Source organism: Neoalteromonas flava (assembly GCF_002807685.1).
GTDB lineage: Bacteria > Pseudomonadota > Gammaproteobacteria > Enterobacterales > Alteromonadaceae > Alteromonas_E > Alteromonas_E flava.
In genome coordinates this window covers 692,057-902,613 of sequence record NZ_PEAX01000003.1, presented here as the reverse complement: position 1 = coordinate 902,613, position 210,557 = coordinate 692,057, and the positions used below count along the sequence as shown (strand labels likewise).

Genomic DNA, 210,557 nt, shown 5'->3' with positions numbered 1-210,557 from the left:
GGCCAAAATGTATTAGTTTTCTATAAAAAGTGACTGTCTCCTTTTGGGAGGGACGATACGAGCCTTGAATGTCTGCTTTCTGTGATCTTGCTTTTTAACACCAATAAGTCACAACGACTGCAACTTGTCTTCAGAAGACTGCCGCTTGCGCTACAGTAACGGTCTGGATATCGCTTCTAGTGAACATTCACGATGCCATACCTACTTGTCAGATAAACGCTGCTCAATTAATTTAATTCATTGCATCTCACAACGGCGCACACTGTTTGAATCGGAATCTTCGATAGGTGTTAATTTTAGAAAATAAAGTGCGGCATTGTTTAGAGGAAAAAGCAGTGAAATATTGGAAAAAGTGCAACTTAAAAAAAGCTAATACAATCAGTTACTCACTCACTTGTTGCATGAAACATGGGGATTAAATCGATGAAAACAGCCCTTGCCGCGATGCTTGCTGCTTGCGAAACTGTTTACTCATTTGCCACATATCTAAGATGTCACCGACTAAATACAAAGTTTCACATTCAAGAATGTTAAGAAATTGGAGTAGCAGTTCAGCTTTGCAGTCTCGACTACCAAGATGCAAATCGGAAAGAAATACACTTCGCGTTTTAATCCGAGAATTTGTCATGAAGATCCCAAGCTTTTGGTAATAACTTGGAAGCACAGGCTAATTATATCCGTTGACAATATCGTGAACGATTGATGACGTTATAGTGACAAACGTCAATTAATCGTCGCAGACTCTGTCAGTTCATAACTGAACTAGGTATTATTCTCTGGTAAACAACTATAGATAAAGGAAGTTATGTCGTCGTTACTCACTTGCCGAGCCATTTGTAAGTCATTCAAAGACGGGGATAAGTCCATCGATGTTTTAACTAACGTCGATTTTAACGTGCAAGCAGGTGAACAAGTCGCTATTTTGGGTAGCAGCGGCTCAGGTAAGTCAACTCTGCTGCATATACTGGGTGCGTTGGACACGCCAAGTAGCGGCAGCGTAGAAATCAATGGGCGTGCATTGTTTGAGCTTTCCAGTCAGCAGCAAGCCGATTTTCGAAACCAAACCTTAGGTTTTGTCTACCAATTTCACCATCTGCTACCCGAATTCTCAGCTTTGGAAAACGTTGCTATGCCGTTGCTTATTGCGGGTATGCGAACGCAGCAAGCTGAAACTAAAGCAAAAGATATGCTCAGTCGGGTAGGTTTATCGCACCGCTTTGAGCATGCACCAGCCCAGCTCTCGGGTGGCGAGCGTCAACGGGTTGCAATTGCACGCGCTTTGGTCAATCAACCCCAACTGGTGTTAGCGGATGAGCCGACCGGGAACTTAGATAAAAGTACGGGAGAAACCATTGCAGCGCTGCTGGCTGAACTGCGCGCGGCACTGGATACTGCTTTTGTCGTGGTTACTCACGATCAAACGTTCGCGCAACAGTTTGACCGTGTTCTCACGCTGTCTGCAGGAAAGCTTGAGGAGCAGCGTTAATGGCCTTAGTTTGGCAGTTGGCAACGCGATTTAGACGGGCTAAACAGAGCAATGGTTTTGTGTCATTTATCTCGTTTTCTTCAACGTTTGGTGTTGGCTTAGGTTGTTTCGTTCTGATTTTATTGTTGTCGGTCATGAATGGATTTGAGCGTGAACTTGAACAACGAATCTTGGCGTTTGTGCCGCACGGCGAGTTGCTATCGGTGTCAAATGACGGTATTCAAGATTGGCGTGAACAAGTCACTACTTTCAACCGTGATCCGCGTATTGCAGGTGTGCAACCCTATGCAAAAGCGACTGGTATGTTACAAGTTGGCGCGAACATGAAAGCAGTTGAATTAACTGGCCTTGCCCCCGAGTACATGAGCGAGAATCCCTTATTTGAGTTCGTCGACGCAGCTGCTCAGCAGGCGTTTAGCACTCAACCTGACGGTGTTATTTTAGCGGCCGGTATCGTAAAGTCGTTGGGTTTGAAAGTGGGGCAGAAAGTCCAATTGCTACTCCCTACTGTGACGGATGATCTCACATTTAAGGCACCGCAAACCGCTTGGCTAACGCTAGTGGGTAGTTTTTCTATTGGTGGGGAGCTGGACAATAAAATTGGCTTTCTACCGTTGGATATGGCGGTCGCAAAGCTCAATATTAAAAGTGGCGCGCAAGGTTTGCGATTCACTTTGCACGAACCGTTTGCCGCTTTTGATACCATGCGAGATATTGGCTATAGCTTCCCACAAGCAGTCTATATCTCTGACTGGACAAGAACCCAAGGACATCTTTATCAAGATATCCAGTTAGTGCGTTTAATTGTCTACATCGCGTTGACTCTGGTGATCGCTGTTGCTTGTTTTAATATTGTTTCTGGATTGGTTATGACGGTAGAGGAAAAGCGTAGCAGTATCGGAATTCTTAAAACAATGGGGTTATCCGATAGTCGGATCCGTCTAACTTTTCTCATTCAAGGCTTGATTAATGGCCTGATCGGTGTGGTTTTAGGATGTATCCTCGGCGTGATCACTGCACTAAACTTAACTGATTGGATCCGTAACATCGAAACGTCGCTAGGTGTAAAGCTCTTATCTGGCGATATTTACTTTGTTAATTTTTTGCCGACAGAGCTCCATACCCAGGATGTTGTTGTTACCGCTGTGATCGCGTGTCTCTTAAGCGTAGTGTCAACGCTTTACCCAGCAGCGAAAGCAGCAAAATTGTCTCCGGCTAGGGCATTGAGCCAGTAAGTAGAAAGAACTTTGAGGACGGTTAGAGTACTTGGATATTAGTGATGAGGGCAAAAAACGGTGCGCTATGGGTAGGATTGGTGTTTAACACATGAGCGATAACAACATAAGTAGTATAGAGGCTGTCGGTCAGATTGCGATAACGGTTAGTGATGTGCAAAATGCGTTAGCTTTTTACCGTGATATTCTTGGCTTGACGTTTTTATTTGCACCAACAGAAAACCTTGCTTTCTTACAATCGGGTGACGTTCGTATAATGCTTTCAACACCGCAAGGAGCTGGTGAAATCGGCAAGAACAGCATTGTTTATTTTAAACTAGCGAATATTGAAGCGTTTTATCAACACGCGCTAGACAACGGCGCACAGCAAGAGCGCTCTCCAGCGCTTGCCGCGCAAATGCCCGATCATGAGTTATGGACCGCGTTTGTACGCGATCCTGATAATAACTTGGTTGGCTTGATGGAAGAAAAGCGGCTGTGAATTTACGTTTTATCAAGGCTGTTTTACTCTGCCTTTGTAGCTTTACAATTACTGCTAAAGCGGATCCGTGTTCAAATCTCAACAGCATAGAATTTATGCTGGGTGATTGGCAATATCAGTCAAAAAGCCGAAAAACAATGGAGTCGTGGCGTCGGGTGAGTGAGCAGACCTTCGAAGGCGAAGGTTGGTCTTATTTACTGACAACCCCTGACCAGCATCAAAAAGAGACATTGCGCATTGTTGCTATGTCTGGCGAAGTCTTTTATCTCGCTAAAGTTGCCACTAATTCTTTACCCGTGGCGTTCAAATTAATTGAGTGCGCGTCGACACGTGCTGTTTTTGTAAATAACGAACATGATTTTCCCAATAAATTGGTTTATGTCTTGCGCGATGCAAATGCACTCACCGTTGAAGTCACCGACAATACAGGCATGGGCTTTACTCTCAACTATTTGCGTTCAACTTCACACTAACTCTAAGACTATTGTGCTAAGCTTTTGCTAGAGCCATGATAATCCTTATAAAATTCATATGAATAACTTAATTTCTATGCGGTTGTTAACCATGCTTTTAGCCGCGCTTAGTTTGCCATTTGCTAGCCTGGCACAAACTTTAGATGCCATGCAATCCGATCCAAAATTACTGGGTTGGATGGTCGGTGCTCCGCCACCTGACAGCAAAATGATCATGCAGCCACAGTCGAATTACTTTAGTTTTCCCAAAATGCGCTGGACCGTTTGTCACATGCGCGAATTACTGCCAACGCAAGTCGTGAGTCGAGGTATAGGTTCACCGGTAAAACTTCGCTATCAATTGGACTCAAGTATTGAGAGCCTGACTTTCACGCCCCTTGGTAGTGAAAAAACGATGACATGGACAGAATCGCTGATCGCTAATTACACTGATGGATTAGTCATTCTGCATCAAGGCAAGATCGTGTATGAATATTATGCGGGTTGCCTAGCCGAAGACGGTAAACACGCAGCGATGTCGATGACAAAATCCCTAACCGGTTTAGCTGCTGAGATTTTAATCGCAGAAGGCTACCTTGATGACACCGCAAAAGTTACAACCTACGTACCTGAATTGGCCGATAGCGCGTTTGCTGATGCCACTGTGCGAGAAGTTATGGACATGACTACTGCACTGAATTATAGCGAGGACTACGCAGACCCTAATGCCGGTATATGGCAATATTCTGCGGCGGCAAGCCCATTACCAAAACCCGGTGATTACAACGGGCCCAACGGTTACTACGAATATTTACAGACAGTAATGAAAAGTGCTGAGCATGGCAGTGAGTTTGGCTATAAAACGATTAATACTGATGTTTTAGGTTGGATCGTGGCTAAGGTAACGGGTATGGAGTTACCTGATTTTCTTTCCCAGCGGATATGGCGGCGCATAGGCGCGGAGCAGGACGCATATATGACTGTCGATGCTAAAGGAGTTGCTTTCGCTGGCGGAGGATTAAGTGCAGGTCTGCGTGATCTGGCAAGGATCGGGCAGTTGATGTTAAACAATGGTGTGCTCAATGGCACCCGGTTGTTTCCCGCTCAAGTCGTTGATTCCATTCGGCGCGGCGGTAATCAAGATTTGTTTGCAAAAGCGGGTTTTAGCACTCTTCCGAATGGCAGTTACCGCAGTATGTGGTGGGTTTTACATAACCCGAATGGTGCGTATGCTGCGCGCGGGGTACATGGGCAAACGATCTATGTTGATCCCAGCGCAGAAATGGTTATTGTACGTTTTTCATCATATCCAAAAGCCAAAAACGGTTATATTGATCCTACGTCTCTGCCTGCATACCAAGCAGTGGCGGAGCATTTAATGAATAAACTTCAGTGATAGGTGTAAGCATGCGTTTATATCCATTTGTTGTCTTTCTCGTTCTTGGGCTTACTGGCTGCATGTCCAATACTTTGCAAAGCTATGTAGGTAAGGATATTCGCGAAGTTATGGTGGAGATGGGGCCACCTGATAACGCGTTTGATATCAGTGACTCTCGACGTGCCTTTCAGTGGGTACAAAACCGAGAATATAGCGAGCCTGTGACGATAACGACGACCGAAGCAAAAACCAAGGGAAAGCATGTTGACTGGGTAAGTTCCGTGTCAACCATTTCAGGTGGTAGAACAGTAAGTGCGCCCTGTCATTATACCGTTTTTGCACGCTGGAACGGGCCAAGTAGTGCTTGGATTGTTGATGACTTTAAACGTCCCAGTATCGAATGTGAGTAAAATTCTGTGTAACTTGAGTTTTTAGCAGGAAAGATAATGGAATATATCGACACGATGTGGCAGCTTGCGGCGAATGGAGAGCGTCAAGGCGTTTTGTTTTTTATCTGTTTGTATTGCTTTGTTATTCTTGGTTTTTCTTTTTACAAACAAATCCGTGCCAGTCAATGGCCGCATACTTGGGGCACTTTAAGAAAAAAAGGGATCCGTCAATTTGGTGCACCAGAAATCCTGCCGTCTGACCGGGATTTTGTCGTTGATGCTTTGTATGATTATCAGGTCGATGGGCAACCTTATCAGGGTAAAAAAGTCTCAGCATGGGTGATTGTTGCCTCGTATAACGCGCGCAAATTGCTTGATCTGCAATTGCGCGATGTCATCTTTCGTGAAGATGGTAAAGTCAAAGTGTTTTACCACCCGCAAAAACCGTCCAACAGTTTGTTGATCAAACCGGGCAGATGGGGGTTGTTGGTGACTTTCCTCATAGCGACCGTGCCGTTCATTTGGTATACCTACCATTTTCACCTAAGTAGTTAATGACATTATGACTCTATATCCAAGGCCACTGCGTGAGGGCAGCACCATCGCGATTACAGCGGTATCTTCGGGATTAACGTCGGCACATAAAGCCCGCTTTGAAAACGTACTGAATTATCTTACTCAACGCGGCTATCAAGTGAAGGTTGGCGAATGTTTGTGGGTCGAACAAAACGGGGTTAGTGCATCAGCGCACGCTCGTGCGCGAGAATTGATGAATTTTCTATTAGACGATTCTATTGATGTTATTGCACCGCCATGGGGTGGGGAACTAGCCATCGAGTTACTCCCATTACTAGATTATGACGCACTGGCGCAAGGGCGTCCAAAATGGTTTATGGGATTTTCTGATATTAGCACGCTGGCAGTAGTCCTACACGCTAAGCTTGGCTGGTCCACTGTTCATTGCGCTAATTTAATGGATTTAGTGGCGAGCAATACCGATCCGTTGTTAGTTCAAACCCTGGATTGCTTGCATACGGCTGCGGGCGAATGTTTTACTCAATATTCTTCATTACATCATACTCGTGACTGGCCCGCGATTACCGAGGACTCAGCGGCAACGATAAAGCCGTCGTTGGAGACGCGGTGGCGCTGGTTGGATCCAAGCGAAAAACATCACACTATCGAAGGGCGCTTGATTGGTGGCTGTTGGGATACATTACAACATTTATTTAATACCGAATTTTTAGCGCTGAAGGAATTGCGCGAGCGCAGCAAAGAACCGTTGATCCTGTTTCTTGAGAATGCAGAAATGACGCCATTTCAATTAAGCCGGGTGCTAATGGCGATGCAATTTCGCGGCGTTTTCGAAGCCATCGACGCGTTGTTAGTGGGCCGACACTATCCAACCATTTCAGCTGAAAGTAGCTACGACTTTGATACTTTCTTGCGACAACAGTTAGCGCGTTATTCCATCCCTACAATTGTTGATATGGATATTGGTCATGCACCGCCTAATTTGACATTGGTCAATGGGGCCCGATGTCAAATACAGCTATCGAATGGGAAGGGAAAAATTACTCAATGGTTAGATTGAGGATATTTTTGTGGATTTAAATCAGGTCACTTTGCCGGTTAATAACATGCTTGAAGCCGTTAGTTCCTAAAAAACTCGGCTTTACGCAAATTATTGATATGCCTCGCTATGTGCGCTTTAAATGCCCAGCAGGAACCTCAAGCTTTTCGTTGTCACTCAACGGCGAACCTATTCAGCCTGGGATTGTAATTTATTTTGAGCATGAGAGTTTAGACCAATCTTACCTCTCGCGCTAAGCAATAGTATATGACCCGAGTGGAAATAAATTGAAGCTTTTTTGGGCGGGCGAAAATAGACTGGATCCACCTTGGAAGTGAGCGAAGTGAACCTTTTTTAGTTATTTTTTTCTTAGTTAATAACGAATTTGACGGACTATTTAATATGCAGCGTTTAGCAAGTCTTGTTTTGGGTATCTGTTTTATTGTTGGCTGTGGTGTTTTGGCGGTTACCCTGAAACAAGCTGCTCTTGAGGTTAAATCATTTGAACGTACGGTAAATGTAAAAGGCCTATCTGAGCGTGAATATCCCGCCGATGTGGTTATTTGGCCCATTCAGTTTAACGCGGCGAGCAATGATTTGAGTGCGCTTTATCAACAAATGGAAGTGCATGCAGAAAAAATTAGTGCGTTCCTTGAAGCGCGAGGTATTGATCGTACTGAATTAACCGTTTCTGCTCCCACCATTATTGACAAATCGGCACAGCAATATGGCGCTGCTGCACGCGCTGAATTTCGCTACGCCGCGTTGCAAACTGTAACGGTGTATTCCACGGCAATTAGTCGAGTACGAGAGCTTCAAACTGAGTTATCAGTGTTAGGTAAGCAAGGCATTGTGTTTACTGGTGGAGATTACAATACACAAACGGAATACCTTTTTACCCGGCTAAACGATGTAAAACCGGAAATGATTGAAGAAGCAACTCGCAAAGCACGTGAAGTGGCACAAAAGTTTGCCAAAGATTCAGACAGTCAGTTAGGTAAAATTCGCCGCGCGTCACAGGGACAGTTTTCTATTTCCGCGCGCGACCGCAATAATCCGCATATCAAAAAGGTCCGAGTGGTTTCCACGGTTGAGTATTACTTATCAGATTGATAAATGGCGCATCAAATGTGATGCGCCACGCTTAGGTTAGGGTTTATTGTGCGAAAAATCGGTGAAGTCCACCGCTTCTTTAGTGTCACCCGCGTTAGGATTTTCATAAACCTTACGGTCTAGTTCCTGCTCACTGTTAGCCACTATACAAGCTACTGTACAATCGCCGGTGATATTCACCACTGTGCGCGTCATATCAAGCAAACGATCAATACCGATGATGAGCGCGATACCCTCAACGGGAAGGTTTACTTGTTGTAATACCATCGCTAGCATGATCAAGCCAACGCCGGGTACTCCGGCGGTGCCGATAGATGCAAGTGTGGCAGTCACTACTACCATCATTAAATCAGTGGTACTTAAGTCAACACCATACACTTGGGCGATAAATACCGTGGCCACGCCCTGCATGATCGCGGTACCATCCATATTAATGGTTGCTCCCAGCGGAATAGTGAAGGATGACACTGTCGGCTTAACCCCCAACTTATAACGTGCGGTTTCAAGAGTTACTGGTAAGGTTGCACTGCTACTTGATGTACTGAATGCAAATAGGGCGGCGTCGCGCATCTTACGTAGCAAAATTAAAGGATTAAGACCAGTAAACGCTTTTAGTAGCAGCGGATAAGTGACTAGGCCGTGTAGAATAAGGACAAAGAATACGAGGAAAAAGTACTTTGCTAAACTGCCGAGCATGTCGGTACCAACGGTTGCAAATAGCTTAGCCATAAGCACGAATACGCCATACGGGGCGAGATTCATGATAATAGTGACCAGCTTCATAATAACTGTATTGATATCTTCGAAAAACTGACCAATACGTTTACCTGCATCTCCGGTCATGGCCATGGCAATACCGAAAAGCACAGCAAACACAATGATCTGTAACATATTGCCTTCTGCCATTGAGTTAATCGGATTAGAAGGAAACATGTTGATAAAGACTTCAGATAATGGCGGTGCCTCATTCGGGGTGAACGTGGCTTCTGTTGGGCGTTCAACACCTGAACCTGGCTGGATCATCAATGCGAAGAGCATAGCCAAACTGATAGCGATACAGGTGGTAAAGATATACATACCTATAGACTTGGCACCTAATCGCCCAAGCTTACTAGGCTCTGACAAACTGCAAGTACCACACACCAGAGAGACAAATACCAAGGGAACGACAAGCATTTTTAAACTGGCAATGAAGATAGTTCCCAAAGTTGAAAATATACCTTCTACTAGAATTGTATACGCGGAAATGGTCATCCCAAATAGGCTAAAGGATAAATCTCCGCTATCATCAGCGAGTAGTTGAAGCAAACTACCGATAACGATTCCGGCAATCATGCCGATAAAAATTCGTGCAGTTAGGCTATATTTAGTAGAAGCGTCAGACATGCAATTTCCGAGTGTTATTGTTGTTGTAGTTGATAGCCTAGCAAGTTTGCTGATTAACCTGAACCTTTTTAGACACCAAACTGTGGTCATTGGATGGAAACCATAGCGGGGAAAAACTTAATGAATGTAAAGCTATCATCAATACCTAAAATTATTTTTATGATGTTCAGCCTGCTACTAGTAGCATGTGGAGGCGGCGGGGAGGTCTCGCGAGAGGGGCCGGACAACCCAGATCCGACACCACCGCCGGCCTCGGTTATGAATATTGCCTTGGAAATTGTTGATGGCAGTGGTCAGCCATCTAATGAGTTAACCTCTGGTGCCCCACTGACTGTTATTGCGACAGTGACCCTCGACGGTGCGCCGGTTAATGATGAACTGGTGACCTTTAGTTTTAATATCGACGGCTTAGCCGAGTTTGGTAATGATACAGGTACTGCATTAACAGGCACCGATGGTGTGGCAAGAATTGATATCGTTGTTGGTGAAGACTCTGGTGATGGATTGGTAGTGGCGAATGCTGGTAACGCTGCGGCCGCAACGATTGGATTTAGGTCGAGTGGTTCAGTGGTGGTTGGTGAGTTACCCACGTCTCTCGAGTTGTTCGCTTCGTCCATCCAACTCGCATCGAGCGGTTCAGATCAAGTTGAACTCATTGCGCTGGTTAAAAACGAACAAAACATTCTAATGGAAGGGATTGCGGTCGATTTTTCTGCTAATCAGAGCGCTTCGTTACAGATTATCAATGGCGTTACCCAAGCCGACGGCATCGCACGCGCTATATTAACAACTAGCAATAAGTCACTGCGCACAATTACAGCGACTGCTGCGACGAGTAATCTTTCAAATACCGTTGATGTTGAGGTGGTTGGCACTGAAATAAATTTAAATGCGCCGTCTAGCGTTATTATTAACGACACGTCGCCAACCATTACGATAATAGTTGCTGATTCTGATGGGGAAGGTATTCCCAACCAAACCGTACAGTTATCATCAGTGATTGGTTCGTTAGACAACGAATCACCGACAACGAATGCGAATGGCCAAGTTACGGTAGGGTATTCGTCTGCAGTATCAGGTTTAGACACTATAACGGCGAGTGCTTTGAATACCCAAGCTGCGATTGATATTGCGGTGCAGGAAGATGATTTTAGCTTCTCGACGCTACCGGCCGAAGAGGTCGAGTTGGGTGATGATGCAACTATCGTTATCCGCTGGTTTAAAGATAATGCACCATTGGTAAATGGAACGGTTACCGTCACGGCTTCGCGCGGAACGCTGGATAGCAATACGCAAGTGACTGATGCTGATGGTTTAGCTACCTTTACAATAAATTCGAATAACGCTGGGATATCATCACTGTCTGCGATTGGGACTGACGGAAGTGGCGGTGAGGTTACTGCGCGTGCCTCAGTTGAATTTATCGCGACTGATGCGCAAGTGATTAATGTTGATGCGTCACCTGATTTGATTGGTCCAGAAGGACGTACCAGCACGATTACAGCAATTGTGCGAGATGGCGCAGGTAACTTAGTTAAAGGAAAACTGATTAATTTTGAACTAAGTGATACCAGTGGTGGTTTTATCAGTCCGAATAGTGCGACTACGGACAGTAATGGCATTGCCTCTACCGTGTATACCAGTAATGCTACTAGCAGTGAAGATGCAGTAATTATCCGAGCTCGTGTAGCTGATAACCCTGCAGTTACCGAGTTCACTACGTTAACTGTTGGTGAGAGAGCATTTGACCTCTCGGTTGGTACCGGTAAAGATATTCAAATCCCAGATAGTGCCTCCTATTTAAAAGAAATCGCGGTGTTCGTATCTGACTCGGTTGGTCAAGCAGTGGGTAACGTCAATTTAACGGTATCATCAACTCCTGTGAAGTTTGCACAAGGCGGCGGTTACTTCAAAGGTGACTGGGCTTGGGATCCAGACTTACGTGTTTGGTATACGATTCCAACCATCTTCTGCCCGAACGAGGATATCGACGGCAACGGTTTCTTAGATGCTGGCGAAGACACTAATGGTGACGGCGAGTTAACGCCAGGGATCATTGGCACCGTCGCGTTTAAAGATGGTCTAAATCGAACTGATGCGAATGGTCAGGCTACGATCGAATTACGTTATCCTAAGCAGTTTGGTCCTTGGACAGATGTTATGATTACGGCGTTTGGCAACTCCTCGGGAAGTGAAGCGCAGGATAGCTTGCAGCTGACTTTGCCTATAGCAGCAGTTGATGCGACGCAAGAAGCATCACCTCCTCCTCCAAACCCATTTGGTCGCGTAGCAGATTGTAGTACAACTGACTAAAGCTCTGTTCATTAGAAACACTAGTAAAAACCGCTTCTCATTGAAGCGGTTTTTTTTGCATGGTAATTCTAACTTGAGAGTACAACAGCGCTGCGTGCTACCAGATCAATGTAATTGAAGATGAAGGTGAGGGAATGGGTATTCGATGTAGTATTCCGCGATGTGAGTAGCAGCATATTTCATCGCTGTCGCCCGTGCGAAAAGTAAAAAAAACCGCTCTATCGAGCGGTTTTTTTTGTTAACCCTGCTGGAATGGATAAACCGAGCCCAGCTTCATTATTTGAGTCAATTCATCAAGCGCTGTGCGCGACTCTATGAGAAGTTGGGGGTCACACAAATCTTTTACCGAGAGTTCATCTCGGTAGTGTTTATCAACCCATTGGTTCAAGCGCGCAAATTGAGTGTCATTCATCAGCGCCTGCTGGTTTACCGCTGCCAACTCGACATCATTCATGGCTACGCGTAACCGCAAACAGGCTGGGCCACCACCATTTTGCATGCTTTGTTTAACATCAAAGTATTTAACTTGTTTAATTGGGGTACCTAAAGTAACCAGCTTGTCTAAATAGGTTTTGACCGCTGCGTTTTCTTCGCATTCGGTCGGTGCGATGATCGCCATTTCGCCATTGGGTAAAGTAATTATCTGGGTATTAAATAGATAGGTTTTAACGGCATCTGCAACACTGACTTCTGTGGTTGGTACCTTAATGAAGTGGAGCTCTTGCTCACCGAATTTTTGTTGTATTTCGGCAAGTTTAGCTGCGGTATCAAGAAACGCTTGTTCATGATAGAAAAGCACGTTTTGGTTACCGACTGAAATTACGTCGTTGTGAAATACGCCCTGATCGATAACGTCAGGATTTTGTTGAATGTAAACCACGCTGTCTTCGCTTAACCCGTGCAACCGTACCACTGCTTCGCACGCCTCGTAGGTATGGCGAGCAGGGAATTTTTGTGGGGCTGGTTTACTTGTATCGAACGCGTAACGTCCGTAGACAAATAATTCTACTCCGGAATAACCATACGCTGAGCATAAGCGCGTGTGATTCGCAGCGCCTTCATCACCGAAATGTTCATTGTCGGGTAAATGGGTATGGTGTGCAAAGTGCTTTTCATTGGTGAAAATCGCTTTAAGAATATTACCGGTTACCTGTGGTTCAAGACTGCGATGAAACTTATTAGTTAAATTAGCTGGGGTAAAATGCACTCTACCATCCGCCGTATCGGCACTTGGTGAAACCGTTGCCGCGTTCGCGGTCCACATGCTGGATGCGGAGCAGCAAGCGAGAAAGATTTGCGGGGCTTGAGTATACGCATCTTTTAACACTCGCTCATCACTTCCAGTAAAGCCGAGTCGACGCAGTGCATAGATATCTGGCCGTTCTTGTGGCGCTAGCATTCCTTGGATCATGCCCATGTCTGCCAATGCCTTCATTTTTTGCAATCCTTGCTTAGCGGCTTGTTTCGGGCTGCTTGTTGCATTGGCATTGTTGAGTGAGGCAACGTTACCGTAAGACAAGCCTGCATAATTGTGCGTGGGGCCAACCAATCCATCAAAATTCACTTCGAAATGCTGCATAGAGTGCTATTCCTATTTTATTATTGTAAGCAGGTTATGATGCGCAATGAGAGCTGGGGAAGGTTACTGGAACTACCCGAGACAGTTTCATTGTGCGCACTGCATAAACGCGTTTCTGCGTGTTTACAGTCACTGGATCAACAACCTGAGACGTCGAATTTTTCAGCATTATACGCAATTAAAAGTGGCTGCCAATTGTGCTGGTTAAAAAGTGAACAGCTCGAGCGGTCAAAAAAACAACAATTGTGCTTATCTATGAAGAAGAACTTGTTTTCTATTCACTTTGCCGATATATGTTAAAAAAGCAATTTGCCTCGCATTGCCGATTGTATGTGCGTGCAAAGTATTAAAAACCAATAAAAATCAAAGGTTTAATTTAACTAAATGTCAAAATCACTGGTTATTGTTGAGTCACCTGCAAAGGCAAAAACAATAAATAAATATTTAGGTAAAGATTTTATTGTAAAATCTAGCGTTGGGCATGTACGCGACCTTCCAACCAAAGCTTTGGGTAAAGTAGAGCCGAAAAAACCGGCCAAAGAACTCAAAAAATTATCCGAAAAAGAACAGCAAGCTTATTTGCGCAAACATGAATATTTAAAGTTGGTTGACCGCATGGGGGTAGACCCAGAGGATAATTGGCGAGCGCATTACCAAGTCTTGCAAGGAAAGGAAAAAGTCGTTAACGAACTCAAAAAGCTCGCTAAAAACGCAGACACCATCTACCTCGCGACCGACTTGGATAGAGAAGGAGAGGCTATTGCATGGCACTTGCAGGAGCTTCTTGGTAGTAAAGATAAAGAATATAAGCGGGTCGTTTTTAACGAGATAACTAAGAATGCGATCCAAGAAGCCTTTCAGCATCCAGGTGATGTCAACACCGCACGAGTAAACGCACAACAAGCTCGCCGTTTCTTAGATCGTGTCGTTGGTTTTATGGTTTCACCATTGCTGTGGAAGAAGATTGCGCGTGGGTTATCAGCAGGACGTGTGCAGTCTGTCGCTGTGCGCCTTGTCGTAGAGCGCGAGCGTGAAATCAAAGCCTTCGTGCCGGAAGAGTTTTGGGATGTTCACGCCGATCTTAATGCTCAGGATACTCAATTGCGGATGTTAGTAGCCAAGCAAAATGGCGCTAATTTTAAACCTAAGAACAAGCAACAAACCGATGCGGCATTAACGCAGTTGAAAGCGGCAAACTATGAAGTCTTGCAGCGTGAGTCCAAACCAACCTCTAGTCGTCCGAGTGCCCCCTACATTACTTCTACTCTACAACAAGCGGCGAGTACGCGACTGGGTTTTGGGGTAAAGAAAACCATGATGATGGCGCAACGCTTGTATGAGGCTGGGCACATCACCTATATGCGAACAGACTCTACTAACCTTAGTGCTGAGGCTGTTTCGAGTTGTCGAGATTATATTGCCGATAACTTTGGCAATAACTATTTACCGGAAAACCCAAATAGGTACGGCAGTAAAGAGGGCGCACAAGAGGCCCACGAAGCCATCAGGCCATCTAATGTCAATATAAAGGCCTCATCCCTTGGTGATATGGAAAGAGACGCCCAGAGGCTCTATGAGCTTATCTGGCGCCAATTCGTTGCTTGCCAGATGTTGCCAGCTAAATATGACGCAACGACCATTCGTGTTCAGGCCGGCGATTTCGAATTAACTGCAAAAGGCCGAGTATTAAAGTTTGAAGGTTGGACGAAGGTACAACCCCAAGTGCGTAAAAAAGGTGAAGAAGATCTGATCTTGCCGGATGTTAAAGTCGGCGACAAATTGAGCCTACAAGGACTGGATCCGAAACAACACTTCACTAAACCGGTCGCTCGCTTTAACGAAGCTTCATTAGTGAAAGAGCTTGAAAAACGTGGGATTGGGCGTCCATCAACGTACGCCAGTATTATATCAACCATTCAAGATCGTGGTTATGTGCGTCTTGAAAATAAACGTTTTTATGCCGAGAAGATGGGAGAGATCGTCAACGATCGTCTAATGGAAAATTTTGATGATCTGATCGGCTATGACTTTACCGCGAACATGGAGCAACAGCTCGATGATATCGCCGAAGGCAAAAAGCAGTGGCAAGCGGTACTGGATGATTTTTACCAAGACTTCTACCAAAAACTATTGCTGGCAGAAAAGGATGCTGAAGAGGGCGGAATGCGCCCCAACCAAGCAGTTCCTACCAATATCGATTGCACTCGTTGTGGGCGCAAGATGAATATTCGAACAGCCAGCACTGGCGTCTTCTTGGGTTGTTCAGGCTATAATTTGCCGCCAAAGGAACGTTGTACCAACACGATGAATCTCACCCCTGGCGAAGAAGTCATCAAAGTTGACGATGAGGAAGAGCTTGAGACCGAAGCGTTGCGTTCCAAGCGCCGTTGCGATGAGTGCGGTACCGCAATGGACAGCTACCTGGTGGATGAGGGGCGTAAATTACACGTGTGTGGTAATACGCCAACCTGTCCTGGAACCTACGTTGAAGCTGGCACGTTTAAAATTAAAGGTTATGAAGGTCCAGTTATTGAATGCGATAAGTGTGGTTCAGACATGGAGCTTAAAAACGGTCGCTTTGGTAAATACTTCGGTTGTAGTAATGAGGATTGTAAGAACACCCGCAAGTTATTACGTAATGGCGAACCAGCTCCTCCGAAAGAAGATCCGGTGGATTTGCCTGAGCTGCCATGTGAAAAAAGTGATGCTCATTTCGTCTTGCGAGATGGTGCATCGGGAATTTTCTTAGCGGCGCATAACTTCCCGAAATCACGGGAAACTCGGGCTCCAAAGGTTGAGGAGCTGGCGCGTTTTCGAGATCGTTTATCATCGAAATTCCATTATTTAGCCGATGCTCCGGCAGCAGATCCCGACGGCAATCCAACGATTGTTCGCTATAGCCGGAAGACTAAGCAACAATACGTCATGTCGGAAAATGCGGATGGTAAAGCAACCGGCTGGTCCGCATGGTATGAAGGTGGTCAGTGGAAAGCCGACGACAAACGTAAGAAAACGAAATAAAGGTTCGATTGAAATGGCGTTGTCATTACAAGAGCAGCTGCTTAAAGCCGGTGTAGCAGACAAGCAAAAGGCGAAGCAAGCGCGCGCAGATAAGCGCAAGCAAAAGAAACAAAAACAGCCACAGGATAATGCAGCCAAAGCGGCTGCTCAGGCTGCGATTGAAGCTAAAAAAGCGAAAGATAGAGAGTTAAACGACGCGCAGAATAAACTAAAACAGGAACGCTCAATTGCTGCGCAAGTTAAGCAGCTAATTGAGTTGAATCGGCAGTCACGCAAGGGCGGAGAGGTTGTATTAAATTTCCCCCACGAGAATAAAATCAAACGTTTATACGTGACAGAAGCGCTGCACCGCGGCGTGCTCGGTGCTAAGCTGGCCGTGGTTAGTCTCGAGAATGAATACGAATTAGTGCCCATCAAAGTTGCTGACAAAATTGCTGAGCGCAGTCCTGAAACGGTTGTTTATATCGCCGATTTGTCAGCTACGGAGAGTACCGCAAGCAGTGACGATTCTGAAGACTGGTACGCAGACTTTGAAATTCCTGATGATTTAACTTGGTAGGCGTATGCGAACTGACGTGTTGCTTCGTGTTCGTTATGCTGAGTGTGATCCTCAAAATGTCGTTTTTAACGCGCGATACGCAGATTACGTTGATGTAGCAAGTACTGAGTACCTGCGTAAACTTTGCGGCGGCTATGATCAACTGGAGTCAGCGGGTTTTGCTACCCAAGTGGTTAGTTTGACTATTGATTGGCATTCTTCCGCGCGATTTGATGATGTTTTAATGCTCGCCATAGAGTGTGAGCATGTAGGGACATCATCTTTCACTTTGACCTGTTCGATTATGCAATATTCAGCACAAATACCTGTGGCGACTGCACGTGTTGTTTACGTATTTATGGAAGCAAGTTTGAGTGCAAAGTGTGCCATTCCTGACCATGTTCGCAGCGAATTACTGTCGAGTAAGGCCTACGGGCCAATAAATTTAGCGGGCGTTGCTGACAAATAAGTAATTGCTAAGCACCATTGCGGCGCTTAGCCGTTTACTGATTAGCGTGGCAGGATCGCACCAGGGTTACTGGCTTTGATTTGCTCGTTCCAATGATCTTTGACTGAAAAACCACCTTTCGCTGGTTTTTTAGCTGCCTTTTTGGCTGCCGGTTTCTTCGCTGCGGGCTTTTTCTCTGCCAATTTCGGTTCAGCTTTTTTCGCTGCCGGCTTAGCCGCTTTAGCAGGGGTATCTGCACTCATGGCATCAGCCATTTCTTCGAGCTGTGCTAAGCGCATATTTTTGCCGCCGTCTACGCTGTACCATCCGCCTTTCGCTTCGATAGATGGTGCCTTACCGTTTTGCTGTGTATAGGCAAGGGTAAACTTTTCGATAACTTTATCTTTATCTAACGCTGCCATGATGGATTGATTTCCTTTTAGTTGTTATTAATAAGATAATCGACAGGTGTTTTTATACCGATATTTGTTAACAAAGTCTAATTTACAAAGGATTTACATGGCTACGACTCGACAAGCGCTGGTTCAATACTTAGATAACTATCTCAATGTCGGAAAAATCCGCGATTATTGTCCGAACGGATTACAGGTGGAAGGGACGCCCACCATTCAACGGTTGGTCACCGGTGTCACCGCTTCACAGGCGCTAATCGATAAAGCTATTGAGCATGACGCTGACGCAGTATTAGTGCATCACGGCTACTTTTGGAAAGGGGAAGATCCTTGCGTGCGCGGTATGAAGAAGCAGCGTTTGGCTAAGTTGCTGGCACATGACATCAATTTGTTTGCGTACCATTTACCCTTAGATGTCCATCCTGAAGTCGGCAATAATGTACAGCTGGCAAAGCGCTTGGATATCGATGTTGGCGCGGGTTTAGATGCCAATGATCCGTTTAGTGTGGCTTTAAGGGGGCGCTTTAAAATACCCTTGACGCACGCTGAACTATGTCAAAGATTAACATCTAACATCGATACGCGAGTACTCAGTGAAGGCAATCCGGATGCCGTATTGGAGACAGTCGCCTGGTGCACCGGTGGTGGTCAAGGTTATATTGATGCTGCAGCTGAACAGCGAATTGATGCATTTATAAGCGGAGAAGTATCGGAACAAACTATTCACACTGCACGTGAAATGGGGATCCATTTCTTTGCGGCGGGTCATCATGCGACCGAACGTTATGGCGCTCAGGCGCTCGGTGAGCATATCGCCGCACAGTTTGATATCGACGTGACCTTTATCGATATTCCTAATCCAGCGTAATTTACCATGAGTGCAGACAAACCGGATCAAAGCTTTGACGGCATAGCGAGTAAGTTTGATAAAAATATCTATGGGACGAGTAAGGGCCGATTACGAGAAGCGGTATTGGCTCATCAACTGTCACCTTACCTAACTGATTGTTCACCGCTTTCTATTATAGATATCGGCGGTGGTACCGGCGCAATGGCTAAACTTGCACTCGTGCACGAACACAAAGTCCATGTGAATGATATTTCTGCCGATGCTATCACTTTAGCTCAGGAAAAATTGGCCGCCTACGGCGAGCGAGTTGAATTTACTTGTCAGGATCTGCAATCGCTAAACTTACCGCAGTTTGACGCTGTATTTTGTCACGCCGTACTCGAATGGACACAGCATCCACTGCAAATCATCGATAAATTATTAACCTTACTTCGTAACGACGGTTTTTTGAGCCTAACATTTTTTAATTACGATGCGAGCTTATTTGGCAACGCATTGTATGGCAATTTTGATCTCATTCGTCGGGGCTTGATAACTAAGAACCGAGTGCGCCTGAATCCTAATAATCCGCAGCGCCCAAAGGTGATAATGAATTATTTATTGCAACAAGGGCTTAGTATTGAACTTAGTGCAGGTATTCGTTGTTTTCACGATTATATGCGTGACCGACAACAGCAAATAACGCATTACGATGATTTACTCGCATTAGAACTAGAATATAGCACACAGGAACCATACAAATGGCTAGGGAAATACTTTCATATCATTGCACGCAAGGCTGGAGCATGATCCGTTACTTCAAGCACATTATTCAGGGGCTGGGCATACTCTTAGTCTACGGGGGCGCAGCACTGGTTTATGCGAGCGAGGCGTCTGAGGTATCTGAAGAAACGCTTATTCCGCAAGAGCAATTAGTTTATATCACGACTGATGCAGGGTTGGTCATTATACAATTGACGGATAGTGTGGCTCCGAACAATACACAACGCTTTCGTGATCTGGTGCAGGAAGGTTTTTATGATGGTCTAGATTTTTATCGGGTTATTGATGGTTTTGTCGCTCAAGCGGGTGATCTTGCTGAAACGAAGCAGAGTGCGTTCAAATCTCCTGTTAATGCCGAGTTTAGTCGTTCACATAGCAAAAACTTGTTGGCGTTTGAGGTTGTTCAGTCACCGGAGTTTCTTGCCCAAGCAACTGGATTTATTGATGGATTTCCAGCCGGGCTAAATGTTAATGATAACCGTCAATGGTTATTGCACTGTCCTGGTGCCGTCGCGATGGCACGCAGTAATGCTGCTGATTCAGCGACTACTGAGTTTTATATCGTATTGGGACAGGCACCGCGTCACCTAGACCGTAACATGAGTATTATCGGGCAAGTGGTATATGGAATGCAGGTAGCGCAGCGTTTTCATCGTGGCGATGGCGCAAAAAATGGCGGTGTAATTGATGACCCAGCACAGCGAACTCGAATATTATCCGCACGGATGGGCAATGCCGTTCCAGCTCACAAACAGCTTCAGTTATGGCGTCAGAATACACAATCATCAGCATTTCAGCAGCGCCTGACAAATGCTCGTAACCTGACCAATCCGTTCTACCATTATCAAGGTAGCGGAAACCTTGATGTTTGCTATTATCGACCGAGCATTCGAGTGGCCGAGCATGGAGCTTCTGATGCAGAATAAATCAGGGCGGCAAATTCTGATCACGGGAGCCGCGCGGCGCTTTGGTCTTTCTCTAGTAGAACATTTTCTTAATTTGGGGGATTCGGTAGTAGCAATCTCTAGACATTCCAGTGACGACTTATCAAGCTTTCAGCAAAAGCATCCTGAGCGGTTAACCATAATACCGATTAATGATTATTCGGAAGCCGGATTCGCGTGTGTCAAAAGCACACTTGGTGAGGTTTCTTATGATCTATTAATTAATAATGCGTCGCTATTTGAAGATGATGTGACAGGAGAAGATATTTTTGCTCAACTGCAGGCTCTAACGAACGTTCACATGGCTTTCCCAGCTGCACTGGCAGAATGGTTTGCCACACAATATGTTGCGAGAGCCAATGGTGATACAGGCTTGATCATCAACATTACCGATATTTATTCATTGAATCCAAAACCAGGTCGCGCCTATTACTCTGCAACGAAAGCAGGGTTAGATAATTTGACGTTGTCGTTAGCGAAGCGGTTAGCACCTTTAATTCGGGTAAATAGTATTCAACCAGGAACGATGCAATTTTTGCCGGAGCACACGACTGCTGCAAAGCAGGATGTCTTAACCAATAGTCTAATCCAGCGAGAAGCAGGCTTTGAACCACTAATACAAGCGGTGGATTACCTTTTAAGAAATACGTTCGTAACGGGTAGTGCACTAAAAGTTGATGGTGGCCGTTCGATAGCCCGTTGAATGCTTACAGAAACTGGGCAGGATCACATTGGCCCTGGTTACAGGCAGTAATATTCGCCAGCGTAGTGTGGGCAATTTCATCGAGCGCTTCGCGGGTAAAAAATCCTTGATGGCCGGTGATGAGGACATTGTGGAAGGTTGATAAGCGCTGGAATATGTCATCTTGGATAACGTCGCAACTGTGATCGCGAAAAAATAGTTCGGATTCCATTTCGTACACATCGAGCCCTACATAACCGATTTGTTTTGACTTAAGGCCTTGGATCAGAGCCTGTGTATCAATCAATCCCCCCCTTGAGGTATTAATTAGCATAACGCCGGGGCGCATGCTGGTGATTGCCGCAGCGTTGATCATATGCTGATTCTCGGCAGTCAAGGGGCAATGCAGGCTAATAATATCGCTGGCTGAAAAAAGCTCAGCGAGTGAGACATATCGGCATTGCGAGAGTTCAAGCGAGGGTTCAGGGTAGGGATCGTATGCAACGACATTACAGCCAAACCCATTAAGAATACGTATAAATGCCTTTCCGATATGCCCCGTCCCAATCACGCCAACGGTCTTGTCTTTCATGGTGAAGCCCATTAGACCATGAAGTGCGAAATTGCCTTCTTTTACGCGATTATAGGCTTTATGCATTTTGCGGTTTAGCGTCAAAATCAGCGCCATCGCATGTTCAGCGACTGCTTCAGGAGAATATACGGGCACATGGCTGACTTTTATTCCATGTGTTTTGCATTGCGGAATATCTACATTATTGTAGCCAGCACACCGTAACGCGATGTGCTTCACGCCAATGTCAGCCAATGCGTCAATTACACTTGCATTGAGCTCATCATTGACAAAAACACAAATGGTTGAGCAGCCTTTTGCTAGTGCTACGGTGCTTATATCCAGTCTGGCTTCAAAATGCTGGAGCCGAATGTTGTGTGCTGAACAAAGCGGCTCAAATACGGTTTGATCGTATGGCTTGCTACTGAAAAAACCGACATTGGCGGGCGCCATCGATATACCTTTTACAGAAGTTCTTCAATTTTTCGTTTCAACGCTTCAGGCTTTGTTGCCGGCGCGAAACGTTCAACCGTATTACCGTTACGATCGACTAAGAACTTAGTGAAGTTCCACTTTATGCCTTTGCTGCCTAGTAGGCCCGGCGCTTCTTCTTTAAGTTGCTTGAATAAGGGAGATGCTTCATCACCATTAACTTCAATTTTTTTAAACAGCGGAAAGGACACATTGAAATTTAGTGAACAAAACTGCTGGATCTCATTATCGTCGCCAGGCTCTTGATGACCAAACTGGTCACACGGGAATGCTAAGATGGTAAAACCACGATCTTTATATTCCTCATATAGCGCCTGAAGGCCGTCGTACTGAGGAGTGAAACCACACTTGCTAGCAGTATTAACGATTAAAATCACCTGACCAGCATAATCGTTCAGTGATTTAAGTTCGCCATTATTCAAAGTGACTTCGTGTTGGTAAATAGATTGTGGCATGAACCATTCCTTATATTGTTAGCGCTCTCGAACCCTTCTCATTCTTGGCAAGTATAAACCAAACTTTGTGTCGGTGGCATTAAAACTCGAAGCATTTGTATTGCGCCGTGTGTCAAAGTTACACTCTGTACTGATTGGTTAAATGATGAGAACAAGTAATGCAAATAACTGAAGTGGCTTTCATTGGCTTAGGTGTTATGGGATACCCAATGGCAGGACACCTTGCGAATGCTGGTTTAAATGTACGCGTATACAATCGCACTGCGGCTAAAGCGCAAAAGTGGTGTACTGAATACACTGGCGAAGCGTTTGCTACGCCGCGTGAGGCAGCTAATGGCGCGCAATTAGTATTGTTATGTGTTGGTAACGATGATGATGTGCGTTCAGTAGTCTATGGTGACGACGGGGTGTTAGCAGGTGCAGAAGGCGGCGCAGTTTTAGTTGATCACACCACTGCATCAGCAGCGCTTGCAAGAGAGTTGGAAGCTGCGTGCACTAAACACGCAATCGGTTTTTTGGATGCGCCTGTTTCGGGCGGGCAGGCCGGTGCTGTAAATGGGCAGTTAACCATTATGTTAGGCGGTCAACAACCCGTGTTTGATGCTGTGGTTGAAACACTGTCACACTATTCAAGATGTGCTCGACTTATTGGTGAATGTGGCGCTGGACAGCAGGCCAAGATGATGAATCAGATCTGTATTGCGGGCACAGTGCAAGGATTGGCTGAAGCATTGCATTTTGGCCAGCGCGCAGGGCTCGATTGTGCGGCGGTAATCGAGACTATTAGTCAGGGGGCCGCACAATCTTGGCAAATGCAAAACCGAGCAACAACAATGCTGCGAGGTGATTATGATTTTGGGTTTGCCGTTGATTGGATGCGCAAAGACTTAGGAATAGCGTTAGCAGAGGCTGATAAACACGGCGCTCGCTTGCCATTGACAGCATTGGTTGATCAGTTTTATGCGGATGTTCAGGCGTTAGGCGGTGGGCGCAATGATACATCAAGTTTACTGCGTCGCTTCAATGGGTGATTGACTCAGTTGCTGTTACCACTTCACTTGCAACGTCTGTTGCGGTCGTACTATGTGGCATTAAATAATGCTGGTAATCGGCGTGAATAATGTCACTTAGCTCGTCGATACGTTGCCGATTAGTTGCCGATAAAGGTTGGCGTTGAATGGCATCTAAAAGCGCAAGGGCATGTATTCCACGATAATTGGACCGGTGCTCTCTGAGCATGCTTTGTAGCAGGTTAATGGCAAACGCCGGAATATCTTCGGCTAATTTATGCGCCGCAAAAAAATGTTCCAGCGCGGTCTCGTTAAGATCGGCAACGAACGCTTCAGTACCTTTTTGGTTGTGGGTAATCGCTGATTGTTCTGCCAGACCGATCGCTTTTTCACTTTGAATTCGTTGGGTTTCTACCATTACATGTTCAATCTGGTCATCCAGCGATGCGGATTTAAGTGCACAAAGCTCGAGGATCTGTTTAGACCGTTCCTCATCGCCAACGCCAAACCAAACCTGAGCAGCAATCATCATTGTGGATATTTCAGAACGCGAAAAGTCATGCATCCAGTCACTTTCGAGTAGACGCTGTGCTTTTTCAGTATCGCCTTCTAATACATGAGCAAAACTTAGCATGTAGTCACGCCTTTGCTGTGCTTGTCTATCCGTTGTATTACGCCCTGCAGCACCAATCAAGCGACGTGCTTTATGCAGACTTTCTTCCCGTTCTTGATCTTTGCTTGAGAGCGCATGGCGCATGTGACAATCGGCTAATTCAAAAGTCAGTTCATCTCTTTGCTCCCTAACGCTCATTTGGCTGATACGTTTGCGTTCGAGTAGTTCAATTGCGTCATCTACACGCTGCTGCATTTGGTAAGTTAAGGTTTTGAGGCGCGTCGCCTGTAACGTTAATTCACTCATTTTGATGTGATCTAACCATTGCTCAGCTCTGGCGAAATTCTTTTCTTCAAATGCGATGCACGCCAACCACTCATAGGCTTTATTTTGCGTTAGTTGCAAATCGAGAAGATCACTAATGGCTTGTTGACATTTATCCCAATCACCTTGCATAAATAGACAACGGATCTTACCCCAACGCGCCCAAATCACACTGCTGGAACGCTGCAATACGGACTCATAAAGCGCCATAGCACGTGCATAGTCTTTCATTAACATCAAAATGCGAGCACGCAATTTCAATAAATGCATGGAATAACGCTTTGCTGCAGGTTTTTTAATGACCTTGTCTAACTGAGTTAACGCATTCGTAGGCTCATTGGTATCTAGTGCATTTAACACCCCAGTCGTTAGACTTCTTATGTTTAGATACTGTGTGATCACTTTTTTGATGGTGCGCATGGTATAGGGCTTTACCAGTAGAAAGTCGGGTTGAATGTCAAGGATTTGCCCGATGGTTTGCGCAGTTTGATCAGAGGTGATAAATATTATGCCAGTAGAGGGCTTGAGCAATTCAGCTTTTTGCAGGTTTTTTATCCAATCCACACCATTTTTATTTTGTCCCAAGTGAAAATCACTGACCACAATATCAACCGATTGGGTACGCAATGCTGCCTTTAATTCTTTACCATTACTAAAACTGAAAATCTCAAGGTTGCCCAGTGCAATTAAATGACTGCGTAGGTGAGTCCGCGCACTGGCATTGTCTTCAACGATGGCTAAGCGTAAATTTTGCGGCATAACATTGGTTATTAAATGAGCATCTTGACCCAGCATATCAAGTTGACCGAAAAACATCATTATCAGAATAATGTTTATGTATTGTTAATAATAACCTTTCTAGTCTTTAAATATGTCGCAAAAACAGTCCGAGCAGGCTGTTTACATAGCAAAAGTAATATCAGATGGGCTTATAAATACTACAAACCGGACAGTTTAAAGAATTGCGTCACATTTATTTTACAAGATGGATTTGGATGTAAGACCACTTGACGTTTACGTCAAGGTAAGATGAAGGTATTGTTATCCTATATTTTCGTGAACCAAGGTATGTCCATGCAAACTGTCCCTCTACTGATCAACGGTGAATTCGTTGAGTCGCAAACTGAACAATTTATTACCGTTACTAATCCTGCTAATAACCAAGGGATCGCACAAGCTCCAGTTGCCACTGACAGTGAAGTTGAAGCGGCGATCGCAGCTGCGGAAAAAGCCTTTGAAACGTGGCGTAAGATTCCCACGCCTGAGCGTGCGCGCGTGATGATGCGCTATCAACATCTATTAAAAGAGCATCATGATGAATTGGCAACCTTGTTAGCGAGTGAAACCGGTAAGACGTTTGACGACGCGAAAGGTGATGTCTGGCGGGGCATCGAAGTAGTTGAACAAGCGATGAATATCCCAGCACTGATGATGGGGGAAACGGTTGAGAATGTGGCGCGTAATATTGATACCTATAGCTATATTCAACCATTGGGCGTTTGCGTTGGCATTACCCCATTTAATTTTCCTGCGATGATCCCGTTGTGGATGTTCCCAATGGCAATTGCGTGTGGTAACACCTTTGTGTTGAAACCGTCTGAACAAGATCCATTGACGCCAATGCGTTTAGCAGAATTATTCATTGAAGCTGGTGCGCCAGAAGGTGTACTAAACATTGTGCATGGTGGCAAAGAGCAGGTCGATATTTTATTGAATCACCCGACGGTAAAAGCAGTCTCTTTTGTTGGCTCAGTTCCTGTTGGTCAGTACATCTATCGCACCGCAACCGCAAATATGAAGCGCGCGCAGTGTTTTGCGGGTGCAAAAAATCATACGGTAATCATGCCAGACGCTAATAAAGAGCACGTCCTCAACAATATGGTGGGTGCTTCTGTGGGCGCTGCTGGCCAGCGTTGTATGGCAATATCTGTCGCTGTTTTCGTTGGTGAAAGCCAGCAATGGGTTGATGAGCTGGCACAACGGATCGCGCAAGTACGTCCTGGTCTATGGGATGATAAAGATGCTGGATTTGGTCCATTGATCAGTCCGCAAGCAAAAGCGCGCGTGCTTGAGTTAATTCAATCAGGTAAAGATCAAGGAGCGACATGTTTAGTTGATGGCTCTGAAGTCACTGTTGCGGGTTATGAAACCGGTAACTGGGTGGGCCCAACGGTATTTACTAACGTAACCACTGATATGCGTATTTATCAGGAAGAAATATTTGGTCCTGTGTTGTGCTGTATCTGTGTAGATACACTAGAAGAAGCGCTGGCACTTGTGAACGCCAATCCATATGGCAACGGTACGTCTATTTTCACAAACAGTGGCGCTGCTGCACGTAAATATCAGAGTGAAGTTGAAGTCGGTCAGGTTGGAATCAATATTCCGATCCCGGTACCGCTACCTTTCTTCTCGTTTACAGGTTGGAAGAATTCATTCTATGGCGATTTGCATGCTTACGGAAAGCAGGCGATCCGTTTCTACTCAGAAACTAAAACGATAACAACACGCTGGGTCGAAAACGATATTCCTTCTGGCCCTAACATGACTATTTCATTGCGATAAGCGGAGTTTGAGGTATGAATTTCGAATTAACTGATGATCAAATGGCGTTTGCGGAAACTGCCAAACAATTTTCTGATCAAGCCTTGGCGCCTTTTGCTGCTGAATGGGACCGTGAGCATACGTTTCCTGTAGCTACATTTCGTCAAGCGGGGGAGTTAGGTTTTTGCGGCTTGTATACGCCGGAAGAAGCGGGTGGTCTAGGACTATCCCGTTTGGATTCTTCGATTATTTTTGAACAGCTTTCGATGGGCTGCACGACGACCACTGCAATGCTTACGATTCATAATATGGCCACATGGATGATCGCAACTTGGGGCAGCGAGGCAATCAAAAATGAATGGTGCGAAGCCTTGGTAAGCGGTGAAAAGCTGGCTTCTTACTGTTTAACAGAGCCCGGTTCTGGTTCTGACGCGGCATCATTAAAATCCAGTGCTCGTCGCGACGGCGATGATTACCTATTAAACGGCTCAAAAGTGTTTATTTCAGGCGCTGGCTCGACCGATGTTTTAGTTGTTATGGCGCGCACCGGTGGCGAGGGAGCGAAAGGGGTTTCGGCGTTTGTGGTTCCTGCCAATGCAGAAGGTGTTGGTTATGGTAAAGCTGAAGAAAAAATGGGCTGGAATGCGCAACCAACCCGAATGGTTACATTTGATAATGTGCGCTTGCCTGCTCATGCTCTATTGGATCAGGAAGGGAATGGATTTAAGTTGGCGATGCAAGGCCTGGACGGTGGTAGAATCAATATTGCTACCTGTTCACTAGGCACAGCACAACAAGCACTGAATACTGCGCGTGATTACATGCATGAACGTCAACAATTTGGTAAGCCATTGGCGGCGTTCCAAGCGCTGCAATTTAAACTGGCTGATATGAACACTGAATTAGTCGCGGCTCGTCAACTAGTGCGCTTAGCGGCGAGCAAGGTGGACAATAAGCACCCGGATCGCTCAACTTATTGCGCTATGGCGAAACGCTTTGCAACTGATGTTGGTTTTAAAGTATGTAATGAAGCGTTACAGATCCATGGCGGCTATGGCTACATCAAAGAATATCCGCTGGAGCGTCACGTTCGCGATGTGCGCGTACATCAGATCTTAGAAGGCACCAATGAAATTATGCGCGTAATCATCGCGCGTCGTCTATTATCAGATGCAGCCGAAATACTTTAAGGATCGCAATGTCTGAACAAAGTGTGATTTGTAAAACCATTGCTGCGCAACAAGGCGCCCAAATTGGTTACATTCAACTGAATAAACCGCAAGCGTTAAACGCTATTGACTTATCTATGGTGCGACGCATAGATGCGCAGCTAGTAGAGTGGCAGTCAGATCCGGATGTGGTTTGTGTGGTGTTGGACTCGCAAGGAGAAAAAGCGTTCTGTGCGGGTGGCGATATTGTTTCGATGTACAACGCCATGCGAGAAGAGCCGGACAAGACGCCGGCATTCCTTGAAGACTTTTTTAACTTTGAATACCAATTAGACTATCGCATTCATACCTACGAAAAACCCATTATTGTGTGGGGACAGGGGATCGTTATGGGGGGAGGACTTGGCCTGTTTAATGGCGCAAGTCACCGCGTTGTGACGGCGTCATCAAGAATTGCAATGCCTGAAATCACTATCGGCTTGTATCCGGATGTTGGTGGTAGTTGGTTTTTAAATCGCATGCCTGGCAAAGTCGGGCTGTTTTTGGGTTTAACGGGTGCCAGTATCAATGCTACTGACGCATTGTATTCAGGTTTAGCTAATTTTTATGTTGGTGACTACAGTTGCGAAGATTGCCTCGCTGCTCTCACTCGACAACCCTGGCCTGAGCAGCGAGAAACTAAAAATGCCACGCGAGAAATGCACAGTATTACCAGTGATGTGCTGTTAACCCTGCATAATATCTCACAGGGCAGTGAACCTGAGGGTTTTCTCGCCGCTATGCAAACTACCATTGATGATGTTTGCGGCAAGGAAACATTACCAGAAATCGTTGATGCAGTATTGAAATTGGATGCTGGCGAGAATAAATGGCTAGCAAAAGCACAGAAAAGTTTGGCGAATGGCTCGCCAATCACTGCCCACATCGTGTTTCATCAATTGCAACGTGGTGCAGATATGACGTTGGCGGACTGTTTTAGGATGGAACTCGATCTGTCCTGTCGCTGCGGCAGTTTCGGCGAATTCGCCGAAGGCGTGCGAGCTTTATTAATTGACAAAGATATGCAACCCCAGTGGCGATTTACATCAGTTGCTGATGTACCGATGGAAACGATTCAATGGTTTTTCACTTCGCCTTGGGACGGTAGTAATCATCCTCTTTCGATGTTAGGGAAAGTATAATGGCACAAGTAGCATTTATCGGTTTGGGTAACATGGGTGGCCCAATGGCAGAAAATTTAGTCAAGGCGGGTTTTTCTGTCACCGTATTTGACTTGGTAGAGAGTGCAAAGGCGCAGCTCAAATCAGTTGGCGCTAAAGTCGCAGAGTCTGCGAATGCTGCAGTTAATGGTGCTGATATCGTAATCTCAATGCTCCCCGCCGGTCATCACGTTCGAGCGCTGTATAGTCAGGACGGTGGGGTGGTTAACGATATTAAAACAAATGCGTTAGTGATCGATTCGAGTACTATCGACGCAGAATCTGCTAAAGCCGTTGCACAAACACTCCGTAGTCATGGGATCCGTTTCATTGACGCGCCAGTTTCTGGGGGCGTCGGTGGCGCCAAAGCGGGTACCTTGACTTTCATTGTGGGCGGCGATGAGGACGATTTGGACCAAGCTCGTGAGGTGCTCGAAGTCATGGGTAAGAATATATTCCATGCGGGTGCTCACGGCGCAGGGCAAATAGCCAAGATCTGCAATAATATGTTGCTGTCAGTATTAATGGCGGGAACCTCTGAAGCGTTACAGATGGGTATAGACAATGGTTTAGATCCGAAAGTACTGTCAGAAATCATGTTGCAAAGCTCAGGGCGAAATTGGACGTTAGAGCTGTATAACCCTTGTCCGGATGTGATGGAAAATGTTCCTTCATCAAATGACTTTCAAGGTGGTTTCATGGTCGATCTAATGAAAAAAGATCTGATGCTTGCTATGCAGTGCGCTGCGCAGTCAAATTCAAATGTGCCAATGGGTTCACAAGCACAAAATTTATATAAGCTGCACAGTAGCTTAGGTAATGGTAAGCTAGATTTTTCCAGTATTTTTAAGTTGTTTTCTGCGCGGTAGCGAAGGCTGCTGTGCCAAGCATTAGGAAGCGATGGTATGGCAGCGAGTTTGACACCTGCATTATTCCTTGATCGTGATGGCGTTATTAACGTCAATCACGGTTATGTATTTCGCCCTGATGACTTGGATTTTATCGACGGTATATTCCCTCTGATCCAACGTTTTCAAAGCGCTGGATTCAAACCCGTAATTATCACCAACCAATCTGGGATTGCCCGCGGCATTTATAGCGAAGATGAATTCTTCCACTTCATGGACGTGATCCAAGTAGAGTTTAGCAAGCGGGGCATTGCAACTGTACCGGTTTATTTTTGCCCTCATCATCCAGAATTCGGCCAACAAGTGTTATGTGATTGTCGGAAGCCGCAGCCAGGATTAATTCATTTAGCGGCCGATGAAATGAAGCTAGACTTAAGCCTAAGTGTGATGGTTGGCGATAAATTGACCGATGTGATCGCCGCAGCACGGGCGGGCATTAAACAGATAGTACTATTCGATCCCAGTGGCGAAGAAGAAGCTAAATTAACTAGCCATCAGGCGCAAGTAGAACAAGTTAACGTTACTATCGCGCATAACCTTGACGAAATTTCAGTCCCTAAATGATGCTACGGCGTTGAGAAGCGACTTAAGTGTTTAATTGCTTGACTGAATAAATCAGTGTTGAGGTTCGCATTACTTCGGTTACCGCTAGCAATATCCGTAATGGTATAATTACCATTGCTTAAAACCTCTGTACGTAAGTTTCCGTGTAACAAGATTATCTTGTCACCACTGGTGCTAACTAACCACTGGCGTTGCGGCGCAAGTAAATTCTGCCCGGTCGAATATAGACCAACACTGGCACCACAACCCAACATATTCAGTGCCGTAGGGATCAAGTCCTCAGTGCTTGCAATGGTATCGGTAATATCAGCTGTGGAGTAGAGTGTACCGGATGTTTCCGCAGATTCGGGAGCATAGCCTGTTGCTATCAACAGATGCGCTTTGCGGATACTGGGCAAAGACAGCCACTGCTCAATATCGGCACCGGTTGCGAAAACGATGACGATTTTTCCACCAACGATAGTATTGGCAAAGCGCAGTCCATCTTGACTTACCACTGCCTTGCCTTTTTGTGGTACTAATCCGGGATCGGTATCAATGACTAACGGCATGTCAAACGCCTCAGCCATATCGAACAAAACTGGCGAACGGTCTTTCAAACTTTGTGAGTAAATCTCAGGTACGCCAAAAAGTGTCGTCTCTACCAGAGATTGCATATCCTTGGAAGTCACGAAGAAACGCTCGTTTCGACGCAGGTCAAAATCATCTAGGAATGGTAAAGCGGTATCATCCGTTTGCACAAATAGTGCGAGTGACTGGCTGGTATCGATACTGCAAAACAACGAAGAGAGTGGATAATTTACGCTCTTAAGTTCAGGATTAAACTGTAATTGTTTGCGTTGTTGATAGCTTTCCAGGTCAAGTAATTCATATCTTGATAGCAGGGTTTTTGCGGTGGCCGGATACGACAGCGGAAACATGTTGTCCTGTTTGATGATCGGTTGGTAAAGCCGCGCATCTGCCCACACGTGCATGGCATGACTGCTTACAAAACACAGAACGAACAGCGAAGTAACGGGAATGCCCACTTTGTGGCGAGTTAAGCGATCGATGCGTTTCCAAATCGCGTTGGCAATAACTAGTTGAAAGCCTAGCCAGACAACAAAGAGTAATGCCAAATAACCCCATTGTTGCCAGCTGAATAGACTCAGTTGGGTTTGCGTTTCGGAGCGCACTAATTCAGCAGAATTTAGCGTAATATGAAAACCTGTGCGATTAAATATCAAAGCATCAAGAGCCAGTAACGCAAGTCCAACCGCCGCAATAACAGAACTGCTACCCTTGACTAAGCGAGGATTAGTTACCCAGTAACACTGTGGAAGGATAAATATAACAAAGCCACAAAAGGTCAAAAATCCGACATGGCCAAACCAATTCGCGAACAAGTACACAGTGCCGATCGCAGTGCCTGATTGTGGCGACGAAAAAACAAAAATAGAGGAGATAATGAGCGCTAAAACAATGTTTGCCAGCGCAAACCAGTGCCCCCAATTGACCAGCTTGGTAACCCGTTGACGGCGAGGTGATTCGGCTAAGATCATTAGGCTTGCTTCACACTTTTTAACATCACGGCACTGAATTGCTCAGCCATACCTTGACGTTGCTTGGCGTCGTATTGCTGATTAAGTACTGTGGTCACCGTATTCCCTAATACCATCAGTGCTAAGTCGCGGTTGCATTGATGTTTGTTCAGAACATCAACCAGATCGTGCATGATCGATTCAATTTGTTGATTGGAATAACGTGATTGTATAGGCATGCAGCTCTCTATTTTTGTTGTATTGCGTCAAAAGGCATGGATTTTTATTTAGATCGATTATAATCCCTGCTTTCACGATAACAAAGTTTATCGCAAAGTTTACCCAATTTCGCAATAAGGTATTGAAAAACTAGTTACTTTCGGTACCAACATCTGTCGTTTTTCACGGCTGAGGAAATCGTTAATCAATGAGTGCCATGATTCATCAATTTATAGTTCACCAACTGCACGTCAATGCTGAAAAAAAACTAACGCTTATTCCACGAGACAATTGCATTTCGGTAACCCCGTCCATTGAAACCCTAGTGGCGCAGATCAACCATGCATTTAATGGTAAGCCGAGCAAAGGGATCGGTAAGTTTTCTGAGGCTGAAGAAGAACAAAACTTTGAATTTAAAAAAGCTTTAGATAATGTGTTGCAAGGAGACGAAAGCCAGCCACCAGAACATGTGTTTCAGTCTTTTTCCCAGCAAAGTGCCGCCCATCTTATTGCCACTATGGCCGATATGCAGATGGTAGAAACCGGTTTTTTGGTGTTTTGTCGCTATGAATATTTAGCTACGGATTATTTAATGGTGTGTTTGCTAAATACTCAGCAACATGTACATGTTGATGAGCAATTAGAGCTAACCATCAGTGAACATTTAGATCTTGCGAAGATGCAACTCGCGGCTCGCATTGATTTGACCCAATATGCGGTGCAACCAGAAAAGGCGCGTTATATCAGCTTTATCAAAGGGCGCATGGGGCGCAAGGTAGCTGATTTCTTTATGGCCTTTTTGGGCTGTGAGGAATTAATGGATGTTAAACAGCAAAATGCCCAATTAATTAATAGTGTCGATGCGTATCTCGCTCAGGAACAATTGAATGGCGAAGAAAAGCATCAACATCGCGAAGCGGTGAAAGATTATTATAAAGAGAAGATTGCTAGCGGGGATGATATTCAACTTAGTGAACTGAGCGCCCGCTTGCCAGCAGATACTGAGCAAAATTTTGATTTCACTCAATTTGTACAAGATTCAGAAACAGTCATTGAAGAAACATTCCAGCCTGATAAAACAGTGATCAAGCAACTCGCCAAATTCAGTGGACAGGGCGGTGGGATAACGCTGAATTTTGATCGTCACCTCTATGGTGACAAAGTCAAATATGACGCGCACACCGACACCTTGGTGATCCGTGGTATTCCACCTAATTTAAAAGACCAACTTATGCGTCACGAGAAATAATCGGCATAACGTCGGACATAATTGCTCGCGCTGGTTATAATCAACCTGAGCACAACTGGCCCAATTTTGAAACTGAAAAGGTAATATGCAGTTATTTGTTAACGATTTAACCGTGATGGATTTTTCCTATTTGTGTCCCAAGCGTGGGATGGTAGGTGAAAGTTGGATTGTCGATGTGGTATTAGCTGGAGAGCTAAACGAAGAAAGCATGATCCAAGACTTCGGCAAAGTAAAAAAAGATCTTAAACGCCTGATCGACGAATATGTCGATCACAAATTATTGGTGCCCGTTGAGTCGTCGTGCACCAAGGTTATCCATCATACCGACACTGGCATGGTTCAGGTGAATTTTAATCGCAAAAGCAACGCAAATGACGAGGCCAGTATTTATTTGTATTGTCCGGACGAAGCTTATGCCTTCGTGTACGCCGAAGAGGTCGATATGGCTTCGGTAAGTCAATATTTAAAAGACATCATCGCGACACACCTTCCAGATAACGTGGATGACATTACATTGCATTTACGCACTGAATCAATACCGACACCGTTCTATCATTATACTCATGGCCTAAAAAAGCATGACGGTAATTGCCAACGCATAGCGCATGGTCATCGCTCCAAAGTCATTGTGTATGAGCACGGGAAAGAAAGCATTCAGGCCGAGGAGTATTGGGCTGAGCGCTGGCGAGATATTTATATCGGTAGCCAAGATGATGTGGTTGCGCCGCAGGATTTGCATTTAACCGACGTGGAACATTCGTTGGATTATGCTCATTGCTTTGCTTATGAGGCCTCACAAGGCTATTTTGAATTGGTCATCGCACAAGCTGAGAGTGAAATTATCGCAACCGATTCAACGGTAGAGTGTCTTGCACAATTCATGCTTGATGAGCAACGGCGCTTGTGTGGACATGACGAAGTTAAAGTCATTGCTTTTGAGGGGGTTGGAAAAGGGGCTATCGCAAATGCTTAAGTTATGCAGTGTATTATTGAGTTGGTTTATTGCGGCTTTCACATATGCAACGCCTTTTACCCTAATCGACCAACCGCAACCTGGCGCGTTGGTGCGCGGACAATTGACGCAAGCCGAAGTCGTTTACTATCAAGGTGATGCACTGAAAATTAGCCCAGAAGGCTGGTTTGTGTTTGGTATTGACCGAGAGGCAAGTGGTGAGATAACGCTGGCTTGGGAAATCCAAGGTGAACGCTTTGAAAAGCGTTACGCGTTACCCGTGCGGGAGTATGATATACAACGTATTGACGGGTTGCCAGAGAACATGGTGTCTCCTCCAAAAGACGTCTTAGAACGGATTAAGAAAGATAATCAACAAGTGGCCCAAGCGCGCAGTGGAAACAGTGATTTCGAGTTTTTTGTACAACCATTCATTTGGCCTGCGGAAGGTCCGATTAGTGGCGTGTACGGTAGTCAGCGAGTGTTAAATGGTCAACCGAAACGGCCGCATTTTGGGGTTGATGTTGCGGGGCCTGTAGGGACGCCTGTAGTCGCACCAGCAGACGGCGTGGTAACCTTATTTGTGCCGGACATGTATTACTCCGGTGGTACCCTAATTATCGATCACGGCCATCAGGTGACATCTACCTTTATCCATCTGCATAAAGCGCATGTGAGCGCGGGCGATAGGGTTAAACAGGGCCAATTGATCGCTGAAATAGGTGACACAGGGAGAGTGACAGGCGCCCATTTGGATTGGCGCATTAATTGGGGCCGAGTTAGAGTCGACCCTCAGTTATTGGTCCCTGCTCGCGAATAAACCGCTATTCAGTAATGCCAAGCCATTCGGCAAAACGGGTTCTGTCAGTGAGTTCTATATGCGCAGTATCAGGTGTCGCTGCTTCCAATTGGCAATCAACGGATAATAAACGTCCATCCCTTATCAAGGTCAATTCGATACACTCGTTTGCGTGTTTAAGTAACCGAGTCAGGTTGATTTTGTTCACTACCCATTGATTGCAAGCGAGCAGCCGATCGCCCACTTGCAATCCAGCGCGACAAGCGTTGCTGCCTTCTCGCACTTGTTGAACAATTAAGCCAGTTTCAGCAGGTTTCACGGTAATGCCCAATCCGTTTTGCATTCCAGCGCTGGGCGCTTTGCCACCAAGATCATCAAAATCCTGTGCATGGGAGAGATGCAAGGTTGCACCAATTTCTGCAAGTGATTCAGCTAAAGGCAGCTCACCCGCTTGATAAACCCATTCATGTAACAACTTATCAGGAGCTGAACCGAGTAATGACTCTACGATTTTGTGGATCACATTATCGGGCGTGCCAATGGATTTCTTGCCAAATGACTGCCAGAGATGACGCATAACATCATCTAGCGAGTATTTTCCTTGTGACTGTCTGCGTAGGTAAATATCAAGACACAAAGCAATCAATCCACCTTTTGTGTAATAACTCACAATATGATTGATGGAGTTTGCATCCTGTTGATAAAAGCGGGTCCAAGCATCGTAACTTGATTCTGCAGCACTTTGCTTTAAACGTCCGGGGTTACGTAGCAAACGAGTTATATTTTTAGCTACCATGGATAAATATTGTTCCGGCGTAATCGCTTTGGCTCGAGCTAGAGCGAGATCATCGTAAAAACTCGTAAAACCCTCATAAATCCATAGTTGGTTGGTATAGGATTCTTTATCCAGATGGTAGGTGCTAAAGATCGCCGGTTTAGTCCGCTTAACGTGCCAAGTATGCAGAAACTCGTGGCTACACAATGCGAGGAAGTCACGGTAACTTTCTGACTTAGCATCTGTTGTTTGATCCTCGCGTGCCAATGGAAGATCCCAGCGAGGAAACATAAGAACTGTGCTGTTTGTGTGCTCTAATCCGCCGAATCCTTGTTCCGTAAGTAAGGTAATAAACCAATACTTTTCAATTGGCGGCGTATCCGCAAACATTTGCATATGCTGGCGTAGGATCGGCGTTAAATCGTTGCTCATGCGGACAAGATCCAGCGGTAAATCACCAGTGAATACAAGCACCGCTTCTAATTCATCAACTCTGAACGTTGATTGAATAAACTTGCCAAATAAAATTGGGTAATCAATCAGTTGCTGATAATTACGAGCGGAATAAATACCTATACCTAACTTATCCGCTTGTTCGCAGGGCATACCGGTGACGATTTTCCATTCTACAAAACGGTCTGGATCGAGCTCTAGGTGGATTAGACAAGGAGTTGCTTCTGCTCCATGTACCGCCATAAATGCGCTGGTACCGTTGATGAAGCCATATTCATCATTCAAATAGGCGCTGCGCACCGACAAATCAAATGCATACACTTTATAGGTGACGACACATGCTTTGCCTTGTGTACCAATTCGCCACGTCTGTTTATCCGTTTTATGCCATTCCAAACTGCGGCCATGCTCATCACGGGCGCTAAATTCACCGATATTTTTACTGAAATCACGGATCATGTAACTACCAGGTATCCACGCGGGCATACTGAGTGTAAGTGTCGGCTGCTGTTGTTCTGGAATTGCAACTCGAACCGCAAACAAATGCTGGCTTTTTGATTCAGGGTTGAGCTGGTAAACAATTGGGGCAATGTCAGACATAACAGTACATTCTCTGCGAGGTTTGTGTTGGTGCATAATCGTCATTGCTTTGTGACGGCAGGGCGATTATGATTTTCTTATTAAAGGTTACCAATAATTTGTCGTGACAAAAAACAAAAACTCTAAGGTAACAGGTATTTCAGCCGATGATTTAGCCAGCTTGCGTGCATTGCAACCGGGTTCAATTGTCGATCTCCAAGTTTCTACGCCAACGAGTCCAAAGCGGGTAAAGACAACTTATGTGGGAATGGATTATCCCCGGTCGCTCATTTTTCAATTTCCGAATATGAAGAAGTATGGAGTAATGAAAGATGTTCTATATCCCGAAAATACGGTGATTATCCGTTATGTATTGGAGGGGCAAAATGGACAAGTTATTGCTTTTAAAGCCAAGATTAATCATATTCAATCGCAACCGGGGGCGTTATTTTTTACTACCTTCCCTCGTAGTTTACAAAGTCTCGGTTTACGTTCTGAAAAGCGGGCCTCACCGGGAATAGCAGCAGAATTAACATTGGCAGAGCAGGGGAATGCTCTGAATACTTTGATAGTGGATGTTTCGCAAAGTGGATGTCGAATAGCCCTCGCTCAAGCATTACTTGACGACATGCCAGCAGATGCCATCGAACCGGAACAACCAGTCACTTTGTGCGTAGATTTAAGCGAAAAGACTGTCATCCTTGAAGGCATTATCCGTAACAGTAAAGCAGATGACGGATATGTATTTTTAGGGATCCAATTTGCGACGGCGAATAACGACGTCGACATATTATTAAAACGTCACATAATAAACGTATAAAACGACGGAGGACTATATGCGGCAGATTGAAGCCTTGTTGAATAAATATGGTGAGAGCCATCAGAATAAGACTAATATTGCTATTCACGCGATTGCAGTTCCAGCAATATACCTTGTTACCATAGGCTTGATTTGGTCAATTCCGGTGCCCGAATTTATTGCGCAATTCAATGTTAACTTTGCGCATATTGCGGCCATTCCAGTGTTGTATTACTACTTTAAATTGTCCGGCCCGATTGGTGCAGCGATGACCTTGTTAACACTCGCTGCGTTTGGCTGCATTCGTTTATTAGTTCATTTTGATATCGACGTATTGTATTTTTCCATCAGCTTGTTTGTTGTTATGTGGATCTTGCAGTTCGTTGGCCATAAAGTTGAGGGTAAAAAGCCGTCATTTTTCGAGGATTTGCGCTTTCTTCTAGTGGGGCCCGCGTGGTGGTGGGTACATTGGCTAAAACGGTTAAATATTAGTTATTAGTATAAGCTTTAACATACGAAACAAAGCTTTACAGTGGCTGATAGGTTTGTAGCCTCGACTCTATTGAGCAAACTGAGCAGGTAGTTTGCTCAGGTTTGCTATACGTCAGTCAGCGGCAAATATTTCTCCAATCTGCGACCAGTCGATGCGTTGATACGACCAGCGCATCTTTTCTCTAGTAAATTACTCTTATAATCGAGTTATGTTTTCCAAGAAGTTTCTATTGTGAGCCGCTGGCAAAAGTTATTTGATAATAATGAGCGTCTTTTTTGGGCCTTGCATTCAGCTGGTTGGGCGGGTTTTGCCATTGTTTACTACATTGGCTCATTCCTCCACGACATGCGCGCGATTTGGTTATTCATTATTGTGCTCAATGCTTATGCTGGTTGGTTGTTAACCATTCCTTTACGCTACGTGTTCCGTTGGGCGCGACAACAATCCATTGTTAAAATGCTGACCGCAGTTACAGTGTCTAGCTATCTTGTTGCTTTGGTGTGGGCCGTAGTTAAAAACATCAATTACTGGGAAATATACAAGCACGGGTATCGCCCTGAAGAGTGGTATATGTATACCGCCAATACAATTAATTCATTGATTATGATTGTGTGCTGGGGGGGCTTGTATTTCGGGATTAAAAATTTCCAAATGTTGCAAAAAGAAAAGCAACTCGCGTTAAAAGCTACGACTATGGCGCACCAGGCGCATATTCGAATGCTGCGTTACCAGCTTAACCCGCACTTTTTATTTAATACGCTAAACGCGATTTCTACTTTGATCCTGATGAAGGAAAATACTACCGCCGAGACTATGGTCACCAGGTTGAGTAATTTTTTACGCTACTCGCTTGATAATGATCCCATTAAGCGGGTGCCGCTAGCTCAAGAAATACAAGCATTGCGTTTATACTTAGATATCGAAAAGGTACGTTTCGATGAACGGTTAACCGTAAATTGGGAGATAGAACCACGCTGTGAAATGGCTTTGGTTCCAAGCATGATATTGCAACCGTTGATCGAAAATGCGATTAAGTACGCTATTTCTAAGATGAGTAAGGACGGCGTTATCACTATTCATGCGCGTGTTTTTGGTAGCGACCTGTTGCTTGATGTGGCAGACAATGGTCCAGGGGCAGAAATTAAACAGGGTAAACTAGCCAGAGAGAATGGTGTTGGTCTGCCGAATATTCGTGAAAGATTGCATTCGCTGTACGGCAAGAATTTTTCGTTTGTTATTGCCAATAATCAACCTAAGGGCCTGCGGGTTAGCATTCGTATTCCCTTTGAGGTAAAGGAAGCTGATAATGAGTAACAATGCATTACAGGTAATGATCGTTGATGATGAGCCGCTCGCTCGTCAGGGATTGAAACTTCGTCTGCAGGCACACGATGATGTAGATATCGTAGGTGAATGTAGTAACGGTTTAGATGCGGTTGCTATGATCCCTCAGAAGCGTCCAGATCTGGTATTTCTCGATATTCAAATGCCAGAACTCAATGGTTTTCAGGTTATTCAGAAGTTGCGTGACCTGCGCCAACCCATGCCTCTGATCATATTTGTTACTGCCTATGATAGTTACGCGATTAAGGCATTTGATATTCATGCTTTAGATTATGTGCTGAAACCTATTGATGATGTGCGGCTGGAAAAGGCACTAAGTAAAGTTCGTGATGTTTTAGCGCGTGAACAGAGCCAATCGAATACCGATAAGTTAGTGAGTTTAGTTGCCGACCTTACTGGTGATGATTGTGAGGAAATCTTACGTAAATTAGCTGCTGGTGAGTCAGTGGAAACATCTCCTTACCCTGATGTGATGTCAATAAAGGATGGCTCAGAAGTAACTCGCGTGCCTGTTGCGGATATTCAGTGGGTAGATGCTGCTGGCGATTACATGTGTGTGCATGCTCGAGACGGCATGCATATCATGCGTAAAACCATGAAAGAGTTGGAACAAGCGCTGAATCCCAAGATGTTTATTCGGGTGCATCGTTCTGCGATAGTTAACATAAATTTTGTCAAAAAGCTGGTTAGCCATGTGAGTGGTGAATACCACTTAATCTTGCACAACGACACTGAATTGAAAGTCAGTCGAAGTCATCGTGACCGGGTCAAAGCTGCGATGGATTTGTAACCCGAGCTACTCAGTAGTTGCATTCACAAGTTGGCGCATGGTCTGCACGCAAAAGTCTTCTAACGGCTTTTGCTGTTGCCAAGTATGCTCCAGAGGTACTGCAACCGGCGCGCCATTTACCTCACCAATCATTACTCCGGTTTTGCCAAGACTAATCGCCCGAACGGCCTCGGCGCCTAATTTGCTGGCTAAAATCCGATCTTGCGGAACAGGAGAACCACCGCGTTGTACATGACCTAGTATGACCGGACGGACTTCGCTACCGGTGCGAGTTTCAAGAGCTTGAACAAGTTTACCAACGCCACCTGGCCACACATTTTCTGCGACAACTACGATGTAACTGATACTGCCGTGGGTTTTTCTGCGGTAGTCTAATTCACTGATCATGGCTTGCAGAGCATGCTCTTCTGATTGAAACAACTCAGGTACGATGACATGATCAGACGCCGAGGCCAGGGCAGCGTTTAACGCAATAAAACCTGCATGACGGCCCATGACTTCGACTAAAAATATGCGTTCAAATGCATCCGCGGTGTCGCGAACTTTATCGATTGAACTTACCGCAGTTTCAATCGCGGTGTAATACCCTATGGTTGCATCCGTGCCGAAAATATCATTATCAATGGTGCCAGGGAGGCCGATAATTTGGCCCGACCAAAATTGGCTAAGGTGGTGAGCACCACGAAATGAACCATCACCCCCAATGACAACTAAAGCATCAATATTCGCTGCCTGAAGATTTACTGCTGCTAATTTGCCTGCTTCAGCTGTTTTAAACTCCAAGCAACGAGCACTGTGTAGCACCGTTCCACCGCGTTGGATAAGATTGTGCATATCCTGCGCTTTCATCGGTTTTAGTTGTTGTTGTAACAAGCCGTTGTAACCATGCAGGTAGCCCATTGCTTGAAAGCCATGTTGTTCACAGGCGAGTACCACTGCTCGAATACAGGCATTCATGCCGGGGGCGTCACCACCCGATGTTAAAACAGCAACTTTTTTTATCAATGCAGGAATCCTTTTACTGAATATTGGTCGTACCTAACATACAAGCTACTTAAGCATTCTACATTTGGCAAGTTACATTCGCTTACACTCTGTCCAAGTGCAAGTGAGAATAAATTTTGTAAACTGCTAGCAATTGCAGTCCCATGACAAATGACTGTTATGGTTTTTTTTTCAGAGGAGTTTCCTGTTCATGCGCCACTGGCTATTAATTGGCATAACCCTAATTTTTATAAGCGGATGTTCGTCTAAATTTGCTTACAACAACTTAGATTGGTTGGTTTATTGGTATGTTGATGACTACATCGAATTAACGGACCAGCAAGAAAGTATCTTCGATGAAAAACTCCATGATTGGCTCAAATGGCACCGTCAACAAGAATTGGCAGTCTATGTCGAACATTTACAGCTAGTTAAGCAAACCGCGTTAGGCAGCGAATTAACGCCGGAGCAAATTACTGCGCAAATTGATATTGCACAGCAACATTGGGAGCGGCTGCGTGACAGGTTAGTACCTGAATTGGCAAATATGGCCACCACGCTCAGTGACGAACAAGTCGTTTATTTATTTGCCGCGTTGGAAAAAGAGAACCAAAAACGCGAAGAAAAACGAGCCGAATTAACCGATGAGGAGCGGCTTGAACAGCGACAAGATGATTTGGTCGAAGACGTTGAAGAAATGATTGGACGTCTTACTGACGAGCAAGAACAAATTGTAATGCTGTATGCGCCTAGTTATCAATCCAGCTATGAAGATTGGATCGCTTATCGTCGAACTGTTCAACAAGCTGCCCGTTCCTTGTTTGCTGGAAGGAAGGAAAACCCTAATTTTGTGCAAGACTTACAAGCATTGATGCTGGCTCCAGAGCAATTTCGTAGTGAAAGACAATTAGAAGTTCAAGAGCATAACCGTCGTTTGTACTCGACGATGATTGCTGAGATCCACAGTACGTTGACTGATAAGCAAAAACGCAAGCTTGCGAAAGAAATTAGCGCTATCATTGCCGACCTTGAGGACTTGATGAGCTAATTTGCTTGAGCAATACAACAATCGACCATTCAGTAGTCGCTATAAAATCTCAGGTAACACGACCTGGGCTCGGTTTCATACTCGCTTTCACTACGGCTGTGCTGTGGGGAGTATTGCCGATATTTCTCAAACTCTGTTTGATGGTGATGGACAGTGCGACAATAACAGCATACCGCTTTTACTCAGCGGCACTCGTAGTGCTAGCTATATTGGTCTTGCGTAGACAAGTGCCAACACGCGCTATGTTGTCGAGAAAAGGGTGGTGGATGCTTTTTGTTGCCACCGTTTTACTGGTGTTGAATTACGTTACTAGTGCTCACGCACTGAATTTTTTAAATCCTGAATCAGCCCAAGTTCTAATGCAGATTGCGCCATTTATGCTGATGTTAGGTGGCGTTTATCTGTACAAGGAAGTTTTTACACGGCAGCAAAAAGTTGGCGCCATCCTGTTGTTTATAGGGCTGGTTTTGTTCTTTAATCAGCGTTTGCCGCAAATCATTAATTCTTCGCATGAGAGTCCATACGGTTTATTTTTGATCATTTTTGCAGCGGCTTGTTGGGCAGCCTACGCACTTTTTCAAAAACCTTTACTGTCTTCGATTTCGGCGCGCCAGTTAACATTTTTCATCTATATTTTCGGTGGCTCGCTGCTATTACCACTAACCACACCTACTAGTGTATTTGCAATGTCAGCATTGCAATTTGGCGCACTGGTTTTTTGCTGCGCAAATACTTTAATAGCGTATGGCGCGTTTACTTATGCTATGGGGATTTGGGAAGCCTCTAAAGTTAGTGCAGTTATCGCCATTGCGCCATTATTCACTATTATTTCGTCTGAAATAGCGATCCGACTGTGGCCAAACGTGTTCGTTAGCAGCGAATTAGATACGTTAGCCTACGTGGGCGCATTTTGTGTGGTTAGTGGAAGTATGCTTGCCTCTTTAGGCCGGCGGACGAAACGTTAATTCTCGCGGTTGCCTATAGGCTTTTGATCACCTTTGCAAATCGTATCGTAACCATCGCGATAGTAACGTAAATCGACACATTCACTGTCGTACCGTTTGCGCGCAGTTAACGCTTGTTGTGGATATCTGTCATCACGCATGATTCGAGCGAGCTCTTGGCACGTTGCTTCTTGGCGTTGTACTTCGAGGATATCCTCACAGGGTTGCTTAGAACTGCACCCTGAAATGAGTAGGGTACTTAACATACTGCTTAGCAGCAGGGTAAAACGCATAGTCATCATCCGTTTTCAATGTAGGGTTTAAGGTCCGCAGTTAACGCATCAAGTTTTTGCTGATGCATGTCACGAAGAGGAATGCTGTTAACTAATTTATAGACATCTCTGAGCTCTTTTACCAATTTACTGTCGGGTTTTCTTTGCATATCTAACAATTTGATCAGACTTTGGATCAGGTTTAGTGCCACGCCGATATTTACTGGGGCAAGCAATTGCGCGGCGCGGAAACTTGCTGCGGCAGTTTCATATTTACCATCGCGATAGGCATCTATGCCCGTCTTGTTATGGACCTTGTAAGCCTCCCGTCGCTCATTGTCTTGCGCCTGTTCATCAAGCATCGATTGCACATTAGGATCGATCTCTAAGTCAGAATCCTCAAGCAGGCGAGTTAGTTTTTCGGCTTCTTCAAAATCACCAATGTCAGCCATAACGAGAATACTATCGGCGGCCAATTTAAGTGGAAAATCGGAAAAATTTTCTTCAATCTTTATTTGGGCTTCTTCAATGAGTTGCTTGGCTTGAATACTCTTACCATCAATTGCACTAATCCGTGCGTTTATGATCGTTTCGAACAGACTGTAATCAAATTGCTCATCACCACGGGTAAATACATCGTCACGCTTACTTCGTTGCAGGGTAAGTAATGCTTCTTGCTGATAGCGATTTTGTACTTTCTTTTCTTCAGCGTGTTCTGCTACATCTAACAAACTGCGCACGTAATTACTAAAGTGAGTTACATCGCGGTGCATGGAACGTTTACTGATTTGCCAAATCGCTAAGCAACATTCTTTGGCAAACTCTCTGTCGCCATTAACTCGACCAATTTGCGCAGCAAGATACTGGCGCTGCATAGATAAAGGCGCAATGCTAATGGCCTGTTTGATATCCACCAATGCTTGTTCATGTTCTGCTTGCAAGGTGTGGGCTAGCGCCAAAATGTCAAAAGCTTCGACATAAAATCGATTGGATTCAATGAGTTGTTCGGCCAGTGCTATTGCAGGTTCTGGTTGCTCTAGTCCGATTAAGCCGCGAGCCAAAGCAACTTGTGCCCATTTAACCGGACGCGCAGCATTGACACTTTCTGCTAAAGCAACAGCGTCAGCATACTGTTCATTGCGTAAGTACAGGCTACACAGCAGTTTTAAGCAATTATTACGATAGTGGAGTTTGCCTTTGAGTAGGTCTTGAGATTGATTGATCGCTTGCTCAATATCGTCTTCGTCAATTAGATTATAAACATCTGCAAGCTCCATGCGCTTGTGAAACGCACGGTTCAACCGGGTTTTTAATTGAATTTGTGAAAAGGGTTTAACTAAATAGTCATCGGGTTCTTTTTCGATGGTACCTAATACTTTATGGCGAGTACTGTCTGAACTAATAACTAACATTACCGATGAGGGTTTTACCCATTTGCGCGCACGCAATTCTTCGATCAGCTCATAGCCATTTTTTTTGTCTTGTCCAAGGTGGATATCACTGACTATAAAATCAAATTTTTCTTTGCGGCATAAGGCTAATGCAGTTTCAGCATTTTGTGCGATGGCGACTGATTTTGCCCCTAACGAATTTAATAATCCGCGTAACATGATCAGAAATGGCCGTTGATCTTCGACAACCAAAAAGCGTTTTTTAGTGTAATTAATGATATCCATAAACCAACGTATACAGCGCGTATCAATTTGAATAGTTAATCAAAGCGCAGCTAAAGGCAAGTTGTAGAATACAATTCTCTTGCCGATAACCTTCGTAAATGCCTTTCACTCGTGAGTAACATGTCGTCACCAACCGCGTTGGAATCCATAGTTCAGCGTGACCCAGAATACACTGGGCAGGTGAGCCGTGCCTTACACAGTGGTCATGATTTCGGCTTTTATCTGGCGCAGTTGAATACCCAAATAACGGAGCGTCTGCGTATTCAGTCAGACTCACTGGACGAGTCGGCCCACACCAACGCTGACAAGCCGCCTCACTATTATCGCCACTCTGCATTGCAAGCTAAAGATGAAGATTTTCAAGCTGTGGCTCAGTCTGCACAACTTTTACAACGTCAAAACCGAGCAGATTTGTTGCTCTGGATGTGTCTGCATCCTGACCCATTGTCGTTGCACAATGACAGTAAGCGAATTGATCCTGAAGTGATTGCTAATTGCGAATTACATGCGCAAAGACGTCAACAAGAAAAGCTTGAAAATAAGCTGATGCAATTCGCTCCCAACTTAGCCGAGATCATTCCCCAAAGCCAAGCCGCCTTAGCCTGATTTGATTTTTACACCACATTTGCGTATAGTCCGCGCCGCATTTTGCCCTGGTTTTACGTTCCAAATCGCAAAAGGAAAAATTAAATGTCTATTACTGTATGCGCGTTATACAAGTTCGTAACGCTGGATAATTACCAAGAACTTCGTCAGCCTCTTCTTGATGTGATGCTTAAACATGACATTAAAGGGACCTTGCTATTAGCCCTTGAGGGGATCAACGGTACTGTTTCGGGATCTTCTGAAAACATTCAAGCTTTACTTGATTGGCTCAATAACGATGCGCGCTTAGCTCCGATCTCTTTTAAAACTAGCTTGCATTCTGATCAGCCGTTTTATCGCACCAAAGTTAAATTGAAGAAAGAAATCGTTACTTTAGGTGTCGAAGGTATCGATCCGCGCAAAACTGTAGGCACATACGTTAAACCAGCAGATTGGAATACGTTGATTTCAGACCCTGAAGTAACAGTGATTGATACTCGCAATGACTATGAAATTGAAATTGGCACGTTCAAAAACGCGATTAATCCGAACACTGAATCATTTCGAGAGTTTCCGCAGTATGTAAAGGAAAACCTCGATCCAAATAAACACAAGAAAGTAGCTATGTTTTGCACCGGTGGGATCCGCTGTGAAAAATCCACTGCCTACTTAAAAGAGCAGGGTTTTGAAGAAGTCTATCACTTAGAAGGCGGTATCCTGCAGTATTTGGAAGATGTACCGCAGCAGGACTCATTGTGGGAAGGTGATTGTTTCGTTTTTGATAATCGCGTTGCTGTGAATCATCAATTAGAAAAAAGTGTATATGATCAATGTTATGCATGTCGTTTGCCGATAACTGAAGCTGATAAGCAAAGCGAGCAATTTGAGGCAGGTGTTAGCTGTCCTAAATGTTACGGTACGCATACAGAAGAGCAAATAGAGCGCTTCCGTGAGCGTGAAAAACAAGTGCAATTGGCTATGGCTAGAAATGAAGCGCATGTTGGTAGTGACGCTCGAATAGCGACCAAGCAACGTAGGCAACAAAAAGCCGCAGAGCGACGCGCGCAAAAGCAAGCACTGGGTAAGGCGTACTAAAGCGGAAAACGCTAGCGCTTTGTTGCCGCATGAATCAATGTGACTTAATGCGGCAATAAAAGTGTTTTTTCTCACCACAGTATGCGTGGTCGGTCGGCAAGGTAAACGTAGACAACTCATGCCAATCAGCGATACACTCAAGACAGAAATGTAAATTCGTCAAAGTAGTACTATGTCAGAAAAACAATTGTCCCCAGAACAAGTTGAAGAAATTCGGAAAGAGTTCGAATTCTTCGATAAAGATAACAATGGTCAGATCGATTTACCCGAATTTATCGAGTTATTAACGGTTATATCGCCTAAAACCAAGGCCAGTCATGTGAAAGAGGGATTTGACCTGATCGATGACAATCATGATGGGTTTATCGATTTCGCGGAGTTTCTTGATTGGTGGCAAGAAGGTTGGTGGGAATACTAAGAAAGGCGCGAAAGCGCCTTTTTTTATGCACTTAAGGCTCCTACAAGCAATTGCGCAATTTCAATCAAGATAAGCCAGCCCATGATCAACTAGCATAGCCTCAGTTTTTCGAATGTAGTGATTTAGTATGAACAATGTGGAACAGCGAATTCAGCAGACCTGTGATTTTATTGCCAACAATCTCGATGTTTCTCATTCACTTGATTCGCTCAGTGAATTTGCTTGCTACTCAAAGTTTCATTTTCATCGCGCGTTTAAAGCCCACACGGGCTTGAGTCTAACCAGGTACATACTTTTGCTTCGGCTCCGTAGGGCGTCATTTCGAATCGCCTTCGAAAAACAACTCAATCTTTTAGAAATCGGTTTTGAAGCAGGCTTTGATAGCGCAGAAGCATTTACCCGGGCGTTTCAACGCGAGGTAGGAGAACTTCCTAGCGTATTTAGACAAGATCCCAATTGGGCTAATTGGCATCAGCGCTTACATATGCAGCCAAGACCTACTACAACGAGGCATAATATGAACGTTGCAATTAAGCAAATTGACACGATACCCATTGCGTATTTAACTCACTTAGGTTCACCGCAGACGGTATTACAGACTGCGGGTAAATTTATCGAATGGAGAAAAGAATCCGGCCTATCCCCAGTAAAACAAAGTCGCACATTTGGGATCCCTTACAGTGATCCAGAAACGACTCCGGCAGATGAATTCCGCTGGGATGTGTGTGGTTCAGTAACAAGCTCAATACCTGATAATCGCTATGGGGTAAAAAATGGTGCTATTGCAGCTGGACGTTATGCGGTGCTGCAGCATCAAGGAAGTCATGCAGGATTAAATGAAAAAATATGGTATTTGTTTGATACGTGGTTACCACAAAACAATGAAGAGCCGGGGAATCATCCGATTGTATTTGAATATTTAAACTTTGTATTCGAGGTCGATGAGCACGACTTACTGACTGATATCTATCTACCACTGAAATAACCAAACAAGGGAGCAGTAGGTCAAAGGATTGACTTACTCGTTTGGATCACTATCTACGGGAAGGGATGATTTAGGTTTACGTTTCAACGGTGCATCACCAATTTCCTTGCCCAACATACTATTGACTCGCTTTTGCTTTTTGGCTGTATTGCGTTGCGTTGGTTGAGTGGATGACTTTTTGCGCTTTTTATGACTGTCTGCAGGTTTACGTTGCTGTAAATCATAGCCTTTGAATTCTGCTGTTAACTCAACATATTCAAGCTTAGCGATTTCATAGTCCAACAACGCTCTTATAGCAGTGAAACTTCGCCAATCTCTTGGTCCAACAAATGATAAACTCTCTCCCGAGCGACCCGCTCGACCTGTACGGCCGATACGGTGAATATATTCTTCTGGGTGTTTGGGTAAATCAAAGTTGATCACTAATTCCACACGGGGTAAATCCAATCCGCGGCTGGCGACGTCTGTACAAACCAATATCGTATGCTGCCCGCGAGAAAATGCGTTCATTACATTGGCACGTTGATTTTGTGCTAACTCAGCGTTTAAGGCTACAGCGTCAAACCCTTGTGTATTCAATTCCTTGGCGAGGCGCTCAGTGTCTTCTCGGGTGGCGACAAATGTAATTGCTTGGTCATGTGGATGCTGTTTTAGTGCGTGCATGAGTAGCTGTTCTTTGTGCTCTACTGAGTCAGCAAAGATATAATTCTGCTGAATGTCAGCGTGTTGCTCTGTCGCACTACCAACCACAATTTTACTTGGCGCATTCAGTAATTTCTGCGCTAGTTTGTCGACTGCCAGTTCGCCAATGGTGGCGGAAAACATCATCGTTTGCCGCTTGCGATGGTCGGCGAAGCGATCGATCAAAAGCAATTGTTGATGAAAGCCCAAGTCGAGCATGCGGTCCGCTTCATCAAGGATTAATAGCTCTAAACCATTGATAAAGAAAGAGCGACTTTCTAGATGATCAGCGATTCTCCCAGCTGTACCAACGATAATATGCGGTGATTTGCGCAATGTTTTGATTTGATCATTGTAGTTCTCACCGCCGACAATGAGTTGGCAATTTATCGGTAAGCCAGCGGTCAACCATTTAGCTTCACTGAATACTTGTTTGGCCAATTCTCGCGTTGGGGCAAGGATCAGTACGCGGGGATCCTGTTTACTTAAGGCTCTGTTTCGCAACAATCGTTGCACAGTAGGAACAAGAAACGCCAACGTTTTCCCGGAGCCTGTTTTCGAAGATGCAATGATATCATTGCCTTTAAGGGCAGGGGCAATAACCCGACTTTGGATCTCAGTTAACTCGGTTAATTTTTTACTTTCGAGTGATTTTAATAAACGGTGATCTAAAGGTAGGTCAGAAAATAACAAGTGCATGCCCTCATGTGAATGCTGGCATTATCGCTGATTGTGAGTAAAAACGATAGTAATAACGAGTTGTTGGTGTATGTTTACAGCAAGTTCAACCCATAGACCACGTGAAGGTTCACGTGGTCTATATGATAGTTTTATTGGCGATTAAAACTGCATTTCAGGCACGTGATCGGGTATCACTAATTTACCTGCTGTTTTCGCTTTTATTTCATCAATACTAACGCCAGGCGCCCGCTCAGTCAGGTGGAACGCACCATCAGCCACCTTAAGCACTGCTAAGTCAGTGATTATCCGAGTAATGCAATTGACTCCTGTTAATGGCAATGTGCACTCACTCAATAGCTTCGAGTTCCCGTGTTTATCAGCATGAGTCATCGTTACAATAATGTTCTTCGCACCAGCAACTAGGTCCATTGCTCCGCCCATGCCCTTAACTAACTTATTGGGGATCATCCATGATGCGATATTTCCGTGAACATCAACTTCAAATGCGCCCAGTACAGTAAAGTCAACATGACCGCCACGGATCATCGCGAAACTCTCGGCTGAACTGAAAATTGACGCCCCCTGAATTGCTGTCACTGTCTCTTTTCCAGCGTTGATCATATCAGCGTCGACTTGCTCTTCAGTTGGGTAAGGGCCCATACCTAACAAGCCATTTTCCGATTGCAACATAACCGCAATGTCCTTTGGAACATAGTTGGCAGCAAGCGTCGGTATACCAATGCCAAGATTGACATAATCACCGTCTTTAAACTCACTGGCAACGCGCATAGCAATTTGATCTCTGGTTAATGCCATAGTTGATTCTCCTACTTAGCTAAAACGCGACGTTCGATGCGTTTTTCAAATACACCTTTGATCACGCGTTGCACATAAATACCTGGCGTATGAATCTGGGCTGGTTCTAATTCGCCTGGCTCTACAATTTCTTCGGCTTCCACAACCGTAATCTTACCAGCTGTAGCTGCCATTGGATTGAAGTTCTGGGCGGTATGACGATAGACACAGTTACCATACCGGTCGGCTTTCCAAGCACGAACAATGGCAAAGTCGCCAGTTATCGACTCTTCAAGTATGTAGGGGCGACCATTAAATTCTTTTACTTCTTTGCCTTCTCCGACGGGGGTACCATATCCTGTCGCAGTATAAAAGGCAGGAATACCGGCACCGCCAGCACGCATTTTTTCAGCGAGTGTTCCTTGTGGCGTTAATTCAACTTCCAGTTCACCATTTAGTAGCTGCTGTTCAAACAAGGCGTTCTCTCCAACATAAGAAGACACCATTTTTTTTATCTGCTTGTCTTCCAGAAGTATCCCTAAACCAAAATCGTCAACACCACAGTTATTAGAAACGACGGTAAGGCCTTTAACGCCCAATCGCTTTATTTCTGCGATTAGACCTTCTGGGATGCCACACAAGCCGAAGCCGCCTGCGATAACGGTCATGTTATCGGTAAGGCCTTGCATTGCTTCGGCGTAGCTAGTGACTACTTTGTTAAATCCTGCCATGTGGGTACTCATTAGTTGTTAATAAGACCGTTAGTATTAAACAGCTTGTTAACAAAGTGAAATTACATTAATGTCTCAATTAATAAAAAATATCTATTAATAGATGACTAATGTTAGTTCCGCTTAATATCCATTTTACTGCGGTGTGAACCAATAGTAGACGACGAAAAGTGCGACTATTGGTTGAAATTACAACGTTGGTTTACCACCTAATAAAACGCTGAGATTCCAGATTACATCATCGTTAGAGTATTTAATTGATGCTTAACCTTAAGACCTTACAGGCCTTTATAACTTTGGCCGACTCTAAAACCTTCGCAGAGGCAGCAGATAAGCTACATATAACGCAACCAGCACTTTCTAGTAGCATTAAAAGACTTGAAGAGTCGCTAGGGGGGAGGCTATTTGCGCGCACGACGCGAACTGTTAGTTTAACCAGTGAAGGTAAAACTTTTTTGCCTGCAGCGAAACGTTTATGTGTTGACTGTGACAATGTACTACTGGATATACAACGTTTGTTTGCAGTAAAGCAGGGGAGTTTAACTGTTGCGGCCATGCCATCCTTTGCTGAGGGTGCTCTGCCGCCACTCATAAAGCAATTTAACCGTGACTTTCCAAATATTCGATTCCGCATTCTTGATGTAGTCATGGAATCAGTAATTGATTGCGTGCTGTCTGGGCGCACTGAAATAGGGTTTAGTTTTGAACCTGAGCATGAAGAAGGGCTTATCTTTGAACCTTTGTTTGAGGACAAATTTATTGCGATCGTATCCGCTGAACATTCATTAGCGTCGCGTAAATCTCTTAGCTGGGCGACAATATTGCAGCAGCCCTTTATCGCCATGAACCGAGACTCTAGTGTACGCTTGTGGTTGCAGGAAGTCGCAGACCGTTTAAACCTCCCGATTAACTTAATCGCTGAAGCCAATCAATTGAGCACTGTTGGGCAACTGGTTACCACCGGAATGGGAGTATCCGTGGTGCCAATGCTTTGTCGTCGGCAAATGTTGGCAAAAGGATTAGTCTGTATTGAGCTGGAGGAGGATTTGCTGGTTAGACCCGTTGGCATGTTAAAAGCCAAGCGCGGCACTCTATCAGTGCCTGCACAGACTTTCTGGTTAGCGGTTAAAAATCAGCGAACTACGTGAATTACCACTTTTTCTTGGGAGCGAACAGTTCATCGAGATCATCGCGCTCTTGTTCTTTCTTCTTCGCTCGGTCCTGAGCATTGACGTTCTTCAGGTTATCTTGAATTTCTCGCAACATTTCAGACAGTTCAGCATGTCGATGTTGCATGTATTCATCTGGTTGGGTTTGTGCTTCTAATGCACCAATTGCCTTCTCAAAATATTGGCGTGCGGAGCCGAGCATATTAGAAGATAGTGCAGCTTTTCCCCGGCGAGCCAATGTTTCGACGTTAACACGGAGCTGCAAGCGCTCAAGCGTGCGGTCTTCATGCATGTACATTTGGGTATCGACTTTACCTTTACTATGTTCGCTGCGTAATAGCACCCGCAGTTTTTTAATTGCCTGGATCATTTGAATGATCAATTTATCGTTATCTGGCAGGGTAAATCCACTTTGATCGGGCGTTGAAGCATTAAGATCAATAGCTTGCACTCGAGCTTCTGCATCCTTAACACGTTGGCGTATCTCAGGCATGCTGGGGTTTAACTCAAGCATGATCCGCAATGCATTTTGTACCCGTTGTTGCATGACCCATACGAGTTTCGGCGAGATAGGAAACTGGCCGGCTGCCATAAGCACGTTTTCAGTTTCATCAATAATAGCTTTCTGTTTCGCTATTTCACTGCGCTTTTCCGCTTCAATTTTGGCTTTGTGTTGCTGGAATGCGTTAATCACTATCGCGATAACGACCAACGTTACAATTAATCCGACTATTATTCCGAACGTCATAGGCTCTCGTACTTCATTTATTTAGTGCACATAATTGCGCTTTGTTATTCTCGTTTGACAGTTTAGGGCAATTTAACTTGAAATACACTACCCCCGAAACGCCCACCATTACTTAGTGTTATTTCACCACGTTGCCCCTGGTTGGTGTGTGCATGCGCTATAAGACGTGCGAAGAAAATACCCAGGCCGGTTCGCCCCTGACTGACATTGACTTCTGCGAGATCAGAATGGCTCTGTTCTAGCATATGTTCAGGGTATCCGTCACCATCATCTTCAATCGTCACTACAAGTCTATTATCGACCACAGCTGCTGATAAATGAATTTGTTTGTTTCCGTAGCGCATCGCGTTAATCAATACATCGTTCAACAATAAATAGATAAGATCCTTATCAAAAAACCAACTGAGCGTTTCATCAAATTCGGCAGTAATTTCAATACCACGCTGTTGCCCATATGAATGATTTGCGCCCATTAATTCAGTGATCACATCGTCGACAATGTGTTCATCAACATTTATGGGTAGTCCGTTTAATTCAGCGCGATAAAGGGAGAGCATTTGAACCAGACCGGTGTTTAAACGCGCTGCTTCGTAGTGCACTTGGGATAAATATTCGCGCGCGTCGGGGTTTTCCGCTGGAATAACATCATCCATAGATTCCAAGGTTTGGATCAACAGATTCAGTGAATTTTTCATGTCGTGGACAGCGGCTGCGAGTACTGAAGAAAAGTCGATTTCTTTTGTCATGTTAAGCCCTTGTAGCAACTTTTGCTTATTCTAGTATCTTTGATCTTGAACTGTTTGCCTAATTTTTTTGCATAAAGCGACCATTTTTATCTACAATCAAAACTTGCGTTGTTTTCTTGATGCTAACAGCATAGCCAGCAATGCTCGCCACTTTAAACATTCGAATTAATGGATACCGCTAATGAAGCTGCAGCAGCTCCGCTATATCGTTGAAGTACAAAATAATAATTTAAACGTTTCAGCTACGGCTGAAAGCTTGTTTACGTCTCAACCAGGGATCAGTAAACAGGTGCGGATGCTGGAAGACGAGTTAGGTGTGCAAATATTCGGACGCAGCGGTAAACACTTAACTCACGTTACCGATGCCGGACAAGACGTAATAAATATTGCTCGCCAGATTTTAGCCAAAGTTGAAAGCATCAAATCAGTTGCACGCGAACATACGTTGCCAGATCAAGGCAAGCTTAATATTGCTACAACACATACCCAAGCTCGTTATGCTTTGCCAGAAGTGATCCAAGGTTTTATGCATAAGTTCCCAAAAGTGTCACTGCATATGCACCAAGGCACACCTTCGCAAATCAGCGATTTGGCGGCTAAAGGCGAAGCAGACTTTGCTATCGCTACAGAGGCTTTGCACCTCTATAACGATTTGGTCATGCTGCCGTGTTATCACTGGAATCGTTCTGTGATTGTGAATAAATCGCACCCTTTAGCAAAAAAGGGCAGTATTGAAATTGAAGATATTGCGCAGTATCCGTTAGTTACATACGTCTTTGGCTTTACTGGTCGTTCTGAACTGGATCAAGCATTCGAACGCGCTGGACTTACGCCTAAAATTGTATTCACAGCAACTGACGCTGATGTTATCAAAACTTATGTTCGACTCGGTGTAGGGATCGGAGTAATTGCCTCAATGGCGGTAAACGAAGATTTAGACGAGGATTTAGTTAAAATTGACGCAAGTCACTTGTTCCAATACAGCACAACCAAAATTGGCTTTCGCAAAGGCTCATTTCTACGCAGCTACATGTATGATTTTATTGAACGTTTTGCACCGCATTTAACCAAAACGATGGTTGAAAAAGCGATGATGCAGAAGAATAACGACGATGTGGAAAAGCTATTTAAAGATATAACGCTACCGGTTAGATAAACGTAGCTTGTCGAGTGGCATATCCGCCGTCTTTTGCTGGCATACTTGCGCACTTAAATGCATATGGGCGCTCGCTGCGCGTAAAAAGCGTACGTATATCAACTACTAATTAACATTCGATAATGTTAACGGCGAGTCCACCGCGCGCTGTCTCTTTGTATTTGGTTTTCATATCATTGCCAGTGTCACGCATGGTTTTTATCACTTTGTCTAATGATACCTTATGTTCACCTGAGCCTCGTACCGCTAGGCGTGATGCGTTGATGGCTTTTATTGCTCCCATTGCATTGCGTTCAATACAGGGCACCTGAACTAATCCACCGACAGGATCACAGGTAAGGCCTAGATTATGCTCCATACCAATCTCTGCCGCATTCTCTACTGCATCAACGGAACCACCAAGGATTTCTGTTAATGCTCCTGCTGCCATTGAGCACGCAACGCCGACTTCGCCCTGACAGCCAACCTCGGCGCCGGAGATTGAAGCATTCTTTTTATACAAAATACCAATTGCTGCAGCGGTTAATAGATAGCGAGTTGCGGTTTCATCATCAACCGGTTGGACAAATTTATCATAGTAGCTTAGCACGGCCGGTAATATTCCAGCCGCACCATTGGTTGGGGCTGTAACTACACGACCGCCTGCAGCATTTTCTTCATTCACAGCCAGAGCAAACAAGTTGACCCAATCCATTGCTTGCATGGGGTCACTCGACTTTTCATTCTTTAAACGGCGATACAAACCTGGCGCGCGGCGCAACACTTTCAAGCCGCCGGGTAAAATTCCTTCAGTTTCAATGCCGCGTTTAATGCAGGCTTGCATTACCTGCCAAATATTCGCGAGTTTATCCTGAACCTCTTCCTTGGAAGCATGCACCATCTCATTTCGCCACATAAGCGAGCTAATAGAGATACCATTGGTTTTAGCCTGCTTAACCAATTCTTCAGCTGTGCTAAATGGGTAGGGTACTGGTGTGTCGTGCAGCTCAATCGCGGCTTTCTTAGCGTCGACAAACTCTTCTTCAGTAACAATAAAACCGCCACCAATACTGTAATAGGTTTGCTTGTGCAGCAATGTTTCACCCTTATAAGCGAATATTGTCATTCCATTAGCATGTAAGGGTAGGGTTTTGCGACGATGAAAGATGATCGCACCGTCTCTCGGAAAGGCAACGGTATGTTCTGTTGTTACGGGTAATTGTTGCGTTTTTTCCACGTTTTCCAGTAATTGATCAATGCTTTCTACCGGAATACTTTCAGGAGTCTCGCCATGCAGGCCAAGAATTACCGCTTTCCCGGTACCGTGACCTTTGCCAGTCTGTCCTAACGAACCATATAGTTCGGTTACGATGCGATCAGTTTGGGGTAAAACACCGCTATTGATTAGTGTTTGTATAAATTGATTTGCCGCACGCATTGGACCCACAGTATGCGAACTTGAAGGGCCAATACCAATACTAAACATATCAAAAACACTAATCATCACTGCGCCTATTAAGGAATGTAAAAGTCGTTATTATGCGCTCAATGTTAGCTGTCTCAAGTCAAAATTCCTAATGCTTCGAATTAGACAGGTTAATCAATTGTAAAGAAAAGTTTATGCAAGTTGAGGAAACGCATAAATCGACGTAGTGCTGGTTTAATTACTCATAGATGTGGTTCGCTAGAGTACGCAATATAGCGGCGGTCGCTCCCCAAATATACAAATCACCGTAGGGAATAAAATAGACTGGCATATTGCGCTGCTGCCGATTCACCCAATGAATTAAATAGTTTTCCTTGTTTAGCACATGCTCGAGAGGAACTTCAAACGCGTTACAGACTTCGTTTTCATCCAGTGTTAAGTCGATGCCAGGTGGGACAAACCCGATCACTGGTTGCATAACGTAACCGCTGATCGTCCTATAGTCGGGCAATTGGCCAATAATGTTGACTTGTTGTGGTGGGATACCAATTTCCTCATGTGTCTCGCGCAAAGCTGCTGCGATAGCATCGGTGTCGTCGTCTTCCTGACGTCCCCCAGGAAAGCTTATCTGACCGGGGTGATGGCGTAAATGAGTAGCCCTGCGGGTGAGTAATAAGTTAAGCCCACTTTCATGGGTGATTAGCGGTAACAGTACGCCAGCAGGTTTGCCGGCATGTCGCAACGGAAAGTCAGCTTCAGCAGTTATGCGTCTTGTATGATGAAACAGGGTCAGAAACTCATCGGCAGTCATTGTAAAACCGGTAAAATTTTATTTACTTTGTCCAGACTCTCTTGATACTCGGCGGTTGGGTCGGAGTCTAAAACAATCCCGCCACCAGCCCAGCAATGTAATTCACCGTTACACGCTAGCACTGTGCGAATACAGATACTCGTATCCATGTCATTCTGCGCGCCAAAATAGCCCATACTGCCACAATAAATACTGCGTGGTGAATTTTCCAATTCATCGATGATCTGCATCGCGCGTACTTTCGGTGCGCCGGTAATCGAGCCTCCGGGAAAGGCATCGCGTAGTAACTCAAAAGGTGAAGAACTTGGGTTTAATTCACCTACAACAGTCGACACCATGTGATGCACCGCAGCGTAGCTTTCAAGCGCAAAGGGGGAGGGAACCTGTACCGAGTTGGGTTGACAATGTTTGGAAATGTCATTGCGCAGTAAATCTACAATCATGAGATTTTCTGCTCGGTCCTTTTCTGAATTTAATAACTCAGTGGCGAGTCGTTGATCAACAACAGGATCATGACTGCGTGGACGCGTACCCTTGATTGGTTTGGTTTCAACATGGTTGTTTTGAACCGAAAGAAAACGTTCAGGTGAAATACTCAAGATACAGCAAGTCGGCAAGCGCATAAATACTGAGTAGGGCGCTCGGTTTGCTTCGCGTAAGCGCAAGTAAGCTTGATATTCACTGCCGTCGTAGCGGGCACTAAATCGCTGGGCGAAATTGACTTGATAGCAATCGCCAGCTACTAAATAGTCATGGATCCTAGCCAGCTTATTTTTGTATTCCTGCTCAGTGGTATTTGCGCGCCATTGCTCTGTCAACTCAAATGCAGACCATTCAGGTAAAGTGTCACGAAGCTGAAATGGTGGGGAATTTTTTGGTCGGCATTCAAACCATCGTTGGGTTAACCGATCATATATCAGTGAGCGGTCGTATACGCCAAGTGCCATGTCAGGGCAATCAAGAGTATGCGCGAAAGGCGTAGGTAAGTATTCAAAATGACGACCCAAATCATAGCTAAATGCACCTGCGATCCCTACCAAGAAGGGTAATTGCTGCGCTAACGTTGGGTCATTAAACGTAATATTTTCAACAAAGTCTCGGTGCGTATTCTGTGCAATGGTGATGGGATCATTTTCTGAAACATCTTCGTTGTTTTCGTCAGTATCTGCAATTATGGTCGTGGTTTGAGTCGTAACAATCGTTTTCACTGGTGAGTGCAGTAAAATATCAAAACGATTATCCTCGTCAGCGTGACCAGCACTGTCAAAAAGCATTGACCATGGTTGCTCGGAAAAATGGGCAAACAGGGTTTCAGCAGAGAATGCTGAGGGGATATCTAATTGGCTGATGATGTACGCTTTTTTATCCATTTTCTACTTAAGTCTTAGGTGCAGTTAGTGCAATACCACCGTTCAAGGTAGTATACTGTTTGCCTAATCTAATTCACCATGAAATTTTGTGATTTAACCACTGAGTACAGAGGACACCATGACTGTAATTCGTCAGCAAGATTTGATTGATAGTATTGAAGATGCCCTGCAATTTATCTCCTATTACCACCCATTGGACTACATTAAAGCGGTAGAGCAGGCTTATATTAAGGAAGAAAGCCAAGCCGCAAAAGATGCAATGGCGCAAATACTGATTAATTCAAGAATGTCTGCTGAGGGTAAACGCCCTATTTGTCAGGATACCGGGATCGTTACCTGTTTTGTTAAGATCGGGATGGGCGTTACATGGGATAAAACGGACATGACGATTCAGGAAATGGTCGATGAAGGGACACGCCGTGCTTATTTGAATCCAGATAATCCGTTACGCGCATCGATTGTTTCTGATCCAGCAGGTGCACGAAAAAACACCAAGGACAACACACCAGCGGTGGTCCATATTGATACTGTACCAGGTGAAAATGTTGAAATTATGATTGCGGCTAAAGGCGGTGGTTCAGAAAACAAATCTAAAATGGTGATGTTGAACCCTAGCGATGATATTGCGGAATGGGTAGTAAAAACCCTGCCCACCATGGGAGCCGGTTGGTGTCCTCCAGGAATGTTGGGCATAGGCATCGGTGGAACGGCAGAAAAAGCCGCAGTGTTAGCCAAAGAAAGCCTAATGGATCCCGTTGATATCCAAGAACTCATGGAGCGTGGCGCGCAAACAACAGAAGAAAAGTTGCGTCTGGATATTTTCGAAAAAGTGAATAATTTGGGCATTGGCGCGCAGGGCTTAGGCGGCCTAACAACAGTCGTGGATATTAAGATTAAGTCGGTACCGACGCATGCGGCGTCTAAACCAGTTGCAATGATCCCCAACTGTGCTGCCACTCGCCATGCGCACTTTGTCTTGGATGGCAGTGGGCCTGCTGAATTGCGTGCGCCCAAGCTTGAAGAATGGCCTGAAGTGACTTGGGAAGTGGGTGAAAATACTCGCCGTGTTAATCTAGATACTGTGACTAAAGAAGATGTCAAAGAGTGGAAGGTGGGAGAGACCGTTCTTTTGTCAGGCAAAATGCTCACTGGTCGAGATGCCGCTCATAAGCGTATTCAAACCATGTTAGAGAGCGGCGAGGGTTTACCTGAAGGCGTTGATCTCGCGAATAAATTTATTTATTACGTAGGCCCTGTTGATGCAGTCGGTGACGAAGTTGTAGGGCCAGCAGGGCCTACGACTGCCACGCGCATGGACAAATTCACTGACATGATGCTGGAGAAAACCGGTATTCTTGGCATGATCGGCAAAGCGGAACGTGGTCAAGCGACGGTAGATAGCATTGCGAAGCATCAATCTGTTTATCTCATGGCCGTTGGTGGTGCTGCTTATTTGGTTTCTAAAGCGATTAAAAAAGCGCGCGTTGTGGCATTTGAAGATCTTGGAATGGAAGCAATTTATGAATTTGAAGTGGAAGATATGCCGGTAACTGTCGCTGTGGATAGTGATGGCAACAATGCACACCAAACCGGCCCTGCAATATGGAAAGCTAAGATCGCTGAACTGGACAGCAAATTAAAAGCTTAATCGTTGGATGAGGCAAGCGCTGGCTTGCCTTTTTTATTAGGAGACTTTGTGTTCGAAATATCATTTTTGCAAGCCGGACTTGTGTTTGCCGCTGTCGGACTTTTGCTTATTGGATTTATCGTATTTGGATATCAATCACGCAGTAAATATGCCCAGCAACAGTGGCAATTAGAACGCTTACAGGATCAACTGACACAACGGGAAGAACAGCTTGAGGATCTGAACAATATCCGTCAAGCGGCGAACAATTTTGAGCACCAAGTGATCCAACTCACCCAGCGTTGTGCGGGTTACGAAAAAGTTGAAGTTGAATATCAAAAATTGATCAGAACGTTGGATGATGTCCGCGAACAGCAAGCGCAACAAAAGGCGCACTATGAGTCGAGAATAGCGACTTTGCTGGCTAACGAGCAAGCTGCTGCAGAAAAACTAGAATTATTGCAGCAGGCTGAAGCGCGCATGCAAACTCAGTTTGAAAATCTGGCAAATCGTATTTTTGAACAAAAAAGCGAAAGTTTTGCAAAGGTAAATAAAAGCGGTCTCGATGGCCTTTTGGCACCCTTAAAAGAACAAATTGAAGGGTTTAAAAAACAAGTTTCAGATGCGTATATAAAAGAGGGGCAAGAGCGAGCTTCTTTGAAAACTGAAATACTAAGCTTAAAAGAGCTTAATCAGCGCATTACCGCAGAAGCCAATGCTTTAACCAGCGCCTTAAAGGGAGATAACAAACAACAAGGCAACTGGGGGGAAGTCGTCCTGGAAAAAATTCTGGAGCAAAGTGGCCTGCGTGAAGGTTCTGAGTTTGATACACAAACTTCGCTTATGACGGAAGAGGGGCGCGCCAGACAACCTGATGTTATTGTTCATCTTCCCAATGAAAAAGACATTATTATCGATTCCAAAGTTTCGTTGGTAGCCTATGAGGCCTACCATAACGCGGATGATGAGCAGCACCGTAAAGATTTTCTGAAGCAGCATGTTAATTCATTGCGCGCGCACATTAAGGGTTTAGGTAAAAAGGATTATCAAAATTTAAAGGGGGTGAAAACTCTCGATTACGTACTGATGTTCATTCCGATTGAACCGGCATTCTTATTGGCTGTAGATAGCGACCCTGAGATCGTCAGTTATGCGCTTGCGAATAATATCATGCTGGTTAGCCCAACTAATTTGTTAGTCGCACTACGCACTATCAATAATATTTGGCAATACGAATATCAAAACCAAAATGCACAAGCAATTGCCGAACGGGCGGCAAAGTTGTACGACAAATTCAGTGGCTTTATCAATGATATGGAAAAATTAGGTAAGTCATTGGAAACAACCAGTAAGACCTATGATGCGGCATTTAATAAGTTAAGTAGCGGCAAGGGGAACTTATTACGTCAAGTAGAACAATTTAAAAGCATGGGCGTGCAACCGACAAAACAGCTACCAAAACATTTGTTGTCTGATGGAGAGGACGATTAAGATAAACCTAACAGCTGTACCCTTAATGAAAGGTCGTTCGCAATGGTACAACTATTAATTGGTGTATCTAGACCGCCATTTCTGGTTTTGGTGGTCAGTTTGTTGCTGTTTCTGGCCGGGCTTCTTAATGCGATGGCTCAGCTTATCGACTGGGTGCGATTCGCGTTAGTCGGCGTAGCTGCTCTGGCAGCACACATGGCGGTCAATGCCCACAATGAATATTGTGATCATATTTCTGGGCTTGATACCATTACCCATAAAACCCCCTTTAGTGGCGGTAGTGGAACATTGCAACGGGAGGCGTTTAGTCCTCGAATAGCCCTTTATTTTGCTATTTTTTGTGCGCTAGTAGGCGCTGCGGTCGGGTTTTATTTATGGATAACATCATCGCAATCGCTGATTTTAGCGGGCCTTGGTATTTTGGGGCTCGTTTTAATATTTACTTATACTCCACTCATTAATCAGCATCCTCTTTTATGTCTTATTGCTCCCGGCTTGGGGTTTGGATTAGTGGTTTTATATGGTAGCTTTCTGGCTATAGCGCAAGAGCAGTCATTAGCCATACTGTTTGCTGCTCTGGCAATCGCTGGTTTAAGTAATAATTTGTTGCTTCTTAATCAATTCCCTGATCGCGCTGCGGATGCCGCAATAGGTCGCAATCATTGGGTGATCGACAATACGTTATCCGTTTGTGTTATTACCTATGTTGTTGAATTTTTACTTAGCCTTGCTTGCCTAGTGCTGTGCCTTTTGCTTTTAGCTGTTCCTATAATTGCGTTTATTGGCTTAATACCGATGCTCCTTGGCTGTGCGGTTGCCATTAACCTCAATAAATTAAGTGATTTTAATATTCAACCCAAAATACTGGGGCTAAATGTTGCCTGTACTGTTCTAACACCATTATTGTTGGGAGGCATGCTATGTGTGGTCGCTTAAATGTTACTGACGATGAAGCCGTGCGTGGCTTGTGCGAACAGCTTGGGTTACCCTTTGCGCCAAATCCGTCTCCTGAGCGGTTTGTCAGGGCTGCGCAAAACGTGTGGATACTACTGCAAGATCAAATTCAACCCAGGTGGTGCTCTGCAACCTGGTGGTTGCTGCTTGATAAAGTGCGTAATGAAGATGGTAGCTCCAGTTTTAAACCAAGCCGGTATACATCGTTTAATACTCGTTCAGATAAGCTGAATGTCAAAGGAAGTGCAGGCTATCATTCTTTTCGACAGCAACGCTGTTTAGTCATGGTGACGGGGTTTGGTGAAAGTCAAAAGACTGCTGAAGGTGTTCAATATACTGACTTTAGAGCAGAAGCAGGGCATTGTATTGTATTAGGTGGTCTTTATCGTAAGTGGCCTCAGGGCCAAGTCAGTTTCTCTATTATTACCACACCTGCGCACCCTAAAATCGCTCATTATCACCAAAAAGCCAGTCCACTGATGTTGCCACAATCAGTGGAAACATTGCTGCCATGGTTAGACCCTACGTTTTCCGATGTTGAATATTTTGCAGCTTTACTCGAGCAACCTTTGTTACCTCAAAGCCTGATTGCACAAGCGATTGATAAACCGAGCTCCTATGAAACTATTGCAGAGCCGGTTTTTGTGCCTAAGGATCAATAACGCCTGGCATGATACGTTTCCATATTGTGATCCGGGCTGTTAGCGTATTAAAATCTTTTGAACTAACGCCGAAAGTTACACAGACAGGCCTTTAGAAGATATAACTGTAAACAGTGGAATGAATATTTTTAGCACAAAAAACGCCGACCTAAGTCGGCGTTGGTGTTTAAGGCGCAATGGCTAGTTAAGTGCGGTTACGGCCGTACTTATCGTGGCTTGATACCCAATGACCAGCGATTACCGCACAAGCCAGTGATATATCACCTGCTAAAACTGTTGCAGCAACGATCTCAGCCAGTTTGTTGGCTTTGCCTTTGCCGTAACAACCCAAAAGCTCTAGACATTCTTTTTGAGTTGGTAATCCAGTACCACCACCATAAGTAGCACAAATCAGTGAGGGGAGGGTAACTGCCATGTAGAAGTCACCGTTATCCAGTAGCTCATGCGACAGCAAACCTGCATGAGATTCAACCACGTTCGCTTCATCTTGCCCAGTGGCAATGAATAGCGAGGCAATACCATTTGCACTGTGCGGGCCATTATAAGCTGCACCCGCCATCATCGCACCGGTATTAGCCAATACGGAGGCTTTTGCAAGGGTCTTGGTATCTACTTTCATGATACGTTCGAGGACTTCTTTCTTTAATGTAATCTCTGCAATGACTCGTTTACCACGGCTATGCAAAACGTTTAGATGTGAATGTTTCTTATCGGTATCCATATTGCCCGAAAGTAAATATAAGCACTTGCCTGGATAATTCGCTTTGATCCACTCACAGGCGGCTAATGTGGCTTTACCTACCATGTTTTGGCCTGCAGCATCACCGGTAGTGTAGTTGAAGCGTAAATAACGAATGCGTGCTACCGACCATTGGTGTATGTGTTTTAATTTACCGATACTGGTTGTGCTTTCTGCTGCCGCACAAATACCGTCCATGTTGTCACACACCCATTGGCCAAACTCACGCGCTTCGCGTGCATCTGCAAAAATGAACGCCGGAGCACGTTGCATAAATTGCTCAACAACAGTAGTTTTAACTCCGCCACATTCATTGATAACTCGCATACCGCGGCTGTAGCTGGCAACCAATGTACCTTCAGTTGTTGCTAGCGGTACGTAAAACAGCCCGTTCGCGTGCTCACCGTTAATTTGAACTGGGCCTGCTACACCCACTGGCATCTGCACGATGCCGATAAAGTTCTCAATGTTGCCCGGCAGTGTGTCAGTACTGATCGAGTATTGACCCGTATGGGTAAGCTCGGCGCCAGTTTTTTCCTTTAGAAACGCGCGACGTTTTTCCGCCCACTCGTCACTGTAGTCATTGTCCGCGCTGCGGGGAATACGAAAATCTTCGCTCATCTAATGCTCCTACCTACATCATGTTAATTAAATGTTAAATTTGCATTTTTTGTAGAAAAACACAAGTAATAATCGTCCATACAACTGTTAGATGATGACAAAATTGCCGCTATAAGAACGGATCTGCTTCGATCTTGTCAACTTTCCAATCACCGCGAACTTTGATTAGTTCGACTGTCCGTAACTCATCAATCTTATCGTCGTTGTAAAAACCGGTAAAAAACAACGTGACTTCGGCACTGTCAGCAAACTCAGTTCGACCGACACTGTCACTGCCTTCGGGGCTGACTTCAACTTGGTCATACATTAAACCGATGACATGTCGTTGTACGTTGCGGTTGGTACGATAATTATTAAGCAGGCGCGACATACGCTCTGAGCTTAATGCTAATGCTGCATCAATCGAAGGATCACGATAAATGCTGTGCATAAACATTACAGCTGCGTATTCGGGTGTGTTGTCGGCCATCATGCCGTACTTACCAACACCTTCACCTTGCTTGACTTCGCTGCAAGCGAAAAGGGTAAAAAGCATTAGAGCGGGTACTAAGGCTTTGTGAAGCTTCATCGGGATATCTCTTTTCTTGTTATCCCTTATTGTAGACACAAAAAAAGGAAGGTGTCAGCCTTCCTTTAAAAATCATTGATTTTTCTGCATTTAGCCGCGTTATTGGACTTCTTCCGCGTCGGTGAACTGACCGGCAAATAACGGGCTACTGAGGTAACGTTCAGTACCGCTGGCTAGCAGTACAACCACTACTTTGTCTTTATTTTCCGGGCGTTCAGCAAACCGTTTGGCTGCCACAACAGCAGCGCCAGAAGAGATACCGGCTAGAATACCTTCTTCCTTCATCAAGCGGTGGACCATTTCCATACATTCTTCGTTAGTGACTTGTTCCACCTCGTCAACTAAGTCCAAATCTAAGTTACCTGGAATAAAACCAGCGCCGATGCCTTGGATTTTATGTGGCCCTGGGGTCAGTTCTTGGCCGGCTTTAGCTTGAGTGATGACCGGTGAATCTGTAGGCTCAACGGCAACAGATGTTATTGCTTTGCCTTGGGTATTCTTAATGTAGCGACTCACTCCTGTGATGGTACCGCCTGTTCCAACGCCAGCGACGAAAGCATCAATTTTGCCATCAGTGTCGTTCCAAATTTCTGGCCCTGTCGTTTTCTCATGAATTTCAGGGTTGGCAGGGTTATCAAATTGCTGCAATAAAATGTATTTACTGGGATCTGAATCCACAATCTCTTGAGCCGCAGCCACCGCACCTTTCATGCCCTTCGGCGCCTCGGTTAGTACGAGGTTTGCACCCAATGCTTTAAGTAACTTACGACGTTCAAGGGACATGCTAGAAGGCATGGTTAGAGTAAGCTTGTAGCCACGAGAGGCAGCAACAAAGGCAAGCGCAATCCCGGTGTTGCCGCTGGTAGGCTCAACAATTTCTTTGTCTTTGGTTAAAACGCCACGCTTTTCTGCATCCCAAATCATATTTGCGCCAATTCGGCACTTCACGCTAAAACTTGGATTGCGTGATTCGATTTTTGCGTACACGTTGCCGCCTGTAACGCGGTTTAACTTAACCAATGGAGTGTTACCTATCGCAAGCGAGTTATCTTCAAAGACTTTCATAATTTTCCTAATCTCTTGAGCTTGTAGTAAAGCCTGTTAAATGGCGAAGGAATCGACCTTGCGTATTCCAATCGCTGCGCTCCTAACATCCAATCTGATTCCCAACAGCGTTTGCTTATTAAGGTTTTAGTTTGAGCATTAGATGCACTTATTCGTAAATCAACGCTAATTTTAGACACAATGTGAACAAGGCGTTAATTCTTTGCGTAACATAATAACCACAGGATTGGTATGATAGCTAAAAAAGCAAGGTGCTTTTTTGCTATAACTTATAGAATTTTTCTCAGCACAAACAATTAATGAGGTTTTACATGGGTTTTACCGGAACCGACGAATATATCGCAAGTAAAGAATTACAATTGGCAGTTAATGCTGCAATTACTTTGGAAAAGCCGCTTTTAGTTAAAGGTGAGCCCGGTACCGGTAAAACGATGTTGGCAGAGCAATTAGCAAGTAGTCTCGGAACTCAACTTATCCAATGGCACATTAAGTCGACTACTAAAGCGCAGCAGGGGTTATATGAATATGATGCGGTTTCACGTCTACGCGATTCACAATTAGGCGATGAGCGCGTGCACGATATCCGCAACTATATCGTCAAGGGTAAACTATGGCAGGCGTTCACCGCTGCACAGCGCCCTATATTGTTGATTGATGAAATCGATAAGGCTGATATTGAGTTTCCCAATGATTTGTTGCTCGAGTTAGATAAGATGGAGTTTTTTGTCTATGAAACACAAGAGACCATCAAGGCATCGCAACGACCAATAGTGATCATCACTTCAAACAACGAAAAGGAATTACCAGATGCATTTTTGCGCCGTTGTTTTTTCCATTACATCCAATTTCCGGATGCGGATGAAATGCGCAAAATTATTGATGTGCATTATCCCAATATCAAACAGCGACTGATTGATGAAGCGCTGCGTGCCTTTTTTGATTTGCGTGAAATTCCAGGTTTAAAAAAGAAACCATCAACGTCAGAGCTTTTGGACTGGTTAAAGTTATTGGTTGCGGAAGATATTCCACCTGAAGCCTTGCAGACAAAAGATGGAAAGTCGTCAATCCCACCACTGTATGGGGCATTGTTGAAAAATGAGCAGGATATTCACTTATTTGAAAAACTAGTCTTTATGGCGCGTCGCTAGTGTTAGTTGATTTTTTCTTTACGTTAAAAAAATACCGCTTACCGGTAAGTCTGCGCGAGTTACTCGACCTTATAAATGCGTTAGAACAACATGTTGTATACGCCGATATGGAAGGCTTCTATTATTTAGCGCGTGTGATCATGGTAAAGGATGAAAGCCAGTTCGATAAGTTTGATCGCGCTTTTGCAGATTACTTTAAAGGCGTCGAAAGTATTGATTTATTTAATACTGAAATCCCAGATGACTGGCTGAATAACGCATTGAACCGATACTTCAGTGAGGAAGAAAAGAAAAAAATAGAGGCGATGGGCGGTCTGGATAAGTTAATGGAGACGCTCAAGCAACGGTTAGAGGAACAACAAAAGCGGCATCAAGGAGGAAATAAATGGATTGGTACCGGAGGAACTTCGCCATTTGGTGCCAATGGCTATAACCCCGAAGGTATTCGTATTGGGCAGGATGGGAATCGCAACTTCTCCGCAGTAAAAGTATGGGACAAACGTGAGTTTAGAAACCTATCTAACGATACTGAATTGGGTACGCGTAACCTAAAAATGGCGCTGAGAAAACTACGTAAGTTCGCGCGCACGGGAGCGGGTGAAGAACTTGACGTAAATGAGACAATTGGCGCGACGGCTAAAAACGGTGGATTATTGGATATTCATATGACGCCTGAGCGTCATAACGCGGTAAAAGTCCTGATGTTCTTTGACATTGGCGGTTCTATGGATGCTTATATCCAGCAATGTGAAGAGTTGTTTTCAGCGGTGCATACGGAGTTTAAACATTTAGAGTATTTTTACTTTCATAATTGCATCTACGAAGATGTGTGGAAAGACAACTCTCGACGCGACAAAGAACGATTGTCGGTATACGAAATTGTGCATAAATACGGGCGCGATTATAAAGTCATATTCGTCGGTGATGCGACCATGGGTCCCTATGAAATTACCTATCCTGGTGGTAGCGTTGAGCATTGGAATGAAGAGCCAGGTGCAGCATGGCTAAGTCGGATCACCCAGCATTTTAGCCATTGTGTTTGGCTCAACCCACAATCCCAGGCTCATTGGAATTTTTATGCGTCGGTACAGATCATAAATGATTTGATGGACCAGCGCATGTATCCACTGACTCTTGAGGGATTAGGTGACGCAATTAAGCGGCTAACGCAGTCTCACTAAGTTATTTCAGAACCGAAAGCTCTATGCCATCGTCAGGTAATCTAACAAGCGACTTGTGTCTGCCGTTTTCGTAATTATATCTCTAAGAACATAATCTTTTCTGAGCGTATGAATGAAAAATGCAATCTTAACCGCAACAGGTTTGACTGCTTTGTTGTGGGTCATTCATTCTGCGGTAGTTCTTTTTAGCCTCAATCAAGGTGTTCTTGGACTACAACCGTTGAATGTATATTCACTATATGGGGTCCTGACAGCGCCTTTGGTGCATGGTAGTTATGAGCACTTGTTTAATAACACACTACCGCTTATCTGCTTGCTGACGATGCTGCTATATGGTTATCCCAAAACGCGCGGACGGGTAATCGTTGCGATATGGTTGTTATCCGGCATAGGTGTGTGGCTCTTTGCCCGTTCAGCAACGCACCTAGGGGCAAGCGGTATAACTCATGGTTTGTTTTTCTTTTTATTTACGGTGAGCATATTTCGCCGCGATAAACGTTCAGTGGTGTTAATGATGATCGCCTTCTTTATGTATGGAGGGATGGTTATGACTATATTCCCGCGCGAGCCCGGAATTTCCTACGAGTACCATTTCTTTGGCGCCGTAGCTGGTTTCTTAAGTGCTATTGTATGGCATCGGCGTGATCCGAAATTTATCGAGAAAAGCTATCCGTGGGAGCTAAACGAAAGTTTCGATGAAGATATTGCGCGAATTGGTGATGCATGGAAAACCGATGAGCAACGCGAGCAAGAAGACGCTGAAGCTAATGGTCAAAACCATCGCGGTACGTGATTTTGATAATCTCGATATATATTTTCGTGCTGCAAAAGCAGATGCCGTTCTTCCAAATGAGTTTGGATCAGAATGGCGATGCTCCCAATACACAGGCAAAGCAGAGTGAACATTGAGGGTAACGCTAGAAAAAAACCAAGCTGGCCAGCCATGACGCCAATGAAGGCGGGATTTCTTGACCTAGCATATACTCCGTGCGTAATTAATGGAGTGAGCTTCTGTCTATCGAGGCCGCTGCGCCAGCTACCATTCATTTGCTGATGAGCAATAATGGTTAACGTAAAGCCGCCAGTCAGTAACAAGAGACCAAATAAATTTAGTACCTTAGGGAAGGTGGTGAAGAGGAGTAATACGTCGTCGATTGTGGGGTAAAATAAGCGCAGTACGCAGATCCCCCATATGCTAATGCGAAAGATACGGAAGGTAAGATGATTCCACCAGTGCAGTGAATAACGCGTGCCCATATCGACTAGCGCAGATTGCTTAAATTGGCGTTTACGTAAGGCAATACTGCATAGGTAAAAGCCTGCAACGATGGAAAAAAATGCCGCCAAAAAGACGCTGATAAAGGTGTCGAGAGAAAACATAGGCTCCTGTAGGCGCGCTTAAAAAGTAATGGAACTCTTACAATATAAGACGGGCTTTATTCGCTTATATACCTAATTAGCGTAACACGCCTCTGTATTGCCTGCATGGTTTTAGACGCAATCCATTGACCTTAACCGCTGCCTCACGCAAAATGCCCGTGATTTTTCTTTACATCGGCTAAGTTTTGCAGCCTAAACGTCTAAATAAATTCATCAGTGATTCAGGGTTTTGCTCGCGCCGCGAAGCAGACGCCTTGATCGCCGCTGGGCGAGTAACAATTAATGGCAAGGTACCTGAGCTTGGCACCAAGGTGACTGTTGGCGATCGTGTCTGTGTCGATGGCAAACCGATAGGTGCGGTGAAGCAAGATAAAAGTGACCGCGTTTATATTGCTTATCACAAGCCCGTCGGCGTTATTTGTACCACCGAGCGAAAGGTCAAAGGAAATATTATCGATGCCATCGGTTACAAGAAAACGCGGATCTTCCCTATCGGTCGATTGGATAAACCGTCTGAAGGTTTGATTTTACTCACCAGTGACGGTGATATCGTAAATAAAATTTTGCGCGCCGAAAATGCCCATGACAAAGTTTATCGGGTAACGGTAAACAAACCGGTCAATCCAAGATTTATCGCGAGAATGGCGAGTGGTGTACCCATTTTAAATACCATCACTAATCCGTGCGAAGTTAAAGCAGTGAGTCAAAATGGTTTTGAAATAGTGCTTACGCAAGGGTTGAATCGACAAATCCGGCGTATGTGCGAGTATCTTGGTTATGAAGTAAAACGCTTGATCCGTAAGCGTATTATGCACATTAGTTTGAAAGGATTGGCTCCCGGGCAATGGCGATATCTGACTGAGGACGAATTAAAAGCACTTAATGATGCGGTAAAAACATCAACTAAAGTTGCTGCTGGATCCGGCGCTGAATAATCGATACTCGATAACCTAGCATAATCGCAGCGCAACTTAAGCCGATAATAAATCCCATCCAAAAGCCTCGCGCTTGGAGTGGTTCAACAATCCAATCAGTTAATGCCAGTACCAGTCCCATAGGCAACCCGATCAACCAATAAGCGGTAAATGTGATCAAAAACATAGCTGTCGTATCTTTGTAACCGCGTAGTGCGTTAGCCGATATCGCTTGGATCGCATCGGAAAACTGAAATAACGCAGCAAGTAAAAGTAGCGGTGCTGCGTAATTGATAACGCTCAGTTCTTGCGTATACAGTGTAGGAATGAAGTAGCGTAACAGCACGGTTAATGATGCTGTGAAGATAGCGATGGTCAGGCCGAGTATTAATGCCGACTTTAACGCCAATCGCGCGTTATTGGGCTGTCTATGCCCAATTAAATAAGCGATGCGAATTGATACTGCCATGCCGATGCTCAGCGGAAACATAAACATCAATGAGGAAAAGTTGAGTGCGATTTGATGGGCTGCCACCGTTATGGCCCCGAAAGGAGCAAGTAGTAACGCGACAACTGAGAATAACGTAACTTCAAACAGGATTGTCATTGCGATCGGTAAGCCAATTTTAATGCACGCTATCATTTCACTGATATTAGGCTTAACAAGCTGCCTGAAGAGATAAATATGACGCAGTGTTCTACTGTTGTTGGCGTACAGAAGTGTCGCGATCATCATCATCCCGAACACCAGTGCAGTTGCCAAACCGCATCCAGCCCCGCCCATGGCAGGTAGGCCAAACCCACCATAAATAAACACGTAGTTAGCTGGAATATTGATCATCAATCCGAGCAACGTTATTAGCATGGTTGGCCGCGTCTGATTTAAACCTTCACAAAAGTTTCTCGCCCCCTGATAAAGAGCAAATGCAGGAGCAGACCATAATACAAAGGTCACATATTCAATGGTGATAACACGCAGTTCGTCAGCCATTGGTACCAGTGCTAATAATGGCTCGATAAATACGAGTAAAACGTACACCAATAAGCTAATGCTAAGCACACTCCAAATCGCTTGCTGGGTGGCATTCGCGATCTTATCAGTTTCACCTGCGCCATTTAGCCGCGAAATAATCGGTGGAATTGACAAAGCGATACCTTGGATAAACATCAGAATTGGCGTGGTAATACTAAACCCAATAGCCACTGCAGCCATGTCATTTGCTGAATAGCGACCGGCCATCATGGTATCTGCTACACCCATAAGCATTTGCGTAAGCTGTGCGATCAGTAATGGCCAAGCCAAATGAACTACTTGCTTAAGCTCAGATTGTAAGGAATGAGTGTGCAGCACTGGTTACGTTTCATAAAACTACAGTATCTGCGCAGTCTAGCGGATAGCACTCATTAAATCGATAGACGTATTCTGAGCAAGCTCTACTCGTTTATCGTTTGAATAAAATGAATTGCCACAGATTGCTTAAACAAACTCTTGATGATTGCTGATCCAGACTGTTTGATAGGGTGCTAGGTTTAACATCACATCTGCCAGATTAATTGAGTCACCAGTGATCAGGTCAATCCAATTGTCCGTGCCTATCAAGTTAATATCTGATAGGGCAATCGTTTGTGGCTTATCAGAGACATTTGAAATACAAAAGATACTTTGATGCCGTTTAAGACTTTGCCGCCAATAGCCAAATATTTGATCTCCTAACTGCAAAGTAAATTGGGTTGCGTTGGGGTGAAAAGCGGGTTGTGCCTTCCGGATCCGAATTAGTTGCGATAGTCTGGTTAGAACTTTATGGTGCTGGGTTTTTGGATCATCCAGTAATGCTTCAAGTTCATTGAATTGCCAGCGGCGTCGATTGATTGAGCGATTCTGGCCGGTATGCTCGACCTTTTCATAATCGTTCGATGTGGCGATGAGACTGTGTATGTAAATCCCAGGAATGCCCTCTAAACCAAGCATGATGGCATGGGCACAAATGAAGCGATCTATTTGGTAGCGATCCGGTCCTTTAACTGTACCTTGGAGCGCATCAAACAGGGTAATGTTTATTTCATAAGGTTTTTGTTGGCCCATATCGGATGTGCGCCAACTGACTCGACCACCAAAGTTTTGCATGGTTTGCACCAATGACGCTATTTCCAAATCCGTCAGCAGACCCTCAGCTGGACGCAATCCAATCCCATCATGCGATGCAATAAAGTTAAAGTAGGTCGTACCATTTTGTGCTGGAGGCATGGTCATCAGCCATCCCTTCAAGTAACGACAGTCACCAGTTACCAATGTATTAACAAGTAGTGGTGGCAAGGAAAAATTATAAATTGCGTGAGCTTCATTAGCGTTACCAAAATAGGTCAGATTCTCTCGGTTTGGGATATTGGTTTCGGTAATAATGATTGCGTTGGGGGCACGGTTCTCAATTAATGTTCTGAGTAAACGAATCACTTCATGAGTTTGCGGTAAGTTAATGCAGCTTGTACCAATCTGCTTCCATAAAAACGCCACCGCATCAAGCCGGAAAAGCGTGGCTCCTTGTTGCAGATAGTCACGAATAATGGCAACAAAGGTAGTTAAGACGGCAGGGTTACGAAAATCGAAGTCGACCTGATCGTGCGAAAAGGTGCACCATACATGTTCGAGTCCACGTGGTGTTTCAGTCTCACGTAACAGGGGAGACGTGCGTGGTCTCACGACTTTGGAAAGGTCATCTTCTAGCTGGGCGGTGTAGAAAAAGTCATGACCTACACCTTCGCCTTTAATAAAGTTTTCAAACCACATACTGCGCGCAGAGCAATGGTTAATGACCAGATCAAACATTAAGCCATAGTGATCAGCCAAGTCATTGATATCATGCCAATCGCCCAGTGCTTGGTTGACCGTAGAGTAGTCGATAACCGAAAACCCATCATCTGAACTGTACGGATAAAACGGTAATATATGCACTTTATTTATGCTATTAACACAATATCGCTGCAGAAATTTGTGCAGCGTTTTAAGCGGTTGAGCACCTTCTTCAATAATACTATCGCCGTAGGTGATCATCATTATGTCTTGCTCATTCCAGAGGTTGCGATGGGCCTCTGGTAGATACGGTGGCTCGACAGTCGTTATTCCCATTGTTGCAATCAACTGGTCCGCTAATGCTGCGTAGTCAGAAACCGCGTCAACTTGGTCGTAGATACACGCGAGATGATGTACAACTTTGTCTTTTAAAACCGCGATTGCGTCAGTCATGACTAGGCTCCAAATTCTTTTGCGTCGAGTTCTACGGCTTCTTTCAGGCGTGGGAACACATCAGGCATCGCACTATTTACGCGGTTCCAACTTGGAATAAACGGTGTTTCCATTGGATTTTCAAGAAAGCTTTGGCCCGCTTTCATAATGTTTTGGGCAAACATCTCCACCGCTTTTTCTTCATTGTGGATATCCAGTTTAAGTCCATTCATTACTGCATCATTGTGATAAGTTTCTATAAAATCGAGGGCAATTCTAAAATAGGTCGCTTTGATTGAACGGAACATTTCAGTACTAAACGTATGCCCTTGAGTAGCCAGCTTTCTGAATAAGGCTTTAGTGATATCGATGGACATTTTGGATAATCCACCGGCATCGTTGTTTAAACTAAGATCTTGATGCTTATGATCATAAACTCTCGCGATATCAGCCTGACACAATCGGTTGTGATTGTAATTGCGATGCATTTCAGACAACACACCAATTTCTAAACCCCAGTCACTGGGAATGCGAATATCATTTAGTACATCGCGGCGGAAAGAGAACTCGCCGGCTAACGGATAGCGAAAACTATCCATGAATTGTAGATATTCATTGTAACCACAGGTTCTCTGCAAGGCTCGGATCAACGGCGTTACTAACAAACGAGAGACGCGGCCATTGATTTTGCCGTTCGCGACACGGGCATAGTAGCCTTTACAGAATTCGTAGTTAAATTGCGGATTGGCGACCGGATAAATTAACCGAGCGAGTAGGGCTCTGTCATAAGTCAATATATCGCAATCATGCAACGCGACACTTTCAGATTTACCTGAAGCGAGAATATAGCCCATGCAATACCAGACATTGCGACCTTTGCCCATTTCCTTGGGCGCTAGGGATAGCGCCTGCAGTTCTTCATCGAGCGCTTTCAAGCGCGGACCATCATTCCAAAGGATACGGTGATGCTGTGGCAACTTACCAAAAAACTTAAGCGCGTGTTCATATTGAGATTGGCTGGCCCGATCCAGCCCAATCACGATTTCATTCAAGTAAGGCACTTCACATAAGTGATCCACAATGGTCGGTAAAGCATCTCCTTCGAGCTCTGAAAAGAGTGAGGGTAAGATAAGTGCCATTGGACGCTTTTTACCGAACTCCATAAGTTCAGCTTCAAGCGCTTCTACTGGACGCTCAGACAAGTTATGCAATGTTGTTACGATACCGTTTTGATAAAAGTCAGCCATAGGTACTCCAGAATTAGTCGAGCGTTAAAAGTTTACTAAGTGCTTCAGCCCAACCTGCAGGGCCAAACGCTTGTGTGGTGTAAACCCGATCTGATCGGGTTAGTGCAGGGGGCGTGTGCACGGGAGAAAGGACTCGAACGGCAATATCAGCTTTTTCGAGCATAGCAATATCGTTCTTTCCATCGCCTAATGCGACTGTGGTTGGTTCAGAGTCAAGATGGTCAGCATATAGCTTTGTTAGCCATTGCATTGCCATCCCCTTATTGCAATCGCCGCAAATATGGATAAATCGGCCGCCCTCTACCGGACTTGCTCCCATTGATTCAAGCTGTTTGATGAATCGGTGTTTCTGCTCATCGTTACCTAACCATGCTACCGGTTCACCAAATTCTCGTTGCGCAGCTTTACTTGCGTTTTTACGTGTTAAGCCTGTTAGCTCTTGAATACCATTAATACCAAGCGTGCTAAAGCTTTTGAAACACCCTTTATAATTTCCAGCCACGCGATTTAACAAACCAACCCAATGCTGGTGTGGGTGGGTAAACACTTTGCGCATAAAACCCTGATGAGGCGAATGCTCTAGCTGGGAGGAATTGAGTTCTTCAGCAATAGCATTAGGAAAATAGCAAGCGGCGCCATTTTCCGTGATAAGCGGCGCATTTAATGCCAACTGTTCCGCGATATCAATGACCTCGAAAAAAGTTTTACTGGTATTGATTATTACAGGAATATCACGTGCTTTTAGTACTTGTAGCATAGGGAGAGCCGACTCACTCTCATAAGAGTAATGGTCAAGCAAGGTTCCATCCAAATCGGTGAATATCAGATATGGCGTGATCATTACAAATACTCTGCCATGACTTTAGTAATGTTACGCTGATTGTCTAATTCAAAAAGACAGTTTGTTTTAGCCGGTAGGGTTTGCAATATATGCTTAGTTATGCGCTCAAAATAACTAACAAAGCGAACTATTTCCTCGTCGTTCATTAGCCCTTGAGCTTGTGCTAGATCACTTTGCATTTTTCTGAGCTTAGCTTCCTGCTCGATGCGCCATTTTACGACACAGTCAAAATTGGGCGCTTTTAACATGACCCAATAATTCATTAACTTCTGTAAAGGCACGTAATGGTTGCGTAACGCTGCATTGGAATATTCGCGCCAAACACCAAGTCCATCTTCATTGTGTTCAAGCTCATTTACCGCTAAAGCTAAAGCCGTCGTTTCTTGCGGTTCAGCCCCCCAACACCAACCTTCAAATAGCACTACGTCGACGGGTGCATTAACCACAGGCCAATCGAGTACAGAGAACGGATCGTCGGTGGCTTTATTAAATCGAGGTATTGATACCGTACCATACTCACCAAGCTGTTGAAGTGTCTTAGCTAACAGTGAAATATCGTGAGTACCAGGCACGCCTCGTGTTTTAAGTAATGGATGTACTTTTACCGCCAGCGCCATGCGGTCTGTTTTGGATAGATAAAAATCATCCAATGATAATGTAACGGTGTTAAGGCCTTTGCCTTGTTGAAGGTATAAGGTTAGGTATTGTGCCAGCGTCGATTTCCCGGATCCCTGTGCACCATTTATTCCAACGTAAAAAGGTTTTCTTGCACCATCGCAGTGCATAGCAATGGCATCTCCGAGAGGGTTGAACCATTTTTGTGCAAACGCTAGGTAATCATGTGACAACAAGTTTGATTCTAAAAAACCGCTGTAGTCCATACATAACCTTAATCTTGGCAGTAATTGTAAAACGTATTGCATAAGTATAAACAACTACTGTGCCAATAAAGGCAAATGCTCGGATCCTTCTGGCAAGATAGTCTCGAGTATAGAGCCAGTGTATGTCCGAAACGATTATTTCAGTATTAGACTTTTTGATTCCGCAGGGCTTACAGTTCGTATAACTTGGCTTTATTGATATAGCTAACTAGTCTGGGAATGTTGATTGTTCTGCGCATTGGTGAGTAATTTGGAACTGACATGAGTGTTCCTTATTGACCAATGCCGCTGTAGGTCAGAGCGCTTAGCGTTTAGTGGCAACAATCACTGAACGTAATGGAGCAGGGTAGCCTTCTATCGTTTTGGTGCTATCAGTGGGGTCAAGAAAATCACTCAGTGATTGGTTTTGCATCCACTCAGTTTTACGCTGTTCATCAAGGCTAGTAAGATTTGTATCAACTACGTGAATATCAATAAAACCTAACCGAGATAACCAGCGTTTTAGTGCTTCATTACTAGGTAAAAACCAAACATTTCGCATTTGTGCATAACGATCAGTTGGCATAAGCACCGTATCAGCATTACCTTCGACTATTAAGGTTTCTAAAATAAGTTGACCGCCAGATTTGAGTTGGTTCTTGAGTTCGGTTAGAAATGCGATGGGATCGCGGCGATGATACAAAACACCCATCGAAAATACGCTGTCAAACCCATTTAAAACAGGCATTTCCTCGATCCCAAGAGGCAGCATGTGGATAGGCGCATCCCCGTAAAAGTGTTTGATAGCGTAAAACTGCGCTAAAAAAAGCGGTGTTGGATCGATACCAATAACTAGCTTTGCGTTGGCTCCTAACATGCGCCAAAGGTGGTATCCACTGCCACAACCTACATCTAAAACCGTCTTGTTGTTTAAATCTGCGATATGTGGAATAACACGATCCCACTTCCAGTCTGAACGCCACTCGGTGTCAATATGAATATCGCAAACATTAAATGGTCCTTTACGCCAGGGCATGAATTTTTTCAATAACGAATGAACTCGGTTTCTATCCTGTTCATTTAAATCGCTGTGCTGGCCAATTGTTACTTCATGTTTAATGTCTGTTACGCTTGGATTAATCTCGGGCAACTGGTTAATGAGCCGACTGAGCTTTATAACCTCTTCACTGCGGTGAGAGTTAATCCATTGCTGTAGTTGCCCAGGTAGTTGAGTCATCCATGCGTCTACCGACGAACCAATAATGTCGTGATAACACGCATTAAACCAGTCTTGTGGAGTTTTCATCACTTTATTGCCACCATAGAGCAGAAGTTATATTGCTGCTGTGTGACAGTCACCGCGCTAAACCCTGCACGGGTTAAACGCGCTTGATGTTCTTCTAACGTATTGAGTTGCATGACATTTTCCAGAGCAGCGCGTTTTTGGCTAATTTCTAACTCACTGTAACCATTGGTTCTTTTAAACTGATGGTGAAGATCGATTAAGAGCGCATCAGCATCAGGTTGAGGATGCTTAATCTTTTCGCTAAGTACTAAAATACCGCCACACTCGAGCCCAGCATATATCCGCTTGATCAGTTCGTCCCGCTTGGCTAATGGCACGAATTGTAGGGTGAAGTTCATGATCACCATACACGCATTGGAAATCTCAATTTCCGTTATGTCATTTTCAAATAGACTGATATGCGCCGCATGTGAAAATTGTCTTATGTAGCGTTGACAACGCTGTAGCATGGCAGCAGAGTTGTCTATTGCATAGATTTCATTTTGGTGGCGACTACCGTGTGCTGCAGCGAGACTAGCAGCGCCAAGTGAACAACCTAAATCGTAAATGCGTGAGTTAGGTTTAGCAAAACGCTCACTTAATTGTTCAATGATGCGCAAAATATTATCGTAACCAGGCACCGAACGGGAAATCATATCCGGAAATACATCAGCCACTTGGTCATCAAAACTAAAATCTTCGACCTTATTAAGTGGTTGCGAAAATAGTGTGTCGGTTTTACTCATAGTACTTTGCGTTTTTTTCAAAGCCGGCATTTTACGTGAAAAAGGTCATTTTCCAAAGCATGCAATTTACTTAATCGTCTGGTAGTTTAGAGTTCTAATAGCAATTAAAAGGATCCCTATGTTCAACCCGTCTTTACCCGTAATCGATTTGCACCGCCATCTGGACGGGAATATTCGCCCAGACACTATCTTGGATTTGGGGCTTCAACACGGTGTTACTCTGCCAGCACAATCGATTGAAGCGCTTATTCCACACGTCCAAATATTGGACAAGACAAGCGATTTGTTAGCCTTTTTGCAAAAACTTGATTATGGTGTTTCGGTACTTGCTGATGTAGACGCATGTTATCGTGTTGCTTTTGAAAATATGTTAGATGCACAACAAGAAGGCTTAGATTACGTCGAACTGCGATTCTCTCCCTACTATATGGGCATGAACCATAATCTGTCTCCAGGCGCTGTGACTGAGGCGGTTATACAAGGTGTGCAAGATGGTGTTAAAGCAACAGGAGTGAAAGCAAATCTTATAGGCATCCTAAGTCGCACCTTCGGGCAGGAAAAGTGTCAGTATGAATTAGATGGTTTATTAGCCCATAAACAGCATGTCACAGCACTCGATTTGGCCGGTGATGAGTTAGGTTATCCGGCAGAGTTATTTGAGCAACACTTTGCTGCAGCACGTAAAGCTGATTGGCGGATTACCGTTCATGCCGGTGAGGCTGACGGACCCAGCAGTATTCGCCGCGCCATAGATTTGTTGGGCGCTGAACGCATCGGACATGGCGTTGCCGCCATTAAAGATGAGCAATTAATGGCCGAACTAGCCAACAAGTGCATCGCGATTGAATCTTGCCCAACCTCTAATTATCAAACCTCCACATACGTTGATATTGCTAACCATCCAATGAAAACATTCTTTGAGCATGGTTTGTTAGTCACTATCAACACTGATGATCCTGGCGTTTCTGCGATTGATTTAGCTAATGAATATAAAGTTGCTAAAGAAACGATTGGCCTGAGTCAAGAAGACTTGGATCGTATTCAACTCAATGCCTTAGAGGCTGCGTTTTTATCTGAAGGTGATAAGCAACAATTGAAAGTTGCGAAATCCTAGTAGTACGATTGATTAACTGACATAACAATTTTTAGCGGCATAAAAAATGGCGTTTGATAAAATTTATGTACAAATGTTCAGGCTTGGATGAAACTACAATTTGGGAATGTAAAAAACTATAACGAGGAAATCGAATGAATCAATTAGTGATGATAATTTTGTGTCTTTTACTACCGTTTGTAGCTGTTTTGATCAAGCACGGTCTAGGCAAGGACTTTTTGATTAATATCTTATTGTGTATCCTGGGGTACATACCCGGAGTGATCCACGCGCTTTGGTTAATTACCAAGAAGTAATAAAGACAGTGATAGAAAAACAAAAAAAGGTTCCGAAGGAACCTTTTTTCTTAATACTTCTAGCGAAATAAAATCACTGGCCGACCGCGGAGTTTCCAATAAGATCAGACCCAACCACTGTTGTTTGTGGCAACCGTTTAACGAAGAGGGTGCCGTTCTCAATCTGTGAATTTGCGTGTTGCGCAGATAAACAATAGCGATTGGATTTCACGATTGAGGATTTTACTTCGTTGGCGATCCCCCTTGCTTTTTTCTGTACAGCAAGATTGGCACTTGGATTCCCAACTTGGCACGTATTTGTGTCGATGGAGCCTGAGCTTGCATTAGCAGCTGCACTGAATAACACACCAATTAATGCGCTTGATAGAACGGTTTTAGCTATTTTCAACATGAGCATCCCCTTAATTCAATACTTATTAAAGCTCCTCGTTCGTCAGGGTTAAATGCCCAAAGGTATACCTGCGTATAGATTTTGATACGTTTATAATGCCACTCCTGTTTCTGCAGTGGAAGGTGAATTGCCAAAGAACATCGATTTCAAATGAAGATATCTTTAAACGCCACATGAATGTTTAACGACAATAGCTCAAACGATTCGGGTAAATAAATTTACCAGAACCCCTTAAAAATCTGCCTCATACTTTTCTACAAATAATGTTATGACTGTTTTGATGAATCACGGAGTAAGAAAGACTTACTTTAGAGTATGACTAATCTCTCGTGCCCTCAATAATATGTAGGGCTCATTAATGCAAAAATCCAGGGAAATAGGGGTTTTAATGCCGGTCATAAAAAAAGGGCCACAATCTGTGGCCCCTTCCTAATTAATCACGTAAGTGATTAGTGAGTCGTCTTTCTTCTACGTAACCAAACGACTGGCACAAGGAGTAGGGCAATCCAACCCATGCTACCAGCTTTCTTATTACGTACTTGAACAGAAACCACTTCAGTTGTTGTATTTAGACCATCTGTTGCAACTACTTCGAACGATACTGAGGTATCAGAGTTGGTCGCTGGGGCAACAGTAGTGTATGTCGTTCCTTCAACACCATTAATGGTTACTGTAACCGCGTCACCTTCGTTGTCTGTAGTAGATACCGTCACACGGATAGTATCGCCTTCAACAACAGATGTAGGAGCACTTACAGCAATTTCAGGCGGTAGGTTATTCATAACCATAACGTTTGCAGTTGCTGTCACGGAGTTACCATTAGAATCAGTGGCAGTCATTTCAAGTACTACCATTGAGTCTTCGGTAACTTCTGGAGCCATAAGGATAGCTTCTGCTAAACCATTACCAGCAATCACAGCAGCAGGGCCAGATACTTGCTTCCACAAGATCTCTACTTCATCACCATTTGGCTCAGTTACAGTTCCAGGTAGATCCAGCTCAGTAAGCTCAACTACTGAAAGGTCGGCAACAACCATACCATCGATAAGTGCAACAGGAGGACCTTCTACCTGAATATCATCGAACAGTTCAGTCGCCACAGATGTTGTACCTGGGAATGCTTCTTCAGTACCACCTTTGAATACTTGAGACATAGCCATCATCTGGATAGGTCCACCTGCATTATCTGCGTCAACAGCGACTTCAAACGAGAGCATAGTAGGGTCATCTGGAACATCTTCTAACCACATACATACGGCAAATTCGTCTTGAACACTTGCCACTATGCTGCCGATACGCTTCGATGAATCAAAGTCATATGGAGAGTAGAGGCCTGTGCCACCTGAAGTACCAGTAGTGCTTTCATAACCTACAGTAGTAGGAATGATGTCACCAAAACCGTGTACTACATCTGTATAAACATAAGTAATATCAGGGATTTGGCCACCACCACCAGCGCGGGTAATAACAACTTGGAAGTCAGCTTTATCGCCAACTGGAACACCACCAGATGTCCAGCGAGTTTCCATGTTGTCCCACTCAACAATAATAAATGAAGAGTTAGACGCCACGGTTAAACCAGAGTCAGCAGCTAGATTGAATTGCATGTTTCTCCAAAGTGGAGCCATCACACCATTCGGCGCTTCTGAATCAGGCAATAATTGGTTTACAAACGGGTTTGCACCAGGATTGCTATCCAATGTAATAAAGCCATCGTCAGATACACCAAATCCAGTCATTGGCGAACCAAGATAGTTAAAGCCAAGCGAGTAGGTTGGGAACTGTGCGTTTCCATCGATCGACGGATCTAAGTTAATACCTAGAGCGGCTAAGTCAAGGTAACCGCCAAATGGGCTGGCACACATTGCATCACTGTCATTCGTAGTTATACGGTAAGTCGGTTCCTGACCAAACAATGAAGGTTGTGAAACCATCCACGTTAGGGTATCACCATCGACTACTGCAGAGGTACTGCCGTCAACCAGGCTAACACCTTCAGGAAGAGTTACTGATACCTGATAATCGCGATCTTCTGGTGTGAAGTTAGGCGCTACTGCAACAGTAAACGGTACGGTGTCACCTGGTTCTGCGCGGTCTTCTTGTGAACTGATAACGTACACATCATCTTGACCACGATAGAGATCAACACCGATTAGACCTAGGTTACCTGCGTTGTCTGCAGATGTACCCAGTTCAATTGCACCGAAGTACATATCGCCTTCAGCACCATCGGCTAGATCCCACGTCAATCGCATTTCGAATGGCGTTAAACCAGGCACAGTGCTTGGTCCATCAACCATTAGGTTGTCGCCAACTTCACCGTCAACCATCGCATAGTTCAGGTTGAAAGTATCTTCAGCATCTTCGCTTGAAGCAGCCCAGTTTTGAACAATCAACCAATAGAAACCAGCTTCTGGTTCCATCAAGTCAACCAATTCATCTGCACTTGCTGTCGCACTTACACCAACAACTTCATCACCCGTAGGAATACCGTCCGCGTTGCGGTCGATAACTACGAACAAGTCGAGGTCTGGTGAAGTCGAATCTGAAGTACTGGCAAACAAACGTTTGGCACCTTCAGGCACGTCAACAGTGGTAATGAACAAGCCGTCTTCAAGGTCATCCAAGATAGACGAGTTATTACTATCCTGCGCAACACTGCCTTCCACTACAGTAGCTTTGGTCAAACCAAATGAGGTGGCAGTGAAATCAGTGATTTCAACAGATAGCAAATCAGTTACTAGGAAAGAATCTTGGTTACGTTTTGCTTCCATCTCTAGCGTATCAGGGATATTACCCAAAGACGCAACTACTGATACTGGTAAGTGCAGATCAGGTGAACTGTCTGACGTTAAGTTAACGATACCGAAAGACCATACATCGCTTTCAGCGTTGAATACGTCAACAGTAATTTCAAGCTCTTGGCTTTCACCAGCAGCTAGCGTGAACGTTTCAGGGCTGACTGAAACCACAACGCCATCAGAAATCGCACCACCAGCAGCCGTCCAGTTGCCATCTTTTGTTGCTGTAACGGTACGAGTCCATGTACATACGCCAACGCAGTTGGTATCGGTAACACTTGGAATATTAAGTGATCTAGGCTCACCACCAGCGTTAGGATTAGCATTAACGTAGTTTTGAGCGGTTTCGTCCATGACTAATCCAGCTTGGACCGCTAAATCAACTTGAACTCTACCTGAACCCATGTCGAACCAATCACCAGGAGTAACACCATCTTCTTTTATCACAGTCGGTGTGGCAGTCATTGCTAAGGCTGAACGGATATTATCAGGTGACCAATTAGGCTTAGCACTTTTAACTAGTGCTGCTGCACCCGCTACGTGAGGAGAGCTCATCGATGTACCTGAAAGGTAATCAAAGTCACCGGCCGCAGGTTCATGTCCATCATGACCAAATTGCTGATCGGCGTACGCCGCGTAAATATTTACGCCAGGACCAGTAATGGTAGGAGTAAGTGTTGAAATCGTTGTACTAGGTCCCTTTGAAGAGAAACCAGCTAATACATCAACTCTACTTGGGTCTATCACTAACTCGCCGCTGGATGCAGCAATTGTTGCAGTATGACCTTCGCCCGATGCCAACCAAGCTTTTAAAGCATCACCATCGTCAGCACTGATATGAATACCTGGGATGACATACGCATCACTGTTAAGCGAGGTTGCACCGCCTTGTAAATTGGCTAGAACATAACCACCAGCGCCACCATCGGCTACATTAACAGCTTTTTGTACTCGAGCGATTGAGCCACGGTCACAAACTACGATTTCGCCGCTAAATGTTCCAGCTGGGAATGGCTCAAGACATTGCGCTGGGTCGTCATCCGAATTCGGATTTTCATAGTCGCCAGCGTATACGATAGACGCCGTTATGCCACCAGAATTACTCACTCCGTCGATGTCTGCAAGGTCAGAATCACCGCCAGTGAACGTACCAATAGATTTTGCATACTCTACTGATCGACCATGCTCAGCAGCTGCAACCGCAGTGTACCAGGGTGCATGCTTCGGAGTGGTTGACGCACCAGGGCCACCGTTACCGGCAGAAGTTGCAACAAAAATACCGGCATTTCGCGCTGAGAGGTAAGCTAACTCTGTGGAACTTCCCCATGAGAAACCACCGCCACTTATAGAGTAGTTAATTACATCTACACCATCAGCTATTGCCGATTCAATACCAGCAGCAATTGCGGCACCAGGGCAATCTCCATAAGTATCTCCTGCTTGGCTTCTACCACCAAAACAAACTTGGTATGAAATGATATTTGCTCGAGGAGCTACACCTGAAATTCGGTCGAAGACGAATCCAGTTGGAACGCCAGAACTTTCCACTGCACCAAACTCTGGTGTTGACTCAGGGACGTCATACAAGATGTTTCCTGCAGCAGTACTGGCAACGTGAGTACCGTGACCGCCATAGTCTTCACCGTTCTTTGGAAGGTTAGGTGGGAAAACGGATGTGTCATCATAGTTATCTGTAATAACTGGATAACTGTACACACCAATTAGTTTGTCATTGCAGAGGCTCGCAAAATCGCCTGCACAATCACCCAAATAGACCCCCTCACCAAGCGGGTTTTCATGGTCATAGCCGTCGCCAGAAATGTCTGCAAAGCTATCGTGATCAGTATTAATACCGCTATCGATTATACCTACTACTACGCCTTCACCAGCTACGCCCACACCATTATCAGGAGCGCTACCATCCCAAACAGCGGGTGCGCCAATTAATCCAGGTCCAGTATCAGTGTCTAATGTGAAAAGTTGATCTCTTTCAACAAACTTTACACCCGGTAATTTCGCTACCTGTTCTGCCTCTGAAGGAGTTAAGCTTATCGCTGCAGCGTTGAGCGCATACTTATAACGTGCTAACAGCTTAGCGTTACTTGCTAACTCGGTAACGGCGTCAAGGGTTTCATTCTGGTTTCGTTCAAGAAAGGATGAATACGCAACGACTTCTGGTGAATTTACATCCAACTTTGAAGAGTTTGATTTGACACCTTTAAGTTCAAAAGATGCCCCTGGGCTGGTCGCTTCTAATCCCTCTACACCACCGTCATAGAGCGCCACTGGGGCATTGTTAAAATGAACGATATAGGTGTAAGGCTTGTTCTCTAACCCTTTTTCAATTTTAAATTTTTCTTCAAAATTAAAATTGGTATAGCTAACACCCTTATTAATTGATTTGGGACTGGCTGCTTTCAATGCGCTTCTGTCGATGTTGAAGCCAGCTTGACTAGCATTCGCTAATTCTGTCGCTGAATGAACTGACATCGACATCAACGCTGCTGAGACAGCTAATGTCACTTTATGGTTCACAGGTTAACCTCCGTCTTCCTGATATGGGAATATGTCCCTGGATTGAGTTGATTATTGTTATTTTTTGAGCGATGTAGACTTTCACTCAAGAAAACGCCAAAAAAATGGCGATTACATAGTTCTAGCACAAATATTTCACATATGTAATGTAATTTAGGTAATAAATTATCAACTGATACAACGTTTTATTTGATGAATTTTGCTCTGAACGAAATTAAATTTTTCATAAATCCGGACAAAATGAGAATGCATCTTCACAACTTTGAATTTGTAGGATAATCATCCCGATTTTGTTAACAATTCAGAAACATAATTATTGTTGAATCCAGAGAAGGTTACGTAAAAAGCAACACCGACATTCGGTGATTCGCGTACTATTCTTCCATTATCCCTACACCTAAAAATACAGCGGAGTTTCCATGAACGACCGTAACCATTTATCCAACGTGGCGTCCACTCAAACGCTTAACGTCATCGCAAATGGCATCGTTGATATTCCAATGCTACAGATTTTGGATGAACAAGGTAGCGTTATAAGTAAGGCTGAAGCGCCTAAAATAGAAAAAGATAAAGCAGTAAAAATATTGCGCACAATGGAATACATTCGACTACTAGATGAGCGAATGATTGCTGCGCAACGTCAAGGTCGGATTAGTTTTTATCTTGCTTGCACAGGGGAAGAGGCTGCAACGACTGCCAGTGCGGCTGCACTTGCTGATCAAGACATGATTATGTCGCAGTATCGTGAGCAAGCGGCGCTAGCGTATCGGGGCTACCGTACCGAACAATTCATGAACCAAATGTTTAGTAATCGTTTGGACCCTAATAAAGGTCGTCAAATGCCTATCCATTATGGTGATAAGGCGCTTAATTTTATGACGATTTCTTCGCCATTAGGTACCCAGATCCCGCAAGCATCAGGATATGCATACGGCCAACGTCTTGCGGGTAATGACGCAATTACGATTTGTTATTTTGGCGAAGGCGCGGCATCCGAGGGCGATTTTCATGCAGGTTTGAACATGGCCGCAGTATTAAATTGTCCAGTCATATTTTTCTGTCGTAATAATGGGTATGCGATTTCCACCCCAGCAGAAGAACAATTTGCCGGTGATGGGATTGCATCACGCGGCATTGGGTATGGTATCAAAACGATAAGAGTGGATGGCAATGATGTTCTGGCAGTATACGCGGCGACAGAAAAAGCACGTGAAATTGCGCTGGCCGAAAACTGTCCAGTGCTAATCGAAGCTATGACCTATCGACTTGCAGCGCATAGCACGTCAGACGATCCAACCGGCTACCGCTCGAAAGAAGAAGAAGCGAAATGGCGAGATAAGGACCCAATTCACCGCTTTAAGCAATGGGTGATTGATAATGGTTGGCATGATGAAAAAGCCCATGACGCATTTTTGACCGAAACCCGACAAGAAATCCTCGCCGCAGTAAAAGTAGCGGAAAAGGTAGACATATGCCCATTGGACGACATGGTGAATGATGTTTATGACCAAGTGCCGTGGCATCTGAAAGAACAATTAGATTCACTAAAATCACATATTCGGAAGTACCCAGATGCATATCCAAAAACAGCAAAGGAGTTTGAATAATGGCTAAAATGAATCTTTTGCAAGCCATCAACAATGCCCTTATTTTGGAAATGGAACGGAATGAGAAGGTAGTAGTTTTTGGTGAAGACGTTGGACACTTTGGTGGCGTTTTCAGAGCGACAAGTAATCTGCAAGAAAAATTTGGTAAACAGCGCTGCTTTAACTCTCCATTAACAGAGCAGGGGATCATTGGATTTGCTAACGGGTTAGCATCACAGGGTTCATATCCGATCGCTGAAATTCAATTCGCTGACTATATTTTCCCAGCATTCGATCAAATTGTTAATGAAACAGCTAAGTTCCGCTACCGTTCTGGTGGCCAATTTACCTGCGGTTCGTTAACGATTCGTACCCCTTATGGCGGCGGTATTGCTGGCGGTTTGTATCATTCACAATCACCGGAAGCCTATTTTGCGCATACACCGGGCATGAAAATTGTTGTACCGCGGAACCCATATCAAGCGAAGGGGCTTTTACTGGCGTCAATTCGCGATGATAACCCGGTCTTATTTATGGAGCCAAAGCGCTTGTATCGTGCTTCCGTGAGTGATGTTCCCGAAGAAGATTACACACTGCCATTGGGCAAAGCTGATGTTGTTGAAGAAGGTAATGATATTACTCTTTTAGCATGGGGCGCACAGATGGAAGTTATTGAGAAAGCTGCTGGGATGGCGCGAGAAGACGGCGTCAGCTGTGAAGTTATTGATTTGCGCAGTATTCTCCCGTGGGACGTTGAAACCATTGCAGCTTCAGTGATGAAAACGGGCCGGTTACTGATCAATCATGAAGCTCCACAAACCGGCGGGTTTGCTAGTGAAGTCGCCGCGACAATTCAAGATAAGTGTTTCTTGTATTTGGAAGCGCCGATTGCAAGGGTTTGTGGTCTTGATACACCATACCCGCTTGCCCATGAGAAGGAATATATGCCTGATCACTTGAAAACCTACGAAGCCATTATGCGCACAATGAACTACTGAGGCGAATGCAATGAGTAAAGATTTTATTTTACCTGACATCGGTGAGGGGATCGTTGAGTGTGAATTGCTGGAATGGTTGGTGAGCGAAGGTGACTTCATTGAGGAAGACCAGCCAGTAGCAGAGGTCATGACTGATAAAGCAACGGTACAGATCCCTGCCATGCATTCAGGCGTAGTTAAGAAGCTTTATTATAAAGTGGGTGAGATCGCTAAGGTTCACGCACCATTGTTCGCGATGAGTGAAGACACAAGCAATGAGGTTGCTGAACAAACTCAACCTGTAACAGAAGAAAATAAACAGCAACAAGTGTCTGCGGGCGGTAATGGGGTGAGTGAAGATTTTATCCTGCCCGATATAGGCGAGGGTATCGTTGAATGCGAGATCGTTAAATGGCTAGTCGCCGAAGGTGACGCTGTTGAAGAAGACCAACCTATCGTTGAAGTTATGACTGATAAGGCTGTCGTTGAAATTCCTGCGAAAACAGCGGGTAGCATTGGCAAGCAATACCACAAGGAAGGTGAAATCGCGAAAGTTCACGCGCCGTTATTCGCACTTATAACTGACTCGTTCGAGGTTGGCGCTGCTCCGGTCGCTACAGAAACACATAAAACGATAAACAGTGTGCCTGCGCCTGTCAGCAAGATTGATAGTAATACTAAGTTTCCTGATGGGGCATTTGAGCCCCCCGTTTCAATTCCTGGAAAAGTTCTTGCCAGTCCTGCTGTTCGTAGAATTGCGCGTGAACAAAATATTGATCTATCGAGCATTGCAGGGAGCGGTAAAAAAGGCCGTATCTTGAAGCAAGACCTAAGTGGTGCCGTTAATAATTCGTCAATAACAACTGTCGCTGAACAAGCGAAGGTAGAAACCCCTGTTGCAAGTTCTTTGCGCTCTAATACAACTGTTCAGGTTAAAGGGATACAAGCTGCAATGGCTCGGCAAATGGTCGATTCGGTTAGCACTATTCCGCACTTTACTGTCAGTGATGAATTAGACATGGGGCAGCTAATTGCGTTGCGTTCACAGTTAAAACCGGCGTTAGAAAAGAAAGGTGTTAAACTATCGTTTATGCCTTTCTTTATTAAGGCGCTATCTCTTGCGTTGAATGAGTTTCCAATCATTAATAGTCGTTTATCAAGTGATGGAACAGAGCTTACCTATCTCGCTGATCATAACATTGGTTTTGCGGTGGATAGCAAAATTGGTCTTTTGGTGCCTAATATTAAATGTGTGCAGGATAAGTCGATTGAGGATATCGCCAATGAAATGAACCAGATCATTGAGCGTGCACGAGAAGGTAAACTATCAAATCAAGACTTAACCGGCGGTAGCATTAGTATTTCCAATATTGGAGCTATCGGTGGCACGGTTGCTACTCCAGTCATCAACAAGCCTGAAGTTGCGATAGTAGCCCTAGGTAAAACCCAACAATTGCCGCGGTTTGATCAGCAGGGTAATGTAATTGCAGCCAATATAATGCAAGTTAACTGGTCAGGGGATCACCGCGTCATAGATGGTGCAACAATGGTTAAATTCAACAACTGCTTTATGGCTTACTTGCAACAACCATCCATGATGCTATTGAATTTACGATGACGGTAGTGATCTGTCCAAAGAATTAACGCGACTGATCCATTTGGACTACCGTTGAATGGTTTGAAGGCCTGTTTTCAATGCCGATTGAATGCAGGCCTTTTTATTTTCGATAACGTTGTTTATCGTGATGTTCATATGGTTATTTACCTCTAGTGCTGAGGGTGGTTAAATACGGTAAAAATGGCTGGAAACCACATTGTTAAGTTATAAACACGCCTTTCACAGCGGTAACCATGCAGACGTTTTAAAACACGTTTTGTTATTGGAAACCGTGCATCAATTTAAGCAAAAAAATAAGCCATTTTGTGTATTCGATACGCATGCGGGTGCTGGAGTGTATTCGTATGACGATGCAGAAGTCTTAAAAAATCGTGAGTTCGAAACTGGTGTCGCTTTGCTTAAGAATGACCAATCACTTGCTGATGGTATCATTCGTTATCAAACCTTAATTGAACAGTTTGGTAGGAATAAGCAATTACCAGGTTCTCCTGTGTTGATTGCGGAATCACTTAGGGAAGAGGACGAGTTAACCCTTTTTGAACTGCACGCATCAGAAGCTGATAAATTGAAGCGATTAGCAGAACTTAGCAATGCCAATATTCACCATCGCGACGGTTTTGAAGGCATTGTAGGGCTAACACCACCCAAGATAAGGCGAGGGATGGTGATCATTGATCCCCCGTATGAATTACTGGATGAGTATCAGAAGGTTGTTTCCACGGTAAGCCAAGTTCTACACAAATGGCCAAATGCTTGTATTTTAGTCTGGTATCCATTGCTTACCAAGCGCGCGAAGGCTAAAAGCGGGCAGTCGGAAAAAATGCTGCAAAAACTTGCTCCACTTGCTAAGTCTGGCGTTTTCAAAGCCGAATTATCGATAGCGAGTAAAAATGCAGAGGTTGGAATGTATGGCTCTGGCATGCTGGGAATAAATCCACCTTGGCAACTCTATACAGCCGTTTCAGATATTATTGAGCAACTGCATCATATGTTAAACGCGACAGATACCAACCTCGAATGGCTGGTGCCCCCGACCTGAGATGACAGATAGAAAGGCATTAAAACACTTTTATATTCCAGAAGAGCAAAGTATCTATTTGCTCTCGCACTCAGACGCTAAACGATTAAAAGATTGGTTTGCGCTTTGCTCTCAGCAATTAAAAGAGTTGGGTTACAGCCAAGTAGAAATGATAGGCAAGGGAGCGTTTGGTTTCGCGTTTGCGGGTGTAAGTCCTACGGGTGAGCAACACGTATTTAAATTTTCGCGTATTAATCTACCACAGCACGTCCAAGATCGACTTGAAGAAGAGGCGTTCATGCTAAGTCAGGTTGAGCATCGCTTTGTACCTGCATTAATCGAATTCCAACAAATTAAACGTCAATCAATCTTGGTTATGCAGCGTGCCATCGGTGAAGATTTAGAGCGCGTTTCCTTGCGTGAAGGACCGCTAGGTGCAGAAAAAGTATTAAAAATTGCTGTGCAATTGGCCGATATTTTACTGGAATTGCGCAGCAATGTTCACGGTGATTCGCTGAAACCCATCGTGCATGGCGATATTAAACCATCAAATGTGGTTTGGGACGCTAATACTCAAACTGTCGGACTAATTGATTGGGGCTCTAGTGTCTATGCTCAGCTAGACGAACGAGGTCAGCACATCAACCAAAACGTTATGGATCTGATGTCCGGTGATTTACAACAAACCAATGCCCGTTTAGGCGATGTCTACTTTATTGGTGAAGAGCAACTCAATGGTGCGTTGTCCTCACCGCGATTCGACGAACAAGGGCTAGCTGGTACTTTATATGCACTGGCTTCGGGACAATCAAGTCGCTTTGGCCGCCATGTGATACCACCGGCTTCTTTGGGCTTGCCGAAGGTTTTTGCTGATATATTACAGGGATTATTAAGTGATGATGCCACTGTGCGCCGACAGGCGGGTGACGCATTTTTTGCAAATCTATATTTACTCAAAAACATTAAGCTAGCACCGCATCATCACGGGCCTATGCCGGCGATGATCCCTTCATGGGTTAGCCCGCATGAAAAAGAAATCGAAACTGTTGTGTACAGTTCGCGTAAATCCTATCTTCGCCAACAAGCAGACCTTGACGAAGCAGACTTAAAATATATCAATGATGCGCAATTCGAACGTTACTACAAAAACTACATGCAAGGCATGGGGGAAATTGAAAAAGCCTTCATAGCCGCAGTCTCGAGGTTGGGTAAGTATCCTGTGGTTGGAGGCCTTGTGGTGCGGTGGCAGGCTGAAGGGATCTTTATTGACTCAAGTCTTAATTTGGTTGAACCAGAATTAAAGTACAGCTTTGATATGTCAGTTAATGTGGTCGTTACTCTGGCTCGGGCAATTCATAGAGAGGGTATTTTTAAATGCTGCATGTTTAATGCAAAAGATACATTGCATGTTGAGCGCGAAGATGAAAACGCACCCTTTATACCTTCTCAGGACCTAAGCATTGGCTTTGAAAAAAGTAAGCTATCAGTTTTTGAAGATGAAAGCCGCATGCATTCCTATTTTGAAGATGGCGAAGATCCCGACGAACTTCTTAAGCTACCTGAAGCATTGCTAAATGTTATTGCAAAGATGAATCAGATCCATCACACCGGTTGTATTATTTTCGAGTCACTTCCCACGCATTTAAAGATCCATAACTATTACAAGCTGCTGGATCATGCTAAAGAAAATGAATTCAGACAGTTATTGGCAAAAGTGATTGAGCTGATCCCCACAATAGAGGGTATTGGTATCTCTGGCTTTATGAAGTTACCCTACAAAGACACACGTTTTTTTGAACACCAAGCCGTGGCTAAAACGTATTACTATCCGAGTTAATAATGAGCACTTTATTTGTATGAAACAATCAAGTTTAACGCAATTGATGACACTAGAAACGCTTGATGCCTCGCTTTACCGTGGGCAAAGTTGGGATTTAGGTTTTCGTGCATTGTTCGGTGGGCAAGTGCTTGGTCAATCGTTGGCTGCCGCTAATGCAACTGTACCCGACGATCGCTTTTGCCATAGTTATCACTCCTATTTTTTGCTGCCAGGAGATGCGCAGAAACCGGTAATTTACGAAGTCGAAAGTGTGCGTGATGGTGGTAGCTTTTCAACCCGCCGGGTAAAAGCCATTCAAAACGGTAAAAATATTTTCTACATGACAGCGTCATTTCAAGTTGCTGAAGAAAATCTTACCCATCAGTTTGCACAAATGCCAGCAACTCCAGCGCCTGAATCTACACTCAGCGATGTTGAGTTCTATGAGCAAAATCCACATTTGGTTGGACGTGGAGTGCGAAATGCACTGGAGTACCATAAAGCCATAGAACTGCGCACAGTTGAAGCGATGAAGCCTTACAGTAGCGAGGTCACTGAGCCTAGAAAGCAGGTTTGGTTGCGTTCCAGTGAGCCTGTCTCGCGAGATTCGACAACGCTTCAGCAAGCTGTACTTGCCTATGCATCAGATTTTCACTTTTTAGGTACTGCTTTACAACCCCATGGTGTAGCCATTAATAACCCTAAGCTTCGCATTGCCACAATCGACCATTCAATTTGGTTTCATCGTAAGTTTGATATGAGTGAATGGCATTTATACGACATGGAGAGCCCTGTAACAGGCAATGCGAGAGGGCTAGTTAATGGCAAAATTTACAATCAAGCCGGTGAGTTAGTTGCTAGCACAGCACAAGAAGGCTTAGTGCGACTAGCAGGAGAAACAAGATGATTTATCGTTTTCAGGAGCATGAGCCAAGTGTAGCGGCCGACGCTTACGTCGCACCGGGCGCCCAGATAATAGGTAATGTTGAGTTAAAGTCAAAATCGAGTGTTTGGTTCAATGCGGTTGTGCGAGGGGATTGCGATAAGATCACTATCGGTGAGAGTACAAATATTCAAGACGGTAGCGTGCTGCACACAGATTATGGGATCCCCTTGAGCCTAGGCACTGGAGTTACGGTCGGCCACAAAGTGATGTTACACGGATGTCAAATTGGCGACTACAGCTTGATTGGGATCAATGCTGTCGTGTTAAATAATGCAAAAATTGGGCGCTACTGTGTCATTGGAGCAAATGCCCTGATTACTGAGGGGATGGAAATTCCAGATAATTCACTAGTCATGGGTTCTCCGGCGAAGATCGTTAAAACCATACCGGCCGATATGCAAGGTAAGCTAGAGGCCTCTGCCACACATTACGTCAAGAATGCCGAGTTATTCGCAGAACAGCTAACGTTACTGCCGGGTTAAAAATAACGTTTAAAATAAAAAATGCCCAGAATTATTGCTAATTCCGGGCCTAGGGGAATGGCTCATTGCTGAGCCGTGCGCTAACTTTTCCTACTGGGAGAAATGTACTACAAAAGTTCGAAAACTAATAATAGAACACAATTGATTAAATTATAAACATTTTTTGAAAATATTTTTAAAACAATATAAACAAGCAGTAACATCACTCAAACGAATTGACAGATTAACACAAAAAATAACACTAAGTGGTCGTACTTTGCGCTCTGAACTATTAAACCTGATTGAGTGATATTGGAGTGCGTTACCCCTGAGAAATATCCGCATAATTATCGTGAATGTTTAGCATATGCAATTGAATTCTCGTGAATGTGTGAAACAATACCGTTTTGGTTGTTTTCAAGGTGAAGTCGATGGCTGCAAACCCCCAATTTTCAACGTTTATTCCACAGCAAAGAACGCTAATGGGTCCCGGCCCATCAGATGTTAGTCCGCGGGTATTGAATGCGTTAGCCAGACCAACCTTAGGTCACCTTGATCCTCAGTTCATCGAGTTAATGGATGAAGTGGGAGATTTATTGCGTTATGCGTTTAGAACTAAAAACAAATTGACCATGCCAATTTCTGCGCCGGGTTCAGCGGGAATGGAGGCCTGTTTCGCCAATCTTGTTGAGCCAAAAGACAAAGTCATCGTTTGTATCAACGGTGTTTTTGGCGGGCGCATGAAGGAAAATGTTTTGCGCTGTGGTGGCGAGGCAATCACGGTTGAAAGCCCTTGGGGGCAACAAACAGACCCTGTTTTACTCGAGCAAACCTTAAAAGCGAATCCAGATGTTAAGGTTGTCGCATTTGTTCATGCAGAAACTAGTACGGGGGTACGAAATGACGCCAAACAGTTGTGTGCAATTGCCAAAAAGTACGGATGCCTCACAATTGTCGACACTGTGACATCTCTGGCCGGTGTGCAGCTTGAAATCGATGATTGGCAGATTGACGCTGCCTATTCCGGCTCTCAGAAATGCCTGAGTTGTGTCCCTGGTTTATCTCCTGTGACTTTTAGCGAAACTGCTTTAGACGTTATTCGCAAGCGTAAATCACCAGTGCAAAGTTGGTTTCTCGATATCAATCTTATTTTAGGGTATTGGGGAGAAGGCACCAAACGGGCCTATCACCATACTGCACCAGTAAATAGTCTATATGCACTGCACGAGTCGCTAATCATGCTGCACGAAGAAGGGATCGAAAATGCATGGGCGCGCCATGCGGAAATTCATAATCAGTTACGTGCAGGACTCATTGCTATCGGTATTGAATTTGCGGTGGACGCAGCCTATCGATTACCACAATTAAATGTTGTTAAGATCCCGGAAGGCGTTGACGACGCTACCGTTCGCCATGAACTGTTACGTCGATTTGGCCTTGAAATAGGTGCGGGACTGGGCGCATTCGCGGGTAAGGTATGGCGGATCGGACTTATGGGAACAGCGTGTACGGAAAAGAATGTACAACATTGTGTAGGTGCATTAGACGCGGTGCTCAATAAAAAATAATAAAAAGAGTTAATTTGTGTAACATTGGTATTAGTTGAATAAAACGGTCATAAAACAATGCTACACCGCATCTGGCTTTTTTTTATAGTCGCGGCGTTTTTAAGTACAGTCTGGCAGGTCGTTGTATCTGGTGATTTAGGCGCTTTTGAAACGACCATGGCGTCAATAACCGCAATGGCAACACTGAGCGTTGATATTGCAATCGGGCTGATTGGATTACTGGCGTTTTGGTTGGGGATTTTCAATGTCGCTGAACATTCGGGGTTAATCGCGAAAGTTTCCCGCGTGCTTGAGCCATTGTTGTGTCGTTTGATGCCTGATATTCCGAGAGGCCACCCAGCCATTGGTAGTATCACCATGAATATGTCTGCGAATGTGTTAGGTCTAGATAATGCCGCTACCCCATTCGGTATCAAAGCGATGCAAGACATGCAGACATTAGCGCCTAACAAAGATACCCTGACAAATAGTCAAATTTTATTCCTAGTACTCAATACATCATCAGTCACGCTATTTCCAATCGCTGTGTTTTTATACCGCGCTGAGCAAGGCGCGATGCAACCCACAGATGTCTTTATTCCAATTTTATTGGCCACTAGCGCTTCAACACTAGTCGGGCTCATTGTAACCTGTGCTATACAGCGGATAAATCTGTTTAATCGCGTTGTTGTGTTGTATTTATTCGGATTGTTTAGCTTACTGTTTAGTATTGTTCTTTATTTTGCCAATCTTGCTACTGAACAGTTGGCCCAGCAGTCATCGTTAATCGCCAATTTTATTTTGCTGTTGTTTATTGTGATTGTGTTAATCGCAGGCTGGCGCAAAGGTCAAAATACCTATGAATTGTTTGTAGAAGGTGCCAAAAAGGGCTTTGAAGTTGCTATTTCGATAATTCCTTTTCTACTCGCCATGTTGTTTGCTATCGGCATGTTACGCGCAAGTGGAGTAAAGGGCTCGGTGGCTGACGGGATTGCTGGCTTTGTTGCCATATTTGGTCTCGACACTCGATGGGTAGAAGCCATTCCAACTGCACTTATGAAACCACTCAGCGGATCCGGCGCACGGGCACTCATGATTGAAACGATGCAGTTTCACGGCGCGGATTCTTTCGTCGGGCGCTTAGCTTCGGTCATGCAAGGCTCCACGGAAACAACGTTTTATGTATTAGCCGTTTATTTAGGCGCGGTTGGAATAAAGCACAGCCGCTATGCTGTTGGTTGTTGTCTTGCTGCAGATATCGCCGGTATCACGGCTGCCATTTTCGTTAGCTACTGGTTTTTCGGATAATTGTACTCAGTTTGTTGTTCAGACAATGTTAAGGTCATGGTGTATATCATAAGCTGACTTACACTAAGGAGTTAATGATGTATAAATTATGCGGTTTTATCTTATTGTTGTGTTGTTCAAGTCTAGCGCAAGCGAATGAAACCCCAATGATTGTGGTGCAGGGAAATGCTTCAGTTAGTGCAGTGCCTGATGCATTTTCCATAACCTTTGTGATCGAGGCTAGGGGGGAGGTTGTGAGCAAATTGAACCAAGACGTTACAGCGAAAACCCGACAAATTATAACCTTTTTGCGTGATCAGAGTGTCGCTGAGCGCCACATCCAAACCATGCAGATACGGCTTAACCCTTATTATGAAAGGAACGCAAACGGTGAAGCAAAGGCGGCTGGGTTTGTGTTGAGTCGCACTATTTCGGTAACCCATACTGAATTAGAACAATACGATGCATTGATAGACGGAGTGTTGCGTGCAGGTGCTAATCGTATGGAAAATTTTAACTTTATTGTGAGCCAACGCGAAAAGCTCTATGAGCAAGCATTGGTTGCCGCAATGGAGAATGCACAAAATAAGGCCAAACTCCTATTAAAACCGACAGGGGCCGAGGTCGGAGCATTGATTTCAGTGTCAGAAAATTTTATAAATCACCAACCAGCAATGCGAATGCGAATGATGGCTGCTGACGCAGAAATGTCGAGCGCAGTGCCGGGTACAGAAGCGGTTAGTGCTCAATTATCAGTTACTTTTGCAGTCGAATAAGGACACCATGAACGTAGATTATAAGTTACTTGCCGAGCAGGTGAAGGCGCTAACAGCTGGCGAAAAAGACACTGTTGCCAATATGGCTAATGTCAGTGCTTTACTGTTCAACCAATTACCCGATTTGAACTGGGCGGGTTTTTATCGTGTTATCGACGGTGAATTAGTGTTGGGGCCGTTTCAAGGGCAACCTGCATGTATTCGGATCCCCATGGGGAAGGGGGTCTGTGGAACGGCAGCCAGTACTCAGCAAACCCAAGTGGTTGAAGATGTTCATCAGTTTGAAGGTCATATTGCGTGTGACGCCGCATCCAATTCTGAAATCGTTATTCCAGTGTTTCAAAATGGCCAGGTCATTGCGGTATTGGATATAGACAGTCCTAAATTTGCGCGTTTTAATGCCGAAGATGCAGAAGGCCTACAAACAATAGTAACCCTATTTGAAGAGACGTTAACTTGAAGGAACTTATCGATATCCATACCGTATTATCGACGCCGAGTGACTTAGATGATCTGCATGATGATCCGGAGCAAGCAAGCGATAGCCTAAACCTGTTATTACACGCGGTATATCTAAAGTCTCCTGATGATGTACCGCTGTATCGTCTGGAAAAAATGCTGCAATATACGTGGGAATTTTGGGTCAACGAGCAACAACTTAGCGATATTGATGATGATGATTTGACGGATTGGGTTGACCAAATGCTAGCAACTTGGGATGATTCAGATCATGAAGAAGATTAAACTACAGCGTTTCACACTCAATGGATAGCACTGAAAAGTTAGCTAATAGTAAAGAAGTCATTGCATTTCTTGCTGAAAAATTTCCCAATTGTTTCTCAGTTTCAGGTCAAGCAAAGCCATTAAAAGTTGGTATTTTTCAAGACTTAGCCGAAGCATTACAAGACGAACCGAAAGTCAGTAAAACACTATTACGGTCGTCACTTCGTCATTATACCAATAGCTGGCGTTACCTTGAGTCGGTAGTCGTAGGAGCTCATCGGGTTGACTTAGCCGGAGAGCATGATGCCGAAATAGAGGCTGAGCATGCTGAGCATGCACAAAAGCAACTAGCGGAGAGTAAAGCGCTAGCAGCTGAAAAACGTAAAGATCAGAAACGAACACCCAAGAAACGCAGTGATAAGCCGCGTCAAGGTAAATCGGAGAAGTCCAATGGTATTAAAAAGACCGGAACTTCTTCCCCTAACACTCGCTCTAACAAGCCTACTCCTCAGAAACTAACCACGGACGATATGGTCGTTGGAACCAAGGTTACGGTTAAACTTGGTAAAGTGCCAATGCCAGCGGTGATTACTGAAGTAGCTAAAGATGGTATTCACGTGCAACTTGACACTGGAATGGTGGTCAAGGTTGCTGAGAATGCATTACGTTTGGCGAGTCCCAAGAGGTCGTAATATGAAAAAAATGCTCCGTCTATCCCTGTTATCTTCGTTTGTTGCAGTCGCGTTTGTTAGCGCTGCGCCGACTACGGAGACAGTTGATTCACTTCCAGTTTTACAACAAGAGTCACAACATGAGGCCGCAGCTAAGCGAGTGTCTCGAATGTTTACCCGTGCTCATTACTCGGAAGTAGTGTTAGACGATGCATTATCAGAAAAGATTTTTTCACGATTTTTACGGATCTTGGATAACAACAGGAACATACTGTTGCAGCAAGACGTGGATAAGTTTGCTGCACATAGAACTCAATTCGACGAAGCAATTAAACTTGGTGACCTAAATGTTGCTTACGAAATGTATGCATTTAGTCTGGAACGCCGAATTGAACGCTTTCAATATGCGTTAACTCTGCTTGATAAACCGTTTGACTTTACTGTGGCGGGTGATCAATTCCACTATCGTCGAGATGAAGCTGATTGGCCAGTTACAGAAGCTGAAATCAATGAATTGTGGCGTCAGCGGGTCAAGTATGATGCGTTAAACTTGAAATTAGCGGAAAAGAACCCTGAGGAAATCAAAGAGCTACTTGAGAAGCGCTACACTCGGGCAATCAAGCGTCTTCAGCAAACCACTAGCGAAGATGTGTTCCAAACTGTTATGAACTCGTTTGCGCGCAGTATCGAAGCACATACGAGTTATTTATCACCCCGCAATGCCGAGCGTTTCCAGATGGATATGAATCTATCGTTTGAGGGCATTGGGGCGGTGTTACAGAGTGAAGATGACTATACCGTTATTAAAAGCATTGTGGCTGGCGGTCCAGCAGATTCATCGAACAAACTCAAACCGGAAGATAAAATTGTCGCTGTTGGTCAAGACGACGAGCCATTTGTTGACGTCATAGGTTGGCGTTTAGACGAAGTGGTCGACCTGATCAAAGGGCCTAAAGGCAGCACTGTGCGCCTTCAGGTCATGAAAGGTAGTGGTGACAGTAAAGCGTTAGAGTCTATCGCTCTGGTGCGCGACAAAATTAAACTGGAAGATCGCGAAGCTAAGTCAAAAGTGATCATTCCTGAAACTGGCCCAAATCAAGGTGAGAAAGTCGGCGTTATTGAAATTCCATCGTTCTACAATGCGCTGCATGAGGATGTTAAGCGCGAAATTGATGAGCTTACTGAGCAGGACGTAAAAGCCATGATCATCGATTTGCGTGGTAACGGCGGGGGTTCTTTGCCTGAAGCGATATTACTGACCGGATTATTTATTGAAAAAGGTCCAGTCGTGCAAATACGTTATGGTGAGGGACGCGTTAAAGTCGACAAAGATACTGACGGAAAAGTTTATTACGATGGCCCATTGACTGTGCTTGTCGATCGTTACAGTGCTTCTGCGTCAGAGATTTTTGCCGCCGCAATGCAGGACTACAATAGAGCGTTGATCATTGGAGAGCAAACATTCGGCAAAGGTACAGTTCAACAGCATCGTCCGCTCGGTCGCGTGTATGACCTGTACGACAACCCATTGGGCAGTGTGCAATTTACCATTGCGAAATTTTACCGTATCAATGGTGGCAGTACTCAGCATAAAGGTGTGGTGCCGGATATTGCCTACCCGAGCGCGGTAGAACCTGAAGAGTGGGGAGAAAGTCAGGAAGAGAATGCGCTGCCTTGGGATAGTATTGGTCGCGCAAATTATATGACATTCGGTGACAGTCAGCAGGCGCTTGATGTATTGACTGCCAAGCATCAAAAGCGTGTGATGCAGGAGCCCGAGTTCCAGTATTTGTATGAAGACATTGCAGAATACAAAGCACATAAAGATGAAAAATTTGTCAGCCTTGTTGAGTCTGAGCGTTTAGCCAAGAAACGAGAAGCTGATGAAAAGCGTTTACAAAGAACGAATGAGCGTTTGGTGCGCATGGGACTGGAGCCCGTGGCTAAGTTAGATGATGTACCAGACGATTTAGAATTCGAAGACCCGTTCTTATTGGAAGCGGCTAATATCACTGTTGATATGATTGAAACTGGCCGTTACGCAATTCGCACAAATTAATTCTACAATTGTCGCTAATAATGATATGTTTCACACTTTGACGGGCTTTTTAAAAGCCCGTTTTCTCGTCTTTAGGCGAATGCATAACACAATAATAACTAAGAGGAATATGCATGAGTGCTCGCGGAGAATTCTCATCTCGCTTTGGCTTTATTTTAGCCGCTGCCGGTTCAGCTGTTGGATTAGGTAATATCTGGGGCTTCCCCAATCAAGTTGCCGAAAATGGTGGTGCTGCATTTGTATTGGTTTACTTGCTTTTAGCCTTTGTTTTAGCCTATCCAGTGTTAATGGCGGAGTTAGTCATCGGCCGCGCCAAACGTTCTAATATGGTAGACGCTCTGGGTAAAATATCCGGCAATAATTTAGGACGTGCAGTCGGATTGTGGGGCTGTGTAACCGTATCGCTTATACTTGCCTTTTACGCTATTGTTGGTGGCTGGATGATTGCCTATTTCCTAGAAGCCATGGTGCGCTATATCGGCGCAGTTGATGTGGCCGAGTGGATGATCGGTTTCTCACTTGAGCGTAATTTGTTGTTCTGTGCACTGTTTTTTGGTCTGACTGCGTTCATTGTTAACGGTGGTGTGAAGCAAGGCATTGAGCGCTGGTCTGTGCGGTTAATGCCAACATTAATCCTAATCATCCTAATGCTAATCGTCTACGTCAGCACCCAAGACGGTGCAGTAGAAGGTTGGAAGGCATACTTGGTCCCAGACTTTAGCAAAGTGTTCAACCCTGATCTTCTCATCAGCGCAATGGGCCAGGCATTTTTTAGTATGTCACTGGGGGTTGGAACAATGCTGGTTTATGGATCCTATGTCAGTAGCAAAGAAAATTTACCCACACTAGGTGCATCCGTCGCTCTTGTGGATATTGGTGTCGCAATTTTGGCCGGTATGCTAATCATTCCTGCTATGTATGTAGCGTTGAATAATGGTGTGCAAATTTTTTCTGAATCTGGGGCGTTGATTGGTGAAGACCAGCTTATTTTCACTGTGTTGCCCGCCTTATTCGCGTCAATAGAAACCGTAGGACCATTTATCGCTTTTGCATTCTTTGCGTTGATGGTAATTGCTTCCGTAACATCCTCAATATCAATGCTTGAAGTACCAGTAGCCTACATGGTTGAAAACCGTCAAGTGCCGCGTTCGCGCGCTGTGTGGATCCTTGCATTGATTATTTTTGCGTTAAGTACATTGATAATTTTTAACTTTTCCTCTCTTTTTGGTTTAGTGATTACTGCGACAACCCAGTATAGCCAACCGTTATTAGGTATGGTTCTGTGCATATTTGCTGGCTGGGTATGGAATAGAAATGGTTTATTACAGGAATTACAGCAAGGGTCGCCAGAAATTGAAAAAACCTTGTTTTGGAAGATTTGGCCGGTGTACGTGAAATTCATTTGCCCGGTTGTTATTTTCTTTATGTTCATCCGTTCAGTGCTGTAGGAAAAGCCAATGTCCGAAACACAAATAAAACAACCTTCTATGCTAGATGCGTTGATCCCCGTTATTGTCTTGATCATCATGATGGGCGGAGCAGTTTACATTTTTGGCGATGGCTCATCATATGGCCCCAATCAGATAGCATTGCTAATCGCTACCGGTATCGCTGCCATTATCGGTCTAAAGAATGGCTATACCTGGCAAGCCATTGAAAACGGCATTATCAAAGGGATATCAATGGCACTAGGTGCCTGCTTGATCTTGCTTGCAGTTGGATCACTGATTGGTACTTGGATGCTTGCTGGCACTGTTCCGACGTTAATTTACTTTGGTCTAGAGCTGCTGAATCCGGCTATTTTTTATGTCGCTACGTGCGTCATTTGTGCCGTTGTCGCCATGAGTATTGGTAGTTCATGGACTACCGCAGCGACAGTGGGGGTTGCGTTGATGGGCGTCGCAGCCGGTATGGAAATGTCTGCTGCAATTACCGCTGGGGCGGTTATCTCAGGGGCTTATTTTGGAGACAAAATATCACCGCTGAGTGAAACCACGAATTTGGCTCCGGCTGTTGCTGGTACGCAACTCTTTGAACATATCCGTTACATGCTATGGACGACTATTCCTAGTTTTGGCTTAGCCTTGGTGTTTTTCCTTATCTTGGGTTTCAATCAAGATTTGGAAGCGTCATCTGCCCGTATAAAAGAAATGCAAACGCTATTGCAGGGCGAGTTCAAGCTTGGCTGGCACTTATTGGTACCGTTATTTGTTTTATTGGCGTTGGCAATTAAAAAGGTACCTGCGTTCCCAGCAGTCTCCATAGGGGCGCTGTTAGGCGGTATTTGGGCATTAATATTCCAAACTGATGTCGTTGCGTCGATGAATACCAGTGATTTTCAGGGTTGGTTAGGCAATGTTACCGTCGTGTGGACTGCATTGTTTGGCGGTGTGAGCTTTAGTACTCCAGACGCCAACTTAAATGATTTGCTCAGTCGTGGTGGTATGGAGAGTATGCTAAATACGATTTGGTTAATCATCTGTGCAATGTCATTTGGTGCGGTGTTAGATAAAATCGGCTTACTTAAGCGTGTAGTCAGCACCATATTAAAGGGCGCCAAGTCGGCTGGAGATATGGTTTCGCGCACTATTTTAACTTGTATCGGCACAAATTTGGTGACTGCAGACCAATACATGGCGATCGTAATGCCAGGACGAATGTTCAAAGAAGAATTTGAATCACGCGGTCTAAATCAGCTGAATTTGTCGCGGAGCTTGGAAGACGGTGGAACTATCACTTCAGCTCTCATCCCTTGGAACACTTGCGGTGCATATATGCACGGAGTCCTTGGTGTGCATCCGTTTACCTATTTTGCTTATGCGTTTTTTAACTGGTTAAGCCCTATATTAGCGGTAATATACGCTTACCTGGGTATTAAAATACTGCGCATAACACCACCGAACTTAGAAGGTCATATTTCACCCCAAGAATCAAAGTGATTGTGCTATGAAAAAAGCTAAACGACTATCCGATTATGTCGCTCCGGCGTTCTCAGTTGAAACCGTAAAGCTTGATATCCAGCTGCACGAAAGTAATACCCTAGTTGTTTCTAAGCTCCGTGTTAAGCGTCTGGATGTGCAGGCGCCATCGCTGCAATTAGACGGTGAAGGACTAGAATTATTGGCGTTGGAGCTAGATGGTGAGGACTGGAAGAAATATTCGCAGACTGACGCACAGCTTGTTGTTGATGATGTGCCAGACGTATTCGACCTAGTCGTTACTACCCAGTGCAACCCAAGTCAAAATACAGCGCTAGAAGGGTTATATCTCTCCAATGGAACCTTTTGCACTCAATGTGAGGCTGAGGGATTTCGCAAAATCACATATTTCATGGATCGGCCGGATGTGTTGTCGACCTATGAGGTGACCTTAACTGCAGACAAAGCTAAGTTCCCCCAATTGTTAGCCAACGGCAATAAAATTGCGTACGGTGAAAATACCGATGGTTCACATTGGGTCACTTGGCAAGACCCATTTCCTAAACCCTGTTATTTGTTTGCTTTAGTTGCCGGTGATTTAGCGTGTGTGGCAGACAATTTCACCACCCGTAGTGGACGTAACGTCGCGATTGAGCTTTACCTGGATAAGCATAATGCGACACGCGGCGGCCATGCTGTTGAGTCGCTAAAACGTGCAATGCGATGGGACGAAGACACCTTTGATTTAGAGTATGACCTTGATGTTTATATGGTCGTTGCGGTTGATTTCTTCAATATGGGCGCTATGGAAAATAAAGGCCTAAATATATTCAATAGTAAATATGTGTTAGCCGATGAAGCGTCAGCTACTGACGATGATTACTTTAATATCGAGTCGGTGATTGCACATGAATATTTTCATAATTGGACAGGTAATCGGGTAACGTGTCGTGATTGGTTCCAATTATCCTTAAAAGAGGGGTTGACCGTATTTCGCGATCAATTGTTTAGTGAAACCTTCAATGCCTCGCTATCCACGCGTATCAAGCAGGTTAAGGTAATGCGTGAGCATCAGTTTGCAGAAGATGCGAGCCCAATGAGTCATCCCATTCGGCCACAAGAAGTCATCGAGATGAATAATTTTTATACGGTGACGGTTTACGACAAAGGCGCTGAGGTCATTCGCATGCTATGGACGCTGTTGGGTGAAGCAGGGTTCAAAAAAGGTATGAAGCTTTATTTTGCTCGACATGATGGGCAGGCAGTAACCTGTGACGATTTTGTCAACGCAATGCAAGACGCAAACAGTGTTGACCTGACCTTGTTTAAACGTTGGTATGAGCAATCGGGTACTCCTGTTGTTTCGATGCAACGTATGGATGAGAAAACGCTGCGCATTAGTCAACATACGCCTGCTACTGCAGATCAAGAGCACAAAAAAGCATTATTGATCCCCCTTTCAATTGAACATTTAAGTGCAAATGCGGATGTTGAAGCTAGCGGTGAGCGTATTGTTTGGCTTGATAGTGATAGTGTCGATATTTCTTTGAGTACCGAAGAATCTGACACTGTAATACTCAACTGTGGTTTTCGTGCACCAATAAAAGTTGATGTTGATTTCAGTAATCAAGAACTCGCGAGGATTATGCAGTCAGCGTCCCATCCATTTGATCGTTGGGATGCGAGTCAACGATTGTTCATCCGCAGTGTAATCCGCTGCGCAGAGCAGGGCGGGCGGGCGTCAGATGACACCGCAAAAATATTCGCCGAGTTTACTCAACAAAACCTATCAGACTTAGAGTTGTTGAGCGAAGTATTAGCTGTGCCTAGTTTAGAGTCGATTGTTGCTGATCTTAACTACGTCGATTTCGATCAATTAGTACCGGCTTATAATACGGTAAAAAGCAGCATTGCGAGTGCGTGTTTGCCAGCACTGAAAGAGGTTTTAAGCCAGCTTCTGCCGCGCAAAAATTACAGGTATGACGCTGAAAATATAATGCAGCGACGGTGTTTAAACTCGGTGCTTCGTTTAGGTGCTGCAACCGAGATTTCTGTCGATACAATTCGCGATTTATATGCGCAATCGGACAATATGACAGACACCTTGACTGCGCTACAAAGCGCTCAAATTTTCAACCTAGATGTATTTGAGTCGTTGATGGCTGATTTTGAACAACGCTGGCAAAAGGACCCATTGGTGCTGGATAAGTGGTTTGCGCTGCACGCGACTTGCCAGCGCCCTGATATCTTGGCGCGAATGCAATTACTCATGGCGCATAAGCAATACTCCATTCGTAACCCCAATCGCATTCGCGCAATATTAGGAAGTTTTGCGTTTTATAACACACCCTGTTTACACGCATCTGACGGGAGCGGATATAAATTCTTGGTTGACCATTTATTGGAAATAGACCAAGTCAATGCTCAGGTTGCTGCACGTATAGTTACTCCATTGTTGAGTTGGAAAAAGTTTGATGGACAACGTCAAAACCTGATTAAGGCCCAACTACAGCGATTAGCCAGCAATCCACAAATTAGTCCTGATGTGTTTGAGAAAGTGAGTAAAAGCCTCGCGAGTTGAAGACCATGAGCTACAATGAATATGAAATATCAATCTGTGTTTCTTACGCTGAATGCGAACGGCTATATATGCAAGGAAGTAATACAGTGGTGGTGACAACGACAACCGGTTTGCGGGTTCAGTTGCCGACCAAAAACCTTCGTCCTTTCGTGGGGCCTAAGGGTATCCACGCGCGATTTAAGTTGGTAACTACTGAACAAAACAAGATTGTAAGTTTCACTCAAATTAGTACTCATGAGCATCGAACAGCTGCTCAATAAATAAACGAAAATTTAGGTGTCGGAAGAATTGTTTTTCAACTGGTACGATTTGTCCTTGCGATTGCGTACAAATGATGTAATCATTTTGTTAATTAGTCTACATACGGTCTTAATGCCATTAACTTTTGTTAATGGCTCAGGAGAATAAAAACGATGACAAACAGGCCTAGTGCATTCAAAAAAACACCTCTTGCAATTGGAATCGCAGCTCTTGTTGCGGGAACTTGTAATGTGAATGCAAAAACTTGGGAAGTCGGAGATTTCGAGATAAGCCTTGACTCCAACTTTACGATAGCAACGAGCATCCGTACGGAAAAGCGAGACCGCGACTTGATTGGTAAGAGCAATCTACCGCAGTTCGATTGGCGCGGATACAATGCTGCGACTAACGTGATTTACCCATCGGCAGATGTTTGGTCTTACACGCGTGGTGAGGGCTCATACAGCACGAACGGCGACTTAGGTAATCTTGCATTTGACCAAGGCGATGCGTTCTCAACCCAAGTTGTTGGCTTGCATGAATTAGACATCCGTAACGGTGACTTTGGTTTCTTTGCGCGTGGTTTCTATTTCTATGATTTTGAATTGCTCAATGGCAGTCGTTCATGGGAAAACAAAATTACAGGTAAAGAAGTCGACCTATGTGATGATCCAGAAGCACGCAACGAATTGTGTGCGGATATTCGTTTACTCGATGCATTTGCTTACGCGGACCTTTGGGTCGGTGACATGCCGCTATCGTTGCGGATTGGTGACCAAGTAGTGAGCTGGGGTGAAAGTACTTTCATTCAGCACGGTATCAATACTACCAACCCTGTCGACGTACCGCGTGCACGAGCGCCTGGTGCAGAACTTAAAGAAGTATTTATTCCGGTAGGGATGATTTTCGCGTCTTTAGGTGTAACCGAGAACTTAAGCCTTTCTGCTTACTATCAATATGAGTGGGAGAAAAGCTTATTACCAGTCGCTGGAAGTTACTTCGCGACTAATGACTTTGCCGGTGAAGGCGGTCAGGAAAATAATATTCAATTAGGCTTTACGGGTAACCCCGATATCGATTTAGATCACTTATTGACTGAAATGAATCGCTTAAGTGACGCGTTAAAAGCTGGCGCAAGTCCTGCCGATGTAAGTGGTGCTTTGTTGGCTTACAGTACTAAAGTTGGTGTTCGTGGTTGGAGCGATAATGCGCATGACGATGCTGATGACCAAGGGCAATACGGGATCAAAATCGGTTACTTCGCAGAAGAGTTAAATGGCACAGAGTTTGGCTTGTACCACATCAACTACCACAGCCAACGCCCATTGATTAATGGTATTGCGTCTGATTTTACACAAGCGGGTATTGGTCGTGACTTGGCGTTCCTAGCTACGGCTGAAGAAATCAACCGATTCAATATTACTGAGCTGAATACGTTCGCAGAAGCGCGCTTTGTCTATCCTGAAGATATCAAGCTTTATGGTTTCAGTTTCAATACGAACGTGGGAACAACAGCGCTTGCGGGTGAAATTGCTTATCGTCAGGATGAGCCGTTGCAGATGGATGACGTTGAGCTGCTTTACGCAGCAATGCCTGAGCAGCTGGCTGCGGCTGGTTTACGTCCTGACTTGGCGGGTATCTCACAGTATAGTAATACTGGTAGAACCGTTGTACCAGGCGGTGTTGTTGATGGTGTGTTGTTCTCTGACACAATCCAAGCGCAGATGACAGCATCACATGTTTTCGGTCCAGTTCTTGGTACTGATAACTTTATCTTATTGGGTGAAGTCGGTGTGGTTAATATTCAAGATTTCCCTGATCCGAATGTTATTCGCCTTGAGACTCCAGGAACAGCCCGTACACCTTCACTTGAACCGACTACTTTCCCTGATGGTAGCGTAAACAATCGTGAAGGTTTGCATATTGGTTTATCCGACGGTCCTGAAACCAATGATTTCGCGACGTCAACCGCATGGGGTTATCGTTTATTAGCAGTAGCTGACCATAACAATGTGTTCTCTGGTGTTAATTTACGTACCCGAGTAACGTTCTCTCATGACGTAAACGGTACTACACCGAATCCTTTATTCTTATTCACTGAAGACGTTAAGTCAGCGAATGTAAGCTTTACTTTCGACTACTTAAGTCGTTGGTCATTTACCGCTGCATATAACGCGTTCTGGGATGGTTCAGGTACTGCCAATCCATTGTCTGATCGTGACTTTGTGTCTTTCAATATTAAGTACGCAATCTAGGAAGAAGTATGATGATGAAAAAATTTGGAATGCTGGCAGCCGCAATGGCTTTAGCGCTATCGAGTCAAGCTGCGCTAGCCAAAGTTAGTGCTGACGAAGCAGCGAAATTAGGCGCTTCTTTAACTCCGTTAGGTGCTGAAAAAGCAGGCAATGCTGATGGCTCAATTCCTGCGTGGGATGGTGGTATTACAACTGCACCTGCTGGTTTTGTTCCAGGCGGCTTCCATATCGATCCGTTCCCTGAAGATAAGCCATTATTTGAAATTACCGCGGCAAACTATCAAGAGTATGCTGACCTTCTGAGTGAAGGCCAGAAGAAAATGTTTGCAACTTACCCGGAAACTTACCGTATGCCGGTATATCAAACACGTCGCACCGCATCTAATCCGCAAGCGATTTATGACGCAACTAAAGCAAACGCAACGCGCGCAGAGCTTCTTGACGGTGGTAATGGGCTTAAAGGCGCCGCAATTGGGATTCCTTTTCCAATTCCACAAGACGGTTTAGAAGCAATCTGGAATCACATTCTGCGTTATCGTGGGGAAGCGGTTGCTCGTTTTGGTGGTCAGGCGGCAGTTACTGCCAGTGGTGACTATAACGTCATCGGTTTTGACGAAGAGTTATTGATTAACTACGCGCGTCCGGGTGTTACTCCGGAAGAGTTACTCGAACAAAACATCTTGTTTATGTTTAAGCAACAAGTGACCAAACCTGCGCGTTTGGCGGGTACTGCATTGTTAGTCCATGAGACGGTTGATCAAATTAAAGAGCCTCGTAAGGCTTGGACATACAACACGGGGCAACGCCGTGTGCGCTTAGCGCCAAATATTGCCTACGATACTCCAGGAACTGCAGCTGATGGCCTACGTACCACTGATGACTTCGATATGTTCAACGGTTCACCAAACCGTTATAACTGGGAGTTAAAGGGTAAGCAGGAGATGTATATTGCGTACAACAACTACAAACTGCACAGTGATAAATCTAGCTATGCGGATATCTTAACGCCAAATCACGTTAATCCTGATTTAACTCGTTTTGAGAAGCACCGCGTGTGGGTCGTTGAGGCGACATTGAAGCCTGAATTCCGCCATGTATATCAGAAGCGTGTGTTCTTTATTGATGAAGACAGCTGGCAGATCCATGTTGCTGATATGTATGATAATCGTGGCGAACTTTATCGCGTCGGGTTAGCATATGGTGTAAATTATTATGATGTTCCGACACATTGGTCTACGCTTGATGTATACCATGACCTTAACTCGCGTCGTTACTTAGCCATAGGATTGGATAATGAAGAAAAAATGTATGATTTCACCATCCGTCCAGATGAAAAAGAGTTTACGGCTTCGGCACTGCGTCGCGAAGGTAAGCGTTAATAATCGTGCAAACTAGAGCGGTTGGTGCTATTTCGGTAGCACCAACCGCTTTTTTTTATAAGTGGTTGATTATGATAAGAAAACGTTTTGTTCTTTTGGCTAGTTGTGTGCTGCAAGTCAGCATCTTTTCGCAGGCTGATACTTTTAAGGCTCCTCTTGTAGAAAATTCGTTGTTACTTGATGCTGCCAGTAAACAGTTCTCTGTTGTGGTTGGCGAGCGTGGACATGTATTAGTTTCCGCAGCGCAAAGCAGTGAATATGAGCAAGTTTCTTTACCATTAGCAACAACACTAACCTCAGTTGACATTGCCAGTGATGGCATCTTCGTTGCAGGCCATGATGCAACCATCATGTACACGCCTGACAAAGGAAGTACATGGACGATACAACTCAATGAGCCCGAGTTAGAACGTCCTATCCTAGATATTCTTTTTTTCACTCCTCAGGAAGGGATTGCGGTTGGCGCCTACGGTTTGTTTTATCGCACAACCAATGGTGGCGAAAGTTGGCAGTCTGAACAGCATGCAACGTTATTAAACCCGCTGGATATTGAGTATCTCGAAGAAATTCGTGCCGAGGACGAGGCATTTTATGTTCAAGAACTGAATTCAATTTTGCCTCACATAAATCGAGTCTATGAATTTAATAACAAGGTCTACGCGGCTGGCGAAATGGGCTTATTGGCCTGGAGTGACGACCGAGGGCGCTCCTGGAACCGTTACCCTTTAGACTATGCAGGTTCTTTTTTTGATATTCATCCTATGAGCGATGATTTTAAGATTGCTGCCGGATTGCGTGGTGCAGTGTATGTACTGAATGAAGATGGACAATGGCGTTCGGTTAACAGTTGTACTACTGCGACATTGAACTCAATTGTAGAAGTGAATAAGAATGAGCTACTAATTGTCGGTAATAACGGTGCCATTTTATCTGTTGACGTGCCTAAATTACGTACAAATTTAAACGCCTCTTGCGGTGACAATGGTGTTGAATATCAACAGCTAAATACCAAAAGCGCCATCGCAACAGTAGTCACTAATAATCAGCAATTTATCGCTGTTACAGCGGATGGATTGCAGCCGCTTAACCTGAAGTAGGACGCTTTATGTCGACGATCAGCCACTTTTTAGAACGCCTCGTTTTTAACAACCGGAAGGTTGTTATTGCCTTGTTTTCTTTAATCACATTAGGATTGTTGTATAGCGCTACGCAATTAAAGCTCGATGCCGGTTTTGAAAAAAATATTCCACTTAACCATGAATACATGAAGACTTACATGGAGCATCGCAAAGATTTTGGTGGTGCGAATAATATTCTGGTTTCTGTGTGTGATACGAGCGGTGATATCTTTAATACCCACTTTTTTGACACGTTAAAGAATGTTCACGACCAACTCTTTTTTATTAACGGTGTTGACCGTTCACTGGTAATTTCGCTGTTTGCGCCGTCCACTCGATTCACTGAAATCGTAGAAGGCGGATTCGCAGGCGGTCCAGTGATCCCAGCAGATTTTAATTCCAATAATCAAGAAGCATTGCAATTAGTTGCAGCCAATATTGAAAAAGCAAAAATCGTTGGGCGCCAGGTATCAGACGATTATAGCTGTGCCATGGTTACGGCCCAATTACTTGATATCGACCCTGAAACTGGGCAGCCGTTGGATACGCTGTCAATTGCGGCAGAGCTTGAAGATAAGCTTCGCGGTCAATACGAAAGTGACAAAATTTCTATCCATATTATTGGTTTCGCCAAAATGATTGGTGACGTGGCCGATGGTGCTAAGGACGTACTGTTGTTCTTTGCCATTGCCATTGTGATAACCGCATTCATGGTTTACTTCTTCTGTAAATCATTAATGCTGACATTTTTACCCTTGCTGTGTTCAATTATCGCTGTGATCTGGCAATTAGGCTTGTTGACGGTGTTAGGTTTCGGTTTGGACCCAATGTCGATATTAGTGCCATTCCTGGTCTTTGCAATCGGTGTATCTCACGGTGTGCAAATGATCAATGCAGTCGGTAAAGATGTTGTCGCTGGTTTATCGGTGTTCGAAGCCGCAAAAGATGCGTTCCGCGTACTGCTGATCCCCGGTGGCATTGCGCTGCTTTCAGATACCGTTGGTTTTATGACGTTGCTGGTGATTGATATCGGTATTATTCGTGAGCTAGCGATAACGGCCAGTATGGGAGTAGCAGTCATTATCTTCACCAACTTGGTGCTATTACCAGTCCTGATGTCGTACTTAAAACTAGACGATAATTACAAGCGCAAGTTCGCCGGCAAAGAAAATCGTTCAGAGCGCTTCTGGAATGCGGTTGCTTCGTGTTCCAAGAAAGGGACTGCGATTGTAATCGTATTAGTGACCGGTTTGTTATTTGTACTTGGCTACATCCAATCGCAAAATATGAAAATCGGCGACTTGCATGCTGGTGCTCCAGCGTTGCATGAGTACAGTCGGTACAATCAAGACACCTTTTTGATTACCGATCGCTATGAAATCACCGTTGACTACATTTCGGTTATTGTCGAAACCTTACCTGAAGCATGTACGTCTTATGAAGTGATGAATGCGATTGATGATTTCCAATGGCGGATGGAGAATGTGCCGGGCGTGCAATCAACGGTTTCTTTGGCTTCAGTAGCGAAAATCGTTAATGCTGGCTATAACGAAGGCAATATAAAATGGCAAATTTTACCGCGTAACCAGCAAACTCTTGTTCAGGCGATTTCTCGTGTTCCAACGTCGTCCGGATTACTTAATGGCGACTGTTCAGTTATGCCTGTGATTTTATTTATGCAAGATCACAAAGCAGAAACGATTTCACGAGTGGTTGATGCTGTTAAAGCCTATGGTGCTGAGTTTGAGACTGATACACTGAAGTTTAAGCTTGCATCTGGTCCAGTAGGGGTTATGGCCGCAACTAACGAAGCGGTTGATGCTGCGCAAGATCCTATGATGCTGTATGTGTTTGGTGCGGTTATTTTACTGTGCTTGCTGAGTTTCAGGTCGCTGCGCTCAACCTTGTCTGTTGTGATCCCTCTGTATGTTGTTTCAGTGTTGGCACAAGCATTAATGACACTGTTAGAAATCGGACTAACCGTATCCACATTGCCGGTAATTGCATTAGGTGTGGGGATTGGCGTCGATTACGGAATTTACATTTTATCGACAATGAGTGCGCGATTGAAGCAAGGCGCTTCAGTTGAGGACGCCTATTTAGATGCTCTGAAAGAGCGGGGAAGTGCGGTGTTATTTACCGGTATTACGCTAGCAGTTGGTGTCAGTACTTGGGTATTCTCGGCGCTGAAATTCCAAATGGACATGGGGATATTACTCACCTTCATGTTTGTGGTTAATATGCTTGGTGCCATTGTTGTGTTGCCTGCAATAGCGCGTTTGCTTTGGTTTAATCGCAGTAAGAATTGTTAGTCTAAAGGTTAGACCAGTAATTTACGCATAAATAAGTATGAAAAGGGCATAATATGCCCTTTTTTATTGCTTAATTTGAATACTTATCTAAAGTGTAAATTAATCGTTAAATTATCGCTTTTCAAAGCGTGGAGATTTAGTGAAAATAGGCGCCTAATGCGTTGTATTTAAACACGATCTCGCGATAGCGATGACAATAATAAAGGTTAACGAATGACATTCGCCACAAAGCCTCACTCTGTACTCCTCGAAAATGTATACAAAATGATCGACAAGAACGTCGATGCGGCTTTTTCTCAACTAGTTAAACAGTTTGCTCAACGCCTTTACTCTAACATGGCAGCTGATGACTTAGACGATCGCAATGACAGTGATCTCTACGGAGCTGCATTGAGTCTTTGGCATCAATTTGAGCGCTTCGATTCAGCCGAGCCAACCATCCGCGTGTTTAACCCGGAGATTGCCAAACACGGTTGGCGTAGCAGCCATACGATTGTTGAAATCATCGTAAATGATATGCCGTTTTTGGTCGATTCAGTGCGCATGGCACTTAATCGCATGGAAATTTCTGCACACTTGTTACTGCACAGTCCCATCACAATCAAGCGCGATGACAACAAGAACGTTGTAGAGTTTTTAGATAATCCGCCCAAGCGTAAAACGGCAGGCGTTATCAAACAGACCGTATTTCTTATTGAAATTGACCGACAAAATTCGCAAAGCGCCATCAAGCAATTGACTAATGAACTGCACTCCGTTGTTGATGAAGTGTCGTTAGCTGTGAATGATTGGCAACCCATGCGTGATCGCTTAGATACAGTGATAAAGCTGATTGATACCGATAAAGCAGGGATAGCCAATGCTGATGCAAAAAAACAAGCCCTAACATTTCTTGAGTGGTTGGCGGATCATAACTTTACCCTGATGGGATATCGCTATTACGAGGTAAAAGCGATTAAAGGCGACCACCGTTGGGTGCCAGAGAATTCATCGAGTCTTGGCTTGATGAAAAACTCGCAGACTGATCGAGACCGCCTGATATCAAAAATGGCGGCTAGTGCACAAAAAGCCGCGTTGAGTCAAAATCCATTCATCTTAACCAAAACCAACACTCGCTCGCGCGTGCATCGTCCAGCTCATATGGATTATGTTGGGATAAAAGAATTTAATGATAAAGGTGATGTGATTGGTGAACATCGTTTTATCGGATTATATTCTGCTTCTTTCTATAACAGTAGTGCAACGCAAATCCCTGTACTGAGAGAAAAGATTGAACGGATTTGTAGTTTGTCTGGTCTTGAGCCTGGAACGCATGCGTTTAAAGCGTTCGTCAATATTATTGAAACCTATCCGCGCGATGAGATTCTGCAAAGCACAGACGCCGAGCTTACCAATATCATACTTGGTATTTTCCAAATGCAAGAACGTGGTATTACTCGTTTGTTTATGCGTAAGGAAATCTTTGGGCGGTTTATCTCTTGTATGGTTTTCGTACCGCGGGAAAAATATAACACCCAGTTACGTAAAGAAACTCAAGCCCTGTTAAAGCAGGCTTTCGGTAGTGAGGAAGACGTAGAATTTACCACGTATTTCTCAGAATCTGTGTATGCGCGTACGCATTACATTGCGCGCGTGAAAGATAACAATGTGGAATACGATGTGAAGGAAATTGAAAATAATATTATCGAGCTTACCAAGACGTGGAATGACCGCTTGGCCAATGCAATCGTATCAGCACATGGTGAGGCCGCAGGTAAGGCGCTGCAGCAACGTTATGCAAATGCCTTTTCGCGCAGTTACACGGAATCCAATCTACCCAGTGCAGCACTTGTTGATATAGAACGGCTTGAGTTGTTATCTAATGACAATAAGCTCGACATGTTGTTCTATCGTCCGCAAGAAGAGCCATCCAATAGTGATGTAGTTAAATTAAAATTATTCCACAAAGACGAGCCTATCCATTTGTCCGACGTATTGCCGATGTTGGAAAATTTTGGTCTGCGGGTAATAGATGAAAGCCCATTTAGAGTGACCTGTGCAGAGGGTAACGTTAATTGGATCATGGATTTCAAAATGTTACACAAGCGCGTGCAAGATTTTGATATGGAAACCGCACAAGCATTATTCCAGCACGCATTTTCACAGGTTTGGAATAATCAACTAGAAGATGATGGCTTTAACCGTTTAATTCTTGGGGCGAATTTGCCGGGCCGAAATGTAACGATCCTGCGCGCTTATGCTAAATACATGAAGCAAATAGGTTCATCATTCAGTCATGATTATATTGCCAGCACGCTAGCCGCTTACCCTCTGATTGCCGAATGCTTGGTAAATTACTTTGAGCAGCAATTTAATCCAGGGATCAAACGCAATGCTAAAAAAGCAGAAACGATCCTGGCAGATATCGAAAAGCATTTAGATAATGTTTCCAACCTAGATGATGACCGGATTATTCGGCGTTATTTGGACTTGATTAAGGCAACACTACGTACCAATTTTTATCAAAAGGATCAGCAAGGTAATCCTAAGGCTTATGTGTCCTTTAAGATGCTGCCGGAAAATATTCCGGATATGCCTTTACCGTTACCGAAGTTTGAAATCTTCGTGTATTCACCTGAAGTGGAAGGTGTTCACTTGCGAGGAGGCAAGGTTGCTCGTGGTGGTCTGCGTTGGTCGGATCGTCAAGAAGACTTCAGGACAGAAATTTTAGGCTTGGTTAAAGCGCAGCAAGTTAAGAATACGGTTATTGTTCCGGTGGGAGCAAAAGGTGGTTTCGTATGCAAAAACCTACCGACTGACCAAGGCCGTCAGGCGATTTTCGAAGCCGGACAAGCGTGTTATCGAACCTTTATTCGCAGCCTGTTGGATATTACCGATAACATTGTTGACGGTAACATTGTGCACCCCAAAGATGTCGTGCGGTTGGATGAGGATGACCCCTATTTGGTTGTCGCTGCCGATAAAGGTACAGCCACCTTCTCTGATATCGCCAACGGTATTTCTGAAGAATATGGCTTTTGGTTAGGTGATGCGTTTGCCTCTGGTGGCAGCATTGGCTACGACCATAAGAAAATGGGGATCACAGCCCGCGGTGCTTGGGAATCGGTTAAGCGTCATTTCCGTGAAATAGGAATTGACTGCCAGACGACCGATTTTACCTGTATCGGCATTGGTGACATGGCAGGTGATGTGTTCGGTAACGGTATGTTGTTATCAGAGCATACACGTATTATCGCCGCGTTTAATCACATGCATATTTTCTTTGACCCTGACCCAGATGCAGCGAAAACCTATCAGGAACGTAAGCGATTATTCGAAAATCCGAGTTTGTCTTGGGATGACTATGACCGCAGTTTGATTTCAAAAGGCGGTGGTATCTTTGAGCGTTCGGCTAAATCTATCAAGTTAACACCCGAGATGAAGAAGTGGTTGGGTACACGGCAGAATGCGATGCCACCCAATGAATTAATCCATAACATTCTCAAAATGGAAGTTGATTTACTTTGGAACGGTGGAATTGGTACCTACGTTAAAGGCAGTAAGGAAAGTCATAGTGAGGTGGGTGACCGTGCAAATGATTCCTTACGCGTTAACGGTAAAGATTTACGCGTCAAAATTGTCGGCGAAGGTGGCAACCTCGGTCTTACCCAACTCGGTCGCGTCGAGTTCGCAGGCACTGGCGGTCGCGTTAATACCGACTTTATTGACAACGTGGGCGGGGTAGATTGCTCGGATAACGAAGTCAATATTAAGATCCTGCTTAATGCATTGGTTAATGACGGTGAACTTACGATTAAACAGCGTAACAAGTTGCTATATGACATGACGGATGATGTCGCCAACATCGTAATCGAAGATTGTTATCGTCAGACATTGTCAATCTCGATTACGGAGCGGGCTGGCGCGAGCTTGATCAAAGAGCAATTGCGCTTTATTCATGGTTTGGAGCGCGAAGGTTCACTCAATCGAGAATTAGAGTTTATCCCTAACGACGATGAAGTATCTGATCGTTTAGCCTCGGATCGTGGATTCACTCGTCCGGAACTATCGGTGCTGATTGCTTATGGCAAGATGGTGTTAAAAGATGAGTTGAATACACCAGAGATCACCGACAACCCGTACTACGATCGTCTGTTGCTTAACGCGTTCCCTGCAGTCTTACGCAAGAAATTCGCTAAACAAATGCAGAATCACCCGCTGCGTAGTGAGATCATTGCAACGAAATTGACCAATGAAATCGTAAACGACATGGGCCTAAACTATATGTTTAGGATCCAAGAAGAAACAGGAGCAACCGTTGCTGAAGTAGCGATTGCTTATTCAGTGGTTAAATCCATTTTTGGTATTGGTGATCTGTGGCGTGAAATAGAGCGTTTGGACAATCAAGTTCCCGCTGATGTTCAGTTGGCAATGCTAGAGCAAGCACGACGGACGATTCGCCGTGCTTCGCGCTGGTATTTGCGCCACGGCAATAAAGCGTTGGGCATTGAAGAAGCGATTGCGCAATACAGTGATGTTTATAAAGACTTGCGTGACAATCTGTCTGAATACCTTGTACCAGAAGAATATGCGCAAGTTGAACGTGCTGCGGATAAGTTGATTAAAAATGGCGTACCTGAGGCAATAGCGCGCTCAGTAGCAAGCTTCAGTAATATGTTCTGTGCGTTGGATTTGGCACAGATCGCGCAAACCGACAAGCGTGGTAACGCAGTAGCGGCTAAGCTTTACTACCAATTGGGCTCCAAGCTGGAACTGCATTGGTTCCTAGAACAGATCAACAATCAGTCCGTCAGTAACCACTGGCAGGCGCTCGCGCGCGCGTCTTACCGTGAGGAACTCGATTGGCAACAACGCTCAATTGCTAACTCGCTATTGTTAAATGCGCCAAATGAGAAGCAAGCAGAGGTTATCTTAAAACAGTGGATGGATGCCAATGAAGTGTTACTGCATCGTTGGTATCACATGATGTCTGAGTTTAAAACCAGCACAACCCATGATTTTGCGAAGTTTTCTGTCGCTTTACGTGAATTGATGCTGTTAAGCGTTAAGGCAAACCATTAAAATACCTCCATTGTGAAAAAAACGCCTCGCAATGCGAGGCGTTTTGTTATGAGGTTTGAAATACTATGTACGGACTCGTACAAACGGCATTACTCAATTGTGATCCAGAGAAGGCACACGATCTAACGATTAACTGGTTAAAGTATTCACAGTCTAATCTTTTACGTTGTACCTATTCCCAGACAGTCAATAATAAACCGGTTTCAGTTATGGGGTTGAAGTTCAAAAACCCTGTAGGTTTAGCCGCGGGTTTAGACAAAAATGGCGAATGCGTGGACGCATTTGGCGCTATGGGGTTCGGTTTTGTTGAGGTAGGCACCGTAACGCCAGTGGCACAGCCGGGCAACGATAAGCCACGTTTGTTTAGAATTCCGGAAAAGCACGCGATTATTAATCGAATGGGTTTTAACAATAAAGGTGTTGATTACCTTATTGATCGGGTTAAAGCAGCCAAATACGAAGGGATCGTCGGGATCAATATTGGCAAAAATAAACAAACGCCAGAAGAGCGAGCGTTAGACGATTATCTTATTGGATTGAATAAAGCATATCCGATTGCTGATTATATCACGGTTAATATTTCTTCTCCGAATACCCCAGGCCTGCGTAACCTCCAATATGGTGAGGCACTTGATCAACTGTTAAGTGGGTTAAAGCAACGTCAGACTGAATTAGCTGATCAATATGCTCAATATAAACCGTTAGTGGTAAAGATTGCCCCTGATCTGACGGATCCTGAAATCCGCGAAATCGCACAGGCATTGTTACGCGCCGAATTAGACGGAGTGATCGCGACTAACACCACTCTTGATCGCCAGTCTGTTGTTGGATTAACCCATGCGGATGAAGCCGGCGGTTTGTCGGGTTCAGTACTGACGGATAAAAGTTTGCATGTCACGCGGGTACTTGCTGACGTATTAGAAGGTCGGATGCCAATCATTGGTGTCGGTGGAATTGATAGCCCGCAGGCAGCTAAGGACCGACTAGCAGCTGGCGCCTCATTAGTTCAAATTTATTCTGCAATGATTTATCAAGGTCCAAAATTAATCAAAGATGTTATCAATGCACTCTAAACCCAAGTATTCACCGATAAGGCAGTCAGAACTATGACGAACATAACGAATACGGTGATCCTTACTACCAGTCGTGGTTTGGATGAATTGTTAAAGCAAGAAGTAGAAACCTTGTGTCCAGATCTCAATGCGCGTATTAAACCGGGTCAAGTGATTGTTGATGCCACGTTAGCGGACGCTTATCGTTTATGTTTATGGTCACGGCTCGCCAATCGTGTTATTTGGGTCTTAGCGGAAGGGCCTGCCGATAATGCCGAACAGCTTTATGAAACAGCTTACGGTGTGGCATGGAGTGAGCAATTTTCGACGCGTTCTGGATTTCTAATTAATTTCAGTGGTACTAATCGCGCGCTCAAAAACAGTCAGTTTGCAGCTCAGCGTGTCAAGGATGCGGTCGTTGATAGCTTTACAGAAGCGGGGTTAGCACGTCCTAATGTGGATAAAAATGCCCCTGATTTTATTATTCAGGCTCGCTTATGGCGTGATCGAGTGGTTATCGGCATTGATTTATCTGGCGGCAGTTTACATCAACGGGGTTATCGTACAGAAACCGGGGAAGCACCGTTAAAAGAACACGTCGCGGCAGCAATCTTGTATCGTTCTGGTTGGGTAAATGACCAGCAAGCGACAATGCTCGATCCCATGTGCGGTTCAGGCACGATAGCGATAGAAGCTGCCATGATTGCGAGTAATCGGGCGCCGGGACTTTTACGACAACGCTGGGGATTTACCGCGTGGACTCAGCATGACGAACGTCTGTGGAATTCGCTAATTGATCATGCAAAGCAGTCTGTGCGTGAGCATACCGGCAGGATCATTGCCAATGATAGCCAGCAAAATTTGATTGCAATTGCTAAAAAGAACGCCAATCAGGCCGGAGTGTTTGAGCTCATTGAGTTTACTCGTCAGGATGCGACCCAATTACAGATCACACCACCGCAAGCGGGCTACATTGTTGCAAATCCCCCCTATGGTGAGCGCTTAAGTGACTTGGCTGAACTAGTTCCATTATTCAATCGTTGGGGTGAGCATTTAAAAGCCAATTATCAGAACTGGCATATTAGTTTGCTTACATCTGAGCGTGATTTACTGCGCCAACTTAAGCTTCGTGCGAAGCAAGAGTATGCGCTGATGAATGGTAAGTTAGAATGCAAACTGGTCAATTTTTATCTCGATGAGGAAAACCTCAAAACGCGAGCGAGTCAAGGTAGTGAAGAGTTTGCCAATCGCCTACGTAAGAATATCAAACAGATGCAACGCGTTGCTAAACAGGCCAATACCAATGCGTATCGCTTGTATGATGCCGACTTACCGGATTACAACGTAGCTATTGATGTCTATGACGATTGGTTAATTGTACAAGAGTACGCGCCACCCAAAGATATTCCTGCTGAGAAAGCAAAGCGCCGTTTAAGTGATATCATCATCCAGTTACCCGCGTTGACAGGTGTAGACCCGAAAAAAATCGCTGTCAAAGTGCGAAGTCAACAAAAAGGTAGTGCTCAGTACGATAAAGTGGATTCGCAAGCAAATCGCATAACCGTGCACGAGCAGGGCGCCAAGTTTTACGTTAATCCAACCGATTATTTAGACTGTGGTTTGTTTCTTGATCACCGTAAAACTCGTCTGCAAGTAGGGCAAATGGCGCGTGGTAAAGATGTGTTAAATTTATTTGCCTACACTGGCAGTGTATCAGTGTATGCCGCAATGCACGGTGCCCGCAGCATAACCACGGTGGACATGTCGAAGACCTATTTACAATGGGCGAAAGACAATTTTCGCCTAAATGGATTAAGCGGAGCCTATGAATTTGTTCAGGCAGACTGTGTGCAGTGGTTGACCCAGCATCAACGTAAATACGATTTGATTTTCATCGATCCACCATCGTTTTCAAATTCGAAACGTATGCAGAGCACTTGGGATGTGCAACGTGATCACGTGGCGCTCTTAACTCATGCCGTTAAGTGTTTGAATCCTGATGGTAAAATAGTATTTTCCAATAACCTACGCAGTTTCCGGCTTGATGACCAAGCGCTCATTGCACTCGGGTTGGCTATTGACAATATTTCTGCAAAAACCATTCCGGATGATTTTAAGCGTAATCCGAAAATCCACCAATGTTGGATTTTATCGCGATGAAAGTAACTCTTATGACCGGCCCTGGTTGCCATTTGTGTGATGATGCGTATAAGTTGCTAAAAGCAGTTGAACGCAGTGATTTAGTGATTGAAAAAAAGAACATTCGTGACGATCATGATTTGTATCACCGCTATGCCGTTTTGATCCCAGTACTGCGCAGAGAAGACAACTTAAGCGAGTTACTTTGGCCATTTGACCAATCTGAACTAGAACAGTTTTTAGCATGAGTTTATTACAGTTAAAGCAGGCTTCGGTGCTCTTTGGCACACCGCCGTTACTTGATAATGTCGAATTCACCCTGCAGTCCAAAGAGCGTGTTTGTATCGTCGGGCGCAATGGTAGCGGTAAATCGACGTTAATGAAGATCCTATCTAATGACGTTCAGTTAGACGATGGCGTTCGTGTCGTCAACAGTGAAGTGAAAATTGCACGTTTACCGCAAGATCCACCAGAAAGCGTTGACGTAACACTATTCGATTATGTTGCCGAAGGCTTAAGTGATGCAGGAGAGGTACTACGCGAATACTTTAAGCAATTACAAGTCGTAAGTGACTCGGCCACAGATGCTGCATTAAATAAATTACAACGTTTACAAGAAACTCTTGAAGCAAAAGACGCTTGGCAATTAGAACAACAGATTGCCAATGTATTAACCATGTTAGGGTTGGACGGGGCGCAATCGTTAGCGTCTCTCTCAGGTGGCTGGCGGCGTAAGGCAGCTTTAGCTCGTGCTTTAGTTGGTGGACCAGATGTTTTGTTGCTTGATGAGCCAACTAACCATTTGGATATTGAGATGATACAATGGTTAGAACAGCATCTTAAAGCGTTCAATGGGGCGATAGTATTTATTAGTCACGACAGAGCGTTTATACGCAATCTTGCCACGCGAATTATCGATCTTGATCGCGGCAACCTGACCAGCTACGACGGTGACTACGCAAATTATTTAGTAAAGAAAGCTGAAGATCTCGAAATTGAAGCTCGCCATCAAGCCGAGTTCGATAAAAAGCTTGCCAAAGAGGAAGTGTGGATCAGGCAGGGAATAAAGGCTCGACGGACGCGCAATGAAGGTCGTGTCAGAGCACTAAAAGCCTTGCGTGAAGAATACAAAGCTCGCCGCAAAGTAGTCGGTCAGGCGACGCTGTCACAAAACATCAGTAATCGCTCGGGTAAACGGGTATTTGAAGCGTCTGATTTACATTACAGCATTGAAAACAAAACTATTGTAAAAGGCTTAAACGTCAATATTCAACGCGGTGATAAAGTAGCAATCATTGGTCCTAATGGGTGTGGTAAGAGTACACTAATTAAACTGTTGCTTGGTGAACTACAACCACAGTCTGGTCAGGTGCAACAGGGAGTAAATCTAGAAATTGCCTACTTTGATCAGCACCGCAGTGTGTTAGATCTGGATAAAACCGTAATCGACAGTGTTGGTGACGGCAAACGCGATCTCATTGTTAATGGCCAACCACGCCATGTAATGAGCTATTTACAGGATTATTTGTTTTCACCGGAACGTGCCAATGTTCCTGTGCGCGCACTGTCGGGTGGTGAAAAGAATCGCCTCGTACTTGCCCGTTTGATGCTTAAGCCTAGTAACGTGCTGATCTTAGACGAACCAACCAATGATCTTGATGTTGAGACACTTGAGCTACTTGAATCTCTATTGGTCGAGTATGCAGGTACCCTGATTTTGGTTAGCCATGACCGCGAGTTTGTGGATAACGTCGTTACCAGTAGCTTATTTTTTGCGGGGCAGGGTGAGATTGTCGAATTTGTCGGTGGCTACACCGATGTGCAGGAGTGGTACGCTAATAATGTATCTGCTGGTAAAGGGTCTACAACCTTACAACAGAAAAAATCTGCACAGAATGAAACTAATAAATCGCAATCTGGTCATAACGACGGAATTAAACGCGAGACTTCTCCCCAACGCTCGAAAAAGTTATCATACAAAGATCAACGTGAACTAGATGCGTTGCCTGCGTTAATTCAGGACTTAGAGGATCAGCAGGCGCAATTACAACTGCGCATAAATGACCCCGAATTTTTTAATCAACCCACGGAGCAAACAACGCCAGCGCTTGAGCAATTAGCCGACATTGAACGGCAATTGGAAGCTGCGTTTGAACGCTGGGATGAACTAGAAAGTGCGCTAGAATAAATTAGAAACAGGACAATTAATGAAGTTTTCCAAACTTGCTTTTGCATCTGCAATGGCACTGTCAGTTAGTCTCGCTGAAGCAGCTCAGTACCGCATTGAGCCTTTACCGCTAGATGCAATCGCGGTTAATCATTTTGCTCAGGCAATTACTAATGATGGCAATATGTATGTCACGGTGCGCGGTGAATTTAATCCACCTGTAGACGTTAGTTTATTAGATTTCGAAAGTGAAACCTTAGTCGCCGCATTAACCGATGTAGATGCTGCAAAAGCGGGTAATTTTAACACCGCAGATTTAACCACTGTGGTCAATATCCTTATCCAAGCGCGTTCTGCAAATAGTGTTGTTTTGCAGCGTCTGGCACAGTATCGCAGTTATCGCACTGACGGCGTTGACAGCATACTTATCCCAGGCTTTGATATTGTTACCGACACTTTCAAAGACTATACGCAAAGTGCAAATGCGATAGTGCGAGATGCCATTGAAGGTGGGATCAGTGTTGGCCGTGGCGTGGGTCCTTACAGTAAGCTTGATTATATCAATGACAGTGATGAGCAGATCACCTTTGTCTTGAATGAGCATATAGAGCGAGGATTTGTAGACTTCAATGGAGTAACAACACCGCTGTTATCGGTTGAAACTAGATTGGGTGGCTACAGTGAAGCGGTTGCGATTAACGATAATCTGCAAGTTGTTGGTTTTGGTGCGACATCATTGTCAGAAAATTCAGTCTCATTGATTGAGAGTTGCGCGGATGAAGACACTCGCGGCGATATTCCAGAAGCGCTTTGCCTAAGAAATTTACGTGAAAGTGGTGGTGGCTTGGCAGATGTACTGCGCCGTGCAGCCCAAACTAGAGCTCACGTTTGGCAGTTGAACTCTGCTGGTGAAGTAATAGATACCACCGCCTACGGACTTATTTTCGAACCGGAAGCAGACAATACATTTAGTTACGTCAGCCGAGCTTATGACATTAACAACGCCGGCATTGCTGTGGGTGACTCGATGACGGGTGACGGCGTTTCGATCACACGCCCTGGTGCTTCGTTTGGGCAAGTTGAGGCAGAAATCGTTGCCGTTACGTTTGCAGATGGAGTGGTTACTGAGCTACTACCACGGGAAGAAAGTCAGCTCAGTAGTGCCACTTTGATCAACGATGACTATATAGTTGGTACTGTGACTCGTGAGTCTAACGGTGTCTCACGAGCGACCATGTTTGTTTACGATCTTGCTACACAGGAAGCCAGTTATCCACGCGGCTTTTTCGCAAGCGCGGGTACAACTCCACGAGCCATTAACAACAACAATATTATTGTGGGTGAAAGTGAAATTGAAGCATCGGCAGAGCAAGTTCGCGAAAAGAATGCATTTATGTACGATGTTGCTAACGACAGTTTAGTTAACCTAAACACTCTACTTGAGTGTGATAGCCCATATACACTAGTAGATGCGGTCGATATTAATGACAACAACGAGATAATTGCCAACGCCAGGATCAGACAAGAAGGGAAAAACATCCGAGGTGAAACTTTCCTTGATGAAAATGGTAACACGGTAATTGAAGATACGGTTTATGCGGTTAAGCTCGTACCGATTGCTAATGGTCAGATTGACGATTGCCAGCTTATCGAGGAGCCTATTGAAAGAAAAGGTGCTAGCACTTATCCAGCAGTTTTACTGGGCTTATTGGGTATGGTCTTTTGGCGTCGAAAAAAGCTTTCATAGCCGCTTAACCACTAATAATAAGGGCCGCACAATGTGCGGCTTTTTTATATCGTTACCGAAGCTATGACGGCAACGACGTTATATACCTGTACGCGTCAAATTAAAGAATTTATATAACGATTTATTGTAATAAAAAATTCATAAATGTTTCATCAATTTATCGTTTGTCAAGAGGTGATGTGATTAAATTACCTTGAACCAAATGCCTTGATCCACTATCTCTAATAATGTGGGTGAAAAACAAAAATAATGCGGCAGATTCCTATCTCGTTTTTCACCACACAAACGATCAATTCAACAGAGGTAACTCAATGAAAAGACAAAAAAGAGATAAATTGACACGTGCACATGCAAAAGGGTACCAAGCAGGTATCACTGGCCGTTCTAAAGAGTTATGCCCATTCCAGACCTCAGATGCCAGGTCGCAATGGTTAGGAGGATGGAGAGAGGCCGTTGAGGATAGAAATTTAGGGTTCAGCCGCTAAATCGAAAAATCAATTAAGAATCTAAAAAAACCCCGCAATGCGGGGTTTTTGCATAACAGCGAGTTAAAAGTTGCTAGTATCTTGGAACAATCCAACTTTAAGGTCTTTGGCAGAGTAAATTTCTCTTCCATCAACTTTAACAATACCATCACCCAAGCCCATAAATAGTTTACGCTTGACCACACGTTTCATATCTATGTGATAGGTAACTTTCTTGGCGCTAGGCAATATCTGACCGGTGAATTTAACTTCTCCTACACCCAATGCTCGGCCTTTACCTGGACCACCACTCCAACCAAGGAAAAATCCAACTAGTTGCCACATTGCATCTAGACCGAGGCAGCCAGGCATTACTGGATCACCAGGAAAATGACAATCAAAGAACCATAGATCAGGGGTAATATCGAGTTCCGCAATAATTTCTCCCTTTCCAGCACTGCCACCATCTTCAGTAATGGAGACGATCCTATCCATCATTAACATGTTTGGGGCGGGTAGTTGGCTATTTCCTGGGCCAAATAACTTGCCTTGACTACAGGCTAAAAGCTCTTCTCGGGTAAAACTATTTTGGGTGGTTAAAGACATAAATTCTCATTGCTTCTGTTAACTTGCGCGTAATTTAGCGAACACTTGTACGCTAAACAACTCTGAACAGTGAATTTTATTAAGTTGTGGTAACGCATAACCTTTACATAACAGGTTATGCTACACTAATTATGTGCTAAATACCGGAGTTTATCTTTGACTAAAGCGATGAAAACCATAAAGAAAAAATCACCCTCAGCCAATGCGCTTAAACAAAAGCGTTTTCGAGAACGGCAAAAGGCCCAGGGTAAAAAATTAGTCCGGGGCTACATCACTCCGCAGGCAATGCATAGTTATAAACAAATCAGTCAGATAACCCATTGGAGTGATAGTGAAGTGTTATCTAATGCTTTACGTCTTACCTATGCTGCATACAAATGCGGGCAAATTGGTTTGTTGACTAAATGGTTGAAAGACCATGAACCTGCTGACGATATAAACGCGAACGATCAATCGGTGGAAAACTCAGGGCCTGAAAAAAATCCTGCGCATACAAATGCACTATCAACCGACGGAGCAGTTAAAAAGGTCTCGTAAATAAATCGTATCAACGCTGTTACCTTGTTGCAGATGAATTAGGCACGCTGTGTCGCTGGAGTATTCTATTTGCCTCGTTTTTAACATCGTCGCGTTCTCTAAACTTCCATAGCCTATCCCGCGCAGCGCGAGCAGTTTTGTCAGGGTCAACGATTGGATAAGGGTAGTCTTTTCCTAGTTCTATTTGATAGATCGCCTGTTCCATTGGGGTTAAATGCCATGGGGTGTGAATAAGTGGAGAAGGCACTAGGCTGAGTTCTGGAACCCAAGCACGTATAAATTCGCCGTCTGGATCATGTTCCATTGATTGTTTAATAGGGTTATACAATCGAATTGTATTGGTACCGGTTATTCCGGCTTGCATTTGAAATTGAGGGTAATGGATACCAGGTTCAAAGTCTAAAAATTGCCGGGCTAGGTGGTGAGCCCCTGTTTGTCAATTCATATTCATATGGTGAGTTAAAAAGCTCACTAACATTGCACGCATGCGAAAGTTTAAGTATCCGGTCTTACAAACAGCGCGCATGCATGCATCAATCATTGGTAAACCAGTATTACCACTTTTCCATGCGCGCATATATTCCGTATTTGATTCTGAATATGGATAGTGATCATAGCCCCGATTAACCGGTGCGAATTCCATGCGACACTCAGACTCAAACTTCTGAATAAAGTGGCTGCGCCATTGTATGCGCGAAAGAAAGGCGCGTTTTACGCCACTCCAATGTTTGATCGTTTGCGATCGCTGAATGGTTTGGTAGACCTGTCGACTACTGATATTTCCCCATGCTAAGTACGGAGATAAACGAGAACAAGCAATCCGCGCAAGAGCAGGCTTAGAAATATGTTTTTGATAGAATTCACCACGCGCCTTTAAGAAGTCTCTAAGCACATGCCATGCGCGTTTTTCGCCTCCAGGCTGTCTGTTCATGCTTTTTTTTGATAACTCACTAAATAATTCAGAAACGTCAATATTAGTAAGATTAATTAACGGAGTATCGAGGTAACTATCATTATGCAAAGAGCGCAAATCGTACGGGTTAACGCTGGCTAGTTCTGGGTCACAGACTTCTTGTTGCATAAATAGGCGCCAAGCGCTAAGCCAATTTTTTCTATGCGTGAGACCTCGAATGATCCCGGCATCTGCAAACTCTTGCCAATCAACACCATTTTCCTGACACCATTGTTGGAGGGCACGGTCACGTTGAAAGGTTTTATCTATGCCAACCTCTTCGTGACTGATTAATTTGTCGAAGCCAGTTTGTGTTAATAAGTAAGAGAGCACGTTTTGCACTTCGCCGAGTGCCACTAAGATCTGACAATCCCGTTCTGCTAATTGCTCATTAAGGTCTTGTATAGACTGCCAAACAAACTGCCAATGTCGTTTATCGTAGTGCGGATCGTCCAATAACATTGGTTCGAATATGTACAGTAGAATGGCGGGACACTGATTGCTGCATGCCCTAGCAAGCGGGGCATGGTCTCGCAAGCGCAAATTCCGCTTGAACCAAACTATCTGTGGTGGTTTATTGCTTACAGCCATTGGCGCCGAAATGAACCGTCTGGGTCGTATTGTTGGGTTTGCTTTTCAAGATTGAACTGTCTATGGCCTCTTGGATCGCTACCCACCCCAGCCAGATATTGCCAATTTCCCCAGTTACTCGCGACATCATAGTCTATAAGTTCTTGTTCAAAAAAGGCCGCACCATAACGCCAATCCAAGCCAAGTTCATGGACAAAACAACTAGCAACTAACTGGCGCCCGCGATTAGACATGAATCCGATGGTGGTCAATTGACGCATGCAAGCGTCGACTATTCCGAAGCCTGTTTCACCGTTTTGCCAGCGTTTAAATTTATCCTGATTGTGCTCAGTAGAGGGTGAGCGTTGCTGAATGCCAGCAAATTTAAACAGTAAATCTTCGTGCTTATAGGCTTGCCAATGGAAAAATTCGCGCCAAAGTAATTCAAAATACATCCAATAGGTTGATTGGTTTGCACAAACATTGGCTTCGTACTCACAGATCTTAGCATAAGCTTGACGGGGAGATAGACAGCCGAGCGCTAACCACGCTGATAATTTGGAAGAAAATTCCCAACCATCCAAGCCATTACGCGTTTCTTTATAGGTAGCAATAAGGTCTGACTCGAAAGTATAAAAATTCAGTTGCTGTTGTGCGGCGGTTTCACCACCTTTTAACTTGGGGTAAGTGTGGCGGTGCTCCTGACTTGAGTGAGTTGAATCAAGCGCAACATTAGTAAACATGGCTAAACAGTCATCAGCCGCAATTGAAATGGGCGGGACTTTACTGAGCGTCGTAGTTGGGCCTTTTGGCGTAAGATTCTGTTCTATCTTACGTCTAAATGGCGAGAAAACATTCGGCATATCGCTTAAATCAAACGGCAATTCTGGCCGGTCAAATAAACATTCCGCGGTGTCTGAGATTAGCTTTGCACCAGCTTTCTCTGCAAAATAAGCGATACTATTAGATTGTTTTTGCTCGTAAACGCCACAGCACTCAGCCATGCCGACAACGTGTGGTTGATAAGCTTGTATTAGGGTTTCGTAGACAGTAGTGAAGTCACCTTGAATAACCCAAAGATTTTGTCCATGTTCTCCTAGTCGGGTAGCGAGATCACTTAAACTTTCCATTAAAAAACGTTGTCGATGTTGGCCAAGCGCTACCAACCCAAATTGATTGGGTGCGAACCAGCGCTCTTCAACTACATAGACCAATAAAAGTTCGTCGACTTTTTCACAGGTGGCTTTTAAGGATGGATTGTCGCTCAGTCGCAAGTCATTGCGAAAGATATAAAGCCCTCGTGTTGCGCTCATAACAGACCCCAATACAATTACTACACAATCAATAGCGAAATTTATGAACTATGGATCGAAAAACTTTGTGAAGGAGTATTTAACTGCAGCAAATAGAATTAATTAGGGTGAAGTATGACGGTTGCTACCACGATCGTATGGTTTCGGCAGGACTTAAGAGTAAAAGATAATCCGGCGCTCTCTTGGGCGGTTGAACAGGGCAAGATAGTACCGGTTTACATAGTCGATGATCGCACTGAGGACCGCCGAGACTTAGGCGCTGCGAGCCAATGGTGGTTACACCATTCACTGGATAAACTAAGAAGCCGCTTAAACCAACATCTGATTATTCGTCGCGGTGATCCAGCTACGATCCTGCACGAACTTGCCACCGAGTGTGAAGCTGAAAATGTAGTATGGAATCGCTGCTATCAGCCTTGGCAAAGGCAGCGTGACCAGCAAATTAAGGGGCGTTTGAAGGCCTCTGGGATTAGCGCGAAAAGCTTTAATGGATCCCTTCTCTGGGAGCCCATGACAATATCCAAGCAAGACGGTGGCGCGTACAAGGTATTCACACCGTACTACCGCAAAGGCTGTCTAAATGCTGATTCACCGCGCTATCCTTTACCCAGTCCAGAAAGGATTACTTACTTAGATAATGACGTGGAAAGTTTAGAGCTAGATGCTCTTAATTTGCTACCCACGCTCCCGTGGGCTGATGATTTTTCCAAGCACTGGACACCGGGCGAAGAGGGCGCAGCAACAAAACTGCAACGATTTATTAGCGACGCTGCGAGGCAGTATAAATCTGACAGAGACATTCCTTCGGTTGTTGGCACATCTCGGCTATCGCCGCACTTGCGTTTTGGTGAAATATCGCCGAATCAAGTGTGGTACGCCATCCTTGATAAATTTGGTGGACGTGATAACGAATCTATTGATACGTATCTATCTGAATTAGGCTGGCGTGAGTTTAGCTACTATTTGCTCTACCACTGGCCTGAGATTACGCAGACTAATTTTAATGAAAAATTCGACAAATTTCCTTGGAATGATGAGAAAGAAGCGTTGCTGGCGTGGCAACGCGGGCAAACGGGTATTCCGATAATAGATGCAGGCATGCGCGAACTTTGGCAAACCGGCTACATGCATAATCGTGTGCGTATGGTAGTAGGATCATTCCTCGTCAAAAATTTATTGCAAGACTGGCGCAAAGGCGAAGCGTGGTTCTGGGATTGCTTAGTTGATGCCGACCTCGCATCGAATACTGCGAGTTGGCAGTGGGTGGCGGGCTCAGGGGCTGACGCTGCGCCATACTTTCGGATCTTTAATCCGGTATTGCAGGGAGAGAAATTTGATAAACAGGGGGAATACGTACGATCCTATTGTCCTGAGCTTAGTAGTATGCCGAATAAATACATCCACAAGCCTTGGGAAGCGCCTGAGAAGGTTTTAGCCGAGGCAAATATCACTTTAGGCAAGGATTATCCCAAGCCCATTGTTGACCTAAAAGCATCACGCCAGCGTGCACTAGATGCCTATGAAAAAGTAAAGGGCTAGTTATGTCAGTATTACGAGTCGTACTAGGTGACCAGCTGTCAATGTCCATGAGCAGTTTAGAAGACTTGGATAAGTCTTCTGACGTAATACTCATGGCTGAAGTCAAAGAGGAAGCGACTTACGTTAAACACCACAAACAGAAGATAGCCTTTCTGTTCTCGGCCATGCGTCATTTTGCAGCAGCGTTGGAAGAAAATGACATAAACGTGCATTACATCGATTATCTGCACGATGACAATCAAGGCAGTATTAAAGCTCAAGTAAAATGGCTGCTTGCTAAGTCTAGTTTCGACAAAGTGGTTATTGCTCAACCGGGTGAATTTAGACTGCTGGAGGATATCAAAACCTGGCAGGGTGAACTCAAAGTCGACGTTGAGGTACGTGAAGATAATAGATTTTTGATGCCACAGAATTTCTTTTCAGAGTGGGCCGAGGGGCGCAAGGAATTGCGGATGGAGTACTTTTATCGCGAAGTACGTAAGCGTACCGGATATTTGCTGGAAAAGGGTAAACCTATCGGGGGGAAATGGAACTTTGATCACCAAAACCGCGAGCCAATGCCAAGCGATATTAACGTTCCAAAGCGCAGTACTTTCGCGCACGATGAAATCACCGCTCAGGTGATCGATTTGGTTAGTAATGAGTTTGCTGATCACTTCGGAAGTTTAGAAAATTTTGCTTTTGCGGTTACGCGTGACCAGGCATTAAAGGTGCTGAACTCCTTTATTGACGAGCGTTTACCCAATTTTGGACAATATCAAGATGCCATGGTGAGTGGTCAACCGTGGTTATTCCACTCGCACATCAGTTTTTACTTGAATTGTGGATTATTGCACGTCGAGGAAGTGATTGAGGCAGCATTAGAGGCCTACCATGCCGGCCAAGCTCCGATTAATAGTGTCGAAGGTTTCATGCGCCAGATTATCGGTTGGCGAGAGTATATTAGGGGGTTTTATTGGCACTACATGCCCGAGTTATCAAGTCGAAATCAATTGTACGCCCGCCGTAAATTACCCGAGTTTTACTGGTCGGGTAATACCGATATGAATTGCTTGCAGCAATGTATCAATGAAACTAAAGCCAACGCTTATGCACACCATATTCAACGGTTGATGGTGCTGGGTAACTTTGCATTGATCGCCGGTCTTGACCCCAAAGACGTTAACGAATGGTACTTGCTGGTTTATGCGGATGCTTATGAATGGGTAGAGTTACCCAACGTTTCAAGCATGATTTTATATGCAGATGGCGGAAATTTGGCGAGCAAGCCTTACGCGGCTAGCGGAAGCTATATCAATAAGATGTCAGACTACTGCAAGAACTGCCACTACAATGTGAAAGAAAAAACGGGTCATCAAGCGTGCCCCTTTAATTACCTGTACTGGGATTTTATCGTGCGCAATAAAGAACGCTTAGAAGACAACGGGCGCATGGGGATGATCTTTAGCACACTCAGTAAAATGGATCAGAATACAGTTGCCGCGATGCGCGACGACGCTGAGGTGTTTTTAAGTAAGTTATCTAAAAATGAAAAAGTCTGATTTACCATCAAAACTTTGTCCAGTCTGTCATCGCCCTTTTAGTTGGCGCAAAAAATGGGAAAAAAACTGGCAAGAAGTTAAATATTGTTCAAAAAGGTGCGCTGGAGACAGAAATAAATTAAACAATAGATAATAGTAAACTTGGCCTTAAGAGCTGCAAAAAAGAGTGGTAATATTACAGTTTTCTAGCAGAGAGCTTTTGAATGTCTACGTTACCCCCATGCCCGCAATGTCAATCCGAATATACGTATCAAGACCAAGCATTGTTGGTTTGCCCCGAGTGCGGGCATGAATGGCAAGTAAATGATGCTGAAGAAAATGCACCGAGCCGTAAAGACGCAGTAGGCAATACCTTGCATGAAGGGGATAGCGTTACATTAATCAAAGACCTAAAGGTCAAAGGTTCGTCTAGCGTGATTAAAATTGGCACCAAAGCTAAAATTAATCGCATTGTTGATGGCGATCACGATATTGACTGTAAGGTGGATGGAATGGGTGCCATGATGTTGAAATCTCAATTCGTTAAAAAGGCCTGAATACACTCAACTGGCAGACTAAGTGCGAGAAGGGGAAAAGTGTGTATATAAATTTAACCAAGACATTTTTCCTTATCGTGTTTATGAATATGCTGGGATCCTATATGAGCGAGCTTAAAGCCAGAGAATTACAGCCATTATCAGCTGGCCCACATCCAGTAGCATCAACGAATTTGATCGTCTCTGAAAATTATCAAGCGCTCGACAGCGAAGAAATGGAGACCTATCTTAGCGGTAAACGCACTTGGTACGGATCACAGCGCTATCTAACTGACATTTTAAAGCATCCTGACGCCGCGTGGACTGTGGATGTGACCATCCCAGACCGAGAAGATATGTACGCAACTGAGAGCGAAGACACTGTGCCGGTAACCGCGTTCATCACGTATCCTACTGTGAGTGGTCTCACTAATAATTCGTACCAATTCCCGTATCAAAACTCTGCGTATGGGGCGTTTATCTACATGCTTGGGCCAGGTGAGCAACCATTGTTTGCAGATAGTGACGCCCGCTATCCATTGGTTGTTTTAGCTCACGGCGCTACAGCGCATGGCATTTATGATATTCAGCACGCTAACAGCATTGCCAGCCATGGTTACATCGTCGCAGTGATTTTTTATGGTGATAATCGGTTCTCCAGATTATTCGGCGACAATGATCACATTGGGTTTTTACGTCCCTTGTTCACAAAAGCCGTAATAGACTCAATTGTTGATAGTCGTGAGTTTGGTCAACACGTCGACGCTAACAACATCGCCGTAAGCTGTCATAGTTATGGCGGCTTTACCGCGCTGGCTTTAGCGGGCGCTGATATTTCAGGGAATGCTTCCTCTGTTAAAGATTCTCGGGTTAAAGCGATCGTAGCTGCAGCTCCTTGGACTGGCGGTAACTTTGAAGGAGAAGACGTTTTTGCATTTGGCAAAAATAATTCGAGTTTGCAGAACGTATCAGTACCGACACTGGCATTTTTTGGTACCGATGACACTGTGACGACTAAAGAGTCTATCCTTCCTGCAATGCAGCAACTGTCTGGTCCTCGTTATGTGATTGAACTTGTCGATCAACCGCATATATTTGAGGGTGGCTCATGGGAGGATCGCGATAACTGGGAATTGTTATTCCTCAATGCTTACCTTCGCTCTGACACGTCAGCGTTTAACATGTTAGCGACTGGCACTGAAATGCAAGGCGGGAATATCGATAGGCAGCTGTTCGAGTATCAACGTCGGTAGCAGAGTATTCATATTCAGGTCTGACTAGGTTTAATGAGGATAATACTTTAGTCTGGCATTTCCTCTCAATAACACTTCCCAATAGCGCAATGCATTCGTGCCCAAAAGCACAGAATACCTGCATTTACATTTAAAAATTTTCTCTATTCTGTTCTTCATAATTCCTTGGAATTCCACATTATTGTCGACAATGTAGGCTTTATGGGTGGATTAAATTTTCAATTAGGCTAAAATTGTCGACAATATTGAGTGTCTGGTAATTCTTAATGCAACAAGAGCTCGCCGTAACATCGTCTGATAAATTGTTTTACCAATTACGCAAAGACATTGTGGAAGGTGTGATCGCAGCTGGCTGTAAACTCAGCGAAGCCGAGCTTGCGGCGACCTATCAGGTCAGTCGTGCAGTGGTGCGTGAAGCAATTAATCGTCTAGCCTCGTGCCATTTGATTGAGCGTAAAGCAAACGTTGGTGCACGTGTTGTGTCATTGTCGGTTGAAGGCTTGATTGAACTCTATCAGGTGCGTGAATCACTTGAAGGTATGGCTGCTCGACTAGCGGCGCGTAACATGACAGAGAACGAAGTCGAAGAGCTGCAAGGATTGTTAGATAAGCATGCGACCAGTGTCAAAGACGGTCAATCCTATTATCAGGAAGCTGGTGACGTTGACTTCCATTATCGCATCGTTCAAGGCAGCAAAAACCAACAATTGATCCAAATGTTAGTCAACGGAATTTATCATCTTGTGCGCATGTATCGCGTTCAATTGGGTATGGCCGGCCCCAGAGTATCGACTGCATTTACTGAGCATCAACAGATTGTTAATGCCATTCAACATCGTGATGAAGAACTCGCCGAAATGCTGATGCGTAGGCACATTCTATACTCACGCAATAACATCGAATTTAAACTTCAACAAAATTAGAGGCGACTATGAGTCCAGGTAAACGTTTTCGCGAGGCACTCGCAAAGAATCATCCATTACAGATCGTTGGAACCATTAATGCGTATGCAGCGATGATGGCAGAGCAGATTGGACATCAAGCTATTTATTTATCTGGTGGTGGTGTGGCTAACGCTTCTTATGGTCTGCCAGATCTAGGCATGACGTCATTAAATGATGTCCTCGTTGATGTACAGCGCATCACGGCAGCATGTAACCTACCGTTACTAGTGGACATCGATACGGGGTGGGGTGGCGCGTTCAATATTGCGAAAACGATAAAAGACATGCAAAAAGCGGGGGCGGCCGCTGTACATATGGAAGACCAAGTCGCGCAAAAGCGCTGTGGCCATCGTCCTAATAAAGCCATAGTCTCTACCGCAGAGATGGTTGACCGCATAAAAGCGGCCGTAGATGCGCGCACTGACCCAGACTTCTTCATTATGGCGCGTACTGACGCATTTGCCCAAGAAGGATTGGAAGCTGCTATTGAGCGGGCGAAGGCCTACGTAGCCGCTGGTGCAGATGGTATTTTCGCAGAAGCTATTCAAACCGAAGAACATTACCGCGCCTTTGCTGACGCGCTTGATGTGCCTGTTTTGGCGAATATTACGGAATTCGGTAAGACTGAACTATGGAATGCAAAAGAACTTGGGGAATGGGGTGCTGCCATGGTGCTTTATCCATTGAGTGCATTCAGAGCTATGAATAAAGCGGCAGAAACCGTATATGAAGCTATTCTAAGGGATGGCGATCAAAAAGCTGTGGTCGATATGATGCAAACTCGAATGAAGCTTTATGATTACTTGGGCTACCACGATTATGAGCAAAAGCTGGATTCGCTTTTCGCTGACTCAAGCAAATAATTAACCTTTAACCCGTATCTTATTCGGAGAATATTAGTAATGGCAAAAGTATTAAGTGGCGCAGGTTTGCGCGGTCAGGTCGCTGGTAAAACTGCGCTATCAACTGTTGGTAAATCTGGCTCAGGGCTTACTTATCGAGGATATGACGTTAAAGATCTCGCAGATAAATGCCAATTTGAGGAAGTCGCGTATTTAATTTTAAAAGGACACTTGCCCACACAAGCAGAGTTAAATGACTACAAAGCTCGCCTAAAGTCCATGCGTGGATTGCCCCAAGCATTGAAAGATGTGCTTGAACGGATCCCTGCAGATGCACATCCAATGGATGTTTTAAGAACCGGTTGTTCAATGCTAGGAAACTTGGAAATGGAGCACAGTTTTGAGCAACAGCAACAAGTGACTGATCGCATGCTAGCGTGTTTCCCGAGTATCATTTGTTATTGGTACCGTTTTTCTCACGATGGTGTGCGCATCGACGTGGAAACTTCAGATGATTCGATTGGCGCGCATTTCCTTCATTTGTTACACGGTAAAGCTCCAAGTGCATTACACGAGAAAGTGATGCACGTATCACTAATTTTATACGCTGAACATGAGTTTAATGCATCGACTTTTACTGCTCGCGTGTGCGCGTCAACATTATCCGATATGCACAGCTGTGTGACCGGCGCTATTGGTTCACTGCGTGGTCCTTTGCATGGCGGTGCGAACGAAGCGGCGATGGAAATGATCGAACGTTTCACTTCTGCCGAGCACGCGGAAGAAGAAATGATGGGCATGCTAGCGCGCAAAGAAAAGATCATGGGCTTTGGTCATGCGATTTACTCTGAAAGTGATCCACGTAATGAGATTATTAAGCAGTGGTCTGAAAAACTGGCTGATGATGTTGGTGACACAGTACTTTATCCGGTTTCAGTGCGCTGCGAAGAAGTGATGTGGCGAGAGAAGAAACTATTCTGCAATGCTGATTTCTTCCACGCGTCGGCCTATAACTTCATGGGGATACCAACCAAATTGTTCACCCCAATTTTCGTAATGTCGCGCCTCACCGGTTGGGCAGCTCACGTTATGGAGCAACGTGCTGATAACCGAATTATTCGTCCGTCTGCTGAGTATACCGGTGAAGAATTACGTCCGGTGGTACCGATTGAGCAACGTGGGTAAATTATATGAATCACGATTACAGAAAACCTTTACCCGGTGCTGAAATTGATTTCTTTGACACCCGTGAAGCGGTCAATGCAATACAACCTGGGGCCTACGAAAAGTTGCCGTATACATCACGCATACTCGCCGAAAATTTGGTGCGCCGTTGTCCTCCTGAGAATTTAATAGCGTCACTGGAACAAATTATTGAGCGCAAACGTGATCTGGATTTTCCATGGTTTCCAGCCCGTGTTGTTTGTCACGATATTCTTGGACAAACTGCATTGGTTGACCTTGCCGGCTTACGCGATGCCATAGCCGCTAAAGGTGGCGATCCTGCCAAAGTTAACCCAGTGGTACCGACACAATTAGTTGTTGACCATTCATTGGCGGTTGAACATGCCGGTTACGAAAAAGACGCGTTTGAAAAGAACCGCGCAATAGAGGATCGTCGTAACGAAGACCGATTCCATTTTATTAACTGGACCAAAACAGCGTTTAAAAATATTGATGTGATCCCACAAGGGAATGGGATCTTGCACCAAATCAACCTTGAGCGCATGTCACCGGTGATCCAGAACCGGGATGGCGTTGCCTTCCCTGATACCCTAGTGGGTACCGATAGTCATACCCCAATGGTCGATGCTTTGGGTGTTATCGCATTAGGTGTTGGTGGGCTTGAGGCTGAAAGTGTAATGTTGGGGCGTGCATCATATATGCGCCTACCTGATATTGTAGGCGTTGAATTAGTAGGTAAACCAGCGCCGGGGATTACTGCCACAGACATTGTTTTGGCATTGACTGAGTTTTTACGTAAGGCCAAAGTAGTTTCAACCTACCTAGAGTTTTACGGTGAAGGGACTAAGCACTTGACCCTAGGCGATCGAGCGACTATCTCTAATATGACGCCAGAATACGGTGCCAGTGCAGCTATGTTTTACATTGATCAGCATACGATTGATTATTTGCGCCTAACGGGGCGTGAAGACGAGCAGGTTGCTTTAGTTGAACAGTACGCCAAACACACAGGTTTGTGGGCCGATGCTCTCGCTACCGCAGAATATGAGCGTGTATTGCATTTTGATTTATCGACGGTAGTACGCAATATTGCCGGTCCTTCAAATCCGCACAGTCGAGTGTCTACCGCTGATCTAAAAGTCAAAGGTATATCCGCAGCAACTGATACACCGCAGAATGGCGAAATGCCCGATGGTGCAACTATTATCGCGGCGATTACGAGCTGCACGAACACTAGTAATCCGCGCAATATGATTGCTGCGGGTTTGATTGCGCGCAACGCTAATGCTAAGGGTTTAACACGTAAACCGTGGGTAAAAACTTCGCTGGCGCCAGGTTCTAAAGCAGTTCAATTGTATCTCGAAGAAGCAAAGTTATTGCCTGAATTGGAGCAACTTGGCTTTGGTATCGTAGCCTTCGCTTGTACATCGTGTAACGGTATGAGTGGCGCTTTGAAACCAGAGATTGTTGACGAAATAAAGCGTAGGGATCTTTACGCGACCGCTGTACTTTCGGGTAATCGGAACTTCGACGGACGTATCCATCCATATGCTAAACAGGCATTCCTTGCATCTCCTCCTTTAGTTGTAGCCTACGCTATCGCGGGAACAATTCGTTTTGACATAGAAAAGGATGTCTTGGGTCTTGATCAACATGGTAACGAAGTGCGTTTAGCTGATATCTGGCCAAGTGATCAAGAAATTGATGCAGTCATTGCGCAAAGTGTAAAGCCTGAACAGTTTAGAAGGGTTTATAACCCAATGTTCGATTTGCGTGTTGATTATGGCGAAGATAACAATCCTCTGTATGATTGGCGTCCGCAAAGTACCTATATTCGTCGCCCACCGTATTGGGAAGGTGCGCTGGCAGGCGAACGGGCGTTAGCGAAGCTAAGGCCTTTGGCGGTATTGGGCGATAACATCACCACCGACCATTTATCACCGTCAAATGCAATTATGCCAGACAGTGCAGCGGGCGAATATCTCGCTAAAATGGGCTTACCTGAGGAAGATTTTAATAGTTATGCCACTCACCGCGGTGATCACTTAACTGCGCAACGAGCAACTTTTGCGAATCCGCGCCTACGCAACGAGATGGTGCGCGATGAGAGCGGTGCGGTAATTGAGGGCTCTCTTGCACGTGTTGAGCCAGACGGTAAAGTCATGCGCATGTGGGAAGCTATTGAAACCTATATGGAGCGTAAACAACCGCTGATCATCATAGCAGGTGCTGATTATGGGCAAGGATCTTCGCGTGATTGGGCGGCGAAAGGAGTTCGTTTAGCTGGAGTCGAAGTGATTGTGGCGGAAGGCTTTGAACGTATTCACCGCACTAATTTAATCGGAATGGGTGTCTTACCGCTTGAATTTTTAGCAGGTACCGATCGCAATACGCTGGCAATCAAAGGTAGCGAAACCTTCGATGTAACTGGTGATATAGCGCCAGGCGCGCTCCTCAAGTTAACCATAAATCGTGCTAATGGTGATATTGATGTTGCTGAGGTTAAATGTCGTTTAGATACCGCTGAAGAAGTATCTATTTACGAAGCTGGCGGTGTCTTGCAACGATTTGCCAAGGACTTCTTAGCGGCGGAAGAGGCCTGATTATGAGTAATCAAGTGTTTCGCCCTCAGCAAGCAGTCCCTGCCACGTATATGCGTGGAGGGACAAGTAAAGGGGTGTTTTTCAGCATTGACGACTTACCGGAGTTTGCACAACAGCCGGGACCAGAGCGCGATGCCCTATTATTGCGCGTAATTGGCAGTCCTGATCCGTACGGTAAGCATACTGATGGTATGGGTGGAGCAACATCGAGCACAAGTAAAACCGTATTACTCAGTAAAAGTTATTCTGCCTCGCATGATGTAGATTATTTATTCGGTCAGGTTTCAATAGATAAGCCCTTTGTCGATTGGAGTGGAAATTGTGGCAACTTGACTGCTGCTGTAGGTGCATTTGCGATTAGCAAAGGGATGGTTGAGGATCCGCTGCTCTCTTCAAAGGGCACGGGTACAGTGATTGTGCGGATCTGGCAGGTAAACATAAAGAAGACAATCATTGCTCATGTACCGGTAATAAATGGCGAAGTACAGGAAACCGGTGACTTTGAACTTGATGGTGTCACTTTTCCAGCTGCTGAGGTCGTGGTTGAATTTCTTGATCCTGCAGACGGTGAAGGTGCTTTATTTCCCACGGGTAATGTCACCGATATTATCAAGTCGTCTGTTTATGGAGACGTGCAAGCAACATTGATCAACGCGGGTATTCCGACCGTGTTTGTAAATGCTGATGCGCTTGGTTTTAGCGGTACTGAATTACAGCCAGCGATCAATGAGGATCCTCAACTCTTAGTTAAGCTAGAGACCCTGCGTGCTGAAGGCGCAGTTGCTATGGGCTTGATCAGTGACTTGAGTGAAGCTCAAGCTCGCCAACACACGCCTAAGCTAGCGTTCGTAGCGCCCCCACAAGACTACACAGCTTCCAGTGGTAGTGAAGTTGCAGCGGCTGATATCGACGTCAATGTACGCGCCTTATCTATGGGCAAATTGCATCATGCTATGATGGGAACTGCGGCAGTTGCTATAGGTGCAGCAGCGGCAATACCGGGTACCTTGGTAAACCTTGCGTCCGGCGGAGTAGGGCGCGAGAGTGTTACTTTCGGTCATCCTTCAGGTACCTTAAAAGTAGGTGCTGCGGCAGAGCAAATTGAAGGTCAATGGACGATAAAAAAAGCCATAATGAGCCGTAGCGCAAGAAGGCTAATGGAAGGGAATGTTTTTGTCCCGCTGTAAGATCATGTAAGGAGGTTTAGTCTTGGCTAAACCTCGATTTATCATTTTAACGCATACGTTCGTGTTCTAGTTATCATATCCAATGACAGTCGCTGAGCACTTTTTTACTATCATAAGCACTAAAGCGAAGTTCGCTCTTTGTGATTATTTGTGCAAATTTATTTTATATAGATTAAATTATTGAGACTAAAATTACTCTTTGTGGGAAAGGGGAGAAAAATTGGTCTCTATCGATGCTTTAGATAAAAAAATCCTGCAATTGTTGCAATCTGACGCTAGTTTATCTACTGCAGAAATTGCAGAACACGTAGGGTTAACTACAACGCCCTGTTGGCGGCGTATTCAACGCTTACAAGATGCCAATGTAATCGAACGCAAGGTAACCATTCTTAATCCTGATAAGCTAAACTTAGGTCTCACTGTATTTGTACATATTAAAACCTCACACCACGATCCTCAGTGGTTAAAACAATTTGCTAGCCACACTCAAGCGTTTGAAGAAGTCGTGGAAATCTATCGTTTAAGTGGGGAATATGATTACATGCTGAAGGTATTGGTTGCCGATATGCAAGGTTATGATCACTTTTATAAACGTTTTATTAGCGGTATCTCACTCACTGACGTGACCTCTAGTTTTGCAATGGAAAAAATAAAAGACAGCACACAGGTACCATTGAATCACATATGAGGTTTTGCTCCTGAGTATTATTATGCCCTTAATTAAAAATAGGTTTTCACGAAAATGGGTTAATAAGCCTTTATCCAGAGGTTTTGATGCTGTTTCTGTGAAAAGTATTCGTGGGGAAGCCAGCACGGAGGGATAAGGTTTTCTATATGCTCATCGGTGACTTCTTGTTTTAACTGCTGCAAGATTTCTTTTAGTTTTTCTTTGTCAATTTTTGCTAATTTTTGTCGTGTTTTGGGGAAATAAAGATTGAGCCCACGCTTGACTGTTAGAGAGGGGCCGGAGGAAATAAAAGTAAGATTTCTGGTTACAATTCTGCATTCAGGCTCGTATAAATTGTCTGGGTATAAGCCAATAACAATAGCGTATTCGTAGCGGTCAAGCTCTTCACCTTGATCAGTTGTTGGAATATAAGTGACACCATAACCCTGCGGGAAATGGCCAACCATCTTAGTAAACAATTCCGCGATAATTTTATTGAGCGAACCTTTTTCTGCGAGTTGTTCAATCAATAAACAGGCTTTAGGTAATTCGATAGCTTTATATTCGCGCTTAGTTGAGAGCACAACTGAAGAGTAGATCTGCGGGATCTTTATTATTTCGCCTAACCCGTGGCGAGGTTTTAAAATATCCTTCATAACAAGTTTTGAAAAAGCGACCGCTTGGGTTTGCGTTTGATTAAACGCATCGCGCTCTTCTCGGCTGTTTCCAACGTACTTATGCATACCTAAGCCATACTCTAAGTAATCTAATGTATGCTGGAAGTTAAGTTTAAGCAGCTCTTTACGTTCTTCTACCGGTAACACTCTGTAGGGATCTAATTGATTATCAGGGCCTTTTAATATCTTTTGTACATCAGGGTGCTGCATACCAATGTCTTGAAAAAGCGCAACCAGCATAATAGGAAAGATCACCGTTGCAAGCTGACCTTGACGATCTTCGTTTTGAAAACGTGTATCAATCTCATAGTGGGTGTTTAGATATTTGTTTTTAACCTGTTTCTGTTGCATCAAAGCATCTAACAAGCGGATACTCAGAACCGCTTTGTAGCAAGGTTTCATGCGTTGATGAAGTTTTTGCAAACGACGACCTTCACCCGGGGACAATAATAGAATAGTGCCCAAAAACTTGGCGCTTTTTTCGAGCGTTTCAGTGAGGTCTTTGCCTTCACTCAGCGCCAAGATTTTTTCACAGACTACGGTTGCGCGTTCAAGACGTGCTAACCGGTCTTCTTGTTGTGATGTAAGTTCTTCTTTAAGCGCAGCTTCGGCCTTATCAAGCTCATTTTTGAGAGCTTCTTGATCTTTTTTACTCGCTATTTGCAACGAATCTCGTTTTTCTGAAACTGCATTATTTAATGTGGTAATGGTTTCTTTGAGGTTCGCTGCAGCTTTAAAATAAACAGCAGCATCCTGGACAAGACTGTCGGCATTTTCAGTTGGACTTTCAACTAACGCTATTAGATCGGTAATTGCGCGTGTGTAACTCGACTCGTGTTGAATTGGCATACAGCTAAGATAATCTCCAGCAGCGCTAATAGTTGGTCACTTATTACGGCTTGCTTTATGTTGGCAACGCGTTATCGTGAACCTGCTTGAAAAAACTCACAAAACCATACCGTTAGAAATGTTAAATAACCAGTGTTTTTGGTTATTGGTAACTATAGTCAATTATGAAATTTATACCGCATCATATTCGTTTTTGTCGTATTTACTGATATTGGAGACTACTTCTTTCAAGCACTTCATCGATGATATCGCAGCATTCCTGCACAGCTGTTATCGGAAGCATATGCCCTTTATTGGGTAATACTTTAGTGAATGCATGCGGTACTGTTTTTTCAATCATTGATGTATGCTCTTGACAATTCAATACTCGGTCATCTTGGCCATAAAGTACCGAAACCGGACATTCGATTTGTTTATACTGTTTAACTTGTTCGCGTAAGCTTTTTTGCGCATTTGAGAGGTCACCACTGGCCGCTAAAAATGCATCAGATAACATGGCGAGTGCGCCGCCATGCTCACGTGCAAAGTTGGAGGGTGGCTTTTCTGGTTTAAAGATTACACTGACTTGCCGTTGTCCAATCTTTTTGTGGATCAAAGGGGAGAATACTTTGGCCACAATATAGCGGAGTAGGCGGCTGCGAAAGTAAAACTGTGCTGCCCGAGAAGGTCTAATATTCAACGGAGCTGTAAGCGGGCAAATTAAGGCTAAACCTTTCACTTTCTCAGGTGCGTTGATCGCTAAGTTGAGTGAGATTGCTCCTCCCATTGAGTGGCCAACAAAAATAGCTGGTTCAATCCCTTCCTTTTGCATCCATTCGGCAATCATTCTCGTTTGATTAGTAAAGCTTGGATCGGTGCGATATTTGCGCCCAGAATGACCGCTTCCAGGCCTGTCCAAACAATAAACTTGGTATTTTTCCGCAAGTGCTTTTTCTAAACTACGAAAGTTATGCAAATTTCCAGCTAATCCATGCACTAAGATCACTGTTGTTCCATGGCCGCTAACCGTCCAATGGATACTTCCACCAGTAACTGGAGTAACCTTGCCCGACCGTGGAAAAGTCGCGCGCAGGGATTTGTCAAAACGTTTGGTTATCAACCAACCGATGAAAAGTGACAGCGTTAATACAATTAAAGTGAACCCTACAATCCACATTAACATGTGAAATTCTCCAAACGTACTTGAGATATCATCGCCCTAAAATTCCCCTAGCAACGACTTCCTTCATTATTTCAGAACTGCCCGCGTAAATCGTTTGCACCCGCGCATCGCGATAAAACCTCGAAATTGGGTACTCGTCTGTGTAGCCGTAACCACCAAATAACTGCAGGCATTCATTTACCATCCGTAATTGCATTTCAGTGGCTGCTAGTTTAAGCATTGCGGCATCCGTGACAGTCATCTCATTATTCTTATACTTTTGAGTATGCTTCTCAAACAACGCTCGACACATTTCCAACTCAGTTTGACACTCGGCCAGCTTAAATCGTGTGTTTTGAAATTGGCTTACTGCTTGGTTAAACGCCTTGCGCTGAGTGACATAGTCAACAGTAAGATCAAGTGCTCCTTGCGCATGACCTATAGCTTGAATGGCACATCCGAGGCGCTCCCGTGGTAACTCTTGCATCAAATACACAAACCCTTTTCCTTCTTCACCTAATAATGCTGAAGTAGGGACGCGTAAATTTTCAAAAAATAATTCTGCTGTATCACTACTGTGTTGACCAATCTTCTTAATTGGCTTCCCTGTGGAGAAACCGGGCAGGGTAGTATCGACTAAAAACAGTGAAATTCCCTTCGCACCTGCTTTGCCGTCGGTCTTAGCACAGACAATGATCATGTCGGCTTGGTTACCATTCGTAATGAACGTTTTTGAACCGTTGATGATGTAACTATCGCCATCTTTTTCAGCTGTGGTACGCATATTGGCTACGTCACTCCCAGCACCCGGTTCAGTCATTGCGAGTGCAGTTAGAACATCACCAGTCACCATACGCGGTAACCATTGGTTCTTTTGCTCGCTAGTACCAATATTCAGTATGTAAGGTGCGACAATATTGGCGTGAATGTTGTAACCCGTTGCCAATGCATGCAAGCCTAAGCGACACATTTCTTCTTGGATCATTTGTGCCACATCGAAACTAGCACCAGCAGCACCAAATTCATCTGGCATATCGACCAGTAATAGGCCGGCACTGCCCATTGTTTTCCAAACATCGCGCGGCGTTTTATGGGCTTCTTCCCAGGCTTCATAGTGAGGCAGTATTTCCTGTTCTAAAAAGCGTAATACCATGTCACGAAATAAAGTGAGTTCTTCTCGTTCGTTCATTATCAGCTTGCCTCTTTAAATCAAAATTGGTGGGCATCATTTAGACGCGTTACATGTTAATCGCGCTGTCATAAAAAATTTATTGTTTCTTCTGATAGATATCAATTAATCGAGAATATTTAAGTTCCTAAGCGAGCGTAAATTCATTTCATTTTTCAGATAAATGAACAACCTAATTTTGTATCGAATGGCCTTACCATTGACCCCGCTCAGGTGTATTTGCATCTGGGTTTTGTTGACTTCAAAAGTCCACTAATGGACTTGGCCTCCATCGTGGAAACTGACATGGCGTTAGCGCTAATGTCTGGTGCCTTGTTTGTGTTCTGCAACAGATGACCCAAGAGCTAATAGCAAATAGGTTGGGCGTTAGAGGGAAGGGGTAACCGAAGCCGCAGGAAAATTACAAAAGCTAGGCGTTATTACATACAAACGCGGACACATGACTCTAATGGATATGCAACAGTAAGAATTACTATGCTGCGAATGCTACTCAGTCGTAAAGCATGAGACCGAGAGGTTAGGAGTTTACCGCAACATTTTATTTGATTAGCGGCTCCACAATTTCTTTACTGTGTGTGCTAGCGCACGGAAGTATGCGAAAGGCTGTATTATCCTTTAAATTCTCAATTAGTTGCAATAGTGCAATTAGGTGAATTTCCTAGAGCTGTGTATGCAAAGCCATAACAAAGAAAAAAGTCATGCTAGTAAAAAGCCGTTTGATAAAAATAAAAGAAGAAAGCCAAACACAATATATTCTGGCCAAAATCCCCAGTTCTACCATCAGAAAATAAATCACTCAATAATTGAGTCGTCCTACCTAGGTCTTACATCAAGAACTTGCATATGTGTGAAGGTTACCAATGCACAGATCTAGAGAGTTATTTTAACTGTCAATAGACGGCGCTTGATATCGACGAAATGAGGATACTATGCCTACAACAAGCGAAAGTACCAATAAAACGAACAATAACTCCAATAGCCCCATGGACGTAAATACCGCAGTTCAAAAACTGATGCATGAGGGTAGGAAACTGTTACCTTCAGGAAATATGAAAGCCATCATCGTCATCTTCATAGCGATACTGATTGTTCTCACTGGCTATACCTGCCTATACACTGTGCCAAGTGATTCAGTATCAGTTGTGCTGCGATTTGGCAAGTTTGAAGTAATTAAGCCTTCTGGGTTGCATATTAAAATGCCGCTAGGCATCGATAAAGTCTACATTGTGCCGACTAAACGCCAGTTGAAACAGGAATTTGGATTTTCAACTCCCGGTGCAACAGACCCCAATCAAAACATTACGCCAAATCGGTTTTACATTTCCAGTAAATCGAGGGCTGAGCTAATTAACAACCAAATCGGAGAAACCCAAATGGTGACTGGCGATTTGAACACAGCCTTGGTCGAATGGGTGGTGCAATATCGGATTGCTGACCCTAAACACTATTTATTTGAAGTGCGCGATCCCGCGGGCACACTTCGCTATGTATCTGAATCTGTGATGCGTGAGGTGGTCGGCGATCGCACCGTCGATGAAGTTATCACTATCGGCAGACAAGAAATAGAGATTGAGGCATTGTTAAAAATGCAAGCACTGGCGACTAAATATGTAATGGGAATAAGTATTGATCAGGTGCAACTAAAAAACATCAACCCACCGCAAGCAGTGCAGGCTTCTTTCAACGAAGTTAATCAAGCTCAACAAGAAAAAGAGAAGCTGATCAACGAGGCTCGTCGCGAATACAACCGCATTATTCCGCTTGCTGAAGGGGTGCGTGATCAGCGTATCCGCGAAGCCGATGGGTATCGGTTAAAGCGTATTAATGAAGCTGAAGGAGATGCGCTGCGCTTTCATGCATTATTTACTGAGTATCAACAGGCGCCAGAGGTAACACGCAGGCGTCTTTACCTTGAAACAATGCAAAAAGTAATGCCACTCGTCAGTACAAAAATCATCATTGATAGCCAAGCAAAGAGTGTGTTGCCGCTACTAAATCTAACCACAACTAAAGGTGAAGTAAAATGAATCGTGTTTTATGGGTTATAGTTAGTGTTGTGACCATTCTCATTGTTGTTACTGTAAACAGTGCCCTGTATACAGTCAACGAAGTTGAACAGGTAGTTATTACTCAATTCGGGAAGCCAGTGGGTGAGCCCATTGTTAACGCCGGCATCAAGCTTAAAATGCCTTTTGTTCAGCAGGTTAACTCTATCGAGAAACGCGTATTGGAATGGGAAGGTACGCCTTCAGATATGCCAACTAAAGATAAGCTGTATATTTCTGTTAGCTTGTTTGCTCGCTGGCAAGTAATTGATCCTTTGCAATATTTTCTGCGTCTTGGAGATGAGCGCAGCGCGCAATCGAGACTGGATGACATTTTCGGCAGTGAAACGCGCAATGCGGTGGCAAAACACGAGTTGATTGAAATTATACGCACTTCCAAAGACAGACAACCGCTTAGAGATACGTTGCTAACCGACGCCGAAAAAGCACAAAACATTGGTAGCTTAGTACCCATCAATATAGGACGTTTGTTAGTTGAGAAAGACATATTCACCGCTGCAGCACAAAAGGTAAAAGTGTTTGGTATTGAACTCTTAGATATTCGTTTTAAGCGGATTAACTACAATGAAAGTGTGCGCCCAAAAATCTATGAGCGAATGATCAGCGAACGGCGCCAAATTGCCGAACGCTTTTTATCAGAAGGTAAAGGAGAAGCTGCCCGCATTAGCGGCAACAGAGAGCGTGATTTAAACAAAATACAATCCGAAGCATATCGTCAAGTGGAAGAAATTCGTGGATTAGCGGACGCTAAAGCAGCCGCTATTTACGCTAATGCCTACAATCAAAATCAAGACGCCGTAGCTTTTTATGCGTTTACTCGTTCCTTGCAAACCTTCGAGCTGACAATGAGCAAAAATACGACCTTGGTGCTGTCTACAGATAGCGAACTCTTTCAGTATTTACAACATACCGAAACAAACCAAATTCCGCCAAAATAAACAGTCACTTGCGTCCGAGTTTCAAGCATACAAAGCGAGGATTGATATGAAAGTTAATATTGATGATTTCAAAGTGGAAGAGGGGAAAGCATGCGTGCTCGGCCAATTACCGACATTAATTGAAGCACACTATGATTCCAAGAAGCGTTACCATCGGAAATTGAAAAACCAAATTTCCAAAATGAGCAAGTTACAGCGCTTACTTTATGCTAGAAATGAGCATTCTTTGTTACTTATTTTTCAGGCTGTGGATGCAGCTGGGAAAGATGGCGCGATCAGGCATGTGATGTCAGGGATCAATCCGCAAGGCTGTCAGGTAACCAGTTTTAAACACCCCACTGCAACGGAACTCGATCATGACTTTATGTGGCGCACCAATCAAGCGCTGCCAGAACGAGGGCGCATTGGCATTTTCAACCGCTGCCAGAACGAGGGCGCATTGGCATTTTCAACCGCTCTTACTATGAGGAAGTGCTTATTGTTAGGGTGCATCCCGACATCTTAAGCAGTCAGCGTATTCCCGAAAAAAAAGGCCAGGCAAACGATGTGTGGCAGCACCGCTATCAATCTATCCTTGATTCTGAACAGCATCTGAGCCGAAATGGTACAAAAATTATTAAGATATTCTTGCACCTTTCGAAAGAGCAACAGCGCATACGTTTCCTCAAACGAATCGATAAACTCAGTAGAAACTGGAAGTTTAGCAAAGCTGATATTAATGAACGTCAATATTGGAATAAATATTTGCACGCCTATCAAACGTGCTTAACGGCTACTAGCACCGACGACGCACCTTGGTATGTAGTGCCTGCTGATGACAAAAAGAATGCGCGCTTGATTGTTGCCAACATTATTGTCGAGACACTTCAATCCTTAGACATGCACTATCCAGCCAGTGATGAGCAAAGGATCAAAGAACTACAAAGGTTCAGAAGAGAGTTGACATGATACCTCTCTTAAGATTGTTGGCATTAATCCACATGCAGTATTTTAGTTGACCGTCCTAGCGTCAAACCCATTAAGCCGTTAAATGTTTTACCGGTAAAAATACCGTCCCATTATTATTTGTAAATATATCCGTTTATGTGTTGTAGCGCACAGACGTGCAACGCGCATAGGAACAAACTGCATTACACAGGCTCAAGAATTCCATTATCTGTTTTTCTAACCTAAGTCATTATTTTCAAAAATTTGAGAAAAAACATGTATGTAGGATTACGGGATATCAAGCGATTTACCCTAGCTGCTTCTGATGGCGACATTGGTGCGATTAAAGATTTTTTATTTGATGACCGCAGTTGGGCGGTCAGATACATGCACGCCGATACACGTAAATGGCTACCTATGGGTGAAAAAGTGCTTATTTCACCGATGTCGTTACGCAGAATCGACAGTGAAGAAGAGAAAATCCATGTGCTACTGTCCATGCAGCAAGTTAAAGACAGCCCCTCCATCGATGAGCATCAAACGGTTTCCCGCGAATATGAAGCACTGTTATCCGAATACTTCGGATACGGATTCTATTGGGCTGGCCAGGATGTTTGGGGAGAGTATGCGCACCCTATGGACTTGGCGCAAAGCAAGCGACCGTCAATGAAAGACTTCGAAGATGGCGATAAGTCTACTATTCCCAGAAATCATTTGCGTTCCATTAAAGAGTTACAAGGTTATAATATTCAAGCCAAAGACGACACATTCGGACTAATTTATGACCTGATATTGGATACTGACAATTGGGTTGTTCAATACATAGTGGTGGATACTCACAGATTGTTGCCGGGTGGAAAGCAAGTATTGATTAATCCACAACACATCGATTCGATAAATTGGTTGGAGCATAACGTCAGTTCTCACCTCTCCGCCGAGAATATTGAACACTGCCCTGAATACAAGCCAGAGTTTTTAAATACACAAGACTATCTAATCAAGGTCGGGAAAAAATTAACGTCTATATGATTTTTAAATGTGTGAGCTAATGCTGTAACCGTGTTAACAATCGTCGATTCTCGTTTGCATTTTTGGCTTCTTTGAAGATACACGATTTAACTCGGACGACCAGTCTTTTACTTCAACACAACAATGGAAGCTCAATGGCAGATTATGTTATACCTAAAATTGAAAATGACCTTTCGGCAAAAGTGCTTTGGGGTAACCAAACACAATTATCGTTACGTTATTTTAATATTGGCACACAAGGGTTTGCGCCAGCATTTATCCAATGCCTTATACATATCAAAAGGGCTGCGGCGGAGGTAAATAGTGACAATGGATTACTACCTGCTCGCTATTCGAAGGCGATACTAGCGGCTTGCGATGAACTGTTACAAAATGACCATGACAAACAGTTTCCGCTGCGCATATGGCAGACAGGCTCTGGTACGCAAACCCATATGAATGTGAATGAAGTCATCAGCACACTCGCTAACGAATTTTTTCAGAACCAGTCGAGCGAGGACATAAGGGAGCATATTCACCCTAACGATCACGTCAATATGTCACAGTCGTCTAATGATGTATTTCCAAGCGCAATGCACCTAGTGGTTGCTAACCTTACGCACAATACCTTACTTAAATCGTTAAAGGATTTGATCAACCAATTGGACGAAAAACAACGTGAATACAAGACGTTGCTTACGGTGGGCAGAACCCATCTAATGGATGCACTACCTCTACCTGTTAGCGCGGTTTTTTCAGGATACTGTGCGCAGTTAATACAGGCTAAAAGCGCTATACGTGAAAGTCTCAATGGTGTGTATCAACTGGCGATTGGCGGCACAGCTGTGGGAGGAGGGGATAACGCGCCTAGCCACTTTGGTGCACAGATGGCGTTAAAGTTGGCAAACCACTATCTCTTACCGTTGAGAGTGGCAGACAATACTTATGCCGCGGTTTCGGGTGAAGACGCCTTATTGCGCTACAGCAATTCACTTAAACAGCTTGCCAGTGTGTTATTCAAAATAGCCAATGACTTTAAATTATTGGGTAGCGGGCCTCGCTGTGGCTTTAACGAATGGTCTCTGGCGGCCAATGAGCCTGGCAGTTCTATTATGCCAGGGAAAGTAAACCCAACTCAATGTGAAGCATTAAGTATGGTTTGCCTACAGGTTTTTGGCAACGACTTAACCGTTTCCCTTGCGGCATCGAATGGCCAACTTCAACTGAATACCTATCGCCCAGCTATTATTCATAATGTGATGGAAAGCATCGAGCTATTATCTGATGCAATAAAATCATTTACACAGCATTGCGTCGATGGCCTGACACTAAATCGCTCTCAAATCAGCACAAACATGACGCAAAACCTATCAGTGATCACTTTATTAGCTCCGACGCTGGGATACGATGTTGCCGCGCAAATCGCCCACACAGCTAACAGCAAGCGATTGTCGATAGCAGAGGCAGCTGAAGAATTGGGATATTACACAGCTATTGAGTTTCAACAACTCTTGGATGAAAAGTTACAGCTTAAACGTTAACTTGAAAAAACAAGAAAGTCAGTAATCGGATGATTAATATTGTTTGCTATCTAGAAAAGAATCAACAACATACATGATTGTAAATGTAGATACTTCCTCTAATCTGATCTTGAAATTTATACGCGAAGTAAGTTAGGAGTGTGGGAAATAGGATTGCAGCTTTAGTCGAAAATAAAAGGTTCTTTCTCCACCTTAATACGGATCCAGTTTAGATATACCCTGACTGATTTTTGCGATAGAAGATTCCGTTCGATTCTCTTTTTATATTGAAATGGCAACAAACTTAGATTAATGACTATTGTGAGTAATCCTTTTCAAGGTATAACCAACATCACAATGCCAAACAGCACCAAAAATGTCCCAACTGGGATTTTTATAATTTTGGCCGGTTATGATTAGATACCTTTTTGTTATGGTTGTGGGAATGGCGCTATTTCGGTCATGGTTAGGCTTTTGTTCCCCTATGTTTCGATTACGAATAAAGTATCGTATCGTCAATGCGTGTAATGGCATATCCTATCAATATGAAATCCATTATTGAAAATGCGCTGGTAAGAGCAACAATCAAGTAAAGGAAATTACCGCCGAAAGTGGCCGTTAGATAGATGTTAATTTCATTGAAAAAGTCTTACAACACAATTGTCTTCCGTAGTTGATTTTCTAACCCACTATTTAGGTTGAGTTTCATGCAAATATTTGAACAGCTGGTGAATGGGATTTACCCCCATTGGGTAACCATCATCGTTGTTTTGCATGTAGGTTTATCTTTTTTGACATCACTGCACGTACTTTTATACAAAGAAAACGAACGTACATCGCTGGCTTGGATTGGTCTTGTCATACTGTCGCCGGTGGTGGGCAGCGCGTTTTATTGGTTTTTTGGTATAAATCGCATTAAGCGGGCAGCAAAGAAAAAGCATCCGCAAGCACTTAAACAAAACCTTCGCCGCCAAGACAAACCGAAAAAAGAGCACCATATCCCCGAAAACTGGCAACCTGCAATAGTCGCAGGGCAAAACATACATCCGTTAAATTACCTCGCTAACAATAGCGTTGAACCTCTCATAAACGGTGATATGGCTTATCCAGACATGATCCAATCTATCCGCAGTGCTAAGCACTATATCGTGTTATCAAGTTATATATTCAACTATGATTCGATTGGTCGCCAATTTGTCAATGCTCTGGCTGAAGCACGTCAGCGTGGGGTTATCGTGAATGTATTGCTGGACGGGGTAGGGATTGGGCATAGTTGGCACCAGTCTGATAAAGAGTTACAGAAACTAGGCGTAAAAACAGCTCGGTTTTTACCTACTGTTTCACTGACCAGCATTCGTTTTATCAATCTTAGAAATCACCGAAAGATACTCTGCGTGGATGGCGAAGTTGCATACTTGGGTGGCATGAACATAAGTAAAAGCAATCAAACGACAACTGCTGCACACCCTATTGATGATGTGCATTTTAAAATCGCAGGACCAGTGATTGATCAGATAAGCCAAGTATTTGTAGAGGACTGGTTTTTTGCAACAGGTGAGCTAATTCAATTTCCACCCTATACACCTAAAACTAGAGTGACGGAAGAAGAATGCGAGAAAACGGTTGTAGCTCGAGTTGTTCAGGATGGTCCGGATGAGGACCACAATAAAATACGCTGGACCTTAATCAACGCATTATTCCGGGCGCAAACCAGTGTAAAAATCATGACTCCTTATTTTGTGCCCGACCAGACATTAATGACAGCTCTTCATGCAGCTGCATTACGTGGTATCAGTGTTGAAATTTTATTGCCGAAGCACAGCGATGTTCCTTTTATTGACTGGGCAATGCAGGCAAACTTTCCGCGAATAATTGAGCATGGTATAAGGCTATTCAGAAACAACAGGCCATTTGATCACAGTAAACTTGTAATTATTGACGATATTTGGTCTTTTGTTGGTTCCACCAATTGGGATGCCAGAAGTATGGAATTCAATTTCGAAATCAATCTGGAGTGTTTTGATGCGCAACTTAATGAAACATTGAAGGATATTTTTAGTGCAAAAAAACAAAATGCCAGCCGTGTTTTCGCAAAAGATTTGAAAAAGTTGTCTGTATGCAAAAAAATTCGCAACAATGCCTGTCGTTTATTTTCGTCATATTTGTAAAAGAGTGACTAGACTAACGTTTTGCATTAATGGGCGTTCGGTAAATCTTGCGGTCATCATTCAAGCTAAGCAAGCCTATAAAATAATACTTAAATGTTAGAAGTGCGAAGCGTGAACAGCCATGAGTGCTGCTCACAGCAAGCAACTTCTAACTTTAGTAACTATGCTAAATCCTCTGACACACTAACCACCTAATACCTAATTGCGCATAATGTATATTCGTTAGTCTGTTTTTATAGGTAGGTAATAGGGACTTTTCTTGCGGATTTCTATTCCGTAATCCTTGCTAAGTTCTTCGGCATGACGATAGTAAGTTTCCCTGCTCATCANTACCAAATCCTGAATTTGTTTATGACTGGTCAGCATATGAAAAGCGCGTCGACCAAGAGCTATCAAATCTACTTAATTAAATACTGGAAGCTGTGCGTTGCACAGCGTGACGCTGGTTAACGCACAGCTTTCATGTATCCTCTTCACGATAAACACCTAATACTTAATTGCGCATAATGTATATTCGTTAGTCTGTTTTTATAGGTAGGTAATAGGGACTTTTCTTGCGGATTTCTATTCCGTAATCCTTGCTAAGTTCTTCGGCATGACGATAGTAAGTTTCCCTGCTCATCAGGAAATATGGATCAAAGCCAAGCAACCATGTAATGTATGTGCCACGCAGTCTGCATGGCATTCTTATCAATAATAGTTGCTGTTCAACTGTCAGAGTAACGTCTTTATTCATCCAATAATTTAATCATTAAGGATTCCTCAATGCCAACATGCGTTGCAGATTGCCCAAGGTGTGGGGCAAATAAAATAACTTTTGATACTTCATCATTTACATATATAGGCAAAAAATATAACTGGCAAAGGGGATACGAAGTATTTTCAGTTTGTCGTAGCTGTCATAAGCCAACGCTATTCAATATGTACCAAACAAATAATCAGTATGAAATAGAACATCTTTTTAAAAATGAATACAACCCAGATGTATTTCAGAGTAAAGCGTCACTCAATGACGTATTAGACATAACTGGCTATGTTTCAATGAAAGATATGTGTGGTATTGAGTGCCCTCTGTACACACCTCAGAACTTAGAAGATATCTTTAATGAAGCAACTGCTTGTTATGCAATATCCTGTTATAACGCTTCTGTTGCTATGTTCAGGCTATGCCTTGATCTTGATACCAAGCCAATAGCTGAAGCTAATAACATTAAAGGCACTTTAAATAGGCGTCTTATAGAGCTTTTTAAACAAAAACATTTGCCGGCAGAACTTGAAGAGCTTTCTCATTGTATTAGAGAGAATGGTAACGATGGGGCTCACGATGGTACTGTTACTCAGCTCGAAGCTGAAGATGTGATGGATTTCACCATCAGCTACTTAGAAACAAGGTACACAATGCCTGAACGAATAAGGCTTAGAAGAGAAGATCGAAACAATAGGCATGCAGCTCAAAAAGATGCCCCTTAAGGGGCATGCAGCGAAGCGATAACCATGAGCGCTAGCGAGCGCTCGTTCCTGCTAAACAATAGCGATCTTTTAACTGTTACTGAGACTCCAACTCTTTCAGTTGTTCTTTCGAGTAACCCATTTTTTCTAGCATTGCTGCGTGAGCATGTGGCTTACCTTGGTAGGCTTTCGCCAGTGTTAGCAAGTAACCTTTGTGATCATCTAAAAAGCGCCATAACAAAACGGCTTCTTGCACATCGTCTGCAATGTGGCTTTTACGAGCTGCTTCGGATGCTTCGATAAATTCTTCAAGGCTGTATCGCTGGTTCATTTCACCACGGCATATCTCCATTTCTGACAACCCTAATGATTGAGCTAGTAAAGCAACCTGACTTGCCCTCGGCTCAGTCTTCCCGTTTTCCCACTTGCTGTATGTCTGAACGGTTACGCCAACACTTTTAGCGGCATCTTCTTGCTTTAACCCTTTTTTAATTCTTGCATCCTTAATAACGTCTTTTAGTGCCATCATCATTCTCACAATTAAAGATTTCGTTAAGCATAACACCACTTTTCTTTGCCCTTTCTTGAAATTACACATATGATTAAGTCAACTTAAAGATAAATGTATTTGACAGGTTTTTGAGGATGTTGATTTTTTACAAGTCGGGAAGTCTAGTAATACCCGACTTTTGTCTCATTTTGAGACTCATAGCAGGATAAAAAAGTGATTGATTGGGTTCGAGCCACTTTGCCATTAACACACTTGCCACTGAATTCAGGGCAAGTTGTGAGCATTAATGCTGATGGCCAAATTGAATGGCAAACACCCAAAAGAGTTATGGCTACAGGAAGTTTCGATAAACGTATATCTATTAAGAGCGTGGGTTCTGATGGTTACGGTTGCGCTACTCATTTAGTCGTCAGCGGTAACCCATCAAAATTTCTGCAAGGACACAATGTATTTGGCTCTGACGATTTAGTATCTCTAATGCATGATACCTACGAGCTTATTTGCAAACAGTTCAGCATCATACCATCGAGCTTAGAGCGTAAAATGGTAGAGCAGGGTGCTTATAAAGTTACAACCATAGACATTAATTATTCATTTCAACTTCCTACTCGGGACGATGTTAAGTCATTCATTAGAGCTATGGAATTTAAAGCCAAAACACGTCACGGACGTCCAACTACTAAGGGAGGTACTTTATATTTCGGTAAAACATCTGAGCGCTGGGCAATAAAGCTGTACTGCAAAGCCGAGGAAATACAAAGTAAAACAGGTCGCATTCCTGAATCATTAACAAATAAAGGTATTGAAGATTGGGCTGAAAACAAACTCCGCGTAGAGCTACGTCTCTTAAGTAAAGAGCTTGAGAAACTTGATTTGGTTTGCGCTGGCGATATTACGCCCAAAGTCATAAAGCAAACCTTTAATGAATACCTGGGTAAAATCCAAATGACCGATCAAGTAAAACTATCAAGTAAAGCGAAAAGCGAGTTGCCAACACGCCTCGTATCCACATATACGCTTTGGTCTGAAGGACACAATGTTCGACAAATGATGTCTAAAGCAACGTACTATCGACAGCGAAAAGCACTTATGGAATACGGTATCAATATTGACCTAAGTCCATGTGAAAAACTTACAACTAATGTTGTTCCCATGTTCCGCATACTCGAAGCCGCGCCTGTTGATGTTCCCGAATGGGCCTACCAAAAACAACTCATTCATCCATCAGCGAGGTACGCATGAATATCCAACAAGCATTACAAGTTGCACCCAATATCGACATCGAAAAAGAAGCCTTAATCAGTGTGCTTAAATCTGGTAGCAAGTATTATGTAGCAACAGTCTTTTACGAGGAATCGCGTTACATCGCGATAATCTCTGGAGGTTTGCTTAGACCTGATTCATGTGGTGAAGGTGATGTTTATAGTGGTGATACTAAGCAAGAACTTATTTCAGATATTGAGCGCCATTTAAATCCAAATTCATTTCAATTTCACAAGTTGCCACTCAACGCTGGTTTTATATGTATCGACACTCAAGTTTCATATTTGCTTTACGATTTAATGCCAGCATTACCAAATCCTGAATTTGTTTATGACTGGTCAGCATATGAAAAGCGCGTCGACCAAGAGCTATCAAATCTACTTAATTAAATACTGGAAGCTGTGCGTTGCACAGCGTGACGCTGGTTAACGCACAGCTTTCATGTATCCTCTTCACGATAAACACCTAATACTTAATTGCGCATAATGTATATTCGTTAGTCTGTTTTTATCGGTAGGTAGTAGGGACTTTTTTTACGGATTTCTATTCCGTAATCGTTGCTAAGTTCTGCGGCATGGCGGTAGTAAGTTTCTCGGCTCATTAGGAAATAAGGGTCAAAGCCAAGCAGCCATGTAATGTACGTACCACGTAATCTGCATGGCATTCTTATCAATAATAGCTGCTGTTCAACTGTCAGAGTTACGTCTTTATTCACTTTATTTTCATTACACTTTCAATCCGTAAATAATCCCTAATATAGTTTCTTATTTCTTTGCTCAAAGTTTCAAGTTTGGTTGTGTTGATATCCTTAATTACCCGTTTTCTCATGTCATCAACTTTATTACCTCTTACCTCTGCAAACGACTTTGCGTTATTAGCTAGTTCATCTTTCTGAGAATTTAATTCATCAAGTATTTGTACGTATACTTCGTCTAGCAAAAAGTAATAGTCCTCAAACATCTTTCTTAATTTCTCTGGAAGTAAGGCAGAGAACGCCAATTTTTTAAGTTTTGTCTTAAATTCATCATGTGATTTCGGTATCACAAGCTCTGTCAACAAATACATATCCCATCGAGGACGTGGATCTTCACCGCTATATTCAAGCATCCATTCATCAATCGAGTTCCAATGTTCTTTGGCTTTCTCCTTGTATGCTCCTATTTCTTTAACTCTATAATGCTCTGTATCTAAAACAATTCTGAGATCATCACTATATCTTTCTGCAGCATCATAATATTTAATCTTATGCCCACTAACTGTCACAAGTAACATTATTTTTATGTATTCAGAAATAAAAAGGTTATGAGTCGATAAAATCATCTCTATAAACCCGCTCATCCTCATTACGCCAGTTTTTCCCTCCATTCCAAATAGATTGAATGCCTCCCTAAGTTCACTTATTTGCAGCTTGTAAACTTCTGTTGTTTTAGGTTCAAAAAATGCTTTTTTTGCATGTAAATAAGTTTTTATAGTTACAAAACCAATAATCACATAGAAGATTACTGTCGCTACGTTTCTCGCATCTGCGGTACTGTAGTTTGTAATTAAATTCCATAACTCCATCATTATCACGCTTCCTTTAACCTGTGTAATTATCGGTAACATCATTATTCAAATGCCCAAAGGGCATGCAGCGAACTTGTGAGCGGTAACTATACGATGTGCAATCATTCTTGATAGTAAACGGCTAATTAATGTTTAGATATCCACTATATCTAATCGCCGTCCTGCTGAACAATTGCGATACTAAAAAACTAAGTGTCGTATAGTAATACCGACACTTTTTCCCATAATGGGAATTTTATGGCGCTGTCGCGCGTACCCGTGAGGGGAACGAGCAGACAGAAGCCATAAAGGACTAATAATATTAGATTATTAGAATCTTTATAAATCCAGCTAATCAATCAGAGTAGGGTGCCCGATGGGGCACTTCCAATAGTCGTTTTAATCTCGTAATGTCGAATCCACAAGGGTACTTATGGACTACCGGAGAGACATTATGACTGAGACTCGAAGCGAAAGAATCGCTGTCAAAATCACACCCACATTGCATGCAGAGCTTGTGCAGTTAGCTGAGGAAATAGGACAAGCGCCTGCGTCCTTAGCAGCTGTTTACCTCGGTGAGGCGATTAATAAGAAACGAATCGAACGTGAGAATAGTCAACGCATGGCTGAGTCTGTTGGTAATGCATTCAAAGAGATGTTTGCACCAACGCTGAGCGCTTTAGATAAAGCGATGGCTGAAGATATGCCTAAAGAAAGCTAGAAAGTAAGAAGCCTGACTCGCCAAAGTCAGGCCTCTCAAGTTCGGTAGTAGGTGCGCCAACACCTCTATCGATTGTTACCAACCTCGGAAAAGGAGTAACACGCCAATGTTACTTGCACACTCTGATGCTGTCAGTGAGTCAGCATCGCATAAAAATGGTTTGCATGAAAAAATTTCATGCGAAAAGTTATCAGATCCTACTGAAAAACACACTCAAAACGATCTCAGAAGTGAAAAAGGCAAGCGGACTGCCTTTGGGTTTATCTCTTCTTCAACAAGTCACACAGATGATATTTTTAAAATAGACCGGCAAAAGTCTCGTTTAAAAAGGATGAAATGCGGAACATTGACCACTGTGCGGTTGCATGACGAAGAAGTTCAAAAACTTAAATATCGAACATATTGCATAATGATCACGCTAACTTATGCAAAGGTAGACGGATGGCATCCTGATCATATTAGTAAGTTCATGAATACGGTTAGGACGTGGTGTAAGCGCTCAAAAATTGATCCTAGATACGCATGGGTCGCGGAACTACAAAAGCGAGGTGCAGTTCATTATCACGTCGTTATGTGGCTTCCCAAAGCGTTCAGATTACCAATGCCTGACAAACGTGGTTGGTGGAAACATGGCTCAACTAAAATCGAGACTGTTAGAAAGTCAGTTGCGTACCTTGCAAAATATCTGTCTAAGGACGATACAGATAGCTTCCCAAAAGGCTGTCGTATTCATGGGCATGGTGGCCTATCAGAATCGTCACGCAATGAACGTTGTTGGTGGTTGATGCCAACCTGGGTTCGTGAGATTACATCTATCGACGACAAACCACGTCGAGCTAAAGGCGGAGGTATCGTGCTGAAAAGCTCAGGTGAAATACTAGAGTCGCCGTGGAAGGTTCTAATAACGAACCTAGGCGTGTATATCACACGGGCTTAACGTATCCTCCGTATGCTAATCACCTAATACCTAATTGCGCATAATGTATATTCGTTAGTCTGTTTTTATCGGTAGGTAGTAGGGACTTTTTTTACGGATTTCTATTCCGTAATCNTAAAGGCGGAGGTATCGTGCTGAAAAGCTCAGGTGAAATACTAGAGTCGCCGTGGAAGGTTCTAATAACGAACCTAGGCGTGTATATCACACGGGCTTAACGTATCCTCCGTATGCTAATCACCTAATACCTAATTGCGCATAATGTATATTATGTTAAATGGTGTATTGAGGTCATTAATCCAACAAGCCAGAAGATGCAAATATGAAGAACTAGCAATCAGCGCCACAAAAGTGGCGTTAATCTGACTAATATATGGTGGTTCAAAGTTCAGTGTAAATGTTCTCAGTGACGAGTCGCGATTTGAGGTACTCTGAAAAAAGACAACAGGTCTGAAACCGTACTCGCTTCTTGAACAAGTTGATCGCTAGCCGCTGTTGATTCTTCAACCAATGCCGCGTTCTGTTGTGTAACATGATCCATTTCATTTACCGCTGTACTTATTTCATTAATACCTGTCGCTTGCTCAGTCGCAGCAGTTGAGATGTCTTCCATGAGCCTATTCATGTTTTCAATTAATTCATTCATGTTATTGAACGCTTCACCAGAGGCTTCTACAAGCTTTATGCCTTCACCCACAGTACCTGCACTTTTTTCGACTAACGCCTTAATCTCCTTTGCAGCATTGGCGGAACGTTGTGCCAACACGCGCACTTCGCTTGCGACCACATTAAACCCTCTACCATGCTCTCCTGCTCGTGCAGCTTCCACGGCAGCATTGAGTGCTAGTAAATTTGTTTGAAATGCAATTCCATCTATCGAATTAACGATTTTCTGTACTTCTTCACTCGATTTTTTAATCGCGTCCATGGCTGATATTGTATCAGCAATTGTGACTTTGCTGTCTTGCGCCATATCTATCATTTTGCGGGCACTATCTAGCGCATTATTAACGTTAGAGGAGCTTTCTTTTACGTTAGAAGCCATTTCGGTTAGGCTGGCGGATGTCTCTTCTAACGAAGATGCCTGTTGTTCAGTGCGAGCGCTGAGATCTCTGTTACCCTGTTCTATATCACTGGCGCTACCACGCACACCTTCCGCCGCGAGAGTAATGCCATTTATGGTATCGACTAAACGTTGAGCGGTTGTATTTACCGCTTCTCTTAACGGTTCAAATGCAATGTCAAACGTTTCACTAATATGAATATCGAGATTACCTCGTGCCAACTCAGACAGCGCCTTCTCGACCATATTAACCGTCTTTACTCTGGCACTCACATCAGTAGCGTATTTGATCACTCTCACCGGCTTTCCTGATAAATCAAAAATAGGGTTGTATGAGGCATTGATAAAAACTTCACGCCCCCCGCGTGCGATGCGCTTATATTCCCCCGTAAGAAACTGCCCGCTTCTGAGGGTTTCCCAAAACGTTTTATACTCCTCTGAGCGACTGTATTCTGGATCCACAAAGATTTTGTGATACTGGTCACGAATGTCCTCTATTGAATAGCCCATTACCGATAAAAACGCATCATTTGCATCGAGGATCTTGCCGTCTAAATTGAATTCTATTACAGCGTTTGATTTCCTTATGGCATCTATTTGTGATTCAAAAAATGCATTGCGTTGCTTTTGTTCGGTGATGTCGGTAGCGTATTTAACCACCTTGATGGGTTTGCCTGCCGCATCAAATATTGGGTTATAGGTAGCTTGTATCCAAATGGCCTGATTGTCTTTGGTATACCGACAAAACTCCCCACTAAAAAACTCTCCCGCCGCAAGCTTTGCCCAAAAGCGGCTATACTCAGAGGAATTGACATAACTGGGCTCACAAAAAATGCGGTGGTGTTTGCCTTCTATATCTTCCAACCGATAACCTAAAGCGTAAAGAAAATTATCATTCGCTCGAATGATTGTGCCGTCTAACGTGAATTCAATGACAGCCTGAGACTTCAGAATGGCGTCAATTTGGCTTTCGGCATTCGCTTGTCTTTCCTTCTGCTCACTAATGTCACTTGCAATCAACAATGCATACGGCTTGTCACTATCTTCTACAGGTTGCAATTCTACCTGTATCCAACGTCTTTGCCCATCACTGCCAGTTATTGCCAACGCGCCTGATTGACGTTTTTGCGTGACAGCATTTTGCAGATCTAAAACATCACCATACCGGTCAGTCGCATTTACATCTAAAAACTCAATAAAACATCTACCATCAATAGCCTCTACACTGCTGCCTAATATTTTAGCAAGCTCTGAACTCGCGTTTGAAATGGTGCCAGAATAATTTAATTCGCAAACAGCCATTCCATCAAAACGAGACAACAATTCGGCATTAGTCTGTTGCTTTCCAGAGAGACCTAGCCCCTGATTAGCCTGCTCAGCGACGCTTTCTTCTACCAGTTCAGATGCGACCATCCACACCTGCTGCTGTTGTTTTAAAAATGTCAGCACCAGTTTAATCGCTAAATCATAGGCACCAAAGACAGTAACTGAGCTCGACATATTGGCGTTAGCCTTTGTAATAGCGTCAGTGATATTGGTTATATGGTTTGGAAACAACGTGCGCAGCGAAACAGAACTTATCGCGTTAATATTTAATAGTTTGCTTAACGCTGGCGAAATATCACTGACTAAAAGAGTACTTGTATCGGACAGTTTGGCACAGGCCATTGATTGCCCAAATGGGTTGTAATCAGAGGCGTAAATGTATGCGCTTTTATTTTTGTCTGCAGAATTAAAACGAAAAAGCTTCATAACCGATATTCCTTTGGGCAAATAGCCATAATCAAATGCTTGGATCGTTGCTTTTCTAAGTGTAGACCGTAAAAAAATTAACTTTAATAAATATCGATATTTATTTTGAAAAGCTTAAAATTCTGTGCGCAATCTTTCTCCAGCTTTCTTTCTTCCCACTCTAATAATGATGTGTTAACGGCCGCATATTGCATATTTCTACGGATGAAATCTCATAGTTTTTGAACATGTAGCGTGATTTAACAGCACAATTTTGTTAATCAACAAATTACGAGAATGAGAACCATTTAAATGAATAATTTATGTATTATTCAGTGTTTTATAACTAAGAAGCCGAAATATAACTTGTAAAACACAAGTTAAGCTTAAAGTACACCACTTATCGCAAAATCAGGTTGATTTGTAACAACCTCCTTTCTCGAGTTCACTAACTCTCTTACGCTGTAATTCAAGGTTTATGATTAGCGTTTGTTAAAATGTTACGTTTGTTAAGTGCAGTCACATTATTCTCTTTGCTTGCTGTGTTTTCTTCTGAAAACAGTCGGTGGCACATTAATGTTGATGAAAACCTTACAATCAATTCATTCGATAACCAAGCTATTGGCAATGACACATCTGAATCCGACACCGAAGAATTTAATGCGCTGGTATTTGATTACCGCTTACTGTCGTTAGACAACGTTAGTCCTCAAGTAGAATTCGGGTTTAAAGCACCGCCAAACCTTCAACCCGCTTTGCCTTCCATTCGGGGGCCGCCTTTTTCCGCTTAAATTATTAAACACGGAGGTGCTCCTAGCCCTCGTTAAAATTTATTTAAGAGGAATCTAAAATGTCATTATTTACATTATCCAAATGCGATTCAGTGGTCGGCTTTTGCTGGCCAGAAGACCACCGTTATCTTTCATTGCGTTCTCCTGCTCGTTTGTTAATGACGGACTTTACTGTGCAGCGTCCATTAGTTATCGATGCTAACACCAAGGCCGTAGAAGCGGCTTATTTAATGAAAAAGGCGCACGTTAAGATGCGCTTTGTTGTAGATAATCAACTTAATTTCGTCGGTGTAATAACCAGTACCGATTTAAGCCAGCAAAACATTATTCAGCGTGTAGCTGATGGATTTGACCGGCATGATTTGAGAGTTTCCGACTTTATGAAAAAACGGTCTGAATTAGTTTCAATAGCGCTGAGCGAATTAGCTCATTCGTCGGTGAACCGTTTACTAACAAGTTTTAAACGCTATGACGAGCCGTACATTTTGGTCACAAGCGATGACAATACTAAGTTAAGCGGGATTGTTACTTTGCACGATATCGCTAAACACTTCAGGTTACCGGATGGTTACCCTGAACCAGCGAGTTTTAATGATTGGTTAGCGCTGTTAAATGCTGACATTGCGCAACCTGAAGGGATAAAAGACTCAGCATAACCATCAACAGCGGGCCTTTTGGGGTCCGCTGGCTTGCTTATAATTCTGTCGTTTCAATGGTGTTTGAGTAGCGGAGCCCCCATTGTGCGCGTAGAGTATCCATAGTGCGCATCACACGAATGGTGCTAGCGCTGGGAACCGACGGACATTCAGTACGACCGCTTTCTAAACACTGCTTGAACTCTGCAATCTCAGCGGTGAAATTTTGTTGCTCTACAAAGGGTTTAGAGAAGGTTTGTTGGTGTTCTCCGATTGCTGTTTGGTAGCTTTGTGCTGCTAGAAAATTTGGGACTTCAATAATCCCATTGCTCCCAGTGATGGTCGCATGCGTAGGTGTATGATTAACAAAACTAGATGACAAGATCGCGTGTCGTTTTGCCCCATACTCAGCAACGATATAATTACTGGCATCGACCCCCGTTTCAGAAAAGCGTACTTGACTGGTAATTTTATCGGGTAGTGTTGCGTAAATTAAATCCGCGAAGTGTAAAGGATATATTCCCAGATCTAAGAGAGCGCCTCCGGCGGTGTTAGGATTCTGTAATCGATGCGAAGGCGCAAACTCACCATTAAAAGAAAAGTTAGCGTGGATAGCACAAACCTCACCAATAATGCCTTGTCGGATATGTTCTGCTAACGCATGTATTGCCGGTAAAAAACGCATCCAAACGGCCTCGACTAAGAGAATGTTATGTTGCTTAGCCAGCGCAAAAAGGTTTTCTGTTTGCTTGGCATTGACGGTTAACGGTTTTTCACATAACACCGCCTTGCCTGCTTTTATACATTCCGCTACTACTGAGTAATGTGTGTTGTGTGTCGTCGCAACATAGATGGCATGTACATTTGGGTTATTGATTAAGTCGGTATAATCGCCGGAAGCTTTGGGTATAGAATAGTGCTCGGCGAAGGTCTGTGCCCTGCCCCAATCACGAGCTGCACAAGCGACCACTTCGGAATGCTTGACTGCAGCGTTACTGGTCATAAATGTATGAGCGATATGACCACAGCCAATAATCCCCCAATGCAAAGTATTAGTTAACATGTTTTACTCTTGGTAAAGCGCACAGACCGCGCCGGCGGGATCTTTAATAATGGCGAAGGAGCTATCGCCATAGCTGCGCACCGGAGACAATTGAACGCCTCCAAGCTCCTTAACGTTTTGTAATGCAACAGCTAAATCCGCTATGACAAAATACGGGATCCAGTGAGATGGCATTTGGGCGTTACTGCCCCTTTTATGACAAATGCCTGCGATACTCTCACCAGCAGCTTTCATCATATAGTCTTCATAATCTCCCATGGAGAGCCCTTCAGCTTCCCAGCCAACAACTTGTGTGTAAAAGTCTTTTACTTCGGTGGCATTTTCAACAGTCACGTCTAACCACCCCATACTACCAATCGTTTGTTTGGTCATAAGCATTGATTCCTATATGTTTGACACAGGGATTAACTTTTCGTCCTCGACACTAGTGAGTTGTACTCGCGGCATAAACGTACTGGCCTTGGCTTCTTCTATATCAATGCGATATCTTTCGGGGATTTGTTCCTGTAAAAAAGTCCCGGGGGCAATGATTGGGTAAATTTGATCGTAGCGTTTAACTGTTTCTTGGTTTACCCGGCGAAAGATATGGGTGCGGTTCAATTCACTTGGATGCTTATGGCCGGTAGATGACAACATATCAGCAACAACATGCATGGTTTTTTGGTGAAAAGAAAATACTCTTTCTGCCTTATCTTTTACCACCAATCCTTTTGCTAACTTAGGATCCTGTGTTGCAACACCTGTTGGACATTCATTGGTATTGCACGATAGCGATTGAACGCAGCCTAACGCGAGCATCATACCGCGGGCGCTATTGCATAAGTCTGCACCGAGAGCCAAGTGTTTAATTAAATGAAAACCCGTGATGATCTTTCCTGATGCGATAAGCCGAATATCATTACGCAGCCCATAGCCGGTCAATATGTCATCGACAAAAGCTAAGGCTTCTTTTAATGGCGTACCTATTGAATTGGAATATTCTAGTGGCGCAGCGCCTGTTCCCCCTTCACCGCCATCGACAGTAATAAAATCCGGTTTGATACCGGTATCTAGCATCGCTTTACAAATGGCCACAAACTCACTGCGTCGGCCTAACGCCAACTTGAAACCGACGGGTTTACCACCCGATAATTCACGCAATTTAGCAATAAATTGAAGCAATTCTAACGGAGTTTTAAATGCGCTATGCCGCGCTGGGCTGTCTACTTGAGTGTAGGGTTCCACGCCACGAATTTTAGCTATCTCAGGTGTATTCTTGTGCGCTGGCAAAATCCCCCCATGACCTGGCTTAGCTCCTTGAGAAAGTTTGAGTTCAATCATTTTGACTTGTGGCTTATTTGCATTGTCGGCGAACTGTTCAGGATCGAAGGTGCCATCACTTGCGCGACAGCCAAAGTAACCGGTACCGATTTGCCACACGATATCGCCGCCATGCTCCAAATGGTAAGGACTTAACCCTCCCTCCCCGGTATTATGGTAAAAACCGCCGGTTGCAGCGCCCTTATTTAGCGCTCGGATTGCATTTTGGCTTAGCGAACCAAAACTCATTGCTGATATATTTAAGATACTTGCAGAATAAGGTTGTTTGCAGTCTTTGCCGCCAATTTCCACTCGTGGAGAACAGTCGAGTTTTTCCACATCACGCGCAGAAAGAGAGTGGCCAATCCACTCATAACCATCGCGATAAGTGTCGATTTGCGTGCCAAACGGGATCGTTTCGCGACTGCGCTTAGCGCGTTGGTACACGATATTTCGGAACATTCGTTCAATTGGCGCTCCCCCTGTGTCTGGTTCAATTACATATTGCTGGATAAAAGGACGTAGTTTCTCAATAAACCAGCGAAATCGACCAATTAGTGGGTAATTGCGTAAGATTGAATGTTTATATTGAAAACGGTCATAGACTGCTAGCGCCAGCAACGCCGCTAGAATAATAATCGACCAATATAATGGGCCAAACCAAACACTGACCAGCAGAGTGATTCCCAAAAGTGTGAGCAAAATAAAAATACTCTGGCGTTCCATCATTCCTCTGTCTGAGTAATTTTTTTGAATTAGCTTAAAGGTATAGCATCTATTCAAGAGGCTGAGTAGAGTATTACTGAAATCTAATGAGGTATCGTTGACTTGGAATCAAATGTTTTAACTGCTGTGGTGATAGGCAGTGGATTCGGTGGACAAACCGCAGCCATTCATCTTTTACGTCATAAAATAAGCGACTTCGTCATTCTCGAACGACGCAGTTTTACCGGTGGTACCTGGAAGCAAAACACTTATCCTGGTGCCGCTGTTGACGTGCAATCATTGCTGTATAGCCTATCCTTTGAGCCCTATGATTGGTCGCGTATGTTTGCTGAGCAGCAGGAGCTTGCTGCTTATACAGACTACATATACACACGCTATCAACTTCAAAAAAAGACTCTCTGCTCAGCCAATGTCTCACAACTCAAATGGCTCGAAGATCGTTGCGTTTGGGAAGTGACAGTTAATGAGAGTGAAACCTTATATGCCCAATACGTGATAAATGCGTCGGGACCATTAAGTATGCCTGTTATCCCCAATTTTCCCGGGCAAGAAACGTTTGCTGGACCTACATTTCATACCAATGATTGGGAGCATTCTGTTGATTTAAAGAATAAAAAAGTGGCGATTATTGGCAGCGGAGCGAGTGCTGCTCAGGTGATACCTGCCATTGTTGACGACGTTGATTGCTTATATGTGTTCCAGCGTACGCCGCATTGGGTCTTACCTCGGTGGGATATACAGTTTTCAAAATGGCAAAGAAAACTACTTAACATCGGATGGATCTACAAACTGATGCGCGTGGCAATATACTGGCTACTAGAGATCCGTATTCTAGGTTTTAAGTATTCCCGTAAAATGTTAGATATTATTGGCAAACGGCCAGCACTTAAGCATCTTAGAAAGCAAATCCGTGATCCTCAACTGCGCCAAAAACTAACGCCTGACTTCACCATCGGATGTAAGCGTGTCATTGTATCAAGCAGCTATTACCCAGCTATCGCGCATCCGAACTCCCAATTATATGACCGTACGAATGGCATCAACGAGATCATGCCGAATGCAATAAAAACGGTACGTGGTGATGTTCTTGCAACGGATGTGATCATTTATGCCACTGGTTTTGATGCAACTGATGGCCTAGTTCCGTACCCTGTTATTGGTAAAGGTGGTCAAACGTTACAAGAATTTTGGCATGAATACCCACGAGCCTATCTGGGAACATGTGTGCCGCAATGCCCCAATTTCTTTCTCGTTACAGGACCTAATACGGGCATAGGACACACCTCAGCATTGTTCATTATTGAATCGCAGATGAATTATATATTCGACGCCATTCAGTATGCCCAACAGAATGATGCCAGAGGCATCTGTGTAACTCCTGAGGCTGAAGCAAATTATACCGCGATGATCCATAAAGAGATGGCGAATACAGTGTGGCAAACCGGTGGATGTCATTCATGGTATAAGAGTATCAGCGGAAAAGTGACAGCGATGTTCCCTGGTTTTAGTTTCACTTATCGTAGATTAACTAAACGATTTAAAGTTATTCACCATAAACTCATAAGTTAGCGGTTACGCATAACCTGAATAAAGTATAAATACGAACAGGAAATATATAATAAACAGATGGTTATCTTGATTTTTCTTCTTGTCTTACTCGCTTTCGCCTATTGGTATACGTATCCTCGTTTAGGGCGTCTTTTGTACCGATGGTCAAGTAATATCGAAGCTAGGGTCTACGGGTTAACGCAACGAACAATACGTGTCGATGATTGTATCCATCATGTTTGGGTATCCGTAGACAATTCAAAGCCCATGTTGCTGTTGCTCCATGGATTCAGTGCTGATCATGCCGTATGGCTGCGGTTTGCAAGACATTTTACGCATGACTATTTTGTCGTTATCCCTGATCTGGCCGGTCATGGCGAAACTGGATACGTGCTTGAGCTGGATTATGGCATTGACGCCCAAGCCCAGCGAGTTTGTTCTATGATGAAAATGTTAGGCCATGAACACGCCCATGCAGTGGGTAATTCAATGGGGGGGATGATTGCAGCTCATATAGCAAGCCATTACCAAGAGCAAGTACTCTCATTAACTGTTATTGACCCCGCTGGGATAGCCACTCCCAAACCGAGCTAATGGCAGGAATGCTTGCGCTGGGTCAAAACCCGTTTCTAATGGAAAGTCGTGCTGACTTTCAGCGTTTTTACACAATGGTAATGGCTCGCCCGCCCTATTTCCCGCGTATAGTGCAGGATTCGACTGCTGATGATTACATAGCACGAAGGCTTGAACTTGCCAAAATCTACCAGGATTTTAACCGTGATAACGCGCAGTTAGCCCAATCAATCTGCACAATAAGTTGTCCAAGCCTCATCATATGGGGGGCAAAGGATGACCTGATCGATGTTAGTGGCGCTACACCGTGGCAAAAGGCACTTGGATGCACGGTTCATGTTTGGCACGACCTGGGTCACATGCCTATGCTAGAGGCGCCAAAACGAACCGCTTATGCTGTACAGCACCATATAAACAGGATATAAACAACTGAATTTTCAGCGCAAACGGCCGATATAACCTCATCGGTCAAGATTTATGCACGAGTGAACCGGGTGAAGGACGACAAGGTCGATTTAGTTAAACGCTTAATACGCGCTAACAACTATCGTCAGTACGATAAAACATTAGAACAATGCCATGAACTCGGGATAAATATCAATCGAGTCGCGTTGGCTCGTTTTGCGGACAAGTTGGAACTTATCGATCGTGCAGAAAGAAATAAGGTTAAGCGTGAGCAGGAAGCTCGGACGACCGCGCCTGCCCCCCGACACACAGGAACAACGACACCTCTTGCTACGCGCGACATGACCTATGAGCAAGTCAAACAGCGTGAGGCAGAGATTACTTTTGAACTAGGCGCTCTGCGCATTAAAGAAAATGCGTTGCTAATGGAGCTGAATGCTTTGTCTGAACGTTTGAAAGACAAACACTGAGCCAATGTTGCCTATTGCAACGACTTGCTTTTTTTACCACACTCTTATTATTGCATTACCTATTCTTTACTCTTCCAATAAGGAGCCATTCAGGTATGGAGTACATTTTGCTGCTGTTCGCGTTTATCTGCGGATTAGGCGTTAAACAATTAGGTATTCCACCGCTAGTCGGTTACTTAGCTGCGGGCTTTATTCTCCATGCTCTCGGTTTTCAAAGTAACGCGACGATTGATCAGATTGCTGCACTCGGTATTACGATTATGTTGTTTACGATCGGTCTAAAACTCAATATGCAAGACTTGGCTAAGCGCGAAGTATGGTTAGGTAGTGTTGTCCATACCGGTTTGTGGATGGCATTGGCAGGTGTGTTGCTGATCATGCTCTCATATTCAGGCTTGCAATATATTGTTGATATCAGTCTAAGCACCACAGCGTTAATTGTTTTCGCGTTGAGTTTTTCCAGCACGGTCTGTGTCATGAAAGTACTGGAAGAAAATGGTGAAAGTAAAACCCGACACGGCAAAGTTGCCATGGGTATCCTGGTTATGCAGGATATTTTTGCGGTTGTATTTCTGGTTGTTGCGACCGGGGAATTGCCAGAAATTTGGGCCCTCGCGTTGGTTTTGTTAATTCCATTTCGCAGAATTCTTGGCCGTGTGGTGAATGCATCTGGTCACGGTGAATTACTGCCACTGACCGGTTTGATATTTGCTTTAGGTGGTTATCAACTTTTTGAATTAGTTGGAGTGAAGGGAGACTTAGGTGCTTTGGTAATGGGCTTGTTACTAGCAAGTCATGCTAAATCTGCGGAAATGGTAAAAGCTTTGCTCAGCTTCAAAGATCTCTTTTTGATTGGATTCTTTATTAGCATCGGTCTAACCGCCCTGCCTTCTTTTGATATGTTCTTGCTAGCCTTAGGGATCGCCCTATTGCTACCGTTAAAATACTTGTTGTTTTACGCACTCTTAAGCACTTTGCGGTTGCGTGCGCGCACCAGTTTTCTAACCGGCTTAGTAATGTCAAACTATAGCGAGTTTGGTTTGATTGTGGCAGCGGTAGCAGTTTCATTAGGTTTAATGTCTACCGATTGGCTGGTGATCATCGCCCTTGCGGTATCATTGTCTTTTGTGATGACCAGCATTGCCTATCGCTCAGCGCACACTATTTATGGTCGTTATAATGTGTGGTTGAAGCGCTGGGAAAAGTCACGTCGGCTGCCAGAGGATCTGTACCCCGTAATGGATAACGGTAGGTTCTTGATTGTTGGTATGGGACGAGTGGGAATGGGGGCGTTTTCTTCACTGTCTAAGCTTGTTGGAGATGAAGTATGGGGAATGGATGCCGATCAAAACAAAATCCACAAATTGCAGCAACAAGGATTACAGGTAATTAATGGCGATGGCGAAGATGCCGATTTGTGGGAATGTTTGGACATCAGTAACGTGCAGTTGGTTATGCTAGCTTTACCATCGATTGAAGATGCGATTAATATCGCGCAACAACTCAAAAGCGTTAATTTCAGTGGAAAAATTGCGGCCATTGCTCGCTACGAAGATGAAGTTCCGCTGCTGCAACAAAGTGGTGTAGATAAAGTTTTCAACTTTTTTAAAGAGGCAGGTCTTGGCTTCGCTGAAGAAAGTCTGGAATTTGTCGACCCTGGACATTCCTAATACCGCGTTGATACAAATAGGAATAGAAGCCTAATTGATAATCGTTATCACTTTGTATCTATATGTTTTTAAAAGAAAAATGTGATTTTATTGGTGTTTGAGTCTATACTGAAAAAAATAATCAATCGAGTGGAGATCCTATGCGAGGGGACAGCAAGGTTATTGCCGTTTTAAATGAAGTTCTTACCAGCGAGCTAACGTCCATTAATCAATACTTTCTACATGCCCGCATGTATAAAAACTGGGGTCTCAAGCGACTCAACGACGCGGCTTACAAGAAATCGATTAAAGATATGAAGCAAGCCGATGAGCTAATCGAACGCATTTTGTTTTTAGAAGGACTACCGAATTTACAAAGACTCGGAAAATTATACATCGGCGAAGAAACCACCGAAATGATGCAGTGTGATATGGATTTTGAGCTGGAGCAAATACCGGTTCTTAAGCGCGCTATCGCCTTGTGTGAAGAGAAGCAAGACTACGTGAGTCGAGATGTGCTTGAAGAAATACTCGAATATGAAGAAGAGTATGTTGATTGGTTAGAAACTCAACAGTACCAAATAAGTTCACTGGGCATTGAAAACTATCTGCAAACCCAAGTGATAGAGGAGGAATAAAATGCAAGGTAAATCTAATGTGATTGCAGGTCTAAATGCCCTACTCGGATATGAATTAGCGGCAATGGATCAGTATTTTATCCATTCTCAAATGTATCAAGATTGGGGACTCAACAAGTTATACGAGCGCATTAATCACGAATTCGATGATGAGCGCGGTCATGCGACTAAATTGATTGAACGCATTCTCTTTCTTGAGGGCGTTCCTGATATGCAAACCCGTGTTGGCTTTAAAGTTGGTAAAGATGTACCAGAAATGCTTGAAAGTGATTTACGTGTCGAATACGAAGTAGCAGAAAAGTTACGTGAAGTCATTGCTTTGGCAGAGAGTGAAGAAGATTTTGTCACCCGTGATGTTTTATTAACACTTTTAGACGATACAGAAATGGATCATGCTTATTGGTTAGAGCAGCAATTGGGTTTAATTAAACGCTTAGGTTTACCTAATTATCTACAATCGCAAATTTAACCCTACTGTTGAGTGGAAAACTGGAGTTTCATTGGCTCCAGCTTTCCTGCTACCTCGATGACCAATAACCAGCGCATCTGTGCTTGGTTACAGCTCCCAAGAAAAAACACACCAGAAAAAGAATTCTCATTGACTGTATTCGCGAGCACTGGCGTTTTGCCCATGTACATGTTGATACCTTCAACCCAAGCGCGTGAGATTGATAATGGCTGATCAGATACGAGACGAAAAAGCGTCTCTTCTTCGACTGCAGGCGACGACACAAAGGTAAATTCGAATTTTTGTTCGTTATGCGTCCAAGTACAAACATTATTCTGAATGATGCAATTCGCAGTAGGTGCTATATTTATCTGACTGAGATTCGAGGTTTCCTCACTTGTGAGTATGGCAAATTTTATGAATATAAATGTCATAATCAGAAAAGTAATGAAAACCCAACTGACTGTATGTTTTTGCAGCGACATGTAACGACTTTTTAACCTGTTCTTAACGTTTAGCTTGCGTTTATTGACCGAGATCAACGGAAATGTGCTTTAGGTATCTTTATGTATTTAAAAGCATTATTATCGCAAGGTCAAAAACCACTTGGTGGCTATAAATAAAGCAAAAACTGCCAAGGACACAGTGAATACACTTTTTTAAATTGCAGTGGAAGATCCGTCAAATGAGTGAAATCAGCCAAGCACAGCCAGATTACAATTATAAAGTAGTTCGGCAATTTACCGTGATGACAATCATCTGGGGTATCATTGGGATGACCGTTGGAGTTTTGATTGCGGCGCAGTTGTTCGCACCCGCATTAAACTTTGACCTCCCGTGGTTAACCTACTCTCGATTGCGTCCGCTACACACCAATGCCGTAATTTTTGCCTTCGGTGGGTGTGCACTATTTGCTACATCCTATTACATCGTACAACGTACGTGTCAGGTACGCCTGTTCAGCGACAAGCTCGCAGCCTTCACATTCTGGGGTTGGCAAGCAGTAATTGTAAGTGCAGTGATTACGCTGCCCTTGGGAATTACTGGTGGTAAAGAGTATGCTGAACTTGAGTGGCCAATTGACATCCTTATTGCTTTGGTCTGGGTTGCCTACATTATTAACTTTTTTGGCACCCTGGTGATTCGACGGACGTCTCATATTTATGTTGCTAACTGGTTTTTAGGCGCGTTTATGTTGACAGTAGCGGTGCTTCATATTGGTAACAGTATGGCAATCCCACTATCTTTCACTAAGTCTTATTCTATTTATGCTGGTGCCGTAGATGCTATGATGCAGTGGTGGTACGGGCATAACGCGGTAGGTTTCTTTCTGACAGCTGGCTTTTTGGGCATGATGTATTATTTCGTTCCGAAACAGGCCGGTCGCCCAGTCTATAGTTACCGCCTTTCTATCGTACATTTTTGGGCCCTTATCTCACTCTATATCTGGGCCGGTCCTCACCACTTACACTACACTGCTCTGCCCGACTGGACCCAGTCGTTAGGTATGGTGATGTCATTGATTCTGTTCGTACCTTCGTGGGGTGGAATGATCAACGGGATCATGACACTCTCAGGAGCGTGGCATAAACTGCGCACAGATCCAGTACTACGCTTCCTCATAGTCTCGTTGTCTTTCTACGGCATGTCGACTTTTGAAGGACCCATGATGAGTATCAAAACGGTTAATGCGCTATCGCATTACACTGACTGGACTGTCGGTCACGTTCATTCCGGTGCGTTAGGTTGGGTTGCTATGGTATCCATTGGTTCGATCTATCACTTGATCCCAGTTCTGTTTGGTCAACGCGGCATGTATTCGACCAAATTGATTAATGTCCATTTCTGGTTAACAACCATTGGTGTTGTGTTGTACATCGTAGCAATGTGGATTTCGGGCGTACTGCAAGGACTTATGTGGCGTGCAGTCAACGCCGACGGTACTCTGACATACAGCTTTGTTGAGTCACTAGAAGCTTCTAAGCCGTTCTATGTTGTTCGTTTCTTAGGTGGTGTGTTCATTGTAATCGGTATGCTTATCATGGCTTACAATGCCTACATGACCATTCGTGCCCCTAAAGAAAGCATTGGCCAAGAGCCTGCTAGTCAAGCAGCGTAAGGAGTAAGAAAATGGCTAATCCACATGAGATAATTGAAAAGAACGTTGGACTTTTAACCGTTCTAATTTTAGTGGCGATCAGTTTTGGTGCGATGGTGCAAATCACGCCGCTAATGTTTCAACAACAAACTATGGAGCCAGTGACAGGCTTGCGCCCTTACACTGCATTAGAAATGGAAGGACGAGATATATACATCCGTGAAGGCTGTTATGGCTGCCACAGTCAGATGATCCGTCCATTCCGTGCTGAAACTGAACGTTATGGTCACTATTCAGTGGCTGGTGAATCTGTTTGGGAGCGCCCCTTCCTGTGGGGGTCTAAACGTACGGGGCCTGATTTGGCGCGCGTGGGCGGTCGCTACAGTGATGAGTGGCACCGAGTTCATTTGATCAATCCGCGTGATGTGGTTCCAGAGTCTAATATGCCTGGCTATCCATGGCTACAGGACACCGTGCTTACTGGCGAGGAAACGGGTAAGAAATTGCAAATCTTCAAAAATTTGGGTGTTCCGTACACCGATGAAGATATTGCCGGCGCAAAAGCTGCCGTTCAGGGTAAAACTGAAATGGAAGCGCTTATTGCATACCTTCAATCGCTTGGAACACATTTGAAATAGTTATGGATCAAGGTGTAATCGGCAGCATCTTTACTGTCATCGTATTCGTTTCCTTCATCGGCGTAGTCTTGTGGGCGTTTAGTAGTCGCAACAAGAAGAAATTTGACGAGGCTGCAAACCTAGTGTTTGCCGATGAAGAAAACCACAAGAACACAAAAAATAAGACACAGGAGTCTGAAAACTCATGAGCATGTTTTGGACAATTTGGATTTCGGTAATCACACTGGGTTTGATATTCGGTTGTTACCTTTTATTGCGTTGGTGTTTATCCAACCAAACAGGGGTGCCTGAAGGCGAAAGTATGGGCCACGAATTTGATGGTATTGAGGAGATCAACAACCCCTTACCGAAATGGTGGACGATTCTTTTCTATATCGTAATCGTTTGGGGCCTCGTGTATTTAGTACTCTACCCTGGTCTAGGCAGTTATAAAGGCTTATTAGGTTGGACGAGCTCTAACCAAGGCGTCTTAACTTTAGAAGAATCAAAAGCGAAACAACAAGCGGCAATTGAGAACAATGCGCTAGTCCAATATGATCGTGAAATTAAGTTCGCCAATGAGCGCTTCGACCCCATTTTTGCTGAATATGCAAAAGTACCAGTAGAAGAGTTGGTAAAGAACGAAGAAGCGGTAAAAGTTGGTCAGCGCCTATTCTTACAAAACTGCTCACAGTGCCATGGCTCTGATGCCCGTGGCCAAAATGGCGGCTTTCCTAATCTAACCGATGACGATTGGTTGTATGGTGGTAGTGGCGATAAAATTAAGGAAACGCTAATCAACGGCCGTCAAGGCGCAATGCCTGGCTGGTTAGCACCTTTTGGTGAGCAAGGTATTAAGGAAATTGTAGCCTATACGTTGAGTCTAAGTGGTCGCGAAGTCGATCAATCGCTAAAAGATGCTGGTAAAGTGCGTTTCGCTGCTTGTGCTGCGTGTCATGGCATGGACGGGAAAGGCAATCAAATGCTTGGTGCGCCCAATCTGACCGACAACATTTGGTTGTATGGTGGAAGCGAGCGTGCAGTTACTGAAACCTTAAATTACGGACGTAACGGGATGATGCCTTCTTTTGCTAAAACCTTAGGCGAAGATAAGATTCACGTTGTTGCAACGTACGTTTATAGCTTATCGAATTAGTGCGTAATAAGTGTCATCATAGCCCCGTTTACGCGGGGCTTTTTTATATAGGATTTTAATTAGTAATGACCGAATCGAAAGTAAAGCCGTGGTACAAGCAATTCTGGCCATGGTTTTTGATTGCCGTACCACTTTCTTCATTTATTGTCGGCTTCATCGTTCTTCATTTAGCCACCAACACCACGGATAGTCTTGTAGTCGATGATTACTATAAAGAAGGAAGAGCCATCAATGCACGTTTGGATAAAATCCAAACTGCGAAAGACTTGAATATCGTGACTGAGTTAAGTTTTTCTTCCGATGGCGCTATTGCATTGCGATTCATTTCTGGCACACCTCGTTCAAATGTAGCTCTTCAATTGTCTCTTTATCACGTGACCCTGAAGGATCGTGATATCAATGTATTATTAGCTGCAGATGCTAACGGTGTATACCGTGGTTTTACTGAACAAGCACTGGATGGGAAATGGCGAGTAACGTTGTTACCATTGGATGAATCATGGAAGCTTCAGCAAGTGCTGGCATTACCTCAGTCGAAGCCAATACGGTTTGCCCCTTGAGTAACGCGCATACGCCCTGCTTCCATTGCGGGCTACCTAATTTCGAAGGTGAGAAATACACCGTTGTAATCGCAGGCGAAAGCCAGGCGATGTGTTGTCCTGGATGTCAGACCGTTGCGCAATCGATCGTAGATAATGGGCTTGAAGATTATTATACGATACGCACAGAGCCAGCGGCTAAGGGCGACGAGGTGTTTACCCAAACGCTCGACAAATTAGCGTTATTTGATGAACCCGATGTACAAGAAGAATTTGTTCACGACAATCGTGACACTAAACAAATTCAGTTAACAGTGGAAGGTATTAATTGTGCCGCTTGTGGATGGTTAATCGAAAAACAAATGGCCAAAACCAAAGGGATAATTCAAATCTCTGTAAACGTCTCAACACGACGAGCATTAGTAGATTGGGATCCCACGTTCATTTCCCTAAGCAGCATCATTGCTAATTTCCAAAAGATTGGTTACCGCGCGTCTCCATTTCAGCCCGACAAACATGAAGCACTTTTTCATGCTGAGCAAAAATCATTGCTAAAGAAAGTCGGTCTAGCTGGGATCATGACCATGCAAGTAATGATGCTTATGACCGGACTTTATTTCGACTTATTTGGCAACATCGATCATGAAACCCGGCAATATTTCTATTGGGTTAGCTTAGTCTTAACCACGCCAGTCGTACTGTATTCTGGTAGCATTTTTTATATTAGTGCGGCTAAGGCTCTTGCTATGCGTAGCGTTAATATGGATGTCCCCGTAACGCTAGCTATATTTGGTACTTATATTGCTGGGATCAAAGCGACTATTCTTGAAGTGGGAGATGTGTATTTTGAGTCTATATGCATGTTTGTCTTTTTTCTTTTGCTCAGTCGTTTTCTTGAGCATCGAGCTCGCCATAAAGCGGCAATGATCTCAGCTAACATGTTGCAATATATGCCGGTTTCAGCAACCCTCCTTGAAGGTAATTCGCAACATTCTGTATTAGCAAAGCTACTGGTCCCTGAACAAATTGTTTTGGTTAAACCCGGTGAAGTTATTCCTGTCGATGGCATCGTTATCGATGGCGAGAGCCAAGTCAATGAATCAATGTTAAACGGAGAATTTGAACCCGCTTACAAGGTTGTTAATTCTCAAGTTTACGGCGGCACAGTGAATCAAAGTGGTAGTCTTAGCATTCGCGTTACAAGTAAGTTAAAAGATGCGTTAGTCAATCAAATTGTCCTGATGCAAGAAGCTGCACTTGCCACCAAACCTCGGATTGCTCATATTGCGGATCGTTTTTCGCGCTTTTTTGTTACCGCAGTACTGATTATTTCTGCGTTGACCTTTGGTTTTTGGACTTGGATAGGCAACGACGAAGCTTTCTGGATTACCATCGCAGTATTAGTGGCTACCTGCCCTTGCGCATTGGGATTGGCAACCCCCTCTGCACTTACGTGCGCGATGGCGCGGTTGAATAAAGCGGGTGTCGTGTTGAAGCGAGCTGACGCTCTAGAACAAATTAATACGCTGGATACCGTAATTTTAGATAAAACAGGTACCCTTACCGAAGGCGAATTCTCTATTCATAAACAATGGATAGCCCCTGCTTACTCTGGTCTAGAACCTTTGATAATTGCAGCAACATTAGAATCTCGTTCTGAACATCCCATTGCCCAAGCGTTTGCTGGCATGCCATCGCATTCAGCGTCTGATATCTCGATTACAATAGGTCAAGGGATCCAAGGAACTATTGATGGTCGAACTTACCGAATAGGTAGCCGCTCATTTGTTACTGAGCATGTGTCTAACGCGAAGGATTATCAATCTATTGCGGATATCGATACCGCGAATGTCTGGTTGACGACAGATGAAGGTTTAATTGCGATTTTTTGGTTAAACGATACGCTGAAAGAGAATGTGGCAACTACTCTTCAACGCATCCCATTTGACAAAGTGTTGCTCAGTGGTGATACCCAAGCCAATGTTGAATTGGTCGCTGGAGCCCTTGGGATCAAGCAGTGTCATGCACAACAATCTCCGCAGCAAAAACTATCGTTTGTAGAGCGCTACCAAGCACAAGGACATTCAGTAATGATGGTAGGTGACGGTGTTAATGATGCTCCGGTATTAGCCAAGGCCGATATTTCTATTGCGGTGGGTAATGCATCAGACCTCGCCAAAAGTTCTGCCGATGTAGTGCTCCTCAATGAAAGCATCTCAATCATACCTGAGTTGATTGATGTCGCTCGACAAACGCAAAGAACGATCAAGCAAAACATGGCGTGGTCATTAGGTTATAATTTGCTGATCTTACCGTTTGCAGTTTCTGGCGTTTTAGCCCCTTGGATGGCTGCTTTGGGTATGTCTTTGAGTTCAATAATTGTAGTAGTAAACTCCACTCGCTTACTTCGGAATAAAGCAGGTTAAAATGAGTATCATTTATGTTCTAATCCCTATCGCTATCATTATTGTTGCTATTGCCATTGCGGTATTTTTTTGGGCCGTGAAAAGCAACCAGTTCGATGATCTCGATCGCCAGGGTTATAGCATTTTATTTGATGATGATTTGCCGCCTGAAGAAAAGTCCTTAGCAAAAGCTCGACAACAGGAATTAGAAAACCGTCGTGATTGAAATTAGCCTTGCGACTGCCTTTTTAATTGGCATCGCTGGCGGTGTGCACTGCATAGGGATGTGTGGAGGAATAACCGTCGCTTTACAGTCAGCTGTTCCGGCGGATGGAAAGCCATGGATATACGCTTGTGCATACCATCTTGGACGCATATTCAGTTATGCAATTGCAGGTCTATGCGCTGGCTTATTGGGGGCTATCATAAGCCATTCCAGTCTCATCAACGGGGTGTCTCTGCTAACAGTATTGAGCGGCGTAATGTTAATCCTACTTGGTGGGCACATAGCAAGTTGGTTCAGTCTATTGCACTACTTTGAACGTCACGGCGGCAGGCTGTGGAGACATATACAGCCCTTGTCAAAGTCACTCATTCCATTTAAGCATCCGTTCCATGCCTTTTTATACGGTACTGTATGGGGTTGGTTACCCTGTGGATTAGTATACTCAACATTAAGTTGGAGTATGGCGTCGGGAGAGCCTATAAGCGGTCTTTTGGTAATGTTGTTCTTCGGATTAGGTACATTGCCGATCATGTTTGCTGTCAGCATGGGGGCAACTCAGTTTGCACAGCTAGCACGTTCAAACGCCATGCGTACAGTGATTGCAATATTATTGCTAGGGTATGGGTTATACTTGATTTTTAAGGGTGTAACGCTTATAACGTGAAGGTAATTTTAGCAATCCAAAGGTGCATTCATGCACAATAAATTAGGTCGTAGCGACCTTTCGATACACTGCCAAACCTGTAGTTTTAGTCACCTGTGTTTGCCGGTGTCTCTGAATGAAGAAGAAATGGGTTCGCTGGATGAAATTATCGAACGTAAAAAGCCCCTCCACAAGAACGATAGGTTGATCCAAGCCGGCGATCATTTTCAATCGCTGTACGCCGTGAGGTCTGGGTCATTTAAATCTTTTATCAGTGATGCTGATGGTGAAGAGCAAGTCATTGGTTTTCATTTTCCTGGCGACATTATCGGCTTTGATGCGTTGCGTGATAACCGCCACTCAAGTTATTGTCAGGCGTTAGAGACTGCCATGGTTTGTGAGCTTCCCTACGACACTCTAGATGAAATGTCAGCTAAATTCCCCAAGCTTCGCAAACAGATCTTGAGCTTTATGAGCGCTGAAATAAAACATGATCATGAGCAAATGATGTTGTTGAATAAGCGTACAGCTGAAGAAAGGTTAATGCATTTTATTGCGCACTTATCTAAGCGTTTTGAAGAGCGAGGATTTTCACCTAAGCAATTCAATCTCACTATGACACGCAATGAAATTGGCAATTATTTGGGCTTGACGGTTGAAACTATTAGCCGGTTGTTAACCCGATTTCAAAAAGAAGGGATTATCGCTGTTGACGGCAAACTGATCACGGTCTTAGATTTTAAGAAGATGGAAGAAAAGCTCCACACTACCGAAATTCCTACCTGTGCAATCGAAAAGTAAGCCCTATTCTTAGAGTCCTTTGATCTAACTCAACAGAGTGCACTAGCGTATTTTCATTGACCCGTTACACTTTGATTAAAGTCATCTTTGGAAATACGCTATGCAAGACTATCAACATTTGTTTGTGGTTGTCGATCCGGAACTAGAAAGTCAAATCGCGCTAGCACGCGCGGTTGAGCTTGCCACCAAGACTGGCGCTAAGATCACCGCTTTTCTGTGTATTTATGACTTATCCTATGAATTGACCACCATGCTTTCATTGGATGAACGTGATGCCATGCGTCGAGCTGTCTTAGCTGATCGCGAAGAATGGTTACAGTCGTTAATTTCCGAGTACGTTCCAAGTGGGGTAACAGCGCATGCGTCTGTTGTTTGGGATAAGTCCCTTTATGAGTCAGTAATTCGCACTGCAATAGAGGTTAAAGCCGACTTAGTACTCAAAGCTGCCTCCAGTCACGATGATTTTGCTGCCTTGATATTCACTCCGACAGATTGGCACATATTACGTAAGTGCCCTACTCCTGTGCTGATGGTCAAGCAACATGCATGGCCAGTGAATGGTAATGTGCTTGCCAGTATAAATGTTGGTACTGAAGATGAGGTGCACGCGAAGTTAAATCAACAAGTGGTTGAATGTGCTAAAGCATGCACCAATACCCTAGATGCAACACTACACCTGGTAAATGCCTTTCCAGGAACCATAGTCAATTTAGCGATTGAGATGCCTGAATTTGATCCCCACGGATACAATGAAAACGTGAAACGTCATCATCAAAATGAAATGCATAAGTTTGCTTCCACTAATGATATTCCAATCGCTCAGTGCCACGTAATTCAGGGACTCCCAGAAGTCGCAGTACCCAAACAAGCAGCATCCTTGGATGCTGAGCTTGTTGTTATTGGTACCGTCGGGCGTGCAGGGTTATCAGCTGCGCTGATAGGCAATACTGCAGAACAAGTGATTGATCGGCTTAATTGTGATGTTCTGGCCATCAAGCCATTAGGCTTCAATAGCCCCGTACATGGCTAGAAAAGGCGCCAAAAATTAGTTGGGTAAAAACTTAGGTTCATGGTTTTTTACTCATGCCATAACGATTACAATACGGCTTTGTTGTTTTAATCGTAAGCCAGCCATGAATTCAAGCGTCACCAGTAAAGCTGATAGTAAGCATCAGTACAATATTAATAAATTGCAAAAGCGACTGCGTCGAAATGTCGGTAAGGCGATTGCTGATTTTAATATGATAGAGGATGGTGATCACATCATGGTATGCCTTTCTGGCGGCAAAGATAGCTATACCATGCTGGATATACTGATGTTCCTACGTGGCATTGCGCCTATTAACTTTAGCATTACCGCAGTTAATCTAGATCAAAAGCAGCCGGGTTTTCCTGAGCATGTATTGCCCAATTATCTGAGTGAATTAGGTATTAATTATTTAATTGTCGAAGAAGATACCTACAGTATTGTTACCGAAAAGATACCCGAAGGGAAAACGACGTGCTCATTGTGTTCACGCTTACGCCGCGGCATTTTGTATCGAACGGCTAAAGAGATAGGTGCAACGAAGATAGCATTGGGGCATCATCGTGACGATATGCTTGAAACCTTGTTTCTTAATATGTTTCATGGCGGTAAATTAAAAGCAATGCCACCAAAACTTGTCAGTGACAATGGTGAACACATTGTTATTCGCCCACTCGCTTATTGCACAGAGAAAGATATTCAACGCTACAGCGACGCAGTCAACTTCCCCATAATTCCGTGTAACCTATGCGGCTCACAGGAAAATTTGCAACGTAAAAATATAAAGCTCATGCTGCAAGATTGGAACCGTCGCTTCCCTGGGCGCATTGAATCTATGTTCAGAGCAATGCAAAATGTTGTCCCCTCACACTTGGCAGATAGCCAGCTGTATGATTTTAAGAACGTTTCGACAACCAACGAGCCTGTCATAGATGGCGATACAGGATTTGATCAACCTAGTTTCATCGAAACACCAAATGACGATAATGACAAGCCGCAAATAATTTCACTGAGTTAACGGTAAGGGATTGTAATTATGAAAATTGGCCTCGCACTTGGTGCTGGCGCCGCTCGCGGATGGACTCATATTGGGATCATCAAAGCCTTAGAAAAAATGGGTATCAATATAGATATCGTCGCAGGCTGTTCTATCGGTGCATATGTTGGCGCGGCTTATGCGAGCGGTAAATTACTTGAATTAGAAGAATGGGCCAGTTCATTGACTGAGTGGCAGGTATTTGCATTGCTAGGCGTTGGGATCCGACGGGGTGGGATTGCTTCTGGTCAAAAGGTATTCGATAAACTTGCAGACGATTTGTGTGCAGAATCATTTGAGTTAATGAACAAGCCTTTTGCTGCAGTGGCGACAGATTTATACAGTGGTCGCGAAGTGGTTTTTAATTCTGGTGAAATCGGCGACAGTATCCGCGCGTCATGTGCAATTCCTGGCTTATTTGCACCGGTTGAGCATGGAGAGCGATATCTGGTGGATGGTGCTGTGGTCAATCCTGTGCCAGTTAACTTGTGTCGCCAACTCGGTGCTGATTTCGTTATTGCTGCTAATCTTAGTGCCGATTTTCGCCCACAAGTATTAGAACAAAACAGTATTGAACATGAGAAAATCCAACGCAAAACAGATGAGTTTCTCAATTCAAAACCATCACTGTTGCGTCAATGGTTTTCCCCAGGCCCTAAAGAAGAAAAAAAATCGATGCCAGGAATAATGGGCGTTATGAGTAGCTCATTAGAAATATTGCAGGCGAGAGTAACACGTTCACGACTCGCGGGAGATCCGCCAGACATTCTTATTGAGCCGCAATTACGTGATGTAGGATTGCTTGAGTTTCACCGCGCTGGTGAGCTTGCTCAACGCGGCGAAGAGAGTGTACAACGTCTAGCCGAGCAAATTCGCTATCAACTGAATATGAACCATTGATAATTAACGGTGCGTACGCGCAGTAATTCGGAGAGGTTTAACTGGCAGAGCCAACGCCTCTTGCTCTCCTAACCAGCTTCCCGGTAACTGCAAAATACCATTGACGATTGCTGGTGCGTCTTTCAATTCTCGGTCCATTTCGTGGTCGGCAAAATGAAACGTTAGCCCGTCAACATGGGGCATCATGAACGACAGGAAACTACCCATTTCATTGAAAAAAGCAGCGTATTGATCGTAAATAAATTGAAGCTCGTCGTGGCTATAGTAGTATTTTAAGTACTCGGGCTTAGTTTCCAACTGCACAGACATGTCGCATTGGTTCGCCTTATCCGTTGTTTCTATTTCAAGCTTCGCTCCGGCCATATTCAACGCGCGTTCTGAAGGCACAGTAAACCGATTTTCAGCTGTTATTACCAAATCGATAGATTGTTTCTGCGTAACAATTTTGGCCGCAGATAATTCGCACAGTCTGTTTTCTGTGTTGTGCTGAAACCCAAAGGCAAATTGCAACGCCTGAGTATCCTCTCCTGTGAGTTTCTTTACATGGCTGTAAAAGCCTTTGTATTCAACCTCAATAGTCTCAGCAGTTGCCACTGGATTAATCCAAACTGAAATTAATGGTACCGCGATCCATTTGTATTTCATGACGACAAATATTCCCTATTCACTTTGATCATTTGTTGCAATTCTTCGATGTAATCTTCGCCCCGTTCAGAATATTGCATCAATCCTTCACTTAAGGCTTCACCCGTAATTGGCAGCTGATTTTGGCGCAGCCGATAGCGAATGTCGCGCAGTGATTTATATGCATCGTGACGGTTTAAGTTACGCATATATGTGTATGTCGCATGAGCTACATTGCGAAATTTCGCTACTTCATGAATCGCTCCATCGTTGCGCTGTCGCGGAACAAAACCACAATTGGGTCTAAAGCACCACAATCCAAAAAAGTTATATCCCTTTCTAGCAAACCGCGATGTTCCCCACGCGCTCTCGTTAGCAGCTTGAACGAGAACTAGATCGGCTGGTATCACATCAACGCGTCGCAACAGTAAAGCGAGTTGATCAGCGATATCCAGGTTAGGGTCTACTTTGTATTCTTTAGTTAGCCAATGTAATCGCGAGATATCTGCTGGCGATAACTGTCTATTTTGGGCAAATTCATCAGCCATCGCTTTTATTTTTAAGCGTAGACCAATGATATATTCATTCTGGCGTTCCACCTCAGGCATCAAGTATGAAAAAAATGCAGACTTTTTATCACTGACTTGTTCATACTGGGAAAAATCTGGCATAGCCACTGCGCTTTCACGCGGGGTAATGGGTGGTTCTGGCACTAATGGCATGGGCTTTTTGACAAACGGATATAAGAATGAAAACCCAACGATTCCAGCGACAACTAACCACCATAGCACCTGTTTAATTGACATAATTACCTCAAGCTCTAAGCATTAAATGTTGTTACCTGCGCGTCAACGCTCGGCATATCATCACTTCCGAATAATTCGTCGTAGAGTATTCCTTTAGCGTTAAAATACAGCGGAAAAACCCATATAAGTGCAATCCCAAAAGTAAACATAGCGAAAACAAACAAAGCCACTGAAATAATAAAAAACAAAGCCATTTGAATGAGGTACTTACTGCAAACACGCACAGAAAGCATAATCGCACTAATCGCAGTTAACTTTTTATCGGCAATTAGCGGCAGTGTAAATGTTGTCACAATACCAAGATAAATCCCTGGCAGCACAAATAACACCATACCAATTTGCACCATGATTGAAGCAATCAGCGACCCTAACGCTAGTACTATTGTTATGGATAGCCAACTAAAAAGATCACTGGTTTCAACCCGTCTTTGCCTGGCAGCATTTATGCCCATCATCATCAAGCCAGCCATAAGCGGTGATATAACCAAAATAAGAACAATGTCGACAATTGCTGATTGGGTTTGTGTCATTGCCATAAAGTTTTCTAACGGAACTTCCATCACTGCGAGTAATAAGAAGACCACACCGAATAGGATACTAACAACTATCAACCCAGCGAGTGCGAAGGTACTGAAATTACTTTTTGTCAACTCATTGGCTTGTCTAAAAATAGCGAGCGAATCAATTGACAATTCGCCCGCAAGTGCTTTCTGCACGCGAGAAGACTGATAAATATCTTGCGGTTTTTCTGGTTGCATCAATAGGTCTAAAACGAAAACAATTATGCTTGATAGAATATCATATTGGTTGGAAGAGCAATAAGTTAGATGCAAGGATAATTAGTAATATTCCCATCGCTCGGTCTAACAAGTAGCCCTTGTTGCCAATAAAAGCCAACACTTTGCTAGTCCCTAACAAAAAAGATAATAAGATAAACCAGGCCCCGGTCGCGACACTGAGATAAATTCCATAACCAAGTTTAACGCTAATTGGAGTTTGTGTACTGATCACCACAGTGAACAACGACATGAAAAACAGGGTTGCTTTTGGATTGAGGCCATTAGTCAAGAATCCTTGCCAAAAGGCGCCTCGCCAACTAATCGATTCGCTACGATCTTCGCTTACTACTCCTTCGACAACAGGTTTGGCTGGTTCGGCCTTAGCACGGATCGCGCCCCAAGCTAACCATAAAAGGTATGCAGCTGCCGCATAGCTGAAAACTCGATACAACCAAGGCGTTGTTTTAATCAACAAACTTAGACCTAGAAGTGAATAAGCGACATGGATCAGAATAGCTAACCCAATGCCAATGCTTGTGGCATAAGCGGCTTTGCGTCCATACCGTACGCTATTTTTAACCACGATGGCAAAATCAGGACCTGGGCTCGCAACCGCTATTAAGTGGACCGAGGCAATGGTAAGAAACTCTAACCAGTAAGTTTGCAAAATTTCGCTCAAGGCTGATTACCCATAAATACTTCGTTGATAAATTGAGGAACTATTACTGAGGCAGGCCCGTGAATTTGAATGTCAAACCATTGGTTATTCTGACCGGCTTCTAAGTTAAGTTCAACGGTCTTGGCACCCGCATATTTAGCCATTTCGACGAAACCTGCTGCAGGGTACACATGCCCTGAAGTACCAATACTAACAAACCAGTCTGCTTGCTGAATAGCGCGCTCGATAGCTGGCATATGCATAGGAATTTCACCAAACCAAACGATGTCGGGCCGCAGCCTAGAGGCAGGCTTACAGCACCGGCAACGCGAATCTGCATTGATATCATTGTCTGTATAAAAACGCTGCCCACTTGCACAACATCTAGCAGACATCAATTCACCATGCATATGCAACACCCGCTGAGAACCTGCACGCTCATGCAAATTATCAACATTTTGTGTGATCAACATAAAATCATCTGCCAACAATTGTTCCAAATCAGCCAAAGCATTGTGAGCCGTATTTGGCTTTATAGATGGCTCAAGTAATTGTTGTCTTCGTTGATTATAAAACCGATAAACCAAACCTGGGTCACGCGAAAAAGCGTCTGGTGTGGCAACATCTTCTAAGCGATGGTTTTCCCATAGTCCATTATTATCCCTAAAGGTGCGCAGGCCTGATTCCGCTGAAATTCCAGCACCAGTGAGAATTACCACTTTATTGTTCATACCGTACTCGTCTCAATAGGTAGATCAACTCGTCTCCCCCACTCATTCCATGACCCATCATAAATTGACAGCTGCATATAGCCTATTGATGCAGCTGCAAAGGCCAGACAACACGCAGTTACCCCAGAACCGCAGGTAAAAATCATCGGCTGATCACTTTGCAGACCCACTTGACTAAATAAAGCATGCAACTCATCGGCTTCCAATAACTCACCCTTTCGCTGGGTGTCGGTGAAAGGGATGTTTAGTGCTCCTGGCATGTGCCCCTGACGAACCCCCTGACGTGGTTCTTTCTCTTTCCCACTAAACCGATCGTGACTGCGCGCATCGATAACCATCGCGCTTTTTTGGCGCAGTGCTGCTTGTACGTCTTCACAACTGGCCCAAGCTGACGAAATCAGTTGACCGTCAAATGTTCCTTGTCGTTTAGTTCTTGCGGGTTGGTCAACGGTTAATAAGCCAGCCTGCAGCCAAGCGGGCAAGCCTCCCTTAAGTATACTAATTTTATTATGCCCCATAGATTTGAACATCCACCACACGCGCGGAGCTGCATATAATCCTTGAGAGTCATAAACAATGAGATGATCATTGGCATTGATACCAAGCGCTCTGGCACGCTCCACAAAGCTCTCAGAACTCGGCATTGTATGTGGCAAGGTAGAACCAAGATCAACAAAATCCGCTTCAAAATCGAATAGTCTTGCGCCAGGAATATATTTACCTTTGCTAGGCTCTAATTCTCCGGTTTGAATGTTCGCAATACGGGTGTATAGGATCACAATGCCGCTCTCATTTAAGCGCGACTGCAACCAATTAACAGACACAAGTAACGGTGGTTTATCTTGCTGCATAGGACCTTCGTATTAACTTTTCTCGCTATTATTCATTAACTCCCATTAAAAAACCAATGCTGTCTATTAACCCCAATAAAAAAGGCGTCCGTTGGACGCCCTTTTAAATAAAACCTAAATTAAGGTTGATATGAGACTGTTAAGTCAACACCGGAGAATGTGCGATATGCGCGAACTCCAATGTGCCACGTACCCGCTGTTGGGCTAGTAAAGTTACAAGCCTCATTATTACCACTTTCATATGGACGGCAATCATAGCTGCTGGTCGTTGGCTGTGCGCCATACCGCACGTGCAGATCGGCGTCGCCGCTACCGTTCGCGATACTAACATCAAAGCTAGACATACCGACTGGTACATCAATGGTGTAGTACTTCCAGTTATTGCGGCTAGCTGAAATATTCTCAACTGTTGTAGAGAACCCGCTAGCACCACCGCCGCCACCTGTAGATGGCTCAGTGAAGCTGGCAACTAAGTTGACACCACTAAACGCGGAATACCCGATAACTTTTACGTAATAGGTTCCCGCTTGAGCAGAAGTTACTGGGCAGGACTCATTGTTGCCGCTCGCATAAGGACGGCAATCATAACTGCTAGTTGTTGGTTCAGATCCGAATTTAACATACAGATCGGCATCACCTGTGCCGCCTGACATATCAAATGTAAGATCAGTTGCTCCAGCGGGGACCTCAAATGTGTAAGACAATTCATCATTTGCAGCACCCGTTAAGCTGGTTTTCGCAACCCCGTTTTCAAGTGCGTCAGGTCCACCTGTTCCGCCACCACCACCGGTACTGCCGCCACAGTTGGCTGCTAGGTAATCCGATGCGGCTTTAGCTTGAACCATACCAAAACCTGTACGATCATCACGACCTGCAACATCTAAATCGATAGCCGTTGCTTTTAACGCCGTACGTACCTCAGCTGCGGTACACGACAGATTATTACTCCATGCTAATGCTGCGACTGCGGCAACATGTGGTGTTGCCATTGACGTACCATTGTAATAGGCGTAATCCTGATTAGCACTAACCGCTAAGCTGGCACTTTGTCCTACTCGCCCGGCGAGCGCTTGACCAACACTACGATTCACAGAAACCGTTGGAACATCAACAGCTCCTGTGGCATCAACCAAAAACGGATTTTGTAATCCAGGACGCGCACTGTTGCTATATACGACAACACCAGCCGCACCGGCATCGGCACACGCTTTTGCTGCGTTTATCTCAGGGTAACTGGCGCCCTGATTAGCGTCACGCTCAGCCACACATATTTTACCCGTCATATTGCCACAACTATAACTGCTACCAGAGCGGCTACAGGTATCAATCACCCCAGATACTGAGCCATTTATGTTAGACACCACATAGCTGCTACCGCTTTGCACATAGCGTGACTGAGGCACTACACCACTACTGGTAAAATCAGTACCGCCGACAACTAAACTACCTAAGCGGCCATCGCCAGCGACAGTCGATAAAATAGCCTCACCAGGACCTGATATTTCTACTTGTGGAGTAAATTGAGAGAATTCAGCGTGTTGGCCGTTTTCATCGACCGCTGCGACCGCCATAACGGTATCGTAAGACGCTGGATATGAAAGGCTTGCATCGCCGTCGTTACCCGCCGCTGCTACTAAAAGAACACCGGCAGCTGTTGCAGCTTCCAAACCATTGCGCTCTGATGTGCTGGCAGAAGGGCCACCCAAACTCATATTGACTACATCCGCACCATTATTTACGCAGGTATTGACTGCAGTGACTAAATCAGAGCTGTAACCCCAGCCAGACTCATTAAATACCTTAATAATGTGCAAGTTCACTTGAGTATTCGGCAATACCCCTTTGATACCGATGTTATTACCCACAGCTGCAATGGTTCCAGCAACGTGGGTTCCGTGTGAACCGCCTGCTTGATACCAGTTTCCAGTACCGCTGTCATTGGTGCCAGTAGCATTGTTGCCAGAAAGATCAGGATTACTGGCCTCATAGCCAGAGTCGATTATACATACCGTTAATGCACCTGATGCTGCGTCACTTAACTGACTCGCTTGCACTGCAGTGTATCCCCACGGTGTTGTCTCGGCCATGAAATAGCGTTTTGGATCTTCTTCAGCAGAAGCGACCGATGGATTGTTTCTTATTTGCTTTAATAATGCTTTAAGTTGATTCCGATCAGCTTTTTCTTCCAATTTTACCACGTGTTTGTTGTTACCCAACGAACGTTGATATTTGAGGTTTTGTTTAAGGTCTCCAGCGATTTGCTGGGTTTTAATTGCTGCCGTTTCAGGTGAATCTAAACTTAACCCTGATAGATCAGAATGGAATTCAACGATGAATTGATCCGTTTCAGCACTCAACATGGCTTCACGTTGACTGCGTTTCCATTGGTTAAAGTCTTGGTCGATTTTTGATTGGCCTTTTACAACCTCACCGACTTCTTGTAATTCCCCACTGAGCGCGGGTGTTGTTAACATTAGTGCCGATAAAACGCCAAGAGACGTTTTACTGAGCCCTAACGACTTCTTTTTATATTTCATTATGTTTCACTTGTTGTATAGAGTTTTTAATTATAATTATCTGCCTCCATCCTTAGGGCTATCCCTGTTTTCAATGTGATCCGTCCTGCGATTTCAGACAGTCATCTGAAAAAACCGAAGCTACACTAGCGCCGTTTGGTCTGACCATCAATAGATTTTATATGCGTCTATACGTCCAAGTTTTAGTCAATAATGATGTTTTGAAAATTGATTTAACCGTTAAAGCCAATACTGACCTATCGTAAACAAAGGCTACAGAGGAAAAATAACCAAATAAAAGCGGTTTATAACTTAATGGAATATCATATTTCATTGATAATTAGCACATAAACAAAAAAGTTAATAATCGTTAGTGCTGAGAACTAGATTGGGTGACCTTGCAAGGTGGAAAAATTCGCGTTATCAAATTGGAGTTTTAGTTTGAAAAGTTAACTTGTGAATACGATATCATCGAGAAGAGATGGTGCCCGGGGCCGGACTTGAACCGGCACACGCTTTCGCGCGAGGGATTTTAAATCCCTTGTGTCTACCAATTTCACCACCCGGGCAGGATGGAAGCAGGATGCCCTGCTATCTTTCTATGGAGGCGGAACCCGGAGTCGAACCGAGATCCACGGATTTGCAATCCGCTGCATAGCCATTCTGCCATTCCGCCATAAAAAGCTGGTCTTACGTCGCAGAAAGTCAACACTTAAAAGTATTGGAGCGGGAAACGAGACTCGAACTCGCGACCCCAACCTTGGCAAGGTTGTGCTCTACCAACTGAGCTATTCCCGCTTGCAACGTGGGCACGAATTCTACCGACAAAGTACAACCTGTCAACCACTAAAATGTTCGTTTGCTGTGTTTTTAAGCGACTTTCGCTCAAACGCTGATTATTTGAACAATCAAGCCGATTTTTTCAAGTGTACCCATGCCGCTGTGGTGTAAGTTACCATTGACCACAATGATAAGGCGGCAGCAAAATATAATAATGCGTAACCTAAAGTAACCCAATAAATGCGTACGCCCATGAAGTACTCTAAGCCAGATAATAAACCGATCAAGGCAAGCATTTGCGCCATGGTTTTAGCTTTACCAGCAAAGTTAACTTTTACTACATCACTTAGCCCGTGTTGCCCCATCCACTCGCGTAAAGCAGAAATGTAAATTTCGCGCATCATCAAAATAATTGCTGGTGCTGTGATCCAGATAGAATTGTAAGTGTGCGTAATCATAAGCAGCGCTGCACCGACAATTAATTTATCTGCAACGGGATCAAGAAAAGCGCCAAACGGGGTTGTTTGTTGTAGCTTGCGCGCCAAATAACCATCAAACCAATCAGTTATTGCCGCCAGCCAAAAGATAAAAGCGCCGGTGTACTGTGCCCACTTCCAGTCGAGGAAATAAACAATAACGAACACCGGGATCAGAATGACACGAAACATGGTTACGATGTTAGGTATTGTCCACACGAAAAACTACTCAACGGCCTTAAGACCCGAGCAGTGTACACATATCCATAGGAAAAGTTAACTATGCAGGTATTCGTAGATAGTTTCTGCCAGTTCGTAACTGATACCCGGCACGTTAGCTATCTCGTCTTTACTGGCTTTTTTCAAGCCTTGTAGCCCACCCATGTATTTTAATAAAGACTGCCGGCGCTTGTTTCCAACTCCCGGTATTGCCTCAAGCGAAGAGGTGGTTTTGACTTTTTGTCGGCGATTTCGGTGTCCCGCAATTGCAAAGCGGTGAGATTCATCACGAACATGTTGAATCAAATGTAGCGCTGGTGAGTCGGCGTCCATCGGAATTGTTTCATGCGAGCCAGCTAATATTAATGTTTCAAGCCCTGGCTTTCGCGATGTCCCTTTAGCTACGCCAATTAAAAATGGTTTTTTACCTAAGGTCCAGTCTTCAAAACAACGTTCGGCCTGCGCTAACTGCCCTTTCCCTCCGTCTATTAGTAGGATATCTGGAACCTTTTCAATCTCTTTAACCTTGCTGTAGCGTCGCCGAATCGCTTGATCCATCGCCGCATAATCATCACCGGGGGTAATCCCTTCAATATTAAAGCGACGATAGTCTGATGTCAGCGGTCCTTCACGATTAAAGACCACACAAGAGGCAACGGTTTGCTGGCCCGAAGTATGACTGATATCAAAACACTCAATGCGTTGGATTGGTGTATCGCTAGACAAAATTTCTTCTAAGGCAAGGTAACGCGCTATTATGGACTGTTGCTGATTCTGCTGCGCCTCAAGTTGATTCTTTGCATTATTCATAGCGAGCTGAAGATAACGCCGCTTCTCCGTGCGGGCCCCACTAAATAACTGCACCTTATGTCCAGCCTGTTTTGCTAGCATGCTCTCAATAGCTACTTTATCTTCAATGCTAGTTGGCACGACAATTTGCTTTGGAATCGACTTTTTTCCCGTTAAGTAAAACTGCGTCAAAAAGGCGGTAAAAATCTCAGCCTCATTAGCTAACGACGGTACTTTAGGAAAAAACGATTTACTCCCTAACATTTGGCTTTCTCGAATAAACAACCCGTGCACACAAGCACTGCCGCGGTGTACATAAATCCCGAAGATATCAAGTTCGTGCTGGGTTCCAGCCACATACTGCTGTTCTTGAATTTTGCGTAATGCACTTATTTGGTCGCGGTATCGCGCAGCAGCCTCAAAATTAAGATCGGCACTGACCCGCTCCATCTTCTCAACTAAACGCTCAATAACTTCTTTATTCTTTCCTTTTAAAAATAGGCGGACCCAATCCACTTGTTCCTGATATTCTTCATCACTTACGTAACCTTCAACACAAGGCGCAGAGCAACGTTGCATTTGATACTGCAAGCAGGGGCGCGAACGAGCACGATAATAACTATCTTCGCATTGCCGCACGGGGAAAATTCGCTGCATTGAACGCAAACTCTCCCGCACTGACCAAGCACTAGGATATGGGCCAAAAAACTCGCCTTTATCTTGTTTGGGGACACCCCGATGGAAGGCTAGACGCGGATGTTGGTGATTTGACAACATGATATAAGGATAGGACTTATCATCACGCAGTACTACGTTGTAACGCGGTTTATACTTCTTGATGAAATTGTTTTCGAGTAGAAAGGCCTCAGTTTCACTACTCACAACAGTTACGTCAATAAACGCAATGTTGGCAACTAATGCGGTGGTTTTAGCGTTGTCATGTTGGGCTTTAAAATAGCTCGATACCCTATTCTTAAGGTTCTTTGCCTTACCCACATAAATAACTTCATGCTTATCGTTATACATGCGATAAACACCCGGTTGGTGGGTAAGGTTGCTGAGAAACTGAGTTAAATCGAAAGCACCTGGCTCAAGCATTAAAACTGATCAGCGCTGATAAGTTTATGTCGCAGGGCTAAATGGGTGAGTTCAACGTCACTTTTCACATTCAACTTCTCAAACATGCGATAACGGTAGGTATTGACTGTTTTAGCACTGATATTCAGATAATTGGCAATGTCTGGGACTTTTTGGCCCTTTGTAAGCATCATGGTGATCTCTAATTCACGATCACTGAGCTGCTCAAAAGGATTAATATCGTTGATATCAAGGAAACCGAGCGCCACCTGTTGCGCAATCTCTGGCGCCAGGTACTTCTGCCCTGCTGCCACTTTATAGATCGCCGTAATCACTTCATCAGGTTCGGCATCCTTAGTTAAGAAGCCGAAAGCGCCGTTATGCATAACCTTTGCAGGAATCGGGCTCTCGCTCTGCATGGAAAGACCAATAACACGGGTGTTCTCTGCTAACCGCATTATTTGACGAGTAGCTTCAAGCCCTCCAATGCCTGGCATATTAACATCCATCAGAACCACATCCGGTGCATTTTTACGACAGATAGATACAGCGTCCTCACCGTTTTTAGCTTCTGCTACTACGGTAAAGTCTTTGACGTCTTCTAAAATCCTTTTTATTCCCGTCCGAACAAGATCATGGTCATCGACCAAAAGAATTTTTATCACTGTGGCGTTCTTTTTATGAGTAAAACCAATTATGTAGGCAATTTAATTGCGACACCTAGCCAATAATAAATGCTAAAACAAATTTTGCCAGTAGAAAAACCACCCATTTATCACAAACATAAAAAAAGCCCGCATTAGCGGGCTTTAATGTATTTGGCGGAGAGGGAGGGATTCGAACCCCCGGAAGGTTTGACCCTTCGCCTGATTTCAAGTCAGGTGCATTCAACCGGACTCTGCCACCTCTCCAAGTGCTGCGAATGTTAATGATCAACGTCGGCCTTGTAAAGTAGTAATTCAAAAAAAATAACTGTTTGCTTAGTAATTGGTCAGTTCGAGTGATATTGCGACGAATACTCGGGAAAACTGTTGCTTAAGCGGCGGAAAGCACTTGAAAAAAGGAACCAAACACCCTACAAAGGGTCTTAGTAACAGGGTCTACTTTTCTAGGCTCTGAAACCAATTAAGACGTTAACACCTGTTGGAGGGTAAAATGGAACAACGTTCGTTGTATGCTAGTTCAGCTCAGGAGTCTGCATTACAGACCAATAAGGTTTTGCGCAGTACCTACATGCTGCTATCAATGACATTGCTATTTAGCGCACTGTGCGCTGGCGTCGCAATGGCTATGGGCATAGGCCGACTTGCATCGCTTGGCATGATGATCGGTGCTTTTGTGACTTTATTTGTTCTGCATCGTAAGGCAAATTCTGCTGCAGGTGTCGGACTTGTTTTCTTATTCACTGGTTTATTGGGCGCTTCACTGGGACCTATTCTCTCTTATTATGCTGGGTTCGCGAATGGCCCTTCATTAATAATGCAAGCCATGGGTGGTACAGCAATCGTGTTCTTGTCACTTTCCGCCTATGCCCTAACCACTAAAAAAGACTTTTCTTTCTTAGGCGGTTTTCTTGTTGTGGGTATGGTGGTAGTGCTTATCGCTGCGATAGCGAATATTTTCTTCCAGGTCCCAGCGGTGTTTTTAGCACTTAATGCAGCAATCATCTTCATAATGTCAGGTTTTATCTTGTATGATACAAGCCGCATCGTGAATGGTGGCGAAACAAACTACATCCTTGCTACTGTAGCGCTGTATTTGAATATTTATAATATCTTCACTTCGCTGTTACACTTGTTGGGTGCGTTTGGTGGTGATGACTGATAGTTCAGTTGTAATGAATTTCGAAAACACCCCGTCAGGGGTGTTTTTTTTGGATAAAAATGGCTCATATAAGTTGCTTGATAACTTGCTCTCCTTCTAATGTGCTGCGCATGCAGGAGGCAATTAATACTCTAACCGGATTGATTGCAACCGGTTGCACGGTGGAATCCGTGTTTTTTTATGCGTCTGGGGTACTCAACGCGAATAGCTTGATCAATCCTCCGGTAGACGAGTTCAACCCTCATTCTGCTTGGTCAATGTTTTCTCAGCAACACCAAGTCCCATTATTAGTTTGTGTGTCTGCTGCAGAAAAGCGAGGCGTGATTGATGCTGCGTTAGCAGAGCAAAATGCGCAGTCAGCGCACAATCTAATAGCGCCATTTGAGCAAGTCGGTTTAGGGGAGTTTTTCACTCGCCTGCATAACGTTGATCAATTAATACAGTACTAGTATGGCCAAGCTTTTAGTTATTATTACACACTCGCCCTATAGCTCATCTGACAGCGCCGATGCGATTGATTTTGCGTTAGCCTCAACCGGATATGGACATGACTGCTCTATTTTGTTGTGTGAGCATGGTGTACGGTATCTATCCCACAGTGGTGATTGCAAAGCATTTACATTGAAAGATCCGCGTAAGCAGCTCAATGTGTTGCCGTTTTACGATGTAGAAGAGTTATATATTTGCGCTGAAAGTCTAAATGCTCATCAAGTAATGCAAACTGCCGCGCCTGACTCCGCTAAAATAGTAGCGCCCGATGAACTGGCCCTTTTAACATCGCAGTATGATTATATCGTGAGTTTCTAATATGAACCTTTGGTTTATTCGTAAATTTCCAGTATCTAACGTTAACCCCAGTTTGCGACTAATAAGAGCAGAAGATACCGTTATCGTGTGTGAAGATGCAGTGTTCAGTTTTTCAGATTTACATCAAAAAATCAGTGCGCAACTTTTTGTTCACGCCGAACACAGCCAAATCAGGGGCATAACGTTGTTACCCGAACAAGCAATTTCTACAGATAACATCGCTAAGTTAATTGCGCGCGCTAAACGGTGTATAACCCTATGACTGCCGACCACCTAACGGTCAATGACCAACGTATTCCATTGGATAAAAATGGCTATCTTAAAAATGTTACGGACTGGAATGAAGACGTCGCTAATCACATCGCTAGCGAAGATAATATAGCGCTCACAGACGCGCACTGGGAAGTCATTTGGTTTGTGCGAAATTTTTATCTTGAGTATGAAACAAGCCCAGCTATCCGCGCACTGGTTAAAGCAATGGCTGCTTCCATGGGACCGGAAAAAGGCAATAGCCGTTATCTGCACCGCCTGTTTCCACAAGGGCCAGCTAAGCAAGCGACTAAGCTAGCGGGCCTTCCTAAGCCCGCTAAATGTTTATGATCAAAGTGAGCTTACACCGCCCAAATAAGGTTGTAATGCTGTAGGCACGGTAATACTGCCGTCTTCATTCTGATAATTCTCAAGCACTGCAACCAAGGTTCTTCCAACCGCTAATCCTGAACCATTCAAGGTATGCACCAACTCTGGTTTCTGTCCTGCAGCGCTGCGGAATCTTGCCTGCATTCGACGCGCTTGGAAGTCGCGCATGTTAGAGCAAGAAGAGATTTCGCGGTAGCAATCCTGTGCAGGTAACCAAACCTCTAGGTCATAAGTCTTGGCTGAACCGAAACCCATGTCACCTGTACACAACATCACCTTTCTGTATGGCAGTTCTAACGCTTGTAGTATTGCTTCTGCATGACCCGTTAACGCTTCCAGTGCTGCGTCAGAATCTTCAGGTTTAACAATTTGTACCAACTCAACTTTGTCAAATTGGTGTTGGCGGATCAAACCGCGCGTATCGCGCCCATAAGCACCTGCTTCACTGCGAAAACAAGGGGTATGTGCTGTCATTTTCAGGGGTAATGCATCGGCTTCAAGAATTGTATCCCTAACTAAATTCGTCAACGGAACTTCAGCCGTTGGGATCAGTGACATTCCCTGCCCCTCTTCGGTCGCAGGCTTGGTATGAAAGAGGTCTTCGCCAAATTTAGGCAACTGCCCAGTACCAAACAGGCTGTCTGAATTTACCAAGAAAGGAACATACATTTCGGTATAACCGTGCTGCTGAGTATGCATATCTAACATGAACTGGGCGAGTGCTCGATTCAACTTTGCAATTTTACCGCGCATAACCACGAAGCGCGCGCCGGATAGCTTTGCCGCTGCCTCAAAATCCAACCCTTTATCTAGCTGCTCGCCTAAATCAACATGATCTTTCACCGTAAATGAAAACGTCTTTGGCGTTCCCCAACGTAAAACTTCTACATTTTCAGATTCATCTTTGCCGACAGCTACATCAGGATCCGGTAAGTTTGGAGTTTCTTGATAGAAAATGTTGAGTGCATTCTGCACGCGCTCTAACTCTTGCTTAGCCTCATCAAGTTCATCACCTAGGGAGCTTACTTCAGCTAACAATGGCTGAATATCCTCTCCTTGCGCTTTTGCCTTCCCGATACTTTTACTTTTCACATTGCGTGTATTTTGCAAATCCTGGGTTTTTACTTGTAACGCTTTACGCTGTTCTTCAAGCGTATTGTAAGCTTCAACATCAAGTTTGAAGCCACGTGCAGCCAACCGTTGCGCGGTAGCTTCTATGTCATTTCTAAAATACTTAGGATCTAGCATGTGACCTTATTATCCTTTCACCAAATACACCGCACTGCCGGCGGCCAAAATACAAACAAATACGTTCAATCCAATATTAGCCAACGCCTTTAGCCATTCACCCTGTTGCAATAAAAGCAACGTATCATAAGAAAACGTGGAGAAAGTTGTAAAAGCGCCTAATAGACCAATAGCAAAAAATGCTCGGTAGGGATTATCAATAGGTGCCTCTTGATGCATGACAGCGTAGAAAACACCCAGTAAAAATGACCCTGCTACGTTGACCGCTAGTGTACCAAAGGGCATAGCTTTTCCAAACCAAAGATCAGCCTTCAGCATGATAAAATAACGTAAGCAAGCACCAAGAGCACCGCCCAACGCAACATACATATAATTCATCACTTGTTTTCTCGTTCACTATGTTGCTGATCAAGTTCCAGCAAAAATTTCTGTTTGGCCTTGAGTTGCTTCTCTAATCCCCGCTCTGAGGGCTGATAAAAACCCCCTTCTATGCCTTTTGGTAAATAGGTTTCACCGGCCGCATAGGCGTGAGGTTCATTATGTGCATAGCGATAATCCGAGCCATGACCTAAGGACTTAGCCATTTTGCTTGGTGCGTTACGCAAATGCGCGGGTACTGGCGCATCCGGATTTTCTTCTGCGGCGCGCTGTGCCGCTTTGAACGCAATGTAGACCGCATTACTTTTAGCCGCCAAGGCGCAATAAACAACGGCCTGTGCGATAGCGCGTTCTCCCTCAGCCGCGCCAACGCGATGGTATACGTCCCAAGCGGTTAGGCACATTTGCATAGCGCGGGGATCGGCATTACCGATATCCTCGCTAGCAATAGCCAAGAGCCGTCGAATGATAACTGTTGCTTCACAACCTGCTTGTAGCAATCGGGCAAAATAAAACAACGCACCATCAACAGATGATCCGCGGATGGATTTATGAAATGCAGAGAGGTGATCGTAAAAATAATCTCCCTGCTTATCAAAAGCAGTGCTCCGCTCCCCCTGCGCTAACTGAACATGTGATAATTCAATCTCATCACCGTCGATTAACTGGACGGCAAGTTCTAACTGCGTCAATAAACGCCTGGCATCACCAGATGACGCACGAATCAGGTGCGTTTCTGCTGTACTGTCGATTCTCAATGGCTTATTTCTATCGTGAGCCAAGAGCCGAATCGCACGCGCAATGAGATTAGCGAGGTCGTCATCTGTTAGCGGTTTCAGCACGAACATGCGGGTGCGCGACAATAGTGCATTATTCAAAGAAAAAGAGGGATTCTCAGTGGTGGCACCGATAAACTGAATTAGACCAGATTCAATATGTGGCAAAAAAGCATCTTGTTGCGATTTATTAAAACGATGTACTTCATCAACAAACAGTAATGTTCGGATCCCTGTCGCCACATTTTGCTGCGCTTGCTCGATCGCTTTCCGAATTTCTTTGATCCCATCAGTTACTGCAGAGACCCGTTGAATATCGGCTTCGCTGTGTTTTGCTATGACTTCTGCGAGAGTGGTCTTACCGGTTCCAGGCGGCCCCCAAAGGATCAAAGAGACAGGCGTGGCTTGAGCAATAATCTGCGCTAACGGCTTACCTTCCCCAACTAAGTGCTGTTGCCCAACAATATCGTTAATCGATTGTGGGCGCATTCGAGCAGCTAAGGGGGCATGCAGCACTTCTTGAAAAAGAGACAAGTTACTGGTTTCGCTGGTCATCCAATACAAACCCATCCGCATTGGCAACTTCAAACTGTGTACTTGCTACTGGTAAATTGATCTGAATTTCATTAAACGTCAATATGCTGCGCTGTCCTTGAGTATCAACAGACGTTAATTGAACTAACTTGTTGTCGCTAAAAGATAAGCTCAATTCCGTAATTGCACTTGTTAGATTAGGCACTATCACGAAAAAATCGTCTATTAAGGTAACACTAACATTGTTCCAGTCAGTATCATCACCTGAGGCCAATAGCATCATCGGATTATCTTTGACCGCCGTCGACTGATCAACTACTGTGATTTGTTCAACAAAATAATCTACTTGCCAAACCGCGTCACCGTCAGCCACTAATAGCACTTCGTCAGGAAGTTGCGTATGCCAATACAATTGCTGCGGACGTTTCGTAATCAGCTTACCACTGGCATTGTGCACATTATTACCCAACTGGTCAGTGATAGCTTGACTGAAGCTTGCTTGAAAAGTCTCAATGTTGGCCAATTTATCACGCAATAACTGCTTAGCATCCTCCGCCAACGCAGATTGGCATAGCAAGGTTGCAATGACTAAACTGAAAATCTTTTTTAACATACTAATCTCTCGGTGGTGGCGGAGGAGCAAGCACCTCTCTATTGCCATTATGGCCAGATGCACTTACGACGCCACTTAATTCCATTTGTTCCACAATTCTTGCCGCGCGATTGTAACCAATTCTAAATTTACGCTGGACACTACTTACTGAAACCTTGCGACTCTGGGTGACGAACGCGACGGCCTCATCATAAAACGCATCCATTTCCTGATCGTCTCCTTCAGCTTGCTCACCCGGCAGGAGGATCTCAGCGGTGGCTTCACCATTAAGAATTTCATCGATATATTCAGGCTCGCCACGTTGTTTCCAATCAGCAACTACAGCGTGAACTTCGTGATCATCCACAAACGCACCATGAACCCGAGTTGGTACGGCTGTACCTGGGGGCAGATACAACATATCACCGGCACCTAACAGCGCTTCAGCTCCTTGTTGATCCAAAATTGTACGTGAATCGATTTTGCTGGAAACCTGAAATGCAATACGCGTGGGAATGTTGGCTTTAATCAAACCCGTGATTACGTCAACGGACGGTCGCTGGGTAGCAAGAACAAGATGGATCCCAGCAGCTCGAGCTTTTTGTGCTATCCGAGCAATAAGTTCTTCTACTTTTTTGCCGACGATCATCATCATGTCAGCGAACTCATCAACGACCACAACAATCGATGGTAATTTTTCTAAGTCAGGCGCCTCGGTCAGCATGCTTTCTTCAGGTCTCCAAAGCGGATCCTTTATTGGTTCGCCGGCTTCTACAGCAGCTAAAATTTTAGCGTTGTAGCCTTTTAAGTTACGCACTCCCAACTCAGACATTAAACGGTAACGGCGTTCCATCTCACCTACGCACCAACGCAACGCGTTGGCGGCTTCCTTCATATCAGTAACTACTTCAGCCAATAAGTGTGGGATACCCTCGTACACCGATAATTCGAGCATTTTGGGATCGATCATGATCATGCGCACGTCTTCAGGCTTAGATTTGTAGAGCAAGCTCAAAATCATAACGTTAACGCCAACAGACTTACCTGACCCCGTAGTTCCTGCGACTAATAAATGTGGCATTTTGGCTAAATCAACAATGACGGGCTTACCCGAAATATCCGCGCCTAACACCATGGTTAATGGTGATGAGGCAGATTGGAATGTCTCACAGGTAATAACTTCACTGAGGCGTACCATTTCCCGATTTTTATTTGGTAACTCAAGCCCGATAACCGATTTACCCGGGATAACTTCTACTACACGCACCGAAATAGCCGACATGGCGCGCGCTAGATCTTTCGACAACGCGGTGATCTTACTGACCTTCACTCCGGGCGCTAAATCTAACTCAAAACGGGTAATAACCGGCCCTGGATAAACCCCTACTACACTAGCTTCGATGTTGAAATCGGCCAATTTTTGCTCTACTAACCGGGAAACCTGCTCCAATTCTTCTGGGGAAATCGGGTTTTCATGTTTATCGGGCCGTTCGAGTAGATCAAAAGACGGCATCGGCGTTGCTGGCTCAGTTTTTACTACGACCGCATCGGTTGGCGAATTAGCCGCATTGCCGGTCTGTTTAACAGGCGGTTGTACGATTTCCTTTTCGGTTTTCTCTGTGGTGTGCTCGCGGTCAATTGAACGCCGGGATCCAAAGCGCTGTTTCAAACTGTCCAAACGACTAATAGCAGGAACTTCAGATTCTTCGATCTCACTATTGGTTTTTCTCTCAGTGCTAAAAACTTCGTCTGGAATCCCAAAGTGTGGCTCTTGCGGTAACGGGGTATCCTCTGGCGTTGCACGCATACGCGTTATTGTAACGTCGCTAGGGCTATCCTCTGGGGGTTTTGCTAAGCGTAATCGTTGTGGTAACTGTAATTGCTGCGCGTAAGCAGGTAGTTTTGTCGTGGCCAGTGCAGATACGATAGCGTATTTACCTATTCCGTCAATAACGGCGAGCCAGGAGATACCGGTCATTAACGTTATGCCGGTAAGCACGAAACAGAGTAGTAAAAGCGTCGTGCCAGCTAAATTGAAATAGGGTAATAAGGCCGAGCTCATTACATCGCCAACCATTCCGCCAGCGGGAAAACTGTACAAGTCATCCACGTTTAGGCTTAACAGGCTGGTAGCGCCAAGCATGAATAAAACAAAACCAATGATCCGTAAACCAATCGTTAAATAGTCAAATTCCGCTAGGGTTTTAACGTGTTGAAAGAGAAACCAACCAATGACAGCGCAGCCGATAGGAGCAACATACGCAAGATAGCCTAAAAAGAAGAGTAAAATATCAGCAAACCAGGCACCCGTTGCCCCGCCCCAGTTTTGTACGTCTGCTTGCAAACCAACTTGACTCCAGCCGGGGTCAGCAGGATGAAAAGAGACAATCGCTAAAAGTAAGAAGAATGCGAATGTGCAAGCCAGCATCATGCCGACTTCAAACAGTCGCTGTAAACCTGTTAATCGCGCCATACCCTAAATTAATCACCTTGAGTGCCCTTAACCCGCGCACCGGGCTCACTCATTTTATTGTTATTATTAAACACCAAAGATTACCACAACAGTGCGCTATACAGGGAAAAAAAATCATCAAAACTCGCATCCAGATTTAGCTTTTCAGATTAATGTGAACCTGTGTTGTGGATTTGACTTCTTCCATCACAACATACGTTCGTGATTCACTGACTCCCGGCAAGCGTAGCAGTGTATCACCAAGTAGTTTGCGATAACTCGACATGTCTGCGACTCGCGCTTTTAACAGAAAATCAAAATTACCTGAAACCAAATGACATTCTTGGATATCATCGTGTAATTTAACCGCAGCAGAAAATTCTGCGAATATATCTACCGATGTTTTTGTCAACGTTATTTCTACAAACACCAACATTGCCGCACCGAGCTTATCAGGGTTCACCATAGCCCGGTAACCGGTAATATAACCCTGCCCCTCCAAACGCTTAACCCTTTCTAAACAGGGGCTAGGGCTTAAACCAACGCGTTTAGCTAGCTCTACATTCGACAATCGCCCGTCTTTTTGTAACTCGATTAAGATCCGGCGGTCAATTTTATCTAAACTTTTTGGCGTCTTAGCCAGCATACAATTTTTCCTTTATTGGGTTAGTCAAAATAATATCCTGTAACTGCTCAAACTTCAGCCATTTCTTTGTCTTTTTTATCAGTATACTGCGCGGGTTTTCAATTTGTTAAAAGGTTGTTTCAATGCTTGTAGGTGTACCAAAAGAAATTAAAAATCATGAATACCGTGTTGGCTTAACGCCTGCAGCCGTTAAGGAATTCGTTGCTCATGGACATGACGTTATCGTGCAAACTCATGCCGGAACGGCAATTGGTTTTGACGATGAAATGTACATTGAAGCTGGTGCCAGCATTATTGAAACGGCAGAAGAGATTTTTGCGCGTGCCGAGATGATAGTTAAAGTCAAAGAGCCGCAGCCCAATGAATGTAAAATGTTGCGCGAAGGGCAAACTTTGTACACCTACCTGCACCTCGCACCTGATCCAACGCAAACGCAACTATTAGTTGAGTCAGGCGCAACCTGTATTGCTTATGAAACGGTAACTGACCCTCGCGGCGGCTTACCCCTATTGGCACCGATGAGTGAAGTTGCCGGTCGTATGTCAGTGCAAGCGGGCGCACATTATCTTGAGAAAGCTCATGGTGGTAGCGGCACCCTATTGGGTGGTGTACCTGGTGTAGCTCCAGGCAAAGTGTTGATCATTGGTGGCGGTGTCGTTGGTACAAACGCCGCTAAAATGGCCATTGGTCTTGGTGCCGATGTAACTATTCTAGACCGTTCATTACCGCGCCTAAGAGAGTTAGACGATATCTTTGGAAATCAAATAAAGACGGTTTATTCAACTGTTGATGCCATCGAACATTATTCGTCTAAAGCTGACTTAGTTGTTGGTGCGGTTCTTATTCCTGGAGCAGCGGCACCAAAACTACTCAATACCGGCCATATTAACGCAATGAAGAAAGGTTCAGTGTTAGTTGACGTTGCGATCGACCAAGGCGGCTGTTTTGAAACATCACGCGCTACCACTCACCAAGATCCAGTCTACATTGTAGATGGTGTAGTACATTACTGTGTCGCTAATATGCCTGGCGGTGTAGCTAGGACGTCTACTATGGCATTGAACAACGCAACTTTACCCTTTGGTCTAGCGTTAGCAAACAAAGGACCCAAGCAAGCAATGTTAGATAACCCTCATTTGTTAAATGGGCTGAATGTGCATCAGGGAAAGATAACTTATGCTGCGGTTATGGACGCGTTGGGTGAGCAGCTATCTTTACAATACCAAGATGCGGCAGAAGCATTAAAGAGCTAAATGATTTTCGCCCCTATAAAAAGGGCTACCTTACAGGGTAGCCTTTTTTATTTCGGCATTAATCTTCTTGAGTGCATCTAGGGGAGAATTGGCTTTAGTGATAGGGCGTCCAATGACCATATAATCCACGCCGAACTTAATTGCATCGCTGGGTGTAACAATACGCACTTGGTCATCTTGGCTAGCTCCCGCTGGCCGAATACCAGGGGTAACAAGTTCAAATTTACTACCTAACCTTTGCTTTAAGTTACTCGCCTCTTGTGCCGAACATACCACACCATCAAGTCCACAATCTTTGCTTAATGTGGCTAGCTTTATGACTTGATCCGTAATCGATGTGTCTGGCACAACGCCACTCAACTGTACTTGATCCATACTAGTCAATACGGTTACCGCTATCAGCTTAACATCTGCACCGGACAGTTCTAGCTGTTGTTGAGTGTGGCTCATCATTTTAGCGCCACCCGAGGCATGAACATTAACCATCCATACGCCTAAATCCGCAGCAGCTAGACAAGCTTTAGCCACAGTATTAGGAATATCGTGAAACTTAAGATCAAGAAATACATCAAAGTTTTTACCTACCAGACGACGCACGATATCTGGACCTAAACGCGTAAACAACTCTTTACCAACTTTAAGTCGGCATTGATCAGGGGCTAGCTGTTCGACTAAATCAAGGACTTGATATTCAGTCTCAAAATCTAACGCAACGATGACTTTTGCTTCGCTCACCCTACTACTCTCCATCTAAGCCTTTAATTGGTTTAACTACACCCCACTTCTTACAGGATGGGCACAGCCAGTAAACTTTACGCCCTGAAAAACCACAGTTACCACAGCGATATTTAGGGCGTTGTAACATTTGTTGCTCTACTAATCCTCGCAATAGGGCCAGACTACTGGTATTGGGATCTTGCTTGTGCTGTGCGATATACAAACGCATGAGTGTAGCGAAACCTTTCATTGTTGGCTTCTTGCGCAGTTGTTCATAAAGCAATTGCGTCGCTTCATCAGTTTGGCCCTGATTAGCCATTAGATTAACCTTAGCCAAATAGGCCGAAGCACAGACATTCCCATAGTCATTCAGCACTTGTTCAAACCGCGCCCAATCGCCAAGCTGTTCGGCACATTTTTCGAGTAACGGAATTGCTTCGCTAAGCCAGTTGATATCGCGCTTGGGAACTTCTAATAGGCAATCAAAAGCATCTGTGTAAGCTTGCTTCTCGATTGCCAAACGGCCCAACATCAACCACGGACGTACAGCTTTTTCATCGGATTGAGTGGCTTTTTGCAAGTAGATAACGGCATTTTCTTGATCGCTTTGCTGTAATGATTTCTCGGCTTGCTCACAATAAAAATGAGCTAACCTCACTAAAATATCATTATCATCACCGTGACAATCGACCATGCGTTCAGCTAAATCGATAGCGCGGTCCCACTCTTTGGTCGTTTGATAGATCTTAAACAGATTGGTTTGCGCATCTATGTAATGCTTATCTGAGTTAAGTAACTGTAAATAGGCATTCTCAGCCCGCTCTAGAAATCCAGCCTGCGTATAATCGCGGCCTAGCTCGCGTAGCGCATTTTCGCGCTGGCTTGGTTCTATTTCATCACGACTAACTAAGTTTTGGTGCACTTTAATCGCACGGTCAAGTTCACCGCGATGACGAAAGAAGTTACC

At 44.2% G+C, this 210,557-nt stretch carries 191 protein-coding genes, 4 tRNA genes and 4 pseudogenes (1 of these 199 cut by a window edge); 130 read left to right on the top strand and 69 right to left on the bottom strand.

Features of this window, described 5'->3' with window-relative positions:
- Positions 1 to 415: 415 nt before the first annotated feature.
- Positions 416 to 628, bottom strand: coding sequence for a hypothetical protein (locus CSH92_RS10055; RefSeq protein ID WP_420807503.1), 213 nt, complete (start codon positions 626 to 628; stop codon positions 416 to 418).
- Positions 629 to 805: 177 nt separating this feature from the next.
- On the opposite strand from CSH92_RS10055, the gene lolD reads away from it, so the two are divergent.
- From lolD to CSH92_RS10005, 10 genes and pseudogenes are all read left to right on the top strand, one after another.
- Positions 806 to 1,486 carry a lipoprotein-releasing ABC transporter ATP-binding protein LolD gene (gene lolD, locus CSH92_RS10050; protein ID WP_100657445.1) on the top strand — a complete coding sequence of 227 codons (681 nt, stop codon included), beginning with the start codon at positions 806 to 808 and terminating at the stop codon, positions 1,484 to 1,486.
- The gene (locus tag CSH92_RS10045; RefSeq protein ID WP_100657444.1) at positions 1,486 to 2,721 is read left to right on the top strand and encodes a lipoprotein-releasing ABC transporter permease subunit; all 1,236 of its coding nucleotides are present in this window, start codon (positions 1,486 to 1,488) and stop codon (positions 2,719 to 2,721) included. Before lolD ends, CSH92_RS10045 begins: the two co-directional genes overlap by 1 nt.
- 91 nt (positions 2,722 to 2,812) lie before the next feature.
- On the top strand, positions 2,813 to 3,202 hold the full coding sequence (locus CSH92_RS10040) for a VOC family protein (protein WP_100657443.1): 390 nt from the start codon (positions 2,813 to 2,815) through the stop codon (positions 3,200 to 3,202).
- Between the two features lie 95 nt (positions 3,203 to 3,297).
- Entirely contained in the window at positions 3,298 to 3,675 is a 378-nt protein-coding gene (locus CSH92_RS10035; protein ID WP_276307865.1) for a DUF6265 family protein, read from the top strand.
- 76 nt (positions 3,676 to 3,751) lie between these two features.
- The gene (locus CSH92_RS10030; RefSeq protein WP_240612773.1) at positions 3,752 to 5,050 is read left to right on the top strand and encodes a serine hydrolase domain-containing protein; all 1,299 of its coding nucleotides are present in this window, start codon (positions 3,752 to 3,754) and stop codon (positions 5,048 to 5,050) included.
- Between the two features lie 11 nt (positions 5,051 to 5,061).
- The gene (locus CSH92_RS10025; protein WP_100657440.1) at positions 5,062 to 5,442 is read left to right on the top strand and encodes a hypothetical protein; all 381 of its coding nucleotides are present in this window, start codon (positions 5,062 to 5,064) and stop codon (positions 5,440 to 5,442) included.
- A 36-nt stretch (positions 5,443 to 5,478) separates the two neighbouring features.
- Positions 5,479 to 5,976: a DUF3592 domain-containing protein gene (locus tag CSH92_RS10020; protein ID WP_100657439.1), complete on the top strand. Its 498-nt coding sequence runs from the start codon at positions 5,479 to 5,481 to the stop codon at positions 5,974 to 5,976.
- 7 nt (positions 5,977 to 5,983) lie between these two features.
- Positions 5,984 to 7,015 (top strand): S66 family peptidase, encoded by a 1,032-nt coding sequence (locus CSH92_RS10015; RefSeq protein WP_100657438.1) that lies wholly within the window; start codon positions 5,984 to 5,986, stop codon positions 7,013 to 7,015.
- Positions 7,016 to 7,025: 10 nt separating this feature from the next.
- Positions 7,026 to 7,332, top strand: a pseudogene (locus tag CSH92_RS17260) (VOC family protein).
- 64 nt (positions 7,333 to 7,396) lie between these two features.
- A complete protein-coding gene (locus CSH92_RS10005; protein WP_100657437.1) occupies positions 7,397 to 8,107 on the top strand; it encodes an SIMPL domain-containing protein in 711 nt (236 codons plus the stop codon).
- Positions 8,108 to 8,143: 36 nt separating this feature from the next.
- Here the strand turns inward: CSH92_RS10005 and CSH92_RS10000 are convergent, their stop codons facing one another.
- Positions 8,144 to 9,493, bottom strand: coding sequence for a dicarboxylate/amino acid:cation symporter (locus CSH92_RS10000; RefSeq protein WP_100657436.1), 1,350 nt, complete (start codon positions 9,491 to 9,493; stop codon positions 8,144 to 8,146).
- Positions 9,494 to 9,613: 120 nt separating this feature from the next.
- On the opposite strand from CSH92_RS10000, the gene CSH92_RS09995 reads away from it, so the two are divergent.
- Entirely contained in the window at positions 9,614 to 11,806 is a 2,193-nt protein-coding gene (locus CSH92_RS09995; protein WP_100657435.1) for an Ig-like domain-containing protein, read from the top strand.
- Between the two features lie 238 nt (positions 11,807 to 12,044).
- Here CSH92_RS09995 and astB read toward each other — a convergent pair whose 3' ends face one another.
- A complete protein-coding gene (gene astB, locus CSH92_RS09990) occupies positions 12,045 to 13,385 on the bottom strand; it encodes an N-succinylarginine dihydrolase (RefSeq protein WP_100657434.1) in 1,341 nt (446 codons plus the stop codon).
- A gap of 384 nt (positions 13,386 to 13,769) precedes the next feature.
- Between astB and topA the strand changes: the two genes are divergently transcribed.
- From topA to CSH92_RS09975, 3 genes are read left to right on the top strand one after another with little or no spacing between them, the layout of a single operon-like run.
- Positions 13,770 to 16,406: a type I DNA topoisomerase gene (gene topA / locus CSH92_RS09985; RefSeq protein WP_100657433.1), complete on the top strand. Its 2,637-nt coding sequence runs from the start codon at positions 13,770 to 13,772 to the stop codon at positions 16,404 to 16,406.
- A 13-nt stretch (positions 16,407 to 16,419) separates the two neighbouring features.
- A complete protein-coding gene (locus tag CSH92_RS09980; protein ID WP_100657432.1) occupies positions 16,420 to 16,965 on the top strand; it encodes a DUF2058 domain-containing protein in 546 nt (181 codons plus the stop codon).
- A gap of 4 nt (positions 16,966 to 16,969) precedes the next feature.
- Positions 16,970 to 17,413 (top strand): acyl-CoA thioesterase, encoded by a 444-nt coding sequence (locus CSH92_RS09975; RefSeq protein WP_100657431.1) that lies wholly within the window; start codon positions 16,970 to 16,972, stop codon positions 17,411 to 17,413.
- A gap of 41 nt (positions 17,414 to 17,454) precedes the next feature.
- On the opposite strand, the gene CSH92_RS09970 is transcribed toward CSH92_RS09975, so the two are convergent.
- Complete coding sequence (locus CSH92_RS09970) at positions 17,455 to 17,814, bottom strand: hypothetical protein (RefSeq protein WP_100657430.1); 360 nt, start codon at positions 17,812 to 17,814, stop codon at positions 17,455 to 17,457.
- A 97-nt stretch (positions 17,815 to 17,911) separates the two neighbouring features.
- Between CSH92_RS09970 and CSH92_RS09965 the strand changes: the two genes are divergently transcribed.
- From CSH92_RS09965 to CSH92_RS09950, 4 genes are read left to right on the top strand one after another with little or no spacing between them, the layout of a single operon-like run.
- Positions 17,912 to 18,673 carry a Nif3-like dinuclear metal center hexameric protein gene (locus CSH92_RS09965; RefSeq protein WP_100657429.1) on the top strand — a complete coding sequence of 254 codons (762 nt, stop codon included), beginning with the start codon at positions 17,912 to 17,914 and terminating at the stop codon, positions 18,671 to 18,673.
- A 6-nt stretch (positions 18,674 to 18,679) separates the two neighbouring features.
- The gene (locus tag CSH92_RS09960; RefSeq protein WP_100657428.1) at positions 18,680 to 19,444 is read left to right on the top strand and encodes a methyltransferase; all 765 of its coding nucleotides are present in this window, start codon (positions 18,680 to 18,682) and stop codon (positions 19,442 to 19,444) included.
- Positions 19,441 to 20,343: a peptidylprolyl isomerase gene (locus CSH92_RS09955; protein WP_164084706.1), complete on the top strand. Its 903-nt coding sequence runs from the start codon at positions 19,441 to 19,443 to the stop codon at positions 20,341 to 20,343. The genes CSH92_RS09960 and CSH92_RS09955 overlap by 4 nt, the downstream gene beginning before the upstream one ends.
- Entirely contained in the window at positions 20,333 to 21,064 is a 732-nt protein-coding gene (locus CSH92_RS09950) for an SDR family NAD(P)-dependent oxidoreductase (protein WP_164084705.1), read from the top strand. The genes CSH92_RS09955 and CSH92_RS09950 overlap by 11 nt, the downstream gene beginning before the upstream one ends.
- Before the next feature lie 4 nt (positions 21,065 to 21,068).
- Here CSH92_RS09950 and CSH92_RS09945 read toward each other — a convergent pair whose 3' ends face one another.
- Both CSH92_RS09945 and CSH92_RS09940 read right to left on the bottom strand, forming a co-directional pair.
- Entirely contained in the window at positions 21,069 to 22,067 is a 999-nt protein-coding gene (locus CSH92_RS09945) for a 2-hydroxyacid dehydrogenase (RefSeq protein WP_100657425.1), read from the bottom strand.
- A gap of 11 nt (positions 22,068 to 22,078) precedes the next feature.
- Positions 22,079 to 22,561: a glutathione peroxidase gene (locus CSH92_RS09940; RefSeq protein WP_100657424.1), complete on the bottom strand. Its 483-nt coding sequence runs from the start codon at positions 22,559 to 22,561 to the stop codon at positions 22,079 to 22,081.
- Positions 22,562 to 22,725: 164 nt separating this feature from the next.
- On the opposite strand from CSH92_RS09940, the gene CSH92_RS09935 reads away from it, so the two are divergent.
- Positions 22,726 to 23,592, top strand: coding sequence for an NAD(P)-dependent oxidoreductase (locus tag CSH92_RS09935; protein WP_420807507.1), 867 nt, complete (start codon positions 22,726 to 22,728; stop codon positions 23,590 to 23,592).
- On the opposite strand, the gene CSH92_RS09930 is transcribed toward CSH92_RS09935, so the two are convergent.
- Positions 23,582 to 25,327, bottom strand: coding sequence for a response regulator (locus tag CSH92_RS09930; protein WP_100657422.1), 1,746 nt, complete (start codon positions 25,325 to 25,327; stop codon positions 23,582 to 23,584). The genes CSH92_RS09935 and CSH92_RS09930 overlap by 11 nt on opposite strands.
- Positions 25,328 to 25,582: 255 nt before the next feature.
- On the opposite strand from CSH92_RS09930, the gene CSH92_RS09925 reads away from it, so the two are divergent.
- From CSH92_RS09925 to CSH92_RS09905, 5 genes are read left to right on the top strand one after another with little or no spacing between them, the layout of a single operon-like run.
- The gene (locus CSH92_RS09925) at positions 25,583 to 27,073 is read left to right on the top strand and encodes a CoA-acylating methylmalonate-semialdehyde dehydrogenase (protein ID WP_100657518.1); all 1,491 of its coding nucleotides are present in this window, start codon (positions 25,583 to 25,585) and stop codon (positions 27,071 to 27,073) included.
- A gap of 14 nt (positions 27,074 to 27,087) precedes the next feature.
- A complete protein-coding gene (locus CSH92_RS09920) occupies positions 27,088 to 28,242 on the top strand; it encodes an acyl-CoA dehydrogenase family protein (protein ID WP_100657421.1) in 1,155 nt (384 codons plus the stop codon).
- Positions 28,243 to 28,250: 8 nt separating this feature from the next.
- Positions 28,251 to 29,402, top strand: coding sequence for an enoyl-CoA hydratase/isomerase family protein (locus CSH92_RS09915; protein WP_100657420.1), 1,152 nt, complete (start codon positions 28,251 to 28,253; stop codon positions 29,400 to 29,402).
- Positions 29,402 to 30,289, top strand: a complete 888-nt coding sequence (gene mmsB, locus CSH92_RS09910; RefSeq protein WP_100657419.1) for a 3-hydroxyisobutyrate dehydrogenase — start codon at positions 29,402 to 29,404, stop codon at positions 30,287 to 30,289. The genes CSH92_RS09915 and mmsB overlap by 1 nt, the downstream gene beginning before the upstream one ends.
- A 36-nt stretch (positions 30,290 to 30,325) precedes the next feature.
- Positions 30,326 to 30,892: a D-glycero-alpha-D-manno-heptose-1,7-bisphosphate 7-phosphatase gene (locus tag CSH92_RS09905; protein ID WP_205662148.1), complete on the top strand. Its 567-nt coding sequence runs from the start codon at positions 30,326 to 30,328 to the stop codon at positions 30,890 to 30,892.
- Positions 30,893 to 30,894: 2 nt separating this feature from the next.
- On the opposite strand, the gene CSH92_RS09900 is transcribed toward CSH92_RS09905, so the two are convergent.
- Positions 30,895 to 32,433: a DUF3413 domain-containing protein gene (locus CSH92_RS09900; protein WP_100657418.1), complete on the bottom strand. Its 1,539-nt coding sequence runs from the start codon at positions 32,431 to 32,433 to the stop codon at positions 30,895 to 30,897.
- Positions 32,433 to 32,651 carry a YejL family protein gene (locus tag CSH92_RS09895; protein ID WP_100657417.1) on the bottom strand — a complete coding sequence of 73 codons (219 nt, stop codon included), beginning with the start codon at positions 32,649 to 32,651 and terminating at the stop codon, positions 32,433 to 32,435. The genes CSH92_RS09900 and CSH92_RS09895 overlap by 1 nt, the downstream gene beginning before the upstream one ends.
- A gap of 188 nt (positions 32,652 to 32,839) precedes the next feature.
- On the opposite strand from CSH92_RS09895, the gene yejK reads away from it, so the two are divergent.
- The 3 genes from yejK to CSH92_RS09880 all read left to right on the top strand — a co-directional run bounded on the left by yejK (position 32,840) and on the right by CSH92_RS09880 (position 35,652).
- On the top strand, positions 32,840 to 33,880 hold the full coding sequence (gene yejK, locus CSH92_RS09890; RefSeq protein ID WP_100657416.1) for a nucleoid-associated protein YejK: 1,041 nt from the start codon (positions 32,840 to 32,842) through the stop codon (positions 33,878 to 33,880).
- Between the two features lie 85 nt (positions 33,881 to 33,965).
- Positions 33,966 to 34,853, top strand: a complete 888-nt coding sequence (locus CSH92_RS09885) for a 6-carboxytetrahydropterin synthase (RefSeq protein ID WP_100657415.1) — start codon at positions 33,966 to 33,968, stop codon at positions 34,851 to 34,853.
- Positions 34,846 to 35,652: a M23 family metallopeptidase gene (locus tag CSH92_RS09880; RefSeq protein ID WP_100657414.1), complete on the top strand. Its 807-nt coding sequence runs from the start codon at positions 34,846 to 34,848 to the stop codon at positions 35,650 to 35,652. The genes CSH92_RS09885 and CSH92_RS09880 overlap by 8 nt, the downstream gene beginning before the upstream one ends.
- Before the next feature lie 4 nt (positions 35,653 to 35,656).
- Here CSH92_RS09880 and CSH92_RS09875 read toward each other — a convergent pair whose 3' ends face one another.
- Positions 35,657 to 37,459, bottom strand: a complete 1,803-nt coding sequence (locus CSH92_RS09875; protein WP_164084704.1) for a M61 family metallopeptidase — start codon at positions 37,457 to 37,459, stop codon at positions 35,657 to 35,659.
- Positions 37,460 to 37,562: 103 nt separating this feature from the next.
- Here CSH92_RS09875 and CSH92_RS09870 point away from each other — a divergent pair, with 103 nt between their 5' ends.
- The 4 genes from CSH92_RS09870 to CSH92_RS09855 all read left to right on the top strand — a co-directional run bounded on the left by CSH92_RS09870 (position 37,563) and on the right by CSH92_RS09855 (position 40,864).
- On the top strand, positions 37,563 to 38,258 hold the full coding sequence (locus tag CSH92_RS09870) for a flagellar brake domain-containing protein (RefSeq protein WP_100657412.1): 696 nt from the start codon (positions 37,563 to 37,565) through the stop codon (positions 38,256 to 38,258).
- Positions 38,259 to 38,274: 16 nt separating this feature from the next.
- A complete protein-coding gene (locus tag CSH92_RS09865; protein ID WP_100657411.1) occupies positions 38,275 to 38,736 on the top strand; it encodes an Mpo1 family 2-hydroxy fatty acid dioxygenase in 462 nt (153 codons plus the stop codon).
- Between the two features lie 225 nt (positions 38,737 to 38,961).
- Positions 38,962 to 40,044, top strand: a complete 1,083-nt coding sequence (locus tag CSH92_RS09860; protein ID WP_100657410.1) for a sensor histidine kinase — start codon at positions 38,962 to 38,964, stop codon at positions 40,042 to 40,044.
- On the top strand, positions 40,037 to 40,864 hold the full coding sequence (locus CSH92_RS09855) for a LytR/AlgR family response regulator transcription factor (protein WP_100657409.1): 828 nt from the start codon (positions 40,037 to 40,039) through the stop codon (positions 40,862 to 40,864). The genes CSH92_RS09860 and CSH92_RS09855 overlap by 8 nt, the downstream gene beginning before the upstream one ends.
- A 6-nt stretch (positions 40,865 to 40,870) precedes the next feature.
- Here the strand turns inward: CSH92_RS09855 and CSH92_RS09850 are convergent, their stop codons facing one another.
- Positions 40,871 to 41,869, bottom strand: coding sequence for an ATP-dependent 6-phosphofructokinase (locus tag CSH92_RS09850; RefSeq protein WP_100657408.1), 999 nt, complete (start codon positions 41,867 to 41,869; stop codon positions 40,871 to 40,873).
- A gap of 190 nt (positions 41,870 to 42,059) precedes the next feature.
- Here CSH92_RS09850 and CSH92_RS09845 point away from each other — a divergent pair, with 190 nt between their 5' ends.
- Entirely contained in the window at positions 42,060 to 42,896 is an 837-nt protein-coding gene (locus CSH92_RS09845) for a DUF6279 family lipoprotein (protein WP_100657407.1), read from the top strand.
- Between the two features lie 5 nt (positions 42,897 to 42,901).
- Positions 42,902 to 43,861 carry a DMT family transporter gene (locus CSH92_RS09840; protein WP_240612772.1) on the top strand — a complete coding sequence of 320 codons (960 nt, stop codon included), beginning with the start codon at positions 42,902 to 42,904 and terminating at the stop codon, positions 43,859 to 43,861.
- On the opposite strand, the gene CSH92_RS09835 is transcribed toward CSH92_RS09840, so the two are convergent.
- The gene (locus CSH92_RS09835) at positions 43,858 to 44,133 is read right to left on the bottom strand and encodes a hypothetical protein (RefSeq protein WP_100657516.1); all 276 of its coding nucleotides are present in this window, start codon (positions 44,131 to 44,133) and stop codon (positions 43,858 to 43,860) included. The two genes, CSH92_RS09840 and CSH92_RS09835, sit on opposite strands and share 4 nt — an antisense overlap.
- Before the next feature lie 5 nt (positions 44,134 to 44,138).
- The gene (locus CSH92_RS09830; protein WP_100657406.1) at positions 44,139 to 45,788 is read right to left on the bottom strand and encodes a response regulator; all 1,650 of its coding nucleotides are present in this window, start codon (positions 45,786 to 45,788) and stop codon (positions 44,139 to 44,141) included.
- A 120-nt stretch (positions 45,789 to 45,908) separates the two neighbouring features.
- On the opposite strand from CSH92_RS09830, the gene CSH92_RS09825 reads away from it, so the two are divergent.
- From CSH92_RS09825 to CSH92_RS09810, 4 genes are all read left to right on the top strand, one after another.
- Positions 45,909 to 46,394: a VC2046/SO_2500 family protein gene (locus CSH92_RS09825; protein WP_100657405.1), complete on the top strand. Its 486-nt coding sequence runs from the start codon at positions 45,909 to 45,911 to the stop codon at positions 46,392 to 46,394.
- A gap of 84 nt (positions 46,395 to 46,478) precedes the next feature.
- Positions 46,479 to 47,468, top strand: coding sequence for an oxygen-dependent tRNA uridine(34) hydroxylase TrhO (gene trhO, locus CSH92_RS09820; protein WP_100657404.1), 990 nt, complete (start codon positions 46,479 to 46,481; stop codon positions 47,466 to 47,468).
- 172 nt (positions 47,469 to 47,640) lie between these two features.
- Positions 47,641 to 47,886, top strand: a complete 246-nt coding sequence (locus CSH92_RS09815; RefSeq protein WP_100657403.1) for an EF-hand domain-containing protein — start codon at positions 47,641 to 47,643, stop codon at positions 47,884 to 47,886.
- A gap of 127 nt (positions 47,887 to 48,013) precedes the next feature.
- Positions 48,014 to 48,871, top strand: a complete 858-nt coding sequence (locus CSH92_RS09810; RefSeq protein ID WP_100657402.1) for an AraC family transcriptional regulator — start codon at positions 48,014 to 48,016, stop codon at positions 48,869 to 48,871.
- 33 nt (positions 48,872 to 48,904) lie between these two features.
- Here the strand turns inward: CSH92_RS09810 and CSH92_RS09805 are convergent, their stop codons facing one another.
- From CSH92_RS09805 to CSH92_RS09795, 3 genes are all read right to left on the bottom strand, one after another.
- The gene (locus CSH92_RS09805) at positions 48,905 to 50,245 is read right to left on the bottom strand and encodes a DEAD/DEAH box helicase (RefSeq protein ID WP_100657515.1); all 1,341 of its coding nucleotides are present in this window, start codon (positions 50,243 to 50,245) and stop codon (positions 48,905 to 48,907) included.
- Positions 50,246 to 50,392: 147 nt separating this feature from the next.
- Positions 50,393 to 51,049, bottom strand: a complete 657-nt coding sequence (locus CSH92_RS09800; RefSeq protein ID WP_100657401.1) for a CoA transferase subunit B — start codon at positions 51,047 to 51,049, stop codon at positions 50,393 to 50,395.
- Between the two features lie 11 nt (positions 51,050 to 51,060).
- Positions 51,061 to 51,759, bottom strand: a complete 699-nt coding sequence (locus CSH92_RS09795) for a CoA transferase subunit A (protein ID WP_100657514.1) — start codon at positions 51,757 to 51,759, stop codon at positions 51,061 to 51,063.
- 260 nt (positions 51,760 to 52,019) lie between these two features.
- Here CSH92_RS09795 and CSH92_RS09790 point away from each other — a divergent pair, with 260 nt between their 5' ends.
- A complete protein-coding gene (locus CSH92_RS09790) occupies positions 52,020 to 52,907 on the top strand; it encodes a LysR family transcriptional regulator (RefSeq protein WP_240612771.1) in 888 nt (295 codons plus the stop codon).
- 1 nt (position 52,908) lies between these two features.
- Here the strand turns inward: CSH92_RS09790 and CSH92_RS09785 are convergent, their stop codons facing one another.
- Together CSH92_RS09785 and CSH92_RS09780 are read right to left on the bottom strand one after the other, a co-directional pair.
- Positions 52,909 to 53,676 (bottom strand): hypothetical protein, encoded by a 768-nt coding sequence (locus tag CSH92_RS09785; RefSeq protein WP_100657399.1) that lies wholly within the window; start codon positions 53,674 to 53,676, stop codon positions 52,909 to 52,911.
- A 62-nt stretch (positions 53,677 to 53,738) separates the two neighbouring features.
- Positions 53,739 to 54,422: a sensor histidine kinase gene (locus CSH92_RS09780; RefSeq protein ID WP_100657398.1), complete on the bottom strand. Its 684-nt coding sequence runs from the start codon at positions 54,420 to 54,422 to the stop codon at positions 53,739 to 53,741.
- Between the two features lie 181 nt (positions 54,423 to 54,603).
- Here CSH92_RS09780 and cysB point away from each other — a divergent pair, with 181 nt between their 5' ends.
- Positions 54,604 to 55,578, top strand: coding sequence for an HTH-type transcriptional regulator CysB (gene cysB / locus CSH92_RS09775; protein WP_100657397.1), 975 nt, complete (start codon positions 54,604 to 54,606; stop codon positions 55,576 to 55,578).
- A gap of 109 nt (positions 55,579 to 55,687) precedes the next feature.
- Here cysB and CSH92_RS09770 read toward each other — a convergent pair whose 3' ends face one another.
- The 3 genes from CSH92_RS09770 to pabB form a co-directional block, all read right to left on the bottom strand.
- Positions 55,688 to 57,061: an L-serine ammonia-lyase gene (locus tag CSH92_RS09770; RefSeq protein WP_100657396.1), complete on the bottom strand. Its 1,374-nt coding sequence runs from the start codon at positions 57,059 to 57,061 to the stop codon at positions 55,688 to 55,690.
- Between the two features lie 160 nt (positions 57,062 to 57,221).
- A complete protein-coding gene (locus tag CSH92_RS09765; RefSeq protein WP_100657395.1) occupies positions 57,222 to 57,794 on the bottom strand; it encodes a CoA pyrophosphatase in 573 nt (190 codons plus the stop codon).
- Complete coding sequence (pabB, locus tag CSH92_RS09760; protein ID WP_100657394.1) at positions 57,791 to 59,164, bottom strand: aminodeoxychorismate synthase component I; 1,374 nt, start codon at positions 59,162 to 59,164, stop codon at positions 57,791 to 57,793. Before pabB ends, CSH92_RS09765 begins: the two co-directional genes overlap by 4 nt.
- A gap of 118 nt (positions 59,165 to 59,282) precedes the next feature.
- On the opposite strand from pabB, the gene CSH92_RS09755 reads away from it, so the two are divergent.
- The 4 genes from CSH92_RS09755 to CSH92_RS09740 are packed head-to-tail and all read left to right on the top strand — an operon-like array spanning position 59,283 to position 63,898.
- Complete coding sequence (locus tag CSH92_RS09755; RefSeq protein WP_100657393.1) at positions 59,283 to 60,812, top strand: fumarate hydratase; 1,530 nt, start codon at positions 59,283 to 59,285, stop codon at positions 60,810 to 60,812.
- A gap of 48 nt (positions 60,813 to 60,860) precedes the next feature.
- Positions 60,861 to 62,282, top strand: a complete 1,422-nt coding sequence (locus tag CSH92_RS09750) for a DNA recombination protein RmuC (protein ID WP_240612770.1) — start codon at positions 60,861 to 60,863, stop codon at positions 62,280 to 62,282.
- Positions 62,283 to 62,324: 42 nt separating this feature from the next.
- On the top strand, positions 62,325 to 63,218 hold the full coding sequence (locus CSH92_RS09745; protein ID WP_100657392.1) for a prenyltransferase: 894 nt from the start codon (positions 62,325 to 62,327) through the stop codon (positions 63,216 to 63,218).
- Positions 63,203 to 63,898, top strand: coding sequence for an SOS response-associated peptidase family protein (locus CSH92_RS09740; protein ID WP_100657391.1), 696 nt, complete (start codon positions 63,203 to 63,205; stop codon positions 63,896 to 63,898). The genes CSH92_RS09745 and CSH92_RS09740 overlap by 16 nt, the downstream gene beginning before the upstream one ends.
- A gap of 184 nt (positions 63,899 to 64,082) precedes the next feature.
- On the opposite strand, the gene CSH92_RS09735 is transcribed toward CSH92_RS09740, so the two are convergent.
- The 3 genes from CSH92_RS09735 to cysK all read right to left on the bottom strand — a co-directional run bounded on the left by CSH92_RS09735 (position 64,083) and on the right by cysK (position 66,891).
- Entirely contained in the window at positions 64,083 to 65,258 is a 1,176-nt protein-coding gene (locus CSH92_RS09735) for a hydroxymethylglutaryl-CoA reductase (protein ID WP_100657390.1), read from the bottom strand.
- Between the two features lie 109 nt (positions 65,259 to 65,367).
- On the bottom strand, positions 65,368 to 65,826 hold the full coding sequence (locus CSH92_RS09730; RefSeq protein ID WP_100657389.1) for a hypothetical protein: 459 nt from the start codon (positions 65,824 to 65,826) through the stop codon (positions 65,368 to 65,370).
- Positions 65,827 to 65,925: 99 nt separating this feature from the next.
- Complete coding sequence (cysK, locus tag CSH92_RS09725; protein ID WP_100657388.1) at positions 65,926 to 66,891, bottom strand: cysteine synthase A; 966 nt, start codon at positions 66,889 to 66,891, stop codon at positions 65,926 to 65,928.
- Between the two features lie 311 nt (positions 66,892 to 67,202).
- On the opposite strand from cysK, the gene CSH92_RS09720 reads away from it, so the two are divergent.
- The 3 genes from CSH92_RS09720 to CSH92_RS09710 all read left to right on the top strand — a co-directional run bounded on the left by CSH92_RS09720 (position 67,203) and on the right by CSH92_RS09710 (position 70,013).
- Positions 67,203 to 68,039: an AAA family ATPase gene (locus CSH92_RS09720; protein ID WP_100657387.1), complete on the top strand. Its 837-nt coding sequence runs from the start codon at positions 67,203 to 67,205 to the stop codon at positions 68,037 to 68,039.
- On the top strand, positions 68,039 to 69,220 hold the full coding sequence (locus CSH92_RS09715) for a vWA domain-containing protein (RefSeq protein ID WP_100657386.1): 1,182 nt from the start codon (positions 68,039 to 68,041) through the stop codon (positions 69,218 to 69,220). Before CSH92_RS09720 ends, CSH92_RS09715 begins: the two co-directional genes overlap by 1 nt.
- 112 nt (positions 69,221 to 69,332) lie before the next feature.
- Positions 69,333 to 70,013, top strand: a complete 681-nt coding sequence (locus CSH92_RS09710) for a rhomboid family intramembrane serine protease (RefSeq protein ID WP_100657385.1) — start codon at positions 69,333 to 69,335, stop codon at positions 70,011 to 70,013.
- Here the strand turns inward: CSH92_RS09710 and CSH92_RS09705 are convergent.
- Positions 69,992 to 70,600 (bottom strand): methyltransferase family protein, encoded by a 609-nt coding sequence (locus CSH92_RS09705; protein ID WP_100657384.1) that lies wholly within the window; start codon positions 70,598 to 70,600, stop codon positions 69,992 to 69,994. The genes CSH92_RS09710 and CSH92_RS09705 overlap by 22 nt on opposite strands.
- A gap of 185 nt (positions 70,601 to 70,785) precedes the next feature.
- Between CSH92_RS09705 and CSH92_RS09700 the strand changes: the two genes are divergently transcribed.
- On the top strand, positions 70,786 to 71,535 hold the full coding sequence (locus CSH92_RS09700; RefSeq protein WP_100657383.1) for a pseudouridine synthase: 750 nt from the start codon (positions 70,786 to 70,788) through the stop codon (positions 71,533 to 71,535).
- On the opposite strand, the gene CSH92_RS09695 is transcribed toward CSH92_RS09700, so the two are convergent.
- The 7 genes from CSH92_RS09695 to cmoA all read right to left on the bottom strand — a co-directional run bounded on the left by CSH92_RS09695 (position 71,504) and on the right by cmoA (position 79,713).
- Entirely contained in the window at positions 71,504 to 72,817 is a 1,314-nt protein-coding gene (locus CSH92_RS09695) for an MATE family efflux transporter (RefSeq protein ID WP_276307863.1), read from the bottom strand. The two genes, CSH92_RS09700 and CSH92_RS09695, sit on opposite strands and share 32 nt — an antisense overlap.
- Before the next feature lie 174 nt (positions 72,818 to 72,991).
- On the bottom strand, positions 72,992 to 74,755 hold the full coding sequence (locus tag CSH92_RS09690; protein WP_100657382.1) for a sugar phosphorylase: 1,764 nt from the start codon (positions 74,753 to 74,755) through the stop codon (positions 72,992 to 72,994).
- A gap of 2 nt (positions 74,756 to 74,757) precedes the next feature.
- Positions 74,758 to 75,981: a glycosyltransferase family protein gene (locus tag CSH92_RS09685; RefSeq protein WP_100657381.1), complete on the bottom strand. Its 1,224-nt coding sequence runs from the start codon at positions 75,979 to 75,981 to the stop codon at positions 74,758 to 74,760.
- A gap of 13 nt (positions 75,982 to 75,994) precedes the next feature.
- Positions 75,995 to 76,822 carry an HAD-IIB family hydrolase gene (locus CSH92_RS09680; protein WP_100657380.1) on the bottom strand — a complete coding sequence of 276 codons (828 nt, stop codon included), beginning with the start codon at positions 76,820 to 76,822 and terminating at the stop codon, positions 75,995 to 75,997.
- Positions 76,822 to 77,703 carry a kinase gene (locus tag CSH92_RS09675; RefSeq protein WP_100657379.1) on the bottom strand — a complete coding sequence of 294 codons (882 nt, stop codon included), beginning with the start codon at positions 77,701 to 77,703 and terminating at the stop codon, positions 76,822 to 76,824. The genes CSH92_RS09680 and CSH92_RS09675 overlap by 1 nt, the downstream gene beginning before the upstream one ends.
- Before the next feature lie 304 nt (positions 77,704 to 78,007).
- Positions 78,008 to 78,988, bottom strand: coding sequence for a tRNA 5-methoxyuridine(34)/uridine 5-oxyacetic acid(34) synthase CmoB (gene cmoB, locus CSH92_RS09670; protein WP_100657378.1), 981 nt, complete (start codon positions 78,986 to 78,988; stop codon positions 78,008 to 78,010).
- Positions 78,988 to 79,713, bottom strand: a complete 726-nt coding sequence (cmoA, locus tag CSH92_RS09665; protein WP_100657511.1) for a carboxy-S-adenosyl-L-methionine synthase CmoA — start codon at positions 79,711 to 79,713, stop codon at positions 78,988 to 78,990. Before cmoA ends, cmoB begins: the two co-directional genes overlap by 1 nt.
- Positions 79,714 to 79,831: 118 nt before the next feature.
- On the opposite strand from cmoA, the gene add reads away from it, so the two are divergent.
- The gene (add, locus tag CSH92_RS09660) at positions 79,832 to 80,827 is read left to right on the top strand and encodes an adenosine deaminase (protein ID WP_100657377.1); all 996 of its coding nucleotides are present in this window, start codon (positions 79,832 to 79,834) and stop codon (positions 80,825 to 80,827) included.
- A gap of 134 nt (positions 80,828 to 80,961) precedes the next feature.
- A complete protein-coding gene (locus CSH92_RS09655) occupies positions 80,962 to 81,123 on the top strand; it encodes a YqaE/Pmp3 family membrane protein (RefSeq protein ID WP_100657376.1) in 162 nt (53 codons plus the stop codon).
- 73 nt (positions 81,124 to 81,196) lie between these two features.
- Here the strand turns inward: CSH92_RS09655 and CSH92_RS09650 are convergent, their stop codons facing one another.
- Positions 81,197 to 81,514 carry a hypothetical protein gene (locus CSH92_RS09650; protein WP_100657375.1) on the bottom strand — a complete coding sequence of 106 codons (318 nt, stop codon included), beginning with the start codon at positions 81,512 to 81,514 and terminating at the stop codon, positions 81,197 to 81,199.
- A gap of 449 nt (positions 81,515 to 81,963) precedes the next feature.
- Positions 81,964 to 86,850 carry a S8 family serine peptidase gene (locus CSH92_RS17330; RefSeq protein ID WP_100657374.1) on the bottom strand — a complete coding sequence of 1,629 codons (4,887 nt, stop codon included), beginning with the start codon at positions 86,848 to 86,850 and terminating at the stop codon, positions 81,964 to 81,966.
- 419 nt (positions 86,851 to 87,269) lie between these two features.
- Here CSH92_RS17330 and CSH92_RS09640 point away from each other — a divergent pair, with 419 nt between their 5' ends.
- The 29 genes from CSH92_RS09640 to rmf all read left to right on the top strand — a co-directional run bounded on the left by CSH92_RS09640 (position 87,270) and on the right by rmf (position 127,792).
- The gene (locus CSH92_RS09640; protein ID WP_100657373.1) at positions 87,270 to 88,457 is read left to right on the top strand and encodes a thiamine pyrophosphate-dependent dehydrogenase E1 component subunit alpha; all 1,188 of its coding nucleotides are present in this window, start codon (positions 87,270 to 87,272) and stop codon (positions 88,455 to 88,457) included.
- On the top strand, positions 88,457 to 89,434 hold the full coding sequence (locus CSH92_RS09635; protein ID WP_100657372.1) for an alpha-ketoacid dehydrogenase subunit beta: 978 nt from the start codon (positions 88,457 to 88,459) through the stop codon (positions 89,432 to 89,434). Before CSH92_RS09640 ends, CSH92_RS09635 begins: the two co-directional genes overlap by 1 nt.
- 10 nt (positions 89,435 to 89,444) lie before the next feature.
- The gene (locus CSH92_RS09630; protein WP_100657371.1) at positions 89,445 to 91,031 is read left to right on the top strand and encodes a dihydrolipoyllysine-residue acetyltransferase; all 1,587 of its coding nucleotides are present in this window, start codon (positions 89,445 to 89,447) and stop codon (positions 91,029 to 91,031) included.
- A gap of 196 nt (positions 91,032 to 91,227) precedes the next feature.
- The gene (locus CSH92_RS09625) at positions 91,228 to 92,070 is read left to right on the top strand and encodes a 23S rRNA (adenine(2030)-N(6))-methyltransferase RlmJ (RefSeq protein ID WP_164084703.1); all 843 of its coding nucleotides are present in this window, start codon (positions 91,228 to 91,230) and stop codon (positions 92,068 to 92,070) included.
- A gap of 1 nt (position 92,071) precedes the next feature.
- Positions 92,072 to 93,886 carry a serine/threonine protein kinase gene (locus CSH92_RS09620; protein WP_100657369.1) on the top strand — a complete coding sequence of 605 codons (1,815 nt, stop codon included), beginning with the start codon at positions 92,072 to 92,074 and terminating at the stop codon, positions 93,884 to 93,886.
- 19 nt (positions 93,887 to 93,905) lie between these two features.
- Complete coding sequence (locus CSH92_RS09615; RefSeq protein WP_100657368.1) at positions 93,906 to 94,775, top strand: acyl-CoA thioesterase; 870 nt, start codon at positions 93,906 to 93,908, stop codon at positions 94,773 to 94,775.
- Positions 94,772 to 95,296: a gamma carbonic anhydrase family protein gene (locus CSH92_RS09610; RefSeq protein ID WP_100657367.1), complete on the top strand. Its 525-nt coding sequence runs from the start codon at positions 94,772 to 94,774 to the stop codon at positions 95,294 to 95,296. The genes CSH92_RS09615 and CSH92_RS09610 overlap by 4 nt, the downstream gene beginning before the upstream one ends.
- Before the next feature lie 410 nt (positions 95,297 to 95,706).
- Positions 95,707 to 96,843: a pyridoxal-phosphate-dependent aminotransferase family protein gene (locus CSH92_RS09605; RefSeq protein WP_240612769.1), complete on the top strand. Its 1,137-nt coding sequence runs from the start codon at positions 95,707 to 95,709 to the stop codon at positions 96,841 to 96,843.
- 57 nt (positions 96,844 to 96,900) lie between these two features.
- Positions 96,901 to 98,130 (top strand): nucleoside recognition domain-containing protein, encoded by a 1,230-nt coding sequence (locus tag CSH92_RS09600; RefSeq protein WP_100657366.1) that lies wholly within the window; start codon positions 96,901 to 96,903, stop codon positions 98,128 to 98,130.
- A 74-nt stretch (positions 98,131 to 98,204) separates the two neighbouring features.
- Positions 98,205 to 98,885 carry an SIMPL domain-containing protein gene (locus CSH92_RS09595; RefSeq protein WP_100657365.1) on the top strand — a complete coding sequence of 227 codons (681 nt, stop codon included), beginning with the start codon at positions 98,205 to 98,207 and terminating at the stop codon, positions 98,883 to 98,885.
- A 7-nt stretch (positions 98,886 to 98,892) separates the two neighbouring features.
- A complete protein-coding gene (locus tag CSH92_RS09590; protein ID WP_100657364.1) occupies positions 98,893 to 99,345 on the top strand; it encodes a GAF domain-containing protein in 453 nt (150 codons plus the stop codon).
- The gene (locus tag CSH92_RS09585) at positions 99,342 to 99,629 is read left to right on the top strand and encodes a hypothetical protein (protein WP_100657363.1); all 288 of its coding nucleotides are present in this window, start codon (positions 99,342 to 99,344) and stop codon (positions 99,627 to 99,629) included. Before CSH92_RS09590 ends, CSH92_RS09585 begins: the two co-directional genes overlap by 4 nt.
- 20 nt (positions 99,630 to 99,649) lie before the next feature.
- Positions 99,650 to 100,300: an RNA chaperone ProQ gene (gene proQ / locus CSH92_RS09580; RefSeq protein WP_100657362.1), complete on the top strand. Its 651-nt coding sequence runs from the start codon at positions 99,650 to 99,652 to the stop codon at positions 100,298 to 100,300.
- A gap of 1 nt (position 100,301) precedes the next feature.
- Complete coding sequence (prc, locus tag CSH92_RS09575) at positions 100,302 to 102,338, top strand: carboxy terminal-processing peptidase (protein ID WP_100657361.1); 2,037 nt, start codon at positions 100,302 to 100,304, stop codon at positions 102,336 to 102,338.
- A gap of 113 nt (positions 102,339 to 102,451) precedes the next feature.
- A complete protein-coding gene (locus tag CSH92_RS09570) occupies positions 102,452 to 103,786 on the top strand; it encodes a sodium-dependent transporter (RefSeq protein ID WP_100657360.1) in 1,335 nt (444 codons plus the stop codon).
- 9 nt (positions 103,787 to 103,795) lie between these two features.
- Positions 103,796 to 105,277 carry a Na+/H+ antiporter NhaC gene (nhaC, locus tag CSH92_RS09565; protein WP_100657359.1) on the top strand — a complete coding sequence of 494 codons (1,482 nt, stop codon included), beginning with the start codon at positions 103,796 to 103,798 and terminating at the stop codon, positions 105,275 to 105,277.
- Positions 105,278 to 105,284: 7 nt separating this feature from the next.
- Positions 105,285 to 107,837, top strand: a complete 2,553-nt coding sequence (pepN, locus tag CSH92_RS09560) for an aminopeptidase N (protein ID WP_100657358.1) — start codon at positions 105,285 to 105,287, stop codon at positions 107,835 to 107,837.
- Between the two features lie 5 nt (positions 107,838 to 107,842).
- On the top strand, positions 107,843 to 108,097 hold the full coding sequence (locus tag CSH92_RS17420; RefSeq protein WP_100657357.1) for a DUF2835 family protein: 255 nt from the start codon (positions 107,843 to 107,845) through the stop codon (positions 108,095 to 108,097).
- A gap of 153 nt (positions 108,098 to 108,250) precedes the next feature.
- Positions 108,251 to 110,332: a DUF1302 domain-containing protein gene (locus CSH92_RS09550; protein WP_100657356.1), complete on the top strand. Its 2,082-nt coding sequence runs from the start codon at positions 108,251 to 108,253 to the stop codon at positions 110,330 to 110,332.
- An 11-nt stretch (positions 110,333 to 110,343) separates the two neighbouring features.
- Positions 110,344 to 111,711, top strand: a complete 1,368-nt coding sequence (locus tag CSH92_RS09545) for a DUF1329 domain-containing protein (RefSeq protein ID WP_100657509.1) — start codon at positions 110,344 to 110,346, stop codon at positions 111,709 to 111,711.
- Positions 111,712 to 111,782: 71 nt separating this feature from the next.
- A complete protein-coding gene (locus CSH92_RS09540; protein ID WP_100657508.1) occupies positions 111,783 to 112,808 on the top strand; it encodes a WD40/YVTN/BNR-like repeat-containing protein in 1,026 nt (341 codons plus the stop codon).
- A gap of 8 nt (positions 112,809 to 112,816) precedes the next feature.
- Positions 112,817 to 115,141, top strand: a complete 2,325-nt coding sequence (locus CSH92_RS09535; RefSeq protein WP_100657355.1) for an efflux RND transporter permease subunit — start codon at positions 112,817 to 112,819, stop codon at positions 115,139 to 115,141.
- 213 nt (positions 115,142 to 115,354) lie between these two features.
- Positions 115,355 to 120,202, top strand: coding sequence for an NAD-glutamate dehydrogenase (locus CSH92_RS09530; RefSeq protein WP_100657354.1), 4,848 nt, complete (start codon positions 115,355 to 115,357; stop codon positions 120,200 to 120,202).
- Between the two features lie 65 nt (positions 120,203 to 120,267).
- Positions 120,268 to 121,275 carry a quinone-dependent dihydroorotate dehydrogenase gene (gene pyrD, locus CSH92_RS09525; RefSeq protein WP_100657353.1) on the top strand — a complete coding sequence of 336 codons (1,008 nt, stop codon included), beginning with the start codon at positions 120,268 to 120,270 and terminating at the stop codon, positions 121,273 to 121,275.
- A 33-nt stretch (positions 121,276 to 121,308) separates the two neighbouring features.
- Positions 121,309 to 123,414, top strand: a complete 2,106-nt coding sequence (gene rlmKL / locus CSH92_RS09520) for a bifunctional 23S rRNA (guanine(2069)-N(7))-methyltransferase RlmK/23S rRNA (guanine(2445)-N(2))-methyltransferase RlmL (protein ID WP_100657352.1) — start codon at positions 121,309 to 121,311, stop codon at positions 123,412 to 123,414.
- Positions 123,411 to 123,641 (top strand): glutaredoxin family protein, encoded by a 231-nt coding sequence (locus CSH92_RS09515; protein ID WP_100657507.1) that lies wholly within the window; start codon positions 123,411 to 123,413, stop codon positions 123,639 to 123,641. Before rlmKL ends, CSH92_RS09515 begins: the two co-directional genes overlap by 4 nt.
- Positions 123,638 to 125,581: an ATP-binding cassette ATPase Uup gene (gene uup, locus CSH92_RS09510; protein ID WP_100657351.1), complete on the top strand. Its 1,944-nt coding sequence runs from the start codon at positions 123,638 to 123,640 to the stop codon at positions 125,579 to 125,581. The genes CSH92_RS09515 and uup overlap by 4 nt, the downstream gene beginning before the upstream one ends.
- Before the next feature lie 19 nt (positions 125,582 to 125,600).
- Positions 125,601 to 127,307: a DUF3466 family protein gene (locus CSH92_RS09505; RefSeq protein WP_100657350.1), complete on the top strand. Its 1,707-nt coding sequence runs from the start codon at positions 125,601 to 125,603 to the stop codon at positions 127,305 to 127,307.
- 311 nt (positions 127,308 to 127,618) lie between these two features.
- A complete protein-coding gene (rmf, locus tag CSH92_RS09500) occupies positions 127,619 to 127,792 on the top strand; it encodes a ribosome modulation factor (protein ID WP_100641438.1) in 174 nt (57 codons plus the stop codon).
- 63 nt (positions 127,793 to 127,855) lie between these two features.
- On the opposite strand, the gene fabA is transcribed toward rmf, so the two are convergent.
- The gene (gene fabA / locus CSH92_RS09495) at positions 127,856 to 128,377 is read right to left on the bottom strand and encodes a bifunctional 3-hydroxydecanoyl-ACP dehydratase/trans-2-decenoyl-ACP isomerase (protein WP_100657349.1); all 522 of its coding nucleotides are present in this window, start codon (positions 128,375 to 128,377) and stop codon (positions 127,856 to 127,858) included.
- 168 nt (positions 128,378 to 128,545) lie between these two features.
- Here fabA and CSH92_RS09490 point away from each other — a divergent pair.
- Positions 128,546 to 128,800 (top strand): annotated as a pseudogene (locus CSH92_RS09490) (hypothetical protein); the annotation flags it as partial.
- A 133-nt stretch (positions 128,801 to 128,933) separates the two neighbouring features.
- Here the strand turns inward: CSH92_RS09490 and CSH92_RS09485 are convergent.
- A pseudogene (locus CSH92_RS09485) lies at positions 128,934 to 130,457 on the bottom strand (FAD-binding domain-containing protein).
- Positions 130,448 to 131,749 carry a DASH family cryptochrome gene (locus tag CSH92_RS09480; RefSeq protein ID WP_100657348.1) on the bottom strand — a complete coding sequence of 434 codons (1,302 nt, stop codon included), beginning with the start codon at positions 131,747 to 131,749 and terminating at the stop codon, positions 130,448 to 130,450. The pseudogene CSH92_RS09485 and the gene CSH92_RS09480 overlap by 10 nt, the downstream one beginning before the upstream one ends.
- Positions 131,750 to 131,863: 114 nt before the next feature.
- On the opposite strand from CSH92_RS09480, the gene CSH92_RS09475 reads away from it, so the two are divergent.
- The 11 genes from CSH92_RS09475 to CSH92_RS09425 all read left to right on the top strand — a co-directional run bounded on the left by CSH92_RS09475 (position 131,864) and on the right by CSH92_RS09425 (position 144,046).
- Entirely contained in the window at positions 131,864 to 133,288 is a 1,425-nt protein-coding gene (locus CSH92_RS09475; protein ID WP_100657347.1) for a cryptochrome/photolyase family protein, read from the top strand.
- 2 nt (positions 133,289 to 133,290) lie between these two features.
- On the top strand, positions 133,291 to 134,829 hold the full coding sequence (locus CSH92_RS09470) for a cryptochrome/photolyase family protein (RefSeq protein WP_100657346.1): 1,539 nt from the start codon (positions 133,291 to 133,293) through the stop codon (positions 134,827 to 134,829).
- Entirely contained in the window at positions 134,816 to 134,962 is a 147-nt protein-coding gene (locus CSH92_RS09465) for a DUF2256 domain-containing protein (protein ID WP_100657345.1), read from the top strand. Before CSH92_RS09470 ends, CSH92_RS09465 begins: the two co-directional genes overlap by 14 nt.
- A 70-nt stretch (positions 134,963 to 135,032) precedes the next feature.
- The gene (locus CSH92_RS09460; protein ID WP_100657344.1) at positions 135,033 to 135,365 is read left to right on the top strand and encodes a zinc ribbon domain-containing protein YjdM; all 333 of its coding nucleotides are present in this window, start codon (positions 135,033 to 135,035) and stop codon (positions 135,363 to 135,365) included.
- A gap of 104 nt (positions 135,366 to 135,469) precedes the next feature.
- Complete coding sequence (locus tag CSH92_RS09455; RefSeq protein ID WP_100657343.1) at positions 135,470 to 136,597, top strand: alpha/beta hydrolase family protein; 1,128 nt, start codon at positions 135,470 to 135,472, stop codon at positions 136,595 to 136,597.
- 266 nt (positions 136,598 to 136,863) lie between these two features.
- On the top strand, positions 136,864 to 137,520 hold the full coding sequence (locus tag CSH92_RS09450; protein WP_100657342.1) for a GntR family transcriptional regulator: 657 nt from the start codon (positions 136,864 to 136,866) through the stop codon (positions 137,518 to 137,520).
- 8 nt (positions 137,521 to 137,528) lie between these two features.
- Complete coding sequence (gene prpB / locus CSH92_RS09445; RefSeq protein ID WP_100657341.1) at positions 137,529 to 138,404, top strand: methylisocitrate lyase; 876 nt, start codon at positions 137,529 to 137,531, stop codon at positions 138,402 to 138,404.
- A gap of 39 nt (positions 138,405 to 138,443) precedes the next feature.
- Positions 138,444 to 139,568 (top strand): bifunctional 2-methylcitrate synthase/citrate synthase, encoded by a 1,125-nt coding sequence (prpC, locus tag CSH92_RS09440; RefSeq protein WP_100657340.1) that lies wholly within the window; start codon positions 138,444 to 138,446, stop codon positions 139,566 to 139,568.
- Between the two features lie 5 nt (positions 139,569 to 139,573).
- The gene (gene acnD, locus CSH92_RS09435; protein ID WP_100657339.1) at positions 139,574 to 142,171 is read left to right on the top strand and encodes a Fe/S-dependent 2-methylisocitrate dehydratase AcnD; all 2,598 of its coding nucleotides are present in this window, start codon (positions 139,574 to 139,576) and stop codon (positions 142,169 to 142,171) included.
- Positions 142,172 to 142,173: 2 nt separating this feature from the next.
- Positions 142,174 to 143,358 (top strand): 2-methylaconitate cis-trans isomerase PrpF, encoded by a 1,185-nt coding sequence (gene prpF, locus CSH92_RS09430; protein ID WP_100657338.1) that lies wholly within the window; start codon positions 142,174 to 142,176, stop codon positions 143,356 to 143,358.
- Positions 143,359 to 143,587: 229 nt separating this feature from the next.
- Entirely contained in the window at positions 143,588 to 144,046 is a 459-nt protein-coding gene (locus CSH92_RS09425) for an Lrp/AsnC family transcriptional regulator (protein WP_100657506.1), read from the top strand.
- 59 nt (positions 144,047 to 144,105) lie between these two features.
- Here the strand turns inward: CSH92_RS09425 and CSH92_RS09420 are convergent, their stop codons facing one another.
- The 3 genes from CSH92_RS09420 to CSH92_RS09410 form a co-directional block, all read right to left on the bottom strand.
- Positions 144,106 to 145,551: a hypothetical protein gene (locus CSH92_RS09420; protein WP_100657337.1), complete on the bottom strand. Its 1,446-nt coding sequence runs from the start codon at positions 145,549 to 145,551 to the stop codon at positions 144,106 to 144,108.
- 202 nt (positions 145,552 to 145,753) lie between these two features.
- A complete protein-coding gene (locus CSH92_RS09415; RefSeq protein WP_100657336.1) occupies positions 145,754 to 146,713 on the bottom strand; it encodes an alpha/beta fold hydrolase in 960 nt (319 codons plus the stop codon).
- A 28-nt stretch (positions 146,714 to 146,741) separates the two neighbouring features.
- On the bottom strand, positions 146,742 to 147,881 hold the full coding sequence (locus CSH92_RS09410; RefSeq protein WP_100657335.1) for an acyl-CoA dehydrogenase family protein: 1,140 nt from the start codon (positions 147,879 to 147,881) through the stop codon (positions 146,742 to 146,744).
- Between the two features lie 255 nt (positions 147,882 to 148,136).
- On the opposite strand from CSH92_RS09410, the gene CSH92_RS17415 reads away from it, so the two are divergent.
- The 10 genes and pseudogenes from CSH92_RS17415 (at position 148,137) to CSH92_RS09360 (ending at position 157,978) form a co-directional block, all read left to right on the top strand.
- Entirely contained in the window at positions 148,137 to 148,217 is an 81-nt protein-coding gene (locus CSH92_RS17415; protein WP_420807506.1) for a hypothetical protein, read from the top strand.
- Positions 148,214 to 148,431 (top strand): annotated as a pseudogene (locus tag CSH92_RS17365) (helix-turn-helix domain-containing protein); the annotation flags it as partial. The gene CSH92_RS17415 and the pseudogene CSH92_RS17365, both read left to right, overlap by 4 nt.
- 499 nt (positions 148,432 to 148,930) lie before the next feature.
- Positions 148,931 to 149,908, top strand: a complete 978-nt coding sequence (gene hflK / locus CSH92_RS09395) for an FtsH protease activity modulator HflK (RefSeq protein ID WP_420807505.1) — start codon at positions 148,931 to 148,933, stop codon at positions 149,906 to 149,908.
- Positions 149,905 to 150,885, top strand: a complete 981-nt coding sequence (hflC, locus tag CSH92_RS09390) for a protease modulator HflC (RefSeq protein WP_100657332.1) — start codon at positions 149,905 to 149,907, stop codon at positions 150,883 to 150,885. The genes hflK and hflC overlap by 4 nt, the downstream gene beginning before the upstream one ends.
- Positions 150,886 to 150,931: 46 nt before the next feature.
- Complete coding sequence (locus CSH92_RS17235) at positions 150,932 to 151,390, top strand: polyphosphate kinase 2 family protein (protein WP_240612768.1); 459 nt, start codon at positions 150,932 to 150,934, stop codon at positions 151,388 to 151,390.
- A complete protein-coding gene (locus CSH92_RS17230) occupies positions 151,357 to 151,833 on the top strand; it encodes a polyphosphate kinase 2 family protein (RefSeq protein ID WP_420807502.1) in 477 nt (158 codons plus the stop codon). The genes CSH92_RS17235 and CSH92_RS17230 overlap by 34 nt, the downstream gene beginning before the upstream one ends.
- Positions 151,834 to 152,088: 255 nt before the next feature.
- Positions 152,089 to 152,841, top strand: a complete 753-nt coding sequence (locus CSH92_RS09380) for a hypothetical protein (RefSeq protein ID WP_100657331.1) — start codon at positions 152,089 to 152,091, stop codon at positions 152,839 to 152,841.
- Positions 152,842 to 152,975: 134 nt separating this feature from the next.
- Complete coding sequence (locus CSH92_RS09375) at positions 152,976 to 154,361, top strand: class II fumarate hydratase (RefSeq protein ID WP_100657330.1); 1,386 nt, start codon at positions 152,976 to 152,978, stop codon at positions 154,359 to 154,361.
- A 686-nt stretch (positions 154,362 to 155,047) separates the two neighbouring features.
- Complete coding sequence (locus CSH92_RS09370) at positions 155,048 to 156,508, top strand: phospholipase D-like domain-containing protein (protein WP_100657329.1); 1,461 nt, start codon at positions 155,048 to 155,050, stop codon at positions 156,506 to 156,508.
- A gap of 765 nt (positions 156,509 to 157,273) precedes the next feature.
- Positions 157,274 to 157,978 (top strand): DUF4145 domain-containing protein, encoded by a 705-nt coding sequence (locus CSH92_RS09360; protein WP_100657327.1) that lies wholly within the window; start codon positions 157,274 to 157,276, stop codon positions 157,976 to 157,978.
- Between the two features lie 76 nt (positions 157,979 to 158,054).
- Here the strand turns inward: CSH92_RS09360 and CSH92_RS09355 are convergent, their stop codons facing one another.
- Complete coding sequence (locus CSH92_RS09355; protein ID WP_240612767.1) at positions 158,055 to 158,555, bottom strand: helix-turn-helix transcriptional regulator; 501 nt, start codon at positions 158,553 to 158,555, stop codon at positions 158,055 to 158,057.
- A gap of 126 nt (positions 158,556 to 158,681) precedes the next feature.
- Between CSH92_RS09355 and CSH92_RS09350 the strand changes: the two genes are divergently transcribed.
- Positions 158,682 to 159,710 (top strand): phage/plasmid replication protein, II/X family, encoded by a 1,029-nt coding sequence (locus tag CSH92_RS09350; protein WP_100657326.1) that lies wholly within the window; start codon positions 158,682 to 158,684, stop codon positions 159,708 to 159,710.
- Positions 159,707 to 160,120, top strand: coding sequence for a hypothetical protein (locus CSH92_RS09345; protein WP_100657325.1), 414 nt, complete (start codon positions 159,707 to 159,709; stop codon positions 160,118 to 160,120). Before CSH92_RS09350 ends, CSH92_RS09345 begins: the two co-directional genes overlap by 4 nt.
- A 322-nt stretch (positions 160,121 to 160,442) precedes the next feature.
- On the opposite strand, the gene CSH92_RS09340 is transcribed toward CSH92_RS09345, so the two are convergent.
- Positions 160,443 to 161,297, bottom strand: coding sequence for a hypothetical protein (locus CSH92_RS09340; protein ID WP_100657324.1), 855 nt, complete (start codon positions 161,295 to 161,297; stop codon positions 160,443 to 160,445).
- A gap of 433 nt (positions 161,298 to 161,730) precedes the next feature.
- Between CSH92_RS09340 and CSH92_RS09335 the strand changes: the two genes are divergently transcribed.
- Together CSH92_RS09335 and CSH92_RS09330 are read left to right on the top strand one after the other, a co-directional pair.
- Positions 161,731 to 161,997: a hypothetical protein gene (locus CSH92_RS09335; RefSeq protein ID WP_100657323.1), complete on the top strand. Its 267-nt coding sequence runs from the start codon at positions 161,731 to 161,733 to the stop codon at positions 161,995 to 161,997.
- Positions 161,998 to 162,103: 106 nt separating this feature from the next.
- On the top strand, positions 162,104 to 162,934 hold the full coding sequence (locus CSH92_RS09330) for a rolling circle replication-associated protein (protein ID WP_100657322.1): 831 nt from the start codon (positions 162,104 to 162,106) through the stop codon (positions 162,932 to 162,934).
- 400 nt (positions 162,935 to 163,334) lie between these two features.
- Here the strand turns inward: CSH92_RS09330 and CSH92_RS09325 are convergent, their stop codons facing one another.
- Positions 163,335 to 165,746: a methyl-accepting chemotaxis protein gene (locus tag CSH92_RS09325; protein WP_100657321.1), complete on the bottom strand. Its 2,412-nt coding sequence runs from the start codon at positions 165,744 to 165,746 to the stop codon at positions 163,335 to 163,337.
- Positions 165,747 to 166,222: 476 nt separating this feature from the next.
- Here CSH92_RS09325 and CSH92_RS09320 point away from each other — a divergent pair, with 476 nt between their 5' ends.
- Together CSH92_RS09320 and CSH92_RS09315 are read left to right on the top strand one after the other, a co-directional pair.
- Positions 166,223 to 166,516: a hypothetical protein gene (locus CSH92_RS09320; protein WP_100657320.1), complete on the top strand. Its 294-nt coding sequence runs from the start codon at positions 166,223 to 166,225 to the stop codon at positions 166,514 to 166,516.
- Between the two features lie 59 nt (positions 166,517 to 166,575).
- A complete protein-coding gene (locus CSH92_RS09315) occupies positions 166,576 to 167,172 on the top strand; it encodes a CBS domain-containing protein (RefSeq protein WP_100657319.1) in 597 nt (198 codons plus the stop codon).
- 37 nt (positions 167,173 to 167,209) lie between these two features.
- Here CSH92_RS09315 and CSH92_RS09310 read toward each other — a convergent pair whose 3' ends face one another.
- Genes CSH92_RS09310 through CSH92_RS09300 form a run of 3 tightly spaced genes read right to left on the bottom strand, consistent with a single transcriptional unit; the run spans position 167,210 to position 170,239 of the window.
- Complete coding sequence (locus CSH92_RS09310; RefSeq protein ID WP_100657318.1) at positions 167,210 to 168,214, bottom strand: Gfo/Idh/MocA family protein; 1,005 nt, start codon at positions 168,212 to 168,214, stop codon at positions 167,210 to 167,212.
- A gap of 3 nt (positions 168,215 to 168,217) precedes the next feature.
- On the bottom strand, positions 168,218 to 168,586 hold the full coding sequence (locus CSH92_RS09305; RefSeq protein ID WP_164084701.1) for a VOC family protein: 369 nt from the start codon (positions 168,584 to 168,586) through the stop codon (positions 168,218 to 168,220).
- A 12-nt stretch (positions 168,587 to 168,598) separates the two neighbouring features.
- On the bottom strand, positions 168,599 to 170,239 hold the full coding sequence (locus CSH92_RS09300) for an FMN-binding glutamate synthase family protein (protein ID WP_100657317.1): 1,641 nt from the start codon (positions 170,237 to 170,239) through the stop codon (positions 168,599 to 168,601).
- 102 nt (positions 170,240 to 170,341) lie between these two features.
- Between CSH92_RS09300 and CSH92_RS09295 the strand changes: the two genes are divergently transcribed.
- From CSH92_RS09295 to bfr (CSH92_RS09265), 6 genes are all read left to right on the top strand, one after another.
- Positions 170,342 to 171,808 (top strand): flavin-containing monooxygenase, encoded by a 1,467-nt coding sequence (locus CSH92_RS09295; RefSeq protein WP_100657316.1) that lies wholly within the window; start codon positions 170,342 to 170,344, stop codon positions 171,806 to 171,808.
- A 132-nt stretch (positions 171,809 to 171,940) separates the two neighbouring features.
- The gene (locus CSH92_RS09290) at positions 171,941 to 172,381 is read left to right on the top strand and encodes an alpha/beta fold hydrolase (RefSeq protein WP_164084700.1); all 441 of its coding nucleotides are present in this window, start codon (positions 171,941 to 171,943) and stop codon (positions 172,379 to 172,381) included.
- A gap of 473 nt (positions 172,382 to 172,854) precedes the next feature.
- Complete coding sequence (locus CSH92_RS09280; protein ID WP_240612766.1) at positions 172,855 to 173,235, top strand: hypothetical protein; 381 nt, start codon at positions 172,855 to 172,857, stop codon at positions 173,233 to 173,235.
- Between the two features lie 95 nt (positions 173,236 to 173,330).
- Positions 173,331 to 174,905 carry a cation:proton antiporter family protein gene (locus CSH92_RS09275; RefSeq protein WP_100657313.1) on the top strand — a complete coding sequence of 525 codons (1,575 nt, stop codon included), beginning with the start codon at positions 173,331 to 173,333 and terminating at the stop codon, positions 174,903 to 174,905.
- A 140-nt stretch (positions 174,906 to 175,045) separates the two neighbouring features.
- Positions 175,046 to 175,522 carry a bacterioferritin gene (gene bfr, locus CSH92_RS09270; protein WP_100657312.1) on the top strand — a complete coding sequence of 159 codons (477 nt, stop codon included), beginning with the start codon at positions 175,046 to 175,048 and terminating at the stop codon, positions 175,520 to 175,522.
- 1 nt (position 175,523) lies between these two features.
- Entirely contained in the window at positions 175,524 to 175,991 is a 468-nt protein-coding gene (bfr, locus tag CSH92_RS09265) for a bacterioferritin (protein WP_100657311.1), read from the top strand.
- A 2-nt stretch (positions 175,992 to 175,993) separates the two neighbouring features.
- Here the strand turns inward: bfr (CSH92_RS09265) and CSH92_RS17055 are convergent, their stop codons facing one another.
- Complete coding sequence (locus CSH92_RS17055; protein ID WP_124916942.1) at positions 175,994 to 176,254, bottom strand: hypothetical protein; 261 nt, start codon at positions 176,252 to 176,254, stop codon at positions 175,994 to 175,996.
- Positions 176,255 to 176,655: 401 nt separating this feature from the next.
- Between CSH92_RS17055 and ccoN the strand changes: the two genes are divergently transcribed.
- From ccoN to rssA, 12 genes are all read left to right on the top strand, one after another.
- The gene (gene ccoN / locus CSH92_RS09255; protein WP_100657309.1) at positions 176,656 to 178,089 is read left to right on the top strand and encodes a cytochrome-c oxidase, cbb3-type subunit I; all 1,434 of its coding nucleotides are present in this window, start codon (positions 176,656 to 176,658) and stop codon (positions 178,087 to 178,089) included.
- An 11-nt stretch (positions 178,090 to 178,100) separates the two neighbouring features.
- Positions 178,101 to 178,706, top strand: coding sequence for a cytochrome-c oxidase, cbb3-type subunit II (ccoO, locus tag CSH92_RS09250; RefSeq protein WP_100657308.1), 606 nt, complete (start codon positions 178,101 to 178,103; stop codon positions 178,704 to 178,706).
- Between the two features lie 2 nt (positions 178,707 to 178,708).
- Entirely contained in the window at positions 178,709 to 178,894 is a 186-nt protein-coding gene (locus tag CSH92_RS09245) for a cbb3-type cytochrome oxidase subunit 3 (RefSeq protein ID WP_100657307.1), read from the top strand.
- A complete protein-coding gene (gene ccoP, locus CSH92_RS09240; protein ID WP_100657306.1) occupies positions 178,891 to 179,841 on the top strand; it encodes a cytochrome-c oxidase, cbb3-type subunit III in 951 nt (316 codons plus the stop codon). Before CSH92_RS09245 ends, ccoP begins: the two co-directional genes overlap by 4 nt.
- Positions 179,842 to 179,906: 65 nt before the next feature.
- Entirely contained in the window at positions 179,907 to 180,401 is a 495-nt protein-coding gene (locus CSH92_RS09235) for a FixH family protein (RefSeq protein WP_100657305.1), read from the top strand.
- The gene (locus tag CSH92_RS09230) at positions 180,341 to 182,806 is read left to right on the top strand and encodes a heavy metal translocating P-type ATPase (protein ID WP_100657304.1); all 2,466 of its coding nucleotides are present in this window, start codon (positions 180,341 to 180,343) and stop codon (positions 182,804 to 182,806) included. The genes CSH92_RS09235 and CSH92_RS09230 overlap by 61 nt, the downstream gene beginning before the upstream one ends.
- A gap of 1 nt (position 182,807) precedes the next feature.
- Entirely contained in the window at positions 182,808 to 183,011 is a 204-nt protein-coding gene (ccoS, locus tag CSH92_RS09225) for a cbb3-type cytochrome oxidase assembly protein CcoS (protein ID WP_100657303.1), read from the top strand.
- Entirely contained in the window at positions 183,004 to 183,675 is a 672-nt protein-coding gene (locus CSH92_RS09220; RefSeq protein ID WP_100657302.1) for a sulfite exporter TauE/SafE family protein, read from the top strand. The genes ccoS and CSH92_RS09220 overlap by 8 nt, the downstream gene beginning before the upstream one ends.
- 30 nt (positions 183,676 to 183,705) lie before the next feature.
- Positions 183,706 to 184,455: a fumarate/nitrate reduction transcriptional regulator Fnr gene (fnr, locus tag CSH92_RS09215; protein WP_100657301.1), complete on the top strand. Its 750-nt coding sequence runs from the start codon at positions 183,706 to 183,708 to the stop codon at positions 184,453 to 184,455.
- A gap of 100 nt (positions 184,456 to 184,555) precedes the next feature.
- The gene (uspE, locus tag CSH92_RS09210; RefSeq protein WP_100657300.1) at positions 184,556 to 185,485 is read left to right on the top strand and encodes a universal stress protein UspE; all 930 of its coding nucleotides are present in this window, start codon (positions 184,556 to 184,558) and stop codon (positions 185,483 to 185,485) included.
- A gap of 103 nt (positions 185,486 to 185,588) precedes the next feature.
- Positions 185,589 to 186,500 (top strand): tRNA 2-thiocytidine(32) synthetase TtcA, encoded by a 912-nt coding sequence (ttcA, locus tag CSH92_RS09205; protein WP_100657299.1) that lies wholly within the window; start codon positions 185,589 to 185,591, stop codon positions 186,498 to 186,500.
- Positions 186,501 to 186,518: 18 nt separating this feature from the next.
- Positions 186,519 to 187,418, top strand: a complete 900-nt coding sequence (gene rssA / locus CSH92_RS09200; RefSeq protein ID WP_100657298.1) for a patatin-like phospholipase RssA — start codon at positions 186,519 to 186,521, stop codon at positions 187,416 to 187,418.
- Positions 187,419 to 187,421: 3 nt separating this feature from the next.
- Here rssA and CSH92_RS09195 read toward each other — a convergent pair whose 3' ends face one another.
- The 14 genes from CSH92_RS09195 to CSH92_RS09130 form a co-directional block, all read right to left on the bottom strand.
- Positions 187,422 to 188,063, bottom strand: coding sequence for a DUF2987 domain-containing protein (locus tag CSH92_RS09195; protein ID WP_100657297.1), 642 nt, complete (start codon positions 188,061 to 188,063; stop codon positions 187,422 to 187,424).
- Entirely contained in the window at positions 188,060 to 188,848 is a 789-nt protein-coding gene (locus CSH92_RS09190; RefSeq protein ID WP_100657296.1) for a glucosaminidase domain-containing protein, read from the bottom strand. The genes CSH92_RS09195 and CSH92_RS09190 overlap by 4 nt, the downstream gene beginning before the upstream one ends.
- Before the next feature lie 14 nt (positions 188,849 to 188,862).
- The gene (locus CSH92_RS09185) at positions 188,863 to 189,606 is read right to left on the bottom strand and encodes a DUF2189 domain-containing protein (RefSeq protein WP_100657295.1); all 744 of its coding nucleotides are present in this window, start codon (positions 189,604 to 189,606) and stop codon (positions 188,863 to 188,865) included.
- Positions 189,607 to 189,646: 40 nt separating this feature from the next.
- Positions 189,647 to 190,306 (bottom strand): LysE family translocator, encoded by a 660-nt coding sequence (locus tag CSH92_RS09180; protein ID WP_100657294.1) that lies wholly within the window; start codon positions 190,304 to 190,306, stop codon positions 189,647 to 189,649.
- A complete protein-coding gene (gene cobB / locus CSH92_RS09175) occupies positions 190,303 to 191,016 on the bottom strand; it encodes a Sir2 family NAD+-dependent deacetylase (protein ID WP_100657293.1) in 714 nt (237 codons plus the stop codon). The genes CSH92_RS09180 and cobB overlap by 4 nt, the downstream gene beginning before the upstream one ends.
- Entirely contained in the window at positions 191,013 to 191,867 is an 855-nt protein-coding gene (gene sseA, locus CSH92_RS09170; protein WP_100657292.1) for a 3-mercaptopyruvate sulfurtransferase, read from the bottom strand. Before sseA ends, cobB begins: the two co-directional genes overlap by 4 nt.
- Positions 191,868 to 191,986: 119 nt before the next feature.
- A complete protein-coding gene (locus tag CSH92_RS09165) occupies positions 191,987 to 194,404 on the bottom strand; it encodes a S8 family serine peptidase (protein WP_100657291.1) in 2,418 nt (805 codons plus the stop codon).
- A gap of 461 nt (positions 194,405 to 194,865) precedes the next feature.
- Positions 194,866 to 194,952, bottom strand: a tRNA-Leu gene (locus tag CSH92_RS09160).
- 33 nt (positions 194,953 to 194,985) lie between these two features.
- A tRNA-Cys gene (locus CSH92_RS09155) sits at positions 194,986 to 195,059 on the bottom strand.
- A gap of 46 nt (positions 195,060 to 195,105) precedes the next feature.
- Positions 195,106 to 195,181 (bottom strand) — tRNA-Gly (locus CSH92_RS09150).
- A gap of 110 nt (positions 195,182 to 195,291) precedes the next feature.
- Entirely contained in the window at positions 195,292 to 195,858 is a 567-nt protein-coding gene (gene pgsA / locus CSH92_RS09145) for a CDP-diacylglycerol--glycerol-3-phosphate 3-phosphatidyltransferase (protein ID WP_100657290.1), read from the bottom strand.
- A 57-nt stretch (positions 195,859 to 195,915) separates the two neighbouring features.
- Positions 195,916 to 197,745, bottom strand: a complete 1,830-nt coding sequence (uvrC, locus tag CSH92_RS09140; protein WP_100657289.1) for an excinuclease ABC subunit UvrC — start codon at positions 197,743 to 197,745, stop codon at positions 195,916 to 195,918.
- Positions 197,745 to 198,389, bottom strand: coding sequence for a UvrY/SirA/GacA family response regulator transcription factor (uvrY, locus tag CSH92_RS09135; protein WP_100657288.1), 645 nt, complete (start codon positions 198,387 to 198,389; stop codon positions 197,745 to 197,747). Before uvrY ends, uvrC begins: the two co-directional genes overlap by 1 nt.
- A 154-nt stretch (positions 198,390 to 198,543) precedes the next feature.
- Positions 198,544 to 198,635: transfer RNA gene (locus CSH92_RS09130), tRNA-Ser, on the bottom strand.
- 244 nt (positions 198,636 to 198,879) lie between these two features.
- On the opposite strand from CSH92_RS09130, the gene CSH92_RS09125 reads away from it, so the two are divergent.
- Genes CSH92_RS09125 through CSH92_RS09105 form a run of 5 tightly spaced genes read left to right on the top strand, consistent with a single transcriptional unit; the run spans position 198,880 to position 200,955 of the window.
- The gene (locus CSH92_RS09125; RefSeq protein WP_100657287.1) at positions 198,880 to 199,548 is read left to right on the top strand and encodes a Bax inhibitor-1/YccA family protein; all 669 of its coding nucleotides are present in this window, start codon (positions 198,880 to 198,882) and stop codon (positions 199,546 to 199,548) included.
- A 59-nt stretch (positions 199,549 to 199,607) separates the two neighbouring features.
- Positions 199,608 to 199,997, top strand: a complete 390-nt coding sequence (gene tusD, locus CSH92_RS09120) for a sulfurtransferase complex subunit TusD (RefSeq protein ID WP_100657286.1) — start codon at positions 199,608 to 199,610, stop codon at positions 199,995 to 199,997.
- 1 nt (position 199,998) lies between these two features.
- Positions 199,999 to 200,355 carry a DsrE family protein gene (locus tag CSH92_RS09115; protein ID WP_100657285.1) on the top strand — a complete coding sequence of 119 codons (357 nt, stop codon included), beginning with the start codon at positions 199,999 to 200,001 and terminating at the stop codon, positions 200,353 to 200,355.
- A 1-nt stretch (position 200,356) separates the two neighbouring features.
- Positions 200,357 to 200,617, top strand: a complete 261-nt coding sequence (locus CSH92_RS09110; RefSeq protein WP_100657284.1) for a hypothetical protein — start codon at positions 200,357 to 200,359, stop codon at positions 200,615 to 200,617.
- Positions 200,614 to 200,955 carry a TusE/DsrC/DsvC family sulfur relay protein gene (locus CSH92_RS09105; RefSeq protein ID WP_100657283.1) on the top strand — a complete coding sequence of 114 codons (342 nt, stop codon included), beginning with the start codon at positions 200,614 to 200,616 and terminating at the stop codon, positions 200,953 to 200,955. The genes CSH92_RS09110 and CSH92_RS09105 overlap by 4 nt, the downstream gene beginning before the upstream one ends.
- On the opposite strand, the gene serS is transcribed toward CSH92_RS09105, so the two are convergent.
- The 6 genes from serS to lrp all read right to left on the bottom strand — a co-directional run bounded on the left by serS (position 200,956) and on the right by lrp (position 207,620).
- Entirely contained in the window at positions 200,956 to 202,242 is a 1,287-nt protein-coding gene (serS, locus tag CSH92_RS09100; protein ID WP_100657282.1) for a serine--tRNA ligase, read from the bottom strand. It abuts the gene before it with no gap.
- A 9-nt stretch (positions 202,243 to 202,251) separates the two neighbouring features.
- Positions 202,252 to 202,620, bottom strand: a complete 369-nt coding sequence (gene crcB / locus CSH92_RS09095; protein ID WP_100657281.1) for a fluoride efflux transporter CrcB — start codon at positions 202,618 to 202,620, stop codon at positions 202,252 to 202,254.
- Positions 202,620 to 203,951: a replication-associated recombination protein A gene (locus tag CSH92_RS09090; protein WP_100657502.1), complete on the bottom strand. Its 1,332-nt coding sequence runs from the start codon at positions 203,949 to 203,951 to the stop codon at positions 202,620 to 202,622. Before CSH92_RS09090 ends, crcB begins: the two co-directional genes overlap by 1 nt.
- Complete coding sequence (gene lolA, locus CSH92_RS09085) at positions 203,932 to 204,543, bottom strand: outer membrane lipoprotein periplasmic chaperone LolA (RefSeq protein WP_164084698.1); 612 nt, start codon at positions 204,541 to 204,543, stop codon at positions 203,932 to 203,934. Before lolA ends, CSH92_RS09090 begins: the two co-directional genes overlap by 20 nt.
- A gap of 1 nt (position 204,544) precedes the next feature.
- Complete coding sequence (locus tag CSH92_RS17360; RefSeq protein ID WP_100657279.1) at positions 204,545 to 206,995, bottom strand: DNA translocase FtsK 4TM domain-containing protein; 2,451 nt, start codon at positions 206,993 to 206,995, stop codon at positions 204,545 to 204,547.
- A gap of 136 nt (positions 206,996 to 207,131) precedes the next feature.
- Positions 207,132 to 207,620 carry a leucine-responsive transcriptional regulator Lrp gene (gene lrp, locus CSH92_RS09075; RefSeq protein ID WP_100657278.1) on the bottom strand — a complete coding sequence of 163 codons (489 nt, stop codon included), beginning with the start codon at positions 207,618 to 207,620 and terminating at the stop codon, positions 207,132 to 207,134.
- A gap of 122 nt (positions 207,621 to 207,742) precedes the next feature.
- On the opposite strand from lrp, the gene ald reads away from it, so the two are divergent.
- Positions 207,743 to 208,873: an alanine dehydrogenase gene (ald, locus tag CSH92_RS09070; protein WP_100657277.1), complete on the top strand. Its 1,131-nt coding sequence runs from the start codon at positions 207,743 to 207,745 to the stop codon at positions 208,871 to 208,873.
- Between the two features lie 30 nt (positions 208,874 to 208,903).
- On the opposite strand, the gene pyrF is transcribed toward ald, so the two are convergent.
- Both pyrF and lapB read right to left on the bottom strand, forming a co-directional pair.
- On the bottom strand, positions 208,904 to 209,608 hold the full coding sequence (gene pyrF / locus CSH92_RS09065; RefSeq protein WP_100657276.1) for an orotidine-5'-phosphate decarboxylase: 705 nt from the start codon (positions 209,606 to 209,608) through the stop codon (positions 208,904 to 208,906).
- A gap of 4 nt (positions 209,609 to 209,612) precedes the next feature.
- Positions 209,613 to 210,557: the 3' portion of a lipopolysaccharide assembly protein LapB gene (gene lapB / locus CSH92_RS09060; protein ID WP_100657275.1), read on the bottom strand. 225 nt of this gene lie beyond the right edge of the window; the window shows 945 of its 1,170 coding nt (coding positions 226–1,170); its start codon lies beyond the right edge, outside the window; its stop codon occupies positions 209,613 to 209,615.

Coding starts and splice junctions, on each gene's coding strand:
- pabB (WP_100657394.1), bottom strand. CDS start 59,164: ATGGATAAAAAAGCGTACATCATCAGCCAATTAGATATCCCCTCAGCA.
- CSH92_RS09465 (WP_100657345.1), top strand. CDS start 134,816: ATGAAAAAGTCTGATTTACCATCAAAACTTTGTCCAGTCTGTCATCGC.
- CSH92_RS09470 (WP_100657346.1), top strand. CDS start 133,291: ATGTCAGTATTACGAGTCGTACTAGGTGACCAGCTGTCAATGTCCATG.
- uspE (WP_100657300.1), top strand. CDS start 184,556: ATGCAAGACTATCAACATTTGTTTGTGGTTGTCGATCCGGAACTAGAA.
- CSH92_RS09955 (WP_164084706.1), top strand. CDS start 19,441: ATGATCCGTTACTTCAAGCACATTATTCAGGGGCTGGGCATACTCTTA.
- CSH92_RS09545 (WP_100657509.1), top strand. CDS start 110,344: ATGATGAAAAAATTTGGAATGCTGGCAGCCGCAATGGCTTTAGCGCTA.
- cobB (WP_100657293.1), bottom strand. CDS start 191,016: ATGAACAATAAAGTGGTAATTCTCACTGGTGCTGGAATTTCAGCGGAA.
- rmf (WP_100641438.1), top strand. CDS start 127,619: ATGAAAAGACAAAAAAGAGATAAATTGACACGTGCACATGCAAAAGGG.
- lrp (WP_100657278.1), bottom strand. CDS start 207,620: ATGCTGGCTAAGACGCCAAAAAGTTTAGATAAAATTGACCGCCGGATC.
- prc (WP_100657361.1), top strand. CDS start 100,302: ATGAAAAAAATGCTCCGTCTATCCCTGTTATCTTCGTTTGTTGCAGTC.
- CSH92_RS09755 (WP_100657393.1), top strand. CDS start 59,283: ATGACTGTAATTCGTCAGCAAGATTTGATTGATAGTATTGAAGATGCC.
- cmoB (WP_100657378.1), bottom strand. CDS start 78,988: ATGAAAACTCCACAAGACTGGTTTAATGCGTGTTATCACGACATTATT.
- CSH92_RS09235 (WP_100657305.1), top strand. CDS start 179,907: ATGACCGAATCGAAAGTAAAGCCGTGGTACAAGCAATTCTGGCCATGG.
- CSH92_RS09925 (WP_100657518.1), top strand. CDS start 25,583: ATGCAAACTGTCCCTCTACTGATCAACGGTGAATTCGTTGAGTCGCAA.
- rssA (WP_100657298.1), top strand. CDS start 186,519: ATGAAAATTGGCCTCGCACTTGGTGCTGGCGCCGCTCGCGGATGGACT.
- CSH92_RS09880 (WP_100657414.1), top strand. CDS start 34,846: ATGCTTAAGTTATGCAGTGTATTATTGAGTTGGTTTATTGCGGCTTTC.
- CSH92_RS09540 (WP_100657508.1), top strand. CDS start 111,783: ATGATAAGAAAACGTTTTGTTCTTTTGGCTAGTTGTGTGCTGCAAGTC.
- pepN (WP_100657358.1), top strand. CDS start 105,285: ATGAAAAAAGCTAAACGACTATCCGATTATGTCGCTCCGGCGTTCTCA.
- cmoA (WP_100657511.1), bottom strand. CDS start 79,713: ATGAGTAAAACCGACACACTATTTTCGCAACCACTTAATAAGGTCGAA.
- fnr (WP_100657301.1), top strand. CDS start 183,706: ATGCACAATAAATTAGGTCGTAGCGACCTTTCGATACACTGCCAAACC.
- add (WP_100657377.1), top strand. CDS start 79,832: ATGTTCAACCCGTCTTTACCCGTAATCGATTTGCACCGCCATCTGGAC.
- CSH92_RS09515 (WP_100657507.1), top strand. CDS start 123,411: ATGAAAGTAACTCTTATGACCGGCCCTGGTTGCCATTTGTGTGATGAT.
- CSH92_RS17360 (WP_100657279.1), bottom strand. CDS start 206,995: ATGGCGCGATTAACAGGTTTACAGCGACTGTTTGAAGTCGGCATGATG.
- CSH92_RS09675 (WP_100657379.1), bottom strand. CDS start 77,703: ATGGACTACAGCGGTTTTTTAGAATCAAACTTGTTGTCACATGATTAC.
- CSH92_RS09195 (WP_100657297.1), bottom strand. CDS start 188,063: ATGAAATACAAATGGATCGCGGTACCATTAATTTCAGTTTGGATTAAT.
- ttcA (WP_100657299.1), top strand. CDS start 185,589: ATGAATTCAAGCGTCACCAGTAAAGCTGATAGTAAGCATCAGTACAAT.
- CSH92_RS09855 (WP_100657409.1), top strand. CDS start 40,037: ATGAGTAACAATGCATTACAGGTAATGATCGTTGATGATGAGCCGCTC.
- CSH92_RS09655 (WP_100657376.1), top strand. CDS start 80,962: ATGAATCAATTAGTGATGATAATTTTGTGTCTTTTACTACCGTTTGTA.
- CSH92_RS09185 (WP_100657295.1), bottom strand. CDS start 189,606: ATGCAACCAGAAAAACCGCAAGATATTTATCAGTCTTCTCGCGTGCAG.
- CSH92_RS09710 (WP_100657385.1), top strand. CDS start 69,333: ATGAAAAATGCAATCTTAACCGCAACAGGTTTGACTGCTTTGTTGTGG.
- CSH92_RS10045 (WP_100657444.1), top strand. CDS start 1,486: ATGGCCTTAGTTTGGCAGTTGGCAACGCGATTTAGACGGGCTAAACAG.
- CSH92_RS09310 (WP_100657318.1), bottom strand. CDS start 168,214: ATGTTAACTAATACTTTGCATTGGGGGATTATTGGCTGTGGTCATATC.
- CSH92_RS09230 (WP_100657304.1), top strand. CDS start 180,341: ATGGAAGCTTCAGCAAGTGCTGGCATTACCTCAGTCGAAGCCAATACG.
- CSH92_RS09165 (WP_100657291.1), bottom strand. CDS start 194,404: ATGAAATATAAAAAGAAGTCGTTAGGGCTCAGTAAAACGTCTCTTGGC.
- proQ (WP_100657362.1), top strand. CDS start 99,650: ATGGATAGCACTGAAAAGTTAGCTAATAGTAAAGAAGTCATTGCATTT.
- CSH92_RS09765 (WP_100657395.1), bottom strand. CDS start 57,794: ATGACTGCCGATGAGTTTCTGACCCTGTTTCATCATACAAGACGCATA.
- CSH92_RS09475 (WP_100657347.1), top strand. CDS start 131,864: ATGACGGTTGCTACCACGATCGTATGGTTTCGGCAGGACTTAAGAGTA.
- CSH92_RS09620 (WP_100657369.1), top strand. CDS start 92,072: ATGACAGATAGAAAGGCATTAAAACACTTTTATATTCCAGAAGAGCAA.
- prpF (WP_100657338.1), top strand. CDS start 142,174: ATGAGTAATCAAGTGTTTCGCCCTCAGCAAGCAGTCCCTGCCACGTAT.
- CSH92_RS09835 (WP_100657516.1), bottom strand. CDS start 44,133: ATGCGTTTTACCCTGCTGCTAAGCAGTATGTTAAGTACCCTACTCATT.
- CSH92_RS09885 (WP_100657415.1), top strand. CDS start 33,966: ATGCAGTTATTTGTTAACGATTTAACCGTGATGGATTTTTCCTATTTG.
- CSH92_RS09705 (WP_100657384.1), bottom strand. CDS start 70,600: ATGTTTTCTCTCGACACCTTTATCAGCGTCTTTTTGGCGGCATTTTTT.
- CSH92_RS09105 (WP_100657283.1), top strand. CDS start 200,614: ATGACTGCCGACCACCTAACGGTCAATGACCAACGTATTCCATTGGAT.
- CSH92_RS09450 (WP_100657342.1), top strand. CDS start 136,864: ATGCAACAAGAGCTCGCCGTAACATCGTCTGATAAATTGTTTTACCAA.
- serS (WP_100657282.1), bottom strand. CDS start 202,242: ATGCTAGATCCTAAGTATTTTAGAAATGACATAGAAGCTACCGCGCAA.
- CSH92_RS09975 (WP_100657431.1), top strand. CDS start 16,970: ATGCGAACTGACGTGTTGCTTCGTGTTCGTTATGCTGAGTGTGATCCT.
- CSH92_RS09915 (WP_100657420.1), top strand. CDS start 28,251: ATGTCTGAACAAAGTGTGATTTGTAAAACCATTGCTGCGCAACAAGGC.
- cysB (WP_100657397.1), top strand. CDS start 54,604: ATGAAGCTGCAGCAGCTCCGCTATATCGTTGAAGTACAAAATAATAAT.
- CSH92_RS17415 (WP_420807506.1), top strand. CDS start 148,137: ATGGACTTGGCCTCCATCGTGGAAACTGACATGGCGTTAGCGCTAATG.
- CSH92_RS10040 (WP_100657443.1), top strand. CDS start 2,813: ATGAGCGATAACAACATAAGTAGTATAGAGGCTGTCGGTCAGATTGCG.
- CSH92_RS09900 (WP_100657418.1), bottom strand. CDS start 32,433: ATGATCTTAGCCGAATCACCTCGCCGTCAACGGGTTACCAAGCTGGTC.
- CSH92_RS09125 (WP_100657287.1), top strand. CDS start 198,880: ATGGAACAACGTTCGTTGTATGCTAGTTCAGCTCAGGAGTCTGCATTA.
- CSH92_RS09330 (WP_100657322.1), top strand. CDS start 162,104: ATGTTACTTGCACACTCTGATGCTGTCAGTGAGTCAGCATCGCATAAA.
- CSH92_RS09630 (WP_100657371.1), top strand. CDS start 89,445: ATGAGTAAAGATTTTATTTTACCTGACATCGGTGAGGGGATCGTTGAG.
- CSH92_RS09530 (WP_100657354.1), top strand. CDS start 115,355: ATGACATTCGCCACAAAGCCTCACTCTGTACTCCTCGAAAATGTATAC.
- tusD (WP_100657286.1), top strand. CDS start 199,608: ATGGCTCATATAAGTTGCTTGATAACTTGCTCTCCTTCTAATGTGCTG.
- CSH92_RS09345 (WP_100657325.1), top strand. CDS start 159,707: ATGAATATCCAACAAGCATTACAAGTTGCACCCAATATCGACATCGAA.
- CSH92_RS09375 (WP_100657330.1), top strand. CDS start 152,976: ATGGCAGATTATGTTATACCTAAAATTGAAAATGACCTTTCGGCAAAA.
- CSH92_RS09790 (WP_240612771.1), top strand. CDS start 52,020: ATGCTTAACCTTAAGACCTTACAGGCCTTTATAACTTTGGCCGACTCT.
- CSH92_RS09300 (WP_100657317.1), bottom strand. CDS start 170,239: ATGGAACGCCAGAGTATTTTTATTTTGCTCACACTTTTGGGAATCACT.
- CSH92_RS09690 (WP_100657382.1), bottom strand. CDS start 74,755: ATGACTGACGCAATCGCGGTTTTAAAAGACAAAGTTGTACATCATCTC.
- CSH92_RS09245 (WP_100657307.1), top strand. CDS start 178,709: ATGGATCAAGGTGTAATCGGCAGCATCTTTACTGTCATCGTATTCGTT.
- CSH92_RS09895 (WP_100657417.1), bottom strand. CDS start 32,651: ATGCCTATACAATCACGTTATTCCAATCAACAAATTGAATCGATCATG.
- cysK (WP_100657388.1), bottom strand. CDS start 66,891: ATGAAAGTCTTTGAAGATAACTCGCTTGCGATAGGTAACACTCCATTG.
- CSH92_RS09420 (WP_100657337.1), bottom strand. CDS start 145,551: ATGCCAATTCAACACGAGTCGAGTTACACACGCGCAATTACCGATCTA.
- ccoN (WP_100657309.1), top strand. CDS start 176,656: ATGAGTGAAATCAGCCAAGCACAGCCAGATTACAATTATAAAGTAGTT.
- CSH92_RS09995 (WP_100657435.1), top strand. CDS start 9,614: ATGAATGTAAAGCTATCATCAATACCTAAAATTATTTTTATGATGTTC.
- CSH92_RS09810 (WP_100657402.1), top strand. CDS start 48,014: ATGAACAATGTGGAACAGCGAATTCAGCAGACCTGTGATTTTATTGCC.
- CSH92_RS09110 (WP_100657284.1), top strand. CDS start 200,357: ATGAACCTTTGGTTTATTCGTAAATTTCCAGTATCTAACGTTAACCCC.
- CSH92_RS09865 (WP_100657411.1), top strand. CDS start 38,275: ATGCGGCAGATTGAAGCCTTGTTGAATAAATATGGTGAGAGCCATCAG.
- CSH92_RS09590 (WP_100657364.1), top strand. CDS start 98,893: ATGAACGTAGATTATAAGTTACTTGCCGAGCAGGTGAAGGCGCTAACA.
- ccoO (WP_100657308.1), top strand. CDS start 178,101: ATGGCTAATCCACATGAGATAATTGAAAAGAACGTTGGACTTTTAACC.
- CSH92_RS09315 (WP_100657319.1), top strand. CDS start 166,576: ATGTCATTATTTACATTATCCAAATGCGATTCAGTGGTCGGCTTTTGC.
- CSH92_RS09650 (WP_100657375.1), bottom strand. CDS start 81,514: ATGTTGAAAATAGCTAAAACCGTTCTATCAAGCGCATTAATTGGTGTG.
- CSH92_RS17420 (WP_100657357.1), top strand. CDS start 107,843: ATGAGCTACAATGAATATGAAATATCAATCTGTGTTTCTTACGCTGAA.
- CSH92_RS09735 (WP_100657390.1), bottom strand. CDS start 65,258: ATGAGCGAAGATTTTCGTATTCCCCGCAGCGCGGACAATGACTACAGT.
- trhO (WP_100657404.1), top strand. CDS start 46,479: ATGTCTATTACTGTATGCGCGTTATACAAGTTCGTAACGCTGGATAAT.
- CSH92_RS17235 (WP_240612768.1), top strand. CDS start 150,932: ATGAAAGTTAATATTGATGATTTCAAAGTGGAAGAGGGGAAAGCATGC.
- CSH92_RS10055 (WP_420807503.1), bottom strand. CDS start 628: ATGACAAATTCTCGGATTAAAACGCGAAGTGTATTTCTTTCCGATTTG.
- CSH92_RS09795 (WP_100657514.1), bottom strand. CDS start 51,759: ATGGCAGGATTTAACAAAGTAGTCACTAGCTACGCCGAAGCAATGCAA.
- CSH92_RS09830 (WP_100657406.1), bottom strand. CDS start 45,788: ATGGATATCATTAATTACACTAAAAAACGCTTTTTGGTTGTCGAAGAT.
- CSH92_RS09320 (WP_100657320.1), top strand. CDS start 166,223: ATGTTACGTTTGTTAAGTGCAGTCACATTATTCTCTTTGCTTGCTGTG.
- CSH92_RS09090 (WP_100657502.1), bottom strand. CDS start 203,951: ATGACCAGCGAAACCAGTAACTTGTCTCTTTTTCAAGAAGTGCTGCAT.
- CSH92_RS09115 (WP_100657285.1), top strand. CDS start 199,999: ATGGCCAAGCTTTTAGTTATTATTACACACTCGCCCTATAGCTCATCT.
- lolA (WP_164084698.1), bottom strand. CDS start 204,543: ATGTTAAAAAAGATTTTCAGTTTAGTCATTGCAACCTTGCTATGCCAA.
- CSH92_RS09460 (WP_100657344.1), top strand. CDS start 135,033: ATGTCTACGTTACCCCCATGCCCGCAATGTCAATCCGAATATACGTAT.
- CSH92_RS09415 (WP_100657336.1), bottom strand. CDS start 146,713: ATGTTAATGTGGATTGTAGGGTTCACTTTAATTGTATTAACGCTGTCA.
- CSH92_RS09815 (WP_100657403.1), top strand. CDS start 47,641: ATGTCAGAAAAACAATTGTCCCCAGAACAAGTTGAAGAAATTCGGAAA.
- bfr (WP_100657311.1), top strand. CDS start 175,524: ATGCAAGGTAAATCTAATGTGATTGCAGGTCTAAATGCCCTACTCGGA.
- lolD (WP_100657445.1), top strand. CDS start 806: ATGTCGTCGTTACTCACTTGCCGAGCCATTTGTAAGTCATTCAAAGAC.
- CSH92_RS10000 (WP_100657436.1), bottom strand. CDS start 9,493: ATGTCTGACGCTTCTACTAAATATAGCCTAACTGCACGAATTTTTATC.
- CSH92_RS10035 (WP_276307865.1), top strand. CDS start 3,298: ATGCTGGGTGATTGGCAATATCAGTCAAAAAGCCGAAAAACAATGGAG.
- uup (WP_100657351.1), top strand. CDS start 123,638: ATGAGTTTATTACAGTTAAAGCAGGCTTCGGTGCTCTTTGGCACACCG.
- yejK (WP_100657416.1), top strand. CDS start 32,840: ATGAGTGCCATGATTCATCAATTTATAGTTCACCAACTGCACGTCAAT.
- CSH92_RS09455 (WP_100657343.1), top strand. CDS start 135,470: ATGAGCGAGCTTAAAGCCAGAGAATTACAGCCATTATCAGCTGGCCCA.
- CSH92_RS09535 (WP_100657355.1), top strand. CDS start 112,817: ATGTCGACGATCAGCCACTTTTTAGAACGCCTCGTTTTTAACAACCGG.
- CSH92_RS09960 (WP_100657428.1), top strand. CDS start 18,680: ATGAGTGCAGACAAACCGGATCAAAGCTTTGACGGCATAGCGAGTAAG.
- CSH92_RS09370 (WP_100657329.1), top strand. CDS start 155,048: ATGCAAATATTTGAACAGCTGGTGAATGGGATTTACCCCCATTGGGTA.
- CSH92_RS09550 (WP_100657356.1), top strand. CDS start 108,251: ATGACAAACAGGCCTAGTGCATTCAAAAAAACACCTCTTGCAATTGGA.
- CSH92_RS09615 (WP_100657368.1), top strand. CDS start 93,906: ATGAAACAATCAAGTTTAACGCAATTGATGACACTAGAAACGCTTGAT.
- prpB (WP_100657341.1), top strand. CDS start 137,529: ATGAGTCCAGGTAAACGTTTTCGCGAGGCACTCGCAAAGAATCATCCA.
- CSH92_RS09605 (WP_240612769.1), top strand. CDS start 95,707: ATGGCTGCAAACCCCCAATTTTCAACGTTTATTCCACAGCAAAGAACG.
- CSH92_RS09505 (WP_100657350.1), top strand. CDS start 125,601: ATGAAGTTTTCCAAACTTGCTTTTGCATCTGCAATGGCACTGTCAGTT.
- CSH92_RS09360 (WP_100657327.1), top strand. CDS start 157,274: ATGCCAACATGCGTTGCAGATTGCCCAAGGTGTGGGGCAAATAAAATA.
- CSH92_RS09980 (WP_100657432.1), top strand. CDS start 16,420: ATGGCGTTGTCATTACAAGAGCAGCTGCTTAAAGCCGGTGTAGCAGAC.
- prpC (WP_100657340.1), top strand. CDS start 138,444: ATGGCAAAAGTATTAAGTGGCGCAGGTTTGCGCGGTCAGGTCGCTGGT.
- CSH92_RS09635 (WP_100657372.1), top strand. CDS start 88,457: ATGGCTAAAATGAATCTTTTGCAAGCCATCAACAATGCCCTTATTTTG.
- CSH92_RS09190 (WP_100657296.1), bottom strand. CDS start 188,848: ATGTCAATTAAACAGGTGCTATGGTGGTTAGTTGTCGCTGGAATCGTT.
- CSH92_RS09595 (WP_100657365.1), top strand. CDS start 98,205: ATGATGTATAAATTATGCGGTTTTATCTTATTGTTGTGTTGTTCAAGT.
- CSH92_RS10025 (WP_100657440.1), top strand. CDS start 5,062: ATGCGTTTATATCCATTTGTTGTCTTTCTCGTTCTTGGGCTTACTGGC.
- CSH92_RS09480 (WP_100657348.1), bottom strand. CDS start 131,749: ATGAGCGCAACACGAGGGCTTTATATCTTTCGCAATGACTTGCGACTG.
- CSH92_RS09730 (WP_100657389.1), bottom strand. CDS start 65,826: ATGAAGCTTCACAAAGCCTTAGTACCCGCTCTAATGCTTTTTACCCTT.
- ald (WP_100657277.1), top strand. CDS start 207,743: ATGCTTGTAGGTGTACCAAAAGAAATTAAAAATCATGAATACCGTGTT.
- CSH92_RS09930 (WP_100657422.1), bottom strand. CDS start 25,327: ATGATGTTTTTCGGTCAACTTGATATGCTGGGTCAAGATGCTCATTTA.
- CSH92_RS09875 (WP_164084704.1), bottom strand. CDS start 37,459: ATGTCTGACATTGCCCCAATTGTTTACCAGCTCAACCCTGAATCAAAA.
- CSH92_RS09325 (WP_100657321.1), bottom strand. CDS start 165,746: ATGAAGCTTTTTCGTTTTAATTCTGCAGACAAAAATAAAAGCGCATAC.
- acnD (WP_100657339.1), top strand. CDS start 139,574: ATGAATCACGATTACAGAAAACCTTTACCCGGTGCTGAAATTGATTTC.
- hflC (WP_100657332.1), top strand. CDS start 149,905: ATGAATCGTGTTTTATGGGTTATAGTTAGTGTTGTGACCATTCTCATT.
- CSH92_RS10015 (WP_100657438.1), top strand. CDS start 5,984: ATGACTCTATATCCAAGGCCACTGCGTGAGGGCAGCACCATCGCGATT.
- CSH92_RS09780 (WP_100657398.1), bottom strand. CDS start 54,422: ATGACAAAAGAAATCGACTTTTCTTCAGTACTCGCAGCCGCTGTCCAC.
- astB (WP_100657434.1), bottom strand. CDS start 13,385: ATGCAGCATTTCGAAGTGAATTTTGATGGATTGGTTGGCCCCACGCAC.
- nhaC (WP_100657359.1), top strand. CDS start 103,796: ATGTCCGAAACACAAATAAAACAACCTTCTATGCTAGATGCGTTGATC.
- CSH92_RS09965 (WP_100657429.1), top strand. CDS start 17,912: ATGGCTACGACTCGACAAGCGCTGGTTCAATACTTAGATAACTATCTC.
- CSH92_RS09920 (WP_100657421.1), top strand. CDS start 27,088: ATGAATTTCGAATTAACTGATGATCAAATGGCGTTTGCGGAAACTGCC.
- CSH92_RS09825 (WP_100657405.1), top strand. CDS start 45,909: ATGTCGTCACCAACCGCGTTGGAATCCATAGTTCAGCGTGACCCAGAA.
- CSH92_RS09940 (WP_100657424.1), bottom strand. CDS start 22,561: ATGCCACAATCTATTTACCAACACGAAGTCACTTTGAATAATGGCGAA.
- CSH92_RS10020 (WP_100657439.1), top strand. CDS start 5,479: ATGGAATATATCGACACGATGTGGCAGCTTGCGGCGAATGGAGAGCGT.
- CSH92_RS09640 (WP_100657373.1), top strand. CDS start 87,270: ATGAACGACCGTAACCATTTATCCAACGTGGCGTCCACTCAAACGCTT.
- CSH92_RS09600 (WP_100657366.1), top strand. CDS start 96,901: ATGCTACACCGCATCTGGCTTTTTTTTATAGTCGCGGCGTTTTTAAGT.
- bfr (WP_100657312.1), top strand. CDS start 175,046: ATGCGAGGGGACAGCAAGGTTATTGCCGTTTTAAATGAAGTTCTTACC.
- rlmKL (WP_100657352.1), top strand. CDS start 121,309: ATGACGAACATAACGAATACGGTGATCCTTACTACCAGTCGTGGTTTG.
- CSH92_RS09745 (WP_100657392.1), top strand. CDS start 62,325: ATGGTACAACTATTAATTGGTGTATCTAGACCGCCATTTCTGGTTTTG.
- CSH92_RS09945 (WP_100657425.1), bottom strand. CDS start 22,067: ATGGCGCCCGCCAATGTCGGTTTTTTCAGTAGCAAGCCATACGATCAA.
- sseA (WP_100657292.1), bottom strand. CDS start 191,867: ATGCAGCAAGATAAACCACCGTTACTTGTGTCTGTTAATTGGTTGCAG.
- hflK (WP_420807505.1), top strand. CDS start 148,931: ATGAAAGCCATCATCGTCATCTTCATAGCGATACTGATTGTTCTCACT.
- ccoS (WP_100657303.1), top strand. CDS start 182,808: ATGAGTATCATTTATGTTCTAATCCCTATCGCTATCATTATTGTTGCT.
- CSH92_RS10005 (WP_100657437.1), top strand. CDS start 7,397: ATGCAGCGTTTAGCAAGTCTTGTTTTGGGTATCTGTTTTATTGTTGGC.
- fabA (WP_100657349.1), bottom strand. CDS start 128,377: ATGTCTTTAACCACCCAAAATAGTTTTACCCGAGAAGAGCTTTTAGCC.
- CSH92_RS09770 (WP_100657396.1), bottom strand. CDS start 57,061: ATGATTAGTGTTTTTGATATGTTTAGTATTGGTATTGGCCCTTCAAGT.
- CSH92_RS09305 (WP_164084701.1), bottom strand. CDS start 168,586: ATGACCAAACAAACGATTGGTAGTATGGGGTGGTTAGACGTGACTGTT.
- CSH92_RS10030 (WP_240612773.1), top strand. CDS start 3,752: ATGCGGTTGTTAACCATGCTTTTAGCCGCGCTTAGTTTGCCATTTGCT.
- CSH92_RS09275 (WP_100657313.1), top strand. CDS start 173,331: ATGGAGTACATTTTGCTGCTGTTCGCGTTTATCTGCGGATTAGGCGTT.
- topA (WP_100657433.1), top strand. CDS start 13,770: ATGTCAAAATCACTGGTTATTGTTGAGTCACCTGCAAAGGCAAAAACA.
- CSH92_RS09610 (WP_100657367.1), top strand. CDS start 94,772: ATGATTTATCGTTTTCAGGAGCATGAGCCAAGTGTAGCGGCCGACGCT.
- CSH92_RS09340 (WP_100657324.1), bottom strand. CDS start 161,297: ATGATGGAGTTATGGAATTTAATTACAAACTACAGTACCGCAGATGCG.
- crcB (WP_100657281.1), bottom strand. CDS start 202,620: ATGAATTATATGTATGTTGCGTTGGGCGGTGCTCTTGGTGCTTGCTTA.
- CSH92_RS09410 (WP_100657335.1), bottom strand. CDS start 147,881: ATGAACGAACGAGAAGAACTCACTTTATTTCGTGACATGGTATTACGC.
- mmsB (WP_100657419.1), top strand. CDS start 29,402: ATGGCACAAGTAGCATTTATCGGTTTGGGTAACATGGGTGGCCCAATG.
- CSH92_RS09720 (WP_100657387.1), top strand. CDS start 67,203: ATGGGTTTTACCGGAACCGACGAATATATCGCAAGTAAAGAATTACAA.
- CSH92_RS09570 (WP_100657360.1), top strand. CDS start 102,452: ATGAGTGCTCGCGGAGAATTCTCATCTCGCTTTGGCTTTATTTTAGCC.
- CSH92_RS09970 (WP_100657430.1), bottom strand. CDS start 17,814: ATGGCAGCGTTAGATAAAGATAAAGTTATCGAAAAGTTTACCCTTGCC.
- CSH92_RS09680 (WP_100657380.1), bottom strand. CDS start 76,822: ATGATCACGCCATATCTGATATTCACCGATTTGGATGGAACCTTGCTT.
- CSH92_RS09685 (WP_100657381.1), bottom strand. CDS start 75,981: ATGGCTGACTTTTATCAAAACGGTATCGTAACAACATTGCATAACTTG.
- pyrD (WP_100657353.1), top strand. CDS start 120,268: ATGTACGGACTCGTACAAACGGCATTACTCAATTGTGATCCAGAGAAG.
- CSH92_RS09335 (WP_100657323.1), top strand. CDS start 161,731: ATGACTGAGACTCGAAGCGAAAGAATCGCTGTCAAAATCACACCCACA.
- ccoP (WP_100657306.1), top strand. CDS start 178,891: ATGAGCATGTTTTGGACAATTTGGATTTCGGTAATCACACTGGGTTTG.
- CSH92_RS09380 (WP_100657331.1), top strand. CDS start 152,089: ATGTATGTAGGATTACGGGATATCAAGCGATTTACCCTAGCTGCTTCT.
- CSH92_RS09905 (WP_205662148.1), top strand. CDS start 30,326: ATGGCAGCGAGTTTGACACCTGCATTATTCCTTGATCGTGATGGCGTT.
- CSH92_RS09740 (WP_100657391.1), top strand. CDS start 63,203: ATGTGTGGTCGCTTAAATGTTACTGACGATGAAGCCGTGCGTGGCTTG.
- uvrC (WP_100657289.1), bottom strand. CDS start 197,745: ATGCTTGAGCCAGGTGCTTTCGATTTAACTCAGTTTCTCAGCAACCTT.
- CSH92_RS09785 (WP_100657399.1), bottom strand. CDS start 53,676: ATGACGTTCGGAATAATAGTCGGATTAATTGTAACGTTGGTCGTTATC.
- CSH92_RS09950 (WP_164084705.1), top strand. CDS start 20,333: ATGCAGAATAAATCAGGGCGGCAAATTCTGATCACGGGAGCCGCGCGG.
- CSH92_RS09845 (WP_100657407.1), top strand. CDS start 42,060: ATGCGCCACTGGCTATTAATTGGCATAACCCTAATTTTTATAAGCGGA.
- CSH92_RS09355 (WP_240612767.1), bottom strand. CDS start 158,555: ATGTGTAATTTCAAGAAAGGGCAAAGAAAAGTGGTGTTATGCTTAACG.
- CSH92_RS09800 (WP_100657401.1), bottom strand. CDS start 51,049: ATGGCATTAACCAGAGATCAAATTGCTATGCGCGTTGCCAGTGAGTTT.